Source organism: Lysinibacillus sp. JNUCC 51 (assembly GCF_015999525.1).
Lineage (GTDB): Bacteria > Bacillota > Bacilli > Bacillales_A > Planococcaceae > Lysinibacillus > Lysinibacillus xylanilyticus.
The window spans coordinates 1,723,715-1,954,400 of the sequence record NZ_CP065545.1 but is presented as its reverse complement, the minus strand read 5'-3'; the positions used below and the strand labels follow the sequence as shown (position 1 = coordinate 1,954,400).

The window sequence follows — 230,686 nt, the reverse complement described above, 5'->3', positions numbered from 1 at the left end:
CGTGAAAAAGAGGGATGTATCGTATATTCGATACATCTCTCTTTTTATGTGCGCCAAACATGTGTATGAACTTATAGATAAAAGGATAATAAAATCATTTCTTTAAGCGGGAATATCAATTGAACATCACTCAATCCAATCTCAAATGATACAAATTAACAGTTTATCAAAATATGTTCAAAAGTAAGCAAAGATTGATTTTCATCTTTCTCTGAAGGTTCATTGCTTAATGATAAAAGGGTGTCTTTTTTGTTTTTTGTAAATGGAGTAATACTAAGATGGTTGAAAAATGATCTTGGTGATCCGATTGCAAGTAATACAAAAGTGATACTACCACTAACAACTAACACTTTGGATATGTCATTACACAAGATCCAAATAGCGCCTCTATTAGTTTTCAACAATACTCGTGGATCATTGAAATCGAGTGCATTTCACTATTATCAAATTATTCTAGAAAGTTAACAAAAGTTGATTTTCATCCTTTTGTAAAATGTGATAGACTCGATAATTGTAAGAATGCAAAGTGAAAAAAGCCCTAAAACAGATGCGTTTATAGTCGTTTAGTTTGAGATGTAGATTAAGTGTAATAAGTTAATAATCTTGTATTTATTGATTATGGTAATAGTAGTAATGTCTTAGTTCTTTTATCAATATTTTATAGAACAATAAAATAAGAGGAGAATATAACAAAAATAGAAGTTCTTATTGTTGAAAAGTTTTTTACCTTAATTTGTAAATATATAACATTAATTGAAATATAGGGATATCAAATCTGGCAGTTGAAAGTAATACAGAAGTGACACAATCACTAACTACTAAGGATCATTCAAATCAAAAACTATCTAAAAATCGACTATTGTAAAATTATTCTAGTAAATTTGTTTTTTGGTGAAGATATTCATTTTAATTCAGACAGAGTCCAAAGTTTAAGGACAAAAAATTCGGTACATTAGAAATAAATCTTTATGTTAATTATTTACCGCGTAACAGCATTTTATCTGATACGCGTAAATATAAAAAATACAAATGAGAGGAGAGCTGACCTATAAATAACAAGACAATACAAGTTGCAGAAATCACAGCACTTATAAGTGAGTGACTTATCTTTATTTGCTTCAGCAGAAGGCAAAAAAGCTACTAAATGTAAAGTAGAATGATTGTTCAATTTTTAAGATGAGAGCTATTTATTTAAACAATATTTTTAGAGGAGTGTAAGCATGTCTTTACAAAAAAAAGTAATAAAAGGAACAAGTTTAGTATTAGCCGGTTTAATTGCTTCTAGCACTTTACCAACCACAACATATGCACAAGAGAAGATCAACACCGATAGAATAGAGCAAACAAATATAAAATCAAAAACTATGAATCCTTTTATGAGTATAGGAACAGGGTATGTAGATAAATTTAAAATGGTAATAAACTCAAATGGTGTACTAAATTTAAAAACTACATCTCGTTCAGCAGTTGCTTTGGGAATAGGAACTCAAACGAAAACTGTTATTTCTATAGATCCCGAAATCGCAACTGAATTCTTCTCTACTCCTGGTTACGAGAAATATATTGGTGGTAGTGTAGATCGGTTAAGTGAATTAGGCATTGGTAACGATACTATCAAAATGTCGAAGTTATGGAATAAACGTACAGGATTGCTAAATGGTGATGATACAGCTTTTTATGATAAAAAAACACATTCTATTGTTATTTATAGTCATCAGTCAATTTTGAGTACAACAAATTATCAAAATGTACATTTGACTCTAGATTTGGATAAGTGGAGCAAAGAAACTGGACGTTATGTAGAAAGAAAACCATTTTATGAATTTAAACTGCAATCTGTGAAGGGGGATTGTGGAATTAACTGGTCATGGGGAGCAGCAGAATCAATTCTAGACCACATGAACGGAGGAGATGTCGAAGATTCTTGGATTGAGAATAAAGTAGAGCCTACAACAATCAGTTCAGATGATGATAGAACATTTTATGGAAATGCAAAACAAGATAGATTTAATGAACATGAGACAGACTACACTGTAGAATTGTTGGTAAATGGAAATGTGGCCGCTAAAAATATACAGATGAATGAAAATGGAGATTGGAAGATGGATTTATCTTCTTATTTATTAAAAGATGGTACAGAAATAGCAGCTAGAGTGATAGGTATAGAGAAAGGTACAAATGACGGGAAAGTAGTTAAGAAACAATCTACTACATCTTTGTATATAGTCGGAAAGGATTCCGTTCCATGGAGTCAATGGAGTATTAAAACACCGAGTTTATCTGATGCTTATGATGGGGAAACATTGATTACTGGAATATTGTCAAAACAAAATCTGCAAAATGATCGAACATACACGTATGTTGTAGAAATTGATGGACAAGAAGTATTTAGTCAAAAGTATGGTGGGGATAACGCTCAATTGATGATACCACTCTTCGATAAGCAATTGCACAAAGGACAAAAAATTGCAACGTATGTGATTGGCCATGAACCAGGTCAGCCGGATAAGAAAAGTGATGTAGCAACGATGATTGTTAAAGAGAATCAAGAAGAAGAAAGCAAATGGAATAATTGGGTAGTAAAGAGCGCGACAATTGATAATGCAATGGAAAATAGTACTTTCATTAAAACTACTGTGCCAATACAAAATAAATTCAATGCTCGTAGTTATGAATTGCAAGTCTATGTAAACGATCAATTAATAGATACGAAAAAGAATATTAGTAATCTTGGAGGCGATTTTGTCTCTGCATTACCGTCAGGACAACAACTGAAGGCGGGAGATACAGTCAAGGCAATTGTGATTGGGCATGAACCTGATGAAAAAGATAAACAGAGTGAAAAGACAGTTATGACAGTGAAAGATGAGTCTAATTGGGGAGTTTGGGAACTTGCAGATCCAACATTGAATGAAGTAACAAGTCAAGATCGAAAAGTAACAGGACATGTACCTGCTCAGTCGGTAGATTTTAATCGTAATTATGAATTACAAGTAAGAGTAAATGGTGAAACCCTAAAAACTGAACCCGTAACAAGTGATACAGATTACGAAATTACTTTACCAGATAATGTGGAACTGAAGGAAAATGATGAAGTTTCAGTTCAACTTATTGGTCATCAAGAAGGAAAAGATGACAAAGAGAGTAATGTAGTGTCAACGATTGTTCAGAAAAAAGAGTTGCCAACAACAACTTCAAAATTTGAATTTGGTTACTGGAACGACGTAGGTCTAGTATATGAAGGTCAAATCTTCAACGAAGGCTGGGATATGAGCGATTTTTATCGTATCAATAAAGAGGTTCAGTTACTGAATGAAAGTGGAACAGTTGTAAAAAAAGTAAAAGCCGCTAACACTGACTGGTATGAAAAGGGTAACTATAATGGTTATCAATTTACTATTGATAAAGATACATTAGGAAGTTTACCAGAGGGAACCTATACTTTACGTATGCAAGTGGAGATTGATGGATCTGTAGTAGGAGAAACAGATTTAGAATTAACACGCCGACTATCAAGAGTGGGCCAACTGCATGATAATTATGCGGACCTTGAACAAGTAGAGATCCAAGGAAATGTTGTTACGCCAGTTGTAATCGATAACCATCCAGGAATTAATATTTCTAAGGTTAAAAAAGAGGATACAAACTGAACAGTAAAAGAAGCAACAATGAATGATTTATTTGAAAATGAACAAAAAGTGACTGGACATATGCCAGAGCAAAATATAGAACATGATCGTAGCTATCAATTAGTTGTTTCTGTAAATAGAATAGAGGTTGGTAGATTTGATGTCTCAGCGTACAAAGATTATGAAATTACGTTACTAGAGAATAGCAAATTGAAAGCAGAAGATACGGTGGAAGTAACAGTAATTGGTCATCAAGAAGGAAAAGATGACAAAGAAAGTAAAGTGGTGTAAACGATTGTTTAGAAAAAGGAGTTGGCAACTTCTTTAAACTAATTAGATAAACAAAAGGTGTTGCCTAGTAAGTTAATTTTCTTCGCTTATGGGGCAACCCTTTCTATTTCATATGTGTAATGTGACTTTAATAGAGCGTGGGAGGAGTGTCATTAATGGAGACTGAGAAAAAGATAGAATTAACGAATGAAGAAAATGATGTAAGTGAAATTGAGAAAAAAAGAATAAAAAATAATAGGATATTTTTATTAATAAATAGTTTAATATTATTACTTTTTTATATAACTATTTAATTAATAAGAAGATAATTTTAATTCTTATTGAAATGGATTAGTTTTTAATTTTGGCCTAAATAATTTTTAGGTCTCACGCTCCCTCAAAAAGAGTATTCAACAGTTTTGGTTATCTGGAAATAGTTTTAATGTCTTAGCCTGAATAAATAGATATTCAGACTTATGGGGATAGGGATCAAGTAAAATCTACAATTCTAACAAGTCTTAATGTTTAAGATATCAAAAAAGGTATTTCCTAGCTGGAGATGCACTTTTAATTTTGAAGGAGGATTTATGTTTCTTTTACCAGACTATTTTTATTATCCGTTAGTATGGTTAGTGTGTATATTAGTTGCACTAGCATTTGTATTTTTAATTTATTCTATATCATTATCAATTTTTGGATTAAAACGTCCGAAAAGGGATTATGAAATTGTTCCAGATCAGAAAAAGTTCTTGTTTTTAGTACCTGCTCATAATGAGGAAGCAGTTATCGGCCCAACAATCGAAAGTTTAATTAGTCAGAACTATAGTCCTGAGCTGTACGATATCGTGGTTATTGCAGATAATTGTACCGATAGAACAGTGGAGATTATTCAATCATACGAAAGAGCGCATGCATTTATTAATACATCTGCTCCGGATGAACCTAGGGGTAAACCTCATGCTATTGCTAAATATATTTCTACTAATAATTGGAGGGAATATGACTATATTGCATTTATAGATGCGGATAATATAGTAGATAAAAATTATTTAAGAGAGATGAACTCACAATTAGTGGCTCACCCTGAATTGACTGTAAGCCAAGGATATTTGGGAATAAAGAATGTAGCGACTTCTATTACTGCTTCTGGATATGCAGGTGCATATTTTGTTGCAAACCGTGCTACTCAATATGCCAACTATCGTTTGGGGTGGAACATAGCGATTGGTGGGACTGGATTTGTTTTGAATACGAATTACTTGGCGGAAAAAGGATGGAATCCTAGAAGCTACACTGAGGATTTCGAATTGCAAGTTGAATTATCAATGGAAGGTGAAAAGAGTGGTTGGAATCATTTTGCTATAGTTCATGACGAAAAACCAAATTCTTTTGTTGCTAGTCATCATCAAAGGACTCGATGGGCACAAGGACATTGGTTCGTTGCATTCTCTACTACTTGGAGACAAATAAAGTCTATATTTCATTCTAAAGGATTAATAGAAGTCTTAAATAAGTGTCAGACATTGACCTATTCATATTCTATGTCACGGCCAATTTTGTTTTTGTTTATTATCCTAGTAGGAGTTATTGATATTAGGCTTCTTCAATATTTACCGAAGTTCTTCTCTCTTATTTCTTTCTGGGTGGTTATTGAAATATTAAACTATTTTATATTGCCGACAGTATATTTTTTACAAGAAGGGAAAGAGTATTTTGATGATTATAAAGGTTTTTTCCGAAAATTACTCTTCTTTATCCGTTTAATTATCGCCTTTATTTGGAACTCACTTACATATATGTTAGCGCAAGTTGTAGGGTTTTTCACATGTTTTAAACCGCAAAATAACTGGAGGAAAACAGTGCATAATGCTACCTTTGATAGGGCGTAGGGGAAATTGATGAAATGATCTAAGCTTAAAAATAAAAAAGTGCTAGTAAAGTATAGAAGATGCACGTTTTTTTGATTGAATACAGGGCGTGAATTAATGACTCAGACAACGATTTTGTGCTGGGCTCATCAATAGTTCAAATTGTCTTTTGATAAAGCAAAGTATTTATACTTTCATAAGAAATGCTATTTCGATTGACTATGGAGGAATTTGGAAAAATAAACAAGAACAACAAAAGCAATCAACCTCATGGCGTCCTAAAGGTTTTATTCAATGGTTACTGACAATCCTTGCAGTAATTACATTTTCTTTTATTAGCATTCAGACATATTATATCTGGAAGCCAAGCGGCCTTAGTGGGAATGCCATTTTTTCCTTGTCATAAAAAAGAGTAGACAAAAATGCGTCTGCTCTTTTTTATTTTTGTTCGGGGGTCGACGATAGGGGATGGGTCATGAAAGTATCGATCCGTATTGAGGAAACTATTCTTTTTATCATAAATTTGTAACTATCTTCATATAGTATTAGTAAGCCTATGAAAGGAGTCGTTATCATGCGGATGCCTGCACTACCTAAAAAGAAGTCTCCTCCAAGGGAAGCACCAAGGTCATGGTGGAAAGTTGTTAAAGCGTACTTATCCAGAGGGAGGTTTTACCGTTTACCACCTCGGAATCGATAAATCAGATTTAAATGTTCGATGCAAAAAAGTCGCCTTAATAGCGACTTTTTTATCTTCTTTAAGCAGATGTTTTTGTAACGAAAGTGAAACGGCAGTTACAGATGTCTTTGTAACGAAAGTTACAGATATTTTTGTAGCGAAAGCGAAGTGGCAGCTACATTGTTTTCTGTACGGAAGTAGAAAATATTTCCTGTAGCGAAACGAAGCGACAGCTACAATAACACTAAGGCGAATTTAATTATTATATCTGTTCATTTTCTAATAGAAATGTATTCTTTGTTGGGCCAATTAAATAAAGCTCATGCATGGCTCGAGTGAGCGCCACATAAAGTAGCTTGCGATCAACCTTCGTGTCGTAGAAAGGTGTATCGAAGGCAGCTACGATAACAGCATCAAATTCAAGGCCCTTTGCTAAATGACTTGGAACAACGAGCAATAATTGCTGATTGATGGACTCATTTTCAGTTAGGAGCTGGGAATCAATTTTTTTGTCTTTTAATGCTTTTTGCATTGAAATTGCCTCTGCAGTTGTTTTACAAATTAAAGCAACGGAATGATGTCCATTAGCTCGAATGGCTTCAAAAATTTCTTTAATTTGCATGGCATCAAATGATTGAGCCTGTATATAAGTAGGTACATTGCCATGCCGGACTACTGGCTCTACTAATGGAAGCTGTTCATCCATTTGTGCTAAAACCTTGTTCGCAATCTCCATAATTTCAATTGTTGTTCGATAGCTTTTTTGCAGTGTTCTAAAGCTTGCTCGAGGAAATAGATTTTGGACAGGTTCCCAGGCAGTGAGAGAACGATAGCTATGAATCCCTTGTGCTAAATCACCGACCATCGTAAACATATCTGTCTCAAGCCCAGCTTTTAAAGCAGCAAGCTGAAATAAACTATAGTCTTGTACTTCATCGATGAAAACGACTCGCATTTTCCATTCATCTGAAATGCCCTTTATACGAGCTTGTAAATAATACAGTGCAGCTAAATCTTCAAGCACCCATTGTTCTTTAGCATGTGCCTGTAAAAATTGCTGTTGCTCAAGATAATGCCATTCCGGTGCAAGCTCTGCTAATAGCTCAGCGTTAGTTAGAAGGGAGCGATAGAGAGTCTTGATGTTATGTTTAGAGAAGCGTCGCATATAAACAGTGGCTGTTGACTTTGCCTCTTCTTCAATGGCAGGAATGCGTTCATCACGCTCATCAATAAACTTAGTAACAACACGACGACGTTTGTCATCATCACGAAATCCATCAAGTGCTCTACCGAGTGCTTCATCATATTTTTTATGAAGCGTATTTAAAATGGCCTGTTTCTTTTGACGAGCATGGCTTGCTAGCACTTTTTTAATATGTGCTAGTCGTTTTTCAATCGGCATATAAGAAAATTCATATAAAAATAACTTCTTTAAATGGGAAGCGCGCATAATGCAATATTTTTCAATGAACACATCCTCAAATTGATTGGCAATTTCCTGTTCGATCTTTTGAACGTATCGTTCTATTACATCCCGGTAATAAAGAGAGCCCTTCATTTCAGATATCCAAGAAGCTACCTGTTGGGGTTCTCCTGCAACAAGAGATTCTAATTGCTCATTTGGGTTTTGAAGTTTCAGTTTTAGCTTCGTCGCGGCTAAAACGTAATCGGTAAAGGTAGTTTGGCAAATTTTATCGACACCAAGCTCTGGTAAAACATCACCAATATAATCGATAAATAACTTATTTGGCGCTAAAATCATGAGCTGCTCAGGGTTAAAATGCTCGCCCATTGTGTAGAGGAAGTAAGATATTCGGTGTAGGGCAATGGTTGTTTTTCCACTACCAGCAGCACCCTGTACGATAATAGGCTGACGAAGATGTGCCCGTATAATTTCGTTTTGCTCCTTTTGAATAGTGGAGACGATTTCTGTTAAACGCACATCTGCTTTTCCTGCTAATGCTTCTTGCAGTAATTCATCGTTTGTTGTTAAATCAATATCCCGTAAATCAAGCAATTCACCATCATTAATTTTATATTGGCGTTTGGCGAATAGATGTCCCTTATGGATTTCTCCACGAACATCATATTCCATATCTCCAAGGCGACCGTCATAATAGACGTTTGCTACCGGTGAACGCCAATCGACTATTATTGGTTCATGAGTTTCTCGATGAAACAAAGATGTTTTTCCGATATAAAGAAATTCTTCAGGATCACCTGTCTTTTGAAAATGAATTCGGGCAAAGTATGGCTTTTTTTGAATAGCCTCTAAGCCTTCCTTTTGGTTCCGAGCCATTTCAAAAAAACGAGCATTTGCCAAAATATTATTGTAGCCCAAACTTGAATCTAAATAATCAAGATCCGCCATCGACTTACGAATATTCTCCTGAGCAGATTGCAAACCTCTTTGCGATTCATTTAAAATTTGCTGCATGTAATTTTTAGTGTAAGCAAGTCGCTCCACTTCAGCCTGAAAATCTGGATGTTGTGCAGTCATTTTTTAGCACCTCCTAAGTACTTACATTTTCAAGTAGATTCTCATACTACTATATATAATATTTACCATCAAGTGAAATTGTAATAGGCTTATTAAGGGAGAAGGAAAATCGATATTTTAATGGTCCGCCTGCTAATTAGTTGAGAGGTGGGAGAAATAGGAGGTTATCAGATTTGGATATTTTTGCCCATAGAGGCGTTTCAGCACATTACCCAGAAAACACTATGGCTGCTTTTGTGGCCGCATCAAAGCTTCCGATTACGGGGATTGAACTAGATATTCATTTAACAGCGGATAGAGAGTTAGTCGTTATTCATGATGAAACAATCGATCGCACATCTAACGGCTCTGGCTTCGTAAAAGATTATACGCTACAAGAGCTCCGTGCATTTGATTATGGTTCATGGTTTTCTTCTAATTTTGACGGGGAGAGTATCCCAACATTAGGAGACGTTTTAGAGCTATTTGCAGGCACAAATCATCGCATTAATATTGAGCTCAAAACCGATGTATTTCCGTATAACGGGATAGAAGCACTTGTTATTAAGGAGGTTGCTGCATATCAAATGACAGAGAGAGTAATTATTTCCTCCTTCAATCATGAATCTATTCAGATCGTCGCACAAAGAGCACCATATATTGAAAAAGCGGCGCTATTTGCGGAAATCTTAGTTGATTTTAACGGCTATGCAGCTCAAATCCCGGCAGATGCTATACATGTCAGCCTACCAACAGCATTTCGGAGATCCATTCAAGAGGCTCTTAATGAAGGAGCAATTGTCCGTGTGTATACAGTTAATGATGTCGAGCAAGCGAAACAATTACAGCAGCTCGGTGTACAGGCAATATTTACAGACGACCCGGAGAAGATAGTATCTGGATTGACTGATTAAATGGATAGAATGGCCGAGTGGGGATAGAAGCGGAAATAGAACGGTCAGAGCGACGGGAAGAAAGCTGAGTTCGACGGAAAGAAAGACCAGATCGACAGAAAGAGTGGCCAAGGCGACGGAAAGAAGAGCCGAAGTGACGGAAAGAAAGGTCAAGGTGACGGATAAAAGTCCGAGAGCGACGGAAAGAAGAGCCAAGGTGACGGATAAAAGTCAGAGTGACGGATAGAAGAGCTGAAGCGACGGAAAGAAAGGTCAAAGCGACGGAAAGAAAGCCGAGATCGACGGAAAGAGGAGGCAAGGTGACGGATAAAAGTCAGAGTGACGGAAAGAAGAGCTGAAGCGACGGAAAGAAAGGTCAAAGCGACGGAAAGAAAGCCGAGATCGACGGAAAGAGGAGGCAAGGTGACGGATAAAAGTCAGAGTGACGGATAGAAGAGCAGAAGCGACGGAAAGAAAGGCCAAGGTGACGGATAGAAGTCCGAGATCGACGGAAAGAAGAGGCAAGGTGATGGATAGAAGTCAGAGCGACGGATAGAAGAGCAGAAGCGACGGAAAGAAAGGCCAAGGTGACGGATAGAAGTCCGAGATCGACGGAAAGAGTGGCCAGAACGACGGATAGAATCGTCAAAGACGTGGATAGAGCAGCCAAAGGTGTGGATAGAATCTTCAAAGTCGTGGATAGAACAGTCAAAATCGTGGATAGCCCCGGCGAGCGATGAAAGAAAGGCCAAGGTGACGGATAGAACCGTCAAAGTCGTGGATAGAGAAGCCAAAATCGTGGATAGCCCACAAGTCGAGGGAAAGAAGAGCCAAGGTTATGGATAGAAATCAGAGCGACGGATAGAAGAGCCAAAGCGACGGATAGAAGAGCCAAAGCGACGGAAAGAAAGGTCAAAGCGACGGATAGAATGCCGAGAGCGACGGAAAGAAGAGGCAAGGTGACGGATAGAAGTCAGAACGACGGAAAGAAGAGCCGAAGCGACGGATAGAAAGCCGAGAGCGACGGAAAGAGTGGTCAGAACGACGGATAGAATCGTCAAAGCCGTGGATAGAGAAGCCAAAAACGTGGATAGAATCGACAAAGTCGTGGATAGAACAGCCAAAATCGTGGATAGCCCCGAGATCGGCGGATAGAACAGCTAAATCGCCGAATAGGCGTTATTCATAGGCTTTTTTAGATTTAACGCGCTGAGGATGTGTGAATGTCAGTGCGTTAAATCCTTGTATAAAAAGATAGCAATTAAATTTTTAAAATCTTACCATTTTACGCGATTTTCTTCGATACTGCCTAGCATTTGTTTGATTACAAGTGTTTCGCCATTGTCTAGTAATACAGAGCCGTCGTAGTAGCCAAACATTTGATGTACTTCAGATTTTATGAGACCAGCTTTTGTGACGGATACACGCTCGTAAAATGGGGAGAATGTTAATGAAACTTGGTTAGTGAATTTAGTTTTAATTTTCCATCGTTGCATTAAATCCTCTTGATTATAATTGAACAGTACATCCTCATGTATTTTTGTCATTTTTCCTTCAACGAAAACAGCATTTTCGGTCATTCCTGTTCCGTCTGTCCATTTACCACCTAAATTGAGTCCGATTCGTCTACCTCGAACTCGCTGTGACGCCATTCCCCAATTCCATGTAAATGTACGAGGCCAAACTCCACGACTAAATTCTAGTACAGAGAAGTTTTCCTCAGGGGAAAATGTGAAGCGGCGATTCCCGATTGTCACAAACCCAGAAGTAGGGAGCGTATGATGCTTACCTGTAAATTGGAATGTTTTACGGTTCCAAGGGATGACTACATTCAATGATTCATCTGTAGGAGGATGTTGAATGACAAGTTTTGCACGTAAAACATCTCCATCGAAGTCTGGGATCGAAACTGATAGATGTGTTTCATTTTGTACATATGTCATATCAATCATCATTTCACTATTTTTGAAGGATACTGAATCTAGCACTTGCGTAGGCATTTTTAACTTTCCACCCAATGGGATTGTAATTGTTTTTTCAAAGTAGCGCTGTGTTTCAAATTCAAGGAAATAGACGAAGCAGACCGCTGCGTAGTCTAGATGGCTAATAGTAGCTGAGAAGATGATCTCATCACCGTAGACACACCAATAATTCCATTTCTTTTTGCGCATGATATGGCCACTTAAATTGCTGTTTATGAGAGGTTTACGTGCAAATCCGATGGCAGCTGGATTTAAATTACCTTTTTTATCGCATAAAAGAGTAGGTTGTATAATTTCTTTCTCAGCATGCTGCTTCAATTTCAACATCCCTTCTGGTTCATAAAATAAAATCTATAATTCTGTACCCTTATTGTAGCAAAAACAATCTTAAAATTGGCAAAGTTAGTGCCAATTAAGACCACATTCGACATTTTTATGAATAAGGACCTAGCTAATAGAAACCACTCATTATACATATGTTGAATTTAAGGAGGGGAAGCGTGGCAAAAATGTATAACAGACAGGCCGCTGTGCAGTATGCGAACTTGTGGTGGAACAGGCGTAATCCAGCATTTCCGAATTTTACTGTTGATTGTACGAACTATATATCTCAATGTTTACTTGCTGGAGGAGCACCAATGCGTGGTGCTCCAAACAGAGGGAAAGGTTGGTGGGTTCAACATGGAAATTGGAGTTTTAGCTGGTCTGTTGCACATTCCCTTAGATGGTATTTGGAAGGCTCTACAACAGGATTGAGGGGTAGGCGTGTACAATCTGCCGAAGAATTAGAACTTGGAGATGTCATTTTTTATGATTTCCAAGGGGATGGAAGAGTTGACCATTCCGTAATTGTGACAAGTATCCAAAATGGTATTCCATATGTTAACGCACACACTTCAGATAGTATTAATCGACCATATTTTTATGAAGATTCAACGGCTTATACGCCAAGCATGACTTATCATTATATTCATATAGAAGATAGCTTTGCTTAAGTGATAGCAGTGTTAAAGCTCATCAATTTGTGATAATGTGAAAGATATAGAAGATAATCAATTTCGCCTTAGCGTAGAGTACGGATTTTGAATTATGCACGCACAATTCAAAATCCGTGACATTCGCCGGGGCTTTATCTTCATTACAGTAGGTGTTCGGACACCCCACCTTCAGAGAAGGCAGTCTTCTGTAACTGTCGCTTCACTTTTGTTACAAAAACATTTTGCTGAATGAAGATAAATCTTAATTATTGTAGTGTTATAGAAGGAGATTAGAGTAAATGAGCGAACAATTTTTATCTGTTAGGGATGCTATTATTGAGCGTCGTTCTATTAAAAAGTTTAATGGGCAGCCGGTGGATCGTGAAGATTTATTAGCTATTGTTGACGATGCAGTGTGGGCACCGAATCATGGAAATCGAGAGCCTTGGCGTATAGTCGTTGCATGTGGTAAGGAGTTAGATGCTCTTCATAATTTATTGCGTGATCTAACGATACCGAAATGGCAGGACCTTTCAAGTGAAGATTTAGCGAAGCAAATGACGAAATTTACATTACCGGGTGGCTATGCTTTTGTCATCGTTCCAGAGGATGCTCGACAAAAAGAGCGGTTAGAAGATTACGCAGCGGCAAGTATTTTTATTCAAAATATGCAATTGCTAGCTTGGGATAGAGGAATCGGCTCATGTTGGAAAACACCTGGGTTCCTAGATAACCCAAGATTCCGTGAAGCTCTAAAGGTTCAACCGGGTGAGCGTGTGATCGCGATGCTACAAGTTGGTTATTTTGATGAAGTACCAAAAGGGAAAGAACGAAAAAAATCAGCAGATATCGTTACGATTTTTGGAGAATAGCATAGTAAAATCCCCTCGTTATTTTTTAAAACGAGGGGATTTGTTTTTCTATTTTTCTAATTTAGCTACCTCGAATAGATAATCGCTTAAAACGCGTAAGCCTTTATCGAAGTTTTCTAAATGGAAGTGTTCATTTGGTGCATGGAAGTTTTCGCTTGATAAGCCGAAGCCCATTAGCACTACTGGCAATTCTAAAATTTCATCAAAGGCGGCTACGATAGGGATTGATCCGCCTCCACGTGTATAAGCAGTTGGCACATTATATACTTTTTCGTATGAGCGACCAGCAGCTTGGATAAATGGATGATCAAATGGTGTTAAGAATGGACGACCTTTATCGAATTCAGAGATAGTCACTTCAACGCCAGTTGGCTTATGTTTTTCAATATGTGCTTTTAAAAGTGCTACAATTTCATCAGGCTCTTGATTTGGCACAAGACGGCATGTGATTTTTGCGCCAGCCTCAGCAGGAAGCACTGTTTTAATGCCTTCACCAGAGAAGCCACCGAACACACCATTGACTTCTAATGTTGGGCGTGCCCAAGTGCGTTCTAGATAGGAATACCCAGCTTCACCGAATAATTCCTTCACGCCAACTTCTTCCTTCACGGATTCTTCATCAAAATCAAGAGCACGGTAAGCTTCGCGTTCCTCTTCAGATAATGGTAAAACTTTATCGTAGAAGCCCTCAACTTGAATTGTGCCATGCTCATCGCGGAAGGACGCTAAAATGTCAGCTAATGCATGAATAGCGTTTTGTACACCGCCACCGTAAAGACCAGAGTGAAGGTCACCTTTTGCACCACGAACATCAATTTGGACACCCGTTAAGCCACGTAATCCATAACATACAGCAGGCTTGCCAGGACCATATAAACCTGTATCAGAAATCAAAATTAAGTCAGCAGCTAGTTTGTCTTTATTCTCTTCAACATAGGAAGGAAGGTTAGGACTACCAATCTCTTCTTCACCTTCATAGATGAATTTCACGTTCACTGGTAAGGTGCCAGTTGTCGCAAATAATGCTTCAATCATTTTTAAGTGCATAAACACTTGCCCTTTATCGTCACTAGCACCACGAGCGAATAGTTTGTTATCTCGGATTGTAGGATTGAATGGCTCAGTTTCCCATAAATTTAATGGGTCAACCGGCTGTACATCATAATGACCGTAAAATAGAATAGTTGGTTTATCCTCTGCGTGTAACCAATCAGCATAAACAACAGGGTGACCTGCAGTTTGCGTAATAGAGACATTCTCAAGATTTAGCTTCTTAAAAGCGTTTGCTAGCCACTCGGCGGCATTTTGTATATCTCCTTTATGCTCTGATAAAGAACTTATACTTGGAATACGTAAAAATTCATTTAATTCATTTAAGTGTGCTTCGCGATGTTCTGTGAAATAAGCATCTAATTGCTGTAAATTTGTCATCTAGCATCCCTCTTTTCTAATATTTCGATAATAGAAATAGTATAGCATAATGTGGTTAGGGAATCTTGTTATAGCAATGGTTCCAGCCATATTTGTTAATGATTAGCCTCAATTTTAGCCCCACTAGCCTGTTAAGTATGACTAAATAACGAAACAGATTCAGCTTCCAAATTCCTTTAAAACATGACCGTATACATCCATAATCATTTTAGGGAGTCCAGTCCGATCTAAAATTTTATTGAAAGAATAGATAGGACTTGTTGGAGCAATCGTATCTGCAGCATGTTCAAATATAAATATAAACGTATCATCTTATGATAAATCGTCTTGTAGTTTCTAAACGTTTTTAAATAATACTTTTTTACACCTTTTTAAATATGTCTCTAGTTGCTCATCCACTAGAATGGTTCTATAGCTAATCATTGTTTTGGTGTGTGGATACCAATAACATCCCTGGTACGTTCAATTGTAATGGTGTTGTTTATCTAAATGAAGTAGGATACAAACTTTATACCTTATTGGACGGAAAATTAATTTATTCGGATTAGAACCTACAGTATATATCGATACGAAATTTAACTTTAAAACACTTACTTCGGTAGGTGTTTTTTACGTTGTCAGTTTTGTGTTGTTGGGATATGATTACCAATTCCGTTACAATTGGTGTGATTATTGAAAGGCAATTTTAAAAAATATTTAGAGTTTAATGAAGCAGCAGAAGAATTAGATTTATTAATAGAATCAGGTTATTACGGTGAACAAGCAAGAAAGTTAGTTGAAGATAGGGAAAAATACGATATAGATGATTATTTTATTAGAGTATTAACAGAATGGCATGAAGTATGAAATGTTAATCTATAAATGTCTCACAAGCTCATGTACTCAATTAATTTTGAGCCTGGGCTTTTTTAAAGTTATTTATAGTAAATTAATAAAAATATATTGTTTTACGATAAAAAAATATTGACTAAGGATGTTCCATCGATTATTCTAACATAAGAAAGTTGAGAAGGCGGTGAATTATGAAACATAAAGAATTAGCAAAGTGGTTAAAAATAATTATTCTTTTCTGCTGGGTATTTGGTTTATTGTTCTGTATCTATGTTGGACCAGAAACAGGGAAGCATATATTGTCAGATGCTCATTCCTTAAAAGAATTATATAAACCTTTTATTGCATTTATTTGGATAACTGGTATTCCTTACTTTTATGCTTTATGTATAGGCTGGAGTATCTGTTCAGACATTAATTTAGGCAACGATTTTACATTAAAAAATGCAAAAAGGTTAATGCGTATAAGTGTTTTAGCAATGATAGAGGGAGTTTTATATGTTATTGCACTACTTTATGTATTTATTAGTGGGAACTACAATACTAATCTTTTAATGATTCTTTTGCTAATACTATTTTTTGCAGTAGTTATTTCTGTATTTACTTCTTTACTTTCTTATTTAATGGGTAAAGCTAGTGAGATTAAAGAGGATAACGAATTAACGATTTGAGGTGTGACATGGGCATCATAGTTAATCTTGATGTAATGCTAGCTAAAAGGAAAATGAGTGTTACAGAACTATCAGAAAAACTTGGTATCACAATGGCAAACGTCTCAATTTTAAAAAATGGAAAAGCAAAAGCAATCAAGTTTTCAACATTAGAAAAAATATGTGAAGTATTAGACTGCCAACCAGGTGATATCTTGGAATATAAAAAATAAATAAACTAACTTTATGGAGGAAAATATTATGAAAATGAAATATGTAATCGCATCTACACCAATACTTTTAGGAGTAATCTGTTTAATCGCAAAAGCTATCATTGGAAGTAAAGTAGCTATAGATGGCACTTTAGAAGAACCTTTCTTCTTAATTCCAATTGGGTTTTTATTATTCTTCTTAGGTATTGTGTCATTAGCTGGTGTGGCTTTGATTTCAACGTTTAAGAAAACACAAGCTTCAAATTAAAGATTAAATTCTACCAACCATAATAAAAGAACCAGGCGCTCATTAAAAGGTGAGTACCTGGCTTTTTTTGTTTATTCATCATACGGTCTAAACTTTTTACGTAGTGCTTCAAGTTCATCTTTTTTCTCTATAAGCATGCTTTTTAAGAACATTTTAGGTTGCTCTTTAGCTGCTATTAACTTTCCGTCTTTTACTAATTTTCCTAACCTAACTTTCGATATTTCCAATACCTCAGCTGCTTCGGCTGCAGATAACAATTCTTCATTTAGAAATTCTAGAAGTTCTTCAGTTGATCCAAATGTGTATTCCATTTACCTCACCTCGCTTAAGCAAAAGACCAGGGTTCATTTTTTCATCACTGTTCTTTTCTATTTATAAAAAAGCAATGTCCTCTCAAGGGACATTGCCAAAATAGTTCGTACAACCGATATAGTTATTTATTGAAGCGTACAAGGCGCTCAATTGGAAGACGTGAAGAACCATAAGCTGGTCCAGCTGCTTCGCCAATCGCTAGTAATAAAATAGGCACTTCATTTGATGGTAATTCCATATATTCAGCGAATTTTGATTTGTCAAAGCCACCCATTGCGACTGTATCATAGCCCATTTCCTTCGCTAATAGCATAATTTGCATTGAAATAAAGCCTGCGTCAAAGTGAACGATATTTAGTAGCGCTTTTTTTGGAATCGCACCATACATTGCTAGAGAATCCTGGGCAAGCTTACTTGCAATTTCTTCTGGCATATAACCTAGCTCAACATTTTTTGCATAAATTTCCTCTGCATTTAGATACATTTCTGTATCTCCAATGACAGCGATAATGGCAGATGCTGTTTCGATTTGTTCTTGATTAAATGAAAAAATATTAATGTTCTTTTGGATTTCTTTATCATCGATTACGATAAAGCGCCATGGCTGCATATTACTTGAAGATGGGGATGAAGTTGCATCTTCTAACAGTTGCATAATCGTTTCACGAGAAATCGTTGTGTTAGGATTGTATTTACGAACCGATTTACGCTCGTGCATAATTTGTTTTACTGGTTTAGTTGTTGTCATGTTATTCCCCTCTTTTACTAAATATAAATTAAACAGCTTTAATTGTTACGTTGATATTGCCCATAGTCGCTTTTGAATATGGACAAACGGTATGTGTAATTTCTAATAATTGCTGTGCTTCTTCAATCGATAAGCCTTCAATATGTCCTTCAATGTCAACAGCAAGCACGTAGTCAAATGCAGCTTGCTCCATTAGTTTAACCGTTGCTTTAATTGTTGATGCCCCTTGAATTTTCTTTTGACGTTTAATTAAATCTAACGCGCTATTGAAACAAGCGCTATAACCTGCTGCAAATAGTTGTTCGGGGTTTGTAACATCCGCTAATTTCGATCCAGGTGGTGCAATATTTAATGATAACGATTGATCTTCTGCATACGATTTACCATTTCTGCCACCATTATTAATCATTGTTGTTGTATATAATTCTTTCATAAGATTAACCTCCTTTTATGTGGCACCGTTAAATTAGATTGTGTACAATTCAATTGTGTATAATAGATTGTATGCAATTTAATTGTGTTTGACAAGTAGAAATTTTATTTTTAATATTAGTATCAAAAGTACTTTAAGAGGGGATTCCTATGCCGAATCATTTAGATAATCAACTATGCTTTCTTTTGTATGCGACTTCAAAGGAAATCATTCGACAATATACGATGTTATTAAAGCCATACGATTTAACTTATACAGGGTATATTGCCATACTAGCCCTAGAGGAAGATGAGCAAATTACGGTGAAGGAATTGGGGAAACGTTTATTTTTAGACTCCGGTACATTAACACCAGTACTAAAAAAGTTAGAGGCAACAGGCTACGTCCTTCGTGAGCGTTCCAAGGAAGACGAGCGACAAATGCAAATCTATTTAACAAAAGCAGGAATTGAAGTACGCCAAAAGCTACCTGAAGTGTCACGTCAAGTAATGAAGCAATTGAATATTACAGAGCAGCAGTATATGCAGCTGAAAAACGTCCTTCAAGATGTTTTACAAAACGACGTCAATTAAGGATGAGAAGCTGAGGAAATAAAATGATTTATTAGTCTCTGCATGAACTATTGGATCAATCACTTAGGATTCAGCCACAAAATGTTAACGCCAGCTATCAAGTTGGCGTTTTTTATTTTGGCTATTTTCGAAAAGATTGTTGCTATTCAACTGACGTGGCAGTTTAGTAGAAGAGTGTTGTTTAACTTGTTGTTCAACAATCGGCCATATTATTGAATAACATTCTTTAATGAAAGGTTCCCAAAACGATGCTTTGGGGACTTTTTTTCTTCAACTAATCGAGGAGATCTTTAATAGGTTATTGATATATAGTTAAGTATCTAGGTAGCAGCAGTAAATGTTGCTACCTTTTTTATTCTTTGGAGATTCATAAATAATAATCCGTAAGGTAGCAAAAGAAGATTATTAAAATTGTTATATTTTTATTTGTATCTGATAACTTTCTAAATTAGCTATACGTCAATAGTTATAGAGTACGCTTACAATGTTTTTTTCTTAAGGAGAGATTGAAAAAAATGAATAAAACAGATTTAGGAACATACATCACAGATTTTGTGATGCAGAATCAAGAAAAATACTACAGAGTGGCTTACCAATATGTGCGAAATCGGGAAGATGCACTTGATGTGGTGCATGATGCCATTAAAAAAGCTTACTCTAATATGAATTCTTTGAAAAATCCTGAGTATATCAGAACATGGTTCTATCGAATTGTCGTAAATACGGCCCTTGATCTGCTTAGAAAGCAGAAAAAAAATATTGTTATAGATGACGAGATACTATCTAACTTAGATACAGGAATGATGGATAAATATGAAGATGTTGATTTAAATAATTCACTCAATGCACTACCCGAGCAGTACCGTAGCGTGATTATACTCCGATACTTCGAGGACTTCAAACTAGGTGAAATTGCTGAGATTTTGAACGAAAATCTCAGTACAGTTAAAAGAAGGTTGTACAAAGCGTTACAAATATTGCGCATCGATATGATTGAGGAGGATTATTAATAAATGGATGATAAATTAATAAAAATGAAAAAAGAAAATGACAATATTCCTATTCCAGAGGAATTAGATTTTGTTGTTAGGCATGCAATAAAAGAAGGAGTGAATCAGCAAATGAAGAACAAGAAATATCATAAAAAATTGTCTAAAAAACTTTCTGCAGGAGTAGCAGCAGCAGCACTATTTTTTGTAGTAGGTGTGAACACGAGTGAACATTTTGCTGCTTCGGTAAAAGACGTGCCTGTCATTGGCAGTCTAGCAGAAGTTGTTTCATTCCATGAATTTAAAGAAGATAAAGAAACATATAAAGCAGATATCAAAGTACCGGCTTTACAAGGATTGAAGAACACTGATTTTGAAGCAAACTTGAATAAAAAATATATGGTAGAAGCCCAAGCACAATATGAAGCCTTCAAGGAAGATATGAAATATGTTGAGAGCGTGGGCGGAGGGCATATTGGAGTCGAAGGAGGTTATGAAGTGAAAACCGACAACGGTCAAATCCTTGCTATAGAGCGTTATGAAGTCAGCACTTCAAATGGTTATTCCTCAAGACAATTCGATACGATAGATAAAAAGAATGAACTTTTAATTACATTACCAAGCCTTTTCAAAGATGATAACTACATTTATAACATCAGCAACAATATCACTGAGCAAATGATCGCAAATTATAAGAAAGATAGCAGTAATTACTACTCGGTAGCAGGGATTGTTGAAAAGCCTGAAGAGGTATCATTTGTAAAAATCGATAGAAATCAAAGTTTCTATATCAATAACGAGGGTAAGTTGGTCATTTGCTTTGACAAATACGAAGTAGCACCAGGAGCAATGGGCGCTTTGGAGTTCATAATTCCTACTGAGGTCATTAAAGATGATCTTGTAAACAATACGTATATCAAATAGCGGACTAAACAAGTGCTTTAGTGCAATAAGGATTTATATAGTATACAAAACAAACCCAATAAACGTTCCCAAATACAAGTTTTGGGACGAAATAAAACACTTAAAACGTTGTCATACCAATGTATTAAGTGTTTTTCTGTATTACATTCATATACACCTTTTTATGCACTATCGTTTGAACTTAGATACAACAAAGCTTTCAATGCTGTTCAAAAGAAATTGCACTGAATCATATTTTGAATAAAAACTTGCATATACAGCGGATTCATTAACGTTATAAATCAACCTTTTCTTTTAACATAGCATATTTCTTTATTCAACTCCCATGAAAGAACTTAATCCCATCTTTCATTTTCTGTGGTGAAGAGCTTATTTTCGCGCTTTATGGATGGCTAACGGGGTGCTTTACTTGAAGGACGTTGAGTTGCATAATGCAGCTCTTTTTTTCTTTATTGAACTAACGGTGCAGGATAGTTGAACAAGCAAAAGTAATAAATATTAATTCAGCGACTATTAGGAGGAGAATTATGCTAATAACTAAACAATGGAATCAAGAAGATAGTGAATATATTCGAAAAAAGTAATTGAACATAATCTTTCTAAGCTACCTGCTGATGTAAAACATCCAGTCAAAAATATTCCTTCTCATTATCCTACCTCCCTTTAATTTCATTAAATCTTAAGAAATCTCCTTAGTTTTTATTAATATATTTTTTTTATAATTAATAATATCTTGATGAAAGGAAGATAATATATAGAAAAAACATTACTAATAACACTCATTTTTTACAGATAATGGACTGGACCAAACAGGTAAAACATAAAAAGAGCGAGGGAGCCAAAAAGCGACTATCTCCTATAGGAAATACAACAGATCCCCCCAGTTATCTGGATCAACCGGAAATTCTATCGGAAAGAGCTCTTACTACTAATATAAGAAGAGGTATATAAATATGATAAAAAAAATAGTCATAATTGCACTACTCATGATGATTCTAATTGTTTCTGGCTGTTTCGGAAATAAACAAAACAAACAACAAATACAACAGGAATTCCTCACTGTCGCTGATCCTGAAAGTATCACCGTTCTTGTCAACAAAAAATATGCTTTTCCGGAAGGCTATGAACCGAAAGATCTCGTTTATCCAAATGTTCCATTTATATTTGATGAAAAAATAGAAAAAAGAATGATGAGAGAAGAAGCAGCGAAGTATCTCGAAAAAATGTTCAATGCAGCGAATCAGCAGAATATTCATCTAGCAGGTGTTTCAGCCTATCGTTCTTCTCAAACTCAAACAACCCTATTTAATAATTATGTTGAACGAGATGGAATCGAAAAAGCAAAAACATATAGTGCTGTTCCTGGAACAAGCGAACATCAATCAGGATTAGCAATTGACGTTAGTGGATCCGATGGATCTTGTGCAGCAGATGACTGTTTCGCAAATACAGAAGAGGCAGCATGGCTTGAAGATAACGCCCATAAATTTGGATATATCATTCGCTTTCCAAAAGACAAAGATAATATTACCGGTTATAAATATGAACCATGGCATATTCGTTATGTTGGGGTAAATTTAGCCACTGAGTTATATAATGAAGGGTTAACATTAGAAGAATATTATGAGTAGTATCTTTGAGCAGAGAGAGAAAATAACAATGAGTATCTTAAAAAGTAAAATTCCTCCAATGATATGTGTGGGATAAATTAATTTAGTGGGCTCCTATTGAAGAAAGGGGCCCTTTTTGTGTGCCGGGCATGTCCGTCAACTAGGTGATTAATCTTTTAAGTAAAGAAGAATAAGGGAGAAGTTAAGAATGAAAAAGTTGCGCTTTTTATTAATTTTTGCAATATGTTTGGGTGTAACAGCCTTTAAGATAGTACCGTTCTTTCAAGGTGAAAAAGGTGTAATGTTAAATACCTATAATGAGAATGGTATAGTGGAGGGTAAGTTGTCTTCGGGAAATATAAAAAAAGTAGATATTTCAGTAGATCAAATTTATCAAGGAAATTTACTTTTGGTCAACAGACAGCACCCAATTCACAATGAAAGTATAAAATCTGATGTCATCAATTTAAATGCTCGCAATGAATTGGTAAAAGGATACAGAATGTTTAATAGCGAAACATATTTATCAGAAGATATAGCAAGTAAATTTTCGAATATGGTTCTTGATGCCGAAGAAGATGGAGTTTCTAGTTTCTTAATTACTAGTGGTTATCGAGGATTTGATGAGCAAAATAAGCTTTATAAAGAAATGGGTTCCAATCGTGCCTTGCCAGCAGGTTACAGCGAACACAATTTAGGTTTATCGCTTGATGTGGGAAGTACCCAAGGGAAGATGGAGGTAGCACCAGAGGGAGAGTGGATTGCAGAAAACGCTTGGAAATACGGGTTTACTCTACGTTATCCAGAGGATAAAACGAACATAACGGGAATTATGAATGAACCATGGCATATCCGCTATGTTGGTTTACCACATAGTGCGATTATGAAAGAAATGAATTTTGTTCTAGAGGAATATTTAGACTATCTAAAAGAACAAAAACATATTTCTGCTACTGTAAATGGTCAAAAATATGAGGTCTTTTATTATCCTGTTACTGAGAATACTACTATTAATGTACCAGCCAATCTTCGTTATGAGGTATCGGGCAATAATACGGATGGTGTGATTGTGACAGTATTTCCTGATAACGTGTAGAAACTCAAGGAAGGTGGGGATGAGGAATGAACTGAACGAAATTGATGGACGGTACTAGGGTACAAGCACTATTTGCCTTGTATATGTGTATGCTTTATTCAAAATCATTCTTTTCAAGTTAAACTCGATTAATTTCGGAGGAACTGGGAAACCACGATTTTATCTCGAATCGGTTGTTAAAACTATATCTACCTATCATTTATTTGTTAAATTAAATAAAGGCATACTGCTTGTTGAATAGATTGTGAACAATTACGTTTAAACTACCGGGTGCTTACTTAAAAAATATTGAGCTGTTTAGACAGATCTTATTTTTTACTCAACTCCCATGAAAGAACTTAATCATCTTTCATTTTCTGTGGTGAAGTGCTGATTATTTCACTTCATGGATGGCTAGGTGTGCAGTTTAGTTGAACAAGGGGGTAAGTTGAATAGTTAATGCACATAAGCTTAATGATTCGCTTTCTCATTTTGATACTAATAATATTTATATTTTCTTAAGAGTTATAATAAGAGATTCTTAAGATTTATCTACTATACTTCAGTTATAGCAAGGAATTAAAACAAATTTAAAACTTGCGATTACAGGAGGAAAAATATTATGAAATCAACGAAAATATTGGGATTAGCGTTAGTTGGGATATTGAGTACTGGAGGTGTTACAGCTATTGCACATGCATCAAGTACTATAGTGCCAAAGAATACAGTAATGACTGAACAGTCTGTTGAACAAGAAAGTTACAAAGAAAATAAACTTAAAGAAGTAGCACTTAATGCTTTTCAAAAGAATTTTAATGAAACAATAGATACTAAAAACTTTTATGAAAGAAACAATGAGTTTTATGAGATAGACGGACACAAATTTTATATAACAGGATGGAGTAATAAAAATAGTAAATTTATAAACGGAAATACAGCCATTCAATATACTGCAGTATTAGACGCTGAAACTAATAAGATAGTAAGTCTACAGTATCATCCAGGAGAAGCTAAAAATCAAAATTATAAGAATTTTTCTTATGATGAAGCTAAAAATTTAGCAACTAACTTTGTTAAAGAGAATAACATATTAGATGGTAAAAGCTATGAATTTTCAGAAGCACAAAGTAAAGAAGTAAATACAGGTAAAGATGCAAAAGAGGATTGGTACTATCATTTTTATTTTAAATATGATGGAGGAAAAACATGTTTAGTTAATGTAAATAAAGACCTTAAGAAAGTAACTGAATTTATGTTAGATGAAGGTCAAGATCAGGGATAATGATGTACTACGTAAACCCTCGATATACATGATAAAATTCTTAAGTTGTGACGAGATATTCTTATAAGATACAAAAAGGACTTACTGTTAAAAGTAAGTCCTTTTTCATCTAACCTCTTATTGAACTAAACCAGCTAATAGTTTGTCAATAATTTTCTGTTAAAAGTTTAATAGGCACATGCTATACTAAAAAAGTGCATGACAAATAACCGTCCTAAAGTTTGTATTTAGAAGGTTTTGTTTGATTTAGTTGTACCTACTTATCAAGCTAAATCTTGGTACGTAGTTTTGTTTTTTAACAAGGCAAAAATCCAATGTAAGAGTTTATTAACACAAGCTATTATCGCTACTTTAAAAGGTTTTCCTTCTTCACGTTTTTTATCATAAAATTCACGTATTTTCTTGTTTCGAGGAATGATTGTATCGTCTGTTTTAGTTTTTCTGCAATCCCGTATTGCACAACGAACAGCCATAAACAATGCATGACGAAGTCTACTTGAACCTCGTTTTGTAATTCGATTCTTGGTCGCTGAAAATTTACCTGATTCGAAAACACTTGGGTCAACTCCAGCGAAAGCCACAAGCTTTTTAGGGTTATTAAATCGATCTATTTCACCAATCTCAGAAATAATCGTTGCAGCGATCTTTTCACCGATGCCTGGGATAGATTTGATAATACTATATTCTTCAATTTCTTTAGCGAGGGCATCTATTTCTGACTCTAACTTTGATAGATGCTCTTTGTATTGAAGAAGGATCTTTATATACATATCAAGACTTAAAATATGACTCTGGTAAACTGTTTTTTCAAAAGGATTACGAGCTGCAGCTGCTTTAAGTTGTAAAGCTTTTTCATTTGCCCATCTAATGGACCTACTCTTACATAATTCATATATTTTGTCTGTAATGGATTCTTCACTTGCTTTCAAAATATCTTCTGAAGAAGGGAACTCTGAAAGAGTTAATAGTGAAACATTAGAATATAAATCTCCGAAAACCCCTTTATATTCAGGAAATACCTGTTCAAGGACTGCCTGAAATTGCAACTTAGTTTGAATCATTACGCCAGTTATATTTTCATGTTGTCTTGTAAGGTTACGAAGATTTAATAACTGAACGCCACGCTTTTTATATGGCTCTAATTCCTCTTTATAGAACAATTCACAAAGAAGATAGGCATCAATGGCATCCGTTTTTACTTTTCTCAAACTCGATCCTCTTGCCTTATTATGAAATTAACGGATTAATAATAATCAATAAATATCCTCGTTCTTCTAAATGATGTATGACAGGAGCACCATAGTGTCCTGTGGCTTCTAAAATGATTGTAGGCTTCATACCAGCCTCGTTTTTTACATCCTCTAAAAATATAACAAGGTCATTCAGACCTTCTAAAGTATGAGTCACCTTAAAACTTTTACGATATGGTTTGCCTTTATCTAAGAATGCTTGAACCTGGCTTTCTCCTTTTGAAATATCCAGACCAACGACTGGATTCATTATTAATCTCCTCCTAGAATCATAGTTTGCCAGTTACCCCTAATCCTCCATGCAGTGTCATAGCTTCGCTTGTTATACGAGATCTAAGTCCCAACCAGCCTCAATCATGTTTCTGCAAGTAGGGGGCGAACGGTTTAGTTGACGGGGTCAAGCCCCACGAGCAGTTACGTTCTACCCTGGCTACTGCTATAATAAAACCAAATAAAAAATGATCAACCAGAAATATCTGGCTGACCTTATAATACGAACGGGGCAGTTTAGTTCAAGAGTGTTGTTTAATTTGTGTTCAATAATTGTGCCATTTTGTGGAATAACTCTATATAAACAAATAGGATAATTATGTTAAAGTTATTGAGAAGATGGTGACATTATTTTAGGGGGTAAAACTATGATTGGAATTTTAGCAGGAATGGGCCCAAAATCTACTGGGCCATTTGTAGATAAAGTTGTAAACCAGTGCCAAAAGATATATGGAGCAATAAATGACATTGATTTCCCTCACATGATGATTTATTCATGTCCAACGCCTTTCTACATTGATAAACCTCTCAACCATACGGATATGGAAATGGCAATTATTAAAGGGGCTCGCAGACTTGAAAAAACAGATGTTGATTTTATTGCCATCCCATGTAATACGGCACATATCTACTTTAACCAAATTAGAAACTCAGTTTCAGTTCCCGTATTAAACATGATTGATGAAACAATAAAGGAAATACCAAAAAACTCAAAAAAGGTAGCTCTTTTAGCCACCAATCCAACGGTTCAGTCTGGAATATTTCAAGATGCTTTAGTGAGAGAAGGTTATGATTTTTTACATCAAGATCGTTGGCAAACTTGCGTGAATCAAATAATAGTAAAGATTAAACAAGGTAAAATCGATGAGTCCCTTCAATTATGGGATGAATTCTATTCAGAATTAGCTGAAACGATTGATACCGCTATCATTGCATGTACAGATTTAAATGTTGTTACAGATAAAAAATTCAATGATTTTTCCATTGTTGATTCATCAACTTGTCTCGCTCAAGCCGTTGTACATAAATATTTATCATTAATGGACAGAGATTAGTCTTTCCTATTAGACGAAAGTTTGTTCATTACTTTTTCACTAACTTGCGCAAGAGTTTAAGATCAAGCTGCCGAAGTCAAAGGCAGCTTTTCTTATTGAGCTAACGGTGCAGGATTGTTGAAGAAAGAATTGAATGTTAATAATAGTGATTTATTGAAGAATGAGGAAGTGGGAATAACAATGAACTACATAATAAGATTAGCGAATGAAAACGACTTATCGGGTTTATGTGATATTAGAAATAATAAAGATTTATTCACGAATTATTTAAAGCAATTTGCAAAAAGGGAAGTATATTTGGCAATCGCTGAACAAGACTCACTTATATTGGGTTTTGGAGTTCTTAAATTAAAAGGCTCTTTGCTTCCTAAATTAAGTGACCTATATGTAAAAGAGGATTATCGGGGCAATGGTATAGGTTCAGATTTGATTCGGTATAGAGAAAATATTGCAAAGAGTTTAGGCCATTTTGAGATATTTGTGAGTGTTGACCCAATAGAAAATCCCAGAATGATAAAGTTAATTAGCAAACACGGTTACGAACCTATCTCCGACCCATATTTAAAAAAAGCTATATTTTATAATGATGATGGTACGACCTATAATAAAGCCTACACAAGAATTGATTTAAAGAAGTTGTTGAACTAACGGCGCAGGTTACTTAAAAGAAGGAAGAGTGCCCTCTTTTGTTGAAATAAAGGAGTAGGCAAGAAGGAATTATAAGAAGAGAGTGTTGTAAATGGGTTTTGAGGAGAAAATTGTCAAACTTCTGTGGAAAGAAGGCAGGTGTAGAGAAGAACTGCTGGAAATATACGAAGAAGCACCAGATGACGAGGATTTTGTATTGTTAAAGATGAAACTAACCGATGAGGTTATCAGTTTTAAAAGTGAAAACTGCTTTGAGGCTTAGTACAACTTCGACATTACCTTGAACAAAAGAACATCCAAATCCAGTGTAATGGTGTAGCATTGAATGTTTATCCGTCTCCAATGGCGCTTTCAATGGGAGTTGGAAGGTTAGCCTACAAGCTGCATTTGGGAAGGCAAGCCAAAATGGAGGATTTGGTTGATATATTTAATTGTGATGAAGATTTAAAGTTTGTCACTATCAATGAACAACTGAATCACTACGAAGATTGGTTAAAGAGTTTGTGAAAAACTGTACTTAAAGTAACGGGGTGCTTTATTGGAAGAAGGAGGACCTTTATAATCAAACTTTTTTATAAAAAACAGTTCTTGAAATTAAAATAAAGCCAATGTTTTGATCAAACTTTATTCAAAACATTGGCTTTTTATATACAGTGGGAGCTTTAAGGAGAAGAAGCAGTTTAGATTAAAAAATGATCTAGCCACTTCTTTTTATATGAATGATGTTGTTATTCATTGGAAAATGTGTAAAGTCATATTCAAATGTTAAAAGTGGTATTGCTCGTGATAATCATATTAAACTCTGAATTGAGCTGCTAAGTCTCTTAACTCTTCTGCCAAGTTTGCAAGTGCATAAGCAGATGATGAAATTTCTTCCATTGATGCCATTTGTTCTTCAGTCGTTGCAGAAATACTCTCTGTGCCGGCTGTAGTAGATTTAGTTATGGAGTGGATTGTATTCATACTACCAACAATTTCTTCAGTTCCTGCTGCCATTTGCTCTACCGCTGCAGATACTTCTTCTACCTGCATTGTAACACTTTGAATGGCACCTTGAATTGAAGCGAAAGTTGTACGTGTATTTTCTGTTGTTTTAATCCCTTCATTAACTCCCGCTGTTACTAACTTCATTGATTCAACAGCCTTTTGAGTATCTTTCTGTGTCTCTGAAATCAACACTTCAATTTGGTTTGAAGAAACAGCAGACTGTTCTGCTAATTTTCTAACCTCATCTGCAACAACGGCAAAGCCATTCCCATGCTCGCCAGCACGTGCGGCTTCAATTGCAGCGTTCAGGGCAAGGAGATTTGTTTGTTCAGCAATCGCTGTAATCGAATCAATAATTTGACCAATGTCATTTGAACGTTTTCCTAACAAGTCGACAACTTCGGATAAGCCATTTACTCTTTCTGTGATGTCCATCATTTGTTGATTCATTTGATTTGCGGCATTTATACCATTTATCACCATGGATAAAGAATCACCTGAAAGTTCGGTTACAGCTTGAGCATTCCCAGCTACTTGTTGTACACCTGTTGAAAGCTCATTAACGGTATTGACGGTGTTAGAGACATTGTTTAGTTGCTCTACTGATCCATGAGCGATAGTTTCCATCGTATTTGCAACCATCTCTGTTGCTTTCGTAGTTTCAGCTGCATTGGCATTTAATTCTTCAGATGCTGCGGCTACATGATTAGCAGTTTCAGTCACTTTAGTTACCGTATTACGAATATTATTAAGCATCGAATTAAATGATTGAGTTAATTGACCAATTTCATCTTTGGATGAATAGGTACCTTGCATAGTCAAATCTCCATCGCCCGCTTTTAACATATTAGCCTGCAACTCTTTAACCGGATTTACAATTAAACGTGCAATCCATGTTGCTAATGTAATAAAGAAAATAATGGCCAAAACAGAGAGAATGGTAGAAACAAGTATAGTAGTGGATAGACTTTGTTTATTTGCTTTATTCAACTGTTTAGCATCTTCAGAACATATAATCATAAGATCACGTGCATCATTTGCCACTTTCTCACGAAAATCCTGCATAGATGTAGTGTATAAAGAATAAGCTTCCTCGTTTCGGTTTTTACTAGCCAAATCAATGACCTCTGTCATAGTACTAAAATAACCGTCGAGATTGGATTGAATAGATTCTAACAGTTTTCGTTCATCTTCTTTTCCACTGTAAGAGTCTTTGAATTTTATAATTGATTCTTCAATATTTTGAGATCTTTCTGAGACGTTCGCTTGTAGCTCGGTATTACGTTTAGTATCCATAGTAATCATAAGCTCTAAAACGAAAGAATCCATCGCACGAATGTCAGTTCGAATTTGACCGATATATTGAATTGGCAAAAGTGACTTGTCGTACATTTCACTAGATTTTTTTGCCATATCTTCAATGTAATAAAAACCAACACCTGAAATAATTAGCAAAAATATAACAGCAGATGTAATAAGTGTTAGTATTTTCTTTTTGATTGATAAGTTTTTCAAAAATATTCCTCCATAGACTCAACTAAACAAAAGTTCTGAAATGATAGTGGTATATACTAATAACTTTGGATATATTGAGTAATTTATATTTTGTAATAATATATTACACTAAATTTATGAGAGAATTATGAAGTTTTTATTACAAAAATAAAGGGTTACAGCTGTTATATCCTCAATTTGGGATAAATCGTATTAATACAACTACAGCAAACGAGTGCTAATGGGGGCTTCGTAATATATAGTTCAGCCAGAACTTTCTGGTTGAACTTTTTTTATTTAGATTTAATCTATCAGTAGCCAGGGTAGAACGTACGGGGGCGTGGGACATTGATCCCGGCAAGTAAACTGTTCACCCCCTACTTGTAGAAATATGTTTGAGGCTGGTTGGGACTTGGATCTCGTATAACAAGCGAAGCTATAATACTACTTGGAGGTAATAGGGGCTACTGGTGAATACATTGTAGGAGGAGAAAGAATGAACCCAGTAGTGGGTATTGATGTAGCTAAAGATGAAAGTGAAGTACAAGCTTTTTTAGAAAAAGGAAAGCCATATGGGGAAAATTTTTCAATTAAGCATAATCGTGAAGAGTTAGACAAGTTTATAGGATTTTTAGGAGAGATTAGATCTTAACAGGGAGTAAGTCTGTTGTCATTTTGGAATCAACAGGTCATTATGATACACCGATTATTCAATGCTTAGAAGAAAATGAAATACTTTATATTTTGAATAAAGGAAAGTGCCATCTTACAAAAAGATATTGACAACCTATTAGCTGGTTTACTTAAAGATTATTGAATTGCATAAGCAGCTTTTTTTTTCTTATTGAGCTAACGGGGAGGGTTAGTTCAACAGTGATGTTTAACTTGTGTTCAACGATCGGGCCAAATTGTGGAATAACGCAGTTGATGGGCTATACTAAAAATCAGAAATAGATTGTTAAGAATTATACTTAAACTAACAAGACAGAATAATCTAATTCAAGGAAATAAGTTAAATTTAAATGATAAACTAAAGTTTACTTATTACTAAATTAAGAAAAATAAACTTATATGATAGATAATAAATTCTATATAGAGGTGGATTTATATGCCTAAAATTGACAATATACTAGCAATTCTATGGATGCTTAATTCAGGTGAAAAAATTACTGCAAAACAAATTTCTGAAAAGTTAGAGATGAATATAAGGACTGTGTATCGTTATATTGATACACTTTCAACAAGTGGCGTACCTATAATTTCAGAACCAGGACATAACGGTGGATACACTTTATTGAACAATTTTATTGAGGCTCCTCTTTTTTTTGATTTTGAGGAGCAAACTTCACTTTATCATGCTGCTGTTTTTGCAGAAGAAGCTGGATATTATGGTGGTGAAGCACTAAATAGGGCTATTTCAAAGCTTAGCAAATATTCAAATCAAGAGCAGGAGACAAAGATAAACCAACATTTGACCAGTCTTGAAGTAATAAGTCGATTAAGTTCCCTCTCTATGGAACCTTTCTTGAAGGAGTTGGAGCAGGCCGTAGCTGACGGATACTCTTTAAAAATTCTTTACCATAAAAGTGGCGAAGATCAATCAAAGTATAGATTGGTTGATCCGTACAGAATTATTTATTGGAATAATAAGTGGTATGTGATTGGATTTTGTCATCTTAGGAATGATATCCGTAGTTTTAGAGTAGATCGAATTGAAAGTCTAACTCTAACCGAAAATAAGTTTAACCGGCCAGAAAAATTTTCAGCACGTGACTTTTTTATGAAAAACCTCCTTCCAACTATAGAAGATAAGGAAGGGATTATTTCTTTAGTTATTAATGGAAATACAAGGACTTTGGATGATATTTGCCAACATTGGTTTTTGGGACATTATTTACAAGAACGGACTTCAAATCAAGCAGTTTTTCTTCTTGAAAAAGATTTGCTACATACATATGTACCTCATTTACTTTTACCCTACGGTAAATCTATTAAAGTTATTGAGCCAATAAGTCTTAAGAAAAGACTTATTGAAGTTCTGTCGGAATTAATAAAATTTCATCAAGTATGATAACTTCCCTGACGTTAACTGTCAGGGAAGTTATTTTATAATAGGCTTATCAATTGTGATTGGAGTGTTATTGGATGCAAACAGAAAAAGTTTATCTTTATGTTTTTAATACAATGTCAGACTGGGAATATGGATATTTAATTGCTGAGTTAAACTCAGGAAGATATTTCAAAAAAGATTTAGCACCTTTAAAAGTGGTTACAGTAGGAGCAAATAAAGAAATTATTACTACAATGGGAGGACTGAGCATAAAACCAGATATTTCCTCCGATGAATGTACACTTGAAAGTAAGGATCTTTTAATTTTACCTGGAGGGACTACTTGGAGAGAAGATATTCATCAACCTATCTTAAAAAAGATTGGCGAAGCCTTAAAGCTTGGTACTATTGTTGCTGCAATTTGTGGTGCAACTGAGGCCCTTGCCAATATGGGATACTTAGATTCTAGAAAACACACAAGCAATGACTTAGAGTATATTAAAATGGTCTGTCCTAATTATAAAGGAGAAAAATTTTATGAGATGAGACCTGCGGTATCTGGTGAGAATTTGATTACTGCATCAGGAGTAGCACCTCTAGAATTTACGATGGAAGTACTGAAAGAATTAGATGTATTTGCACCCGACACATTACATTCATGGTATAACCTAAATAAGACTCATAAACCTGAATACTTCTTCCAGTTAATGAATTCAATAAATAGCTGAGCTAAAAAATCAACTTAGCAGTTTTATATTAGTTCAAATAAAAATCATGCTTTAGACAATGTCAAAGTATGGTTTTTGTATATAACTTAAATATGTTTATGGAAGTAAAAAACTTACAAAGCACTCCTGAAGTTGTTATAAATAAAATTGGTAACTAAATCTCTTTTTAGTCTTATTGAACAACGGTGTGCTTTTTTCTTTGACAATAATGTTGGAACGATCTTCAACAATCGGGCGCTTTAGTTGAATAAGATAGACAATCCATTAGCAACAATCTTTGAGAAAACAACCTTTATTTTTATGACATATTCCTGTACACAAGTCACTTTGTTTTTAATTGCCCCAACCTAGCCAAATAACCCCAAAGATATGCTTTATTATGTTATATCCTGCAAATTAATGATAACTGTTCAAAAGAAATCGAAGTGTTGATATACAAGGTTTTATAGCTTGTTTTGTGCGCAACTTTGTTTCCTCACTAGCCTGTAAAGTTTGACTTGGAGTGGACACTGGGAGGCTCCTTGGGGACTAGCCGTCTCGGATGAACCCTGCAGCGAAGCGGCTCAACGAACGAGCTCGATCGGAACTGAAAATCAATTATTCATTATAATAGAAATGAGCAAAAGAGTAGTTCTTGAAACTTTTCATAATTAAACCTCGTAAATACATTTAAATGTTTTATTTATACATTAATGGGGGGCGTTGTTATGAAAAAGTTCAGTAGTCCAGAAGAAGTCATAGATACTTGGTTAAGAGAAGGTTACGAAAAAGTTTATGATGCTACATCAAATGATTTTCAGAATGTGGTCACTTTAGAACAATTCATCGAGCTAAGCACGTCAGTTAATAAGGGTGTTAAAAATTATCAATTAGAAACAAAGACGATATTACAAAATTTAACGCATTATGTATGGTCAGATGATAAACGGGAGAATTTAGTTGTAGCTTCCTTTGATGAACTCAATCAAATACAGCGTTTTTATATAAAGCCTTTTATTGCTTATCCAAAAACGGATCAACAATATACAAAAAATAAATACATAATGCCAATTAGCGATGAGTGGTTTGTTTTTTGGGGTGGTACGAATGAATTTGTAAATTATCATTATGTATATGAAAATCAGCGATATGCCTACGATTTAGTAAAAGTTCAAGATGGACAATCTTATCAAAATAGCTCAATTCGAAATGAAGATTTTTATGCTTTTGATGAGGATATTATAGCGCCAGCGGATGGTAAGGTCGTAAAGGTTGTAGATGGAATAAAAGACAATGTACCTGGTGAAATGGATGAACGTAATGCAGCAGGAAACTATGTTGTGATCGAGCATGCAAATAATGAATTTAGTATGATTGCACATTTTAAAAAGAACTCAATTTTAGTAAAATCAGGCGACACCGTAACAGAAGGGCAACTTATTGGGAAATGCGGAAATTCTGGTAATTCATCAGAAGCTCATATTCATTTTCAGGTAATGGATTCCCCGGATATTGTATATGGAAAGTCCATTCGTATTCTTTTTAAAGATGGTAATGAGCCAATACAAGGGGATACGATATTTTAAGCATATGCAAGTGAGGGCAATACGCCAGCTAAGGATGTTTTTTGTAACGTAAGTGAAACGCCAGTTACAAAAAAGTGTGCCACCTCTGAGATGAGTAAGGGTTTAAGTTACTCTTCAAAAAAATAATTCAAATCTTTAATTTTTATGTATTTGCGCAAGTATTCTAATCAAGAGGTGATAGTATAGTCTATATATTAGAATTACCACAGTGGATAGAGTATTTCCCTAATGGACTAGATTCCTTCAACAAGAAATTAGTAAAAATTTAATTTTAAGTCACATCCAATAGGGTGTGGCTTTTATTATGCACAAAAAGGCGATAGAAGGTAAAAAGTTTTGTGACAATTTAATAGGTAAAGTAAATACTGTTATCTTTGTAGTTTGTCTTTATTGACTCAGATCTAGAACCCAAATCAGATGTTATATTTTTACCAAGATGGGCATTTTACATAGGTTTATTATACAAGTACACATATAGATAACAAGACAATACTATTAGGAGGCTAAAAGAATGAATAAAGATCTTCTGCTTACGTTAATGAATAAAGTTGTAAGAGTGGATAGGGGAGGACCTGAATCACGTATTGGGAAGTTAATGGCTGCTGAAGACGATCATTTTGTATTATTAACAGAAAAAGATGGGATTGTTTATTACAAAACACAGCATATTAAAAGCATTACTCTAAATTCAAAAGATGGGATGGAATTTAGTGTTGAAGATCCTGCAACAGACTCGTACTTACTTGCACCTGATTTTAAAACAGTAGTAAGTAGTCTACGACATAATTGGGTTAAAGTGAATCGTGGTGGTCCAGAAATGTTAGAAGGAATAATGGATGAAGTTACGGACGATTATATTACTATCTTCTCTAAAGAAGAAATTATTCGTCTGGCAATGTATCATGTCCGTAATATTAGTTTAGGAACAACTAGTGAAAAAACTAATGACGGAAAGAAAAATCAAGAAAATACAAATGAAAATAAAAATGATAGTAATGAAAGTTCTAACAAGATGACAGAAAATAACAATAAATCAAAGAATGAAAAAATAGCGAATGATAGAGGAAGAAATACTAGAAATAGAAGAAGATGACGGTTTTGATTTATAAAACATAAGGCGGCCAATAGGAATGTTGGATAGTTCGATTACGAAATGATTCGATACATGCATTGTCATATGGACATTTTATTGGCTAAATGACGGAATCATTTCGTATTTCTGTAAGAGCTGGTCAAAACGATTCACTTGTATATTTCAGAACCTCAATCCGTGTGTACAATTAGTGTTGGTGCCGGCTTTACCTGTGCTTTTTTGACTTATTTCGGACACGTCCTCACTTATGATCAATTCTATAGATTTAACTGAGGTATGCCTATTCAACTATAATACATCCATAAAACAGAATGTCTTATATAATATGTGACATTTTAATAAAATGATTTGAAGCTGAACTAATATGAATAATTAGTTCAGTTTTTACTTATGACTGAAGATGAATCGAAATATTTAGATGTTTCAACTTTACATTGTGCTACTGACGCTACGCTTTCGTGCAAAGAATATCTGCAGACCTAAGCACAAAGCCGATTAGTGCAAAAACTTCAACAAATAGTTTCAATCTTTCCTAAGTCGACGCCCCCAGTTACTTCGATAAAAGGAACTAAAAACAATTTCTCTATTCATAATCAAGTCATCTTGGATATTACATTGCTGTAAAAAAATAATCAGAAAAGGAGACTTAGAAAAACCTCCTTTTCTGATTATATAGATCTTATACTTGATGAACAGTTTGAATATGTGAAAGGTTAAAATAAGTTGAATTCGATTTTCCATTTTGTATCTCAATAATTTGATCATTTACGTTTATTACTCTACCTATATAGGAAAAATCTTTTCCAAGATTTAATACAACAAGTTGATTTCTAAGTTGGTTAATTTGAGACTCAAATGTATTGTTTAGGGGCTGATTCTTAATAGCTGATAGACTTAAAAATTCATTTTCACTTAGTCCGTAAGGAAACTGATCCTTAGAATATGGTACGAGCCACTTTAAATGTTTTGTTAAAATGAACATTGTTTTGTAAATGGGAGACTCAAATACAAAATAATCATTCATAACAGACGTTATAACCCCATGTAGCGCTAAGTTTTTTGTTACAGAAATCTCCACATGTATTCCTTTTGCATGTGAAAGTATGTTTGTAAGAGTTAGGTCTTTATTAGACACTTGAGAATTAAATGTAGGTCTTTCTGAAGGTTGTTGAACATTATCTTCATTGTCATAATCTATTTCTAAAGTTTGAATATGGTCTATTGGTATATAGACAAACATATTTCCATTATATATCACCATAATGTCACTACTCGAATCAATCACTGAGCCTTTTAATATCTTTCGTCCTGAGAGTTCAATTACAACAATTTCTTTATTTAGATTTTGCAACATAATCAAATTTACCTCCCTTTCTTTTCAAGTACTAAAATATCCACAAATCCTAACTAATTAAATTAACCAATAAGCTAATTTAATTAATTTCTCGTGTTATTCAAAATGAACATCAACATTAGTGTCGCTAAGGAACAAACAGGTGTTGATAATGCACCTGGTATCTCCTCTAATTACATGTGCGAGACTTGTAATTTGTAAAAGTAACGGTTCTAATTCCAAAACCATAATCGTAACAAACCAATCATCACAACTTATTCATTTGAAATTGCTTTTATGTCCGAATTTTTAATGGCTATACGGTGCTAAAGCGCATCACAAAGTTAGCATAAATGCTTTTTCTATTTTCCGGCAAACTGATTTTTTAATCCTATAGATAAACTACTTTATAGTTTCTTTATCAATAAAAAAAGCGTTCATCCTATTCGGATAAACATCTCTGATCGTTTAAAAATGAACTATTTGCTCGGTTGAAATTAGGAATCTAACTACTATTGGAGAAATCTCTTTAACCAAAGTTTTTTTGGAAAATACGTGGCATTAGATCAGATCTTGCTTGAACTCATGATTTTTATATTCGCTTTCAACACCACAACAGTAAATCTTGTCTATTCTTTACAGAATACTATTTTAAAATTTGAGTAATTTAATATAAATATTAGAGAAAATAGGTGTAAAACTAAAGGAGTTTTAACTTTTTACATATTTATACTATAACAGCATCGCTAACCTAATGAATGAGAGGTAAGGGCCTATTATAACAAGTTATTTTCAGAATTAAATAATACTGCATGAAGGTGAAAATACTTTGCAAACATTCGAAATAATAACGATACTGACCTTTTTAATTACTCTTGGTTTCATTTTTTGGAGACCTAGAAATATGAATGAAGCTATTCCTGCATTGGTAGGTGCGATTATAGTAATACTTTGCGGTAGTGTGACCATGACAGATCTTTTCACGATTATACAAACTATCAGTGATGCTGCGATTACCATTATAGCTACAATTGTTATGGCGATTGTATTAGAAAGCTTTGGGTTCTTTAACTGGGTTGCAGAGCTGCTTGCTGAGAAAGCAAATGGATCTGGCATTCGATTATTCTGGTATGTCAATCTCTTATGCTTTCTCATGACACTCTTCGTGAATAATGACGGTAGTATTTTAATCGCAATACCAATTCTAATTATGTTATTAAACAATATGGGATTAGAAAATCATCAAAAGATTCCATATTTACTTTCTGGAGGTTTAATTGCAACAGCATCCAGTGCTCCAATCGGGGTAAGTAACATCGTAAATTTAATTGCACTAAAAATTGTCGATATGAGTTTGTATTCACATACAGCAATGATGTTTGTTCCTGCAACAATGGGTTTATTACTACTTGTTGGTTTACTGTTTTTATATTTCAAAAAAAACATACCTAAAACTGTTCCGACAAATGTAACAGGGATGTCACTGCCTTCTTATCATCCACTTAAACAAAATGCTCTAGAAGATTCGAAGAAAAAGCGTACTAGGTTTATGCTAAACGTACTTCTATTTGTATTTGGCGTTCGGATAAGTCTGTTCCTCGCCTCGTTTTTAGGAATTCCAGTTTCTGTTGTGGCGGTAATTGGATCTCTCGTTCTTTTAGGATGGAGATGGGCTTATTTAAAAATACCACCAGGTGATATGTTGAAAAAAACACCTTGGTATATTATCGTTTTTGCATTTGGTATGTACGTCATCATCTATGGTCTCAACAATATTGGCTTAACGGAATGGTTAATTCAATTTATGCATCCATTGGTTTCGGAAAACCTACTCAATACGAGCGTTTTAATGGGCGGATTACTTTCAGTGCTTTCCAATATCTTCAATAACCATCCGGCGCTTATGGTAGGAACTATTACGTTAACCAATATGGGGCTTGACCCTATTTCCTTGAAAGTCGCTTATTTAGCAAACATTATAGGAAGTGACATAGGTGCACTGCTACTTCCTATGGGTACCCTTGCAACACTAATGTGGATGCACATCGTAAGGAACGGTAAGGTAAAAATCACATGGTGGGAATACATTAAAGTTACTATCATCGTGATTCCTCCTACAGTCATCTTTACATTAGTCATTTTATACTATTGGGTAACATGGCTCTTTTATTAACATGGTGGAAAGGCAAACCTAGATTAAATATATGATTATCTAAAGAAAATTGTTATAACACGATTACAATATAACCAAATAGTTAGGGTAAATAACCATTTTAATTTGTAAACCAACGGTACTTTAGAATTGGTTTTTTAAGCTTTAACAATTGTGGTAAAAAGGTGACTTTAAATCATACATTAGGTGCTGAGTATTAAAAATGAGAGTCTACAATTTTAGTAGACTCTCTACACCTTTGTTAATTGTTTTAAACTGATTTTGAGTTTAACCTGTAACAGTAGTTGGGGGAGGCAATGTAAAGAGACAATATTTTATTCTAGTATTCAAGCCTATTCTTAGCAGGGGAAGGCTTTTTTTTTTTGGAAAAGAAATTGACGCCGAAATGTTGATTGGCTAACGAATTAAAGAAGATCATTCTACAACAAGGTGATTTTTTTACGCCATTTTCATAGTTTTAAATATAATGCTTCCTGTAAGGTGAGGGTCACTCATTGTAGCTAAATTTTTTATGGTATACGAGGTATTTGAAGAAATAGGGGTTACATAACTTGGGGGCTTGGGGCAATAGGGGTTTATGTTTGAAAGCGAAGCGAGCCAAAGCGTGTTGGTCACGAAGGAGTGGCCCAATCGTTTGAACTGAACCTCATTAAGTAAATAAATTCCAATGAAAAGCTGAATGATCAAAATCATTCAGCTTTTAGTATGTTTATTCTCGAATAACCAATAGTACGCCACTAAAGATTAATACAGTTCCAACCCAAAAGGATATGCCGATTTGTTCGCCTAGTAATAGCCATCCTAGGAAGGTGCCGACGATTGGTTGAAAGAAGAAAAATAAACCACCGCTTGCGGCATTGAGCATCTGTAATCCACGATTCCAAAGTAAGAAGCCACACGCTGTAGAGATAACGCCTAAGTATAGTAAGCCACCCCAGATTGATGGTTCTACCATTGCGTAGAAGTCTAAAATTTTTAATCGTGGGATAGCTAAGGGTGTTAAGACAATGATAGCGACAAGTGTTCCGTAGCTAGTGACAACGATTTGTGAATATTGCTCTGGTACCCGTTTAATAAGGACGGACATCAGTGACCAGGTTAGGGCAGCGATTAGTAGCGCAACTCCGCCTAATTGATGTGAGGAATCGATATGTGCACTACCGACGATCATATAGACTCCAAATGTCGCTAGAATAATAGAAACAGCTTTTTTTAAAGTGATTTTTTCTTTTAAAATGAACCTCGCAAAAACAACCATAAATGCCGGTGTTGTTGCAGTAATGATGGCTCCCATTTGAGCAGTAGACAGCATAGTACCTATCTCTTGGGCAACGATAGAAATCGTATTCCCAATTAGCCCAATCATAAAGATTAACAGCCAGTCCCGTTTATCAATTCGCCACGATTGTTTTGTAATAATGCCGATGATGAACAATGCAATAATTGCAATCATATAGCGTAGCCATACTAATTCTAAAGGTGGTACGATATCGACAACTACTTTAACTACTACATACATGCCGCCCCAAATGCTAGCAGCAAGTGATAAATATAAGGAACCTAATAAGGTTTTTTTCATTTTTTCCCCTCCGTTATCTCTAGACAATGCCTATCCTTAACGGAGAAATGATGATTCTCCGTTAAGGGAGAATAACTTCAGGTACATCATGTTCAAATAATGGTGAAAAGATCATAATATAGCCAGCTCCTTTTATAGTATTTCATTTATCATATAACATTTTTTGGATTTTGATTAGAAAAAAATGGTCTGAACTCGGTAAATTACCGAATACAGACCATGAAATAAATAGATTTCGCCTGGGCGTAATTTTTGTTGCTGTCGCTACGCTTTCGCACAGAAAACATTTGTTGCTGCCGCTACGCTTTCGCACAGAAGCAATTGCCAAATGGGGTAGATTATTGAGCTGTATAGCCGCCATCAACAAGAAGGGTAGTACCATTGACAAAGCTTGCATCATCGCTAGCTAAAAATAGCACTGCTTTTGCTATTTCCTCTGGTTTACCAAGTCTGCCCTGTGGATGAAGTGAAGCTAAATATTCTTTCTTTTGAGCATCTACTTCAGAGAGTAGGGGAGTGTCAATGTATCCCGGACATACGGCATTAACACGAATGCCTTCTTTTGCATAAGCAGTACATAAGTTTTGTGTTAACAGTTTTACGCCACCTTTTGCAGAGGAGTAGGCTGTTGGTGCCGGTAAGGAAACGAAACTATGAATGGAACCAGCGTTAACGATAACACCGCCTGTACCTTGTTTAAGAAACTGTTCAATGGCATATTTATCAGAAAGAAATACACCTGACAAATTAATATCAATTGTTCTTTTCCATTTTTCGTAGGATAGTTCATGTGCTGGAGCATCATCAGCTACACCAGCGTTTGCATACATAACATCTAGCTTACCGTATTTATTGACCGTTTCATTAATCATGTTTTGGATGTCTTCTTCTTTTGTTACATCTGTTTTGACGAAAAGAGTATCATATCCATTGCTATTTAATTCTTCTGAGATGCTTTGTCCACGATCTGAAAAATCTGCAATGACTACTTTTGCTCCTTCTTCAACAAATAGGCGAACAGTCGCTTCACCAATGCCACTTGCGCCACCTGTTACAATCGCTACTTTATCTTTTAGTTTCATATTTAATCCCGCCTTTTATTTTGCTGTTGCTCCACCATCAATGACGAATTCGGCACCTGTTGAGAAAGAAGATTCATCAGAGGCTAAAAACAATACCATCTTAGCCACTTCGTTGACTGAGCCTAAACGTCCTAATGGGAAGAGATTTTTACCTAATTGTTCTTTTGAGTTACCAGTTGTTTCTGATGCATAGTCTGCCATTCTAGTATCGATGTAGCCTGGATGAATAGAGTTTACTCTAACACCAGCAGAGGCATATTCCATTGCAGCATCCTTTGTCATAATACGAACTGCACCTTTACTAGCTCCATATAAAACATGTCCAGCAGCTCCAGTTAAACCTGCTATAGATGATGCATTAATGACAGAGCCTTTATTTTGTTTAGCCATTAGTGGCATAATATGTTTCATTCCAAGGAATACACCTGTCACATTAATGGACATTAAACGATTCCATTCGGCTAATTCAATTTCTGCTAGAGGTTTAATAATATAAATACCAGCATTGTTAAATAGAACATCAACTTTGCCAAAAGTATTGATTGTTTCATCAGCAACCTTTTTCCAATCATCTTCATTGCTGACGTCATGATGTACGAAAAGAGCTTCTCCACCAATTGCTTGGATATCCTTTACTGCCGCACTTCCTGATTGCTCGTTAATGTCCGTAATAACTACTTTTGCTCCTTCTTTAGCAAATAAAAGTGCAGTCTCTTTGCCGATTCCTGTACCTCCACCTGTGATAATGGCTACTTTGTTCTCTAATCTCATATCAACCACATGCCCTTCATTTTAGGATTCACAAGATTTAGTGATACTTCCATCATACCCGTTTCGTTCTGAAATACTATCCTATAAGATGCTGTATAATATTGAGTAAATATCGTCCATTTATAGGGTAATTGATTGTGAAGGAGCAGGATTTTTTATGACCCATTCATATGAAGAAGTTATATTCCAAGAATTCGCCTTGTTCATTAAAATCTATAGCAAACAGCTAGAAGAAAATATAAATATCTATCTTAATCTAGAGCCTTCTATTTCTGAGTCAGATCGAAAAAGGACTACGTTACTGTTGGATTCGTTTATTCTTCTGTTAACTAATATTGATATTGAAGATATAAATGAAGCAGATAGAGGTTATTTAGATACGTGGCTTCAATCACAATTATCTATTATAGATGTGAGAAGCTTTAACCTGTTTCAATTAATTTTTGAGAAGGCCTTGATTACCTTTATGATTCAACAGAAGCATAGCCGGATGAACGGCATATTAATGTATTTACTATCGATGTTTACTTATCTTGTTCAAAGTTATAACAAATATGAGGAAGATCATAAGACAAAGTTCAAATCACATGAAAGTTTGGAACTGAAAAATCTTCTATTGTTAGATCAACTTAATAAGCTACTGATTCGTTGCTCTGGATATCAAGATTTAGCCTATATATTAAAAAAATGTGAAGAGTATTTTCAATATAAAAGATGTGTCTTTTATGCATATGTCCCATGGTCAAATCAATTCTACGGGGTCATTGGGGCGGAGCTTTCAAAAGTACAGAGCATGAAGGGACAGATCACTGAACAACATTTAGTTTTTGGTTCAAAGAAACCAATTTATTTAAAAGACCCTAAAAATTATGTGAAAGAAGAGCATATAAAATTATTTAACTTGTCCTCTATTATCTTTATACCGATTATTCATGATGACCAATTGTTTGGGTGGCTGACATTTGATCAGCTAGGTGAAGAGTTTGATTGCACTAAAGATCAATTGCAGTTACTTGAACAAGTTGGGAAACGCTTGGGGTTATTTTTATCAAGAAAAGGTGAAAAAGTGGAGAACTCCTCTGAACTTCACTTAACGGAAAGGGAAGCTATGATTTTGGGCTTATTAGCAGAAGGGTATGACAATAAAAAAATAGGTAGCTTACTGTTTTTAAGTGAGCATACAGTAAGAGATTATGTCAGTAGTCTAATGACAAAGATAAAAGCCAAGAATCGTACACAGGTTGTCGCTTCTGCTTTTCGATTGGGGCTGTTGAAATGACTAACTCTGAATTGTTGTGGGGGATGGCGATACTATTTTTAGGTAATTAAAGGGAATACTATTGAAAACACAATAAAAAAGTAGTGCGAGAGGTGTGTTTTGAAGCTTTCATTCGAAAAATAAGTATAGTAATAAAACATTATTTACGAATATTACAAGTGAAAGCATTTAAGCTTACACGATTGTAATGTAATTGAAAGCCAATACGATAGAGTGTAATACATTATTTTGCGAGAATGTGTATAGAAGCAAGAACAAGAAGCGGAGGAATACACAATGAATGAAAAATTAGAAGGCGTATATGAGGAATTCAATCGTTACATATACCACTTATGTTTAAAACTTACTCGCAATAATGTAGAAGCTGAAGATTTAATGCAAGAAGTATGGGTAAAAGTTGTGCGCTATGAGGATAGCGTTGCCGAGGTGGAACATATTAAAGCTTGGCTTACAACAATTACAATGAATACATTTAGAGATCGCTATCGTAAAACAACACGACGCAGTAAATACATGATGAACCAACCTGAAACATTAGACGTACCGATATTAGATTTGGTTCCCAACAATGACATTTCAACAGAAGAAAAAATTGAAAAAGATATTGTTACTAAATTAGTACAGGATAAAATGGGTCAATTAGATACAATCTATAGTAAAACATTATGGTATTTCTACATAGACCAATTTTCACTTGCAGAAATCTCTTCAATTATGAAAGTGTCAATTGGTACTGTGAAATCTCGTTTATTCCGTGCAAAGGCTCGTTTAAAAGAAATGCTAATGGCCGATGCATCCATAGTAGAGTCTGTGCTGCCAGCATAATTAAATGCATTGGTCACACTAGCATAATTACTTAGACGGAAGTATTCGCTCGGCCAATCCAAGTAAAGATGCATTGCAAAAATTATTTTGCGATGCATCTTTTTTTTGTATGGATAATTTGTCGTCTGGAGAACAGAGGGTATCGCTGATAAAACCTTGAACATCGTTGGAAAAATCGATTTTAATTCTCATTCAGTTAAATGAAGGGCTAAATGAATTTCTAAATAATGTGCGGGATTGTGTAAATCTCGATCTAATAATTGCTCAATTTTTTCAAGTCGATGGTAGAGCGTATTTTGATGAATGTGTAAGGCGGAAGCTGTCTTCGAAATAGAACGATTTTGATGAATGTAACAACGAAGTGTTTCAAGTAAAGATTCATCCTTTTGTTTGTATAATGGAGCTAATATATCATGGACAAATTGTCCAAGCTCTTCCTCGCTTTGCTTGCTGAATAATCGATTAATACCTAACTCCTCATAGCAAAAAATTGTTACTTCATCTTCATTTTTTGTGTGGCGCAAAGCATGCCGGAGAGCTTGCTTACTTTCTTCTGCACTCTGAGCGACCTTTAGTAGGTGATCCTGTACAGCTCCTATGCCAATTGCAACCTGTTGATGATAAAACTGAACCCAACTAATGATTGCCTGTGTTAATTGTTGTTTTATTTTTTGACGAAACGCTATATCTCCTTGTAGTACCCAAACGACTGTTTCACGCTGTGTAAATATAAAATTCTGGCCTTTAAAATACTGCTGAACATGTTGAATAAATTGCATACTATTTTTATGAGAAAATTGTTTCAGCCTAAATTTTACGACGAATGTTGGCCTCTTAATATCAAGTCCTAATTCATCATAACGAGAATCAATGAGAGGGGCGCGTCCTGAGATAAGTTGTTGGAAAAGCTCGAAACGTTCTTTAAAATTTGTTTGTCCAGCAGCCTGTATTTGTAATGATTTTAACGTTAAACTCATCGACGCATTTTCAATAATCATACGTTGCTGACTCGTTAAATGCTCCAATTCCTGAATAATTAAATAACCAAAAGTTTCTTTTTCATTTCTAATTGGAAAAACATAACCTATATCAATTAATTGTTCTTTGTTAATTGTTGCAAGCTTGTCCATCTCTGCAAGCTGTAAAAATGTTTTACGATCTGCTAAATTTACATATTGAACGTCTAATTGTAATAATTCCTTGGTTGTTTGAATGATTTTTATTTCTTTGGCATTTTGTAAGGATAGTCTAATAAAGATTTGATGAATTTCATGTTGCTTTACAAAATAAGCATTTAACCGTTCTATTTCTTCATAGGCTTCAGCATTTCTTATAGCAACTGCCGCCTGCGATGCGAAGCTTTCGAGGAGTCTTAAATCACTTCGTTGAAAAGCGCGTTTATTTGTATATTGATGGACAATCATTATACCTAGTTTTCTTTCATTAAAAGTAATAGGAACAGCCATCGATGTATTATTCTCGATTTTTCCTATATGTACGGCTTCCATTAAAGCGTCTAGATTAAATTTTGAGACATTCCTCATGATCTCCATTGTTTCTCGATAATTGTAAATGCCTGGTACGCCTGTTTGGAATGTATAACCTGCCATTCCCTCACCTAATTGGGGAGCATAATCAAAAATACGCTCAGTCACACCCGCACTAGCTACTGTATATAAACGCTTCATTTCATGGTTGAATAACATTAAAAATCCACGATCAATTTCTGGAATAGCTAAAATGGCAAAATCCATGATAGTTTGCAAAAGTGTTTTTAATTTCAAAGTTGAATTCATCGCTCCCATGAGCTGTATAATTGCTAGTTTTTGCTCACGCTGACGTATAAGGATTTTCTGATAAAATGTCTTTTCTAGCTGCCAAACTAAAAATTGTTCATCATAGCATGTAAAATCTCCAAATATGATCCCTTGTACAATATACTCATTTGGCTCCAGTATGTATAACGTTGCACTGAAGCTTTGTTTATCCCAATGTATTCCTTTAAGATCGGGATTTATATCACAAGGCCGACCAGAAAATAAAGACCATTCCTTCGTTGCGCTATAAATATAAAAGCTACAATTGTCATCGTTCAATATAATTTCTTCATGTTCCCCTAGAGACATCGTTATTTCGACTCCATTCCCTAAATTTCAGAATATATTCTAATGAACTTTTATAAACATTGTAAGATATTCTAATGATTTCGTCCTTCGTTTTTCTTAATATTTAGATAATTTATCGAAAGGGGTGGATTTATGAATGTCGAACTGAAGAAACGCAGTAATTTAATTTTAGGTGTTTTATTCTTTGGATGGATGGTTTCTTACATTGACAGGACCGCTATTAGTCTAGCTTTAATTAGTATTGGCAAAGATTTGTCCTTTTCAGCAACTGAGCTGGGATTTGTGTTAAGTGCGTTCTTCTTTGGATATGCTGCGATGCAAATTCCTGGTGGATGGCTAACGGATAAGTACGGAACGATTAAATTATTAATTGGTGCAGTTATTTTTTGGTCAGTTTTCACTGCGTTCACAGGGCTAGCTTGGTCACTAACTTCATTGCTCTTAATTCGATTTTTATTTGGTATTGGGGAAGGTGGATATCCTGCCGCAAGTACGAAAGCAATCTCTATATATTTTCAGAAAGAACAACGTACAAAGGCTCAATCGACAATGATGTCATCCAATATGATAGGTGGTGCTATCGCTCCTATTATTTGTGCTCCTCTGTTATTGGTAATGGATTGGCGCAATGTATTTTTCTTAATTTCTGGTTTAGGAATTATTTTTGTGATCGCCCTTTTGTGGAGTACGAAAAATGCACAAACATTTATATCTGAGGAGCGAAAGGAAAACAAAGAGAAAGGCTCTTTTAGGAAAGTCTTAAAAAATACTTATTTAATGCGTGTACTTCTAGTTTTCTTTTTTATTAATATTGCAAACTGGGGATTAAACTCATGGATGCCAACATATTTAATGCAAGTGCATGGTTTAGATTTAAAAAATGTTGGATTCATTTCTGCTATACCAGCAATTTTCGCTACGATTGGAATGATTATTAGCGGGCGAATCATCACAAAGTTAGGGGGACGTTCAAAATATGGCGTAATTTTTGGAGCAGTTGTCCTAGCTGTCTGTTTATATCTCATGTCTACAGCCGCTTCTGCAGCACTAGCTATTACGTATCAATCAATTGCCTTTATATTTGTATCTTTTATGGCCTCGTTTATATTTACAACGCCACACCGTGTTGTCAATCAACAAAATGTTGGAACAGCTTTTGGCATCGTAAATTTTGGTGGTCAAGCAGCCGGGATAATTTCGCCAACAATTATGGGTTATTTAATTAATGTATCAGGTGGTTCTTTTAAAACATCATTTATATTTTTAGCCATTATGTGTGTAATCGCTGCTGTAATTGCTGTTACTTTACCGGTTAATCATCAGCAACAGACAAATATAAAATCTGTGGAGGGATACGAACTATGAAGAAGCAATTATTTGATTGGATGCAAAAAAATGAAGAAACATTTAGTCGTATGGCAAAACAAATTTGGGACAATCCACAGTTAGGTTATGAAGAAACATTTGCGTCTTCGCTGCAACAAGATTTTCTGAAAGAAAAAGGATTTGAAATTGTTACGCCGATTGGTGATGTACAAACTGCCTTTTATGCACAGTGGGGGTCGGGTAGTCCGATTATTGGGTTTTTAGGAGAGTTTGATGCGCTTCCGGGGTTATCGCAGCAAGTTAGTTCACTCTATTCGCCAGTAGAGGAGGGAGCACCTGGGCATGGCTGCGGCCACAATTTATTAGGAACGGCTGGAGTAGAAGCTGTAGTTGCCTTAAAAGAAGTGATGGAACTTAACAATTTACAAGGAACGATTCGCTATTATGGATGCCCAGCAGAGGAATTGTTGTCTGGAAAATCGTATATGGCACGTGCTGGTGTTTTTGATGATTTAGATGTTGTTTATACGTGGCATCCATGGACGTTTAACATGACAGCGAACTTCTCTATGCAAGCACTCACTGGCATTGAATTTTATTTCTCAGGTCGGACAGCACATGCTGCAAGTGCGCCACATTTAGGGAGAAGTGCGCTTGATGCTGTTGAATTGACGAATGTCGGAGCCAATTATTTACGGGAGCACGTGCCAGATGGTTCTCGTATTCATTATCAAATTACAAATGGTGGCTTAGCGCCGAATATTGTTCCTGATAAAGCAAGTGTCTATTATTATCTACGCGGTGCAAATCGTGATGCTGTCAAAGATTTAGAACGCAGACTGATTAAGGTTGCAAAAGGGGCTGCGATGATGACAGAAACTGAAGTACATTGGGAGCTGAAGGCAGGGTGTTACGATACATTACCGAATCTCACTTTGAATGAGCAAATGTTGGCGGCGTGGGACGATCTACCGCCACTATCCTTTACAGAGGACGAGCTTACTTTTGCAAAGTCGCTACAGGCCTCATTAGATTCTTCTGTTCTTGCAGGAACTGCCCAACAATCTTTTGTACCAAATGAAATAAGTAAAGAGGTATTGGTGGAACAGGTATTACATTTTCCACAAACTTTTCGCCAATCCATGCAAGGTTCTAGTGATTTAGGGGACGTTTCGTGGATTGCGCCACTTGGTCAGGTATTTACAACTTGTGCTCCATATGGGGTCCAAGTGCATACTTGGCAAGCAACTGCTGCTTTTGGATCTTCGCTTGGTATGAAGGGGATGCATTATGCGGCAAAAGCGATGGCAGGGGCTGCACTTAATTCCTTACTAGATCCAGAGGTTATTAAAAAAGCGAAGGAGGAATTTGTGAAATTAAGAGCTGGGAAACTTTATGAATGTGGTATTCCAGAAGAAGTGAAAGCGCCAAACATAGTTTTAGGGTGAGGCAGGGCAGTCTTTTAACACTCGCACAAAAAGAAAAACACCGTAAAAAGTTAGATGCATGTCTAACTTTTTACGGTGTGAAAATGAAGCGTTTACTCATATCGATTAGGTTCAGCATTGAGTAATTTTGCAAAAATATCACGTAATGTTTGTACTTCATCTGCTGATAGCATACCAAACATATTTTGTATAATTGCGCTAACTTGCTGACGAGATTCTTCTAAAATATCTTCGCCATCAGTTGTAATTTTCAATTGGGATGCTCGTCGATCTGTTGCATGCTGTGTTTTTTCAATAAAGCCAGCATTAATGAGCTTACTTGTTAAAACAGTGACACCACCTGTTGTCACTTTTAACCGTTCAGCAATAGCAGAAGGGCGTTTTGGTCCCTCCTGCGATAAGTAGTCTAAAATTAAAATATGGGATTTTGAAAAGCCGAGTACATTATGATTATTCCACTCGTTTGCCCACTTACGTTCAATGGAAGATACTACTTCAAACAATGAGGTAATGGCTATTTGTTTTTCTTGATCCATATAAGGTCAACTCCAAAACTGTTTTAACTTTCTTGTGCCAATCTTGTCATCGCGTTTAACTCATATGCACGTACTTTACGTGGAATAAAACGACGGATGTCCATCTCATTGTACCCAACTTGAATTCGTTTTTCATCAATTAAGATAGGGCTACGTAACATTCTTGGGTGAGCCTGGATGATTGCAAACAACTCTTGAATAGAGAGCTGATCGATATCTACATTTAAATTTTTAAAATCATTTGAGTTAGTTGCGATAATTTCGTCTGTTCCATCTTCCGTCATGCTTAAAATTTCTTTAAATTCAGCAAGTGTTAGTGGATGTGAAGTAATACGTTTTTCTTTATATTCGATTTTGTGATCTTTTAACCATTTTAATGCTTTTCTGGATGAAGAACAGCTCGCTTGTGAATAAATTGTAACTGTCATTCTTCATTCCCCGCTTTCTTTTTTAGGATTATATTTAATATATATCTTATTAGTAAGTTAATTAGGTTATACATATATCTTACTAGTAAGCTATATATAAATCAATAGTTATTTGAAAATTTTTAAACAGAAGTGAATTTTTTTCTACACTAAGATATACGCACAAAAGAGCGAAAAGTTTCGCAAATTCAGCTTACAATGATGTAAGTTTACTCAATATTAATAATAGAAGCTCAGAGCATAAAGAGAGCTGTTCTAATATAGAGAGAAATAGTCAGATTTAAAGAAGATAGATATATTGTTAATCCACTGATTATTAATATGATTTAATGCAGATTTTTATGCATAGATAAATAAATTTTTATTTGAGGTTGAGAAGAATATTGCTTTCAAAAGCTTGGCTAGGTAGGGGAAACTGCTCAGGTAGGCCAGAGAACTGATCGGGTAGGTTGGAGAACCAATCGGGCAAGTTGGAGATCCGATCGGGTAAGTAAAGGAACTGCTCAGGTAGGTCAGAGAACTGATCGGGTAAGTAAAGGAACTGCTCAGGTAGGTCAGAAAACTGATCGGGTAATCCAGGAAACTGCTCGGGTGGGTCAGAGAACTAATCGGGTAATCCAGGAAACTGCTCGGGTAGATCGAAAAACTGCTCAGGTAGGCCAAGTAACTGCCAGGTAGGCCATAGAACCGCCAAATTAATGCTACCCAATCTCTTTTTTTAAGCACAAAAAGAGGGCAGCCCCGAGTGATCCATCAATCACAACGGTAACTGCCCATATTGATATATATTTTTAACTTTGTTGTCCTGTAGTAAACCAGTCTTGGACATTCCAAACTTTTGTTGCTAAACCTTCATAGAAATCAGGTTCATGGCTTACTAGTACGATTGTGCCTTTAAATTCTTTCATGGCACGTTTTAGCTCATCCTTTGCATCGACATCCAAGTGGTTTGTCGGTTCGTCAAATACAAGCCAGTTTGCTTCATCCATCATGAGCTTACATAAACGAACCTTTGCTTGCTCACCACCAGATAAAGAATTAAGTGGGCGAGTAATATGCTCCGTTTTTAGACCTGCACGCGCTAATGCTGCACGTACTTGTGCTTGCTCCATAGAAGGGAAGGCATTCCATACATCGTCAATTGGCGTAATTTTTTCTGCTTTTACTTCTTGTTCGAAGTAAGATGGGTAAAGATAGTCACCACGAATTACTTTTCCATCTAGCGGATTTATTTTACCTAGCATCGTTTTTAACAATGTTGATTTACCGACACCGTTCATACCAACTAGAGCAATTTTTTCTCCACGTTCAATAGCAAATGTAAGAGGAGGAAGGAGTGGCTTCTCCTTGTCGTAACCAATGACTAAGTTTTCAGCTTCTACTACATAACGACTTGAAGAACGTGCCTCTTTAAAGCCAAATTCAGGCTTTACAGCTGTTTCAGGGCGATCGATACGCTCTAAGCGGTCAAGCTGCTTGGCGCGAGATTTTGCACGGCCAGTAGTTGAGTAGCGAGCTTTATTTTTCGCGATGAAATCTTCTTGTTTTTTAATGAATTCCTGTTGTTTTTCATAGGCATCGATATGCTGGCGCTTGTTGATTTCAGCAAGCTCTAAAAACTTTTCATATGTCGCTGTATAACGAGTTAATTTTGAGAATTCTAGTTGGAAGATAACATCCACTGTTTCATTCATAAACTCTGTATCATGCGAAATTAATAAGAAAGCATGTGGATAGTTCTTTAAATAGTTTTTCAACCATGTAATATGCTCTTCATCAAGATAGTTGGTCGGCTCATCTAGTAATAATACTTTTGGTTTTTCAAGTAATAGCTTAGCTAGTAAAACCTTTGTACGTTGACCACCGGAAAGAGCAGCAACATCACGTTCTAAGCCGATTGCATCAAGACCAAGACCGCGTGCAACCTCTTCAATTTTCATATCAAGAGAATAGAAATCTCCAGCATCCAAAGCATCTTGCGCCTCGGCCATTTGCTCTAGTAAAACTTCTAATTCTTCAGGTGTTGCTTCAGCCATTTTTCCTGTAATTTCATTAAGCTCTTCTTCTTTCTTGTATAAAGGAAGAAAGGCGTCACGTAATGCATCACGCATAGTTCGACCAGCTGTCAACACAGTGTGTTGATCTAAATAACCATAATGCGTTCCTGGAAGCCATTCAACCTTCCCAGTATCGTGGATTGCTTGACCCGTAATGATACCCATTAATGTTGACTTACCAACACCGTTTGCACCTACAAGACCAATATGATCACCTTCAACTAGACGAAAAGAGACGTCTTTAAAAAGCGTGCGGTCACCGAAAGAATGACCTAAATTTTCAACTGTTAATATTGCCATATATGTTCCTCCGAAATAGCGGCTAAACTTTTTTATGACCGCTTGATAATAGTATTAATCAATTGCCTCGGCATAACTTACGTTTGGAGGCATTAAAGTTATAGTTCTGCTAATTGTTTATTTAATTCCGCTAGCGTTGCTTCCATATTTGCAAGGCGTTGCTCTGCTTTTGCTACTTGATCATTATGACCTGTAGATTCAAGCTTCTCAATGTCGCCTTGTAAATTCATATAATCCATTTTTAGCTCTCTAATTTGATATTCAATATCACTTTTTGATGGCATGATAGTTGCTCCTTTATGTGTATATTTTTTATAACGAATGCGTGTAAAAGCGATGGAGGTTTTTTTATCCCCCACCGCTTATTAGTTAATATCAATCGGGTACTTATGTTGCTTGAATTCACTTCTTATAATGAAAGATAAGCGAAAGTGAAAAATTCTTCTATATTGTATCATATCCACCTTCAAAGAATCACTAAGTAGAAGCGATATTATGTCGATCGTGAGCGAAATCTAAAAGCAATGACTGTAGTGCTTCATTGTTACTTACTAGATTGAGCTGTCGCTGTTTTTTAACAGCTCGTTCGCTTCGGGCCTCATGTAATAAAAATTCCATGACAGCGTTTTGAATTTGTGATTGCTTCATTTTGCGACCTAGTCCAAGGTGAATAAAGCCGTTCTGTTCGCGAGGGAAGGCATGTAGTAGCTCAGCCTCAGTTTGTGCAAGAGTAATACAAGGTACACCATAAGAGGCGATTTTATAAGGTGTATAGTTAGCATTACAAATAATAACATCTGCTTTTGGTAATAGTTTTAGGAGTGCGTTTTTATCACGAAGAATGGCAGTGTTACGACGACTAAGCACCATCATTTGCAAATCATCTGTTGCGTGTCGATAGCTATCATCAATCATAACTGTAATTTGTAGTGGGATTTGTAGCTGCGTTAAGTGTCGAAGAGTACGGTAGGTTAAGTTATGCTCGTCCCCATCCTCAAAAGCAACAACGATATGAGGTGGGTTTTCAGGTATTTTACTGTCTGGTCTATCATCAAAATTTTGAAAAGCTTGTGGTAATGCGAAGTTGAAACTACCACCAATATAATGAGATGGTAAATAATCTTTAACTTCTTGATAGAGTGCTAGCAATACACAGTCACAGGCTTGGCCACCCTCACCCAAATCATCAAAATGAATAATTGTTTTGCAGAATGGTCGTAAATTTTGTACTTGCCAGCTTTCTGAGTTACGGCCATCTCTTACAATTAAATCAGGCTGAATACCTTTCATTTGCTTAGGTAGCTCATCGAAATGTTCAAATAAGATTGGCGAGAGGTTTTCATTCATTAAAATTTGAATCCCATCATTTGAAGGGGTTTTTACAAATATGAAAACTTGTTCATTTGTAAGTAGCTTTGCCAGCGTTGCAACCCGTTCAAAAGGATACAGCCCTTTATCAATACAGCTTTCAATAATGAAAACAATCGTCTTTTTTAGTTCCATTGCTTGAGTTTCGTTTTGCAAATGTATCCCATCCTTTCATCCGTCTATTTAAACTATGGTGAATGATGGGCAAGTATGTGTAAAAAATAGGATTATTAAATCAATTTAACCGTGGAATAATTGATAAAAACCTAAAATTAAATGAGTAAGAGCTCTTTCTTTGACCGATAAATAAAGTAGAGTTTGCAAGAAGATACATAGGGTTTTTGCAGTTTTTCAGCAAAACTTTTGTTCCGGCACTGTGACCTCTGGAGCAAATAAGCATAGAAGGGGGTACAACCAATGGGAATGCGCGCAGCGATTGTTGTAGGGGCTACTGGATTAACAGGTACCTCTCTTGTAGAACAATTATGTGAAAATGATGAATATGTTTCAGTTACGGTTATTGCACGAAGAGCACCGGCATATACACATCCAAAGCTAGAGGTGAAAATCCGTAATTTTGATACTTTAGAGGAAAAAGATATCGAATTTGCACATGAGCTTTATTGTTGTTTAGGAACAACGATTAAAAAGGCAGGATCTCGTGAGGAATTTGAGAAAGTTGATTTTGAATATCCGCTAACGATTGCCTCATTAGCTAAAAAACGAGGAATCGCACATATGCTGGTCATTACAGCAATGGGAGCAAATGAAAGTTCTCCATTTTACTATAATCGAGTGAAAGGAAAGCTTGAACATGACCTTATGGAGCTAGGCTTACAGAGACTTTCAATTATTCGCCCATCTTTACTTGTTGGGGAGAGAGAGGAATTTCGCCTAGGTGAAAAGGCGGGAGAGAAAGTTTTAAAGCTAGTAAAGCCGTTATTAGTTGGACCATTAAAGCGTTCAAGAGCTATAGAAGCTTCCCAGGTTGCGAAGGCGATGATAGTTATTGCGCTGGACGGCAATAAACAGCCAGTTACAATTTATCAATCTCAGGAATTGGCTAAGTTAGATTTCCCTGAAAAGCAGTATGGGAATGTTTCAAGGGAGCAATTATTTAATTGGGATAAGCGCAGGTTATCTGGTTTTGGCGATGAAGGCGATAAAGTAAATCGTGAAGTCGTGATTAATCGAGATAAATATAAAATAGAGGAAACCGTTGTTGATAAAGAAGTAAAATTCCAACGTCGTGAGGATAAATAAAGGTCCATCACTGAAATTAGGAATTATCTTTAATCAATTATGCCTTTGCATGATTCCATGACACCCACCAGAGACTTTAGGCCAACAGTTGTTTTTTGTACGATACTAGCATTCATCTCACCACCTATAAAGATGGGAGACTTCTGTACCTGTCGCTAGGCTTTCGGTACAATAGACATTTATAGCTGAAGGTTTGCTTTCGCTACAAAAAGTAATTGTAACTGCTTTTTCACTTAAGTTACATAAAACACTTTCTAAAAGAAGTTAAATGTATTTAATGCAGATAAGTTGATTGGAGTGGAGGCTGGGCGACTCCTTGGGGATCAGCGATAGAGGAACGAAGGCTAAAACCATCACATCCTGTGATAACGCCTTCGTGACCAACATCGTGTTGGCCCGAGACCCTGCAGCGAAGCGGATGTTTTCTGTGCGAAAGCGTAGTGCTAACGCAGCGGCATCAACAAAAGCGGCTCATCGGACGCCCCCAGGAAGCTCTGCTCTGCGCGAAAGCGAAGCGTCAGCGGCAAATGTTTTCTGTAGCGAAAGCAAAGCGACAGCTACAAATGTTTTATCTGTGCGAAAGCGAAGCGACAGCACAAAGCGCCCAGCCGGAACGGAAATCAACAACTCCACGTTATAAGTCGAATATTATTTTAATAACAAGTAATCCACATGCCAAAGTTTTTTCTAAAGCAAAATTTACTGTGTAGACTCCGTTCCGCCTAAAGACTGAATTTATAGTTTTAGCCACTACAATTCTTTCCGTGCCTCTTTTCATTTGTTACAATATTATTGTAGAAATGAATGTGGAGGCAAAGTGAAAATGAAAATTTTACTCGTTGATGGCACGATGTTTGGTCGTAAAACTGGTGCTATTTTAGAGCAAGTGGAGCAATATATTAAAGAATTAGATGCAAGTTTCGAGTTAGAAATTATGCATTTTAGTCAATATAAGCATCAAATTGTAGACGGTTCACCGTTAAATGATGACATGAAGGAAATGATTCAAAAGTTCGAGGAAGCGGATGCGTATATTATCGCTACACCGATCTTCCAAGCATCAATTCCAGGCGTTTTAAAAAATGCATTTGACTTCTTGCATCCGAAAACAATGCGTTATAAGCCAGTATCGATCGTGGCAAATGGTGGTACGTATCAGCACCATTTAGTAGTAGAAAATCAGTTGAAACCAATTTTAGACTACTTCCGTGCACTTGTAACTCCGAACTATGTATACACACACACATCTCACTTTGATGCAGATAATAATATTGTCGACGAAGATGTTCATAATCGTTTACGTGAATTGGCTCGTGTTTTTGTGCAGTATTGTGAAATGAGCAAAACATTGCCGAAAGAACCGATTGATCAACATTAAAATAAAATTCATCCCTTGTGCAGTGGAAGGAAATCACTGTGCAGGGGATTTTTCTTTTCAAGAATCCTTTTACGATGTGATAAAATAGAATTTTAGTGAAACGGAAGGGAGGGCTGCTCATGCAGGACATCGCTATACTAGAAAAACAACGCTGTAGTCTAATATTGACTAATAAGGCGAAGGAAGCGGTAGAGGAATGCTCAGCAAATGAGCATGCCTTTTTTGCCTTACAAAATACATTTACCGTCTATATCGAAAAGCGCAAAGCAAAAACAGTTGGTGAAACATTTTTATCGATTTATTTTAATGCGGAGCAAAATGAAAAGTTAACCGACGTCCTTGCTGAGAAAACAGCCATTATGGATTGTGTGCTAAAGGTTGAAGGATTGCTAGCTACAAATATTCGTTTTGTACATATGCGAGGTCCAATCAATACAAACCGACGCTTACCAGCAGCATTACACTTTGTTACAAGACCTAACAATGGAGCAGGGATTCCACTCGATCTTCATAAAAAAATAAGAGAGCTACCGATAGCTGAAGAGCGCACAGAATATGTGAAAAAGCGTATCTCGAGCTGGGAAGGCTATTTAAAAATTCAAGAACGCGATGCGACCGTAGATGATATTCATACAGAGTTTAAGCAAAGCTATTTTAATGAAGATTTTACTAGGCTGACAATTGTCTGCCCTTATATAAAATCGAAGGAATGGAAGAAGCTTGAAGGGTTAAGTGTGAACATTCAAGGGGTACGCGGTGAAATTGGACAAGTTTTAAAGGCTAATGCAGGAAAGCAGACAATAGAAATTGACTTAAAACCTTTTGTGCAGGATTTAGCACGTAAAGATCAACTTAACCTTCGCTCAAAGCAAGCGAGCTTTAGTAATTTTGCGACATTGAGTCAAATTAGACGTTTACGCAATGGTTTTACAAAGCTTGAAAAAGGCGAGGCAGTTAACCCTAATTTAGAGACAATATTATTTGAAAAACGTCCAACTGTCCGAACAGCAAAGCTTCGAGAGGATATTGTTTTTCACAATAATTTAAACGAATATCAAAGGCGGGCTGTTTTAGGAGCATTGTCTGTTGAAGACTTGTATGTAATTCAAGGACCTCCTGGCACAGGGAAGACAACCGTTATTTCTGAAATTTGTCAGCAAAATGTCAAGGCTGGCTTAAAAACACTCGTAGCTTCGCAATCAAATTTAGCCGTGGATAATGCTTTAGGACGACTTCTTTCCAATCAAGAAATTCGAATTTTACGCTACGGTAGAACAGAAAGCATTGAAGAAGAGGGTAAAAAGTTTATTGAGGAAAATGTTGCGCTTCACTGGCGTGAGCAAACTCTCGCAGCGATCGAAGAGGAAATTACAGCCTTTACAGAACGTGAACAAGAACTAAAATCAAGTATTAGCAAGGCTGAAGAAGAGCTAGAAAAGCTTGAGGCATGGCTTGAGGAGTTAACAAAGGAAATAGCTGCAAAAGAACAGGCAGCTATTGACGAGCCAATTTTACAGCAGGAAATACAAGCGTTAAAGAAAGAATTAAAGGCTGCAAAAGCTGAGCAGCAGGAGAGCGAAGCACATAAAGGGCATTACGAAAAACAGCTGGCGCAAATCGAGCCTGCTGTAAAGTCGCTTGAGCAAACACTTGCTGAAAGCCCATCTATCGAGCAGCTAAAGCTTACTATAGAAGAAACTACCCAAAAAATTGAGCAATTGGAAGCGGCTGCTCAATATAAAGAGCTACAAGAGCAAAAGCAGCATCTAGAAATGCAGTTCAAAGATATCCAATCGAAATATGAAGAGGAAAATAATCGTCTTCGATTAATGAAGGAAGCCGAACAATATGTCAGTAATTTAACGTCCTATGAGCGAATCCAACGATTTTTACAACATTATCAAATTCGCCCATCCTATGTGCTGTCACAGCAGATTAGTCGTTTGCAGCATTTAGAGGATGCCAAAGATTTAGAGGCATGGGCTACCATCAATTCACGTTTACAAAAAGCTATCGCAAAGCTTGAGTCGTTGGTATCTTATGAAGAAAAAGAACGTGCCCTTGCTAAAAGTAGAGTGCAGTCAGTTCAATCGTTTTCGTTGCAAAATCTAACAGGTGTTTTTGCCCAGCTCAATACAGCCTTTCAAGATGATCAAACGCCACCTACCGAGCAAATTGAGAGTTTCTTGCTCGGATTATATATGCGTCGTGATTTTGTCTGGCAAAAAGGTGTAGCTCTCAAACAACAACAAGATCATAAAGATCAAGAGTTTGAGTCCTTGCGTAAAGGTATTGGTGGTTTATTACATCAAGAGTGTGCGATTACAAGCTTCGACGTTCAAAGCTTACAGCGACAATTGCAGCCATTTTTACAGCATACAGAACGACTTCAGCAGCTAGCTGAGACATTCCAAATTGATGCTGAGCCAGAAGAGTCTGTAGAGCATTTAAAAATGCTTGTATCACAATCGAAATCTTCTCTTCAAACAGCACGTCAACAGCTTGAGGCAGTACAGCATGCAAATACACAACTCCTACCAAAGAGAGCAGCACTTCAAACAGCGCAGACTAGCTTACAAGAGATTGAACAACAGCTATCACAATTAGATGAAAATATTAAAGAAATTAATATAACTGGATTAAAGAAGGAGAAGCAGCTCACAGCTTGTACAAAGCTTCTTCAATCAACACCGGAGCGCACTTACGAGGAAGTAGAGGAAGCAATTGCATCCTCGAAGACAGCAATTTTGGAATTACAGCGTAAGGAACAGCAGCTACCTCTTCGAAAAAAATTACAAGAGCAATGGCGTGACAAGCTGCAAAATGCTACTGAATATGATTTAGATGAAATTCGTAAATTATATGTGCGTCATGCGAATGTTATCGGTACAACATGTGTCGCTTCAGCAAGTAAAGAATTTATGGAAAACTACCCGACGTTTGATGTTGTCATTATTGATGAAGTATCAAAGGCAACACCACCAGAGCTATTATTACCAATGCTTAAGGGTAAAAAAGTTATTTTAGTAGGCGATCATCATCAGCTACCTCCACTACTTGGAGACGATACGTTGGAGGAAACGTTAAAAGCAATGCTCGATGAAAATCCAAACTTTGACGGCGCGCAAGAATTAAAAAATTTACTGCGTGAATCTCTGTTTGAGCGTTTATTTAATAATTTGCCGCAAACACATAAGCAAATGCTTGCATTGCAATACCGAATGCATGAGAAAATTATGCACAGTATTACACCGTTTTACGCGAAAGAGGAAAATGGTCTGCAATGTGGTTTACCTGATTCAGATGCAGCACGAGACCATTGTCTAGAAGGACAATTTGTGAATCGTGATGATCATTTGCTATGGGTTGATATACCAACCGAAAAACCTTATTTAGAGGAGCAGGTAAAGGGCGGAACAAGTCGTTACAATGAGGGTGAATTACAAACAATTCGACGCATTTTAATAGATATGAATAAGGCTGTTATTGAAGCTAAAGCAGCGGGACGCATACCTCAGGATGCACAAAAAAGTGTTGGGGTTATAAGCTTCTACGGGGAGCAGGTAAAGAAAATTAATCGCCTTCTGCAACAGGAATTACAGCTACCACATCTTCAATTTAGAACCGGGACAGTCGATAAGTTCCAAGGTATGGAGATGGACGTCATATTAGTTAGTATGGTACGTAATACGCCTAAAGGGGGAGACGTTGGCTTTGCAAGAGATTATCGCCGCTTAAACGTTGCCTTATCTCGTGCACGAGAGCTATTACTACTTGTCGGAAGTGCTGAGATGTTTGCCAAACGGGCGAAGCATCCAGATACACGAGAGATGTACAGCAATCTGTTAGAGACAGTGAAATCCTATAACGGCTTGCGTAATCATGAAGGACAGGTGATGTAGATTGTCAAAATTACAGCAGCGCTTAATGCGAGAAATTCAGCAAAATCGGAATGTTAAAATCGTCAAAACCGATGAATGGAGCATCCCGATTCGAACGGTAGAAGTGACCTATGAGCCAGTTCGTCGTTCTACTATGGATGTCCTGATGACAATGCTGTTAATGAGTATACAGGAAGCGGATTTTGCAAACGCTCAGGAATTAAGTGAGTTATTGCTAGTCGACCCTTTATTTATTGAGGATCTAGTATCTTTAATGTCTCGAGTAAGTCTTATTGAGCAAACGGATGGCTTTTATAGACTAACATCTAAGGGACAGCAGCAACTGGAACGTGGCATCTTTGAAGAGGAGCTAGATGTAGAAATGTCCAACCTTTACTATAGTCCATGCCATCTTGCATTTCTTGCTGTTGACGAGGACAATATTGAAGAATACGACGATCTACCAGAGCTCTATCGCTATGTGGATGAAGAGGCGGAGAAGCAGGAGGATTTCGAAGAAGCACTGTTAATAGAAGCGTTACAGCAAGAGGATGAAGAAAAAGCTGGAGTTGGGGCATCTCAAAAATTAATTTCAAAAATTGTTCAAACAGACGCTAAACAAATTAATGATATCCCATGCTTTGAATTTGTCCTTCACGATAAAGAACAAGATATTTTGTTCGTTCGTATATGGAATGCGCTCTTAAATCAATGGGATTTGCACCTAGAACAACAGCTTACAGAAAAAGAACAACTACAATGGCGTGAACAATACTTATAAGAAAGAAACGAACGTGTGCAGCGTTCGTTTTTTTGTGCTTTTTGAGGTGTTTGTCGATAAAACACAAAAGTTGGGTGATAAATACAAAAAGTTAGGTGATAAATTATAAAAGTTGGGTGATAAATACAAAAAGTTAGGTGATAAATTATAAAAGTTGGGTGATAAATTCAAAAAGTTAGGTGATAAATTCAAAAAGTTGAGTGATAAATTCAAAAAGTTGAGTGATAAATTCAAAAAGTAAGGCAATAAAATGGTAAAAGACCTCGATAAATTTATAAGCTTGCATATATTATTACAAAAAAGGAGGGGACTGATGTTTACGATTAGTTTATGTATGATTGTCAAAAATGAAGAATGTATTATAGAAAGATGCCTAGACTCCGTTCAACATTTAGTGGATGAAATCAATATTATTGATACAGGCTCAACTGATCGTACAAAAGATATCGTCCGAAACTATACCTCTCGAATTTTCGACTTTACCTGGTGTGATGACTTTGCCAAAGCTCGTAACTTTTCCTTTCAGCAAGCAACGAAAGATTTTATTTTATGGCTCGATGCAGATGATGTGATCACAACAGAACATCAGCAAAAGTTCCTACAACTTAAACAATCGCTTTTTTATCCTAATGTCGATGCTGTTTCAATGGATTATTATTTAACGCTGGATGCTGATGGCTGTGTAGAATCAAGTGAAAAAAGATTTCGTCTCGTAAAACGTGAACGTAATTTTCAGTGGCGGGGTGCCGTCCATGAGTATTTAGATATAACAGGCCAGCTCTATCATAGCGATATAGCAGTTACACATTTGCCAAGAAAAAGTGATATTCATCGCAATATTAATATTTATGAGCGTTTGAAGAAAGAAGGGCACCCATTTTCAGCTAGAGAAACATTTCATTACGCAAATGAGCTAAAGATTCAACAGCGATTTTTAGAAGCAATCAATCAATATAATATTTTTCTAGATTCCACAAAAGGCACTGATGATGAGAATATTCAAGCTTGCTTAAATTTAGCGGATTGCTACCAACAGCTACACGATGCTAAACAAGCAACACAAGCTATTTTACAATCATTATTATATGATCGACCAAGACCAGAAACATGCTGTCGAATCGGTCATTTTTTTATGGAGCAAATGAAAAATAGAGAGGCTATATACTGGTATTCACAAGCATTACAGCAACCTATAGAGCAGACAATGGCTGTTCACAAGCATGCATACTCCACATGGCTTCCGCATTTACAGTTAAGTTTGCTATATAATCGCTTACGTCTCTATGAAAATGCATACCAGCATAATGAAGTAGCAAGAAAATTTAAGCCAAAAGATCAGCGCATACTAGATAACCGAAAACACTTGTTAAGTCAGTTAAAGAAGTAAGATTGTCATGGGAAGGGAACATCAATAAAATTTATATATATACCGTAACCAATTAACACCGATACAAAAACAATAATTGTCATACAAATCACATTCCGCGGTCTGAAAGTTCGAGCATCCATTAATTCATCCCCTTTCGAATTTGTGAACATTCTGTTAACTCAACATATGTTTTGAGAGTTTGAGTATGCAGTTCATCGTAAACATTTTTTGAAACATAGAAAAGAAGAGCAAATTCACGCTAATTGTGAATTTGCTCTTTACATTAGTTGTCTACCTGATCAGATTTCATCACTACCTAATCATTTCTCTGCCAATGACTATTATGAAGACTAAGTAGATGGCTCTAAATAATTTCTGCCCCGAACTTATGGTATATTAGACAGTACATAGTTAGTAAAGGAGTACGAAAATATATGGTTAAAAGTGTAGTTATTGCTGAAAAACCTTCAGTTGCACGTGATATAGCAAATGTTTTGAAATGTAATAAAAAAGGAAACGGATTTTTAGAAGGTGACAAATATATAGTTACTTGGGCATTAGGTCATTTAGTGACATTAGCTGATCCAGAAGCCTACGATAATAAATATAAAACATGGAATTTAGAAGACCTTCCAATGTTGCCAGAACGAATGAAGCTAGTCGTGATGAAGCAAACAGGTAAGCAATATAATGCAGTCAAATCACAGTTAACTCGTAATGATGTCAATGAAATCATTGTGGCTACTGATGCTGGGCGTGAAGGGGAATTAGTTGCTCGATGGATTATTGATAAAGCTAATGTGAAAAAGCCAATTAAACGTTTATGGATTTCATCTGTTACAGATAAAGCGATCAAAGAAGGGTTTGCTAATTTAAAACCGGGGAAAAACTACGATAATTTATATGCTGCTGCGGTTGCTCGTTCTGAAGCGGATTGGTATATCGGATTAAACGCGACACGAGCATTAACGACAAGATTTAATGCACAGCTGAACTGTGGCCGTGTTCAAACTCCAACTGTTGCGATTATTGCTGCACGCGAAGATGAAATTAAAAACTTCAAGCCACAAACGTATTACGGTATTGAAGCACAAACAGATTCATTAAAGCTTACATGGCAAGATGCAAATGGTAATTCACGTAGCTTCAATAAAGAAAAAATTGACGCTATTGTTAAAGCACTAGGCAATCAAGATGCAAAAATTGCTTCAGTTGATCGCAAGCCTAAAAAATCATTTGCCCCAGGTCTTTATGATCTAACGGAATTACAGCGAGATGCCAATAAATTATTTGGTTATTCTGCAAAAGAAACATTAAATATTATGCAAAAGCTATATGAATCTCATAAAGTGCTGACGTACCCTCGTACAGATTCTCGCTACTTATCATCTGATATTGTCGGCACATTACCTGAGCGTCTAAAAGCATGTGGTATCGGTGAATATCGTACATTCGCGAATAAAATTTTAACAAAGCCGATTAAAGCGAATAAATCCTTTGTAGATGACAGTAAAGTATCTGATCACCATGCCATTATTCCAACTGAGGGCTATGTGAACTTTTCTGCATTCAATGATAAAGAGCGTAAAATATATGATTTAGTAGTAAAACGATTTTTAGCTGTATTATTTCCAGCACAAGAATACGAGCAATTAACAGTACAAGCACAAATTGGTAATGAGAAATTTATTGCCAAAGGGAAAACAGTCACTATTGCTGGTTGGAAAGAAGTATATCAAAATCGTTTTGATGATGAAGAATCAACAGATGATGTCAAAGAGCAACTGCTTCCTCGTTTAGAACAAGGACAAGTGTTAAAAACAAAGCTAATTGCCCAAACATGTGGTCAAACAAAGCCACCAGCACGTTTTACAGAGGCAACATTACTATCAGCTATGGAAAATCCTACGAAGTATATGGAAACGAACGACAAGAAGCTTGTTGATACGTTGAAATCAACAGGCGGGTTAGGGACAGTTGCAACACGAGCAGATATTATTGAGAAGCTCTTTAATTCATTCTTAATCGAAAAACGTGGCGGCAAAGAAATTTACATTACATCTAAAGGTCGTCAATTACTTGACTTAGTGCCTGAAGAATTACGTTCTCCTGCAACAACAGCCGAGTGGGAGCAAAAGCTTGAGTTAATTTCAAAAGGTAAGTTGAAAAAAGACGTGTTCATCAATGAAATGAAACAGCACACGAAAGAAATAGTCGCTGAAATTAAAGCAAGTGATAAAAAATATAAGCATGACAATATCTCAACAAAATCATGTCCTGATTGCGGCAAGCCAATGCTTGAAGTCAACGGTAAAAAAGGTAAAATGCTTGTCTGCCAAGACCGTGATTGTGGACATCGTAAAAACGTATCACGCGTCACAAACGCACGTTGCCCACAATGTAAGAAAAAGCTAGAACTTCGTGGTGAAGGTGATGGCCAAATCTTCGTATGTAAATGTGGCTATCGTGAGAAGTTATCTGCATTTGAAGCCCGTCGTAAAAAAGAAGGCGGTGGCAAAGTAGATAAGCGTAGTGTACAAAAATACATGAAACAGCAAGAAAAAGAAGCAGAACCGCTTAATAATGCGTTTGCGGATCTACTAAAAGGATTTAATATAGATAAATAATTTTTTAAATGAGGCTGGGACATAACTAGCTTCATTAGTGAGAAATCCGAATTTGAGTTCATTCAAATTCGGATTTCTCTATTTTTTATGTTGTCTCCATATAGCTATTAGCTAATGGCTGTGAATTTTCTTAAATTCACGGCCATTAATGCGAGGCCCATCTCGTTTTCAACCTTCGATTTTCCTCTCACAGAAAATCGAGTGAAACGCAAATTAGCCTTCAAGAATCCAAAAACTGGTTCCACGTCAATTTTGCGTTGACGATAAATGGTACTCGTTTTTTCTTCTGAAAGCTTTACTCTTACATATTCTTTTTGTTGCTCCCACTTCTCATTCACGATTAACTTACGATTATTTCCCTCTTTTGCTTTCGTACATAACGAACGTAGGGGGCATCCGGAACAGTCCTCACATTCGTATATCTTAAATTCACGCGTGAAATCATACTTATCCGTTTTAGTGGAACGATATTTAAATACAAGCTGTTGTTGGTTTGGGCAAGTGTATCGACCATGTTCTTTATCATAATCCCAGTTCTCTGTATTGAATTCGTTTTGCTTATGCTTTTTCTTCTGTTCTTTTACATACATGTTATACGTGATTAAGGCTTCTCGCTTACGGTTCGAAAGGATATCATCATAATTTTGTTCACTGCCATATCCAGCATCTGCGACGATGTGTTTTGGTAACTTAAAATAATGTTGTTCGATTTCATCTAAAAATGGGATTAATGTACGTGTATCTGTTGGGTTCGGAAAAATGCTGTAGGCAAGCGCATACTGACCTTCTGTTGCCACTTGTATGTTATAACCTGCCTTCAATTGACCATTTTTCATATAGTCATCTTTCATACGCATAAATGTTGCATCCGGGTCTGTTTTCGAATAACTATTTCGTTCGTCAAAGATTTCGAAGTCTCTTTGATACTTTAGTTTGCGTTCAATATAGTCGATCAATTGTTTGCGAGCCTGCTTTGGGAATTTCCGTTCCGTTCTTAAAGCCTTTCGCTCTGCTACATCCGATGACTCTTCAATTTTTCGATCATATTCAGAAATCACTTCATCAACTTTTTCGACCATTTGAGCGAGGTCTTCCAATGCTAATTCCTTTTCATTTTCCCGTTCAATTTCTGGCATGATTTCTTTTTCAAGCAGCTCATCGTATAGCTGGTTTGACTTTTCAATTAGTCCGTTATGATATTTCTCAACCGACTTTTTCCACACGAATGTAAATTTGTTCGCATTTGCTTCAATCTTTGTTCCATCAATAAAAATAGCTTCCTGATCAATTAATTCTCCCTGTACCAGTTGGCAGCGGAATTGAACGAAGCATTGACGAATCAACTCTTTTACTTCTGGTTGGACACGGAATCGGTTGATTGTGCGGTAGGTTGGTTCATGCCCTTGAGCTAACCACATCATCCGAAGACTATCTTTTAAAAGCGCTTCAATTTTGCGCCCTGAGAAGACAGATTGCGTGTAGGCACATAAGATAATTTTAAGCATCATGCGTGGATGGTAGGCAGGACAGCCCTCATTTCGAAGGAATGGTTCAAACGCTTCGGGCGGGATACTTTCGACTAAATGGTGGACATGGAAGGCAATATCATTCTTTTGTAACTTCACTTCAAAATCTAAAGGCAAAACTAATTGATTCATGTTATAATCTTTAAACATAAGGATCCTTCTTTCTGTATAATTTTGTTATGGTGACTTAATTTTATCAGAAGTGGTCCTTATTTTTTATGAAAAAAATTTAAAGCCGGTGAAATTTTACTGATCGTAAAATTTCACCGGCTTTTTAGTTTAGAGATGGGTTTTGTCCCAGCCTCATTTTTGGGTTTACTAGATAAATGAGCACCATATTGTGGCATCGTGCGATTCGGATTATGAAATGAAGACATAGAATCTATAGTGGCAGTTGAGGATAACATTTTATTCATTCTTATGCTATTTGAATATGATTGGAATAGAGACTGAACGCCCCCAGGAAAACGCTCATCAAAACAGAAATCAACACCACTTCGCTAAACAATCTTTATTTTTTGGATATAAACAGAAATTTCAGAAAATATATTGAATTGCGAAAGTAATTATGCTACTGTATGTAACATGGAAATGAAGTTTAAGCTTCAAAAAAATAAAATAAGAAGGATGTACTTCTTTGATGGATAATCAAACAATTCAACAAGTCATTCAACATAACTATCAGGAGCTTTCAAAGAGTCAGCAAAAGGTAGCGATCTTCATTCTCAAAAATTTGCAGACTGTCGGCGTTCATTCAGCTGCATATGTGGGGGAGAAGGCAGGGGTAAGTGAAACGACCGTTATCCGCTTTTGCTACGCTATAGGATTATCAGGTTATGCTGAACTGCAGCGGGAAATTACGATGCAGCTATTCAATGAAGGTAATGCTAGTAGCTTGCACAATTATTTGCAATCAAAGCAGGTACTTTTCGAGACCCCACGTTTTTATGAAAAGACGATGGAAAAGGATGCATCGAGTATTTTAAACATTGCTAAGAACATTAACGAGGGAGATTTTAATCGTGCTTCACTACTTCTGCATACGAAGAAAAAAATCTATATTGTTGGAAATGGGTCTTCCCATTTAGCTGCGCAATGGTTGTATTTTACGTTAAATATGCTACGTCCTAACGTAGTGCTTTTAGATTTTGAAACTAGTGAAATCATTAGAGCTTTACAAGAAATTGATGAGGATAGTGTGGTCATTATTTTATCGTTCCATCGTTATTTTAAAGAACCGATACAATTTGCAGCAGAAATTCAAGAAAAAAATTGCGAGATTATTGGTATTACAGATTCTAAAATTGCACCTATCACGCAATATGCGACGATTACCTTTGTGAATGAACAACAGGAAATGTCTACGATTGATGCAATGCCAGCACTAATTTCATTTTTAAATACACTAATTGCAGGTATGACTGCACAAGATCACGACTATTATGAAAATCAACGCGTAAAATATGATGATTTCCAAAATAGCTTTTTAGCAAATCGATGGAGTTGAATACAATGAATCAAGTTTTACAAAACTTACAGCCTAGATTGGCTGATATTTTTACACATTTACATGAGCATCCGGAAATTAGCTGGCAGGAAAAGAAGACAACGCAATACATCGCCAATCTATTGAAGGAGGCACAAATGGAGCCTCAGTTGTTCGAGGATATGACGGGACTGTATGTAGATATTGGGGAAGGTATACCGAGAGTCGGATTTCGTACGGATATTGATGCACTATGGCAAGAAGTTGATGGTAAATTTCAAGCTAATCATTCTTGCGGTCATGATGGTCATATGACGATGGCTATTGGGACGGCACTAGTGTTAAAGGATATGGAGCATTTACTCCCCGGGGCAGTACGTATTCTTTTTCAGCCTGCTGAAGAAAAGGCACAGGGCGCTCGCGCATTCGTTGAGAAGGGGCTTATTGATAATCTAGAATACTTATTTGGTGTCCATGTTCGTCCGTTAAAAGAATTACAGGATGGAACGTATGCCCCAGCATTGTACCACGGTGCTGCAAAGCTTTTTACTGGGACAATTCTTGGGGAAGAAGCACATGGCGCACGACCTGAACTCGCCATTAATGCAATTGAGGTAGGGGCAGCAATTGTCGAAGGTTTACAAAAAATTTGGACAGATCCTAATGTATCTGCATCAATCAAAATGACGCAATTTAATGCAGGAGGAACCTCTACGAATATTATTCCGGGGAAAGCAACATTTAGTATTGATGCACGAGCTCAAACAAATGAAGTAATGCAAGCCATCACAGAAGGACTGGAACGTGTAAAGGTATCGGTAGAAGCGATGTACGGTGCGAAAATTTCATTGCAAGTTGATGCACATATTGTTGCAGCATTAGTGAATGATGAGGCATTACAACATATGAATTCAGCTATTGTTGATGTAGTAGGCGAAAAAGCATGCGCTTCACCAGTCGTCACTCCTGGAGGAGAAGATTTTCATTTTTATCCGTATGAGCGTCCGAACCTTAAAGCAACAATGCTTGGCTTAGGTTGCGGTGTAACGCCAGGATTACATCATCCGAAAATGACCTTTAATCGAGAGCGGCTTTTTACCGGTGTAAACATTATTACGAGAGCTATTTTAAGAGCTTTATAGACTCTAGTCGTTATTACGAGATAAAGAATAGAAAGAAGTGATAGCAATGATTGACATAAGGGAAATAAAGACAATCGAACAGTTAGAGCAAGTTCAACAATTGGAATATAACGTTTGGGGAATGCCTTCAATCCCCATTCATCAAACTTTAACTGCTGTAAAAAATGGCGGTATCGTTGTTGGTGCCTATGATGGTGATCAATTGGTTGGCTTTAGCTATGGCTTCTCAGGGTTTCGAGAGGGCAAAAGCTATTTATGTTCCCATATGTTAGGGATAGACGAAAATTACCGCTCCAGAGGAATAGGTGAACAATTAAAATATGCCCAGCAAGCAATTGCTATTGAGCGGGGCTACGATTTAATGGTGTGGACGTTTGATCCGCTGGAAACACGAAATGGTTTTCTCAATCTGTCCAAATTAAATGGTATTTGTAATAAGTATATAGAAAATTGCTATGGTGAAATGAAGGATGGCTTAAATAAGGGACTACCTTCAGATCGTTTTGAGGTGTGCTGGTATATAGCCTCTGATTACGTAAGTAAAAATGTTTCAATAGATGCGACGGATGCCATACCAGTGGCTAGCTGTATACTAAATGAGCAAGGATTTCCGCGTTTAAATATAACTGAAAATTTAAAATATAATGAAGACTTATATACAATTCCTGTACCAAAGGATTTTCAAGCATTGAAGGTGCAAGATCCAACATTAGCATTGGATTGGCGTTACAAAACGAGATATTTATTACAACGATTATTTGCGCAAGGTTATGCGGCAGTTCAATTGCAACAGCAAGAACATTACAACGAGTATGTTCTCGTTAAATTAGAAACTTTAAATCTGGAAGGGGCAAAACAATATGAAAATTACGGAAATTACCATTAGACATTTAAAAATGAAATTAAAAGAACCATTTACAACTAGCTTTGGCACATTTGAAGATAGAGATTTTTTAGTTTTAGAGGCTAAAGATGAAGCAGGAACAATCGGTTGGGGAGAATCTGTAGCGTTCCATTCACCTTGGTACAACGAGGAAACATTGCAAACGAACTGGCATATGCTAGAAGATTTTTTAATTCCTCTTATTTTAAATAAAGAGCTTCAGCATCCGGATGAAGTCAATGAGCTATTTAAACCAATTCGTAAAAATAATATGGCGAAATCAACGATAGAAGGTGCTATATGGGATATTTATGCCCAACAGACGAATCAATCCCTTGCAGCTGCACTCGGTGGCAAAAAGGACAATATTGAAGTAGGGATCAGTATCGGTATTCAAAAATCAATCGAGGATCTTGTGGCGTTAGTAGATGGCTTTGTTAAAGAAGGCTATAAACGAATGAAAATCAAAATTAGGCCAGGTTGGGACGTAGAAGTAATGCGTACATTACGTGAAGCATTCCCTGATGTGGCATTTATGGCGGATGCGAACTCAGCTTATAGACTGTCAGATGCTGAAACGCTCAAGCAACTAGATGCTTTTAATTTAACTATGATTGAGCAACCATTGGCGTCAGATGACATCATTGACCACGCAGCATTACAAAAATTAATCGATACGCCAATCTGCTTGGACGAAAGTATCCATTCATTAGAGGATGCACGGAAAGCTGTTGAGTTAGGCAGCACTAAAATTATTAATATAAAAATTGGACGCGTTGGTGGCTTAACAGAATCAAAGAAAATTCACGATTATTGTGAGGCAAATAACATTCCAGTCTGGTGTGGTGGCATGCTTGAGTCTGGTATTGGTCGTGCACATAATGTGGCATTAACAACATTATCGAATTTTATTTTACCTGGAGATACTGCAGGCTCAAGTCGTTATTGGGAAAAAGATATTATCGACCCAGAAGTTGTAGTGAAGGACGGTTATATTGAAGTTCCTCAAAAAGCGGGGATCGGCTATGAAGTGAATAGAGAGACAATCGATTTATTTACAGTAGAGCAGAAAACTTATGGATTGAGTTTGCTTAATTTCTTTCAGCGGTAGTCTCCCACCTCTATAGATGACGAGATGAACGCGGTTTTAAACCACTTATCAGCGGGTGTCCAAACATCCGCTGAAATAAAGGAACTCAGTCTAAGAACGCTACGTCCTGTGGCAATTTATCTGTGCGAAAGCGAAGCGACAGCAACACGGTTTTATCTGTGCGAAAGCGAAGCGACAGCAACACGGTTTTATCTGTGCGAAAGCGAAGCGACAGCAACACGGTTTTATCTGTGCGAAAGCGAAGCGACAGCAACAACAACAACACACGACTGAGTGACCAACATCATGCTGCTGACGCTACGTTAGCACTACGCTTTCGCGCAAAAAACATTTGTTGGCCCAAAGCCTCCGGCGGATGTCACGGAATCAGATAGGAGTTCTTTGTGCTAGCAAAAAGCCGATTCCGGACGCAATTATGCCGAGGCATAATTGATAAAATAGATAAGCAGGTGTTCTATGAAAAAAAGTTGGCAGATAGGTGGCGCATTTGTAGGATTAATCGTTGGTGCTGGCTTTGCATCAGGACAAGAAATTATGCAATATTTTACGAGCTTTGGACTTTACGGTATAGCAGGAGGAATTGTTGCAACAATCGCATTTGCCTTTTTAGGGATGAGTCTAGCGCAATTAGGAGCGGATTCACAAACGACATCTCATAAAGAGGTTATATATCAAATCGGTGGACGTTTTGTTGGGGTTATATTAGATATTGTCATTACATTCTTCTTATTTGGTGTGGCGGTTGTTATGTTTGCTGGATCGGGCTCAACATTCGAGCAAATGTTTAATATAAACCCGATGATTGGCAGTATTTTTATGGTAATCATTACGATTTTAACATTGCTATTAAATGTGAAAAATATTATTAATATAATAGCTTTAGTGACACCTTATTTAATGGGGATCGTTTTTATTATATTAATTTACTCCATTTTTACAATGGACTTAACAATTGCAGAACAGAATATGTTAGCGAAAGAGCAAACATCTGCGGCCTCAAATTGGGTAATGGGCGCACTTCTCTATGTATCTTATAACATAGCTGCTGGTACTGCGATGTTAATTGTTATGGGGGGAACAGTAAAAGAGCGCAAGATTGCTGGTTTAGGCGGTCTTCTTGGTGGTTTAATGCTCGGTGTTTTAATCATACTAATTAATATTGCTATGTTCGTTAAAATGGACGTAGTTGGCGGGGCAGCAATGCCAACATTAGAGCTAGCAAAACAAATTCATCCTGTAGTGGGTATCTTAATGTCCATTGCTTTATTAGGCATGATGTACAATACAGCTGTAGGAATGCTTTATGCATTTACAGTACGTTTTATAGCGCCTGATCATAAATATTTTAAAATAGGTATTGTGGTGATTGGTTTTATAGGCTTCGTTGCTAGTTTAGTAGGATTCACGACATTAGTTGGAAAGGTTTATTCAACAACGGGGTATTTAGGCTTTGCATTAATTATTGCGATCATATTCTCGTGGCTACGTAAAATACCAAAAGCTTCATAATCATGTTTTTGAGATTCTCTAGTGTTATTGTACTGCGCTAGGGAATTTTTTTGATTTTTTGTAATGAAAACAAGTTGGGAATCATATTAGTAAATGTATGTTTGTTTATCTTCATTCAGCAAATCTCTTTTGTACCGAAAGTAAAGCGACAGGTACAGAAGACTCCTCTGCAGGTGGTTAGATGAATGCGGATGTGGTTCCTTTTCAGTGGGGTAACTACTAAATGAAGATAAAGGCTCCGGACGCTAATTACACTAAGGCGAAAATTGATTTGCAGTGATTCATAGAATTCTACTTTGTGTAGTATAAATTCTCGTATTTTGAAATAAAATCTATTTATTCGCTAGACACTAATTTTTTCGAATGCTATATTAATGGTGTCATAGTTTTTTTGTAATTAGGAAAAAAAGGGATTTCGCCAATATAAAGAGAGATGGTATTTTGCTAAAACATTTGCCATATACGTAAGTTGATTGGAGTGAAGACTGGACGCCACCAAGAAGCTTTGCTCTGTGCGAAAGCGTAGTGCTAACGTAGCGGCAGCAACAAATGTTTTATCTGCGCGAAAGCGAAGCGACAGCAACAAAGCGCCCAGCCGGAACGGAAATCAACCACACATTATGGTGATGACCTGAAACTTTTCTAATTATAAAGAGTGATGGAGTAAAGAGTTATAAGAAGGATGATAGATGCCTATGGTAAAGAAAACGTTAAAACAACGCATTGTTGACGCTTCTGTAGTGCTATTTCAGGAAGATGGCTATCACAATGTCACTGTTGATCGCATTGTTGAATACATTGGTGCATCAAAGGGTGGATTTTATCATAATTTTAAATCGAAAGATGAACTGTTGTATGAAATTCACGATGTATTTATTTCATATGTTATTAAGCAGTCACAGGAGGCATATGACAAATACGATACACCGATTACACGTTTATGTGCAATGCTGCAAACACTGACCCAAGTATTTGATATGTACCAAGCACATATAACTGTTTTTTATGAGGAAAGCCGTTCACTGCCAGAGGAATATAGTGAAATTATTCATAAAAAACGAGATCAATATCGGGATATTTTACAAAAAGTCATAGAGGATGGTCAGCAAACAAAGGATTTTCGTACAGAACTACCTTGTACTATCGTAACGATGGCTATTGTTGGGATGATTAACTGGACATACAAATGGTTTAAGCAATCAGGTCCATTAACAATGGAGGAAATTACAGAAGTATTTACGGATATGGTATTGCGTGCGATTGTCACTGAACAAGCAATGGGAGAAGCAGTTCAATTTATGGTAAAGGGGTAGCCAGCAGTATGACTGGTTTTATTAATATTCAATACAAACCGACTAGTCGGTATTTATTGTAACTGTCATCTGAACGAAATCTGCTATGGCACATTAAACATTAGGGGGACTGGGGATGAACTTTGAACTAACGAAAGAGCAAGCAATGATTCGAGATATGGTACGTGATTTTGCTGAAAATGAAATTAAACCGTATGCTCGTGAAGTTGACGAGACATCGACGATGAGAATAGAGAGCTTTAAAAAGATGGCGGAGTTAGGCTTATTAGGTATTCCGTTTCCTGAAGAGTACGGCGGTTCAGGAGGAGATACTGTTTCCTACGCACTTGCTGTTGAAGAAATCGGTCGTGCGTGTGGTGGTACAGGATTAAGCTATGCGGCAGCAGTTAGCTTAGGTGCTTCGCCTATTTACAACTTCGGTACAGAGGAGCAAAAGCAGGAATGGCTTGTTCCGTTAGCGAAGGGAGAAACATTAGGTTCGTTTGGTTTAACAGAGCCCAATGCAGGTTCAGATGCTGGTGGGACTCGTACAACAGCTGTAATTGATGGTGATGATTACATCATTAATGGTGAGAAATGCTGGATCACAAATGCTGGCTATGCACGTCAAATTATTGTGACAGCTGTAACAGGTAAACGTGAAGATGGTAAAAAAATTATCTCATCTATCATTGTTCCAACTAATACTCCTGGCGTAACGATCAACTGCAATTACGACAAAATGGGCGTACGTGGCTCGAATACGTGTGAGATTATTTTACAAAATGTTCGTGTGCCAAGGGCTAATCTTTTAGGGGATGAAAAACGCGGATTTAGCCAATTCTTAAATACTTTAGACGGCGGGCGTATTTCTATAGCTGCACTATCTGTAGGGATTGCACAGGCAGCTTATGAAAAAGCATTAAAATTCGCAAAAGAACGTGAACAATTTGGTGCATCAATATCGAAACTACAGGCAATACAATTTAAATTAGCCGATATGGCAATGGAGATAGAGCTTGCACGTACGTTAGTACATAAGGCGGCATGGCTTAAAGATCAAAAGAAACCGTTCGGGAAGGAAGCGGCAATGGCAAAATTATTTGCTTCTGAAATGGGCTTCCGCACTTGTAATCAAGCAATTCAAATTCACGGCGGTTCAGGCTATATGAAAGAATACGACGTAGAGCGTCATCTGCGTGACATTAAGTTAATGGAAATCGGTGAGGGAACGTCTGAAATTCAACGTCTCGTTATTTCTCGTTTAATTGGCTGTTAATCGTCCATAAGCAATTATGCCTTGGCATAATTGCGTCCGGAATCGGCTTTGTGCTTAGGCCAGCAAATGTTTTTTGTGCGAAAGCGTAGCGGCAGCAACAGGATGCAGGTCAGTTAGCCGTTATCGCATGGATGCGATGATTTTAGGCTAACATCCTTTATTAACTCCTTTCTGATTCCGTGACATCCGCCGGAGGCTTTAACTTATTTCAGCGGATGTCTGAACACACGCTGAAAAGTGACTTAAAACCGCATTCATCTCACCACCTATAGAGGGTGGGAGATTTAAACTGAAAGAAGTTAAAAGCATAAATAAGGAGGATTTTCATGGCAGAACTTGTGTATCAAACTATTGGTCAATTGCTAGATGAACAATCTGAAAAGTATCCACAGCGTGAAGCATTAGTGTATGCAGATAGGGACTTACGAATGACCTACGAGGAGCTCAATCAGCAAAGTCGGTTAGTAGCTAGAGGGTTGATGGCTCTTGGAATAGAGAAGGGTGAGCATATTGCAGTATGGACGACAAATGTCCCAGAATGGGTGCAACTGCAATTTGGTACAGGTAAAATGGGAGCCCCAATCGTCACTGTAAACACTAATTATCGCTCAAGCGAATTGGAATATTTATTGAAGCAATCCGATGCAAAAACGATTATTTTAATTGAAAATTATCGAGACCATTCTTTTATGAATACACTGCAAGAGTTATGTCCAGAGCTTGAACATTGTGAACCGGGTAATTTGCAATCAAAGCGACTACCTTTATTGAAAAATGTTATTTTAATTGGCGAGACAAAATACCCAGGAGTGCTAAACTGGTCAGATGTGTTATCTGCTGCTGAGCAAATAACAGAGGAGCAATTAGATCAAAGACAGCAAGTACTTCATTATGATGATGTTATTAATATTCAATATACATCCGGAACAACAGGTTTTCCGAAAGGTGTCATGTTAACGCATTATAACTTAGTTAATAATGCGATTAATATTGCAGAATGTATGCGTTTAACTTCTGAAGATCGCTTGTGCATCCCTGTTCCTTTCTTCCATTGCTTTGGCTGTGTAATTGGAACATTAGCAATTACAACGAGTGGTGGGACGATGGTTCCAGTTCAGGAATTTTCACCTGCTGAGGTGCTACAAACGGTTGAAAAAGAGAAATGTACCGCGCTACATGGTGTACCAACGATGTTTATTAGCGAACTTAATTTACCGAATTTTTCGTCTTTTGATCTATCAACGTTGCGTACTGGAGTAATGGCAGGTTCTAATTGTCCTATTGAAGTGATGAAAGCCGTTATCGACAAAATTGGGATGACGGATGTTACTATCTGTTACGGACAAACAGAAGCCTCACCTGTTATCACACAAACGAGAGCAGATGACCCGCTATTGTTAAAGGTAGAAACCGTTGGCCGTGCATTGCCGAATCTAGAAGTTAAAATCGTCGTTCCTGGTACTGACGAAGAAGCTGCGCCGAATGAGCAAGGGGAGCTATGTACAAGAGGCTACCATGTCATGAAAGGTTACTATAAAAACCAAGAGGAAACGGTTCTTGCAATTGATGAGGCTGGTTGGCTGCATACCGGGGATTTGGCAACGATGGATGAGGAGGGCTATGTACGTGTAACAGGGCGTTTAAAGGATATGATTATTCGCGGCGGTGAAAATTTATCTCCACGAGAAATTGAAGAATTCCTTTACACACATCCAAAAATTGCAGATGTACAGGTTGCGGGCGTTCCTGATCCTGTTTATGGAGAGGAAGCGGCAGCTTGGATCATTTTGCGTGAAGGAGAACAGGCAACAGAAGAAGAGATTCGGGATTATTGTCGGGATAAAATCTCTAGACATAAAATACCACGACATATTTTCTTTATCGACGACTATCCGATGACTGCATCAGGAAAAGTTCAAAAGTATAGATTACGAGAGAGTTTTGTTCCAGCAGTGAAGTAAGAAGGGGGACGGTGTTATGTTCAAGAAGGTTTTAATTGCAAATCGTGGAGAGATCGCAAGGCGTGTTATAAGAACATGCAAACGACTAAACGTTCAAACAGTAGCGGTGTATTCCGAGGCAGACGCTGAAAGCTTACATGTTAAGGAAGCGGATGAGGCGTTCTGTATCGGAAAACCACCTGTTGCACAAAGCTATTTAAATATTGATCGTATTCTTGAAGTGGCGAAGGAAAGCGGTGCTGAAGCTGTTCATCCAGGCTATGGTTTATTATCAGAAAACGCTGAGTTTGCTAAACGTTGTACAGAGGCGGGCTTAGTTTTTATTGGGCCGAGCGCAGACGTTATTGCTTCGATGGGTAGTAAGTTAGAAGCCCGGAAAACAATGAAGGCAGCAGGTGTACCAATTGTTGAAGGCGTAGAGACACCAGTGAAAGACGTAACAGAAGCTATTGAAATTGCTTCTCGTCTAGGCTATCCGATAATGTTAAAAGCCTCTGCTGGCGGTGGGGGTATCGGAATGCAGCTCGTAGAAAATGCAGAGGAATTGGCAAAAGCCTTTGAGGGAAATCAAAAGCGTGCACAGTCATTCTTTGGTGATGGAACGATGTATATGGAACGATTTATTGCTAATCCTCATCACGTCGAGGTACAAATTATTGCAGATCATGATGGCAATGTCGTACCACTATTTGAACGTGAGTGCTCGATTCAACGTAGAAATCAAAAAGTGGTTGAGGAAGCACCATCTCCATTCATTTCTGAAGAAACAAGAAAAAGTATGTTAGATGCGTCAGTCAAGGCAGTTCAGCATATCGGCTATGTGAATGCTGGAACGATTGAGTATTTAGTAGATGCGGAGCAAAACTTTTATTTTTTAGAGATGAATACGCGCCTACAGGTTGAACATCCGGTGACTGAGGAAATTACAAAACTGGATCTTGTAGAGGAGCAATTAAAGATTGCGGCAAAACAACCATTAGCATTTACTCGCGATAGTATTCAAAGAAAAGGGCATGCAATTGAAGTACGCATTTACGCCGAAAATCCATCGACATTTTTCCCTTCTCCAGGAACAATTACGGCTTTTGATTTACCTACAGGTGAAGGTATTCGCCATGAATGTGGCGTAGAGGCTGGCACTACGGTAACACCTTTTTATGATCCAATGATTAGCAAATTAGTAGTGTGGGGAGAAACACGAGCAATTGCGTGTGAAAGACTCATTGAGGCACTTAAAGTGTATAAAGTAGAAGGAATTCAAACAAATATTCCGATGCTGTTGAAAACAGTCACACATGAACAATTTTTGAAGGGCTATACAACAACTAAATTTGTAGATGAATATTATCTACCTCAATTAGCAGAAACGAAATAAAGCCTCTGAACGTATTGTTTATCTGTGCGGAAGCGAAGCGACAGCAACAAATGTTTTCTGTGCGAAAGCGAAGCGACAGCAACAAATGTTTTCTGTGCGAGTAGCGAAGCGACAGCAACAAATGTTATCTGTGCGGAAGCGAAGCGACAGCAACAAATGTTATCTGTGCGAAAGCGAAGCGACAGCAACAACAACAATTACGCCAAGGCGAAAATGATAAAAAGCATTCGCACTTCACCATTAGTGCGAATGCGTTATATGAAAATCACATACGGTTATCCGTACATTCATACATTTGGAGGGATTTACAATGGCAACAGTTAAAGCGAGCATGGCAGGAACAGTATGGAAAATCGTTGTAGCAGAGGGCGAGAAAGTGACAGCAGGACAAGATGTGGCAATTTTAGAGTCGATGAAAATGGAGATTCCTATTGCTGCAGAAGAAGATGGCGTAGTCACAAAAATCATTGCGAACGAAGGGGATTTCATCAACGTTGATGATGATATTTTAGAAATTGAATAAGGAGGCTTCTTTATGCAGCTACCAAAGCATGTAACGTTAAAGGAAGTAGGTCCTCGTGACGGTTTGCAAAATGAGAAGACACATCTTGCGACTGCCGATAAAGTACAGCTAGTGAATTTACTTAGTCAAACTGGATTGAATTATATCGAAGTAACGTCTTTTGTGCATCCGAAGTGGATCCCACAGCTAGCAGATGCAGTGGAGGTGCTTCAAACCATTAAACGCCAAAAAGATATCACGTATGCTGCATTAGTACCGAACATGCGTGGCCTAGAACGTGCGTTGCAGGCTGAAGTAGATGAAGTGAGCGTGTTTATGTCGGCAAGCGAAAGCCATAATCAAAGTAATATTAATAAATCGATTAATGAAACATTTCCGATATTACAGGAAGTTGTGGTAGGGGCAAGGGCAGCGAATAAAAATGTACGAGGCTATATCTCAACGGTGATTGGGTGCCCGTATGAAGGCTACATACAACCAGAAAAGGTTTTACGAGTAACAGAAAAATTATTAGAAATGGGCGTCGATGAAATTTCACTTGGTGACACGATTGGTGTTGGTGTGCCGACACAGGTAGAAAATCTTTTAGAAGAATTGCTAAAAAGATACCCTGCGGAAAATTTTGCGATGCATTTCCATGATACACGTGGCACAGCACTAGCGAATATTGTTCAATCTTTAGAAATGGGAATTACAAAGTTTGATAGTGCGCTTGGTGGACTTGGGGGCTGTCCGTATGCCAAAGGAGCATCGGGTAATGTAGCCACGGAGGATCTACTTTATTTATTAGATGAAATGGGTATTAAAACGGGTGTAGAGCTGAGTAAAGTGCTAGAGGCTGCGCTATTTATTGAACAGAAACTAGGGAAGGCAGTTGCCTCTAAACAAATGGCGATTGCCCGTAATGAAAGGAGTGCGAGTCAATTATGACGCAGCTCGTTCGTTTTGAATTATTAGAGGGTTGCATTGGGCTTATTACACTTTCCAGACCTGAAGCTGCGAATGCAATGTCTGTACAACTACTCCAAGAACTTAGCACGACACTCGACAACATAAACGGTGATCCGGCAGTGCGAGTTGTCCTACTAACGGGGGCAGGGGAAAAAGCTTTTTGCGCAGGAGCAGATTTAAAGGAACGTAAAGGGATGCCAGACCGACAAGTAAAGCAGATTGTGCAATTAATCGGTGCAACAGTGGCAAAAGTAGAAGCGCTCGCTCAACCAGTTATCGCCGTACTAAATGGCGTTGCTTTTGGTGGAGGACTCGAACTAGCGTTAGCCTGTGATTTACGTCTGGCAGCTACACATGCAAAGTTAGGTCTTACGGAGACATCTCTCGGCATCATCCCAGGGGCAGGAGGCACGCAACGACTTCCACGATTAATTGGCATTGGAAAAGCGAAGGAATTAATTTATACTGCTCGTCGATTAAATGCGGAGGAAGCAAGAAGTTACGGTATTGTAGAGTACGTTCATGAAGGACATGAAGTACTTGAAAAGGCTCAGCAACTTGCGCTCGAAATGGCCAAAAATGCTCCACTTTCTTTAGTACAGGCGAAAATCGCCATGAATCAAGGGATTGAAGTAGATTTAGCTACAGGCTTAAAAATCGAATCACTTGCATATAATGCTCTGATTCCTACAGAAGATCGATTAGAGGGCTTACTTGCTTTCCAAGAAAAGCGAACACCGCAATACTTAGGGAAATAAAAGCTCTGTTGATAGATTTTGAATAGTTTTAAAGTAGGATTTTAAAAAATAGGCGTATCATCAAAAGTGGAGGCTAGTGACTTCTTGGGGTTAAAAGAAATCAAATCCACGATAGGGTGATGAGCCATACAAGTATTTTTAATAGATTTTGGTCCATCATCAGAAGTTTGAAACATATGCAATGCATATAAGTTGATTGGAGTGAAGGCTGGGCGACTCCTCGGGGATCATCGAATAGAGGAACGAAGGCTAAAACCATCACATCCTGTGATAACGCCTTCGTGACCAACATCGGTGCCGCTGCCGCTTCGCTTTCGCGCAATAAACATCTGTTGGCCCGAGACCCTGCAGCGAAGCGGATGTTTTCTGTGCGAAAGCGTAGTGCTAACGCAGCGGCAGCAAATGCTTTATCTGTGCGAAAGCGAAGCGGCAGCAACAACAAAAGCGGCTCATCGAACGCCGCCAGGAAGCTCTGCTCTGCGCGAAAGCGAAGCGTCAGCGGCAAATGTTTTATCTGTGCGAAAGCGAAGCGACAGCAACAAAGCGCCCAGCCGTAACGGAAATCAACCTCACGTTATGATAATGAACCGAGATCTAGGTATATTTATTAATTATCTGTGCTAAGGCGTAACCGAATGGGCAAAAGGAGGAATTAAATATGAGCAATGTACCGACAGAAAATACGACTAAAACAATGAAGGAACAAATTTTAGCAGGTGGTCTGCCAAAATATCACGATAAAAACGCACAGCAAGGAAAGCTGTTTGTACGTGAACGACTCGAATTATTATTAGATGATGGGCTGCAATCAGAAGATGGCTTGTACGCAAACTGCTTAGCTGGGGACTTACCGGCAGATGGAGTTGTAACAGGAATCGGTAAAATCCATGGCCGTACTGTTTGTGTATTAGCAAACGATTCGACGATTAAAGCTGGCTCTTGGGGTAAACGTACAGTAGAAAAAATGATTCGTATTCAAGAAACAGCTGAAAAGCTAAATTGCCCATTACTGTATCTAGTCGATTCGGCAGGTGCACGTATTACTGACCAATTAGAAATGTTTCCGGGTCGAAGAGGAGCTGGACGCATTTTCTATAATCAGGTAAAGCTTTCAGGTAAAGTCCCTCAAATATGCTTACTGTTTGGACCTTCAGCAGCAGGAGGTGCATATATCCCTGCATTTTGCGATATTGTAGTCATGGTAGAGGGCAATGCATCGATGTATTTAGGTTCCCCACGTATGGCGGAAATGGTTATTGGTGAGAAGGTAGATTTGGAAACGATGGGTGGAGCTAAAATGCACTGTTCTGTTTCTGGCTGCGGAGATGTGCTTGCTAAAACGGAGCAGGAAGCTATCGCCTATGCTCGTAAATATTTGAGCTACTTCCCGAACAACTATGCAGAGCGCGGTAAGGTTGAGGCTCCAAAGCCACCAGCTTCATTTGATAAATCGATTGATGAGCTAATTCCAAAAAATCAAAACGTTCCTTTTGATATGTATAAGCTAATTGAACGTATCATTGATGAAGATTCGTTTTGTGAAGTGAAAAAATTATTTGCTCCAGAACTAATTACGGGACTTGGACGCATTAATGGGCAATCCGTCGGAATAATCGCCAATCAACCACGTGTAAAAGGAGGCGTTTTGTTCCACGATTCAGCTGATAAAGCGGCAAAGTTCATATCACTTTGTGATGCGTTTAATATTCCGCTTCTTTTCCTTGCAGATGTACCAGGCTTTATGATTGGTACGCAGGTTGAAAAAGCTGGTATTATACGCCATGGTGCAAAAATGATTTTCGCAATGAGCGAGGCAACCGTTCCTAAATTAACGGTCATTGTTCGTAAGGCATATGGTGCAGGGCTGTATGCAATGGCAGGTCCTGCTTTTGAGCCAGACTGCTGTATTGCACTATCAAACGCACAAATCGCTGTAATGGGTCCAGAAGCTGCGGTCAACGCAGTATATGCAAATAAAATTGCTGAACTTCCAAAAGAGGAGCAGGCAAGCTTTATTGCCGAGAAACGCAAAGAATATCAAGAGGAAATCGATGTCTATCGTCTAGCCTCAGAACTTATCATTGATGATGTTATTGAGCCTAATGATTTAAGAAAAGTACTTGAATCACGTTTAGAGCTCTATATGTCAAAGTACTTATTATTCTCAGAGCGTAAACACGGAGTAAATCCAGTATAAAGTCTGAAATAAAGCTGTCTCAGTTAATTGAGGCGGCTTTTTTGTCCACCACTAAAAGCTAAGAATGGTATTTTGTTAGAATTTGTATAATCATTTTTTTTCTAATTGAACCTGGACAAACGTATAGTATAAGGGGGAGGAATTTAAGTACTCTGAGTATGTCCTAAAAAGCTTTACCCATCTTATTATTACCACTTGCTTGGGGAAGTTGAGCATATTAAAATGATGAGAGGATATAGGGAAGTAGGTAGTACAGGCATGAAAAAAAATAATATACATGGTAGTGCCAAGCTACCATTACCTTATCGTTCATTGATAGATACATATTATTTACCAATTAAGATAACAGGTTGGATATTTTTTAGTATTTATTCCGTTATAGCTTTTTATAAACTGGTCATTGACCGTCTAGTGAATGTAGTAATTATTTTATTTAATGGCGAATATTCTCTAGATGAATTAGGGCTGTTTGATTATAGTGACTGGCGTTTAACTACAAATTTTATTCCCTTTGATACAGTTCTTCGCTATATAAATTACTCTCAGTATTTTAATTTGGATATCATTATTATTAATTTACTAGGTAATTTATTAATATTTACCCCCATGGGCTTTTTACTTCCGTTATTATCAAAAAAGTTTCGTAAAGCTCGGACAGTTATTTTTGTAGGCTTCGTCTCTAGCTTAGCGGTAGAGACCATCCAGTTTATTTTTACGGTTGGGTCGGCAGATATTGATGATTTAATTTTAAATACACTTGGAGCATGGCTTGGTTATTTAGCCTATAAAAGTATACTTATTAAACCTAAAAAATAGATAGAAACAGTCCTTGCTAAAGGGCTGTTTTTTTTTTAGGGGTAAATTAACACTATTTTAAAAGTGATAACAGTAATATTTTTTATTGAAATTAAATATTGAAATAATAAATGAAAGGAATAATCGGTTTTGTTTAGGGTCTTTATACCTAATTAGTCGAAAATGGAATATTCCTTTAGGAGCTTAGTATTAATTTGCTCTTGAATTTGATAAAGAAAATTCCGATAATTAGTGTAAAGAAACTGTTCAGACGGAATAGTTATACTTAATAGAAGAAATTATCATATCTATTATTTATTTCGCATATTAAATTAGAAAGCCGAGGTGAATCATATGAAACTATCCAGTTTAATAGAACAAGAAAAAATTTCATCATACTATAATCGTAAAAAGATTTTACAGCGAAAACAAGCAGGGGATGCATATCGAAAAAACTCATTGTATTTTCAGCCAAAGAAAAATCCGCTATTGCTTGAGCTAGAAAATTTACTATTAGGGCATACAGATCAAGACCTCTACGAGCAACAAAAAGAGGAATCTAAAGAAGTCACGCCTCAACAGCAAGCAATCATTGAAGATTTGCAACAGACGAAAAAGAGTGTGCTCGCTCATGAGAAAACGCAAAAAGCTGAAGCTCTTGAATATTCACAGCTAGAGCATATAGATGGGGAAGCGTCTATAGTAGATGTGGAGACGTTACAAATTCTAGAACAGTTGAAAGATACAGCGCAGCCATCACCACAGGATTTACGTGTAGCGGCGAGTGCAAATGCTCAAATACAAAATGGTCAAGATCTAGATGAAAGTGAACTAGACGACAGTCAGCCTGCTTTTGTACGTGAAGTAATTGAAGTTAAAGTACCAGAACGTTTTTCGAAGGAATTGAAATTGGATCCATTTGCAGATACAATTTTCGGTAAGAATTATGCAGAGGCATATAAGGCGCGAACATTTAAATATGCTTCTGAAAAATATACCACTCATATTCAAATGGCGAAAGATGGCTATCTACCAGGAAATGACTCTATGTTCTCCATGATAGCCTAATGCTGCAGATGGGAGTTTTTTAATATGGCTAAGGCGAAGCATGCGAAAACGAATGCTATAAGATTATTGGAACAACAAAAAATTCAGTTCGAAGTAATTGAATATGAAACAGGTGACGGCCAAGTTGACGGAATTTCGGTTGCTGAAAAAATTGGTCACCCGGTTTCTCGTGTTTTCAAAACATTAGTAGCAAAGGCAAGTGCACAAAAGCTTTTTGTATTTGTTATTCCTGTAGCAGAAGAGCTTGATTTAAAAGCTGCTGCTAAGGTTATAGGAGAGAAGAAAATCGACATGCTTCCGGTTAAGGAGTTACTCAGCTATACAGGCTATGTACGGGGTGGATGCTCTCCAGTCGGCATGAAGAAGCTTTATCCTACTGTCATTGATACGTCAGCTCAAGAGCAAGGAAAGATTATTGTGAGTGCCGGAAAAATCGGCATGCAAGTCCACCTACAACTAGATGATTTAGTTGCTGCAACAAAGGCAAAGCTCGCACCAATTACTACTACCCAAGCATGATATGTTGGGTAGTTTTTTATTTAAGTTGCAGGAAGTAAGAGAAGAAAGCTCCGATAGGGTGAAGAACTGTAGGGAGTGTAAAAGTGATTGGGTAGGAAAAGAACTGCTCAGGTAGAGGAAAAGTTGCTCAGCTAAGCGGAAGAACTGAAAGTAGAATACTCAGGTGTTCAACTACATGAAAATTCCGCTTAGCAAAGTTGTTACTAGCTCTATTAGCGCTATATACACATTGCATAAGATGCTTTGCAGAACTTTTCTTCAACGGAGGTAGCCAAAACTCAAACATAAAATGGGGTACAGTTAGAACAATATTATACATAGAGAGAGAAGGATATGAAATGAGGAAAATTACGGGGTTGCGTTGGACGTTTTTTATTGGTGGCTTAATGGTGATGTCGCTAGGAATTACAATGTCCATTAAAGGGAAAATCGTAGGAACGAGCCCTTGGGATGTGTTACATGTGGGTTTATTTCAGAACTTTGGTTTATCAATTGGTACATGGTCTATATTAACAGGGCTTTTAATTGTTGTTTCAACTTCAATCGTTTTACGAGAATGGCCAAAAATCGGGACATGGCTCAATATGCTACTCATCGGGTCATTTATAGATGTTTTTAATTGGTTATTACCGTCAACAAATATTTATGGCTTACAGATAACTTATTTTGTGGTAGGTTTATTTGTTTTAAGCTTTGGTTGTGGCATGTATATTGCACCGAATATGGGAGCGGGGCCACGGGATACATTAATGATGATTCTTGTTGAAAAATTTGGCGGGACGATTAAAACAGCGCGAATGGGTATTGAAGTACTTGTAACAATTCTTGGCTGGTTACTCGGAGGTCCTGTTGGCGTTGGAACTGTGGTCATTGCTTTAACATCGGGCTATATTGTGCAATATTCGTTACCTTATTGTCGTAAGGTTTTAAAGAAGTGTATTGGGAATATAGAGGGCATGAAGCCATTCTATTAAATAGGAAGCTACTTTTATTTATAAAAAATAAAAGTAGCTCTTCATTTTTTAAAATGTTCCTTCATATAATGCAAGGCATAAGATAAAGGGGGAGCGTTATTGAACGGAAATGTGACCTATTATTATGGGCACGCACTGACTGGGCAAGGAATTAAACATTTATATAAAGAACTGATGGATGAGGCAGAATTAGTTTATATTTTGCAAGGTGCGCCTACGTTTAAAGGATCAGAGCTTATTAAAGAGCTAGGTTATTTTTATGTGAAGCAAGGCTTTGCGGTGGAGTGGTTTAAGCATGCTTTGTTGGAGGATATTGTTGAGGCAGTGTATGTTCAAGGATGTAATCGACTATTTGTATGGTCATCAGGGTGGGGGATTGAACCGATCTTCCTTGGAACAAAGCATCGGGTGATATCATTTTATGATTGTTTAGAAGAATTCCAACTTGAAAGGGTTGGCGAACAACTCGCTGATGCAGTGACGGAACGAGAGTCGTGGCGTGAGAAGTGTATTTCGAAGCTAAATAGTGCTATAAAGATCCATGATGATTGGGAAGTAGTCACACAAAGCTGTATGAACTGGCAGGCATTAAATGATCAGGTTGAAAATTTAAAGACAGATGTTTTCCAAACAATCGTCTTAAATAAAACAGGAATGCGAACACATCGCTTACTCGGAACATTAACACCGAGGGGGGCTGAAAATACAGTAGATAGCATAACAAAAAATATATCTCGAAGATTGATGATCAAAGGGAAGCCGGGTACAGGTAAATCTTCTTTAATGAAAGGTTTAGCAGACGAAGCAAATGCGAGAGGGCTCGATGCACAAGTTATTTGGTGTGGCTTGGATTCAAACTCTGTTGACATGGTTATTATCCCGGAGTTGAATTTCTGCATCTTTGATAGCACAGATCCACATGTCTTTGAACCTCAGGCAGGAAGACTTGGTGATGAAATTTTCGATATAGGGGAACATTGCGCAATTTCACAGGAAGCAGAAGCTAAAATTGAAGATATTCGGGCAAAGTATAAAGAAGCAATGCAGGATGCAATGGGTTATTCGAAGCGTTATGCGGAAGCAGAGTATACTGTCCGTCGATTAATAGATAATTGTATATCATCATCTCTTTGGCGAGAAAAAACTGCCCCACTATTCGAAAGATTAACAAAGTAATTTTTCTAATAGCGTGCTTGTGCTACACTAGGAACTAGAATAGTGTTCCTAGGAAAGGATGATACGCTTGTCAAAAGTATTGAATGCATTTTTAGATGAAAACCTACAAGCCTTACGCAATCAAGGCTTATACAACGAAATTGATCCAGTAGAGGGAGCAAACGGACCAGTTATTCAGGTACGTGGCAAAAATCTAATTAATCTATCCTCAAACAACTATCTTGGTTTAGCAACGAATGAAGATTTAAAGCGTATTGCCAAAGAAACAATTGAGACATACGGTGTGGGGGCTGGAGCAGTCCGTACGATTAACGGCACACTTGATTTACACGTAAAATTAGAGGAAAAGCTTGCTGAATTTAAAGGCACAGAAGCAGCGATCTCTTACCAATCAGGTTTTAACTGTAATATGGCAGCTATTTCAGCTGTTATGGATAAAAATGATGCAATACTTTCAGACCAATTAAACCATGCTTCGATTATTGATGGTTGTCGTTTATCACGTGCGAAAATCATTGCCTATAATCACTCTGACATGGATGATTTACGTGTGAAAGCAAAGGAAGCGAAAGAATCAGGCTTATATAATAAAGTCATGGTCATTACTGATGGCGTATTCTCAATGGATGGTGATATTGCAAAATTACCAGAAATCGTTGAGATTGCGAAAGAGTTTGATTTAATAACGTATGTTGATGATGCACACGGTTCAGGTGTAACAGGTAAAGGAAAGGGTACTGTGAAGCATTTCGGTTTAGAAAAAGAAATCGACTTCCAAATTGGTACACTTTCTAAAGCAATTGGTGTTGTTGGTGGATATGTAGCAGGTAAGAAAAATTTAATTGATTGGCTGAAAGTGCGTTCTCGTCCATTTTTATTCTCAACAGCATTACCACCAGGTGATGTTGCTGCGATTACAGCGGCAGTGCAAATGCTGATTGACTCAACGGAGCTTCACGATAAGCTTTGGGAAAATGGGGATTATTTAAAAGCGGGTCTTGCTAAGCTAGGCTTTAATATCGGTGAATCAGAAACGCCAATCACACCATGTATTATTGGTGATGAAAAGCTTACACAGGAATTTTCACGTCGTTTATTTGAAGAGGGCGTCTATGCTAAATCAATCGTTTTCCCAACGGTTCCAAAAGGTACAGGACGTGTTCGTAACATGCCTACAGCGGCACATACAAAAGAAATGCTGGACGACGCTCTAGCAATCTATGGAAAAGTCGGCCGTGAGCTAGGTGTAATTCAATAAAAAATTGAGGCTGGGACAAAACCCACCTCTTAACTAAAAAGCCGGTGAAATTTTACGATTAGTAAAATTTCACCGGCTTTAAATTTTTTTCATAAAAAATAAGGACCACTTCTGATAAAATTAAGTCACCATAACAAAATTATACAGAAAGAAGGATCCTTATGTTTAAAGATTATAACATGAATCAATTAGTTTTGCCTTTAGATTTTGAAGTGAAGTTACAAAAGAATGATATCGCCTTCCATGTCCACCATTTAGTCGAAAGTATCCCGCCCGAAGCGTTTGAACCATTCCTTCGAAATGAGGGCTGTCCTGCCTACCATCCACGCATGATGCTTAAAATTATCTTATGTGCCTACACGCAATCTGTCTTCTCAGGGCGCAAAATTGAAGCGCTTTTAAAAGATAGTCTTCGGATGATGTGGTTAGCTCAAGGGCATGAACCAACCTACCGCACAATCAACCGATTCCGTGTCCAACCAGAGGTAAAAGAGTTGATTCGTCAATGCTTCGTTCAATTCCGCTGCCAGCTGGTACAGGGAGAATTAATTGACCAGGAAGCTATTTTTATTGATGGAACAAAGATTGAAGCGAATGCGAACAAATTTACATTCGTGTGGAAAAAGTCGGTTGAGAAATTTCATAACGGACTAATTGAAAAGTCAAACCAGCTATACGATGAGCTGCTTGAAAAAGAAATCATGCCAGAAATTGAACGGGAAAGTGAAAAGGAATTAGCATTGGAAGACCTCGCTCAAATGGTCGAAAAAGTTGATGAAGTGATTTCTGAATATGATCGAAAAATTGAAGAGTCATCGGATGTAGCAGAGCGAAAGGCTTTAAGAACGGAACGGAAATTCCCAAAGCAGGCTCGCAAACAATTGATCGACTATATTGAACGCAAACTAAAATATCAAAGAGACTTCGAAATCTTTGACGAACGAAATAGTTATTCGAAAACAGACCCGGATGCAACATTTATGCGTATGAAAGATGACTATATGAAAAATGGTCAATTGAAGGCAGGTTATAACATACAAGTGGCAACAGAAGGTCAGTATGCGCTTGCCTACAGCATTTTTCCGAATCCAACGGATACACGTACATTAATCCCATTTTTAGATGAAATCGAACAACATTATTTTAAGTTACCAAAACACATCGTCGCAGATGCTGGATATGGCAGTGAACAAAATTATGATGATATCCTTTCGAACCGTAAGCGAGAAGCCTTAATCACGTATAACATGTATGTAAAAGAACAGAAGAAAAAGCATAAGCAAAACGAATTCAATACAGAGAACTGGGATTATGATAAAGAACATGATCGATACACTTGCCCAAACCAACAACAGCTTGTATTTAAATATCGTTCCACGAAAACGGATAAGTATGATTTCACGCGTGAATTTAAGATATACGAATGTGAGGACTGTTCCGGATGCCCCCTACGTTCGTTATGTACGAAAGCAAAAGGGGGAAATAATCGTAAGTTAATCGTGAATGAGAAGTGGGAGCAACAAAAAGAATATGTAAGAGTAAAGCTTTCAGAAGAAAAAACGAGTACCATTTATCGTCAACGCAAAATTGACGTGGAACCAGTTTTTGGATTCTTGAAGGCTAATTTGCGTTTCACTCGATTTTCTGTGAGAGGAAAATCGAAGGTTGAAAACGAGATGGGCCTCGCATTAATGGCCGTGAATTTAAGAAAATTCACAGCCATTAGCTAATAGCTATATGGAGACAACATAAAAAATAGAGAAATCCGAATTTGAATGAATTCAAATTCGGATTTCTCACTAATGAAGCTAGTTATGTCCCAGCCTCTTTTTTGAGGTTTAGACGGATTAAATGTTCGAAGCGACGGATGGAAGAGCCAAAGTGACGGAAAGAGAGGTCGAAGTGACGGATAGAAGATAGAGCGACGGAAAGAGAGGTCGAATCGACGGAAAGAAGAGCCGAAGCGACGGAAAGAAGAGACAGAGCGATGGATAGAAGGTCGAAGTGAAGGAAAGAAAGCAGAGCGACGGAAAGAAGAGACAGAGCGACGGATAGAAGGTCGAAGTGAAGGAAAGAAAGCAGAGCGACGGAAAGAAGAGCCGAATCGACGGATAAAAAGGTCGAAGTGACGGATAGAAGATAGAGCGACGGAAAGAGAGGTCGAATCGACGGATAGAAGAGCCAAAGCGACGGAAAGAAAGGTCAAAGCGACGGAAGGAAGAGTCTAAGTGACGGATAGAATAGTCAAAGTCGTGGATAGAACAGCCAAAATTGTGGATAGCCCCGCCAAAGCGACGGAAAGTCACCCCGAAATGCCGGGGTAGCTTTATTTCGAGTGAATGACTTTCGCTGCTTTTAGTTGTTCGATGTGTTCATCAGGTACATGCAATGATTTTAAAATATCTTCATTATGCTGCCCTAATGTAGGAGCGGCCTTCATTAGTTGCCCAGGCGTTTGCGAAAACTTCGCTGGGAAGCCGAGTGTGCGCATTGGGCCGGCGACTGGATGTTCATAGGAAAGCACCATGCCGCGTTCTAAAATATGGGGATCATTCAATGTCTGATCGTATGAATAGATGGGGCTAGCTGGAACACCATGTTCATTTAATCGCTGAAGCCAATGAGTTGCTGGATGTTTTATTAATTCGCTTTCGATTTCTGCTTCAAGTACTTTCACATTTTGAGCGCGGGAGTAGTTTGTCGCAAACAAAGGGTTGTCTAACCAATCGAGGCGATTCACGACTTTCGTGGCAAAAATCTCCCACAGCTTTTGATTGCCTGCTCCTATTAAAATATAGTCGTCTTTTGTTTTAAAGCCTTGATATGGAGCGGATACTCGGTGAGCAGTTCCTGTACGTTCAGGTAATTCGCTATTTCCGAAATATGCTGCAGCCTCCCAAACTGTCCATGCAAGCCCGGATTCAACTAGGGACACGTCGATGTATTGTCCTTCACCACTATGAAGTTTATAAATATATGCCATTAAAATAGACTGTAAAGCAGTTTGCGCAGCTGCAATATCGTTCACTGCAAAGCCAACTTTTACGGGTCTACCGCCAGCTTCACCAGTCATATGCATTAATCCGCTAAGCCCTTGTGCCATAATATCATAGCCGCCTTTTTGACTATATGGACCTGTTTGACCATAACCAGAAATGGAGCAATAAATAAGCCCGGGGTTAATTTCCTTTAATGTTTCATAATCAATACCAAGTTTTTTTGTGACGCCTGGTCGGTAATTTTCTACAAGAACATCTACAGATTGAATAAGTTCTTTGAATAATTCCAACCCTTCAGGCGTTTTTAAATTTATACAAACGCCTTTTTTATTACGATTGACCATCATATACATATGGCTTTCTTCATTAATGAATGGGCCCATCGCGCGTGTATCGTCTCCATTTGGATATTTTTCGATTTTTATAACCTCGGCACCCATATCCGCTAGCACCATAGTGCAATAAGGGCCGGCGAGCACTTGTGATAAATCAACTACTTTTAAACCTTCTAATGCTAATTTCATCTATGATCGACTCCATCTTTTTTCACCAATGTGATATCACGTAGTCCTTTTACAGATGTTGCCCCCGCTAATGCGATAGAAACTTTTAATTCATCATATAAATTCGTCATTACTTTTTCGACTCCTTGCTGTCCTTCTAAGGCAAGCCCATAGACGAAGGGACGTCCAATGGCAACAGCATCTGCTCCTAAAGCGAGTGCCTTAAGAGCATCCATACCACGATACACACCGCTATCTAAAATAACAGGAATTCGTCCCTTTACAGCTTTCACAATGTCAGGAAGTGCATCAAGTGAACCAATTACGCCATCCAATTGACGACCACCGTGGTTTGATACGATTATTCCATCAATGCCATTTTCTATAGCTAATTTTGCGTCTTTAGGATGTAAGATTCCCTTCAATAAAATAGGGAGATTAGAACGGCGCTTTAATTCACGTACATTGTCCCAATTTAATGTTGGATGGAAAACATTTTGTAAAACGCCTTGTACATATGACTCGAATGAATCGTCTGGTAAGGAAGCAGTAAAAACAGGGTCATTCATATAGTTTCCTCTCGCATACCCAAGCTTTAATGGTGAAAATTGATTGCGAACATCTTCTTCACGCCAGCCGAGCATGACTGTATCTACAGTTAAAACAATAGCCTCAAAACCAGCAGCCTCGGCTCGAGCGGCCATACTATATGCAATTTCTTCATTTGTTGACCAATATAATTGAAACCATTTAGTAGCAGCGGGAGCTGTTTGTGCTATATCCTCAAGTGCATAGCTTGAAACTGTACTTTGAATATAAGGAATTTTTAACTGATTAGCTGCACGAGCAACGGCAAGCTCTCCCTCGTCATGCGCCATTCTGTTCATGCCAACAGGAGCAAATAAGAACGGGGTTGGATGTACTTTTCCGAACAGTTCAATCGATGTATCAATACTCGAAACATCATGTAAAAAGCGTGGAATAATAGAGTATTTTTCAAAGGCAGCACGGTTATTTTTTAATGTTTGCTCACCTCCAGCACCTGAACGGATATAACCAAACGGACCAGCTTCTATTTTTTCTGCAACTGCCTTTTCTAAATCTGCAAAGCAAATAGGGAAGGGGGCTTGTGCGTTAATATTTTTTAACAGTAGATCTCCATCTGTTATCTTTGTCATCGTTATTACCTCCCTTATTTATTAAAAATGGGCTTTCTTTTATTTAAAAATGCTTGGATACCTTCGTTGTAATCATAAGAGCTAAATGAATCAAGAATCATTTGAGCTAACTCTTCACTTTCTTCATTTTCACCATCGACAATTGCTTGGATAATTTTTTTAATACCAGCATTTGCAACAGAGGATTTACTTAATAAATGATTAGCGAACTGAATTGTCGCGTCTTCAATATCCTCTGGTTCATGTAAGGCAGTAATTAAACCGATATTTTTACCTTCTTCAGCTGTGAATATATTCGCTGTATACAATATTTCCTTTGCCTTCGCAGCACCTACGATGTTCATTAGACGCTTTGTACTTTCAAGATTGTAGATGATACCGATGTTCGCAGCAGTGATGCCAAGCTTACTCTTAGGTGTTGCTAGTCGGAAATCACATGCGTTGGCTAGCTCTAAGCCACCACCAATAGCTAATCCTTGAATCATGGCTATTGTAGGGTGTGGAAATTTATAAAGAGCATCAATGGCTTTTAATGCTAAATCATTATAGGCTTTTGCGTGATTGGCTGCATAACGAACGTCTAAAAACTCGCTAATATCTGCACCTGAAGAAAAGGCAACTTCATTTACGCCACGAACAATTAAGATTTTGATAGAAGAGTCTGTACGTAAAGCTTCAAGATTATCTAAAATGGTTTGAAACATAGCTCTTGATAAAGAGTTGCGTTTTTCAGGTCGATTTAACACTAGGGTAGCGATATAGCCATTTTTCTCTACGTAAATTTCATTTGTCATCGTAATCCTCCTACTAATCTTTCTTTAGTTTCGCTGCAAAGCGATTACCTATTGATTGAATACTCTGAACAAGGATGATTAAGATAAACACAGTCGCATACATCACATCGACCTCATAGCGTAAATGACCGTAACGGTATGCAAGATCACCTAAACCACCAGCACCAACCATTCCTGCCATTGCTGTTGCTCCTATAAGACCGATTGTAGCAATCGTTAAACCTAAAATAATGGATGGACGAGCCTCACGTAGTAAGACATTCCAAATAATATGACGGCGTTTAATACCCATTGCTGTATAAGCTTCCACAACACCTGGATCAACTTCTAAAAGTGCGGTTTCCATAAGGCGCGCAATATAAGGCGCTGTATAAACAACAAGCGGTACAATAACACCTTTTACACCGATAGTTGTGCCAACGATTAGCTTCGTGAACGGTAAAATGAAAAATAGTAAAATAATGAACGGTACTGAGCGAATAATATTAATAAATAAATTGAAAAATTGATAGAGAAATTTATTTTCAAAGGATTGTCCCGGGCGAGTTAAAACGATTAAAAGCCCTAAAGGGATCCCAATTAAAATAGAAAAGAATAATGAAATCCCGACCATTTGGAAGGTTTCGATAATGGATTTCCCAATAACATCTGACCAATCTGCAAAGAAGCTTTGAATGCTATTCATTTAATTCGCCTCCTAATTCCTCGACACTTACTCCGTTTTCTTTAAAATACTTAAGTGCTTTTTCTACGATATGGGTTTTACCGTGTAGATGCACGACAATATTACCGACAATGCCGTTTTTTAATTCAATGATATTGGCTGTTAAAATATTTGGTTGTACATCATAAACTTTGCTCACTTCTGCAAGTAATGGTTTCCCTGTACTTTCACCAAGGAATGTTAAACGAATAACACTTCCCGAAACATTTAATTGCTCGATAAGGGAAGGAGATAAATTACGTTGAGAAATGGTATTTAAAAATTTTCGTGTCGTTGGATGCTGAGGCTTGGAAAATAGCTCAATCGCAGAGCCGTATTCCACAACTGCCCCAGATTCAAGAACGGAAACATCATCGCAAATTTTTTGAATAACATTCATTTCGTGTGTAATGAGTAAAATAGTGATGCCTAGCTCACGATTAATTTTCAAGAGAAGCTCAAGAATGGCGTCAGTTGTTTCAGGATCGAGTGCACTCGTTGCTTCATCACTGAGTAAAATCTCAGGCTCTTGGGCGAGGGCACGTGCAATAGCGACACGTTGCTTTTGACCACCCGAAAGCTGGCTAGGATAGCTATCTAATTTCTCTGTTAGGCCAACAATTTCTGCATATTTTGCAACACGTTCTTTTACTTCAGAGTCGTTATAACCTAGAAGCTTTAATGGTATCGAGATATTGCTGTAAACGGTCGCTGTTTTTAAAAGGTTAAAATGTTGGAAGATCATCCCGATTTTTTGACGTGTTTTGCGAAGGTCGTTTAGAGAAAGGGAAGTAATATCTACATTATCAATCAATACTTTTCCTGTAGTTGGACGCTCTAATAAATTGACACAGCGAATGAGGGTACTTTTTCCAGCACCACTGTAGCCAATAACCCCATGAATTTCACCTTTTTTGACATGCAAATTAATACCATCTACTGCTTTGACGATACCTTTTTTAGTTTTAAATTCTTTTGATATGTTTTCTAATTGAATCATACTGTGATATCTCCTTTCTAAGCCCATCTATAAAGCAAGAATCTGCTAGCCTTCCCATAGGAGTCTCGCAGATTCTTGATTTTATGAAAGGGTCTTACTCGTCACTTACCAGCTTGGAATTACAGAACCTTTGAATTCTTCTTCAATAAATTTGCGTACTTCATCAGATTGATAAGCTTCAACGAATTTCTTAATCGTTGGGTCGTCCTTGTTTTCAGCACGTACCACAATGTAATTTACATATGGAGAGTCAGTAGATTCTAAAAGAATGGAATCTTTTTTAGGATCAATACCAGCTTCAAGAGCGAAGTTAGTATTAATGGCTGCTACATCTACTTCACTTAGCTGCTTTGGAATTTGTGCAGCCTCTAATTCAATGAATTTTAAGTTCTTTTTATTTTCTTCCACATCACGAATAGAAGCAGTTAAGTCTGCACCATCTTTTAATTTTATATAGCCTGCATCTTGAAGGACAAATAGTGCACGAGCTCCGTTTGTTGGATCATTTGGTAATCCGAATGTTGCACCATCAGGAACGTCATCGAATGATTTATATTTTTCAGAGTATATACCCATAGGATTTAAAATTGTTTTTCCTACTGGCACTAAATCTGTATTGTGATCTTTGTTAAATGTATCGAGGAATGGCTTGTGTTGATAGCTATTTGCATCAAGATCACCCTCAGCTAATGATGTATTTGGTAAAACATAATCAGAGAAAGGTTTTAGTTCTACCTCTAAGCCTTTTTCTTTGGCAACCTTTGCAGCAACCTCTGCAATTTGTTCGTGTGGACCAGAAGTTACACCAACTACAATTTTATGTTCATTAATAGCCTTACTTTGACTTTCTTTACTATCTTCTTTAGTACCACAGCCTACTAATGCTGCTACTAATGTGAGACTCGCTAAACCTAGTAAAATTTTGTTTTTCTTTTTCATGAAACCTACCTCCAAAGTTGTTTTATCGGTTTTAAAATAAAAAAAACTCTCTTAAAAAATTAAGAGAGGCTCATGAAAAATTGTCCTCTCTTATCTTTCAAACGATTATCGTTTGCAGGATTTAGCACCTTCCTTAAAAAAAGGAGGTTGCCGAGCTTCATAGGGCCAGTCCCTCAGCTACTCTTGATAAGAGATTTATAATATTTTTTTGTAAATCCGATAGAACTAATATAAATTATAGGATATAGTAAGTCAATCGAATTTTTAAAATTTTTTATTTTATTATAATATTTTGTGTGAAAGAGGGATGGGAATGTCTGTTAGAGTGAATTATGGGATTGGCTCATTTGGAAAGGTAATTAGTGCACGTATTCTAATGGGAACAGATATCATTGAGGGGATCGAGGCTATCTGTGAAGAAAATGGTATAGAGTCAGCAACAATTGTTAGCTGTATCGGTAGCTTTCAAAAAAGTAGCTTTGTCTACTTAGTACCTGATGAATCCTCTAAAATTAAAGTGCGTTTTAGTGACGTAATTGAAAAAGATGGCCCACTTGAATTTATCCAAGGATCAGGTGTTGTTTGTATACGTGATGGAGGATATGAAACGCATCTTCATGGTTCTATGAGTGATCAGAGGGGTGGAGTGTCCGGCGGGCATTTGTTGAAAGGTGGAAATATTGTTATTACAGCTGATGTCGTTTTAGCAGAAATACAAGGGATTCAGCATATTCGTCAGTTTGATGAAGAAACAAGACATGTCCAATTTTATCCACTAGAAGAAGGGCTGAAGCAACCAAGGAAGATAGTAAAATGAAAAAACTGTCTCCAAAGCAAATATGCGCAAAGGGGACAGTTTTGATAGGGACTTACTTAGGTAGAGGGACTAAAATGCACATGAGCTAAATAAGTTTAACTTTTCGATTCTGCTGATTGCTTCACGTAAGCGGTCTTCGCTAACAAGTAAACCAACCCGCACATAGCCTTCACCATATTGGCCAAAGCCATTTCCTGCAGCTACTGCGATATCAGCTTTGTCTAGCAATAAATCGGCAAATTGTTCACTCGTAAAGCCTAATGGGACAGGTAACCATGCAAAGAAAGAGCCTCTCGGTGCTGTTACTTGCCAACCAATTCGATGAGCTTCTTCGATAAGGACGTTTCGTCGACTCTCATAAGTCGCTCTTAGCTTGTCAGCGCAATTTTGAGAAGCAGTAAGTGCAACTGCCGCAGCTTGTTGCACTGCAGGGAACTGACTACAAAATAGATGATCTTGAATAAGGTTAATGGCTGCAATAATATCAGGGTTACCAACTGCAAAACCAATGCGCCAGCCCGCCATATTATACGTTTTGGATAATGTATACATTTCAATACCGACATCTTTTGCACTGTCAGCTTGCAGGAAGCTAATAGGTTTATTGCCGTCAAAACCAATTGCCCCGTAGGCAAAATCGTGTGCTACGATAATGTTATGCTTTTTTGCAAAGCGTACTGTTTCCTCGAAAAATTCAAGTGTTGCAGTACCACCAGTTGGGTTATTCGGGTAATTCAAGTAAAGTAGCTTCGCCTTCTCTTTTACTTCATCGGATAAAGCATTATAATCAGGCAGGAAATTATTTTCTGCAAAAAGTGGCATGACTTCAAAATTAACATCGCCTAATACGACACCAGATAAGTAATCTGGATATCCAGGATCGGGTAAAAGCATTGTATCGCCAGGGTTTAAAACGGCTAAAGGTAACTCAACGAGACCGATTTTCGTACCACCGAGAATTGCTACTTCTGTTTCAGGATCAATGTCAACATTGTATTCACGTTTGTAGAAGTTTGCTGCTGCTTGGCGTAATTCTGCTATGCCACGAAATGGAGAGTATTTATGATTTTGAGGATCTTCTGCTGCCTCCTGTAATGCTTTAATAATGTGGGGAGGAGTGGGTTGGTCAGGATTACCTTGACCGAGATTAATAACATCACGCCCTTCAGCTAGAGCGGCGTTTACTTTTTGCACAAGTGCTGCAAAAAATTGAGTTGGGAGTTGCTGTAGTTTTTTTGAGAATTCCATGCATGTCCACCTTTTTCAGAATATAATAATTATTAAAGATATGATGCACATAATATTACTTTTTTTAGTAATTGTCTAGAGCATTTTCGAAAACTATAGGTAACTATAAGCGACCAAATACGTATATGGGGGTGGGAAAAATGAACAAAGTCTCATATTTTATCGTCAATGCTTTTACTACAGAGCTTTACAAGGGAAATCCCGCAGCAGTATGTTTACTTGATTCAGCAATACCTGAGTCGACGATGCAAAAAATTGCTCAGGAGATTCCCGTACCAACAACAGCTTTTGTCCAAAAGAAGGATAATGATTTTTTTCTTAGATGGTTTACGCCAGCAAAGGAAATACCAATTTGTGGACATGGAACAATCGCTAGCGCTTTTTTACTCTGGAAACAAGGGATTGTACCCGTCAACTCTTCAATTACATTCCAAACTTTAAGTGGTCCTTTGCAAGCAATTTGGTTGAATGAACTAGTTGAAATAACAATTCAAAAGTATCGATTAGAAGAGATTGAATGTCCTGTGGAGCTTGAAGAATGGCTTGGTTTGAAACCGACATATGTAGGAAAAACAGAATTGGATTATATCGTGGAGTTAAGTCACGAAGAGTATATTGCAAATTTCAAAGCAGATTTTCAAGCGATGAATCAGTTCCCTGTACGTGGTGTTTGTATTACAAGTCGTTCTAAGGACGAGGGAATTGATATTGTTTCAAGATTCTTTTCTCCAGCACAAGGTATTGATGAAGACCATGTAAATGGTTCCACTCATGGTGCGTTAGGACCTTACTGGTGTGAAAAGTTATCCAAAGAAAGCATCATTAGCAAACAGCTTTCAAGACGTGGTGGATTATTATACGTTACACCAAAAATAAAAGATGTAGCTATTGCAGGTTCTGCAGTTCGAGTATTAAGTGGAGAAATATTAATCTAAATATTGAGCTAAAACCGAGGAAGTAAGGTAGTTTTATTGTAGTATAAAAATATAGAAACGTACTGTCTAGAGGAGGAATAGCAATGAAAATTGGATGTATCCAACTAAATGTTGGCTTTGGCAAAGTAGAAGAAAATTTTGCTCGTGCTGAGGACAAGATTCGTGAAGCGGCAAAACAGGGTGCAGAAATTATTGTACTACCAGAGATGTGGAATACAGGCTATGCACTTGAAAAATTACCGGAGCTTGCAGATGTTGATGGAGAACGTTCGAAAGCATTTTTGTCAGATTTAGCGAAAGAGCTTGGCGTACATATTGTTGGTGGCTCTGTTTCAACGAAGAAGGGCGATAAATTTTACAACACGATGTATACGTTTGATAAGAATGGTGAGTTAGTAGGCGAGTATAGCAAGGCACATCTTTTCCGTTTGATGGACGAGCATTTATATTTAGAAGCTGGGGATGAAATGAATCGCTTTGCCCTAGGAGATATCGAGAGTGCAGGCGTGATTTGCTATGATATCCGCTTCCCGGAATGGCTACGTGCTCACGCCTTAGAGGGTGCAAAGGTATTGTTCGTACCTGCGCAATGGCCGACACCACGTATCGATCATTGGAAAACATTGCTACAAGCACGTGCCATTGAAAATCAATGCTTCGTCATCGCTGTTAATCGTATTTCTAGGAAGGTTGAAAACTTCAATGGTCAATCTATGATTATTCAACCGTGGGGTGAAGTGCTTTGGGTTGGTGCGGAAGATGAAGAAGTAGCTGTCATCGATGTGGACTTTTCGATTGTCGATGAAGTACGAGGTAGAATTCCTGTTTATGACGACCGCAGACCAGGATTATATAGCGGAGTAGTTACAGAAAATTAAAATCTAGTAGCACGCTCAAGAAGTAAAGCAGTATTGAGCGTGCTAATCAATCAACGTCGCTGATAAACTCCACAAAAACACTGTATTTTAGTTTTTCTCTTCAATCAATGAATTAGCAAGCAACATAAATTCAAGTGTAATTCGATTATGTCCCTTCATAAAATTTTCCCCTAATAGACTTTCAAGCTTTTTTAAACGATGGTAGAGCGTTTGTCGTACGATGAACAGTTGGTTGGCTGTTTGTTGTTTGGAGCCATTCGTTTGCAAGTATACCTGTAGAGTTTCTAATAGCTTACTGTTATATTTTTTGTCATATTCAATAACAGGCTGCAAATAATCTTGAATCACTTCCTGTAAATTTACTTGCATCTGTAATTTATAGATGAGGTGATGTAGATGTAAATCATCGTAAAAATAAGAAGTTGTTTGTACTTTACTGCAAATATACAATGTTTCGAGTGCGGTTTGATAGCTCTTTGGTATTTCTTCTACGTCTGCAACGACTTTGCCAATGGCTACTTGATAACCTTGAACCATTTGTTTTTTATATAAATCAGTTTTTTGAAGGGAAGAAACTAACGTATTTAATAATTCGCGGCTCGATTTGCTATCCTTTGTATGGAGTAAAATAAAAATGACATAGCTTTTTCTTTCAAATAAAAATGGTATAAATCCATTTTGTTCAAAAAGGTTTCGATAGTAGAGCTTACTATAGACAATATCTTCTTGTGCCCTAGAGGCTGCATTAGGAGTTGCTAAAATAAAAACAGCTCCGCTAGAAAGTTTATAATTAGAGTGATGGGTTACGATAAATTTATAAATTTCCTCTTTCGATAGTTTTTGATCTATCCAATCCGCTAAAATAGAGGCATCCTCAATGTCCTTTTTTTCTTCGATATAAAATTCTCTCATTAACAGCTGCGCTAGTGCAGTAGCCGTACGGTCTAAAATAAGTAATTCGAACTCTGAGAATAGACCATCCTCTCTATAGAGCGTTAAATCTGCATAATGCTGATCCAAAATAAAGATTGGTTCATTTTTAAAAACTGGTGCTGATTTTTTCATCGATAAAAGTAGTTGGCGCTTATGATGTGGCATGTTTGGAAAAAAGATAGGCTCTCGACCTTTAATAGAAAAGATAATTTGTGTCTTCAATTTATTATACATATTTTGTAAAACTTCTTCTGCGGTTTGCCCTAATAGAGCATTTTTATTTAATGTTTGAGAGTAGGATTCTAAAGTAGAAATCATTAAATATTGTTGATTCATAATTTGACTATGTAAATCCTGTGTAATACGGACAAAAGGAACAGTGTCATGAAAAACGATAATAGGGAAGCTGTGACGGTTAGCAAGAGCTACAATGACTTCCGGGATGGTTTGTATAGAAGTCCCATATTCAATGCACAATGCAGCACAATTTTTTTGGATTAAGGACTCTACAAAAAAGATAAAATCCTCTATGCTATGCTGAAGGCTTATCCCTGTTGTTAAAACCAATTCATCACCAGCTAGAAAATTATCTACTTGTATAATTTCAATGACATGAGCCCACTTTACTATTCGTAATAATCCATCCTCACCGGCTACGACCTCAGCACTTTGGAAGTATGTATTTTCTAATACATCCTTCACTTGAAGCTTAAATTGACTCATGTTTATCCTCCTCCCTTTCAACATAAATTGTTTTCCGGTCTTCTTATTGATGTATCGTTTCTGCTTAAATAAACGAAAATGTTATATTTTTAGAATCTTTAGTCTATTTTACAATATGTATAAAACAAAAGTATAGAATTTTACAGTTTGTCTATTACTTCGTTTCTATGTAACATGTAAAATTTTTGTAAGCGGTAATCCAATTTAACTTCTTTCAGCGAGTGTCAAACATCCGCTGAAATAGAGGAACTCAGTCTAAGAACGCCACGTCCTGTGGCAACGACTGAGTGACCAACTTCGTGTTGGCCTAAAGCCTCCGGCGGATGTCACGGAAATCGGAAAGGAGTGCTTTGTACATGTACAAAGCTGATTCCGGACACATTGTTTATCTGCGCGAAAGCGAAGCGTCAGCGGCAATTATGCCGAGGCATAATTGATTAAAAGAGGTGAACAGATATGGAGCAACAGACGCAATTACAGAGAGGGTTAAAGAAAAGGCATATGACGATGATCGCTATTGCAGGGGTTATCGGAGCCGGTCTATTTATGGGAAGTGGCTCGGTGATTAACTTAGCCGGCCCTGGAGCAATATTATCTTATATATTTGCAGGTATTATCGTTATTCTTGTCATGCGAATGCTTGGAGAAATGGCAGCCGTCAATCCAACAAGTGGATCTTTTGCGCATTATGCACATGAAGCAATTGGTCCTTGGGCTGGTTTTATGATTGGTTGGTTATATTGGTTTTTCTGGGTTGTTGCAATTGCTTTAGAGGCAACGGCAGCAGCTGCGATTATTCAATATTGGTATGATGGGATTCCTTTATGGCTACTAAGTCTTTTATTAACTGTAGCACTTACTTTAACAAATGTTCTTTCCGTAAAAGCTTTTGGTGAATTTGAATATTGGTTCTCTCTTATTAAGGTTGCAAGTATTGTAGTTTTCCTAGGACTTGGAGCATTTATTATTTTGGGTATCGCACCTAATTTTGATGCTGTAGGTACTACCAATTTAATAGGTGAGGGTGGCTTTTTACCGAATGGTTTTGGTGCTGTACTGATGGGAGTAGTCATTGTTATTTTCTCATTTATGGGTACAGAGATTGTTGCCATTGCAGCAGGAGAATCTGACGAACCGTTGGCAGCAGTGACAAAAGCTACAAATTCAATTACTTGGCGTATTTTGATTTTCTACGTTGGATCAATAGCGGTAGTTGTCACATTATTACCTTGGCATTCCTCAGATATTTTAACAAGTCCCTATGTAGCAGTATTGGATTACATTGGCATTCCCGCAGCTGCGCAAATCATGAATTTTGTAGTTTTAACAGCTGTTTTATCGTGCTTAAACTCCGCGCTTTACGCTACATCTCGAATGGTATTTTCTTTAGCGGAGAAGGGGGAGGCCCCAAAAGCATTTTTGAAATTAAATAAAAAGGGAGCACCTGTTAATGCCATATTAACAGCGACATTCTTCTCTTATATTGCCGTTATTATGAACTATGTTTCACCAGATAAAGTATTTATGTTTTTACTTAGTTCATGTAGTGCAATCACGTTGATTCTTTACTTAATCATTGCTTTTTCACAATTAAAAATGCGACGGAAAATTGAGAAGGAAAATCCCGAGCTATTAAAAGTGAAAATGTGGTTATTCCCATATTTAACGTATTTCACAATATTGGCTACAACATCATTACTGATCGCTATGTTCTTTATTGAATCGATGCGTTCACAAATTTTATTTACATGTATTGTAGTGGCGATCGTGATGATTTTCTATTTAGTTACACAGAGGAAAAAGTCGTTAAACTCAGTAGAGGATGCAAGTTCTATTTTCCAAAAGGAAGAATTAGACTTTGAACAACAATAGATGAGGAGTGGGGAAATTATGACAGTTCAGCAAAAAGTAAAAACGCTATCACATTTTATTAATGGTGTTGAAACAGCAGGTACTAGTGGCCGTTACTCGGAAGTTTATAATCCAACAACAGGAGATGTCATTGCGCAAGTTCCTTTAGCGACTAGAGATGAGGTGAAGCAGGCTATCCAGCAAGCGAAGGCAGCTTTCCCTGCATGGAAAAAGACATCGATTGGTAAACGGGTTGAAGTTTTGCACCGTTTCCGTCAGTTATTAGTTGCAAGACAAGATGAGCTCATCAAAATAATTTGTGAGGAAAGTGGGAAAACGAAGGAAGATGCTAAGGGCGAAATTGTTCGTGGCATTGAATCCGTAGATATGGCAATAAGTGCCCCGCAAATGCTGAAAGGGGAATACTCGGTTAATGTAGGCGGCGATATTAATGCTTTTTCTGCAAAAGCCCCGCTTGGAGTTGTTGCAACAATTGCTCCATTTAATTTCCCAGTTATGGTTCCATTGGCGATTACAAGTATGGCGGTTGCGGTTGGAAATGCCGTTATTTTAAAGCCGTCTGAGCGCGTACCAATCTCAGCCCTATATTTAAGTAACTTATGGAAAGAGGCAGGACTACCAGATGGGATTTGGACAGTTATCAATGGTGATAAAGAGGCAGTTAATGAACTGCTAGAAAATAAAGAGATACAAGCAATTTCATTTGTTGGATCAACGCCTGTTGCGGAGTATATTTACCAGACAGGGACGAAGCACAATAAGCGTGTTGCTGCATTCGGTGGTGGGAAGAATTTTATGATTGTCATGCCAGATGCAAACCTAGAGCAAACAGCTAATGCCTTTTTAGGTGCAGCCTATGGAGCAGCATCCCAGCGTTGTATGGCTATTTCAGGAGCGATTGTCGTTGGGAAAGATACTGAACAACGCTTTACAGAGGTATTGAAGGAGAAAATATTAAAATTAAAAGTTGGTCCATATACAGATGATGAGGTAGATTTTGGCCCAGTTATTACGCAACAATCAAAAGATACTATTCTTCGATATATCGAAGAGGCTATTGAGGAAGGGGCTAATCTTGTAGCAGATGGTCGAAATCCGAAAGTATGTGAAACATCGAAAGGCTTCTATCTTGGTCCGACTTTGTTAAATAATGTGACTCCAGAGATGACTATTTTTAAAGAGGAGGTTTTTGGTCCTGCTCGTATTGTTGTAGGCGTTGAAACCTTACAAGAAGCTATTGATCTGATTAATGATCACGAACTTGGGAATGGTGTCACAATGTTTACGGGTAGCGGTTCGGCGGCGCGTAAATTCCAAGAAGAAATTGAAGTAGGTATGGTAGGCGTTAATGTTCCTATTCCGATTCCAGTTGGCTATCACAATTTTGGCGGATGGAAGCGATCTAAGTTTGGTGAAGGGCATATGTTTGGACCAGACCAAGCGCGATTCTTTACGAAAGCGAAAACGATTTCTGAACGCTGGCCAGATGAAACAGAGGATACAACAAGTTCATTTGCGTTCCCAAGTAATAACGATGTGAATAAGTAAAAAAACATAAAGGGGTGTATAGATATGGTTCAAGTAAATCTTAAAAGTGATATTTTAAAGAAAGATGAACAATATGTATGGCATTCAATGAAACCCTACAATCCACAAGCGACATATGTAGTAGAAAAATCAAATGGTGCAAGGATTGTTGATACAGATGGAGTTGAATACATCGATGCAATGGCAGGATTGTGGTGTGTAAATGTAGGCTATGGTCGCAAAGAATTAGCAGATATTGCACATGAGCAGATGATGAAAAATGCATATGCTCCTTTATCGCAAGGACATTTACCAGCAGTTGAACTGGCTGAAAAGATTAATGAGATGCTTGGTGGAGATTATGTTATTTTCTTCTCTAATAGTGGGTCAGAGGCTAATGAAACTGCGTTTAAAATTGCACGTCAGTATCATCAACAAAAAGGGGAAAGCTCGCGCTATAAAATTATTTCTCGCTACCGTGCATATCATGGAAGTTCTTTTGGAGCATTGGCTGCGACAGGGCAAGCGGAACGAAAATATAAATATGAACCTCTATCTCCTGGCTTTATCCATGTAGCACCACCTGATCAATATCGAGAACATGAAAGTGATACACTTGCCCCAGCAGATTTAGCTAGCGTCAAGGCTGTAGATAAGACGATGACGTGGGAGCTAAGTGACACTATCGCCGCAATGATTTTAGAGCCAATTATTACAGGTGGGGGCGTCATCATGCCTCCGGAGAACTATTTAAGGGGCATTGATGAAGTGTGTAAAAAACATGGAGCTTTAATGATTGTAGACGAAGTAATTTGTGGCTTTGGTCGAACAGGTAAGCCATTTGGATTTATGAACTACGGTGTAAAACCAGATATTATTACAATGGCAAAAGGAATTACAAGTGCCTATTTACCATTATCAGCTACAGCGGTAAAACGGGAAATTTATGAGGCATTTACCGAGTCTGATGCATACGGTTATTTCCGTCATGTCAATACATTTGGTGGATCACCAGTCGCATGTGCGGTAGCATTGAAAAATATTGAGATTCTTCAGCGAGAAGCATTATTTGAAAGATCTAGTGAGGTTGGGGCGGCTACTCTGCAAGCGCTTCAACAAGCATTGAATAATCATCCGAACGTTGGGAATGTTCGAGGCAAAGGTTTATTAATTGGTATCGAATTAGTTTCAGATAAAACGACGAAGGAACCTTTACCAGTAGATAAAGTAAATGCTGTTATTGCTGCATGTAAGGAGCAGGGTGTTATTATAGGTAAAAATGGTGCAACTGTTGCAGGCTTTAATAACGTATTAACACTATCTCCACCACTTAATATTGTACAAGAGGATCTTGATACAATCGTAAAGGTTGTCATTGATAGTATTCATAAAGTGAAGCTTAATTAGTGAGGTCCTACTACTTGGGATAAAATCTAAAAGAAAAGCTGTCTCAAAAGTCTGTAGTAAAAACTTTTGAGACAGCTTTTTAAGTGTTTTACAGCATAAGAAAGGCGAGGCGAACTATGAGTATGAACAAAACTACTCCTGTCAGGAATAATAATAATAAAATTCTCTTTTTTAAAATATTGTTCATACGAGCCTTCACCTACTCTTTAGTTGTTTTAAACATGTAGCCACTATAAGAATTATAAATAATCATCACAATGCCCATTAACATGAAATTTGATATGAGTGAACTTCCACCATAGCTTAAAAATGGCAATGTCATACCTGTTACAGGTAAAAGCCCAATCGTCATACCGACATTTTGTGTAATTTGGAAGGCTAATAAACTAGAAATTCCTGCTCCCATCAGCGTCATAAATGGGTCCTTAGCTTCTACTGTAATGAGAACAATACGGTATATAACAAAAAATAAAAGAGTAATGACGAATGCCGCTCCAATGAACCCGAGCTCTTCAGCAATGTTGGCAAATATGAAATCTGTATGCTTTTCCACGACATAGACATCATTGTTCATGTAACCTTTTCCGGTAAACTGTCCTGAACCAATTGCTGAAAATCCCTGCCTTGTTTGAAAAGATGAGTCCGGATATTCATGAGGCTGTAACCAGCCATAAATTCGAGAAATTTGATGCCCTGATAATTTATTTAAAATTTGATCTGTGAAAAAATCATTAAACTTTACATAGAGAATAACCACAACGCTGAGAATTGATACTGGAACGGCTGTAAAGGCTATAAGTAATTTTCTTTGTATACCTGAAAAGAAAAGCATCGGTACAATCATCGACATATAAAGCATGACCATGCCTGTATCAGGTTGCTTATAAACAGCAAGCGTAGGTGGAAGAGTGATAACAGCAATGATTAAGAGGAGTCGCATATCTGTTAAGAAGGTTGGTTGCACATATTTCTCTCGATGTGCAACAATGACCTTACTGACAACGATTAAAAACGCGAACTTTAAAAACTCTGACGGCTGAATAGATCCTAACACTGGGATTTGGTACCAACGTTTTGCTTCATTAACAGTCCGAGCTATACTTTCGGGTGCAATAAATAAGCCAAATGTTAACAAGATCATTGCCCAATAAAATGGCCAGCCAATCTTTTTTAGCTGCTCAATATCAAGCGTTGCTACTCCATACATAATTAAAAATCCGATTAGGTAATAAAAAAACTGCTTTATAATGAACGAGCTTGTATACTGTTCAAACACCGTACTACTGGAATGGACAAAGAGACAACTAATAATACCGAGTAATGACAAACTAAGAACTAAACTTTTATCTAATTTATTAAACTGTAACATTCACACACCTCCCTCTTGAGCAATTTCGCCTTGGCGTAATTACCACTGTCGCTTCACTTTCGCTATTAAAAACACTTTGTTGGAAGATAAACCAAACTATTAATAGACAACGATAGTAAATACAGAAGGTTGCAAGTTAAATAATTATTATGATTATTAAAAATTATAACGGTAATGTGGAAGAACTGGTATGTTCCTGAAGGCATTTAGTGAGGACTAATATCACGTTACTCAGAGGAGGGTATGCGTCTATTATATTAGGAATAATGGGATTAATTTCATAATTATTCGTGCAATCTTTACAAAAACATAACACTAGCTTTATATCTTCATACTATCATTATTGGTAAGAGTTGGAGAAGGAGCCAAGAATAATGCATTTTTTTCGATACATAATGGTGAAGGACAAGTTACTTATACTGATGATTGTTTGTGTACTATCGAATGTATTGCTAGGTATTTTTAGTGTTGATTATTTACGGAAAATGTCATGGCATGCAAGTGAAAGTTATGCAGAAGGGCTTGTACCGATTGGATGGTTAAATGAACTAGAGGAATCACAAAGACAATTAGATTATTTAGTGGATTCAGCTGGAGATTATCAAGAAATGACGGTCATTTTAAAAAACGCTGAGCAGCCTTTAAATCATTTAGAAAGTCTAGAAATCGATAAAAAGACGAACCATCAGATGAAGAAATTTAAGACCATACTCGCACAGCAAGTAGAATTGATCGATAACTATAAGCAATTAAGCCAAAATGAACAACAACAATTTTATGCTCAGTCTTATTTACCTGTAAGCCAGCAAAGTCATTCATTATTAGAAGAAACTCAAAGCTATTTGGTTCAGAGGGCTAAGGAGCAGCAACAGGCATACCAGAAAGATGTGCAGTTTGGTTATTGGTTATTAGGAGGAGTATGTTTATTTGTTGTTTTGTTAGTAATCTGTATTGGATTTATAGCAACAAAAGCTGTGAATATACCGACACGTCAATTGAAATCATTATTAAAGCGTGCAGAGCAGGGTGATTTCACAGCGAATGCCAGTTATGTGGCACAGGATGAGCTTGGCGAGGTAGTATTGTCTTACAATCAAATGGTAAATGAGGTGAAAAGACTACTTCATACAGTATCAAATAGTGCACATGAGGTTGAAGAAATGACCGGAAAACTACAGGAATCCTCCGAGCAATCATCTAACACGACACGCAAAATTGCAAAGGATGTTCAGTCCATTTCACATTCAACTGCTGCTTCTACCCAAAAATTAGCTTCCAATACGGCATCTCTAGAGGAAGTACTAAATGGTGTGCAAGTAATTTTAGAAAAAGTACAGGTTGTTGAAAATTTTGCTTATAAAACTGCACGTGATGCAGAAAGTGGTACGGAAATAGTACAGGCAAATTTAACACAAATACAGGCTATTAAACATGCAGTTGAAAAATCGAATATAGCCATTTTTAATCTTGTAGAGAGAGCAGCTTCGATCGATCAAATGGTTGAAGTGATTGAAAAAATTACCGCGCAAACAAACCTCCTAGCCTTAAATGCATCTATTGAGGCTGCTAGAGCAGGGGAGCATGGCAAAGGATTTGCGGTTGTGGCTAATGAAGTTCGCAAGCTTGCGGAGCAAACGGTTCATTCAACGCAAACGATTACGTCTATTGTGCAAAATATTCATTTAGATTCTAGCTATGCTGTGCAAATGATGGAAGGTGTGTTAGTCGCAACTGAAAAGGGTGTGCAGGTTACAGGAGATACGGCAACAAGCTTCGATCAAATTTTAGAAAAAGTACATACAATTAAACCATATATAATGGAAGTATCTGCAACCATTCAAGAAATAGCTAACCATACGAAAAAGGTTAGTGAAGATGCGGTAATGTTAACATCATTTTCTGATACGAATGCGGCATCCACTAAACATGTTGCTACTTTAACAGCCGATCAATTAACCGCACAGCAGCAATTCCATGATTATATTAAAGAGCTACATAAGGTATCAAAAGTTTTACAGGTAGCCGTAAAGCGTTTCTCAATTTAATAGGAAATAACGGACCTACTTTGTATACAAAGTAGGTTCTTTTTTTGACTAGTGTCGAACAAAAATTAATAATGCTCATAATGTATTTTTGAGGCGTACATATGTATTTTATTTGTTTTGCTAGCACAATATTTTATAGGTCTCATATACTGATGATAAAGGATTTTAAGTGCTGTTTTTAAAAATTAAAAATATTATGGTTGTATTTTTAATGTGAGCAAATTATAATGAGATTCATCAGGAATGTTATTAAATCAATGTTTGTTTATATATTATTGTACTTTCCAGAAGTACAATTGTTCACAGGTGGAGGTTTGGAGAAATGGAAAAGATAATGGTTACAGGAGCATTAGGTCAAATAGGTTCTGAGCTTGTAGAAAAACTTCGTAGTATTTATGGAGAGGACAATGTATTAGCAACAGATATCAGGAAGCTTGAGCATTCTAAAGGTCCATTTGAAGTATTGGACGTGACGGATGGACAAAGAATGCATGATTTAGCGAAGGATTTTGGTGCAGATACAATGATGCATTTAGCGGCATTATTATCGGCAACAGCAGAAAAAAATCCTTTGCTAGCGTGGAATTTAAATATGGGTGGTTTAATGAATGCGTTAGAGGTTTCGCGTGAGTTAAACTTGCAATTTTTTACGCCAAGCTCAATAGGCGCATTCGGTCCATCGACACCGAAGGATAATACGCCACAGGATACATTACAGCGTCCAACAACAATGTATGGGGTAAATAAAGTTGCTGGTGAGCTGTTATGTGATTATTATTTCAATCGTTTCGGTGTAGATACTCGCGGTGTACGCTTCCCAGGGTTAATTTCATACGTAACTCCTCCAGGAGGTGGTACGACAGACTATGCAGTAGAGATCTTCTATGAGGCGATCAAGCAAGGGAAGTACACATCTTATATTCAAGAAGGTACGTACATGGACATGATGTACATGCCAGATGCATTGCAAGCTATTGTCGATTTAATGGAAGCAGATAGTAGCAAACTAATACATCGCAATGCCTTTAATATCACTGCAATGAGCTTCGAGCCATCTGAAATTGCTGAGGAAATTAAAAAGCATTTGCCACATTTCCGAATGGATTATAATGTAGATCCAGTACGTCAAGCGATAGCAGATAGCTGGCCAAATTCTATAAATATAGAAGCGGCACAAAAAGAATGGGGCTTTAAAGCACAGTATGATCTAGCAAAAATGACAGTTGATATGCTTGATAAATTAAAAATCAAACTACAGACAAAAGCCTGTTCATAAATGAAAATTTCCTAAAAGCGGACGAAGAATTTAGTTTTCTTCGTCCGCTTTTAGTGTTGGAAAACTAAATGGTTGGGAAATAATTGTAACAGCTATGCAACTCGAACTAGGGGAATAACAGTTTCAAATGAACGCTATACTACATCTTAAGCGAAAAGAATAGACATATAACAGTGAAACGATTGCGAATTTATTGTTGCTGTCGCTTCGCTTTCGCACAGATAAAACATTGTTGCTGTCGCTTCGCTTTCGCACAGATAAAACATTGTTGTTGAAATTCGTTTTTAAATTGGAGTAACAGATATAGAAGATACACGCTATGTGAAGTGGTTGATTGGAGTGGAGAATGGGCGACTCCTTGGGGATCAGCGATATAGAGGAACGAAGGCTAAAAGCATCACGTCCTGTGATAACACCTTCGTGACCAACATCCTGTTAGCCCGAGACCCTGGAGCGAGCAACGCGAGTGAAGCGGCTCATCGGACGCCCCCAGGAAGCTTTGCTCTGTGCGAAAGCGTAGTGCTAACGTAGCGGCAGCAACAAATGTTTTCATGTAGCGAAAGCAAAGCGACAGCTACAAAGCGCCCGGTCGGAACGGAAATCGACCCCTCATTTTGCCGAAGATCCTTACTTTATTCATTGACACAATAGTTTTTCAACAAAAGGGATGAAGAGAACAATTTAGTTTTCTGCATCTCTTTTTATTTGTTGTTTTAGAAAAAGTTAACAATAAAAAGAAAATTATTGGAATATATAGCTTAATTTATAGTTTTCAAATATAATCGTATTCAGAATATTAATAGTATTCAATTAAATATTCTATTAATATTTCACAAGGGGAAAGATAGGGAGTTCACAAGACGAAGGGATGGATGGTTTTTATGATGCAAACGCCGTTAGTATTAACAAGCTTCTTTAAACGAGCAGAAACTTATTTTGCTAGAAAGACTATTGTTTCGCGGACGAGCCCACAGAAAATTCACCGTTTAACATATGGGGAATGGGCGAAAAGAACACGTCGTCTAGCAGATGCGCTTACAAAGCTGGGGATGACAAGAGGAATGAAGATTGGCTCCTTTGCTTGGAATCAGCATCGCCATTTAGAGGCTTATTTTGCGGTACCGTGTTCTGGTGCTGTTTTACACATGGTGAATATTCGTTTATCAGAAGAACACTTAATTTATATTATTAATCATGCAGAAGATGAGATTTTAATGATTGATGTGGATTTGCTACCAATTATTGAAAACATTGCGCCTGAACTTAAGACAGTAAAACATTATATTATTATGACGGATGAGGATACTTTGCCAGAAACGACATTACCGAATGCATTATCATATGAGGATCTATTAGCAACAGCAGATGAAAACTTTGAGTTCCCAGAGGATATAGGGGAAGAAGAGCCTGCTGGAATGTGCTATACAAGCGCTACAACAGGAAATCCAAAAGGGGTTGTTTATTCACATCGAGGTCTAGTGCTACATAGTACGATGCTTAGTATGTCTGATTCAATGGGCATTTCCGAGCGTGATGTCGTGATGCCAATTGTACCGATGTTTCATGCAAATGCGTGGGGCTTACCGTTTGCAAGTGTCAATGTAGGTGCTACACAAGTATTGCCTGGTCCACAATTCACATCGGCAATCATTTTGGATTTAGTGGAGCAGGAGAAGGTTACATTAACAGCTGGAGTGCCGACAATTTGGATTGGTGCGTTGCAGGAACAGGAGAAGCGTGAGCGAGATATAAGTTCTCTACGTGCCATTTGTTGTGGCGGTTCTGCTTCACCTACTCGACTTATTCGTACATTTGAAGAGCAGTATGGCATTCCATATATAGTCGTGTATGGTATGACTGAAACAACGCCGATTGTAGCGTTATCAAATTATATGTCTTGGATGGATGATTGGCCAATTGAAAAGCGTATTGAATCGCGTGCGATGCAAGGAATGACGATGGCCGGTATTGAATCTAGTATTATTAATGATAATGGAGAAGTACCGTGGAATGGAGAGACAATGGGTGAGTTGCGCTTACGAGGTCCATGGATTTCACATGAATATTATCGTGATGAACGTACAAATGATGCGTATCGAGATGGTTGGTTGTATACGGGGGACATTGCGGTACGAACAGAGGATGGCTTTATTAAAATAACAGATCGTACAAAGGATTTAATTAAATCAGGTGGGGAGTGGATATCCTCAGTTGATTTAGAAAATACGTTAATGACACATGATGCTGTTTTAGAAGCAGCAGTTATTGCAATTCCACATGTCAAATGGCAAGAACGCCCGCTAGCTTGCGTTGTTTTGAAGGAAGGGATGTCAGCAAGTGAAGAGGAGCTTCTTGCATTTTTAGAAAGTCAATTTGCAAAATGGTGGGTACCAGATGATGTGGTATTTTTAGATGAAATTCCAAAAACATCAGTTGGAAAGTTCCTGAAGGCTAAGCTAAGAGATAATGTGGCAGAAATTTATCCTAAATTAGGTTCATTCGTATAGTTAAAAGAGCGATTTCTATAAAGGGAAATCGCTCTTTCATTTTATTTATTTAACATTTGAAATACTTGTTCTACGTCTTTGTCTCCACGGCCAGAGATATTGATAACAATGCTCTCTTCCGGAGATAATGTTGGCGCAAGCTTTAGTGCATGAGCAACTGCGTGGGAGCTCTCAAGTGCAGGGATAATTCCTTCAACCTTTGACAGCACTTGGAATGCTTCAAGCACCTCCTCATTCGTCACCGTTACGTATTCTCCACGACCAATTGTTTTTAAATAGCTATGCTCTGGACCAGCTCCAGGATAATCAAGCCCAGCGGCAATCGAATATGTTGGTAGTGGATTGCCATCTGAATCTTGCAGTACTAAACATTTGAAGCCGTGTAATTCACCGGGTGTTCCTTCAGTTAATGTTGCTGCCTTATCTGGTTCAATACCGATGAGGCGAACATCCTTATCTGCAATATACTCTGCGAATGCACCGATCGCATTACTGCCGCCACCGACACAAGCTAGTATTGCTGCTGGTAGCTTACCTTCTTTTTCTAGAATTTGTTCGCGACTTTCACGGCTAATGACTGATTGGAAATGCTTGACCATTGAAGGGAATGGATGAGGTCCAACAGCAGAACCTAGTAAATAGAAAGTCGTCTCATAGTTTTCAACTAAATCAGCAAATGCTTCATCCACTGCATCTTTTAGTCGCCCTTGACCTTTATCAACAGCTACTACCTTTGCACCAAGAAGTTCCATACGGAAGACGTTTAATGCTTGACGTTTCGTATCCTCTAAACCCATATATATTGTGCAATCTATCCCGAACATTGCACAAGCAGTTGCTGTTGCTACACCATGCTGACCTGCACCTGTTTCGGCGATCACACGATTAGCACCCATGCGCTTTGCCAATAAAATCTGTCCAAGAACGTTATTAATTTTATGTGAACCTGTATGGTTAAGATCTTCACGCTTTAAATAAACTTTTGCGCCACCTAATTGTTTTGTTAAATTTTCTGCAAAATAAAGTGGAGATTTGCGTCCAACATATTCATGGAAATAATAATCTAGCTCTTTATTAAAGTCTTCATCGTCTTTATATTTTTGGAAGTTTTCATCTAAAATATTTAATACATTTTGAAGCTCGTCAGGAACAAAGCTACCGCCAAATTCACCAAAATATCCTTTTTTCTCTACTACTATACTCATCTTCTCTCGACTCCTCTTATCTAATTTTTCCATAAAAAAAAGCCACTACAATCCTTCTGTAAAAAGGACGAGTAACCGTGGTGCCACCTTAATTCGCAAAAATTGCGCTCTTTCGTACTCCGGTAACGGGGAGTAAATTCGTCCTCACATTTGATGAGGCAGCTCCAAAGCCCATTCACAAGTATGTACTACTGATTTGCACCAACCATCAGCTCTCTTTAAGTACTATCGCTTGCTACTATTCTTTTTCCTAGCATTTATTGAAGAGAATTGTAAAGTATTTTCAGAATATTGTCAAGGTTATTGTGTCAGAATAAAAAAAGACGAATCTAATAAGATCCGTCTGGTAAATTAAATTAAATTTTTGAAGTTTAAGCGTTTATTCAATAAATACATAATCGGTGCACCGACTGCTAAGACAACAAATTCACCTGTAGCAACAGTCAACCATGTCCAGAAGAATGGTAATTCTAATGCTAAGTTCAATTCAAATGCAATGATAAACATAGTGCATGTAAATAAAAATGTATTGATGACTAAACGTGCCCAAATATTTTTAACAAATTTACAAATAAGAATGAGTAACCCAAGGGTAATCATCGAATGGCCTACACCGAAAACTAAATCGTAGATGCCGAGTGGTGAAAATAGATTAGAGATAAATACACCAATAATGATCCCTACGGCAAAGCGTGGATTAAAGGTAACTAGATGATTAAACATTTCCGATAGACGGAATTGCACCTCTGTAAAGCCGAATGGCGCGACTAACAATGTAACAGCAATGTAGAGCGCTGCAATAATGCCGCTCGTTGCTAAAAATTTTATTTTCATATTGTTTTTCTCCTTAGTTTTTTTACGTGGGAGGGTTACGAACCACGTGAAGCAAATGCAATCATATCAATGTTCATGCTTATTTGTAAATAGCGATGAGCAAAAAAAACACAGAAATACATAGTGCTAACGGTAATATTTAGTTTTTGTTCGTTGCTCATTTATTAGATATGTGTGTGTAACCAGGATTTAAATTTTGAAACTATAGGAAGGTGGCTTGTACATATGCTTCTTTGCAGGTGGAATGGATGAGAAGCAACAACTAAAGGGGAGTCCGGTCATATCAAAAAAGAACTGTTATAAGCAGTTCTTTTAAAGTGAACATTTCAATAGTTCTTTAATAGTCTAAAAGCTTGAGCAAATTTTTGCGCAAAAATTAATGGGGGCTCTATTGATTGAAAGTGAACGTATAAAATAGCGGGGTCCGAATATATCCAGTGATTATGAACAGCACTTATAATCAAATTATTTTCAGCAAGTACCTTAACAAATGGGGATAATTCCTCTTCTAGTACTACAACCTCACCTAAGTTAAGTGCATTTCCATATATATCGAGCGATTCGAATGTTATACCAGCATGAAGTGCACTACGACTTGGGCGACCTTGAATCATAACATTAAGATTTCTATTAAGTCTTACTGAGCATACGCCATGTTCCATAGAAGCTTTTCCGTTTGCAATCTGAGCAAATTTTGTACACATATCTTGAAAACTTTGCATTTAGACACCTCTATTATTAAACTTCTTTCAGCAATTATTTTCTGTAGCGAAAGCAAAGCGACAACTACAAACAAGCCGAGGCATAATTGATTATTTATAATGAGGATGCCTTAAGAGAAAGTAATAAGGTTTTTTTATTTGAAACTAATCCTCACATAACATTTTTAATTTCTTCTATTTCAACAATTAAATCGTCCAGTTGCTTTTTAAATTCATCCGTATATTCTAGTTCTTCATCTAAGTCTTTTGTATATTCTAAGGCATTTAAGGCAAAATCTAGAGCGAATTCGAATAGACTGTCACAAAGATTAGAAATGATTGTGTCAATATCTCCTGTTTTTGCATTTTGTTTCTCTTTTGAATAAGAAGGTTGATGATTTAAATTCCTTTCATCATTATTCATGGTATTCCTCCTTTTTGGGAACAGCACTGTCTCATTTGCATCATATGCATTAAATGCAAAAAAGGAGACTAAAAACATAAAGGGAATAATACGAGCTGATGATTCTAAAGTACTCGCAGGTTGTCTATATTTAGCCATTCAAGGTGTTGCTCAAACGCACGTATGCTTCCCGGATATCCTGTTACCTCAAAGTGGTTGGTTATTAGAGATCTTGAAGAAGTAAAAGCAAATACTGTTATAAAGGCCTGACATTTCTTATGGGGAATGTCAGGTTTTTGGATTTTTACATAAATTACAGAAAAAATTACATGACAGAAAAATAACTTCGTTAAATTGTCAAAAAAATTTTTGTTATGTTAAAAAAAGAAATCAATTTTAAAAACAGCGTAGTTTAGCGGTTTAAAGCGACAAATTGAGCGAAAAGATAAAATATTTCACTGAATATAAAAGTCAGAACATTCATAATGTTGTTGACGAACCTTGATAATAACGATAATATAGCGATACATTCACACTTTGTTTGGATAAAGTGCGATAAATATCAGAGATAATAGTCGGGGGGATTATTTGTGAAAAGCAATTTAAAAAAGCTTTCGTTCCTGTTATTTGGGTTAGTTTTAATGCTTGCTGCTTGTGGTAGCAGTGGCTCTAGTTCGTCAGATTCCAAAGGGAACGAAACGAATAATGCAAGTGAAGGCGGCAATGCAGATGACAAAACATATAAGATTGGGATTACTCAAATAGTTGAGCATCCATCTTTAAATGCTGCAACGGATGGCTTTAAAAAAGCAATTGAAGATTCAGGATTAAAAGTTGAGTACGATTCACAATTAGCACAAGGAGATAACAGCCTTAACACGACGATTGCAAACAATCTAGTAAGTGCCAACGTAGATTTAATCTTTGCTAACTCTACGCCATCTGCACAAGCAGCGGCGACAGCTACTAGTGATATTCCAATCGTCTTCACTTCTGTAACGGATGCTGTTGGCGCAGAGCTCATTGAATCTATGGAGAAGCCAGGGAAAAATGTAACAGGAACGATCGATTTACATCCTGATACTATTTCGAAAACAGTAGCATTCTTAAAGGAATTAGGTGCGAAAAAAGTAGGTATGGTTTACAACGCTGGCGAGCAAAACTCAGTAGCACAAATAAAAGAAGTGAAAAAAGTTATGGGTGAGCAAGGCCTAACAGTAGTTGAGGCATCTGCTGCAACTTCTGCGGAAGTAAAACAAGTTGCTGAATCATTAATCGGTAAAGCAGATGCATTCTATATCATTACTGATAATACAGTAGTTTCGGCTCTTGAGTCTGTAATTGATGTAGCAAATTCTAATAAATTACCATTAGTCGTAGGAGAGCTTGACTCTGTTGCGCGTGGTGGCTTAGCGGCATATGGTTTTGAATATTATGACATCGGTTATGAAGCGGGGCAAATGGCTGTGAAGATTCTAAAAGGTGAAGCAACACCTGCTGATATACCGGCCCAATACCCACAAAAGCTAAAACTATTAATTAATAAAAAAGTAGCGGATGATTTAGGAATCGAAATTAAAGATTCTTGGGGTGCAGAGCTGTTAGAAAAGTAATGACCTGACATGATCATCTTATGGAGCGAAGCGGGGGAGAACTAAAACTGCCCCCGCTTTATCTACTTTTAAGTGTTTTGTGTTGGTAGAGGATTTATGTGAATTCCTATTAAATCTTGCTCATTATCATAACGTAAGGGTTGATTTCCGTTCCGACTGGGCGCTTTGTAGCTGTGCTGATTCCCAAGGAGTCGCCCAGTCTCCACTCCAATCAACCTATCTACTTTTTAATAAATATCGTCTCCAACTTTTGGTGATGAGTCATTATAGCACTGAGTTTCATTTTGGCACACAGATGTTGGGCAAGAATTTATCATAGGCCGTCGCGCTAAAACCTTAAAATAATCAATTCTATTATGTACGAAGGACTTTATAAGTTTTAAGCTCCATTTAAAGGAATGGAGCTCAAGGAAAGAATTTTCAATAAAAAATTAGTAAAAGAAATTATTAGGAGATGATTCAACTATGTTTTTAGCAATATTTGGCGCGATGGAGCAAGGAATCATCTATGCAATTATGGCACTTGGTGTGTATTTAACATTCCGCGTGTTAGATTTTCCGGATTTAACGGTTGATGGAAGCTTTGTAACAGGGGCAGCTACAGCAGCGACGATGATTCTGCTTGGCTACCACCCAATCTTAGCGACTTTAGTGGCAATTGTTGCTGGATTTATTGCTGGATGTATGACAGGAATTCTTCACACAAAAGGGAAAATAAATCCTCTATTATCGGGGATTTTAATGATGATTGCTTTGTATTCTATTAACCTACGTATTATGGGATCAACTGCAGAAAATACGATAGGTCGACCGAATATTCCGCTATTAAATTCAGAGACTTTATTTTCAAAGTTTCAAGCGTTTTGGAGTGATTTAGGAATCGATGCTGCTTTAAATAACCTATTAAAAGGCTTCGGCGTTCAGCATCTACCTTCAACATGGAGTACGATAATCGTAGTATTGATCATCACGATTTTAATTAAGTTCATTGCAGACTGGTTCTTAAAAACAGAGGTTGGATTGGCTATTCGAGCAACTGGCGATAATAAACGCATGATTCGTAGCTTCTCGGCAAATACAGATACACTTATAATTCTAGGGCTAGGACTTTCTAATGCACTTGTTGCATTTTCTGGCGCTTTAATCGCACAATATTCGAAGTTCTCAGATGTCAGTATGGGAATTGGGATGATTGTGATCGGTCTTGCCTCTGTTATTATCGGCGAAGCAATTTTCGGTACAAAAACGATTATGCGCACTACTTTCGCTGTCATTGCGGGAGCGATCATTTACCGTATTATTTTAGCATTAGCATTACGAGTAGATTTCCTTGATTCAGGAGATATGAAATTAATAACGGCTATCATTGTTATTATAGCGTTGATTTTACCTCAATTTATTAATAAGAGTAAGGAACGCAAACGTAAGGTGAAGCGCGCGGCAGAGAGGACACGAGTAAAGACGGTTGAGCAGGGAGGGAAGGGCCTTGCTTAAATTAAACGGCATAAATAAGATTTTTAATGAAGGTACGCCTGATGAAAAAATTGCACTTGCAGAAATTAATTTGCACTTAAAGCCAGGGGATTTCGTTACAATTATCGGTAGTAATGGTGCTGGTAAATCGACTATGATGAATATGATTTCTGGTGCATTAACGCCAGACTTTGGCACAGTTTCAATTGATGGGAATGAGGTTACTGCTTTGCCAGAATATAAGCGTTCTCACTATATCGGTCGAGTATTCCAAGATCCGATGGCTGGCACAGCACCAACAATGACGATTGAAGAAAATTTAGCATTAGCTTACTCACGTAATAAAAGTAGAGGTATGCGCTTCGGTGTTGATAAAAAACGTCGAGAATTTTTCAAGGAATCGTTGGAGATGTTGGGCTTAAATCTGGAAAATCGCCTAACTGCAAAAGTTGGATTACTTTCGGGAGGGGAGCGTCAAGCTTTGTCTCTTTTAATGGCAACATTTACGAAGCCTTCGATTTTATTGCTAGACGAGCATACGGCGGCACTTGACCCATCTCGTGCAGAGTTAATCACTCGTATTACAAAATACTTAGTCGAGAAAGATAACTTAACGACATTGATGGTTACGCACAATATGCAACAAGCATTAGACTTAGGAAATCGACTGATTATGATGGATAAAGGTCAAATCATTTTAGAGGTTGGCGAGGATCGCAAGCATGAACTAACCATCCCAGATTTGATGGCAGAGTTCGAACGTATCCGCGGAGAGAAAATGAACTCAGACCGTGCGTTACTAGGATAATGATAACGAAGCGCTCATACATAGGTATGGGCGTTTTTCTGCTAGATGTCGATATTTTTTAGAAGTTGGGTGATAAATTAAAAAAGTTGGTAGATAAATCGAAAAAGTTGGTCGATAAACAATCAAAAGTTCTCGATAAACAAGCAAACTCTTACGATAAAGTGCATTATAATCTAGCTAAAGGAGGTGAAAATATGCTGCTGAAAAAACGGGAAGTCTCATCGAAGCAAATCACATTAGAAATGATTGAAAGGAGGTTGCCGAAATCTCACCCAAAGTCTACTTACTTTCAAGAAATGCTAAATAGAACAAGAGCAGGGTATGCAGGTGAGCAAAGAGTAGATCAGGAATGGCAGGAAATCTATTTGGAGCAAAGGCATTATTTATTGCATGATGTACAGCTTAAAGCTGAAGGTGGAGCAATACATCAAATGGATACATTATATATGTCGAGAAATTTTGTTTTAATAGTGGAAATTAAAAATATCGTGGGCAGTGTCGAATATATGGAAGATAATCATCAATTTGTTCGAATTACTTCTGATGGCAAAGTAGATGGCTTTAGAAATCCCTTTGATCAAGTGAAGCGGCATGCCAGATTTATGCGTCAGATTTTTCAAAAAGCGGGCTACCATATACCGATTGTATATATGATTGTCTCTGCAAATCCGAAAATGATTATGACGCCAAGTTTGTCAGCGCAACCGATTATTCATGTGAGTGGTCTGGCAGAAAAGGTAGAACAGCTGTTTTTACGACATTCAGAAATCTGTATAAGTGAAAAAGATTTGAAGCATATCGCTGAACACATCTTAAAGAAGCATGAACCAACGCAATGGCTACCAGATATTGACTGGGGTGAACTAAGAAAAGGGGCACTATGCTGGCAGTGTGAGTATCAGTATGCTTTACAGTATTCCTTTGGGAAATGGCGTTGTAGCAATTGTCAACGGACAGATAATAAATCGATGCTAGTAGCATTACAAGATTATCAGTTAATGATGGGAAACAATATTTCCAATGCTCAATTTCGTAATTTTTTTGATATAGACTCAGAGAGGGTAGCTTATTATTTATTGAAAAAGTTAAAGCTTAAAGTGAGTGGTGGAAAAAAGAATAGAAATTATGTAATTCCTGCTAAACTATTAGATTAAATATAAGCGACGAAACTATCAGTGCGGTCAGATAGTGTCGCATGTCGATATTTTTTGAAAGTTAGGTGATAAATTTAAAAAGTTAGTCGATAAATCGAAAAAGTTGGTAGATAAACTAAAAAAGTTGGTCGATAAACATAAAAAGTTGGTAGATAAGCAATCAAAAGTACCCCGATAAACCTAAAAAAGCCACACTTACATAGCAAGTGTGACCCTTTATATTAGACTAGTAAGCCAAATAGTTGAATGTCGTTGTTTACTTCTTTGTATTTGAAGCCGAATTCACTCATACGTGCTAGTAATCCTTCGTAATCTTCGCGATTGCCAAGCTCGATACCGACTAAGGCAGGACCACTTTCTTTGTTGTTTTTCTTTGTGTATTCGAAGGTTGTAATGTCATCATTTGGTCCTAGAACGCTTGTTAGGAATTGGCGAAGCGCGCCTGCACGCTGTGGGAAGTTAACGATGAAGTAGTATAGTAATCCTTCGTGAATTAAAGATTTCTCTTTAATCTCCTGCATACGGCCGATGTCATTATTACCACCACTAATGATGATAACGACTGATTTACCTTTAATCTCCTCTTTATAAGAGTCGAGTGCTGCTACTGATAATGCTCCTGCAGGCTCTGCGATAATGGCGTGTTTATTGTAAAGATCTAAAATTGTTGTACATACTTTTCCTTCTGGTACTAGTACGATGTCATCTAAGTAGCGACGACAAACATCATATGTGTGATTACCGACGCACTTTACGGCAGCACCATCTACGAATTTGTCGATCCAATCAAGTGCCACTGCACCGCCTTCTGCAAATGCAGCCTTCATACTGCCCGCCCCAGCAGGCTCTACACCGATAATTTTACTATTAGGGGAGAGGTTTTTCACATAGGCAGAAACACCTGACATTAAGCCACCGCCACCAATACTACCAAACACGTAATCAATCGGTTCCTCCATGTCATTCATAATTTCAACTGCGACCGTTCCTTGTCCAGCAATGACATCAAAATCATCAAATGGGTGAATAAAGATTTTCTCGTGTTCATCACAGTAAGCAAATGCACTTTCTGCAGCATCATCAAAGGTATCACCTGCTAAAATAATTTCTACATAATCACGACCAAACATACGCACTTGGTCAATTTTTTGCTTAGGTGTTGTTTGAGGCATAAAAATACTTGCTTGAATTTTCAATTGTGCACAGGCATAGGCAACACCTTGGGCATGATTGCCTGCGCTTGCGCAAACAACGCCAGATTTACGAGCCTCTTCTTCAATTTTTTTAATCTTATAATAGGCACCACGAAGTTTAAATGAGCGTACGTGCTGTAAATCTTCGCGTTTAAAATAAATATTAGCTCCGTATTTCTCGGATAAATAGTCATTTTTTTGTAGCGGCGTGTGCACCACTACGTCTTTTAAGAAATGATGTGCAATCAAGATATTTTCTACTTGCACAGTTCTAGTGTCAGCAGCTTCCATAATATTCATCCTCCGTTATCCGTATAAAACATTTATCTATGATAGCACATATTATAAGCATTTTGTTATTAATTTTTAGTAAATTCTAAATTTTCGGTGTCTATTTTATATATGTACCTACAAAAAGGAGAATAATTAAATTTCTTCGAGAATTTTTTGTAGAAATAAAGGATGCACACATTTCCTCATAACGAAAATGGTCAAGCATATACTAGAATACCTTAGGACAAGTAGGAGGGTATGTAATTGGAAATCATTCAAGGAATTCTATCTACATACATGCAATTTTTTAATTGGGAAATGTGGAAAGAGATCTTATCTGACCCTGTATCTTGGGGGTTAATATCAACACTAATTATAATAGAAGGTTTACTTTCGGCAGACAACGCACTTGTATTGGCGGTACTAGTGAAGCATTTGCCAAACAAGCAACGCAAACGAGCATTAATGTACGGTATGTTGGGGGCCTATTTTTTCCGATTTTTATTTATTGGGATAGGTGTTTATTTGGTAGAATTTTGGTTTATTAAATTACTAGGAGCCTTGTATTTAGGTTGGCTATGTGTCGCTCATTTCTTACAGATTGGGGAAGCAGATAGTGCCAAGGAGATGAAAAAAACAGGGTTGTTGGTTCGTCTTTTTGGAACATTTTGGGCTACGGTAATTTCTGTTGAACTGATGGATATTGCCTTTTCGATTGACGCAATTTTTGCCGCTTTTGCGATATCCAATCAAATTTGGATATTACTAATCGGGGGAATGTTAGGTATTTTAATGATGAGAACTATTGCAGGTTTATTTTTAATCATTATTGAAAAAATACCTGAATTAGAGGCGACAGCATTTATTATTATTGGAATTATTGCACTGAAAATGTTAGCGAGCGTAATCGGTATTCACGTTCCACATTATATGTTTTTTGTTGTGTTAATTATTATTTTCTCTATAACTTTCATTATTCATTTTTTAAAAAAGATGAGGGTCGCATAATATAAAACGGTTCTGTTCTCAATGAAGAAAGAGGACAGAACCGTTTTGTTGTTGTAAAAGCATTTATTGTTATTTTACATATTGATCAGGATTGATAATATAGAATTTTTCAATATTAAGCCAGCTTTCACTCATTGGCTCACCGTTATCGACACGTTTTTCTGTTTCTTGCATCATCCAAGCAGTTTGGGATGCATGTGCTTTTAATGCTTCAATTTTATCCATCTTCATTTCACGGATATCGTTGACGACATGTGGCTCACCATTTTTTTCAATTGTATCATTTGCGAAGGCACAACCTAATACTTGTGGACGTGCAGCTTTTGGCATACGACGAACAGCTTCTACTACGGCACGAGCTGTTGCCTCATGGTCAGGATGCACTGCGAAACCAGGTAAGAATGTAAAAATAAGAGAAGGCATTAATTCTTCTATTAAACCTTCAACAAGCTTTACCATTTTTTCATCATCTTCAAATTCAATTGTTTTATCACGGAAACCAAGCATACGTAAATCTTGTATTCCCATAGCCTCTGCTGCCGCAACAAGCTCCTTACGTCGAATTTCTGGCAAAGATTCACGTGTTGCAAAAGGTGGATTTCCTAAATTACGACCCATTTCACCTAAAGTTAAACAGGCATATGTAACAGGTGTATTCATCTTCTTTGTATAATAGGCAATTGTTCCGGCAACTGAAAAAGCCTCATCATCTGGGTGAGGGTAAACAATTAAAATATGACGTTGTGGTTGTAAATTCAAAAAGTCGTCCCCCTTAATAAGAAAATGGCGTTTCGCTAATTTCGAGTGCAATCGCCAATTTACCTGAGTAGTCTAGTCCAGCCATTAATAAACGGCCTAAATCATCTAATTCAAAATGTGTGATGCCTTGAGCATAAACCCAGCCATGTGCCATTTTTAATCCAACACGATGGGGTGAATCATCAACCACTTTAGCAAGCTCATAGTTGATTTTAGCATTGCGAATAAAAGCACCTGCATTGAAAAATTTCTCATCATAGTGTGCTGCATAAGAACCGTTCGTCGTCTCAAGATGAATATAAACGTCTTTGTTGGCGAAAGAATTCAATAATTCCTGCAACGTCTTTACTTCTACTTCTTGCATCTTAACACTCCTCTCGATTATTTCTCCTTTAAGTATAGTAAAAATAATTCACAAAGGGAAATTGAATGCCTATGTAGCACAACATCATCAATAAACTTCCCCTTAAAGGAGTCTCTAGGGCTTGTTCAACTTTTTTCAGCGGGCCTCAAACATCCACTAAAACTCAGGCTAAGAACTTCTTATCCTGTGAAACGCCTAGATGAAACTATGTTGTGGCTGCGCTCCGCTTTCGCAAAAAAATCCGCTGATCTAAAGTCTCCGAACGCATTCTTGATTGCATTTATTAATCTATGAAGATTTTTAAGCAATATTCTTGAAAAAAATATAGAAATATATCAATATAATGAGTGTGAAAGCAATTTTGTACAAAATGTGTCGTTTTGTTTTGTATACGGTTTCACAAATGAAAAGATACTGAACATGATTTCTTCCTTAACTGACGGAAAGGCAGCGCATAATGTTGAAGGGAATTTTAAACTAGGTAATACGAATTCTATCTTGGTACAATAGATGACGTTCCTTCAACATTGATATGTATAGCTGTAATTAGGGAAGAAGACTGAAAGCTCATTATCATAGTATGGTAAAAAGCCGCGATTCTCTTTTATGACGGAGAATCGCGGCTTTTTATAATTAGCGGTATTTTTGGGTATGTATTTATTAATATCGGTTCATTTTTCGTTCAATGGAATCTAGACGATTGTTGAGATGTGATAGATGCCTATGCATTTGTCTAAAAAGTACATTTTGATTTTGCGCGTCTGATGATCTTGATTGTTCCATTGCCTCTTCTTCCTGCAATGCTAAAATGTTGGAGAGGGTTGCTAATGAATACCCTATTGTCAAAACCATTGAAGATATTATTTCTACTTTCGTAGAGGTTATATTTCCACCTTGGACACCTGTGTCTTCACCTAGGAGACTTGCTTCTTGACCACCTAGGAAACTTGCTTGTGTATTTGGAGCTGCTGGATCTTGTTGTTGTCTACGTCTTGCCATTTTTCTCCCTCCCATATAAAGCTAATATATGACATATGAAGTAGTAGTGTATCTTGTCCTGAGCATTTGAAGAAATAAACCTTAAACCTCTGCCGAAAAAATATTCATAACTTTCTGGTATTTAAATTGATTTTCATGGAAAAATAAATCAATATGTAGAAATAAACAGTTGTTTTAGGGGGAATGGATGTGAACAAAGACTTTAAATATTGTAAAGAATCTAGAGTTATGCGTACAAGTCGAGTTTTTCCGAATGATATTAATAATCATAATACACTGTTTGGCGGTCGGTTAATGAGTGACATCGATCTAGTAGCTTCAATTTCCGCTGCTAAACATAGTCGTAGAGATTGTGTGACGGCCTCAACGGATTCTGTAGACTTCCTGCATCCAATACGCCCGACCGATTCTGTCTATTTCGAATCTTATGTAACGTGGACAGGGACATCTTCAATGGAAGTTTTCGTAAAGGTCATTTCAGAGAATTTGAAAACGGGAGAACGTAAGGTAGCGGCAACAGCGTTATTAACTTTTGTTGCATTAGATGAAAATAATAAACCAACCCCAGTTCCATTTGTCATTCCAGAAACAGTAGAGGAGACAAAGCTACATGAAACTGCATCTGAACGAGCAAAGGTGCGTGCAGAGCGTAAAAAGGAAAGTAAGGCATTGGCTCAATTCATTTCGATGAACGATCCATGGGATTGCTCGAAATGATTGAGAACTACTATATGTAAATGAGGCATCTGAAACTAATCAGATGCCTCTTCATATTTAAATTTCTGTTACTGTTACTTGTGGTGCGCCAAAACGAGATTTTGCACCGTGCATAACTGGTCCTACATAGTCATTCAATGCCCAACCGTGAGCGATTGCTGCTGAAACAAATTCTTTTGCTTCAATTACAGCCTCTTGTACTGAAAGACCGTTTGCAAGGTTTGCTGTTACTGAAGCAGCAAATGTACAGCCAGCCCCATGATTATAAGTAGAAGCGACTTTTTCAGATTCTAATAAGTAGAATTTTACACCGTCGAAGAATAAGTCAGTTGCTTTTTCAGTAGCTAACGCTTTTCCACCTTTAATCACAACAGCTTTAGCACCAAGGTCGTGAATTTTACGAGCTGCTATTTTCATTTCCTCGATAGTTTTTGGTGTTCCAGTTCCAGCTAATTGCCCAGCCTCAAACAAGTTAGGTGTTGTAACTGCAGCTAATGGTAAAAGATGTTGAATCATTGCATCCGTATTGCCAGGGTTCAATACTTCATCTTCTCCCTTACATACCATTACAGGATCAATGACAACATTTGTCGTACCAGATTTTGCGATAGCATCACCTGCGATACGAATAATTTCTTCCGTTGATAGCATACCAGTCTTTACGGCGTCAATGCCTGTTGAAAGAGCAGTATCAATTTGTTTTTGCAAAAGCTCTGTAGGTAATGGCGTTACGTTATGAGTCCAACCGTTTGGATCCATTGTTACGACAACTGTTAATGCTACCATGCCATATGTGCCGTGTTCCTGAAATGTTTTAAGATCAGCTTGCATACCTGCGCCACCTGATGTATCTGAACCAGCGATCGTTAAGGTTTTCTTAAGAGCCATGTGGAATATCTCCTTTATAGATAAAAGTTTTAAAATTACCATCTAGTATAGTCCTATTCTGATGCTATAAAAATAGTCAGAATTAGATATTTTTAGAGGGCCAGTTTAACTTCTTGATTCTGTGACATCCGCCGGAGGCTTTGGGCCAACAGATGTTTTTTGTGCGAAAGCGCAGTGCAACTTAGCGTCAGTAACATGATGTTGGTCACTCAGTCGTGTGTTGTTGTTGCTGTCGCTTCGCTTTCGCACAGATAAATTGTCACGGGACGCTGCGTTCTTAGACTGAGTTCCTCTATTTCAGAGGGTGTTCTGCCGCTGCCGCTACGCTTTCGCGCAAAAAACACTTTCAGGCCAAAGTACAAAGCCGATTCTAGACGCAATTATGCCAAGACATAGTTGGACTGGATACTTGAATTCAACATTATTTTTTTGTACCGTTGTAAGAAGAGAAAGGGGCTTATATTACGATGAAAGAAGATTTCCCGAATGATTGGCGAGCAATACTTACAGAAGAAATAGAAAAGACATATTACACAAAGCTGCGTCAATTTGTAGCGGATGAATATTCAACAGAAACAATTTATCCTCCGATAAATGACATAATGAATGCATTTTATACGACGGCTTATCATGATGTAAAGGTCGTAATTTTAGGTCAAGATCCGTATCATGGACCAAACCAAGCACATGGATTAAGCTTTTCGGTCATGCCGGGAATCCCACATCCACCAAGCCTCCGAAATATGCTAAAGGAATTACAGGATGATCTTGGCTGTCCAATCCCTCAAAACGGAACATTAACAAAATGGGCACAGCAGGGAGTAATGTTATTAAACACTGTATTAACTGTTCGAGCAGGTCAGGCGAATTCTCATAAAGAACAAGGATGGGAGCAATTTACGGATGCTGTCATCGATAAATTAGCATCTAGAGATAAACCTATTATTTTTGTACTTTGGGGTAAACCAGCGCAACGAAAAAAGCTATTAATTCGCAAATACTCAACACCGCATTTAATTTTAGAAGCGCCACATCCAAGTCCGCTTAGTGCTTATAGAGGTTTTTTCGGCAGTAAACCATATTCGAAGATCAATACACAGTTAGTGGAATGGGGAGAGCAACCAATTGATTGGAGTCTAACATAGGTTGGCACAAATCGTTTATATTCATTCAGAAATGTTTTTGTAGCAAAAACAAAGCGACAGCAACATTGTTTTTCTGTAGCGAAAGTGAAGCGACAGCTACAATTACACCAAGGCGAAATTGATGCACATGCATTCATCGTTTCATGTTACAGTTAATAATAGAAGAAAGTGAGGGACAACGATGAATGTAAATTGTTTCAAGTGTCAATATTTTAAAGTAACGTGGGACCCGCAAACTCCACGGGCCTGTGTAGCATATGGCTTTAAAACGAAGCAAATACCATCTGTTGTTGTTAAACAATCCTCTGGCACAGACTGTCTAAAATTTGTGCCAAAAACAGAAAGTGGGAGAATGCAATGATTCCTTATCAAGCCGTTATTCAACAACTTGAAAAACAATTATCTGGTGTCAAAAATACTGGCGACGAACAACAAATTCGTGAAGCCTTAACAGCAATCCGTGCATTATGTGATGTGGTATTAGACTCATCTGACGGCATCTCTAAAGCCCAGTCAAAACATGTGCCACAAATGCTAGTGTCAGAGCCAAAGCAAGCAAGCTTATATACAGCAAAAATTGAAGAAGAAGACGGAGCAAATGGTGATTCAATTTTTGACTTTTAATTATCTTCATTTAGCGAAGACTCCCACCTCTGAAGGTGGCAAGATGAATGCGGATGTGGTTCAATTTCAGTAGGTGTCTCAACACCTACTGAAATTGAAGAACCCAGTCTAAGAACGCCACGTCCTGTGGCAATGACTGAGTGACCACAAAAAACATTTGTTGGCCCAAAGCCTCCGGCGGATGTCACTGATTTTGACATGAATAAATACAAGGATGTTAGCCTAAATCTTCGCATCCTGCGAAAACGGCTAACTGACCTGCATCGGTGCTGCTGCCGCTACGCTTTCGCGCAAAAGACATCTGCAGGCCTAAGCACAATTCAAAATACGGACCATTGCTGCTCGAAAGTGTAGCGCAGGTGGAAAAATTTCTTGTAGGTGAAAGCAAAGCGACAGCTACAATACGCCAAGGCGAAATTGATAAAAGGTAGGGAAAATGATATGAAAAAATTTATCGTAACAGGTGCACTCCACGGCTTTTTAGCAGTGGCATTGGGTGCATTCGGTGCACATGCTTTAAAAGAGGTTCTAGACGATTATAGTCGCGGAATTTGGGAAACAGCTGTTCAGTACCAAATGTTTCATGCCACTGCTTTACTTGTGATTGGCATATTGATGAGCTCAAGACTACTAGGTGAAGTAAAGCAATTAAATTTAGCTGGAATCTTTTTCAACTTAGGTATCGTCTTCTTTTCTGGAAGCTTATATGTACTGGCAATCAGCGGCGTGAAAGTTCTAGGTGCCATCACACCAATTGGTGGTGTTCTATTTTTAGCTGGCTGGGTTCTAATTATAGTTTCTGCCCTTAAACATGCTCGATAAAAGTTGAATATACAAAGTTACTCCTTTGCACTATGTGTGAGGGAGTTTTTATTTTTTAGAAACTACTAGTAACGGATCAAGAGAATTTTTCTTCGTAATGAACAATATAATTTCTATAGAATGGATAGTTTTAATTCCTATTGTTTTTGTAAGGATTTATAGTAAACTATTATTATCAAATAAGTTCGACAAATCGGAAGTGAGGTTTTGTGATATGGAGAAGCTTTTTACTTTGCTAGATAATAATTATGATGAAATGGTAGCGATTCGTCGTCATCTACATGAATATCCGGAAGTATCCTTTGAGGAAGTTGAAACTCCAGCATATGTAGCTGCTTTTCATCGTGCGCTCGGACATGAGGTTCGTGAGCATGTAGGTGAACGTGGTGTTGTTGCTACTCTACGGGGAGGGAAGCCAGGTAAAACAGTGGCGTTGCGCGCTGATTTTGATGCACTGGCAATTCAGGAGGAAAATGAAGTCCCTTATAAGTCAAAAGTAGATGGTAAAATGCATGCATGTGGACATGATGGTCATACTGCAACATTACTAGGGCTTGCTAAAGCACTTAATGCAATAAAGGATGACATTGCAGGCAATGTAGTATTTATCCATCAGCATGCAGAAGAAATGGCACCAGGTGGGGCAAAGCCTATGATTGAAGATGGCTGTCTAGATGGGGTAGATGTTATTTTCGGTACACATTTATGGGCACCAACACCGTTAGGGGATATATTGGTGAGAGATGGAGCAATTATGGCTGCTGCGGATAAAGTGGAAATTACGATTCATGGCAAAGGTGGTCACGGTGCGGAGCCTCATCATTCTATTGATGCAGTTACTCTTGCTTCACAGTTTGTAGTCAATGCACAGCAGATTGTATCTCGACGTATTGATCCATTAAAATCAGCCGTCTTAACAATTGGTCATTTGGAGGCGATTAATCCTTTCAATGTTATTGCCGAACGGGTAGTATTAGCTGGAACAGTCCGTACTTTTGAAGAGCAGGTACGTAAACAATTGGAGCAAGAACTTGAGGCCGTTTTGAATGCCACTTGTTTGGCTTTTGGTGCAAGCTATGATTATCGTTATACAAGAGGCTACCCACCTGTTTACAACCATGTGAAAGAAACGGAATTTATTGCACAACTTGCAGCAGATGTACCAGGAGTAGAAAATATTATAACGTGCCCACCATTTATGATTGGAGAGGACTTTGCGTATTATTTAGAGAATGTACCAGGTACATTTTTCTTCACAGGTGCTAAAAAGCCAGAGTGGGAAGTGGCATATCCTCACCATCATGCACGCTTTGACTTTGATGAACGTGCAATGTTGATTGCTGCCAAAACATTAGGAAAAGCAACATTGCAGTTTTTACAAGAAAATTAATAACAAGCTCTCCCAAAGGCTTGAGCTTTACATAAAAATTGGCATGCTAGGAGGTATCCTAACATGCCAATTCTTTTGATTTAATGGCAAATATCCAAGTAGATTCCTCTTTTTCATTCGAAAAACATTTATGACGCAAACAAGGATACGAAACCCAATTTGGAGTCTAGCGAAACTTGCAATGCAACGCTACTCATTGATTTTGCTCTTTTCTTACTCTCGCATTTAGAGGAGTGGAATTTTACCATATAAGAAAATATGAATTAGAAGACTTTTGAAAAGTCACTTCAATTATGGATTTTGGTTAAAATAAGCCATTTCTTCATCATATTCAGCAAAATCAAAGTAAATCATTGGGAATAGGAAACGATGATTCGATTTGAGTTCCCGTAAAATAACATGGTCTCGACCAGCAGCTTCTACAACGCCTCGCACTATTTTCGTGTTTTTTCCTGGCTCAACTGCATGCTCGAAGGAAAAATGGAAAGTACCAGGCTTTCCGCGATTCAAACGAAAAATATTTTCAATATACGATTGCTCCCGTCCAGGTGGTCGTGCTCCAGTCGTCTGTGGAGGCATTACCTGTGGAGGCATTTGTTGTTGCGTTGTCGGTGTCCAATAATAAGGCATCATAAGTTATCAACCTTCTTTCTTTTAGATTTGAGGACAATCTTCTTCGGTTGGCGAGAAGAAGCAATGTGCTTTGAATCTTCCCGTGTTCCACTGACTATACCATTGTGCTGGACAATCTCCCTCAGGTCTGAAAAACCATAGCGAACAAGTCGCCGAATGGAATCTTTCGCCTTGAATAGCTCTCTTCTCTAATCGAAGGCTTTGGTCACGTGCTCGTTGATAAAAATAGCTTTTTTGTGTCGCTTCAAAGGCCCCAGAACGCTGAAAAAGCATTTGTTCAATTGTACGAACATCCGTAAAATCTAAACAATCGGCTCGTACACGATTGACGCCAACATTGCTGACCATTAGCAACCTAAAATTCCTTCACCTTCTGCCTCAGAGCGCATAAGCCTTGCAAGCATGGCTGTTTGTGCATCATTTGTCTTTATAACGGCGATTTTCACTCCTCCTCGCAGACAGTATATGCATGATGGTATTGTAGACATGTTCAATTTTAATGAAAGAAATTCACAATTAAAAAATGCTAAGCATATATTAGTAATAACGAGTAGTCTGTAAAAGAGGAACGGCTTTTAAAAAATTTTTTCAACACCAAACATATGCCATGTAAATCGAGTGGGGTTGGGTGACTCCTTGTGAATCAGCAATAGAGGAACGAGGGCTAAAACCATCACGTCCTGTGATAAAGCCTTCGTGACCAACTTCGGTGCCGCTGACGCTTCGCTTTCGCGCAAAAGACATCTGTTGGCCCGAGATCCTAGAGCGCAGCTGCTGCTACGCTCTCAGAGAAAACATTTTTTACCCTTACGCTCCGAGGAAACCTCCTGGCCAGAACGGAAATCAACCCCACGTTATGGTGATCAGCCTAAATTTTATAAAGATGGATAAAGAGAGAATAGAAAATATAATGGGGAACATGAGAAAGAAATTGCATGTGTAGTGAATACATGTGAGGTGAAAAGGTATGGAGATTGGTGTTTGGGTAGGTATTTTGTTAAGTGCGGTGCTGGCATTTTTAGTAGGGAGTGTTTACGGACAGCCACTCCATTGGTACCTATTTATATTAATAATCGTAATAGGATTTTTCATTAATACGATAATATTAATTTTGAAGGTTAAGGATGAAAGGTCTTAAGGTATGAAAAAATAAGAAAGTGTCATCGCAGTGGATGACACTTTCTTATTTTTTTGTTAAATTTTTTTGAATAAGAAGATAAAATCTAATGTTTTGCAAGTATATTAAAAATAAACTGTGACATACTAAAGTGGAAAATTATTTTTTGCTTTCATGAAGGAGTGTTACAATGCAGACTTTTGGTACATTTGTAGCAATTATCATAAGTGCATTCATGGCAATTGGTATAGCAGAATACTATCATCAACCATATAATTGGTATTTAGTTTTCCTTATGATTCTAGCTGGTTTTTTTATTCATACAATTATTTTAATATTGGAATCAGAGAACAGCGAAGAAAATGAATATTAAAAAATGCGAGTCCGCTACAATGGACTCGCATTTTTATCTTCATTATTCAGCAGAAGACTTTCACCTCATGAAGTCAGTGGGATGAAAGCCGATGTGGTTCCTTTTCCAAGCATCTACTGAAATAGAGGAACTCAGGCTAAAAACTTCACATCCTGTAAAACCCCTGAGGACCAACCTCGTGCCGCTGACGCTTCGCTTTCGCGCAAAAAACATCTGCCGCTGACGCTACGTTAGCACTACGCTTTCGCGCAAAAAACATTTGTTGGCCCAAAGCCTCCGGACGCAATTACGCCGAGGCGAAATTGATATTTAAAAGCGTTTTAGACAGTTAAGAATTTCACTAGTTTTTCGTTATCAAGAAGGTTACCAACGAAGAATGCACCGAACTCACCGTAGCGAGCTGAAACTTCATCAAAACGCATTTCATATACTAATTTTTTGAATTGTAATACGTCATCTGCGAATAGTGTTACGCCCCATTCGTGATCGTCGAAGCCAACAGAACCAGTAATGATTTGTTTAACTTTACCAGCATAGCCGCGACCAATCATACCGTGAGAACGCATTAGAGATTTGCGTTCATCCATTGAAAGCATATACCAGTTGTCATTGCCTTGACGACGCTTATCCATTGGATAGAAGCATACATGCTTAGCACGTGGAAGTTCAGGATATAGACGAGCTCGCACGTGTGGGTTTTGGTAAGGATCTTCGTCTGAATCACCTGCTAAATAGTTAGAAAGCTCAACAACAGATACATATGAATATGTAGGAATTGTAAAATCAGCAATCGCCAATTTATTGAATTCAGCTTCAAGCTCTTGTAGCTCTTCCATTGTTTCGCGTAATGTCATAATCATAAAGTCAGCTTTTTGACCAACAATTGCGTAGAATGCATGGGCACCTGTTTTAGCTATATCAGCCTCGTTTAATTTTTCTAAATACGCAATGAATTCTTCTACTGCTGCTTGGCGTTCCTCAGCGGAAACTAGTTTCCATGAAGCCCAGTCGATTGAGCGGAAATCATGTAAAGCGTACCAACCATCTAAAGTAATTGCTGCTTCATTCATTATTAAAAACACTCCTTTATAAGTGAATACCATTCAATTTTCAGTTTATCATAGTTTGTACAAAATCCCTAAGTTCATGATTGTATTTCACGAATTTGACACCTTCCATAGATAATGTATTCTAAAGAGAATAGATGTAAATAGAGGAGCTCCAATCATGAAAAGTATTTTACAACAGCCGATTTGGCGTTTTTACGATCAATCCATTAGCGCGAAGCAAAGATCGCCACTTGAATCCTTCGCGACCGACGATACTTTATGTCAGTTAGTTGGGCAATTAGCCTCTCCACCAACTATTCGTACATGGGTACATGATGCATCTGTTGTGCTTGGTATTCAGGATCACCGTTTACCATATGTGCAGCAAGGCATGGACTTACTCAAAGAACGTGGCTATCATCCTATTGTACGAAATTCAGGCGGATTAGCAGTTGTGCTTGATGAAGGTGTTTTAAATATTTCAATTGTTTTATCTGAGCAAACAGAAGCGCTAAGCATTAATGATGGCTATGATGTAATGGTAGCCCTAGTAAAAGGATTGTTCCCGGAAGTAGCGGATAAAATTGAAGCCTATGAAATTGTAGGATCCTATTGCCCAGGTTCCTATGATTTAAGTATTGAAGGAAAGAAATTTGCTGGGATTTCTCAGAGACGTTTACGTCAAGGGGTAGCAGTGCAAATATATTTATGTATAGAAGGAAGCGGTTCAGATCGAGCTGCACTCATTCGTGACTTTTATAATGAAAGTCTAAGAGGAGAGGAAACAAAATTTACGTATCCTAACATTGTCCCTGATGTGATGGCCTCATTATCCGAACTAATTGATGCATCATTAACAGTGGAAGCCGTTGGGATCCGTTTACAGCAGCTTCTTCACAATATGGCTGAAGAAATTCGAGTTGAATCTTTTCATGATGAAGAATTAACACTATATGCGTTTTATTTACAACGTGTTTTAGAACGTAATAAGAAAATGCTTGAACAAAAGTGAAGTTAAACTTTAATCAGTGAGGATACTACGCGAGATAGATTGTTTCAAAGAAAAAAGCGATGCTGCTAATTAAGCGCATCGCCATTTTCTTGTGTATAAGGGCTACTTGCAACAAGATTTCCGTTTTTCTCCATTTTGAAAACAGGTGCAATTCGTTCTTCCTCTTCATCTAGTGTTACTAGTCGTCTAGCACGGTTCATAATTTGAACAAATTGCTCGTAATCTTTTCGAATAGCTCTATTTTCCTCTTCTAGTTGTGTAATTGTTTTCTCTAGTTTTTTATTTTTCTCAGATGTTACGTGTACTAGTTGTCTCCATTTTGAAGACTCATTACCTATTTCACCAGAGTGTTGTAAACGTAGTAAATAGGCTATAACAATATCAAGATTTAATGCAGATAAAGGAATTGATTTGCCCTCTGCGGCACTACTATTGACTGTAAACATACTAGTAGCACGGCGTCTTGCAGGAGCTCCTAATACTCGCATTCTTTCTTTTCGTTCTTTTTTCGCTTCTGATAATTGTTCCTCGTATTCTTTACGAACAACAGCATTCCAACGAAAACCACATGCAGCAGCAGTACGATTTAAAGCATCACCTGCTTCTTCAAAGGCATTTAATTGTGTACTACCTTCCGTCACATGGCGAATTACCGCCTCTGCTAATAATTGATCGTTTTCTTCTAACCAAGCATCTTGTCTTATTTTACTCATATTTAAATCCTCCCACCTTTATTTGGAACTTTTATTTACAACTAGCATGACCAATCTTTTAACCTTTTATTCATCTATGTGAAAGGAATTATGCTTGAATACAAGGGGAAAAGTGCGATACAATACCCGATGTAGGTTTGTACGTATGCTACATACTTAAATATGTGAAAGTCATACGTTCCATAGAAACGACTTTTTGAATCAATTTTGCCTCGGCATAATTGCGTCCGGAATCGGCATTGTGCTTAGGCCTGCGGGATGCAGGTCAGTTAGCTGTTATCGCATGGATGCGATGATTTTAGGCTAACATCCTTTATTAACTCCATTCTGATTCCGTGACATCCGCCGGAGGCTTTAACTTCTTTCAGTGGATGATTGGATACCCGCTCTGAAAAGAGATTTAAAAACGCATTCATTTCAACACCCATAGAGGTGGGAGACTTTCAGCTAAAAGAAGTTACAAAAATACTATATAGAAAGGGTTGTTGACAAAATGGCAAACGAATTCAAAGTTTGCGATGAATGTCAGGCCGTTAACTTAAAAACGTTAATTCCAAAATTAAAGGAAATCGATCCTGATGCAACCATCGAAATTGGCTGTCATTCCTATTGTGGCCCAGGACGTAAAAAAACATTTACCTTTGTAAATAGCCGTCCTGTTGCTGCATTAACGGAAGAAGAACTAATGGAAAAGGTTTTAGCAAAGTTAAAAAAATAAGTAAAACAAAACGCTATCTTCACTAGTCTAGTTGGAGATAGTTTTTGTTTTTTTTTGCGTTATTAATATTTACTCATAGAAGAATTAGAGTGAAGGATAGAATGGTTGAAGCGATGGATAGAAGAGTCAGAGCGACGGATAGAATCATCGAGGTGACGGAAAGAAGAATCAAAGCGACGGATAGAATCATTGGAGTGACGGAAAGAAGAGTCAGAGCGACGGATAGAATCATCGAGGTGACGGAAAGAAGAGTCGAAGCGATGGATAGAATCATCGGAGTGACGGAAAGAAGAGTCGAAGCGACGGATAGAATCATCGGAGTGACGGAAAGAAGAGTCAGAGTGACGGAAAGAAGAGTCAGAGCGACGGATAGAACCATCGGAGTGACGGAAAGAAGAGTCGAAGCGACGGATAGAATCATCGGAGTGACGGAAAGAAGAGCCAGAGCGACGGAAAGCCATCGAGGTGACGGAAAGAAGAGTCAAAGCAACGGATAGAACCATCTAGGTGACGGAAAAAAGAGTCAGAGCGACGGATAGAACCTGCGGAGTGACGGAAAGAAGAGTCGAAGCGACGGATAGAATCATCAAAGTGACGGAAAAAAGAGCCAGAGCGACGGATATAATCATCAAAGTGACGGAAAGAAGAGTCAGAGGACGGATAGAACCATCGGAGTGACGGAAAGAAGAGTCAGAGCGACGGAAAGCCATCGAGGTGACGGAAAGAAGAGTCAGAGCGACGGATAGAATCATCGGAGTGACGGAAAGAAGAGCCAGAGCGACGGAAAGCCATCGAGGTGACGGAAAGAAGAGTCAAAGCGACGGATATAATCATTGGAGTGACGGAAAGAAGAGTCGAAGCGACGGATAGAATCATCGGAGTGACGGAAAGAAGAGTCGAAGCGACGGATAGAATCATCCGAGTGATGGAAAGAAGAGCCAGAGCGACGGAAAGCCATCGAGGTGACGGAAAGAAGAGTCGAAGCGACGGATAGAATCATCGGAGTGACGGAAAGAAGAGTCGAAGCGACGGATAAAATCATCGAAGTGACAGAAAGCTATCCGTCGCATGGGAATTAGGTCAATAGAATCCTAAATTAAGACGAGAATACAGCGAGTTAGGTTGATAGTCTCTATAATTAAAAGGAAATATGTATGCTAGTCCTATATTTATCGCATATAATAGAACAAATAAGAAACGGGGGTGCTGTACAATTGACACATTATGCAAAAGCTAAATTACAAGAGGAAAAAGTATTCAAGGATCCAGTGCATCGCTATGTGCATGTACGGGATCAAGTGATTTGGGATCTAGTTGGCACGAAAGAGTTTCAGCGATTACGTCGAATTCGCCAGCTCGGTACAACGTTTTTAGTATTCCATGGAGCGGAGCATAGCCGCTTTAGTCACTCGCTCGGCGTTTACGAAATTGTACGCCGCATAGTAGATGACATATTTGCAGGTCGTCCTGAATGGGATGAGGATGAACGACTGCTTGTGCTTTGTGCAGCCCTATTACACGATTTAGGGCATGGGCCATTTTCACACGCTTTTGAAAATGTCTTTGAGCTTGATCATGAATTTTATACAAGACAAATTTTGCTCGGCGATACAGAAGTGAATGCAGTATTAAGAAAAGTATCGCCTGATTTTCCAGAGAAAGTATCACAGGTAATTGAAAAAACATATCCGAATAAGCAAGTCGTCAGTTTAATATCGAGTCAAATAGACGCTGATCGTATGGATTACTTACAGCGTGATGCTTATTTCACTGGCGTAAGCTATGGTCATTTTGATATGGAACGTATTTTAAGAGTGATGCGTCCACGAAAAAATCAGGTTGTTATTAAGACGACGGGCATGCATGCGGTAGAGGATTATATAATGAGCCGCTATCAAATGTACTTACAAATTTATTTCCACCCAGTATCTCGCAGCGCAGAAGTTGTTTTAAATAATATTTTAAAACGCGCTAAACAATTAAGCTTGGCAGGTTACAAATTTAAGCACGAGCCTACACACTTTTTAGCATTTTTCCGCAACTCAATTACGCTTGAGGATTATCTTGCATTAGATGAAAGTATTCTTTTTACCTATTTTCAGCTTTGGATGCAAGAAGAAGATGCTATATTAAGTGACTTAAGCCGCCGTTTTGTTAATCGTAAGCTATTTCAATACATCGATTTAGACCCAGGTGTAGAGCTAGATAAATACCAAAAACTCCAAGAACTCTTCAGGCAAGCTGATTTAAATCCAGAATATTACCTTGTCCATGATACGACGGCAGATTTACCGTATGACTTTTATCGACCTGGAGAGGAAGAAGTGCGTGTTCCTATTTTCTTAGAAATGAAAAATGGAGAACTACGAGAGCTATCGCGTGAATCTATTATTGTTGATTCTATTTCTGGCCGCATGAAGCGTGATCATAAAGTCTATTTCCCACTAGATTTCTTAGAAGACAACAGTACCCATCCCGTTATTAAGAAGCAAATATTAACCTTGCTTCAAGGACAGGGGAAAAATTAAAAAAATTTTTTTTTATGTATAAAAGAGTGTATAAAAAACAAATAAATTAAATAGTATTCTAATATACAATGACAAAAAACAGTGAAAGTACTCTAATTGAGTTATTTTCGCTGTTTTTTGTCGTTGTATAAAGATGAAAAAAGTGGAAAACATATAAAAAGTTTCAGAAACTTATGAATAGAAAGTCCGTGATTGTTTAGGAAATGTTTAGTATTATCTCTTGTGATGAGTCGAAAAACCTACTATGGGTGAGACCTATTATTAAAGGTGTAATAAAAGAACTATGGATATATTCGAATTGTACATAGCACACATATAAGTCCTTATGAATACCTATTCGTGATTACTTATTTGAATATATTCATTTAGACGACAAATGAATAGAAGGAAAGAGGGACCAACTTGTGTTTGTGGCATACCTATACAAAAAGGGTGCAAAGTCGTCAGCAAACATCAACAGGTGTCTCCCTGAACTTAGAAAAGGAGAGAAATATGAAAAAATTAAAAAGATTAAACATAGCAATAATCCTAATGCTACTCGTATTCCAAACAGTACTATCACCGATTTCAGTGTTTGCAGTAGAGCAAGAACAACCTGTAGCACCTGCAGTTGAATCTGGAGAAGATGATGGTATTAGTACCACAGGTGAAGTCGAACAGCCTGAAACACCAAAAGAGCTTGGAAATGGTGAAGGGACTAGTATTGGCTCCACGGGTGAAGTCGAACAACCTGAAACACCAAAAGAACCTGGAAATGGTGAAGGGACTAGTACTGGTTCCACAGGTGTAGGAGAACAGCCTGAAACACCAAAAGAACCTGGAAATGATGATGTTAATGGTGAAGGAAAAAATCCAAATGGAGATATGGATAAAGAAACTACACCACCATCGTATAATCCAACTATGCCTGTTGATGTAATTAAAAATGTTGAGTTTACTGTGAATGAAACAAAGGTGAGTTCAAATGAAAGTATTAACGTTACTAATGGACAATCTGCAGAGTTTAAATTTCATTTAGAACTAGCAGCGGGACATAACTATGGTCCGGGCACAACATTAACGTACACTTTACCAGCTATTTTTGAAGATATCACTTTCCCGAATGGAACAGCTTATGGTGAGGTGGGTACTATTTCAAAAAGTGGAAATGACATTGTAATAACATTCAACGAAACTTTACGAGATGATGTAGGAACGGGTGTAGCCCTTGAGCAAGGTGCGTACTTTGAGGTACAAGCAAACTTTGCAAGCGGTAATACGGAGTGGGAAGAAACAATTAGTTTACCTGGCACTGAAAACATCAAGTTGAATTTCCAACCTAAAACGAATAGCGGTAAACCTGTTACTAAAGCAGGTGTAGCAGATAATAATGGGAAAAACAGTAAGTATATTGATTGGACAGTTGAAGTTAATACAGATTTAGGCGTTAATAAAGAGTCTGGTACTACAAATTTTGTTGATACACTAGAAGAAGCACATACATTTAAACAAGATTCTGTAAAAATTACAAAGTTAAATGTATCACCTAGTGGCACAATAACAGTCTCTAATGACCCTGTCGCTGTGACTCCAATCTTTGATGAAAACAGTATGACAATTGCATTACCAAATGAAAAGTATACAGCTTACCGTATTGAGTACCAAACAGAAGTTGGTGACCCAGGTAACGTTAAAAGTGCTTATTTTGAAAATAAGGCTACTTATAATGGGGAATCCGCTCCTGCAACAGTAAAAGTAGACTTTGGTGATCCATTAGCAAAAACGCATACAGGTCCTACTGCTAATGATTTAGCAACATACTGGACAATTAATTACAACTTCAATAATCGCAATATTTCACAGGATAAAGCAGTACTAACGGACATCTGGACTAATACTCAAGAATTAGTTGGAGAGGTAGCAGTATTTGAGGCAGATGGGACTCCTGCCACTATTTCTTACGAAGTTAAGAAGGAAGATGAACATAGCTTTAAATTAATATTTAATGCTCCTGTAACGAAACCATATGTTATCAAATATGCAACAAAGCCAAAAGATAAAGTGTATCCAACAGATAGTTTTGCGGTGAAAAATGAAGTATCACGCCCAGATATGTCAAAACCGGTAGAAGATACTTCTTATTATTTTAAAGAATATTTATTACTATACAAATCTGCAAATGGTATTGACTATCAAAACAAAACGATGTCATGGAAGATTGTGGCGAACCAAGCAGGCTATGATTTAGCCGCTGGTACGAAGTTTGTTGATACTTTTACAGATAAAAATCTATCTTTAATAGAAAATACTTTAGAAGTAAAAGTAGGTAAAACTAAATTAAAAGATGAAGATTACGAGTTAAGTAATAACAATAAAACTGGATTTACAATTACTTTAAACAAACCAATAAATGAACCTATCGAAATTACGTATGATACAGAATACGATATTCGACATGTTGGAACAAATACAATTGAATATCATAATACAGTAACAATGACAAATGATAACTTATCAAATTCGTCATCTGCTTCAGCTTCAGCTGAACAAGAGGTTCGAACTGAACAAAAAGCAAATGGTAAAAAAGAAGGTTATTATAATTACGAAACAAAAACTTTCTACTGGGATGTTGAATTTAACTTTAACTACAATTCTTTAAAAAATGCAGTGTTTGAGGATAAATTACCGGATACACAAGAAATTAAAAATATTGTAGTGCAAAAAGGTGAACTAGATGCAAATGGTGTTTTTAAAGGAACTGAAACAATAACTATTCCAAACACTTCAGGGAAAGCGAATGAAATTAAGCTTGTATTAGGGAATATTGATAGTCCTTATAAAGTGACATATGAATCAGAAAATACTGATGGCATTTTCCCACATGGTAAACCAGTAAGTATTACAAATACAGCTAAATTAACAAGCGATGATGGTGATAATGCATCGTTGTCAAAAACAGTTAATGTAAGCCATACAGACAAAATTTTAAACAAAAACGGTATTCAAGCAGAAAAAGGTTCTGCAGTAGCTAACTGGAATTTTAAATTTAACTACGCACAATCCAAATTAGACAATGTAGTCATTACTGATACAGTTGGTAAAGATACTGATGGTAACCCAGAACAAATGATTTTAGAAGATACATTTAAAGTATATAAGGTTGCATTGTCTGGAAAAACTCCAATTAATCCAACTGAAAATAAGACACTTTTAGATCCAAGTTCGTATACATTGAATGTAGATATGAAAAATGGTACGTTCACTCTTAATTTAGGTAATGTAACTGAAGCATACTATGTAGAATACGATACAGTATTTACAGGCGAATCAGGCTCAAATGCTGAAAATGAAGTAGAAGTAAGCTATCAAGGCAGCAGTCAAACAAGTGGGAAAGATAGTTGGTCAATTGCTGATTTTAAATATGGTAACCAAGCATCAACAGTTAAAGTACCATTTGTTATTGTAAAAACGAATGCTGCAACAGGCGAAGTAATGAAAGATGTTGAATTTACTTTATACAGCCAATACACAGGTGATAAACCATTAGTTAGTGCTAAAACAAAGGATAACGGTGTATTAGACTTCGGATTAAAATTAGCTGAGGGTGAATATACATTAAAAGAAACAAAAGTGGCTGGTTTTGAAAATCCGGATGTAAACTTTACATTAGATCGAGATGAAAAAGCAACGTCAGGTCCATTTGCTGGTAAACAAATTGTTGAAATCGCCAACAAACCAGAAAGTCCGTTGAAATGTTCGCTGTTTGAATTAACAATATACGATATTGACGGTGAATTAGTGAATGGAACAGTAACATTAGTAAGTAAAGTGACGGGTTTATCAGAAAATCATACTGTTGAAAATGGTAAAGTTACTTTTACTCCAGACCAAGTTAAAGCAGGTCAGTACGATGTTATTTATAATGGTGAGACGTTAAAAACGATTACTGTAGAGTACAGTGAAAACTGTAAGGAGAATATTCAACCAGCACCTAAGTGCGAAAACTTCACAATCGTGGTTGAAGATACAGAAGGAAATATCCGTACAAATATTAAAGAGTTAACGTTAAAATCAGGTACTACAGAAGTAGTAAAGGCATCAACTGATGCATCAGGTAAGTTTATTTTTGAATCAAACAAAATTAATCCTAATAATGGCGTGAAGCCAGGTGAATATACTGTATACGAAGGTAACCAATTCTTGGGGACAGTAACTTTAACGTATACAGAAGACTGCGGGCATGAATTTATTGTTAAACAGGCACCAAAATGCGAAGAATTTAAATTAACTGTAAAAGACGTTGATGGTAATAATATTACTGATGGTACTTCAACAATCGTTGTTAAAGATGCTAACGGTAAAGAAATTATTAACACAACAACTACGACAGGCGTTATTAAATTAACTGATTTAGAACCAAATACTTACACAGTTGAAGTAAATGGTGAAAAAATTGGTACCTTCCAAACCAATATCGAATGTGAAAAAACTGTTCAACCAGCACCAAAATGTGAACTATTCACACTAACAGTGAAGGATGAAAATGGCAATCCACGCCCTAATGTTAGCAATATCATAATCAAAGATATGGCAGGAGCAATTATTGCTACAAACAAAACGACAAATGAATTAGGTCATATTACTATAGACCCTAAAGAAATCCCTTCAGGTGACTATAGTGTGTATCAAGGTGATCTATTCATTGGTAAAATAACTGTTAAATATTCAGAACGTTGTAATGCAGAAGTATCAGCAGCACCTGCTTGTCCTTCATTTACATTAACAGTTCTAACTCAGTTTGGAACTCCTAATGCGAATGCAAAGATAACAATAAAAGATGCTAAAGGTAATAGCGTTAAAGGTGCAGACGATAATGAAGTTCTCGCAACTAGTATTGCAGGAACGGTTGTATTACCAAATGGAGCTATTAAACAAGGTACGTACAATGTATATGAGGGAAGTAGTTTAATTGGCTCATTTACTGTAAAAGATACATGCTCTGCAACCGTGCAACCTTCAACAGGTGGCGGTGGCGGGACACCTGACCCAGAAAAGCCAAAACCAGAACCGGAAAAACCGGTTGATCCAGAAAAGCCAAAACCAGAACCGGAAAAACCGGTTAATCCAGAAAAGCCAAAACCAGAACCGGAAAAACCGGTTGATCCAGAAAAGCCAAAGCCAGAACCGGAAAAACCTGTTGATCCGAACAAACCAAAACCAGAGCCGGAAAAACCGGTTAAGCCGAAGCCAGAGAAGCCGGTTGATCCAAACAAACCAAATCCAGATCCAGAAAAACCGGTTAATCCAAATAAACCAAACCCAGGTAACCCAACAACAGATTCGAAAAATCCAACAAACCCTGGAAAACCTGAAACAAATAAACCATCTGTAGAAGAAGTCATTGATCAAGGAAAAGAATTAAAGCCATACAATCCTTCTACAGCAGATAAAGACACATTAGATGCACATAAGGATCTCCTCGATAAATATAACAAGTTATCTAAAGAGGAACAGGCAGAAGTAGACAAATATCTTGATATTGACAAAATCAAAGCAGATGCTAAAGAAATGGAAGCGCAGTTAAACGCGCAAGGCAAACTGCCACAAACAAATGGAGCAAACCAAACAGCTCTTACACTAATTGGTGTAGCTCTTGTTCTAAGTGCATTATACTTATTGCGTCGTCGCAATACAGAAGTGAAATAATTTTCAATAAGAAAGCCCCAAGATCACAAAAATCTTGGGGCTTTTCTTATGCTAAAAAGTTTCTGATAGTTTTGCGGGTGCTTGATCGAATGGATATTGCTCAACAAATTCTGCTTGAACGGCAAGTCGTTTCGTACCCTCCTCAGCGCATGTCACGAGGGTTAAAACAGTTTTATCAGGGATGTCATCAATAACGTAAACATCCGTTGCAGCGATGATTTCCTTGGTCGTTATTTTGTACTCATAAATCTTCGTTAAATCCGTTAAATATATCGTATCTCCAATGCTCGCCTTGTATAAGGGGCCAAATAAAATATCTTTTTCCTCAAAGTAATGGCCAGCTAATGCGTAGTTTCCTTGTCCAAGTCTTTGATTAGGCTTCATTGTGCCTGCTCCAACTGCAAGAGAGGCATTACCGACTCCTTTGACGATAGGAAGTTTCATACCAACACTAGGGACTGCAATACTACCAATGACAGGCATTTTATTTGCGGTTGTTTGAGCTTTTAAAACTTCCGCAATGGATAGTGATTGCACTGCTTCAAATTCAAAATCAGCATCCGCATTATTGTTTTTTTCAATATCTTCTGCACTGTATTCAGTGGTATTTAATTGTTTACTCAAATGAGCGATGACTACATTTTGAATGGGATTAATAAAAATAAGTATGAGGCCGACGATGAGTATACAAATGAGTAGTGATAGTTTAAATTTATTCATTTCATAGATCACATCCTAGTATTGAAATTACGAGTTGCTGGAAGAAGGCCATGTTTCTCCGCTAGACGAGGAAATTGCCGGTAGAAGGCTATATTCAGCCGCTAAAACTGAAAAAGCTGATAACAAGGCAATTACAGCATTCTAAACGTTGCAAAGCATTAGTAAGGCCACCATACGTTAAAAATGGGTAGAGCTTTATATGCTCTACCCGTTCTAATCTTATTTATCGCTGAAGCGCACGCCTGCAACACCGTAATGGTTTTTAGACATTTCTTCGATGAAGACTGTTACATTTTCGGGTGGCGCATTAACTGTACGAGAAACGGCTTCTGTTACTTCTTTTACTAGTGCACGTTTTTGTTCTTCTGTACGACCTTCAAGCATTTTCACTGTTACGTATGGCATAATATTGCCTCCTTTATTGAATAATGTTGTATAGTTAGTTTAAGAAAGTATATACTTCTTTTTGCGCAATGCCAGTGTCGTGTTCATTGCGGCGCTAATGCGCTTAACTATGCTTTACTTTTATAATAGCAGAACGGAGGTAGTTAAAGTATGGCAAATGAAGAAAAAGCAAAACAAAAAATGGGCTTTACTATTATTAAAAATGACCCAACAGATGGACATAAGGGATTTGGTATCGGTTCGCTTTCACTTGAAAACGTATCGCCAGTCATTATCGATATAGAAGAGGGAACGGCATCAGTTGAAATTGGTGCTATGCATGCTCGCAGTGATGTGGAACGAGGTATTAAATTTACGACAGATCGTGCTGATTCAGAAGGTGGAAAACCGTATTGGTTGGTATGGGTGACAATAGACCATAAAGCGGATGGACCTTACTATGCAGGTGTAACTGCGTGTGAAATGGTAGTCAATCGAGAAAAACGCCGTGGTTATAAAATTTTAGCTGATCATGTGAATAAAATGGATAAATCTATGAAGCGTCACATTATTGTAGAGCATATGGATGCACCATCTAAAAAGGTGTTAGCTTCTTTCTTAGAAGAGCTTAATCCGGACTTGTGGGCACGTAGTGAGGAACAGTTGCGTCAAGATTTATTTGTTTAATAGACCTACAATGATTGAACAATCTGTGACATTTTGCAATCGCTTCCGATATTAGGTTGAAAGTAGGTTTGAAACAAAGTAAACTTGATGCAGAGCTTACATTTTAGTAAGCTAGGACGCTTGGTTCTGCGAATGTGATGAGCGCTATGCGGCATTTGAACAACCCAAACCCAAGCCAAATGCCCCATGATGCTCATCTACTTCGCGAACCATAAATAAGAAAAGCTTTCTGTTCCCACGGACACAGCTCCGGGGAAGAGAAAGCTTTTCTTTATATATATATGTCTGTTACTTTGTCGAGAGCCTTCGTAAGTTAAAACGTTTATAGCTGATAAAGGTTCCGCATGCGTTTAGTTAATTTTTAAAAATGGAGAACGGAAGCATGTTCCAGAAATTTCCCCACGTATCGGTATCGAGAATATCGAAGTTTGAGCATTTTTCAGTTGGTACATCTTTCTCATCCATATAGACAAGACGTTGTTTAGGGCAGGCATCTGTTGCTAATTTACCTGATTCAATATCGATGACCACACCTTTAACGTCTTTAGGTTTTGTAAAGTCTTCGTTCTTTGTACCTTTATTGACAGCCTCCATAAAGTCGATCCAAATCTGCTTTGTAGATGCAGTATCTTCTCTTTCCGTTAGATTTTTCCCTTGGTCATAGCCGTTCCACACGCCAGCAGTTAAGCTAGGTGTAAATCCAATTAGCCACTGATCGCTATTTGTAGAGCCGGATTTGGCTGCGTACGTATGCGTCATGCGAGAGCGAATGCCAATCCCTGTAGCTGGAGAATAATCACTAAAGACTGGATCGAAAATACCCGTCATCATTTCTGTTAAAATATACGTATTTTCCTTTGAGAGAACTGACTCAACTTCTTTATCAACTTCTTTATTTTCGTAGATGGTATCGCCATTAGCATTTTTAATAGAAACAATAGTAGTAGGCGTAGTTTTTTGACCTTGCGATGCTAAAATATTATAAGCATTCGTCATTTCATATAACGTTGTTTCAGTCGTGCCAAGCGCGATGGATAAATTGTCCTTCGTACCGATATTCACGTTGAAGCGATCAGCCATTTCATGAAATGCTTTAAATCCAATCTCCTCTAAAGTTTTAACTGCGTAAATATTATCAGAAATAGCAATAGCTTGTGCCATTGACATATCATGATTTGCGAATTTACCGTTAACATTTTTTGGTGAATATGTGGCACGTCCTTTATCATAAGTGAAAGTTGTCTCACCTACATTTAAATACGTTAAAGGTGTATAACCATTCTCTAAAGCTGCTGCATATAAAATAGGTTTAATGGTTGAGCCTGGCTGACGTTTTGCCTGTGTAACACGGTTAAATGAACTTGTAGCATAGTCACGACCACCAACTAATGCTGTAACGGCGCCTGTTTTGGATTTCATACTAACAAAAGCAGTTTGAAGATCATCATTAGGCATATGTTTGGCTACAGCTTCTTCTGCTGCTTTTTGGTGTTCTAGATTAAGAGTTGTTTGGATAGTCCAGCCACCTTCACTAATGTCGAGATTTTTCGATTTCAAAATTTCACTAGCCTCTTGCCATGCTACGTCAAGGAAAAATGGTGCTACAGATTTTGTTGCTACCCAGCTATCACTCTTTAAGACAAGCTGTTCACTTTCTGCACGTGTTTTTTCATCTTGCGTAATAGCACCTTGATCGGCCATCAGTTTTAAAATAACGTGTTGGCGATTAGTTGCCTTCTCTAAATTGACAATAGGGGAGTAAATACTTGGCCCTTTTGGAACCCCAGTTAACATTGCTGCTTCTGCAAGTGTTAAATCTTTTGCAGATTTTCCGAAATAAAAACGACTTGCAGCTTCTACGCCGTACATACCATGGCCGTAGTAAACAGTATTCAAGTAACCTTCCAGTATTTCATCCTTATCATAAAAAACTTCTAATCTATAAGCATACAGTGCTTCATTTAATTTTCGTGTCCACGATTTCTCGTGTGAAAGATATAGATTTCGAGCATATTGTTGTGTAATTGTACTTGCTCCTTGAACCTTACCTCCAGCCTTAATATCCACTAATAATGCACCAGCGATACGAGAAAAATCCAAACCGCCATGCTTATAAAAATCTTTATCCTCAACAGCTACTACTGCTTGCTTTAAATAGGGGGACATCTCATCAAGACTAACCCAATAACGTCGTTCATTCGTAAAGTGATCCCCAATATGGTTCTCATTTTCATCTAAGAAAATAGAGGCTTTAGGTACGGTTAAAGGCGGGGCACCAGCCACTTGAACATAGACGCGTAAAGCTATAAATGCTACTACAATTGCGGATGTAAAGGCGACAAAAAGGGTAAGTGCTTTACGTGTACGCTTTGAACGTTTTTGCTTACGTTGATAGCTTTTTCTCTTCATCCGACTTCACCTCGTTTTCTCACACTTGCGTATAGTATGTGTTTGAACATTCGTATTTAATCGAAATTATTGGTAAAAACTATTGCACTTTATTCAAAAACATCTATACTTTTTTTGTACTGTTTGAAATGCTAGCGTTCGACAAAAGAATACCACCTTGTAGATTTTAATCGAATTTTGCTAGACGTTCCAATAATGTATACGAGGATAGAAGGATAGAGGTTTCATTACATTCCTGTAAGTCCTTAATAGAGTAATGATAAAAAGGTTCATCACGGAGATTTTTGGATAATACTTTGCTATATGGATAAGTAGTGATGAAATAAATTTAATAGGATTTTTTAATAAAAGTGGAGGTTGAGTAATGAGATTTGATGAGGCTTATTCAGGAAATGTTTTTATAAAAAGTCATCCTACATATGAGGATGCTCAGGCGGTTATTTATGGTATGCCAATGGACTGGACAGTTAGTTATCGTCCGGGCTCACGCTTTGGTCCGCAGCGTATTCGTGAAGTATCTATTGGACTAGAGGAATATAGCCCATATTTGGAACGTGAGCTAGAAGAAGTGAAATACTTTGATGCGGGTGATATACCGTTACCATTCGGCAATGCACAGCGCTCATTAGATGAAATTGAAAAGTATATCGAGAAGCTTTTAGCAGATGGCAAGATTCCTGTAGGTATGGGTGGCGAACATTTAGTATCTTGGCCTGTTATGAAAGCTGTATCTGCAAAATATGATGACCTAGCAATTATCCACTTCGATGCACATACAGACTTACGTGTAGAATATGAAGGGGAGCCACTTTCTCACTCAACTCCTATTCGTAAAATTGCTGAACATATCGGACCGAAAAATGTCTATTCATTTGGTATTCGTTCAGGTATGAAGGAAGAATTCGAATGGGCAAAGGAAAATGGCATGCACATTTCAAAATTTGAAGTGCTAGAACCATTAAAAGAAGTATTACCGTCTTTAGCAGGACGTAATGTTTACGTTACGATTGATATAGATGTACTTGACCCAGCACATGCACCGGGTACAGGGACAGTAGATTGCGGAGGTATTACATCAAAAGAATTACTAGCGTCAATCCATGCGATTGCAGCAAGTAACGTCAATGTAGTGGGCTTTGACCTAGTTGAAGTAGCACCAATCTACGACTCATCCGAAATGACAGCAAATACAGCGAGTAAATTGCTAAGAGAAATGATTTTGGGCTGGGTAAAATAAAGCAAGAAGCACTAAATAATGCATTCTGCGACGAAAGTGTAACGTCAGTCGCAAATACAGCGAGTAAATTGCTGAGAGAAATGATTTTGGCTGGGTAAAATAATTAGGTTTTTTAATGTTTATATGAAGCGGTTAAAGTGGGGTTAGCAATGAGCTAGCCTCACTTTCTTTTTAACTCTGACTAAATACAGATACCGTTTGCGCCTTCATCTCTTTTAGAATGTGGCCATAAACTGTATGGATCATCTCAGGAGTATTTCCTAATCGTTCGGCAATCGCCTTGACAGGAATGCTGTTATTCATAAGTATGGTGGCATGTGTGTGCCTTAAACCATGTATCGTTGTCTCTGGCAGTCCGACAGCTTCTACAAAGCGATTAAATATTGCGTTTAACCCTGTGGAAACAAAAGGCTCTGCTGTGTGTGGCGATAAAAAGATAAATGAATCATCTTTTGCAATATCACTATGCAGCTTGAGACCATGTGAAAGTAACAATGCTTTAACAGCTGTCCGATAGCTCTGAAGCTGTTGTAACACCATATCATCTACTTTTATGGTACGCTTACTGTTTTTTGTTTTAGTGGGGCCTACAACGTTATTCCCTCTAGTTCGCTCAATAGTTATCGTTTGGTTGGCAAAGTCGATATTTCCCATTGAAGCTCTAAAGCCTCACCTTTACGCATACCTTTATAAGCAATCGTTAAAAATAAGCTTTAGTAGGCAATATCCTCATGCTGCTTAACATAACCCAGCAATATACTAAGTTGACCAGGTGTGAGATATTTCTTTTCCGTTTCCTTATCTCTTAAGAGGGGAGGGCGGCTCCGTGTAGCTTATTGCGTATTATGATTTCTTCCGCAACAGCTGCATTCATCGCAATCCTAAAAATCGAAAGCAAGGCACGAATATTAGAGGGCTTTAGCTTGTCCTCTTACACATTGATAAACGACATTTGATAAATAACCTTATCAAGCTTCTGTAACTTGTTAAGGGCGTTTTTTTGAGTAACTAAAGCCTAATTTCTCACTTACACTACTGAGAAATTAGGCTTTTTTATATTTGGCTTTCCTTAGCGTTGTAAATCCGCATTTACCTGATGTTACCCTTTTAGGTCTACTTATAAAAAAAGATTTCTTTCTCCTCCAATCCAAAAACAAACTTTTTAGGGGACCTTATACGTCTCACTTTTGTAGAGTCAAAAATGAATAAATGGAGGTTTAGAAAATGAAGAAGCAACACGTAAAGAAAATTTCTTATTTAGCATTGGCAGGTTTAATTTGTGCAGTTGGAATCGGGGCGCCACAAGTTTCGTTGGCAAAACAGGCAGCTTCAGAACCAAAAGTGGTGGCTCAGCAATCCGAAAAAACGTTGCCAAAAGTAGAAATTGGTCAAAAATTTAGAGTACCCGAACTTAAACTTAAGGAAAATACGTATGTACTCGACTACAAGGTGTCCGATATTGACGGTAATTCAGTTAAAGACAATGTAATATTGGTGGGTACAAAAGAAAAGATTGATGGCAAACTGGATGAGTATGCGAATGATTTATCCATCATCGTGCAGGAGGGAAAAACTAAAAGATATATAAAATATGATTGGATGTTCAAAGGGACGGATGGAAAATCGTATGGGGAATCCGCTCGAGAACCAAAATTGATTATTAGAAACGATATTATCGTAACGGCCCCTCAAGGAGGAAATGGTGGATACGTGGATCATCTGATCTTAACTTGGAAAGGAAATAAACTCAAAAATGTTTTGGCGGATAACCAAGAACTATACACGAATTCTCAGGCAAACTTTATTTTTAAATTGCCTGTTTCATGGAACGGACATTACAAAACAAGCCAATATTCAGGCAAAAATGCAAATCAAATCATGCCATCGGCTAAGCATGTAGTGCAGTTCGATTATACTGCAAAAAATGGAAAAGATACTGAGATGCTGCTGATGATCTCCGTATTTTCCAAAAATGATTGGAGTCGCCTCTCCAGCGAAGAAGGCCCGCCTGTAGGGAGCGTCATTACGAAAGCCAACGGCATGGTGTATGTGTATACGGTACCACAGTCCAATCCGTTTGATCCCCAGTCGAAAGACGGCAAGCTGTTTGATCAACTGTATGGTGATTTGAATATTAATAAATCTTTCAAACTGCTAAATTAAGTCTTTGTAGATTTAAGATTCCGATAGAATTCCTGTGAAACGAAAAATTTGGTCTATGAAAAAAAAACAAGCGCCTTGGTACGATAGGGTTGTATACAAGGTCGATGGCTCAAAAGCCAATCATCCAGGAGGACGCTCTACGATGAAGTTTAAATCGTAGGACAAGAAAATCACCTCATTGAAAACATTTCCTCGATGCATCTAGTTGTCGGTGGAGGCTCATGGACGATATTGTTGAATAAGACTTAGATTTTAAAACGACTTTATTATTATATTATTTAGTGGAGTGGAGTATCTTACATCAAACAAGCATAACCCCGTTCTAAATCTAGGACGGGGTTATGCTTGTTTGAGCTTTTAAAATTAAATAACTTTATTGTCACTTTACAGTACAGCTAACTATCTGAGCATTTGAGGATAATTAGCAATTCTACAGATTTAATTTGGATATATTCTAATTTTAAGCAAGAGATTTTTCGGTTTTACCACATATGTTCAATTGATTCTTTCAATTGAACATTATAAAAAGACTTGTGATAAATAATTTTTTTATAAGATCAACCTTTCGTTAATAATGTGCCATGAACCTTAGTTGGAAAGTATCCACGCGATGAAGTATTTGAGTGGATAAAAAATATTTCAATTTAACTTGATAAACCATGTTTCACCAATTTAAAAGTTTTGAAATCGTTAGTGAGATACTAGTGGATCTCCTATATCAAGGCGGGCGATTGAAATGCAGCTTCTATTGAGCATACAAGACGAATGGTCACCATAAACACAAAAAGCATCCGCTCCAGTCAGAGTAGATGCTTTTTGTGTTGCTATTAGATTTTGTCACCATTTTTTAAGAAGAAAAAGCCTTCAAATTCAACCGCTAACACGTTAGCAATTTTGCGTAAGTCTTGTTCGCTGAAATTATCTTTCTTCAATTTCGTATTAATATTTTGTCTTGATTGCCCTAGTAGTTCGGCTAAATCTTGAACAGACATATCTTTCTGATTCAAAAGAACTTTAATTTTTTCTCCCATCGTTAAAGACATTCTAACACCTACTGTAATGTAATTGTAAAAGAAGGAGGAAACGATATGTATTCTGTAACTGATCATCCACGTTTCAATGAATTGTGGGATACGAAAGCAGCAGCTTAAAACGCTATAACCGAAGTATTAGTTACTAATGGGTTAGAAGAGGAAATTAGCAAAGTGATAGCATACCGAGAAGCACACAATGCACTTATAGAAGTTTATGAAAAAATTGCCTATGATAATGGCGCGTCGGATACCAACAATGACATTAAAGGATTTTATTAGAAAAGAGAAAGACAACACTCGAAAAAGGGGAGCATGTGTAATGTACGAATTCAAATTAGAAATATCGAATGACAATAATTATTTAGGGCTATTAGAAGGCGACAAGGTGCTAGTTTCAACAGTTGAACAGCCTCGAAGCAACGGAAAGGATTTAGCAGTATTTGAAGCGGCTGGGGTGCGTTTTGTTAGTACCTTTATCCGCTTTGGGAATCAAATTATGAAGCGTTTGCAGACGCTACAGCCTAGATTGATTCATGCCCTTTGAAGTGCAGAAACAGTTTATCATACAGGCATTTAAAGGAGCCTTACACCTCAACGTAAGGCTTTTTCTTTTGCTTTGAAAACTGCATCAAACAGCCAAAGTGGGGTTTAGCAATGAGTTAGCCCGACTTTCTTTTTAACTCTGACTATATACAGATACCGTTTGCGCCTTCATTCTCTTGATTGTATATTTCAGGACTCCAAACTTTTTGGGATTAAAGAAACTTGGCGACTAGAGCAAAGCTGTCACCAACTCTAAATATTAGGTTAGTTGATAAGGGGCAATTTGGGACTCAGCAAAATTGCAGACTAAATTATGGCGACATTGAGCGACTAGGGCGGTTCTATAAGGAGACAAGAAAGGGGTTAATCCCTCAATCATTGTTTAATGATTTTTGGAATAACCCCGAAATATATTTTAATGCTTTGAAGTATAAACTTTACCGTTTATCGTTACTTTAGAAGCTGAGATTAGAATTTCTTTATTTGCTTCAAGATATGGATTTAGAATTTTGTCGATAGCATCCCATTTTTCCTTAGATTTTTCATAGTCACCTTTTTTATCAAGAGCTGTTGCTTCTTCATAAAGCTTTTTTAATTGTTTTTGATCATTTGACTTGATTTCGAAATCAAAGTCAGACAAGTAATCTTCAAAGCTAAGTGGCTTAAAATAAGGATTAATCATTTCATCGAATTCACCCCATAGCTTTTCAGATAATTGATCATTTTTATCTTTATCAGCTTTTTTAGCATCATTGTATAAAGTCTTTAGTTTTGGCATGGCTTCAGCCGGAATATCTAATTCCAAATCTGAGATGTATTCTTCAAATGTTAACGGTGGATTTAGAACTTCTAAGTAAGGTTGAAGAACCTTCTGGAATTCATCAAATTTTTCTTGTGCGTTTTCTTCTTTACCAGATTTCTCTAGTTTTATCCATTGTTGATAAATATCTTTCAATTGTTTTTTATCTTCTTCTTTAATAACTATATTTTTTTCACTAAAACCATACTCTTCAATAAACTCTTCAAAGGATACAGGTACCCAGCTAGCTAAAATATATGGCTTTGTGATTTTATCCATTTCAAGATTAATTTTTTCCAATTCATCATATTTCTCTTCTTTTTCTAACTTCTTCGTTTGATTAAACAACTTTTCTAATTTTGCTAGGTCTTTTTTTGTTATTTCTTTAGGTAAGCTTTTTTTATATACGTCAAACGTATAGAAGTCTGAATAATCTTGTACTAAGCTACCTTCTACGGAAATTTCCTGACCTTCTACTAAGTTCATTTTTTCTAATTGCTCATCTGAAAAGTTCTGAATTCCGATATAATAGTTTTTGCCGTCTTTCCCTTTAATTGTGATGCTATCTCCGTATACGCTTTTAATAATTCCTTTAATTTGTTGCTCAGCTTTAACTGTTATTTCGTTAGTTGTTTTTGCTGTTGTTGCCTCAGCTTGATGTGGTGTGAAGACAGCCATTCCTATTGTTAGTGCTGATACAATCATCCAAGATTTTTTAATTGTTTTTTTCATAATTATTTCTCCTTTTATTTAAATGGTTGAATTACTAATTATTAGACGTCTTACCAAATATAAAAAGTTAGTTAAATTTGAAAAAAATTTTAAAAATAGTTGGAAGGTATAGATCAATACTTAAACTTTTCCCTTTTGACTACCCGAACATTTAGAGGATGGCTGTTAAATCGAAGGCGAAAAAGTAGGGAGGGTTAGCTTTAATTCCTTTAAGCTCTAACTTCAGATACTGTTTGCTCACCCAACTCCTAGAGAAAGGGGTCATAAACTGTACGGATCTCATTGTTAAAAAAAACAAGGCGCCATCCAAAATACATCGGATAGCGCCTTGCTTTTTCAAATAGTTCTTTTAAGGGTTCGTTGACCAAAGTCCAGCATGTTTTAATACAACACGTGGATGAAGTTTTAGTTGTGCAACCATTAAATCTGCTAAATCTTCTGCTTGCATCACTTTTTCTGGATTGCCGTCTGTTAAGTTAAGCTCAACTGCCATATCTGTAGCAACTGTACTTGGCGTTAATGTCGTAACACGAATATTTTTCTTACGCACTTCAAGCATTAATGATTCACTTAGTCCGATAACTGCAGCTTTTGAAGCTGAGTATGCACTTGTAATCGGTGCGCCTTTTTGACCAGCTGTTGATGAGATATTAATGATGTCGCCTGTGTTGCGCTCTAACATTTCCGGTAATACAGCGCGTGTTGTATAGTACACACCTTTTACGTTAACATCGATAATATTTGTCCATTCCTCAGGTGTTAAGTCCATGAAGCTACCGAATTTTGAGATGCCGGCATTGTTTACTAAAATGTCGATGGCGCCAAGCTCTCCACGAATAGATTCAACGGCTGTGGTAATAGAGTCTAAATCCGCTACATTTGCCACGGCGATTGCTACCTTCACATCATACTGTTTAAGTTCCTCTGCTACTTGTTGTAAATTTTCAAGAGTACGTCCAACAAGACCTACGTGAATACCTTCTTGTGCAAAAGCTACTGCTGTTGCGCGTCCTATTCCACGCCCTGCCCCTGTAATTAACGCCACTTTTCCTGCGATTGTTTGCATGTTTTTCGCTCCTTTAGTTGAGATAATTTTATTTAGAAGAAAAAATATATTAAGATTTGTCTTTAAGACTATCCTCATTTTACTACCGTTTTATACATTGTGAAGAGTGCACTTTTTGGTGCGGAGGTTACTAAAAGTTACTTATAAGAAATAAAAGGGAGTTAGCTCTATGTCAGATAAATTAAGAGAAGAGATAAAAGAGAGAATATTAAATAACGATTATCATTGCGAAAAGGAACTTACCTTATCAATTATTAGTGGGAAATGGAAAGTTGTTATTTTGTGGCATTTAGGTGTTGAAGGGCCACATCGCTTCAGTGAGCTTCAAAGACTTTTTCCGAAAATATCTCATAAGATATTAACAAACCAATTACGTGAACTGATGGAAGATGGTATTGTTCATCGAGAAGTGTTTCCAGAAGTTCCTCCGAAAGTCGAATATTCCATGACAGAACTAGGGATGACGTTATTACCAATCGTTGAAATGATGTATGATTGGGGAAAACAGAGAATTAATCAAATTAAACAGGAAAGTAATAACGAGGTCATCGGCTGAACTTACTGTAATCTTTAACGTCTTTTTTGTAAAAGGGGTGAGCTAATGGGGGTTTGGTATATCTTAATCTTGTTTGTAGGGTTGTTTTTGATATTTAAAGGACTATTTATGAAAAAGCAGTCTTTGTTAATTATGAAAATCGGTATCGTGTTTGTAGGTTTATTTTGTATTTCATTCTCAATATTTATGTTTTCACCAGGAAGTGCAGAAATAATTTCTGATTTGCTAAATTGGGAATAAAGGATTCCTTACGCAAATATGCCGAGGCATACTAAAAGTGGGGAAGTGTAGTGAACTCACTTTTAGCCCCACTTACTTTTTTATTCCAGGTTTCATTAGTTATTAAGAGTTCGCGGACTTTCTTGGGAAAACAAGGCTCATTTACAAAGTGAGCTTTTTTTATTTCTTTGGAATTTTTTTGAATACCTTATTGACATTGGGAAGAAATTACTGTTACATTATAGGTAACAAGTGTTACCTATTAAAAGGAGGTAATTTTTTTGGCACCAACAGAGCGATTTACAGAGGAAATTTTAATGGATTGTGCTTTTGAAATGGTTAGGAAGAGTGGGATTGATAGTGTTAATGCAAGAGATTTAGCAAAAGAGTTAGGTTGTTCGACAAAGCCTATATTTCGATTATTCTCGAGTATGGACGATTTGAAGTATGCATTATATGAAAGGGCTGGCAATCTATACAACGAAAGAATGTTTCAAGGCTTACAAGAAAGTTCTTTTTTAGGAATGGGGTTAGCTTATATTAACTTTGCTCGCGAAGAAAAAAAGTTATTTGAGCTTTTATTCCTATCTAATAAATATAAAATCTCCAGCTTTTCGGATTTATTAAATGACGTAGAAAACCAAGGGATTATAGCAATAATTTCAAAATTAACAGGATTAACTCAAACCTCCGCTAGATCCCTATTTATCGATATATGGTTAACTGCACATGGTATTGCGACAATGTGTGCGACGAATACTTGCGATTTAGATAGCTCGGAAATTGAAGATATTTTAAAAAACGTATTTGAGGGCGTTAAACAAAAATTATTGAATGGAGAAGATAAATGAAGATGAAAAATTCACCTATTCTTTTATCAATATTATTTACTTTGCTTGCAATTGTTTTTCCTACCATAGCTGGTGTAATTATAGCTGTCAAAAATATAAGTAGTTTAAGCTCTATAACTTTGATTCAATTTATTGCCTTTGCAGTTGGTGTACTAGTTACTCTTTGGATCATGAAAAAAAGTAAATTCTCTTTCCAAGATTTCGGATTTAGAAAGTTTAAAGCAGAGGCATGGATGGCTGTTATCGTTATTTCTGAGTTGACTGCATTCTTTAGTGGTATTACAGAGCGAGATGGTTTTTCTGCGCAATATGTACTTATTTTGTTTCTATTTGTTATTGCCGTTGGTCTTTTTGAAGAGTTTATTTTCCGTGGCCTAATTCTCAAATATTTATCAGTGAAAGGGCTTAAAGCGGCTATTATCGGCTCCTCAATTTTGTTTGGTATCGGACATCTTGCAAATATACTTTCCGGTGCTGATTTATTTATGACATTACTACAAATAACTTTTGCATTCCTCTTTGGGCTAGTTTGTGCAGAGATTGTTGCAAAGACAAAAAGTATTATTTTCCCGATTGTCTGGCATGCTATGCACGATTTTATAGCTTTCTTGACTGACAGTGAGCCAAATGTACTTGCCGTTTCTATTTATGTTTTTCATTGTATAGTGTTAATTGGTCTAGCGATTTATTTCTGGAGAGCTTTATTTCCTAAAAAGGCTGTTATGAATTTAAAAAATCCTGAGAGTTACGTATAAACACGAAAAGCATCTACTCATTAAATTTGAGTGGATGCTTTTTTATGTCAAGGCTTATAATCCAACATTGCCTCCTGTAATAAGGAAGCACACTTTTTCATTTTTACGAATAGGTAAAGTTCCTTGCAGGGCAGCGCCAATGCCGATAGAAGAGGAGGGTTCTGCGACAATTTTACCCTCTGAAAGTAAGGTTTTCATCCCATGTTGAATAAGTACTTCATCTACACTAACAACCTCATCGACAAGCTGTTGAACAATTGGAAAGTTCCGTTCTCCAGGCTGTAAAGTTAGCAAGGCATCAGCCAAAGACTTTTGTTCCTCTAAAAGCAATCTTGCGCCAACTTCTAAGCTTTTGCTATAACGCGAAACAACAGCAGGCTCCACACCAATTATTTTGATATGAGGGGCCATAGATTTTATAGCAGTTGCAACGCCACTAATTAATCCACCACCCCCAATAGGAACAACAATAGTATCGACATCAGGAAGCTGTGCTAGTATTTCCAAACCTGCTGTTCCTTGTCCTGCCATAATATCGTAATCATCGTAAGGATGTATGTTGCAAAAGCTATTATCACGACTGAGTTTTTCTGTTAGAACATGTCTTTCTGTCAGCTTACACTGTATAACCTCTGCACCTAAGGCACGTATTCCATCAACCTTAACGGTAGGAGCTGAATCTGGTAGAACAATTGTCGCCTTACTATTTAGAAGCTTGGCAGCATAGGCAACACCTTTGCCATGATTACCAGAGGATGCGGCGACTACGCCTTTTTGTAATTGTTCTAACGGGATGGAAAGCATTTTATTGAGAGCCCCTCGAAGCTTAAAGGAGTTTGTTTTTTGCATATTCTCGGCTTTTATGTAGACGTGACATCCTAAAAGTTGATCGAGCCCATTTAATCGAATAATAGGCGTTTCATATATATGAGATGAAATTCTTCGTTTAGCAGCGTGAATTTGTTCAAGTGTTAACATAAAGCAACCCTCATTTCTTTGAAATAATTGAATATTCCAATTTCTTAATATAACTGTAGATTTACAGGCAATTTGTGTCAATCATTAAATAATAAACAAATTACTGCCACATCGGATAGAATACATACTTCTACCTTGAAAAAATATAAGGATTCATCCTATAATAAGAAGGTTATAGTAAAATCATTTAAAAGGGAGCGTCCATAATGGCGAACGAAGCGAGATCGCAGGTGAACATTAAGCTCATTTCTAAGATTCGCCCGATTGATGGGGAGTCTGAAGGTTATGAAATGTTGCTGACAGGGCAGCTACTCGAAAAAGCAGGAAGCATATATTTGAAATATGAAGAAGTGCAGGAGGATAAAACCATCCGCACAACTATGAAGCTAGGCAGTGAGCAGGCATTAATTATGCGTAATGGAGCAGTGAAAATGCGACTACCACTTAACATAATTGAACAACAAATGGGTCATTATGAAAGTGAATTCGGTTCAATGCCACTCGTCATAGACACGAAAGAAATGATGTTTACAAAGCAGGCAGTAAGCGGAGATTTCCATGTACAGTACGATTTACTAATGGGTGGGCAATCCGTTGGCAATTATACATTAGACATTACATTTACGGAGGTACAATGATGAACGCAGTAGAACAAGTACAACAAGCCATTAAAGCAGCGATTGCGCAGGCTGTTGAAAAAGCTGGCTTAGTCGATGCTGGCACAGAGTTAAATATTCACCTTGAAACACCGAAGGATAAAGCAAACGGAGACTATGCAACAAATATTGCTATGCAATTAACGAAATTAGCAAAAAAACCACCTCGTGCGATTGCAGAAGCTATTTTAGAAAATCTTGACACAGCAGGTACAGATATTGAGAAAATCGATATTGCTGGCCCTGGCTTCATGAATATTACTGTGCGTAAAGATTTCTTAACAGATGTAGTAAAAGCAGTGCTTGAGCAAGGTGCTGATTATGGTCGTTCTAATGCTGGCGCAGGAGAAAAAGTTCAAGTTGAATTCGTATCTGCGAACCCAACAGGTGATCTTCATTTAGGCCATGCGCGTGGAGCTTCTGTAGGGGATTCATTATGTAATGTGCTAGATATGGCAGGTTACGAAGTATCTCGTGAGTACTACATTAACGACGCAGGTAACCAAATTAATAATTTAGCTTATTCACTTGAAGCGCGTTATAAGCAAGCTTTAGGAATGGATGCTGAGATGCCAGAAGATGGCTACCACGGTCCAGATATTATTGAAATCGCTGGTAAACTAGCAGGAGAACATGGCGATGCAATTTTAGCAAAATCTGATGAAGAACGTTTTGCATTCTTCCGTCAACATGGTTTAGCGTTAGAATTAGACAAGTTAAAAACAGACCTTGCAAACTTCCGTGTAAACTTCAATGTGTGGTATTCAGAAACTTCACTATATGAAAACGGCAAAATCGAAGTAGCGTTAGATAAACTGAAAGCCAATGGTCATGTATTTGAAGAAGACGGTGCTACTTGGTTCCGTTCAACAACATTTGGCGACGATAAAGACCGTGTGTTAATTAAAAATGATGGCTCTTTCACATACCTGACTCCAGATATCGCATATCATGAGGACAAAATTGTACGTGGCTTTGATAAATTAATTAATATTTGGGGAGCTGACCACCACGGCTATATCCCACGTATGAAGGCTGCTATTCAGGCACTTGGCTACGACCGTGATACGCTTGAAGTTGAAATCATCCAAATGGTTCAGCTTTATAAAAACGGTGAGAAGTTCAAAATGTCTAAACGTACAGGGAACGCTGTTACAATGCGTGAGCTTGTAGAAGAGGTTGGCCTAGATGCAGTGCGTTATTTCTTCGTGAAAACTGCAGGTGATTCTCACATGGACTTTGACCTTGATCTTGCCGTATCTCAATCAAATGAAAACCCAGTGTATTATGCACAATATGCACATGCACGTATTTCTTCAATTTTACGCTCAGCTAATGAGCAAGGCTTTGCTGCAACAACAGATCATTTAACTCTGTTAACTGCAGAAAAAGAAATCGATTTACTGAAAAAAGTGGGTGACTTCCCGAAAATGGTAGCAGATGCTGCGAAGCACCGTACACCACACCGAATCGCCAACTATATTCAAGAAACAGCAGCTGCATTCCACAGCTTCTATAACGCTGAAAAAGTATTAGATGCTTCAAATAAAGAGCTAACAGAAGCTCGTTTAGCCCTTATCACTGCTGTGCGTACAACAATTGCCAACGCATTACGCTTAATCGGCGTTTCTGCACCGGAAAAAATGTAATAATAGAATTTTTAGCCCCCGGCACGACAATGTGCCGGGGGTTTTTTGTGTGGATATGGATTTGATAGCAAGAGCAGAGTTGTTGACGTGACGGGAAGAGCCACGGGGCGAGGGAAGGATCGCTGGAGGGACGGAATGAAATGCTGAAGAGACAGAAAGAATCGTTGGAGCGACGGAAAGAATCCGAAGTGAGGGAAAGAATCGTTGGAGCGACGGAAGGAACCGCCAGAGCGAAGGAAAGAATCCGAAGTGACGGAAAGAATCGCCAGAGAGACGGAAAGATTAGCCAGAGCGACGGAAAGAATCGTTGGAGCGACGGAAGGAATTCGAAGTGACAGAAAGAATCGCCAGAGCGACGGAGAGCTCCGAAGCGAAGGAAAGAATCGTCGAAGTGACGGAAGAATCGTTGGAGCGACGGAAGGAACCACCAGAGCGAAGGAAAGAATCCGAAGTGACGGAAAGAATCGCCAGAGCGACGGAAAGAATCGCCAGAGCGACGGAAAGAATCGTCGAAGCGACGGAAAAATCCGAAGCGAAGGAAAGAATCGTCGAAGCGACGGAAAAATCCGAAGCGAAGGAAAGAATCGTCGAAGCGACGGAAAGAATCAGAAGTGACGGAAAGAATCGTCGAAGCGACGGAAAGAATCAGAAGTGACGGAAAGAATCGTTGGAGCGATGGAAAGAATCCGAAGTGACGGAAGGAATCGTTGGAGCGACGGAAAGGATCGTTTGAGCGACGGAAGGAACCGCCAGAGTGACGGAAAGAATCGTCGAAGCGAAGGAAAGAATCGCCAGAGCGACGGAAAGCCCCACCGAGGCGACGGAAAGAGTCATCGAAGCGACGGAAGGAATCATTAGAGCGACGGATAGAAGCAGAAGTGTCAGAAAGCCCCGCCGAAGTGACGGATAGAAAAGGTAAATTGGATAGAATCAGCAAAGTCGTGGATAGAACCAGTAAAATCGTGGATAGAACCGGCAAAATGACGGAAAGCCTCGCCAAACTGACGGCTAGGATCTCCAAAGCAATGGAAAACCCACCCTAACTGAAGAACGGCACCATTGAAATATCTTGATTCATCTCCTTAAATCAATAATTTTCTTTAAAATTCAGATATCTTGTTGAAGTTTACGTTAGCGTCAATGGTATACTGAATGAAAATTGGAAGGGGGGATGATATTGAGGACGATTCAGGAAGTGGCTAAGGAGTTTAATGTTTCAACACGGACAATTCGTTATTATGAGGAGCTGGGGCTGCTTAATCCTAATCGATCGTCTACTAATCAGCGAACCTTTTCAAAAAAAGAATTAGCGAAGCTTAAGCTTATTTTCCGGGGGAAGCGTTACGGTTTTTCACTTGAGGAGATCAAGGAGATGGTATTGCTGTTTGATTATGATCGTACGGGCATTCAGCAGTTGGAGCGTACGGTCGAATATGGGGAGCAAAAAATTCAAGAGATTGATTGCAAAATTGCAGAGCTTGTACAGATTAAAAAGGAGATACAGCAATTACAAGGCATTTTTACAGAAAAATTAGCGACTTTAAAGGGAGAGATGGACGATGAATAGTTCGAATTTGTTAGCACGCAATGCGCGAAAGTACCCTATGAGTGAAGCTGTTGTTTGTCAGGGCAGACGGGTGACTTATCGTGATTTAGATGAGCAAGTGACACGTCTTAGTCATGCTTTGTTAGAGCAGGGGGTCCGGCAAGGCGATAAAGTAATCATTTTTATGCCTAATGTTGTAGAGTTTGTTGTTAGCTATTTTGCTATTCAGCGCATTGGGGCTATTGTCGTTCCAGTAAATGCGAAATTTACGCTGCAAGAGGTTGAGTATGTAGCGCAGCATGCTGATGCTAAAGCTATTCTAGTACATGAGGCAATTTTTGCAGCAGTCGAAAATATCGCGGTAATTCCTTTAAAAATCAAAACAGGTCAAGAGCAGGCTGGCTGGCTAAACTATGAAACTCTTATTCAACATGCAAGCATTCAAACAATTGATTGTCAGTTGAATGAAGATGATGTTTCAACGATTTTATATACTTCGGGTACAACGGGAAAACCAAAGGGTGTCTTGTTTAGCTATCGCAATATTTTAACTGTAGCGCAAATGATTGCAGTGGAAATGGAAGTAAAGCCAGAAAGTCGGATCCTTCTTATGATGCCGTTGACACATTCAGCCCCATTACATTTATTTTTAATGGCAGGAGTATTTGTAGGCTCGACCAATGTGCTAACGCCAACATTTACACCTGATTTATTTATTGATTCAATTGAGCAGGAAAGAACGACACATTTCTTTGGCGCACCTGTTGCTTATTTGTTAACTGCCCAACTGCCAAGATTGCAAACAACTGATTTGTCATCGATGAAATGGTGGGCTTATGGTGGAGCGCCGTTATCACAAAACGAAGTTCGCCATTTACAAAAAGCTTTCAGAACAGAAAATTTAACGTGTGTTTATGGCTTAACTGAGGCTGGTCCAAACGGTTCAATATTATTTGGTGAAGAGCATGCAACGAAGGCGGGGAGCGTTGGTCGGCGTGCACCACTGGGAGCAGAGCTTCGTATTATTAACGACAATGGAGAAGATGTCGGTGTTGGTGACGTAGGAGAAATTGTGATATTTGGTGAGGGCAATATGCTGGGCTATTACAAGGATGATACTGCAACGAAGGCTGCATTTATAGATGGCTGGCTGAAAACAGGTGACTTAGCTCGCCTAGATGAGGACGGCTATATTTGGATTGTTGATCGTAAAAAGGATGTCATTTTTTCAGGCGGTGTGAATGTTTATCCGAAAGAAATTGAAGATAGTATGTTGAGCTATGAGGGGATATTTGAAGTGGCTGTAATCGGTGTGCCACATCCTGAGTGGGGAGAAACGGTGAAGGCTGTTTATGCCGCTAAAACGGAAATTGACGAGGACAAACTTAAAACTTATTTGGAGGAGCATTTTGCTAAATATAAAGTTCCACGCATATTTGAACGTGTAGAAGCGCTACCACGAAATGCATCGGGCAAAATACTAAAACAATCCTTGAAGGGGCAAGAGGTGAGATAGCATGAAAGTTTTACAGCAGGAAGAAATGAAAACAAAAAACTTTTTTAAAGATAATGATACGCTTCATAAAGTTTTAGAAATGATGCTTGATAAAGAGTTTATGGAATATGCAACACGTGAGCTAACAGATTTCGGTGAGCTTTGTGCTGGAGATATTGATGTGAGAGCCAAACATACGGATAGAGAGGGGGAACCTCGATTACAAAGGTATAATGCCTATGGTGAAGAAGTGTCAGAGATTTGGGTCAACGATGGTTATAAAAAAACGATTGAAGAGACGTACAATACCGGCATTGTTGGTTATGTGCATAAGGATATTCCGCAATTAGGTAGAAAGGGCAATTATGTGTATAGCTTTGCTCAAGGCTATATACTTTCACATGCTGAGCCAGGTTTTTACTGTCCTGTTACTTTAACAATGGCAACTGCTTATTTACTTGATCATTATGCAAGTGATGAGGTGAAGGAGCGCTTTTTACCACATGTATGTGCAACAGGAGACACAGAGCTATATGAGGGAGCAACATTTTTAACGGAGCGACAAGGTGGCTCTGATGTTGGGGCGAATGTTGTAGAGGCAAGAAAGGACGGCAATCAGTATCGTTTATATGGGGAGAAATATTTTGCATCTAACGCAGGAATGTGTGGAGTAACCATGGTATTGGCACGAATGGAAGGAGCTCAGTCAGGTTCAAAGGGCTTAACATTGTTTGCAGTTCCATGGCGAAATGACGATGGCACTGTTAATAACCTGCGCATTCGTCGTTTAAAGGATAAACTTGGCGTTAGAGCAGTACCTTCTGGTGAGGTGGAATTTGATGGTGCGCTAGCATATGTTGTAGGTGACCCGAATAAAGGAATTTACTATATGTTAGAGGCGCTTAATTTATCAAGAATTTGCAATGCGGTTGCTTCTATTGGCATCATTCGCCGCGGCTATTTAGAGGCGAAGCATTATGTGACAAATCGACATGCCTTTGGTAAGCCTTTAACGCAATATCCTATGATTCAGGACACACTAGGGAAGTTCGCTGCAAAGCTTCATGTAGAAGTTGCCACGGTTTTTGATCTTATTCAGCTGTACGATAAAGTAACTAGTGGACAGGGGAATAAAGAAGACATCATTTTGAATCGCTTGTATATTGCTATCATGAAAAAAGAAACGGCAGAGCAAGCTGTACATTATGCTAGTGAAGCCATTGAATTACATGGCGGAAACGGCTATATTGAAGATTTTGTTACACCTCGATTATTACGAGATGCACAGGTACTTACTGTGTGGGAGGGAACTGCGAATATTTTAGCTTTAGAGCTTATTCGTTTAGTTGAAAAGTTCCATGTGCACGAAATGTTTGTTCGTGTCATGGGAGAACGTCTAGAAAAACTAGCTGACGATCCATTAGTTGAAATTGTAGTGGAGCAATTAGCAAAACTAGATTCAACTTTGCAAACATTTAGCCGTTTAAATGATGCAACGAAAACGTTTGAGGCAAAAAAAGTCGCAGAGAAAATGGCGCATTTATATGAAAGTGTGGTAGCAGTCGAATGGGCACAAAGATTCGGCGGCAAATATGAGAAACTAGCAGATATTTATTTAGAGGACACATGGGCATTGCGTGAAATGGGTGCACCAATGAAAACGGTGCAATATTTTTCAGATATAGTTTAACTTCTTTAAGTATGCCGGGCATAATTGATTGATTAGAAGTCGTCTCGAATGGAGGCGACTTCTTTAATTTTCATGTATAATACAATCAACTGAATATTATAAAGGTTCTTTACTTAAGTAAAGTGAAAAGGGAAATCGGTGTAATTCCGATGCGGTCCCGCCACTGTATGTGTGAGTTTTTTCAATCTGCGCCACTGAAAATTTCGGGAAGGCTTGAAAAAGCGTATGAAGCACAAGCCAGGAGACCTGCCTTTATAGAAAACACGTTATAGCCTACGAGGATAGGATGGTGGATTTTGTATATGTATTTTTGTGCAAATTTGACCCCCTCATTGTTTTATGATGAGGGGTATTTGTTTTGGAAGATGAATGTCGATAAATTTAAAAAAGTGGGCGATAAACTCACAATGTTAGTTGATAAACCCACGATATTAGAAGATAAAAATTAAAATGTATCGGTAAATCAGAAAAACAAGTCGTTAAAATCTATATGCACAAATAGACTAAGGAGGATTCACATGAAGAAAATTTGGAAAATAGGATTATCAGCATTTTTAGCTCTTGGCTTGCTGGCTGCATGTAATACTAAAGAGGCAACAAATGAAAAGCCGTCATCTTCTGAGCAACAAGAGACAACAAAAGTAGATCAAGCAACATTTCCAGTGACGATAACGGATGCTACTGGCAAGGATATTACGCTAGAGGCGCCTCCTGAAAAGATTGTCTCTCTCATTCCGAGTAATACAGAAATTTTATTTGGACTTGGCTTAAATAATGAAATAGTTGGTGTGACAGACAATGACGATTATCCAGCAGAGGCCACTAAAAAAAATAAGGTTGGCGGTATGGATTACAATGTTGAAAAAATTATTGCGTTATCGCCAGATATCGTTTTTGCACATGCATCGGGTATGGGGAATTCAAAAGGAGCAATTGAACAACTTGAGGCTGCAGGTGTAAAAGTATTTGTTGTAGCGGATGCAAAAAACTTTAATGAAACTTACACAACGATTGAACAGCTTGGTCAAGCAACAGGGAAACTAGAAGAAGCTAAAAAAATTGTTGCAAATATGAAGGCGAAAGTTAAAGAGATTGAAACGAAACTTGATGGTGTTGAGCCAAAGAAAGTCTTTGTAGAATCTTCTGATGAGCCACAAATTTATACAACTGGTAAAGGTACATTTATGAATGAAATGCTAGAAATGATTCATGCCGAAAATGTGGCAGCAGATGTTAATGACTGGTATCAAATTGATGCTGAACAAATTATCGCGAAAAATCCAGATGTCATTGTTGTGGCATATAATTATGTACCAGATATTTTAAAGAAAATTCCACAACGTGCAGGCTTTGAGACAATTACGGCAGTAAAAAATAAAGCCATAGTACAAGTAGATGAAAATATAACAAGTCGTCAAGGTCCTCGTTTAGCAGATGGTCTTGAGGAATTAGCGAAAGCCGTCTACCCTGAGGAGTTTAAATGAGTAAAACAATTGTAGCCTATGTAACAGCAATTACGCTTCTAATCATTAGCATCTGGTGTGGTGTAGCGATAGGCTCAGTTCATATTCCGCTAGAAGTATTGTGGAATAAGGCGGCTGATGAAACAGCTGCCAATATTTTATGGAAAATTCGATTACCCCGAGTCCTGCTAGCAGGGCTTGTAGGGGCGTCACTTGCAATTGCAGGGGCAGCTTTTCAAGGCTTATTAAAAAACCCTTTGGCTGATCCTTATACGTTAGGTGTTTCCTCTGGTGCATCAGTTGGCGCAGTCTTGACGATTTTTTTTAGTATATCTCTACCTGTAGTAGGCCATTTTACATTGCCGACCTTTAGTATGATAGGTGCCATATTAACGATGGTTGCTGTCATGGGCTTTGCTAGAATAGTAGACCGCTCGCTAAAAATGGAAACTCTTATTTTAACAGGGGTTATATTTAGTTCATTTTTAGGTTCCTTGATTTCATTAATGATTGCATTATCTGGTGAGGAGTTACGCCAAGTAATCGGATGGCTGCTAGGCTCAGTATCGATGCGTGGTTGGCCATACGTTCAGATGATTATCCCGTTTGTAATAATTGGCTCAATCATGCTTTGGACACAAAGACGCGAGTTAAATGTTCTGTTATATGGTGAAGAGCGCGCGAAGCATTTAGGTGTCAATGTTAAGCGCAGTAAATATATTATTTTAGTGGGTGGATCAATGTTGACAGGAGCAGCGGTAGCTGTTTCTGGAACGATTGGCTTTGTTGGTTTAGTTGTGCCGCATATGACGAGAATGGTTTGGGGTTCCGATCACCGTCATTTATTGCCATTATCGTTTTTAAATGGGGCAACTTTGCTGATTATTTGTGATTTAATAGCACGAACTATTATTGTGCCAAGAGAGCTACCGATTGGTGTTATTACTGCATTTATTGGGGCGCCCGTTTTTTCTTATATTTTTTATAAGCAACGTAGAAGCAAGGGGGTACGGGCATGATTGTTGTTGAACATCTTTCCGGCGGCTATGAAGACGTACCTATCGTCCAGGATATAAGTTTTTCCGTTGAAAAAGGCAAAATACTAGGGATCTTAGGGCCAAATGGTAGCGGAAAATCCACTCTGTTAAAAGTAATGAGTGGCATATTACCAGCAACTGCAGGCACTATATTAGTAGATGGTAAAAATATTAGCTCTTACAATGCTCGTGCATTAGCAAAAAAAATGGCGGTGCTACCACAATTACATGCTAATGCTTTTTCAAACAGTGTTCGGGAGGCAGTATCACTTGGACGTTATCCACATCAAACAGGCTTCTTTTCAAGCTGGACTGATCGTGATGAACAGGCAGTCCAACATGCTATGATGCAAACTGGTGTGAAACGCTATGAACACACACCGATGGAATTTTTGTCGGGCGGTGAACAGCAAAGAGTTTTTGTAGCCCAAGCTCTTGCACAAACAGCGGAAATATTACTGCTAGACGAACCGACGAACCATCTAGATATTGCCCATCAACGTCAGATTTTAGATATGGTGCGAAAGGAAGCAATTGAAAGTGGTTTGACCGTTATTATGGTACTACATGATATGAATTTAGCTTCCCTCTATTGTGATGAATTATTATTAATGGAGGAAGGGAGGATGCGGGCATTTGGGGCGCCGCATGAAGTATTAATCGCTTCGCAAATCGAAGACGTTTACCATGCCCGAGTTGCAACTTATGCACATCCAGAAATTCCAAAGCCTCAAATTACAATGATGCCAGCCTCAGTTGAACATCAGCAGCGTGCTGTCATTACAAAAGAAAATTTCACTGTTACAGATCGTTACATTAAGCTTCAATCAGAATTTCCTTTAAAAGCTGTGTCCTCAGCTGTCCATAATCCGGGTATCGGTTGGTATGATTGTCTGATAAATCGCTCTGTACCAATTGATTATGTTATTAGTGATGTAAAGAAAGAGGTCGCTGGATTTTTACTAAAAGAGCGTTTTTCATCTACAAGTACCGTGGTCATGTTAACAGCTGTCCCAACAAATCTTGTAGCTATTAATGAATTTAAAGCTTCATTTGGCAGCGTCCTTGTTGCTGTTACGGCCGGAGTTGGCAACGCCGTTGATGTGTCTCGTACACATGAAAGACAAGATGAACCACATATTGGTACTATAAATACGTGGGTTATTGTAAATGGTTGTTTATCAGAAGAAGCGTTTTTCCAAGCAATGATGACGGCTACTGAGGCGAAAACAAAGGCATTGCAATCGGAAAATATTCGTGATGAACTTAGTGGTACTATTGCGACAAGTACAGCTACAGATAGTTTATTAATTGCAGCGACACAAAAAGGGGAAGAAATGCTGTACGGAGGTCCCATTACAGATGTAGGTAAGATTATCGGTAAAGGTGTTTTTGAAACAACTGTACAGGCAATAAAAAATTATCTTCATTCAGCAGATAAACCTACTGTATGAAGGTAATGCCTCCGGCGGATGTCAGCCTCAAACCTTCGTATCCTGCGAAAAACTAACTGACCTTCATCGGTAAGAACGCCACATCCTGTGGCTTTACCGAAATCGTGTCGGTCCTCGTGCAGGACTGGACATAATTCAAAATCCGGACGCATTGTTTATCTGTAGCGAAAGCTGTGCCAAGGTGAAATTATTAAAATAATTTTAGGAGATGAGAGAAATGAAGCTTTACACAAAAACAGGCGATACGGGGAAAACAAGTCTTATCGGTGGACGCGTTGATAAAGATAGCTTACGCGTTGAAACATATGGGGCCATCGATGAATTAAATTCTTTTATTGGTAAGGCTGTCAGTGAACTAGATCGTGAGCTATTCAAGGATATTCTAATTGATTTAGAAACGATTCAGCATGAGCTTTTTGATGCGGGTGGAGACCTTGCTAACGTCATGAAGGAACGTCATTATAAGCTGGCAGAGCAGCCGATAGAAGTGTTGGAATCGCGTATTGATGCATTGTCAGATGAAGCACCACCGTTACAGCGTTTTATTTTACCAGGTGGTGCGCCGGCAGCTGCAACTTTACACATTGCTCGCACAGTAGCACGTCGAGCAGAGCGTCAAATGGTAACACTTATGAAGGAAATCGAAGACGTACCGAAAATTGTACAAAAGTATTTAAACCGTCTATCTGATTATTTATTTGCAGCAGCACGGGTTGTAAATCATCGATTGAATGTCGCGGATATCGAATATATTCGAAGCGGCAATGTTTTTAAAAAATAATTTGATCACCAAAAGTTGTGGATGACATTGAGCTGCGTGAGTGAAGCGGCTCATCGGATGCCCCGGGAAAGCGCTCAGCCGGAACGGAAATCAACTTCACGTTATTGTGGTGAATTAATTTTTTTGTAAATACTTTTAAGATTTATCGGAACAAAATCTTATTTTATCGGAACAATTTTAGCTTTTATCGGAATGTTTTCTCGTTTTATCGGAACAATTTTAGTTTTTATCGGAACAATTTCAGTTTTTATCAACTAAGAGCGACTTGGAGATCAGCGAATAGATGAACGAAGGCTAAAACCATCACGTCCAGTGATAACGCCTTCGTGACCAACATCGGTGCTGTTGTCGCTGCCGCTTCGCTTTCGCGCAGATAAACCCCTTTTGCTGTCGCTTTGTTGCACTACGCTTTCGCGCAGATAAACCCCTTTTGCTGTCGCTTCGTTGCACTACGCTTTCGCGCAGAATGAACCCCTATTGCTGACGCTTCGTTAGCACTACGCTTTCGCGCAAAAAACATCTGTTGGCCCGAGACCCTGTAGCGGAGCGGAATTCAACCACACGTTATGGTGAGAATTAGTATTATAAAGAAAGTAAAAAAGTAGTCACTTTGAAAAATTCAGGGTGGCTTTTTTTCTTGTAAAATGTAAGAATATAAAATTATCAGAAATATTTCCGTTTTATGTTGACTGAATGCTCACTCATTTATTAGAATAGGAATATAATGATAGAATGAAGTACATTTACGTATGAGCTAGAAAATTTATCACAAAGAGAGAAAATTACGACGAACTAAAGGGGGGACCAACCATGAGTCCATTAGTAATTGCAAACATTGTTCTAACAGTCGTGGTTGTGCTTTATGCAGTAGGATTGTTCTTCTATCTGTTAAAAACACGCTATAAGTTTGTGCAATTGGGGAAAAAGGTTGAGTTTGATGAAAGTCTTAAAGAACGAGTTGGTTATCTTATGGTCAATGTACTTGGCCAAAACAAGCTATTAAAGGATCCAAAGAGTGGTTTAATTCACGTCATGTTCTTCTATGGATTTTTGATGGTGCAGCTAGGTGCTATTGATTTAATTTGGAAGGGGTTAGTACCTGGATCTCATTTACCACTTGGCGTTTTCTACAGTGTGTTTACATTCTTCCAAGAGCTCGTAGTATTGATGATTTTAGTGGCTGTTGTGTGGGCGTTTTACCGACGCTATGTTGAAAAGCTAGTACGTCTAAAACGAGGCTGGAAAAATGGTCTTGTCTTAATTTTCATTGGCGGGTTAATGGTATCTACATTACTTGCAAATGGTATGGGAATAATTTGGCATGGGGAAGGACTAACTTATACAGAGCCAGTTGCTTCTGGCATTGCTGCTATTTTTAGCTTCTTACCAGCATCAGCAGCTGCTGTTGTTTTCTATGTAATGTGGTGGGCGCACTTATTAATTCTTTTGACATTCTTAGTGTATGTACCACAATCGAAGCACTTCCACTTGATTGTAAGCCCGATTAATGTGTACATGAACCGTTTAGATCGTACAGGTACATTAACTCCAATCGACTTTGAAGCATTAGAAAATGCTGAAGATGAAGAGGATATTCCGGCAATTGGTGTTGGACGTATTCAAGATTTTACACAAAAACAAATGTTAGATTTATATTCCTGTGTAGAGTGCGGACGCTGTACAAATATGTGTCCAGCATCAGGAACAGGGAAAATGCTATCACCAATGGATTTAATCGTGAAGCTTCGTGATCATTTAACATTTACAGGTGCTGTTGTAACAAAGCAAAAGCCTTGGGTTCCTTATCAATTCTTCGCTAATACAAAGGGGAATCAGTTAGCGATGGCAGCTGGCGCAGAGGGGGCAGTCATTGAAGATATCTACAACCCTTCTTTAATTGGCGATGTTATTACAGAATCAGAGATTTGGGCATGTACAACTTGTCGTAACTGTGAGGATCAATGTCCTGTTATGAATGAGCATGTCGATAAAATTATTGATTTACGTCGTTACTTAACGATGACTGAAGGAAAAGTAAATCCTGATGCACAACGCGCGATGACGAATATTGAGCGTCAAGGTAATCCTTGGGGCTTAAACCGTAAAGAAAAAGAAAATTGGCGTGACCTAGATCCAACAATTCATATTCCAACAGTGAAAGAGCTGAAAAAATCAGGCGAGGAAATGGAATATTTATTCTGGGTAGGTTCAATGGGTGCGTTTGATAACCGTTCGCAAAAAATTGCATTAGCTTTCTGTCGTTTATTAAACGAAGCAGGCGTGAAGTTTGCGATTTTAGGAAATAAAGAGAAAAACTCAGGGGACACTCCTCGTCGTTTAGGAAATGAGTTCTTATTCCAAGAGCTGGCAACAGCAAATATCGATGAATTTGAGAAAAACGACGTGAAGAAAATCGTTACGATTGACCCGCACGCATACAATATCTTTAAAAATGAATACCAAGATTTTGGCTGGAAGGGCGAGGTCTATCACCATACTGAACTATTGAATCAATTGATTGATGAAAATCGTCTAGCGTTAAATTACGAAGTTCATGAAACGATTGTTTTCCACGATTCTTGTTATTTAGGTCGTTATAACGATGTTTATGATGCACCACGCGAGATATTACGTGGCATCCCTGGTGTTAAGCTTGTGGAAATGGAGCGTAATCGTGAAACGGCAATGTGCTGTGGTGCAGGTGGCGGTTTAATGTGGATGGAAGAGCATGTCGGCAACCGTATTAACGTAGCACGAACAGAACAAGCCTTAGCGACTGATGCATCCGTTATCTCTTCTGGATGTCCTTACTGCTTAACAATGCTTGAGGATGGTACAAAGGCAAAAGAGGTTGAGGATTCAATCGGTACATTCGATGTTGCAGAACTATTAGAGCGTTCTGTATTTGGTGAAAAAGTGAAAGCTGTCGAGGAATCTGTTGAAGAAGCAGCAGATGTAATGGTTGAAGAAGTAGTTGCTTCTGTGGACAGTGTCGAACAAAACGAGAATGCAGAAACTAACGCAGAAAAATGATGTTTATTGCAGAAATATTTTAGTTATCTGAAAAATATAAATTGCACAATAAATAATTGTTTTGTAGAATAAGATTAAATGGAGATGGGAGTTGATCAAACTTCTTTCAGCGGGTATCCAAACACCCGCTGAAAGAAGTTAAAGCCTCCGGCGGATGTCATGGAATCGACTTTGTGCTTGCACAAAGTCGATTCCAGAAGCAATTATGCCGAGGCATAATTGATACTAACTCCCATTTTTCATCGCAAGAGGTCGAGCGAGCGTTCAGTCAACGCAGATGCTCTAATACTTCTTCTAGAACGTAAAACAAAAGGGGTGTTTTACTTGAATAGAGCTGTAATTTTAGCAGGAGCAAGAACTGCATTTGGTAAGTTTGGTGGTTCATTATCAGCATTAAGCGCAAGTGATTTAGGTGCAATCGCCATAAAAGGGGCACTTGAGAAAGCGAATATTTCGCCTGATGAAGTGAACGAAGTAATTTTAGGCTCCGTTTTACAAGGAGGACAGGGCCAAATTCCTTCAAGGCAGGCTGCGATCAAAGCAAATTTACCAATAGCAGTGAAAACAGAAACGATTAACAAGGTTTGTGCGTCAGGGATGCGTGCTGTAACACTAGCAGATCAACTAATTCGATTAGGGGACGAAGAAGTAATTATCGCTGGTGGTATGGAGTCCATGTCAAATGCACCGTATTATTTACAAAATGGTCGAACAGGGTTACGCATGGGCGACTCAACAATGGTGGATGGCATGCTATATGATGGCTTAACATGTGCTTTTAATAAGGCAAGGCCGCATATGGGAAGCTACGGTAATGTAACGGCTAAAGAATATTCGTTAAGCCGTGAGGAGCAGGATGCTTGGTCTGTTCGCAGTCATGAACGTGCACTTGCAGCAATTGAAAAAGGTTACTTTGCTGATGAAATCGTGCCTGTGGAAATTCCACAACGTAAGGGAGAACCGCTTCAAGTCAATACAGACGAGGCACCAAGAGCTGGTACATCAATGGAGGTACTTGCAAAACTCAAACCAGCCTTTGACAAGGATGGAACAATTACAGCAGGTAATGCACCTGGCGTTAATGATGGTGCATGTGCCCTAGTAGTAATGAGTGAGGAACGTGCAACTCGTGAAGGCAGAGAGCCACTTGCGGTTATTATCGGTCACGAAGAGATTGCTATTGAGCCAGAGAACTTCCCGCAAACACCAGGGCTTGTCATTAACAAATTACTGAAAAAGACGGGGAAATCATTAGCTGACATTGAATTAATTGAAATCAATGAAGCTTTTGCGGCAGTAGCTCTTGTCAGCAAGCAATTGGCGGATTTAGATGCTGAAAAGATCAATGTTAATGGTGGTGCAGTTGCGCTAGGTCATCCAATCGGAGCATCTGGAGCACGTATTATTTTAACGCTTGCTCATGAATTAAAGCGCCGAGGCGGTGGTATCGGAATTGCTGCTATCTGCTCAGGTGGAGGGCAAGGTGATGCAATTATGATTGAAGTACCGAAAACAGGGGGACACGAATGATGGGAATTCAAAAAGTAATGGTTATTGGCGCTGGGCAAATGGGCTCCGGCATTGCACAAGTTTGTGCACAAGCTGGTTTTGATGTCAAACTGAACGACATGAAGCAAGAATTTTTCGAACGCGGTTTAGGAGTAATTACGAAAAACCTGACACGTGATGTCGAAAAGGGTCGTAAAACTGAGGATGAGAAGGCGGCTATTCTAGGTCGTATTAGTATGTCACTAGATTTACAGGATGCTAGTGACGTAGATATTATCATCGAGGCAGCAGTGGAAAATATGGAAGTAAAGCAATCCATCTTTAAGCAAATTGATCAGATTGCACCGGCACATGCCATTTTAGCTACGAATACATCATCTTTACCAATTACGGAAATTGCAGCTGTAACAAATCGTCCAGAGCAAGTGATTGGTATGCACTTTATGAATCCGGTACCTGTTATGAAGCTAGTAGAAATTATTAGAGGGTTAGCAACAAGTGATGAAGTCTACAAAGCGGTTGAAGACATGACAGTAAAATTAGCGAAAACTCCAGTGGAAGTAAATGACTTCCCAGGCTTTATTTCGAATCGTATTTTATTACCGATGATTAATGAAGCGATCTACGCATTATATGAGGGTGTAGCATCGAAAGAAGCTATTGATGATGTGATGAAACTCGGAATGAATCATCCGATGGGGCCATTAACATTAGCAGATTTCATTGGTCTGGATACATGTCTATCCATCATGGAGATTTTACATGAGGGCTTAGGTGATAGTAAATATAGACCTTGTCCATTGCTTCGTAAATATGTGGCAGCTGGATGGCTAGGTAAAAAGTCTGGAAGAGGCTTTTACGTTTATGAATAATCCTATGGGGATGGGACGATTCAAACGAGGTGTAATGCAACGGGACAACATACAGGGGTGACATTATAGATGCATTTACAATTTACAGATGAACAAATAATGATGCGTGATATGGTTCGTAATTTCGCTCAGGATAAAATTGAACCATGGGTAGAACGTATGGAGGCAGGCGAGTTCCCTCGTGAGCTCCTTGCACAAATGGGAGAATTAGGTTTAATGGGGATTACGACGCCTGAGGAATTAGGCGGCTCAGCGATGGATTTTACATCGTACATAATTGCTATCAATGAACTATCGAAGGTTAGTGCAGTAATGGGGGTTATTTTATCTGTGCATACTTCGGTTGGAACAAATCCTATTATTTATTTCGGCAACGATGAACAGAAGAAACGTTATGTTCCAAAGCTTGCTGCAGGTGAATATTTAGGGGCATTTTGTTTAACAGAGCCTAGCGCGGGTTCTGATGCCGGCTCTTTACAATCCAAAGCTGTGCGAGATGGAGATGACTATATCATCAACGGCTCCAAGGTGTTTATTACAAACGGTGGAGAAGCAGATGTTTATATTGTCTTTGCTTCAACGAATCCTACTGATAAAACACGTGGTATTTCAGCATTTATTGTTGAAAAAGGAACGCCGGGCTTAATCATAGGTAAAGATGAACATAAAATGGGCTTACACGGCTCACGTACAGTTCAACTAACATTCGACAACTGTCGCATTCCGGCCACGAACCTTCTTGGGGAGGAAGGGGAAGGCTTTAAAATTGCAATGGCCAACTTAGATGTTGGACGTATTGGAATTGCAGCACAAGCTCTAGGTATTGCAGAAGCGGCACTAGAGGCAGCTACTGCATATGCAAAAGAACGTGTTCAATTTGGAAAGCCTATTGCAATGCAACAAGGTGTTGGCTTCAAACTTGCTGATATGGCGACTGCTGTAGAAGCAGCAAAATTATTAGTCTATCGGGCAGCGGATTTACGCACAAAAGGGTTACCGTGTGGAGCCGAGGCCTCGATGGCGAAACTTTTTGCCTCTCGAACGGCAGTGCAAACAGCGATAGACGCTATACAAATTTTTGGTGGCTATGGCTATACAAAAGACTATCCAGTAGAGCGTTATTTCCGAGATGCAAAAGTGACCGAAATATACGAAGGTACGAGTGAAATTCAAAAGCTAGTCATTAGTAAACATTTACTTAAATAAGGTCTGATGTTATGTTGCAATGTTGATTCTTCAAGGAAAAGCTTGGGTACTGATCAGTTTCCCGAAGCAATAACCCTGAAACATTTTCAAAAATTGAAATCAACAATCAAAGCACTAACAAAGTCTAACGAAAAAGGGGAAATGGACAATGAACTTTCAATTATCAGAAGAGCATGAACAATTACGCGAAATGATTCGTGATTTTGCTATTAATGAAGTAGCACCAACAGCAGCTGAACGTGACGAGAACGAAGAGTTTGACCGTGCAATTTTCGATAAAATGGCGGAGCTAGGCTTAACAGGTATTCCATGGCCAGAAGAATACGGCGGTGCAGGCTTTGATTATCTTGCATATGTCATTGCTGTAGAGGAATTATCACGTGTATGTGCATCAACAGGGGTTACTTTATCAGCACATACTTCACTTGCTGGTTGGCCGATTTATAAATTCGGTACGGAAGAACAAAAACAAAAATATCTTCGTCCAATGGCGGAAGGTAAACATATCGGTGCATATGGCTTAACAGAGCCAGGATCAGGCTCTGATGCTGGTGGCATGAAAACATATGCAAAACGTGATGGCGATGATTTTATTTTAAACGGCTCGAAGATTTTCATTACCAATGGTGGAGTAGCAGATACATATGTTGTATTTGCAGTCACAGATCCAGAAGCTAAACATGGCACAACTGCTTTTATCGTTGAAGCTGGCTTTGAAGGTTTCTCAGTAGGGAAGAAGGAGAAAAAACTAGGAATTCGTTCATCTCCAACAACTGAAATTATTTTTGATAACTGTCGCGTTCCGAAAGAAAACATGCTTGGAGCTGAGGGAGAAGGCTTCAAAATTGCGATGACAACACTTGATGGAGGACGTAATGGTATTGCCGCACAAGCTGTAGGGATTGCACAAGGGGCTTTGGATGCAGCAGTTGAATACGGTAAAGAGCGTGTACAGTTTGGTAAACCGATTACTGCCAACCAAGGTGTATCCTTTAAACTAGCGGATATGGCAACTCAAATTGAAGCATCTCGACTGCTTACATACCAAGCGGCTTGGTTGGAATCGAATGGTCTACCTTATGGTAAGGCATCTGCAATGGCAAAATTAATGGCTGGCGATACTGCGATGAATGTAACGACTGAGGCGGTTCAAGTCTTTGGTGGATATGGTTATACGAAGGATTATCCAGTTGAGCGCTTCATGCGTGATGCGAAAATTACACAAATCTACGAAGGTACACAAGAGATTCAACGACTTGTTATCTCTCGTATGTTGACAAAGTAACTTATGACAGAAAGAGATAAAAGACCCCAAGTACAGTCAACGGTAAAAGATGAAAATCTCATCGCCATTCGTCGAGAACAAATGATAGAGGGAGCCATTAAATTATTTAAAGAAAAAGGTTTTCATCGTGCTACCACGAGAGAAATCGCAAAAGCTGCAGGCTTTAGTATCGGAACATTATATGAATATATTCGTACTAAGGAAGACGTCCTTTACCTAGTATGTGATAGCATTTATCACCATGCGATGGAACGACTTTCAAGTTATGAGATTAAGGCAGGAACTATAGAAGAGTTAAAGGAAATGATTCGAGAGTATTTCTTGCAAATTGATAGTATGGTTGATGAGCTGACAATCATGTATCAGGAAACTAAATCATTATCCAAAGAAGCACAGCGTTATGTATTTAGTAAAGAGTTTGAAATGGTTGGTACTTTTGAGCGATTACTACAACGCTGTGTGCAATCGGGTGAAATAACGATGACGGATAAACAAATTCACTTGGCAGCAAATAACTTAGTCGTTTCTGGACAAAGCTGGGCATTCCGTAAATGGGCGCTCCATCGTCAGCACTCTATTGACGAATTTATTGAAATGCAAATAACATTGTTTATTTCAGGCATAAAGGGGTTCTAATAAGTTCCGTAAAGGGGTTGTCGGTAATTGCATAGAGCGACATTGCAATTATCGACTTTTTTTATGAATAATGGAGCTACTTCATTTAACTTCTTTCAGCAAGTATTTTATGTAGCGAAAGCGAGGCGGCAGCTACAGAAGTCTACCACCTCTATAAGTGGTGAGATGAATGCAGGTTTAAGTTACTTTTCAGAGGATGTACAAATATCCGCTGAAATAAGTTAAAAGCCTCCGGCGGATGTCACGGAATTCGGAAAGGAGTTCTTTGTGCAAGCACAAAGCCGATTCCGGACGCAATTATGCCGAGGCATAATTGATCACAAAGGTGTAATTGATTAAGGGGAGAAAGTGGGGATTTCATATGACAAAGGTAGAAGTATATCGTCCAAAAAATCACGTACGTTTTGTAACAGCATCGAGTCTTTTTGATGGACATGATGCTTCGGTTAACATTATGCGACGTATTTTACAATCAAGCGGTGTAGAGGTAATCCATTTAGGACATAACCGCTCCGTGGAAGAAGTCGTAAATGCTGCGATTCAAGAGGATGCTCAAGGCATTGCGGTATCTTCTTATCAAGGCGGGCATATGGAATACTTTAAATATATGTATGATTTGCTGCGTGAAAAAGGGGCACCACATATTAAAATTTATGGTGGTGGTGGCGGTGTTATTTTACCACGTGAAATTAAAGAGCTACATGCTTACGGAATTGCAGGGATTTTCTCGCCAGAGGATGGTCGTGTCTTAGGATTACAAGGGATGATTAATGAGAAAATTAAAGGGACTGATTTCCCAACAGCTACAGGTAACTATCAAGAAAAGCTTGATGCTCTAACGACAGAAACACCAGAAATATTAGCAAATTTAATAACTGCTGCTGAGTCGAATGATGATGAAGAAACGAAAAAGATGCTAGAAGAAGCCCGCAAACGCTCAAAAGTGACACCTGTATTAGGTATTACAGGAACGGGTGGTGCAGGTAAATCTTCCTTAACAGATGAATTAATTCGTCGTTTCTTAAAGGAGTTTCCGGATAAACGCGTAGCTATTCTTTCTGTCGATCCGACAAAGCAAAAAACAGGTGGCGCTTTACTTGGTGACCGTATTCGTATGAATGCGATTTTCAATAATCGAGTATATATGCGTAGTTTAGCAACACGTGGATCTCGTACAGAGCTTACTGCTTCAATTGGGGACGTGCTAGATGTAGTGCGTGTAGCGGGCTATGATTTAATCATTGTGGAAACAAGTGGTATTGGTCAAGGTGATGCGGAAATTACAAAATACACTGATTTATCCATGTACGTGATGACAAGTGAGTTTGGTGCTCCAACTCAACTTGAAAAAATTGATATGATTGATTTTGCGGATGTTATTGCTATTAATAAATTTGAACGAAAAGGCTCTGAAGATGCTCTACGTCAAGTACAAAAGCAATATCAACGTTCACGAGAACTTTGGGATGAATCACTTGATAATATGCCTGTGTACGGTACGATTGCCAGTCAGTTTAATGATAAAGGAACGAATGCTTTATTTGCTGCATTAGTAAATATCATTAATACGAAGACGGGAAGTACTTGGGAAACAGGCTATGAGCAATTTGCGAAAACTCAAAAACAAGATGTTATCATACCAAACGATCGCCGTTATTATTTACGAGAGCTAACAGATACTGTTCGTGGCTATCATAAAAAATCAGAGCAGCAGGTGGAATTTGCTCGACGTCTATTCCAATTAGAAGGAGCTATTGAAGCAGTTAAAGAAAAAGCTCCGAATGATGCACTTATCACATCTCTTACTTCTTTAGCGGAAGGTGTTAGAGATGAATTAACGGCTGAGTCTAAACGTATTTTAGATAATTGGCATGCTTTAAAAGAAGCGTATGCTGGAGATGAATTTGTCACGAAAGTTCGTGATAAGGAAATTCGAACAATTTTAAAGACAACAAGTCTTTCTGGTACCAAAATTCCTAAAGTTGCCTTGCCGAAATTCGTAGATTATGGTGAAATTTTACGCTGGGTTTATAAAGAAAATGTACCTGGTGAATTCCCGTATACAGCGGGAGTATTCCAATTTAAACGTGAAGGTGAAGATCCGAAGCGACAATTTGCTGGCGAGGGAACGCCTGAGCGTACGAATAAACGATTCCATTATTTATCGAAGGATGATGATGCAAAACGTTTATCAACAGCATTTGACTCTGTAACGTTATACGGTGAGGATCCAGATTACCGACCAGATATTTATGGGAAGGTTGGAGAATCGGGCGTATCTATTTGTACGCTAGAGGATATGAAAAAGCTTTATGCAGGCTTTGATTTATGTGCACCATCAACATCAGTATCGATGACAATTAACGGCCCAGCACCGGTTATTTTGGCGATGTTCATGAATACGGCTATTGATCAGCAAGTGAAACTACGTGAGGAAGAACTTGGCCGACCTTTGACAGTTGAAGAATTTACAGAGACACGAGAGAAAACATTACAGGTTGTACGTGGAACTGTGCAAGCAGATATTTTAAAAGAAGATCAAGGGCAAAATACATGTATCTTCTCAACAGAGTTTGCGTTACGAATGATGGGAGATATTCAGCAATACTTTATTGATCATAAAGTTCGTAATTATTACTCCGTATCTATTTCTGGTTACCATATTGCCGAAGCTGGTGCGAACCCAATATCTCAGTTGGCCTTTACATTAGCAAATGGCTTCACATATGTGGAATATTATTTAAGCCGTGGAATGAATATTGACGACTTTGCACCAAATCTATCATTCTTCTTCTCTAACGGACTAGATCCAGAGTACACAGTTATTGGACGTGTAGCCCGTCGTATTTGGGCAGTTGTAATGCGTGATAAGTACGGTGCCAATGAACGAGCACAAAAATTAAAATATCATATCCAAACATCTGGACGCAGTTTGCATGCACAGGAGATTGATTTTAATGATATCCGCACAACGTTACAGGCATTAATGGCATTACAGGATAACTGTAATTCATTGCATACAAATGCATATGACGAGGCAATTACAACGCCTACGGAAGAATCTGTACGTCGTGCAATGGCTATTCAAATGATTATTACGAAGGAACATGGCTTAGCGAAAAACGAAAATCCATTACAAGGGGCGTTTATCGTAGAAGAGTTAACTGACCTTGTAGAGGAAGCGGTACTAGAAGAGTTTGATCGTATCAATGATCGTGGTGGCGTGCTAGGTGCAATGGAAACACAATATCAACGTGGTAAGATTCAAGAGGAATCCATGTACTACGAGATGCTAAAGCATTCAGGTGAGCTACCAATCATTGGTGTGAACACATACTTAAATCCGAATCCACCTTCAGAAGATGAAATTGACAATATGGAGATTGCACGTGCATCAACGGAAGAAAAAGAGACGCAAATTCATAACTTACATGCCTTTTGGAAACAACATGAAGGGGAGAACGAAGCTGCCCTTGCTCGTTTACAACAAGTAGCTGTAAACAACGGTAATATTTTTGCGGAGCTTATGGAAACCGTAAAAGTCGCTAGCTTAGGGCAGATCACAAATGCTTTATATGAGGTTGGCGGACAATATCGTCGTAATATGTAACTTGTAAACATGTAAATTTGCTTGTTGTATAACATTTATTCTATTTTGTGCAAAATGTTTGTGAAGTTTTAAGTGTCTAGTCTTAGGATTAGGCACTTCTTTTTATTTCCGTTATAATAGAAATGTAAAAAAAGGGGAGGCGCAGTAGAATGATGAAATCGGCTATTAACTACATCATTGTTTTGGCTTTGGTGGTAGGAGTTATTTTCCTGTATGATAAGCAAATTGGCGCTGTCCCTTTACTATTATTATCTGTCTATTTGTTTTACTTAGGGATAAAAAAAATGCGTGATATAAAAAACAGTAATTGAAGCTAGCAAAGAGGATAAAACTTTGTATATAATGGGTATTATGCTTATGATATGGAAAGTTACTTTTGTGCGGCCTTTTTTTGCTGCGCTCCGAAAATAAAGCTATATATTTTAAAACGTCCATTGGATGAGGGAAAGGAAGTGCACGAATGAATTTTCGTGAAATGACAAAAGAACAATTAACGGAAGAGTCGTTAATTAACTTAGCTTATGCAATTTTAAATGAAAAACGTGCCTCAGTGTCTTTTAATGACTTATTAACAATTATTCAAGAGCTTGTAGGCTATAGTGATGAAGAAATGAAAGCTCGCCTACTACAATTTTACACAGATATAAATGTAGATGGCCGCTTCTTATTTAATCAGGAAACAGGCTGGGGCTTACGTGAATGGTATAAAGTTGAACAGATTGAGGAAGAAACAGCACCTTCTGTTAAAACTCATAAGAAAAAATCTAAAGCTGCCCTTGAGGATGAAGATGATTTAGATGAAGATTTAGAAGAAGAAGATATTGACTTCGATGAAGATTATGAAGAATTCGTTGAAGACGAAGATGATATAGATGAAGAAGATGAAGATAAAGAAGACATCGATTTTGATGAAGAAGATATCGAGGACATCGATGAAGAAATCGACGAGGACTTTATTGATGAGGATGAAGATGAATTTGAAGAAGAGGACGAAGTCTAACTTATTCCGGACGCAATTATGCCGAGGCATAGATGATAGTTACTCTTTGAAATTTTCTTACTTTTATCCTTGTAGTAAAAAATCTTGACTTCTATCACGGTTACGTTTAATCTTTTACTTGGGCTCCTTAATTAAAGGAGAAAGACCGTGTATGTAATACGCTCCCCCTGCAAACCTATGCAGGAGGAGCGTTTTTTTATTTTTTTTAACTATATTCAGTCAAGTTCTCCCATGTTTATAGCTACGGAATGAATATAAATGCTCTAAATTATTCATGATGTATAATAATCGGTGACTGAGTATATGTTAGGATGGATTTTTTAGGAAAGTAGAAAGTAGAAAGTAGAAAAGAGATAGAAACGATTACAGCTTCGAATCGACTACAATTTTGTAGGCATTCTCGGCTTTTCTTATTTTTAGGATAAGAAATATCAATTTTCATAGGCCGTAGAGACATTTGCACCAATGCTCAAGATTACTTAGCTTAGGACGTGAATGCACTTTTCTTACTAGTAATTTCTAGAACAATATAAGGAGGAATTTTTTCATGACGAAGTATATTTTTGTAACAGGTGGGGTTGTTTCATCACTTGGAAAAGGGATTGTAGCAGCATCTCTAGGTCGTTTATTAAAAAATCGTGGGTTAGAAGTAACGATTCAAAAATTTGACCCATATATCAATATTGACCCAGGTACAATGAGTCCTTATCAACATGGTGAGGTTTTCGTAACAGATGATGGCGCAGAAGCTGACTTAGACTTAGGTCACTACGAACGTTTCATTGATATTAACCTAGGAAAACATTCTACAGTAACATCAGGGCGTGTTTATCAGTCTGTATTACAAAAAGAACGCCGCGGTGATTATAACGGTGGAACAGTACAAGTAATTCCTCACATTACAAATGAAATCAAAGATCGTATTCAACGTGCTGGTCGCGAAACAAATGCTGACGTAGTAATTACAGAAGTAGGCGGAACAGTTGGGGATATTGAGTCATTGCCATTCCTTGAAGCAATTCGCCAAATGAAAACGAATTTAGGTCATAACAATGTGATGTATGTTCACTGTACGCTTATTCCTTATATTAAAGCTGCGGGTGAGCTGAAAACAAAACCAACTCAACATTCTGTAAAAGAATTACGTTCTTTAGGTATTCAACCAAATATTATCGTTGTACGTACAGAGCAAGAAGTGCCTCAGGATATGAAAGAGAAATTAGCTTTATTCTGTGATGTTCAGCCACACGAAATTATTGAATCTCGCGATGCAGAACATTTATATGAAGTACCTCTAAACCTTCATGCACAAGATATTGATGATATCGTACTTGACCATTTTGGCATTGAAGCACCAGAGGCAGATATGGAAGAATGGCGCGAGCTTGTAGCAAAAGTGAAGAGCCTATCAAATAAACGAAAAGTAGCATTAGTAGGTAAATATGTAGAACTACAAGATGCTTACATTTCTGTTGTAGAGGCATTAAAGCACGCAGGCTATGCATTTAATTCTGATATTGAGATTGACTGGATCAATGCAGAACATGTGGATGCTGATAATGTTGTTTCATTATTAAAAGGTGCTGACGCAATTTTAGTTCCAGGTGGCTTCGGTGATCGTGGAGTTGAAGGTAAAATTTTAGCGACGCAATACGCTCGTGAAAATAATGTACCATTCTTAGGTATTTGCCTAGGTATGCAACTTGCAACAGTGGAGTTTGCTCGTAACGTACTTGGTTTAAAAGGCGCGCATTCTACAGAACTTGATCCAAAAACGGAATACCCTATTATTGATTTCCTACCAGATCAAAACGACAGTGTAGACATCGGTGGTACATTACGTTTAGGTCTATATCCATGTAAGTTAAAAGAAGGCTCAAAAGCAAGCCAAGCCTATGGTAAAGAGCTTGTTTATGAGCGCCACCGCCATCGTTATGAATTTAACAATGAATATCGTGAAGCGATGGAAGCTGAAGGTCTTGTCTTCTCAGGTACAAGCCCTGACGGTAAATTAGTGGAAATTATCGAGTTACCAGAAAATAATTTCTTTGTAGCATGTCAATTCCACCCTGAATTAGTATCACGTCCAAACCGTCCACAGCCATTGTTCCGTGATTTCATCGGAGCAACATTCAAATAATGCAAAAAGAGTTGTCTCAAGTGTGAGACAACTCTTTTTTATCTTCATTCAGCAAATGTAATGACTATTGAATGGAGACAGCGGTTTTTTTCTTCTGCGCGACAGCTACAATGACACCGATGTGGAGTTGATAGAATCTACAACTCTTCGTCATCAAGGCCAAGCATTTCATCATACGCAATTTTTACTGCTTCATAGACAAAAAGGGCAGCAATAGCATGTGGCACGACTATGCGCTCGCCTAAATCGTTCGGTAATAAACCACCTCGTATGCGTGTTGAAATATACGTATACGCTAAATCTGCTAGTGGGTTTTCGGAATTAGCAACTTCGCTAGCAACTGCTGCAAATGGAATAAACTGATTATTTAATTGCTGTGCTAAGGCTAATGCATCCTCATCGTGTGCACTACGTGTGAAAATGCATACACGATCAGCTTCTGTGATAACTGTATCTTTTGTCCAAGGGACTACCTTAGTAAAACGTTCCGCAGCTTGACATGCATTTAATTCGACAACTTGCATTTCACCAAAGCATGCTAAATAGACATTGCCTTCACCAATACCCGCTTGTGCAAGTAATCGTGCTGTTTCTTCAATAGCTTCCTCTTCATTTTGTGTTATTCTTTGTAATAATCCACTCAATTGTGTTGTAAGTATTTTTGACATGATCCCACCTCAATCAATATTATAGGTTTGTAAAGAGCATAAAGCAAAAGCAGATAATTTATAATACTAGAAGGTATTAAAGGGTTAAAGGAGAATAATACATAATATAGGAAGTTTTATGCAAGAATAAAAACTCAGAAAGGGCGGAATGAGATGTGAAACGATTACTAATTGTCGATGATCAACCAGGAATTCGTTTACTTTTAAATGAAGTGCTGAAAAAGGAAGGGTATGTTACATATTTAGCAGCAAATGGTATGGAAGCGTTGAAATATGCTGAAGAGGAAATGGATTGTGTCTTATTAGACATGAAAATTCCAGGGATGGATGGCATAGAAATTTTAAGGCGCTTAAAAGAGAAGTGGCCACAACTCCCAGTATTCATGATGACTGCATATGGTGAATTGGAAGTTGTACAAGAGGCATTAGATTTAGGAGCAATTCGATACTTTACTAAGCCTTTCGATATTTTTGAAGTGCGTGATGAAGTTAATAAAGCATTAAATGGTTAGATGAACAGGCAGTGGTCAACACCGCCTGTTTTTCATGGTTGATATAAGATTTGTAGTATTTTTCTACCGTTTCATATTCACATACCGCCAAAATACATGGCTCATCATCATGACGTGAAGTTGATTTCCGTTCCGACTGGGTGCGTCCGATGAGCTGGTGAATACTACACTACGGCACTGCCACTCAGTTACACTCCGCTTTCGTGCAGAAAAGAATACACTGTCGCTGCGTTACACTCCGCTTTCGCGTAGAAAACAAGACGCTGTCGCTGCGTTGCACTCCGCTTTCGCGTAGAAAACAAGACGCTGTCGCTGCGTTGCACTCCGCTTTCGCGTAGAAAACAAGACGCTGTCGCTGCGTTGCACTCTGCTTTCGCGTAGAAAACAAGACGCTGTCGCTGCGTTGCACTTCGCTTTCGCGTAGAAAATAAAAGCCCCTGCTTTTCAGGGGCTGAACCTTCGTTCCGTTACACTGCACTGCGGTTGAGCACTGCCGCTGCGTTACACTCCGCTTTCGCGTAACCTTCGTTCCGTTACACTGCACTGCGGTTGGACGCTGTCGCTCCGTGCACTTCGCTTTCGCGTAGAAAATAACAGCCCCCGCTTTTCAGGGGCTGAACCTTCGTTTCGTTTCACTACACTGCGGTTGAGCACTGCCGCTTCGTTACACTCCGCTTTCGTGCAGAAAACGAGACGCTGTCGCTGCGTTGCACTTCGCTTTCGCGTAGAAAATAACAGCCCCTGCTTTTCAGGGGCTTTTATTTTTGCTATGATTAAATAGCATATCTATGTAGAAAGAATAGTCCTAAGAGGAGGATTTTTAGTATGGCATTAGTATCTATGAAAGAGATGTTAATTAAAGCAAAAGCAGAAGGTTATGCGGTTGGTCAGTTCAACATCAACAACCTTGAGTGGACTCAAGCAATTTTACAAGCGGCAGAAGAAGAAAAATCTCCAGTTATTCTAGGCGTATCTGAAGGCGCAGGTAAATATATGGGCGGATTCATCTCCGTTGTACACATGGTAAAAGGTTTGATGGAATCTTATGGCACTACAGTACCTGTGGCTATTCATCTTGACCATGGTTCAAGCTTTGAAAAATGTAAAGAAGCAATTGATGCAGGATTTACTTCCGTTATGATTGATGCATCTCATCATCCATTCGAGGAAAATGTTGCGACTACTTCAAAAGTAGTTGAGTACGCTCATTCGAAAGGTGTTTCTGTTGAAGCTGAGCTTGGTACAGTAGGTGGTGACGAGGATGGCGTAATTGGTGGTATTATGTACGCTGATCCAGAGGAATGCCGTAAAATGGTTGAACTAACAGATATCGATTGCTTAGCACCAGCACTTGGCTCTGTACATGGTCCTTATAAAGGAGAACCAAATTTAGGTTTTAAAGAAATGGAAGAAATCTCTAAATTAGCAGATCTACCATTAGTATTACATGGTGGTACAGGGATTCCAACAAAAGATATCCAACGCTCAATTTCATTAGGTACAGCAAAAATTAACGTTAATACTGAAAATCAAATTGCTGCTACAAAAGTAATCCGTGAAGTTCTTGATAATGATAAAGTTGTTTATGACCCTCGTAAATTCCTTGCTCCAGCACGTGAAGCGATTAAAACAACAGTTATCGGGAAAATCCGTGAATTTGGTAGTGCGCAAAAAGCATAATATTTGTATCTAAAAGCTACAAAAACACAGATGAATACACATAATAAGAGAAGTGTTGATGCTTTTATCGACCTTCTCTTGTTTTTGAAATAAAAAATTTTTGGCAAAAATTCAAATATAAGGCTTATCACCAAAAGTTGGGGATGGCATTTGCGTTAAAACGTATGTAATGTATAATAGTTGATTTCCACTTCGACTGACCGACCCTAGGAAGGCGCCCATTCGGAATGGAAATTAAACCAACGTTATGGTAATGAGCCAAAACAGTGATCAGGAGGGAATATTATGAAATTTTTCATTGATACAGCAAACTTTGAAGAGATTAAAGAAGCACACGCATGGGGTATTTTATCAGGTGTTACTACAAACCCATCGTTAGTTGCTAAAGAAGAGAACGTTTCTTTCCATGATCGACTTCGTGAAATTACAGAGCTTGTAGATGGCTCAGTGAGTGGGGAAGTAATCGCTCTAGATGCAGAAGGTATGATTAAAGAAGGCTTAGAACTAGCTGCAATTGCTCCGAATATTACAGTTAAATTGCCAATGACTCCAGCTGGCTTAGAGGCATGTCGCTTCTTTGCAGACAAAGGTATTAAAACGAACGTAACATTAATCTTCAGTGCAAACCAAGCATTGATGGCTGCTCGTGCGGGTGCTACATATGTATCACCATTTATCGGTCGTCTAGATGATATGGGTCAAAACGGTGTAGAACTAATTGAAACGATTGCAGATATTTTCACAATTCATAATATCGATACGCAAATTATTGCTGCATCTATTCGTCATCCACAGCATGTAACAGCAGCGGCACTTGCTGGTGCACATATTGCAACTACTCCTTTTAAAGTATTAAAGCAACTTTTCCATCACCCATTAACGGAAAAAGGAATTGAAGGATTTTTAACGGATTGGAATAAGAGAAAAGGCAAATAATAAGATTATATAGTGAGCCAATTGCAGAAAAAATTACTTTCCAATCATGAGGGAGAACGCGAAATGGATGTTTACAAAATTACAGGCGAAAATCGTCTAAAGGGTACAATAAAAGTTAGTGGTGCAAAAAACAGTGCAGTCGCCTTAATTCCAGCATCAATTTTGGCGAACTCTCCAGTGACAATTGGAGGGATACCAGAAATTTCTGATGCATGGACGTTAAAGGCATTATTAGAGGAAATCGGTGGAGAAGTTTCATTTGAGGATGGCATAATGACCATTAATCCGACAGAAATGATTGCTTTGCCATTACCAAACGGCAACGTGAAAAAGCTTCGTGCTTCCTATTACTTAATGGGAGCGATGCTTGGTCGCTTTAAAAAAGCTGTTATTGGTTTACCAGGAGGCTGTTTCTTAGGGCCGCGTCCTATTGACCAACATATAAAAGGCTTTGAGGCATTAGGTGCGAAAATTACTAATGAGCATGGAGCAATTTATTTACGTGCTGATGAATTAATTGGTGCAAAAATATACTTAGACGTTGCTAGTGTTGGCGCAACAATTAATATTATGTTAGCCGCTGTCCTTGCAAAGGGACGTACGGTTATTGAAAATGCAGCAAAAGAACCGGAAATTATTGATGTAGCAACTCTTCTCACTAACATGGGAGCTAATATTAAAGGTGCAGGTACAAGTGTTATCCGTATTGAAGGTGTAGAGGAACTTCATGGTACGGAGCATACGATTATTCCAGATCGTATCGAAGCTGCTACATTTATGATTATGGCTGCCGCTTTAGGTGAAGGCATCACAATTGATAATGTTATTCCATTGCATTTAGAGGCGATTATTGCAAAGCTTCGTGAAATGGGTGTCAAAATTGAAATCGGTGAAGAAAGTATTTTTGTGCCAAAAACGGATCTCTCCACATTGCAAGCTGTTGATGTGAAAACATTAGTGTATCCTGGATTCCCAACTGATATTCAGCAACCACTTTCTGTTTTAATGTCTCAAGCATTTGGTTCCTCAAAGATAACAGATACAATCTATACGGCTCGATTTAAGCATATTGATGAACTTCGTCGTATGAATGCCAATGCACGCGTTGAAGGAAATACAGCAATTATTGCAGGTCCTAGTAAATTACATGGATCAACTGTAACAGCTACAGATCTTCGTGCTGGTGCCGCATTAGTATTAGCAGGCCTTTTAGCTGAAGGTGAAACGGAAATTCATGATATCTATCATATTGAGCGTGGTTATAGCTCACTTATTGAGAAATTACGTGATTTAGGCGCTGATATTCGACGTGAAACAATAATGGCTCGCGTAGCAGAGGCAAAGGAATAATGAGAGCTAAAAGTTTTGAACTAACTATGTTACAATAGAGGTAATTTGAATGTTTCGGCGAAGAAATATGCCGATAACGGGAGGCAAATAAAACAATGGAACGTAGTTTATCGATGGAAGTAGTACGAGTAACAGAGGCAGCAGCAATCGCATCCGGGAAATGGATGGGTCGCGGTTTGAAAATTGAGGCAGATGATGCAGCGACGACAGCGATGCGCGTAATGTTCGATACAATTCCAATGCATGCTACAGTAGTGATTGGTGAAGGCGAAATGGATGAAGCACCAATGCTTTATATTGGTGAAGAGCTTGGCCTACGTAATGGAGGTCCTCAAGTAGATATCGCAGTTGACCCATTAGAAGGTACAAATATTGTAGCAAAGGGTACAAATGGTGCAATGACAGTTCTTGCTATTGCAGATAAAGGTAATCTGTTAAACGCACCTGATATGTACATGGAGAAAATTGCAGTAGGACCAGAAGCAGCAGGTAAGGTAGATATTAACGCTTCTGTTACTTATAATTTATTACAGGTAGCGAAAGCTAAAAATAAAGATATTTCAGACGTAGTAGCTACACTTTTAGATCGACCACGTCACCAAGCAATTGTTGATGAAATCCGAGAAGCTGGAGCACGTATTAAATTTATTCAAGACGGCGACGTTGGAGCAGCTATCAATACTGCTTTTGATGAAACTGGCATTGATATTATGTTTGGTACAGGTGGTGCACCAGAGGGTGTAATTTCAGCTGTTGCATTAAAATGTCTAGGTGGAGACTTCCAAGCGAAGCTAGTGCCGGAAGATGAGGAACAGTTAGAACGTTGCAAAAAAATGGGTGTAGACGTAGATAAAGTTCTTTATTTAGATGACCTAGTTAAAGGTGACGATGCTATTTTTGCAGCGACTGCTGTAACAGATTGTGAGCTTTTAAAAGGCGTTCAGTATAAAGGAGCTTATGCATTAACACATTCGGTTGTTATGCGAGCTAAATCTGGAACTGTGCGTTTTGTAGAAGGTCGTCACGCTCTTGATAAAAAACCTAGCTATTAATAAAAATTTCTTCTAAAATATACCTAGTGCATCTTTTTGCGCTAGGTACCTTCTTCTAAATTTTCAACCATCCCATAGTTTTATAAGGCTATGCTATGCTTCAATGTTCGCATAGCTAATTCAAGTACCTATCGCTTTGATTCATACTGCTTCATTTCTGACCTACGCATGAAAACGCTGGCAGGTACGAAAAGATTACAGAGCCTATCGTAAAAAACTTCTTTAATACCCCCAAAAACAGCAATTATATTTTGAAAAAGACTGGAGTTGTGCATATGTCTACATTGACAATCGCTCAATTAGAAAACATGACGTTAAAAGAGCTTTACGCCCTTGCACGCCAATACAAAATTTCATATTATAGCAAGTTAACGAAAAAAGAATTAATATTTGCTATTTTGAAAACACGTTCGGAGCAAGAGGGTTATTTCTTTATGGAAGGTGTACTAGAAATTGTTTCGCAAGAGGGCTTTGGCTTCCTTCGACCAATTAACTATTCTCCAAGCAAAGAAGATATTTATATTTCTGCTTCTCAGATTCGTCGATTTGACCTAAGAAATGGGGACAAGGTATCTGGTAAAGTACGTCCACCTAAAGAAAACGAACGCTATTATGGACTACTACAGGTGGATGCTGTTAACGGTGAAGACCCAGAAGTAGCGAAGGAACGTGTGCATTTTCCTGCATTAACGCCTTTATATCCTGACCGACAAATTAAGCTTGAAACAACTCAACGTAATTTATCGACTCGTATTATGGATTTAGTGGCACCTGTAGGCTTTGGGCAACGTGGATTAATCGTTGCACCACCAAAGGCAGGGAAAACTTCTTTATTAAAAGAAATCGCGAATGCTATTACAACAAATTATCCTGACGCAGAGTTAATTGTCTTACTTATTGACGAACGCCCTGAGGAAGTAACTGATATTGAACGTTCTGTGAATGCAGATGTAGTGAGCTCGACTTTCGACGAGGTTCCAGAAAATCATGTGAAAGTTGCAGAAATTGTGTTAGAACGTGCACGCCGCTTAGTTGAGCATAAGCGTGATGTTATTATTTTAATGGACTCAATTACACGTTTAGCACGAGCTTACAACTTAGTTATTCCTCCGAGCGGTCGTACGCTTTCAGGTGGTATTGATCCTGCTGCATTCCATAGACCAAAACGATTCTTTGGATCTGCACGTAATATTGAAGAAGGCGGTAGCTTAACAATTTTAGCGACAGCTTTAGTGGATACAGGATCTCGTATGGATGAGGTCATTTATGAAGAATTTAAAGGAACAGGTAATTTAGAGCTTCATCTTGATCGCCAATTAGCAGAGCGTCGTATTTTCCCTGCGCTTGATATCCGCCGTTCAGGTACACGTAAGGAAGAGCTACTGCTTGAACCTGAGCAACTTGAAAAGCTATGGGCAATTCGTAAAACATTCTCGGACGCACCTGATTTTGCGGAGCGCTTCATGAAAAAATTACGTACGACAAAATCAAATGAAGAATTTTTTGAAAAGTTAAATGAAGATATGAAAAAAGCTACTAAAGGTAAGGGCTTACTATAAATATGAATCACCGTCGACTATAACAAGTTGATGGTGATTTTTAAATACTGGTATAACATCACCAAAAGTTACTTATATGAGTTGATAGGGGTGGAGGCTGACCGACTCCTCGTGCGCCATCAGGAAAGCACCGGGTTTGAACGGATATCAACCCCACGTTATATTGATATGTCTTAAAATTAAATGAAAAATACTAATCGAACATTAAAAACTATTGTCAAATGTATATTATATATGGTATTATTGCAAAGTATGCAACGTGTACATATGTAGCCGACATATTCGGGCTATGTAAGGTACAGTTCGATAATACTCTGTTCCAGATGGTTCAGGGCGAGAGGAGAAAACGAATATGAAACAAGGAATTCATCCAGATTACAAAGAAGCAACAGTAACTTGCTCTTGCGGTAATTCTTTCAAAACTGGTTCAGTAAAAGAAAACATCGTTGTCGAGTTCTGCAACGAATGTCACCCATTCTATACTGGCCGTCAAAAATTCGCGTCTACTGATGGTCGCGTGGATCGTTTCAACAAAAAATACGGTCTTAAAAACTAATGTTAGTTTAATACCTGCCAAGCATGTGCTTGGCAGGTATTTTTTTCAGTAAAATCAATTGTGTAACGGCATAATTGCGTCACCATCTATAAAGGTGAGAGACTTCTGTAGCTGAAAGAAGTTAAATACGTTGATGCGAGTCTTTTCAGTATCCAGATCGACATGAAGAAAGGGAGAAGACAAAATGGCACAGCTATATTTTAAACACGGTGCAATGAATAGTGGTAAATCCATAGAAATTCTAAAAGTTGCACATAACTATGAAGAACAACAAAAACCTGTAATGATGTTTACACCAGGCATAGATACGCGAGATGAAGTAGGCTTTATCTCAAGTCGAGTAGGCTTACGTCAACAAGCCATTCCTGTTAATGACGATACAAATATTTTTGAGCTAGTAAAAAACAATGCTGTAAAACCATATTGTGTACTTGTTGATGAAGTACAATTTCTAAAAAAAGAGCATGTTTTGCAGTTAGCATATATCGTAGATGAGTTAGATATTCCGGTCATGGGCTTCGGTCTAAAAAACGATTTCCAAAATGAGTTATTTGAAGGCAGTCAGTACATGCTTACATATGCAGATAAAATTGAGGAAATGAAAACGATTTGCTGGTTCTGTCATAAAAAAGCGACTATGAATTTACGTGTTGATGAAAGTAGAAAGCCTGTTTATACAGGTGATCAAATTCAAATTGGCGGAAATGATTCATACTATCCTGTTTGTCGAAAATGTCACGCGCATCCGCCGCTATAATGCACAGAGCTTCAGTTGATAGAACTAAGAAAAAGTAGCATACATGCGGAAATTTCCTTATACTAAGTAGTGGAAATATAGAAAGTTCATAAATAATCCTTACGCGCTTTAGCGTAATTCTGATGAACGTTTCTCTTTTCAGTAATGATTGTTAAAAAGAGCAAACGTCATAAAAAACTAAATAGAGGTGAAATCCAATGTTCGATCGATTACAAGCAGTGGAGGATCGTTACGAAAGGTTAACAGAACTTTTAAGTGATCCCGATATTGTGAATGATAGTAAAAAATTACGTGAATATTCCAAGGAACAATCAGATATCCAGGAAACTGTAGATGCTTATCGTGAATATAAAAGTGTAAAAGAGCAATTAGCTGATACACGTGAAATGTTAGATAGTGAAAAAGATCCTGATATGCATGAGATGGTGAAAGAAGAATTCAACCTACTAAAAGAACAGCAAGAAGAGTTAGAAGAACGTTTACGTATTCTATTAATTCCAAAAGATCCTAATGATAATAAAAACGTTATTATGGAGATTCGTGGTGCAGCGGGTGGAGACGAGGCGAATATTTTTGCGGGAGATTTATTCCGTATGTACTCTCGTTATGCTGAGACACAAGGCTGGAAAATTGACGTAATGGAAGCTACTCCAAATGCAATGGGTGGCTATAAAGAAGTTATCTTTATGATTAACGGTCAAGGTGCATATTCAAAATTCAAATTTGAAAATGGTGCACACCGAGTACAACGTGTACCTGCAACAGAATCTCAAGGGCGAATTCATACATCAACAGCGACAGTAGCTTGCTTACCTGAAGTTGAAGAGGTAGATGTTGAAATCCATGAAAAAGATATCCGAGTAGATACATTTGCATCTTCTGGTGCAGGTGGTCAATCGGTAAATACAACGATGTCAGCTGTGCGTATGACTCACTTACCGACAGGTGTTGTTGTATCGATGCAGGATGAACGATCACAAATTAAAAACCGTGAAAAAGCAATGAAAATTCTACGTGCTCGTGTTGCTGATATGTATCTGCAAGAAGCGCAAAAGGAAATCGATGCTACACGTAAATCAGCTGTAGGTTCGGGCGATCGCTCTGAGCGTATTCGCACATACAATTATCCACAAAACCGTGTGACAGACCACCGTATTGGTTTAACGATTCAAAAACTAGATCAAATCGTCGAAGGTAGACTAGACGAAATCATTGATGCGCTTATTTTAGAGGAACAAGCATCAAAGTTAGAGCGATTAAATGATGACCTATAATAATGTAATGGAGGCCCTTCAATGGGCTTCTTCTTTTTTAGTGGATAATGGTCGTGAGGAAACGGCAGCACGTATTGTCATGCAGCATATACTTGGCACTAGCTATTCAGAAGTCATGTTACGCCTTCAAGACGTATTAACAGCTGAACAAAAAGAAAAATTTCAAGAACTCATCGAAGAGCATGCGAGTGGACGACCTGTACAGTATTGCCTCGGTAGTGAAGAATTTTATGGCCGTTCATTTATTGTCGATGAGTCAGTACTTATTCCTAGACCTGAGACCGAGGAATTAGTGCTTGGAACAATTAATCGTATGAACAAAATATTTAATGATCAAACAGTGAAGCTTGCAGATATCGGAACTGGTAGTGGTGCAATTGCTATTTCTATGAAGCTAGAATGTCCAGAGCTAATGGTCGTAGCCACTGATTTATCCGAAGCTGCTTTAACTACAGCACAAAGAAATGCTCAAAGATTAGCGGCGGATATTGATTTTCGACTAGGGGATTTAACGAAGCCTCTGGCAGGCGAGAAATTTGATATCGTGTTATCGAATCCACCGTATATTGCTTTTGAAGAGGCGAAAGAGATGTCAAGTACCGTGCTAGAGCATGAACCGCATAGTGCGCTTTTTGCAGAAGAAGACGGACTTATTTTATATAGAAAGTTGGCTGAGCAGCTTCCGCCCCTTATGAATAAACCAGCGCTCATTGGTCTTGAGATCGGTTATACACAAGGGGAGCAGGTGGCTCAATTCTTTAAAAATAGTTTTCCACAGGCTACAATTTCGATAGAAAAAGATATAAATGGTAAGCCTCGAATGATTTTTTGTGAAATTCATGTATAAAGTATCTACTTCTTGCCAACAATGTTGAGCAAGGAGGGATTTTTATGTTAAACGAATACAAGATTATTAGATTACCTAAACGAAATATTTTTCTAGCTTTTGCGAGATTAGTATTTATTGCGATTGCTTTACAATTATGTATTTTATATATTCCATCATTAGTAGGTTTTGCGAAAGAGTCTATCAATCAGGAACAAGAAAATGATTTTCGTATACGCGTTATTGCTAATAGCAATACGACTCAGGATCAGCATGAAAAAGAGGAGCTTGTCAAAAATTTAAAGCCCTATTTTAATCGATTAGTAGCTAGTGCTGGACCGAAAACTGTGGATAACGAGCAAATACTTTCATTAAAACAAGAAATTGAAACAGAAATAAAAGAAAATTATCCACAGCTGCATACACAAGTTGTAATTGGGGATAACTTATTTCCGCCAAAGCGAAAGGACGCTGTACTTTATCCACAAAATTTATATCAATCGATTGTCGTGAAAATCGGTGATGCACGTGGTGATAACTGGTGGTGTAGCGTATTCCCATCAATTTGTGAGCCTACTAAAGCAGAAGCGAAAGAAGAAGTAAAAGAAGAAGTAAAAGAAGAGAAGGAACAAGTTACATTTTTTATATGGGAATGGATTAAAGGTCTTTTTGAATGAATTGTTCACGAATTCAGATAACTTATGCACAATTTTTAATAAGTTATAAACATTATGTGGATAATTCAGTAAAAACGAATAATTGAAGGAAGGTTTTAATTATGGAAACCGTTTGCAAGATTGTGGACAGTAATGTGAATAGTCAGACAAATTATACACAAGCTGTGGATATCTTAAATGCGGGTGAGGTCGTGGCATTTCCGACAGAAACGGTTTATGGCCTAGGGGCTGTTGCAACGAATGACACTGCAGTCAAAAAGATATTCGAAGCAAAAGGTCGTCCTTCTGACAATCCGCTAATTGTCCACATTGGCACGAAAGAGGAAGTTGAACTTTATATAGAGCATATTTCTGAAGTAGCCAAAAAATGCATGGATTTATTTTGGCCGGGTCCACTGACACTTGTAATGCCTGCAAAGCCAAATGTGCTGGCAGAAAGTGTGACAGCTGGTTTATCGACTGTCGGCATTCGTATGCCAGATCATCCAGTTGCGCTCGACTTACTTCAACAATTAAAAAAGCCACTTGCTGCGCCGAGTGCTAATCGTAGTGGAAAGCCAAGTCCTACAGAAGCAATACATGTTCAGGATGATTTGGGAGGGTACATACCTTATATTTTAGATGGAGGCTCTACTGGGATTGGACTCGAATCTACAGTGTTAGATGTTACACACGAACCTCCAGTAATTTTGCGTCCAGGCGGAATTACGAAGGAAATGTTAGAGGCTAAGATTGGTCAAGTACTTCAACCTTCAAAAATAGAGCAGAAATTAGAAGCTACTCCAAAAGCCCCTGGTATGAAATATACACACTATGCTCCTAACGCCCCTGTACTATTAATTGAATGTAATTTGGAGAAAGTACATGAGGCTGTACATCAATTACAAAAACAAGGGCATAAAGTAGCGTTACTTGCACCAGCTAGCTTTGTTGACAGCGAGGCTGATTTTTATTTCTCGGTAGGAGAGGCCGGTAGTAAAGAAGAAATGGGTGCGACATTGTATCATGCTCTAAGAGCTTGCGATAAAACAACAGCTACAATTATCCTGGCGACTACTACATCGACTGAAGGTGTAGGGGCTGCAATTATGAATCGTCTTGAGAAAGCAGCTGGAGGAAAATGGTATACTCCGTAAATAAAATAGCATGCTAGAAGCTACTTCTGGCATGCTATTTTTGTATTGGAGATAAAGTGAAGCTTTAATGATTGTTTTATATAACGAAAGTATAGCATCAGCTACAAGTGTTTGGCACAGATCTAATACTGCCATTAATGCGGGATAAAATCTGCTTAGACTTTTTTACCTGAGTAATAGCTGTAGCGAGCCTAGAAAGTTTTTACTATAAATGATGGTGATTGTTCATTTTTGGAGTGACTTTTAACACCTACTTGTAAGTAAAATGTAATATGATAATACTGTATTTTCGAGCATAAAATGATAAAATATTAGAGAGCGAAGGAGTGCTTTCTTGCAGGGGATTCTTGCAGGTATATTAACGTCTGTAGATGTGATTGGTTTATATGTATTAATACCAAATGTTAGATATCGATTTTTTTTATCAGTTTGGACAGCTGCTTTGCATATGCTGTTCCCGTTGTTAGGCTTCGAATTAGGAAACTATTTAGTACGTTTCCTTTTAGAATGGGGACAATGGATTTCGAGTATATTATTATTTTGCATGGGCTTACATTTATTGTTATTTTCGCGAAGAAATGAAAGGGTGACAATTTCACCAATACTTTTAGCTGTGACTGCAAGCCTAGATGCCTTTTCAGTAAGTGTTTCTTTTGGTATGCTAAACTTAGAGAAAACAGTATTTATGTTAAGCGCAGGTGTAAGTGCACTTATTTGCTCTTATGGGTCATTAGTCATTGCACATAGAAGTCAGGTTTTACTCGGCAATAAATTTCAAATCATTACAGGGGTTTTTTTTATCATTATGGGTTTCCTAGCTATCCGACAATAGAGAAAAACGTGGAGGGTGATAAGTATGAAAATACTATTTGTTTGCACTGGGAATACTTGTCGCAGTCCAATGGCAGAGGTTATTTTAAAACATAAACAAATGGCTGATGTTGAGGTCCGTTCAGCTGGTATTTATGCCATGCCAAATGCGGAAATGTCTGCACATGCACAACAAGTATTATATGAAGCAAATATGACGCATCAGCATTTAGCAACACAATTATCAATAGCTGAAATGGAGTGGGCTGATTTAATTTTAACAATGACTACAGCTCACAGGGATACAATAATCGCTAATTATCCAAATGCAGAAAGAAAAGTCTTTACTTTAAAAGAGTATACAAGTGAAGGTAGCGGAGGAAATGTTGTAGATCCTTATGGTGGTAGTAAAGAAATATATATAGAAACATTTGCAGAATTAACAGAATTGGTAGAACGATTGGTAAAAAAAATAGAAGAGAATTGAGGGTCGCTATGAATAAAAAGTTTGGCTTACGACTTAAACTAGTATTATTTGTTAGTATTCTTGCACTAATCACCTACAGTATTAGTTTTATATTTATCGAATATTTACAACCTACCTTTTTCCCAGATATCGATCGTAAACTATTTGAAATTTTTACTTACGTATCAGGGATAGTATGGTCAGGCATTTTGGCTGCAGTTTTCAGTGTAATTTTAATTAAACCTTTACAGCAGCTCGAAAACTCAGCTTCACGAGTAGCAGAAGGGAAAATTGGACAGGATGTAGAAATGCCTAAAACAAATGATGAAATTCGTTCTGTTGCAGAGGCATTCCAACAAATGGTGTTAAACTTAAGAGGAATGGTGGAAAGCATAGATAGTAACTTCCAACAAACCAATCAATCAATTATCCAACTATCTGATGAAGCAGCCGTTGCAACAAAAAAAGCAGAGAATATTGCTTATACAGTAAAGCATATTTCTTCTGGTGCCGAGACATCTGCAACGGCAGTTCAAGATACAGCTGAAGCAATTGAAGATGTACGAGCTCTCGCGACAGAAGTCAATAGTAGAGCAGAGGCATCAGCAACGCAATCTAAAGAGATTTTACATAATTTGACGACAACAACAACAGCGATTGAAACGTTAGTGAACAGTATTCAGCAAATCGCGGCTGGCAATACTGAGGCATTAGAAAGTATCCGTCTATTAGAAGAAAATGCTGGACAGGTAGAACGCATCATTAGCTTAGTTGGCGATATCGCAGCACAAACAAATTTACTAGCTTTAAATGCTTCGATTGAAGCAGCTCGTGCTGGCGAACATGGCAAAGGCTTTGCTGTTGTAGCTGAAGAAGTTCGTAGTTTAGCTGATGAAAGTGCGAAAGCAGTACAGGGCATTACTTCCCTTATTCAATCCATGCAACAAAACGTTGAAATTGTTGTAAAACAAATGAATCAACAGGTGGCATTTGCGACAAAAGAAGCTGCGCGAGTATCAGAAACTACGACTGCAGTAGAGGGAATGTCTTCAAGTGTTCATGAAATGGCGACATCGATTGTAGAAATCTCTACACTAATTGAACAGCAAATGCATAATATTGAAACAACTGCTCGTCAATCACAAGAAGTTGCAGCAATTGCTCAGGAAACGTCAGCAGGTGCACAAGAAGTTCGTAGTGCGGCAGAAGAACAAGCATTCGCAATTGAGCAAGTAGAAAAATTAGCAGAAGGCTTAAAGCAACAATCAGAAGAACTGCATAAGATGATTCAACAATTTGATAGACAAGCATAAATATGAAGATTTTAGACTGTAGATAAACTCGGATGAGGTCCGAGTTTGCTACAGTTTTTTATATTTTATATGAAGGTTTGTACATAGTGCCTGTAGAGATGATCGTGGCGGATTGAAGATGAGCGGAAGTGATGGATAACGCACCGAATGACGGAAAGAATAGGCAAAGCGATGGAAGGAAGAGCAGTAACGGCGGAAAGTCTACCAAGCGACGGAAAGGAAAGCGGCAACGACGGAAAGAACAGCTGAAGCGACGGATGGAGAGTGGAAACCGACGGAAGGAAGAGCTGCAACGAAGGAAGAGTTGCAACGACGGAAAGTCCACCAAGCGACGGAAAGGAAAGCGGCAACGACGGAAAGAACAGCCGAAGCGACGGATGGAGAGAGGAAACAGACGGAAGGAAGAGCTGCAACGAAGGAAAGCCCGCGAAGCGACGGAAAGAAAAGCAGCAACGACGGAAAGAACAGCCGAAGCGACGGATGGAGAATGGAAACCGACGGAAGGAAGAGCTGCAACGAAGGAAAGCCCGCGAAGCGACGGAAAGAAAAGTGGCAACGACGGAAAGAAAAGCGGCAACGACGGAAAGAACAGCCGAAGCGACGGATGGAGAGAGGAAACCGACGGATGGAGAATGGGAACCGACGGAAGGAAGAGCTGCAACGAAGGAAAGCCCGCGAAGCGACGGAAAGAAAAGCGGCAACGACGGAAAGAAGAGCCGAAGCGACGGATAGAGAGAGGAAACAGACGGAAGGAAGAGCTGCAACGAAGGAAAGCCCGCGAAGCGACGGAAAGAAAAGCAGCAACGACGGAAAGAAGAGCCGAAGCGACGGATGGAGAATGAGAACCGACGGAAGGAAGAACAGTAACGAAGGAAAGTCCACCAAGCGACGGAAAGAAAAGCAGCAACGAAGGAAAGCCCGCGAAGCGACGGAAAGAAAAGCGGCAAAGACGGAAAGAAGAGCCGAAGCGACGGATGGAGAATGGGAACCGACGGAAGGAAGAGCTGCAACGAAGGAAAACCCACCAAGCGACGGAAAGGAAAGCGGCAACGACGGAAAGAACAGCCGAAGCGACGGATGGAGAGAGGAAACCGACGGAAGGAAGAGCAGCAACGAAGGAAAGCCCGCGAAGCGACGGAAAGAAAAGCAGCAACGACGGAAAGAATAGCCGAAGCGACGGATTGAGAATGAGAACCGACGGAAGGAAGAACAGTAACGAAGGAAAGTCCACCAAGCGAAGGAAAGAAAAGCAGCAACGACGGAAAGAACAGCCGAACCGACGGATAGTACATCAAACTAAGAAAGCCTCACATCTTTACGCCACACTCGCATTTTGCATAAAACCTCTCTGTAATACTAACTATTGGTAATACATAGAAAAAATATTGATATAGCATGTCCACTGCAATTGCAAAGCTAAAAAAACTTCAGAAGATAGAATATTACAACAAAAGACTATTATCCGAATTTATCAACATGATATTCACAATATCCTCAGGAAAATGAGTTTAAAGGTGAATAATTTTGTGCGTGCTTACAATAAATGTTCGTCTTTTAGGAGAAATCAGCATAAAAATGCAAGAAAAATCATGTTAATATTGAGATAGAAGTGGTACACTAGTGTTGACTATAATTTCGAAATGAGGGAACCCAGTGAGAATAGCAATTTCTTCTGATCACGGAGGCAATAATTTACGTCGTGAGATTATGCAGCTGTTAGATGAGCTAAATATTAGCTACGAAGATTTTGGTCCACAATCTGCGGATTCAGTAGACTATCCTGATTATGCAAAACCAGTTACTGAAGGTGTTGCTAGCGGGGAATTTGATAAAGGTATTTTAATTTGTGGTACAGGCATTGGTATGTCTATTGCTGCAAATAAAATTAAGGGGATTCGTTGTGCTTTAGTACATGATTTATTTAGTGCAAAAGCAACGCGTTGCCACAACGATTCAAATGTTTTAGCAATGGGTGAGCGTGTTATTGGGCCAGGCCTTGCACGTGAAATCGCTAAAGTATGGCTTGAAACAGATTTTGAAGGTGGTCGTCATACGCGACGCATTGAAAAAATCTCAGAGCTTGAGCAATAAGAAAAGCAATTAAGTTTGTTAACATATGTCCTAAGCTAGAAAGTTTCGTCAAAGAGTGCTTTTTAGCTGTTGGACATAAATATTAGAATAAAAAGGGGCTGAGCATAGTGGTTGTACAACAAATACGAACACATTTGACTCAGTTACTCAGTGAATTTGAAGAGCAGGTAACCCTACGACCAAATACTATTTTTGTTGTAGGCTGCTCGACATCTGAAGTGATTGGTCAGAAAATTGGCACAGCAGGCGCGCTTGAAATTGGAGAGGCGATTTTTGAGCCGTTGCAGGTATTTGCAAAGAAACATCAACTACATCTAGCGTTCCAAGGATGTGAGCACATTAATCGTGCTATTACAATGGAAGCAACAACTGCAGACCAATTTGGTTATGAGCCAGTAACCGTTGTACCAGTTCGTACAGCAGGTGGCTCGATGTCTGCTTATGCGTTTACGCAATTTACAAATCCAGTTGTTGTGGAATCTGTGCAAGCAAATGCAGGTATTGACATTGGTCAAACACTTATAGGTATGCATTTAAAAGCAGTAGCTGTTCCAGTTCGTACTTCTGTGCGGATGGTAGGAGAAGCAGTTGTTACCATTGCAACAACACGTCCAAAGCTGATTGGCGGAGAGCGTGCAGTATATAAATAAAATTACCTCTGAAATCAGTGGTATACAAATAACGATTATACTTAGGAGGCTTTTTCAAACATGGCATACGAAAAATTAGCAGTACAAGACAAAGCAGTATTAGACGGAATTCTTGCGGAAAAAAAACGTCAACAAGCAAATATTGAGTTAATCGCATCAGAAAACTTTGTATCTGAAGCAGTAATGGAAGCACAAGGTTCTGTTCTAACAAATAAATATGCTGAAGGTTATCCAGGTAAACGCTACTATGGTGGCTGTGAACACGTAGATGTTGTGGAAGATATCGCACGTGATCGTGTGAAAGAAATCTTTGGAGCAGAGTATGCAAACGTACAACCACACTCTGGTGCACAAGCAAACATGGCTGTATACCACACAATTTTAGAACCAGGTGATACTGTACTTGGGATGAATTTATCTCATGGCGGTCACTTAACACATGGATCTCCTGTAAACTTCTCAGGGATTCTATATAACTTCGTTGAATATGGCGTAACAAAAGATACTCAAGTAATCGATTATGAAGATGTACGCCAAAAAGCGTTAGAGCATAAGCCAAAACTAATTGTTGCGGGTGCATCTGCATATCCACGAGAAATCGATTTCGCTAAATTCCGTGAAATCGCTGATGAAGTAGGAGCATATTTCATGGTGGATATGGCACATATCGCTGGTCTAGTAGCTGCTGGTGAGCACCAATCACCAGTGCCATACGCTGATTTTGTAACATCTACAACACATAAAACATTACGTGGCCCACGTGGTGGTCTAATCCTTGCTTCGAAAGAATGGGAGCAAAAGCTTAACAAATCTGTATTCCCAGGTATCCAAGGTGGACCATTAATGCACGTAATCGCTGCAAAAGCTGTAGCATTCGGTGAAGCATTACAGCCAGAATTCAAAGAGTATGCAAAACAAATTAAAGCTAATGCTAAAGCTTTAGCAGAAGTATTAATTGCAGAAGGTGTTGAAATTGTTTCTGGTGGTACGGATAACCACTTGTTACTTCTTAATGTGAAATCTCTTGGCTTAACAGGAAAAGTAGCAGAGCATGCACTTGATGAAGTAGGCATTACAACAAATAAAAACACAATCCCTTACGATACAGAATCTCCATTCGTAACTTCTGGTATCCGTATTGGTACACCGGCAGTAACATCTCGTGGCTTCAATGAAGAGGACATGAAAGAAGTTGGAGCAATTATTGCTACGGTTCTTAAAAATCCAGAAGATGAAGCAGTCAAGGCTGAAGCGAAAGCTCGCGTAACAGCATTAACTGACAAACATCCATTATACGTATAATTTAATAGATAAGGCTGTGGTTAAAGTGATAGATTGCACTTTAATCACAGCTTTTTTATTAGTTAAAAGCAATTACAATGAAAGCATCACCGATGAGACCCCAGCAGCGAAGTGGCTTATCGGACGCCCTTAGGAAAGCGTCCGGTCGGAACTGAAATCAACAATACATTTTTAAAACGGGCCTATTTTTTATTAAAATGGAAATAAAATACTCCTATTTTTGAATTTATTTACATAAACTTAGTATAAAAGGGTATGAATAAATTGAAGCAAGACATATAATGTCCTTTTGTAGAAGGAATTTTTATAAAAGTGACAACTTATTGAATTTTTTATGTACAATGTAAGAGGGATCTAAAGTGATTTAGGGAGGAGGGGTTGGATGGTTACTAAAGCAATAATCAGAGAACATGAAATGCTATTAAATACAATTCGTAGGTTAGGTAATAATTCTAAAGAGAGTTACGTTATTTTTGATGCAACAAAGAATCATTGCGTAGTAGAATGTAATGATTTTTTTTGTACGCTTACAAATACTACACGTTCGCAAATAATAAATAGCGATTATTTTTCACTGATGTCAAACGAAGAAAAGACAACGATTGAAATGATTAAAGATAAAATACATAGCGGAGTCATGGTACAAGCGAAATTGCATCATAGTTGCTTCGATAAACCTCCTTTTTGGGCAGAGATACAAGCACTCCCATTTCAAAATAATAATAATGAAACATTATTTGTACTAGTAGTTGTGAAGGATGTTACTTACTATCATATCGAAGAATTTTTAATACACCTTGAGAAAGCTATGTACGAAGCGATTGAAAAGGATTATACCTTTGATAAAAAGATGAGCGTTATTTGCAGTAGTCTAGATGAATTCTTTATGCCGAAAATATCAAGTATGGTACTTGTCAAAGCGGAGGCAGATCAATTACAAGTTTTTAAAGGGAATGACAAAATAAAAAATTTGCCGGAGCGCTGTGAAAACAAAGATTTTTTTAAGAGAGTTATGCAAGGAGAGACATCTATTCTAGTTAAGAGTTTGGATGAAATAGATATTCCAATAGATCATAAAATGTTTGCCATTTCATCTGAAATGTCATTTGGATGGTTTATGCCAATATACAATCAGCAACACCAAGCAATTGGATTGTTTGCGATATTTTTAAAGCATCATTCCAGCAACCAAAAGTTTTATGAAAATATGTTCCAAAAAATCGGTGCTCTTGTTGCATTGGCATACTCGTACGAAAAAATACAAAAAAAGATATGGGATTTAGCCTATATCGATATTACAACGGGGCTGCCTAATCGACATGGTTTTTTAAACAAGGTAGAAAAAGAATACGGTCAAAATGGCAATATCAAAATCTTAAAGCCGAGCGAATTCCATCAAATTGTCGAGTTATATGGTCGTGAAGCGGGAGATGAGCTTTTGAGACAAATCGCTAAACGTCTAAATGAAGAGAAGAATGATGATAACGAATATATTGCTAGATTTACAAGCTCTAGTTTGATCATTGTAAATGCCACATCCGATGAAGATTTCTTCTATTATAAGAGGCGTATAAAAGAGATTATTCGTCAGCCTTTTATTGTGGGTGGGAAGCAAATTTATATTACACTGAAAACGGGAATTGCTTTTTATAATAATGAGATAAAAATTGCTGATGCGATTCGCTTTGCAGATAATGCTGTATCGTTTGCAGCCAATAAACCAGGTACTCATATGGAAATATTTACACTAGAAAGAAATGATGTGCTTGAGCAGCAAATGACAGTGTTAAACCATTTGGCACAAGCAATAAAAAATAAAGAAATCTCGGTGAATTTACAGCCAAAGGTTGATTTACGGACAGGTGAAATTCAAAGTATTGAAGCGCTTGCCCGCTGGATTTCCCCAAAACTCGGTTTCGTGTCACCGGCAATCTTTATCCCAGTGGCAGAAAGTGCAGGAAAGGTACGCGAAATCGATAATCAAATATTAGAGATTGTTCTTTCGTGGCTAGCAGAGCGCAAAAGATTAGGGAAAAATTTAGTGAATGTAGCAGTAAATATTTCGCCTGATCATTTTTACTACCCTGATTTTGTACAGGATACACTGGAGCTCGTTCAGAAATACGATATTGATCCGAGATATATCATTTTAGAAGTAACAGAAAATATAGGCCTAGTTGATTTTCAGACTGCTTTTTCTATTATCAAGGAATTAAAGGAGTACGGCTTTAAAACTTCGGTTGACGATTTTGGAACAGGTTTTTCATCACTAAGTTATTTACAAAGACTACCGTTTACTGAATTGAAAATAGATCGAAGCTTTATTAATGATATTAATGATGCAGCGACACTTGCTATTGTCCGATCCATTATTCAATTAGCATTAAACTTAGGAATGACATCGGTCGCTGAGGGTATTGAAAATAAAGAACAGGTTGAAATTTTACGAGCACTTGGCTGTAAAGTAGGACAAGGTTATTTCTATTATAAACCGATGACAATAGAACAGTTAGATGCAATACTCGATAAATAATTGCTATTATATGTAGCAAACATTCTTGAAAAGGAGTTGTCCCAAATTTATTTTTGAGACGACTCCTTTTTTCTGTTATACTAGGTGAGATATAAAATGAAATCCGAACGGTTAGGAGAGAATCCCTTTGAGCAAAGTATACGTATTTGATCATCCACTAATCCAACACAAGTTAACTTATATTCGTGATAAGAATACAGGAACAAAAGAATTTCGTGAGCTAGTTGACGAAGTAGCAACATTAATGGCATTTGAAATTACACGTGATATGCCAGTAGAGGAAATTGAAATTGAAACACCTGTTACAGTTGCTAAAACAAAAGTACTTTCTGGTAAGAAAATTGCGATTGTACCGATTTTACGTGCAGGTATCGGCATGGTAGATGGCGTATTAAATCTAATCCCAGCTGCTAAAGTTGGTCATATCGGTCTTTATCGTGATCCTGAAACTTTAAAACCTGTAGAATACTATGCAAAACTTCCTGCAGATGTAGAAGAACGTGATTTCATCATTGTAGACCCAATGCTTGCAACTGGTGGATCTGCAGTGGAAGCGATCAATTCACTGAAAAAACGTGGTGCGAAAAGCATTAAATTTATGTGCTTAATCGCTGCTCCAGAGGGTGTTAAAGAAATTCAAGAACATCATCCAGATGTAGATATTTATATTGCTGCACTTGATGAAAAACTTAATGACCATGGCTATATTGTCCCTGGTTTAGGTGATGCAGGCGACCGCCTATTCGGTACGAAATAATACTGAATAGTTTTCAACGGTAATAAAAAGGATCACCACCTGAAAGTTTAGTAAGTAATTTTTGGGAAACTTAAAACTTTTGAGAGCGTCCTTCAATATTGAAGGACGTTTCATAGTATGTTAGGCGAACTACTTCTCTTGAAGTCCGAATCTTGCTTCATATGATGCCGATCAATGGGAGTAAGCACTTTTCATACAAATAAAAAAAAGGACGGTGCAAATCGTTTTGACAAAAAAATGGAAAGTAATGACGATTTTCGGTACGAGACCGGAAGCTATTAAAATGGCTCCACTTGTATTGGAATTACAAAAGTATCCTGAGCAAATAGAATCGATTGTGACGGTAACAGCACAACATCGCCAAATGCTCGATCAAGTTTTAGAAACATTTAAAATTACACCAGACTACGATCTAAATATTATGAAGGATCGTCAAACATTAATTGACGTGACGACTAATGCATTACAAGGCTTAGACAAAGTTATGAAAGAAGCAAAACCGGATATTGTTTTAGTACATGGCGATACAGCAACAACTTTCATTGCAAGTCTAGCTGCATTTTATAACCAAATTGCTATCGGACATGTGGAAGCAGGTCTTCGAACTTGGAATAAGTATTCACCATACCCAGAGGAAATGAACCGCCAGTTAACAGGTGTTATGGCTGACCTTCATTTCGCACCAACGGAAGTCTCAAAGAAAAATCTTTTAGATGAAAATAAAAATCCAGATACAATTATTGTTACTGGTAACACAGCTATCGACGCATTAGCTACAACAGTAAGTGAACATTACACACATCCTGTTTTAGAAAAAATAGGTTCAGATCGTATGATTCTATTAACAGCACATCGTCGTGAAAATCTTGGTGAGCCTATGCGTCATATGTTTAAAGCAATTACTAGAATTTTAGCTGAGCATGAGGATGTACAAGTTGTTTACCCAGTCCATATGAATCCGGCTGTACGAGAAATAGCTAATGAAATTTTAGGAGATCATAAGCGTGTACATTTAATTGAGCCTCTTGAAGTCTTCGATTTCCATAACTTTGCGGCTAATTCTTATATGATTTTAACTGATTCTGGTGGCGTTCAAGAAGAAGCCCCTTCATTAGGTAAACCAGTTTTAGTACTTAGAGATACAACAGAGCGCCCAGAAGGTATTGCGGCAGGGACTCTAAAGCTAGCAGGAACGGAAGAAGAAACAATCTACTCTCTAGCTAAGCAATTAATAGAAGATAAAAATGCCTATGAATCAATGGCAAAAGCATCAAATCCTTATGGTGATGGACATGCTTCAGAACGTATTGTGAAGGCTCTTTTAGCGTTTTTACAAAAAAGCAAGTAATAGCCCTTTTTTGAATCAAAAAATGAGTCTAATGTACTAATCGTGAACGGCAAGCTAATTTACGAGCATATATGCGTCGTAAATTAGCTTTTTTTTGCACGAACGTGAACTTTGATTTTAAAACTATGAATTTTCATACACAAATTTGTCAACAATTTGACAAGAGTATAGTGTCTGTGAAGTTTTTCTCCTTTACTAATTGACTTCAAATATCTCCTATTGTATGCTTACAAAGGGTAATAATGATAAGGGTTTCTAATCGTAAATAGAGGTTGAAACACTTGTTATATCAAGTTTCTACTAAATTGACAGTTCAAACCAATGGCTGTCGATTTGCAACGTTTTGTGCGTTTCGGGGTGTAAGATATTTTTGGGGATTTACACCTGTAATTTCAAAATGACTCTCTCCCGTTACTATTCCGCTGTGAGTAGTGTTTTTCACTGCTCTTTTCTGATTTCACGTAGTGGTCAGCAAACGTTTCTTTACTCGAAAAAATGATTCAGGAGATTATAAACCAATGCTAGATTTGCATCACATTATTGCTGTGCAGAAGAGAGCGTTATTTTTTTTGCTCGCACTCTGTGCATTAGGCTGGGGATTTACACCCTATCAGACGGTTTTTGCGGGCATCGCAATCGGTGCATTCTTTGGTACCTATAATTTTTGGATTCTAGTTCGCCGTATGGAGAAGTTTGATCGAGCCATTAGTGAAGGGAAGAAAGTAGGCTCACTTGGTACAGCGCTTCGCTTTGCATCAGGTGTAGCGGCAGTCGCTTTAGCCATTTCGTTGCCAAACTATTTTCACTTGATTAGCACGGTCATAGGGCTAATGATTCCGTACGTTTTTCTCTTTGTCGAGAGAATTGTGTCACATGTAAGGAACCGCTAATGTGCTTTAAATTAGAAAGAGAGGTGAAAAATAACAATGAATCATGAAGCTCCATTAAGAGTAGTTGACTTTGGTTTGTTCACGCTAACGTTCAACCTTTCAACTGTTATGATGTTACTAGTTGCAGCTGTAATCGTTTTCTTAATCGCATTTATCTCAACTAGAAGCCTAAAGTTAAAACCTACAGGTATGCAAAACTTTATGGAATGGATTATGGATTTCGTAAAGAACATCATCAAAAGCAACATGGACTGGAAAACTGGCGGTCGATTCCACATTTTAGGTATCACGTTAATTATGTTTATCGCTGTATCTAACTTATTAGGTCTTCCGTTCTCTATCATCTATGACGGCGAACTTTGGTGGAAATCTCCTACAGCTGACCCAACTGTTACAATGACGCTTGCAGCAATGATTTTAGCCTTAACACATTTCTATGGTATTAAAATGAAGGGGACAGGCCATTATGTTGGTACATTCTTCAAGCCAATGTCATTCATGTTCCCGCTAAAAATCGTTGAAGAATTTGCGAACACTTTAACATTAGGTCTTCGTCTTTACGGTAACATTTATGCTGGTGAGATTCTACTTGGCTTAATCGCAGGTTTAGCATCATCAGGTGCTGTTGGATTCATCGGAGCAATTGTTCCAATGATGGCATGGCAAGGTTTCTCTATTTTCATCGGCTTTATCCAAGCCTTTATCTTCACAATGTTAACAATGGTATACATGGCTCATAAAGTGAGCGATGACCATTAATATAAAGCATATATCTTATGCTTGAACCAAAAAAAAAACAAACAATTCCAAGGAGGAAATTTTCAAATGGGTTTATTAGCAGCAGCAATCGCAATCGGTTTAGGTGCACTTGGTGCAGGTATCGGTAACGGTCTTATCGTTTCAAAAACAGTAGAAGGTATCGCTCGCCAACCAGAAGCTCGTGGCGTTCTTCAAACTACAATGTTCATCGGGGTAGCATTAGTTGAAGCCCTACCAATCATCGCAGTAGTAATCGCATTCATCGTAATGAACAAATAATTCAGTTGTACACTGAATTCTAGTAGTGGCGAAGCAGGAATCTCCAGATGAAACTTCGCCCTTCATTTTGGAACTGATAAAAGCTATGTGTAAATATAGCTTTTTAAAATAGGTAGTTTTTAAGTAATTAAATTATTATGTTGAAGTTAAAGCTCTTGAAGGGAGTGAAACAATCGTGTTTTTAGATAATCTTGTACTAGGCAGCGCTGGTGCTGGTTTCAATGGTGGTGATATCGCCGCAACATTAGTTATCTTCTTAGTGCTAATGCTATTACTTAAAAAGTTCGCTTGGGGTCCACTTATGGGCATCATGCAACAACGTGAAGAATTAGTAGCTAGTGAAATCGAAGCAGCTGAAAAGGCGCGCAAAGATTCGCACCAATATTTAGAAGAACAAAAGAGCCTTCTTAAAGAAGCTCGTACGGAAGCACAATCGATTGTTGAGGGCGCTAAGAAGCAAGGCGAAATGCAAAAAGAAGAAATTCTTACTGCAGCTCGCAATGAAGCAAACCGCTTAAAAGAATCGGCTTTACGTGAAATTGAGTCTGAAAAAGAAAAAGCTATTGCAGCTGTACGTGATGAAGTCGTTTCATTATCTGTACTTGCAGCATCTAAAGTCCTTAGCAAAGAGATTTCTGAGGCAGACAACCGTGCTCTAATTGAAGAGACGATTGCGAAGGCAGGGGAAGCTCGATGAGTAATTCAACTGTAGCAAAACGTTACGCTCAAGCGCTTTTTGAATTAGCGCAACAAAAAAACATTCTTGCAGAAGTTGGAGCAGACTTAAACGAACTAACAAAGGTTGTCAAAGAATCTCCTGATTTTTTAACACTTTTAAATGCTCCTAAGTTCTCTATCGAACGCAAGAAACAAATGGTAGCTGAAATCTTTGCTGGTGCAACTTCAGAGGTTTTACACACAGTTCAACTACTTGTTGAGAAAAAACGTATAAACGAAGTGAAGCTAATCGCAACAGCATATGCTGAACTTGCTGCACAAGCACAAGGTATTGCAGATGCTACAGTATTCTCAACTCGTGCACTTTCTGCTGAAGAGAACGCTAATATTTCGGCAGCGTTTGCGAAACTTGTTGGGAAACAATCATTAAACATAACAAACGAAATCGATCCATCTTTACTTGGTGGGATTCGTGTTCAAATCGGTAACCATATTTATGATAGCTCAGTAGCGAACAAGCTTGAGCGTCTAAAACGTGAATTAATCGGTTAATAATTTAGAAATGTGAGAGGTGACATACATGGGCATCAAGGCTGAAGAAATCAGCAGTCTGATTAAACAACAGATTGAGAATTATGAATCTGAACTTAAAGTAAGCGAAGTTGGTACAGTTATCCGTATTGGTGACGGTATCGCACTTGCTCATGGCCTCGACAACGTCATGGCTGGAGAGCTTTTAGAGTTCTCTAACGGTGTTATGGGTATGGCACAAAACCTAGAAGAAGGTAGCGTTGGTATCGTAATCTTAGGTCCATACACAGACATCAAAGAAGGCGATGAAGTTCGTCGTACAGGTCGTATCATGGAAGTACCAGTTGGTGAAGAACTAATTGGTCGTGTTGTAAACCCACTTGGTCAACCAGTGGATGGACAAGGTCCTATCAACACAACAAAATCTCGTCCAATCGAAAGTCCAGCTTTCGGTGTAATGGCTCGTAAATCAGTACACGAACCACTACAAACTGGTATCAAAGCGATTGACGCTCTAGTACCAATCGGTCGTGGTCAACGTGAGTTAATCATCGGTGACCGTCAAACTGGTAAAACATCAGTAGCGATCGATGCAATTCTTAACCAAAATGACCAAAACATGATCTGTATCTATGTTGCAATCGGTCAAAAAGAATCTACTGTACGTGGTGTAGTAGAAACTCTTCGTAAAAATGGTGCTTTAGATTACACAATCGTTGTGACAGCTTCTGCTTCTCAACCAGCTCCATTATTATTCTTAGCACCACTTGCTGGTGTTTCTATGGCAGAAGAATTCATGTTACAAGGTAAGCACGTATTAATCGTGTATGATGATCTTTCTAAACAAGCATCAGCTTACCGTGAACTTTCACTTCTTCTACGCCGTCCTCCAGGTCGTGAAGCTTACCCTGGTGACGTTTTCTACTTACACAGCCGCTTACTTGAACGTGCTGCGAAGTTAAATGAAACATACCAAAATGGTTCTATTACAGCTCTTCCATTCGTTGAGACACAAGCTGGGGATATCTCTGCATACATCCCAACTAACGTAATCTCAATCACTGATGGACAAATTTTCTTACAATCTGACTTATTCAACTCAGGTGTACGTCCAGCGATTAACGCCGGTCTTTCTGTATCACGTGTAGGTGGATCTGCTCAAATTAAAGCGATGAAAAAAGTTGCGGGTACACTACGTCTTGACTTAGCTGCATTCCGTGAACTTGAATCATTTGCTCAATTCGGTTCTGATTTAGATAAAATCACACTGGCTAAACTTGAACGTGGTAAACGTACGGTTGAAGTTCTTAAACAAGACCTTAACAAACCTCTTAAAGTTGAAAAACAAGTTGCAATCCTTTATGCATTAACTAAAGGTCACTTAGATGATATTCCAGTACAAGATATCGTTCGCTTCGAACGTGAATTCTTAAGCTGGTTAGATACAAACCACACAAACGTTTTAGATCATGTTCGTACTACAAAAGAACTTGCTCCTGATGCGGATTACGTAGCAGCTTTAACTGAGTTCAAAAAAACTTTCGCTAAATCAGAATAAGTTCGAGCTAGTCACTTGATTAAAAAACATAAGGTGGTGAAATACCAGTGGTAAACTTACGCGAAATAAAAGGTCGTATTACTTCTACAAAGAGTACGAAACAAATTACGAAAGCGATGCAGATGGTTTCTTCTTCAAAGTTACGTCGTGCAGAGCAAAACGCTAAAGCGTACGTTCCTTACATGGAAAAAATCCAGGACGTAGTAGGCGCGATCGCTTCAGGAACAAAAGACAGTGGACATCCAATGTTAACTGCTCGTCCTGTTAAGAAAACAGCTTACTTAGTCATTGGTTCTGACCGTGGTCTTGCAGGTGCTTACAACTCAAGTATCTTACGTCAAGTACAACGTACAATTGACGAGCGTCATAGATCAAAAGACGAATACGTTATTTTAGCGGTAGGTCGTGTTGTTCGTGATTACTTTGTGAAACGTGATCATAATGTCATCAGCGATGTTGTCGGTCTTCCGGACCAACCATCATTTGCTGATATTAAAGAAATCGCTCGTAAAGCTGTTGGTATGTTCACTGATGGTACTTATGATGAACTTTATATGTACTACAATCACTTTGTCAGCGCAATTGCTAGCGAAGTGACAGAGAAAAAACTTCTTCCATTAACGGATCTTGCACCTGCTAGCAGTAATACTTCTTACGAATTTGAGCCATCTGGTGAAGCAATTCTTGAAGTATTACTTCCACAATACGCGGAAAGCTTAGTTTACGGCGCATTATTAGATGGAAAAGCAAGTGAACATGCTTCTCGTATGACGGCTATGAAAAATGCAACTGATAACGCTTCTGATCTTATTTCAGACCTTTCATTGCAATATAACCGTGCGCGTCAAGCGGCGATTACACAAGAAATTACAGAAATCGTTGGTGGAGCTGCAGCCTTAGAATAGGCCAGCTTCCCAATGTCGTATAAGAATACGATAGGAGGGTACACAGTAATGAATAAAGGACATGTTATTCAAGTAATGGGTCCAGTTGTTGACGTAAAATTTGACAATGGCCAATTACCAGCAATCTATAACTCATTAACAGTTAAGATTGAACGTCCTAATGAAGAACCAACAATTCTTGCATTAGAAGTTGCTCTTCATTTAGGTGATGATTCTGTTCGTACAATTGCAATGTCATCTACTGATGGCTTACAACGTGGAGCAGAAGTTACAGACTCAGGAAAAGCTATCTCAGTACCAGTTGGTGAAGTTACTCTAGGTCGTGTATTCAACGTACTTGGAGAAGTAATCGACTTAGGTGAAGAGATTCCAGCTGACGTTCGTCGTGATTCAATTCACCGCGAAGCACCAGCTTTCGCTGAACTTTCAACTTCAGTTGAAATTCTTGAAACAGGTATCAAAGTAGTAGACTTACTTGCACCATACATTAAAGGTGGTAAAATCGGTCTATTCGGTGGTGCCGGTGTAGGTAAAACTGTATTAATCCAAGAATTAATCAATAACATCGCACAAGAGCACTCAGGTATCTCTGTATTCGCTGGTGTAGGTGAGCGTACTCGTGAAGGGAACGACTTATTCTTCGAGATGAGCGATTCAGGCGTTATCAAGCAAACAGCGATGGTATTCGGTCAAATGAACGAACCACCAGGTGCACGTATGCGTGTAGCTTTAACTGGTCTTACAATGGCAGAATACTTCCGTGATGAGCAAGGTGCTGACGTACTTTTATTCATCGACAATATCTTCCGTTTCACACAAGCAGGTTCTGAGGTTTCTGCCCTATTAGGTCGTATGCCTTCTGCGGTAGGTTACCAACCAACACTTGCAACTGAAATGGGTAAATTACAAGAACGTATCACATCTACTAACAAAGGTTCTGTAACTTCTATTCAAGCGATCTATGTACCAGCCGATGACTATACTGACCCGGCTCCAGCTACAACTTTCGCCCACTTAGATGCAACTACTAACCTTGAGCGTAAATTATCAGAAATGGGTATCTACCCTGCGGTTGACCCATTAGCTTCGACTTCTCGTGCTTTATCACCAGAAATCGTAGGCGCTGAGCACTACGCAATTGCTACTGGTGTACAACGTACAATCCAACGTTACCGTGAATTACAAGATATCATTGCTATCTTAGGTATGGATGAATTATCTGATGAAGATAAACAAACAGTAGAACGTGCTCGTCGTATTCAATTCTTCTTATCTCAAAACTTCCACGTTGCGGAACAATTTACTGGTCAAAAAGGTTCTTATGTACCTGTTAAAGAAACTGTTCGCTCATTCAAGGAAATCCTTGATGGCAAATGGGATCACCTACCAGAAGATGCTTTCCGTCTAGTTGGATCTATTGATGAAGTAGTTGAAAAAGCGAAAAGCATGGGCGTAGAGGTTTAATACTAGGGACGAGGAGGAAAAAATATGAAGACAGTTCTAGTCAATATTGTCACTCCCGACGGCCCAGTATACGATTCTGAAGTATCAATGGTAATCGCTAAAACTACTTCAGGTGAAATCGGTGTTCTTGCAGGCCATATTCCTATGGTTGCTCCACTTGCAATTGGTGCAGTGAAGCTTAAAAAAGAAAACGGTTCAACTGAACTTGTTGCTTTAAGCGGTGGTTTCATTGAAGTTCGCCCTGAAAAAATCTCAATTTTAGCTCCGTCTGCTGAAATTGCTGAAAGCATCGATGTTAAACGAGCTAAAGAAGCCGTTAAACGTGCTGAAGGTCGTCTTCAAGGTAAACAAGATAACATTGATTTCAAACGTGCTGACCTAGCATTAAAACGTGCGTTGAATCGTATCAACGTTCATGAGGGTAATATCTAATTCAAATTTTAACGGGCAGATTCAACATCTGTCCGTTTTTTAACATTATGCTACCTTTTGAGAGTATCGCTTAGGAATTAATATGGAGGAACCAACATGGAAATTTATGAGGCATTAGGGCAGGAAGCTTTTATAGGGATTTTATCGCATTTATTTTTTATCGCTATTACTTTTTATGCGCTACAAGCGTTTATGTTAGAAAAGATTTTTAAGAAGAATAAAGTTTTTCAAATCCAATTAATTTATATTTTATTGAGTATAGCGATAGGATCAGCCGTCTCTAATTTCTTTCTGCAAATTTCAAACTGGTCAGGGAAGCTTCCGTATTTATTTTAATAGCCCCATATTACTATTTTTATGTTAGTAATTGAATCTACATGTTTCACAGGACTTTATAACATAATTTATGTGGTCCTTTGAAATATGTAAAAATACTTTCAACAAATGTTTACGTAGCGAAAGTGAAACGTCAGCTACAGATGTTTTGGTAGCGAAAGTGAAACGTCAGCTACAGATGTTTTTGTAGTGAAAGTAAAACGTCAGCTACAGATGTTTTCGTAGTGAAAGTGAAACGTCAGCTACAGATGTTTTAGTAGCGAAAGTGAAACGTCAGCTACAGATGTTTTGGTAGCGAAAGTGAAACGTCAGCTACAGATGTTTTAGTAGCGAAAGTGAAACGTCAGCTACAGATTTTTAGGTAGCGAATGCAAAGCGTCAGCTATAAATGATTTCATAGAGAAAGTAAAGCTTCAGCTACAAGTGTTTTTGTACCGAAAGCGTAGCGACAGGTACAGTATCTCTCATCTCATAAGGATGATGGGATGAATGAAGCCTCAGCATAATTGATATATATCCATTAGATTTGGTTTTTGTTCACAAATTCTTGGGTATATACTAGAAATTAATGCTTTTCTTCCATGTTATTGGTCATTCACAAAAAAATAAATCATGCGTACAATAAATAAATAGCAAAATATTAATAAATGACGTAAAATAGTGATTTGGATGCTTGAACGAGCGTCAGAAAAGTTGTACTATAGAGTTGTTTGTTTACTGATTATGACATTATACTTCTTTTTAAAATAAAATTTTGATAGGTTAATAGATTGAATTCGGAGGGACATAGGGTGGAAAAAATAATAGTGACTGGCGGCCAAAAGCTACAGGGGAAAGTGCGCGTAGAGGGCGCAAAAAATGCGGTGTTACCAATCCTAGCAGCGGCTTTACTTGCTTCTAAAGGAGAAAATGTAATTAAAGAAGTCCCTAATTTAGCAGATGTCTTTACTATAAATGAAGTACTTAAAAGTCTAAATGCGGCAGTTACATATATACCTGAGGATAATACAGTATATATAGACACAACAAAAGATCTTTCAAGTGAAGCTCAATTTGAATTTGTCAGTAAAATGCGTGCATCGATTTTAGTGATGGGTTCCTTACTTGCTCGAAATGGCTATGCTCGTGTTGCTTTACCAGGGGGCTGTGCTATCGGTTCCCGTCCAATTGAGTTACATTTAAAGGGCTTTGAAGCTATGGGAGCAAAAATTTCTTTTGGTCATGGATATGTAGAGGCGAAGGCAGAGGGACGTTTAAAAGGCGCAAATGTGTATTTGGACTTCCCTAGTGTTGGGGCAACTGAAAATATTATGACAGCTGCTGCCTTAGCGGAAGGAACAACTGTAATTGAAAATGCTGCAAAAGAACCTGAAATTGTAGATCTTGCAAACTTCATTAATAATATGGGTGGTCGTGTCATCGGTGCAGGTACGAATACGATTCGTATCGAAGGAGTCGATACATTATATGGAACAGAACATCATATTATTCCTGACCGTATTGAAGCTGGCACATTTATGGTTGCAGCAGCAATTACAAAAGGTGACGTAACGATTGAAAATGCTGTTCCTGAGCATATGACAGCATTAATTGCAAAAATGCGTGAAATGGGTGTAGAAGTAACTGAGCTAGATGAAGGAATCCGTGTACGTGCTCCTAAAACATTAAAAGCTGTTGATATTAAAACTATGCCACATCCAGGATTCCCGACTGATATGCAATCTCAAATGATGGCATTAATGTTAACTGCTGAAGGTACGAGTATTATTACGGAAACGGTTTTTGAAAATCGTTTTATGCATGTTGAGGAGTTCCGTCGCATGAATGCCGGTGCTAAAATAGAAGGACGTTCTGTGTTTATCGAAGGGCCTGTAGATCTTCAGGGTGCTGAAGTAATGGCGACTGATTTACGAGCTGCGGCTGCACTAATTTTAGCAGGTCTTGTATCTGAAGGTGTGACTAGAGTGACAAAACTTCATCATTTAGATCGTGGTTATGTCAATTTCCATGGTAAGCTGGCTGCACTTGGCGCACAAATTGAACGTGTACCAGTTGAGGAAGTTATCATTAAAGAGAAAACAACTGTTGAATTACCAACAAACTAAATAGATTTATAAACCCTTTGCTTATGAGCAGAGGGTTTTTTCTTTGTTAATTTGTTCGATGTCGGATGTATATGAGCGCTTTGGGACATTTGTTCTGTTTTATCGGAATGATTTCGAGATTTATCGGAAAGATTTTATATTTTATCGGAATGATTTTTGTTTTTATCGGAACAATTTCTTGCTGTCGCTACACTTCGCACAAAAACTTTATATCGAGGCTTACTTCGCCAACTGCAACATATTTTGAAGATTTCTAGCATATTATTCCTTATGAAAAAATGGATAATGAGTATAGGCATAATTTGTTTGATTGGAGCATTATATATGCTTCCTGTGGCATTCGGTGAGAGACTTACGGTTAAAGAGGATTCGCCTGCAACAACAGAGCAAGCTTGTGAAATATTCATAGAAGTGGAGGGACAACAGGAGAAAATCCCTTTAGAAACGTATGTAACTGGTGTAGTAGCTGCAGAAATGCCTGTGTCATTTAAAAAAGAAGCTTTAAAGGCGCAAGCTATTGCAGCAAGGACATACGCGTTGCAATCGACAAATTACGGTAAAATAGCTATTGCTCCTACTGTTGCTAGACAAGTTTTTTATAATAAGGAGCAAAGAAAAGAGAATTGGACTAGCAATTTCCCGGGGAATGAAAAGAAAATTGTCGAAGCTATTAATGAAACGAAAGGACAAGTTCTTCTATATAATAATGAATTAATTACGGCAATGTTTCATTCTACGAGCAACGGGAAAACAGAAAGTGCCTACGATTTTAGTGGCAATGATGTACCTTATTTACAAAGTGTTGCGAGTAAGTCGGATCTATCATCACCAAAGTTTTCAGCGATGAAAGAATGGACATTAGCTGAATGGAATTCATTGTGGCCTGTTAAATGGCAAGTAAGTGACTTCAATCGTGTACAGTTTTTTTTAAATGATTCAGGACGTGTTGAGCGCATGCAGTTAGGTAAAAATGTATGGTCAGGGCGAGAAGTCCGAACACTTTTAGAAATACCATCAACGGATTTTAAAATTGCATATAATTCTACCGCTGGGAAAGTGCAAGTGAGTACGAAAGGATACGGGCATGGTGTAGGAATGAGTCAATATGGAGCAGAGGCTATGGCAAGTGATGGGAAAACTGCTGACGAAATTTTACACTATTATTATCAAGATATTGAAATAAAAAAGATAGATGCATGTTTAAAATAACTTCTAGTTGTTCACACTGCAACTAGAGGTGATGAAAATGAGAGAGGATAAAAATAGTAAAACTTCTCAAAATCAACAAGATGAAAAAGTTCAATTACAGAAGAAACCGTGGTTTTGGCCAGTTGTTTATGCTGGTGGGGCTCTAATGCTAGCAGGTATACTGCTTGGTTACAATAGTCTCGTATCAAAAGTAGAAGAGGCTCCTTCCACAAATGTAGCAGAAGTAGATTCAGGTCCTGTAGTTGAAACAAATGCAAAAACAGAAACAATGAAGTACCCATTCAAGGAAGAGAATCTTAGTAAAATTCAAATTTCACAAGAGTTTTATGAAGTAGAGGCTAATGCAGAGTCGCGTGAAAAAGCACTAATGGTATTTAATCAAACATTTACGACATCTTCCGGTATTACTCTTTCTATGAATGGTGAAGAATTTGAAGTACTTGCTGCGCTAAGTGGTAAAGTAAAACAAGTAAAACTTGATGCATTTACAGGCAATAAAATTGTTATTGAGCATGCAGATGGTAAGGTAACACAATATAGCTCTGTAAAAGACATTGCTGTCAAGGAAGGCGATGAGGTAACACAAGGTCAAGTACTTGGAAAAGCGACTGACAATGAGTGGAACCAATCAGCTGGCGTTAACTTGCATTTTGAAGTACTAGAAAACGGGAAATATATTAATCCGAAAAAATTACTAGCCTTTTAATTTATTTCAGTAGAAGTCTCTCACCTCTATAGGTGGGAGACTTCTACTGGTTTAAGTCACTTTTCAGAGGGTATCCAAGCTGTGACATAATTGATGATAGGAAAATTCGTAGATTTTAAATATAGTAAACGATAGTTTTACATTGGAAGATACGAATACTAAAAAATGCATAAAAACACGGTATTTTATCGTGAAAATGTAAAACGTGTTCTGAATAGCTTTGTCCTCACATAAGGTGAAGAAATGCGCAGACGTGCATCTGATGCCATTTGTGAAATTGTGTGGAAAGGACGAAGAACGTGCACGAGCACATTCGGAAGCGCTGCATACGCCTCGGTGAATTATTGATTGAGACGCGTGAAACTGTGCGTGTCCTCGCGAAAATGACAGGTTATTCAAAAAGTACGGTGCACAAAGATTTAACAGAGCGACTGCCAACAATTCATGAAGGATTAGCTGAGCAAGTAAAGGAAATACTCGCCTACCATAAGGCCGTACGTCATATTCGTGGAGGAGAGGCAACGAAAAACAAGTGGAAGGAAAGAACGAGTCAAGAATGATTCGTTCTTTTTTTGATTCAAAGGACAAGCTAGATACTTATTTTAATTCCCTGACATAATTGAGAAATAGCTAATTCTCCTCACCATAACATAGGGTTGATTTACGTTTCGATTGAGCGCTTTCATGGAGGCGAAGGCGTTATCACAGGACATGATGGTTTTAGCCTTCGTTCCAATATTGCTGATTCCCAAGGAGTCGCTACTTATTCACATAAATAAGTTTAAATATGTTATCCCAAGCCATCGATAATGAAACCATACAAAAAATTGTTTAAACAATTTCTTCTTTTCAATAAGTGTTCATATAATTGAGAGAATACAGTTCCATTAACTAAAATTAGGTGTAATTACCAATGGTATATGATAAAATATTCTAGATAAACAGATAAAAATGAACGTTATGTAGTTGGAAATGGCGGGAAGGAGAAATTATAAAATGTTTTCGAAAGATATTGGCATTGACTTAGGAACTGCGAACGTATTAATACACGTTAAAGGTAAAGGAATCGTCTTAAATGAACCATCAGTTGTGGCGATTGATAAAAAAACAAATAAAGTATTAGCGGTGGGAGAAGAGGCTCGTCAAATGGTAGGGCGTACACCGGGTAATATTACTGCAATTCGTCCACTACGAGATGGTGTCATTGCAGATTTTGACGTTACGGAAGCGATGCTAAAACATTTCATCAACAAGTTAAACGTCAAAGGATTTTTAGCTAAGCCACGTATTTTAATTTGCTGTCCAACAAACATTACTAGTGTTGAGCAAAAAGCTATTCGTGAAGCTGCAGAAAAATCAGGTGGAAAAAAAGTATACTTAGAAGAAGAACCAAAAGTTGCAGCTATTGGAGCGGGCATGGATATATTCCAACCTAGCGGCAATATGGTAGTCGATATTGGCGGCGGAACAACAGATATTGCAGTCCTATCAATGGGTGATATTGTAACGAGTGAGTCCATCAAAGTAGCAGGAGACATTTTTGATAATGATATTTTACAATATATTAAAAAAGAATATAAATTGCTAATTGGTGAACGTACTGCAGAAGCCATAAAAATTACAATCGGAACAGTCTTTAAAGGTAGCCGAAATGATTCAATGGACATCCGTGGTCGAGACATGGTAACAGGTTTACCACGTACAATAACGATTCACTCGGAGGAGATTGAACGTGCATTACATGAATCAGTTGCTATGATTGTTCAATCTGCAAAAAATGTTTTAGAAAAAACACCACCAGAGCTTTCGGCTGATATAATTGATCGTGGGGTTATTATTACTGGCGGTGGTGCTTTACTACACGGTATGGACCAGCTATTAATCGAAGAGTTAAAGGTACCTGTGTTCATTGCAGAGCAACCTATGGATTGTGTAGCAATTGGTACAGGCATTATGCTTGAAAATATTGATCGAGTTCCAGCGTCCTTATAAAAATATAATGAGGTGATTCCTTTGTTCAAAGGGTTTTATACAGTTGCAACTGGTATGATTGCACAGCAAAGAAGAACAGAATTACTAACCAATAATTTATCAAATGCAAATACACCAGGATTTAAAGCAGACCAATCAACAATTCGTTCATTTCCCGACATGCTTATGTCAAGTGTAGGAAAAACGAATGCACCTGCTAATCAACAAGCTGGCTCTCAATATATGAGTCAAGTTGGTGCTTTAAATACTGGGATTTATATGCAAGAAACATTACCAAATTACATACAAGGTCAAATCTATAGCACAGACTTCACGACAGACATGGCTTTGATTGATGGAAACTTACCGCAAAATGAAGACGGCACTGCTGGATCAATTTTCTTCCGGTTAGCACATCCAGATGGTGGCGAAGCATATACACGTAACGGGAATTTTACATTAGATGGTAAAGGCTATTTAGTAAATCCACAGGGACTGTATGTGCTATCAGACAGAGGTCAACGCATCCAGCTACCGAATGATGATTTCCGCTTAGATGAAAATGGAGCAATTTATGTTAATAATCAGCAAGTAGCTCGTGTTGGAGTATCATATGCAGCGGATCCGAACATGCTAAGTAAGCAGGATAATGGTTTAGTTCGAACTGAAAACGGTGAGAACTTACCGACAGCATATGGTGCCAATGGCGTAGCCTTTACACTACGTCAAAATTATCTAGAGGGCTCAAACGTAGACTCTAGTCGTACAATGACTGATTTAATGACAGCATATCGCGCTTTCGAAGCAAACCAAAAAGTGTTACAGGCTTATGATCGCAGCATGGAGAAGGCTGCCAACGAAATCGGGAAAGTATAATAGGCGAACTGGAGGCATTTGAATATGCTACGTACAATGATTACAGCAACAAACACAATGGGGCAATTACAAAATAAACTAGATACAATTAGTAATAACATTGCCAATAGCAGCACACTCGGCTATAAATCACAAGAAGCTACATTTAATGAATTGCTTTATCAGCAATTTAATAATGACAAGCTAGACCGAGCTGACCGACAATCACCTGTTGGCATCCGTTATGGTTCAGGTGCAACGCTTGGACAAATTCAATCAAATCAAAAGCAAGGCTCTCTACAAACAACAAATCGTGACCTTGATTTTGCTTTTACAAAACCAAAGCAATATTTCAATATTTTAATGCCAGATGGTGAAAATGGTACAAAAACAGTGTATACTCGTCAAGGTGACTTTTATTTATCACCATTAAATAATGGAACAGTAATGGTTGTAACTGCAGATGGATATCCATTGGCAAACTCAACAGGACAAGCTATTACATTACCGGACAATGTAAAAAGTTTCGCGATCCGTGATGGAGGCGTATTAGAGGCATCATATCCAAATGGAGATGTTATTCGTACTGATGTAGCAGTGACAGAGTTCCAAAAGCCACAGCTTATGGAGAAACTTTCAGGCTCCTACGTTGGATTGCCAGATAACCTAGCTCAGCTTGGATATACACAAGCTGAAGTTGTCACTGAATTACGAGGAGCAAATCGTCAGCAAATTGGCATGCAGAGCGGTTCGCTAGAAATGTCGAATGTAAATCTTTCTAAGGAAATGACGGATTTAATTCAGACACAGCGTTCTTATCAATTCAATGCAAGAGCTGTAACTTTAGCAGACCAAATGCTTGGGCTCATTAACGGTATTCGATAGTAAATCCATTATTACTGTTTAGTAAGTAATGAAGAGGAGTACAATCTATGACAAACGATTCAAGTCGAGGTTCTATGCAAACAAAAGAAACCGATACGCCACCAGAAGAGAAGGAACACGGCTCAAATGGAGAGCAACGAGAGGTTCGATGGGTGCAAATACGGCTGATTCCGATTTGGCTACGCGTTGTACTTATTATCATCTTAGTTGTTGTTGCCGCAGTTTTAGGTGCAATGTTTGGCTATAGTGTAATTGGACAAGGTAGAGCCATGGACGTTTTCAAACCAGAAACATGGCAGCATATATTTGATATTATGAATGGTAAAGAATAATTTTATTCTTTACCTTACTTTGTGTTTACATATAATATCTACATTCAGTAGGTGTTGGATATTGAATGAAGATATAGCCTCCAGCGGATGTCACCGATTTTGAATTGTGCGTGTACATTTCAAAATCCGGACGCAATAACGCCGAGGCAAAATTGATATAAGGGGGAAAAGAAAATGTTAACAGCAGAACAAATTCAAGCAATTTTACCGCATCGTTATCCTTTTTTATTCGTTGACCGTATCGTTGAATTAGAAGAAGGCAAGCGTGCAGTAGGTTTAAAAAATGTCTCTATGAACGAGGACTTTTTTAATGGGCATTTCCCTGGCTATCCAGTAATGCCTGGGGTTTTAATTGTAGAGGCGCTAGCACAAGTCGGTGGTGTAGCATTATTAAACGCAGATGAATTCAAAGGTCGTCTAGCTTTCTTGACGGGTATTGATAATTGTCGTTTTAAGCGCCAAGTAGTACCGGGAGATCAACTTCGATTAGAGGTAGAGTTCGTGAAACTACGTGGAGCAATGGGCAAAGGTCACGGTGTGGCGACAGTCGATGGAGAACTAGTATGTGAAGCGGATATTCTATTTGCCATTGGACCTGCACAGCCAAAACAGGTGTAATTTGCAATTATAGGCTAAAAGATTTAAAATAA

At 37.9% G+C, this 230,686-nt stretch carries 207 protein-coding genes, 4 pseudogenes, 3 riboswitches and 1 other annotated feature; of the genes and pseudogenes, 152 read left to right on the top strand and 59 right to left on the bottom strand.

From position 1 onward, the window contains the following. Positions 1-1,220 precede the first annotated feature (1,220 nt). From JNUCC51_RS09515 to JNUCC51_RS09500, 4 genes are all read left to right on the top strand, one after another. A complete protein-coding gene (locus JNUCC51_RS09515) occupies positions 1,221-3,650 on the top strand; it encodes a hypothetical protein (protein ID WP_337991787.1) in 2,430 nt (809 codons plus the stop codon). Positions 3,651-3,668: 18 nt separating this feature from the next. Then, entirely contained in the window at positions 3,669-3,920 is a 252-nt protein-coding gene (locus tag JNUCC51_RS09510) for a hypothetical protein (protein ID WP_337991786.1), read from the top strand. Between the two features lie 155 nt (positions 3,921-4,075). Further along, positions 4,076-4,213, top strand: a complete 138-nt coding sequence (locus JNUCC51_RS09505) for a hypothetical protein (protein WP_337991785.1) — start codon at positions 4,076-4,078, stop codon at positions 4,211-4,213. A gap of 273 nt (positions 4,214-4,486) precedes the next feature. Beyond that, positions 4,487-5,788, top strand: coding sequence for a glycosyltransferase family 2 protein (locus JNUCC51_RS09500; protein WP_337991784.1), 1,302 nt, complete (start codon positions 4,487-4,489; stop codon positions 5,786-5,788). A gap of 920 nt (positions 5,789-6,708) precedes the next feature. Here the strand turns inward: JNUCC51_RS09500 and helD are convergent. After that, positions 6,709-8,946, bottom strand: a complete 2,238-nt coding sequence (gene helD / locus JNUCC51_RS09495; protein ID WP_337991783.1) for an RNA polymerase recycling motor HelD — start codon at positions 8,944-8,946, stop codon at positions 6,709-6,711. 173 nt (positions 8,947-9,119) lie between these two features. On the opposite strand from helD, the gene JNUCC51_RS09490 reads away from it, so the two are divergent. Continuing rightward, on the top strand, positions 9,120-9,839 hold the full coding sequence (locus tag JNUCC51_RS09490) for a glycerophosphodiester phosphodiesterase (RefSeq protein WP_337991782.1): 720 nt from the start codon (positions 9,120-9,122) through the stop codon (positions 9,837-9,839). Here the strand turns inward: JNUCC51_RS09490 and JNUCC51_RS09485 are convergent. From JNUCC51_RS09485 to JNUCC51_RS09470, 4 genes are all read right to left on the bottom strand, one after another. Continuing rightward, entirely contained in the window at positions 9,796-10,137 is a 342-nt protein-coding gene (locus JNUCC51_RS09485; protein WP_337991781.1) for a hypothetical protein, read from the bottom strand. The two genes, JNUCC51_RS09490 and JNUCC51_RS09485, sit on opposite strands and share 44 nt — an antisense overlap. A gap of 57 nt (positions 10,138-10,194) precedes the next feature. Further along, a complete protein-coding gene (locus tag JNUCC51_RS09480; protein WP_337991780.1) occupies positions 10,195-10,530 on the bottom strand; it encodes a hypothetical protein in 336 nt (111 codons plus the stop codon). A gap of 124 nt (positions 10,531-10,654) precedes the next feature. Next, the gene (locus JNUCC51_RS09475; protein ID WP_337991779.1) at positions 10,655-10,942 is read right to left on the bottom strand and encodes a hypothetical protein; all 288 of its coding nucleotides are present in this window, start codon (positions 10,940-10,942) and stop codon (positions 10,655-10,657) included. A 153-nt stretch (positions 10,943-11,095) separates the two neighbouring features. Continuing rightward, entirely contained in the window at positions 11,096-12,118 is a 1,023-nt protein-coding gene (locus JNUCC51_RS09470; protein ID WP_337991778.1) for a DUF2804 domain-containing protein, read from the bottom strand. A 182-nt stretch (positions 12,119-12,300) separates the two neighbouring features. Between JNUCC51_RS09470 and JNUCC51_RS09465 the strand changes: the two genes are divergently transcribed. Continuing rightward, positions 12,301-12,795, top strand: coding sequence for an amidase domain-containing protein (locus JNUCC51_RS09465; RefSeq protein WP_337991777.1), 495 nt, complete (start codon positions 12,301-12,303; stop codon positions 12,793-12,795). Between the two features lie 281 nt (positions 12,796-13,076). Then, on the top strand, positions 13,077-13,649 hold the full coding sequence (locus JNUCC51_RS09460; RefSeq protein WP_337991776.1) for a nitroreductase family protein: 573 nt from the start codon (positions 13,077-13,079) through the stop codon (positions 13,647-13,649). A gap of 48 nt (positions 13,650-13,697) precedes the next feature. Here the strand turns inward: JNUCC51_RS09460 and JNUCC51_RS09455 are convergent, their stop codons facing one another. After that, the gene (locus JNUCC51_RS09455; protein WP_337991775.1) at positions 13,698-15,080 is read right to left on the bottom strand and encodes a dipeptidase; all 1,383 of its coding nucleotides are present in this window, start codon (positions 15,078-15,080) and stop codon (positions 13,698-13,700) included. A 672-nt stretch (positions 15,081-15,752) separates the two neighbouring features. Here JNUCC51_RS09455 and JNUCC51_RS09450 point away from each other — a divergent pair. The 4 genes from JNUCC51_RS09450 (at position 15,753) to JNUCC51_RS09435 (ending at position 17,041) form a co-directional block, all read left to right on the top strand. After that, positions 15,753-15,926 (top strand): hypothetical protein, encoded by a 174-nt coding sequence (locus JNUCC51_RS09450; protein ID WP_337991774.1) that lies wholly within the window; start codon positions 15,753-15,755, stop codon positions 15,924-15,926. Between the two features lie 176 nt (positions 15,927-16,102). Next, entirely contained in the window at positions 16,103-16,582 is a 480-nt protein-coding gene (locus tag JNUCC51_RS09445) for a DUF2975 domain-containing protein (RefSeq protein ID WP_337991773.1), read from the top strand. A gap of 8 nt (positions 16,583-16,590) precedes the next feature. Continuing rightward, entirely contained in the window at positions 16,591-16,794 is a 204-nt protein-coding gene (locus JNUCC51_RS09440) for a helix-turn-helix domain-containing protein (RefSeq protein ID WP_049667274.1), read from the top strand. Between the two features lie 28 nt (positions 16,795-16,822). Then, the gene (locus JNUCC51_RS09435; RefSeq protein WP_337991772.1) at positions 16,823-17,041 is read left to right on the top strand and encodes a DUF3955 domain-containing protein; all 219 of its coding nucleotides are present in this window, start codon (positions 16,823-16,825) and stop codon (positions 17,039-17,041) included. A 71-nt stretch (positions 17,042-17,112) separates the two neighbouring features. Here JNUCC51_RS09435 and JNUCC51_RS09430 read toward each other — a convergent pair whose 3' ends face one another. The 3 genes from JNUCC51_RS09430 to JNUCC51_RS09420 form a co-directional block, all read right to left on the bottom strand. Continuing rightward, a complete protein-coding gene (locus JNUCC51_RS09430; RefSeq protein ID WP_337991771.1) occupies positions 17,113-17,352 on the bottom strand; it encodes a DNA-binding protein in 240 nt (79 codons plus the stop codon). A gap of 122 nt (positions 17,353-17,474) precedes the next feature. Next, the gene (locus JNUCC51_RS09425; protein ID WP_337991770.1) at positions 17,475-18,101 is read right to left on the bottom strand and encodes a nitroreductase family protein; all 627 of its coding nucleotides are present in this window, start codon (positions 18,099-18,101) and stop codon (positions 17,475-17,477) included. Between the two features lie 28 nt (positions 18,102-18,129). Further along, a complete protein-coding gene (locus tag JNUCC51_RS09420; RefSeq protein ID WP_049667871.1) occupies positions 18,130-18,534 on the bottom strand; it encodes an Ohr family peroxiredoxin in 405 nt (134 codons plus the stop codon). A 149-nt stretch (positions 18,535-18,683) separates the two neighbouring features. Between JNUCC51_RS09420 and JNUCC51_RS09415 the strand changes: the two genes are divergently transcribed. From JNUCC51_RS09415 to JNUCC51_RS09390, 6 genes are all read left to right on the top strand, one after another. Next, entirely contained in the window at positions 18,684-19,106 is a 423-nt protein-coding gene (locus JNUCC51_RS09415; RefSeq protein ID WP_337991769.1) for a MarR family winged helix-turn-helix transcriptional regulator, read from the top strand. A 515-nt stretch (positions 19,107-19,621) separates the two neighbouring features. Beyond that, entirely contained in the window at positions 19,622-20,116 is a 495-nt protein-coding gene (sigV, locus tag JNUCC51_RS09410; protein WP_337991768.1) for an RNA polymerase sigma factor SigV, read from the top strand. 3 nt (positions 20,117-20,119) lie between these two features. Then, positions 20,120-21,019: an anti-sigma-V factor RsiV gene (gene rsiV, locus JNUCC51_RS09405; RefSeq protein ID WP_337991767.1), complete on the top strand. Its 900-nt coding sequence runs from the start codon at positions 20,120-20,122 to the stop codon at positions 21,017-21,019. A 953-nt stretch (positions 21,020-21,972) separates the two neighbouring features. Then, positions 21,973-22,650, top strand: a complete 678-nt coding sequence (locus JNUCC51_RS09400; RefSeq protein WP_337991766.1) for a M15 family metallopeptidase — start codon at positions 21,973-21,975, stop codon at positions 22,648-22,650. Between the two features lie 187 nt (positions 22,651-22,837). Then, on the top strand, positions 22,838-23,725 hold the full coding sequence (gene vanY, locus JNUCC51_RS09395) for a VanY-A/VanY-F/VanY-M family D-Ala-D-Ala carboxypeptidase (protein WP_337991765.1): 888 nt from the start codon (positions 22,838-22,840) through the stop codon (positions 23,723-23,725). A 601-nt stretch (positions 23,726-24,326) separates the two neighbouring features. Further along, entirely contained in the window at positions 24,327-24,986 is a 660-nt protein-coding gene (locus tag JNUCC51_RS09390) for a hypothetical protein (RefSeq protein WP_337991764.1), read from the top strand. Between the two features lie 263 nt (positions 24,987-25,249). On the opposite strand, the pseudogene JNUCC51_RS09385 reads toward JNUCC51_RS09390, so the two are convergent. Further along, a pseudogene (locus tag JNUCC51_RS09385) lies at positions 25,250-26,486 on the bottom strand (IS110 family RNA-guided transposase). Between the two features lie 388 nt (positions 26,487-26,874). Between JNUCC51_RS09385 and JNUCC51_RS09380 the strand changes: the two are divergent. The 3 genes from JNUCC51_RS09380 (at position 26,875) to JNUCC51_RS09370 (ending at position 28,471) form a co-directional block, all read left to right on the top strand. Then, positions 26,875-27,561 (top strand): aspartate/glutamate racemase family protein, encoded by a 687-nt coding sequence (locus JNUCC51_RS09380; protein ID WP_337991763.1) that lies wholly within the window; start codon positions 26,875-26,877, stop codon positions 27,559-27,561. Between the two features lie 117 nt (positions 27,562-27,678). Next, positions 27,679-28,209, top strand: a complete 531-nt coding sequence (locus JNUCC51_RS09375; protein ID WP_337991762.1) for a GNAT family N-acetyltransferase — start codon at positions 27,679-27,681, stop codon at positions 28,207-28,209. Between the two features lie 91 nt (positions 28,210-28,300). Further along, entirely contained in the window at positions 28,301-28,471 is a 171-nt protein-coding gene (locus JNUCC51_RS09370; RefSeq protein WP_337991761.1) for a hypothetical protein, read from the top strand. A gap of 533 nt (positions 28,472-29,004) precedes the next feature. On the opposite strand, the gene JNUCC51_RS09365 is transcribed toward JNUCC51_RS09370, so the two are convergent. Beyond that, positions 29,005-30,711 (bottom strand): methyl-accepting chemotaxis protein, encoded by a 1,707-nt coding sequence (locus JNUCC51_RS09365; protein ID WP_337991760.1) that lies wholly within the window; start codon positions 30,709-30,711, stop codon positions 29,005-29,007. 475 nt (positions 30,712-31,186) lie between these two features. Between JNUCC51_RS09365 and JNUCC51_RS09360 the strand changes: the two genes are divergently transcribed. The 5 genes from JNUCC51_RS09360 (at position 31,187) to JNUCC51_RS09340 (ending at position 36,126) form a co-directional block, all read left to right on the top strand. Next, positions 31,187-31,342 (top strand): hypothetical protein, encoded by a 156-nt coding sequence (locus JNUCC51_RS09360; RefSeq protein WP_337991759.1) that lies wholly within the window; start codon positions 31,187-31,189, stop codon positions 31,340-31,342. 456 nt (positions 31,343-31,798) lie between these two features. Continuing rightward, a complete protein-coding gene (locus JNUCC51_RS09355; protein ID WP_337991758.1) occupies positions 31,799-32,761 on the top strand; it encodes a helix-turn-helix transcriptional regulator in 963 nt (320 codons plus the stop codon). A gap of 74 nt (positions 32,762-32,835) precedes the next feature. Then, the gene (locus tag JNUCC51_RS09350; protein ID WP_337991757.1) at positions 32,836-33,468 is read left to right on the top strand and encodes a type 1 glutamine amidotransferase family protein; all 633 of its coding nucleotides are present in this window, start codon (positions 32,836-32,838) and stop codon (positions 33,466-33,468) included. Positions 33,469-34,175: 707 nt separating this feature from the next. After that, positions 34,176-35,033, top strand: coding sequence for a M23 family metallopeptidase (locus JNUCC51_RS09345; RefSeq protein WP_337991756.1), 858 nt, complete (start codon positions 34,176-34,178; stop codon positions 35,031-35,033). A 511-nt stretch (positions 35,034-35,544) separates the two neighbouring features. Next, positions 35,545-36,126 (top strand): hypothetical protein, encoded by a 582-nt coding sequence (locus JNUCC51_RS09340; RefSeq protein WP_337991755.1) that lies wholly within the window; start codon positions 35,545-35,547, stop codon positions 36,124-36,126. Between the two features lie 679 nt (positions 36,127-36,805). Here the strand turns inward: JNUCC51_RS09340 and JNUCC51_RS09335 are convergent. Further along, the gene (locus JNUCC51_RS09335; RefSeq protein ID WP_337991754.1) at positions 36,806-37,480 is read right to left on the bottom strand and encodes a DUF2642 domain-containing protein; all 675 of its coding nucleotides are present in this window, start codon (positions 37,478-37,480) and stop codon (positions 36,806-36,808) included. Positions 37,481-38,363: 883 nt separating this feature from the next. Between JNUCC51_RS09335 and JNUCC51_RS09330 the strand changes: the two genes are divergently transcribed. Then, positions 38,364-39,632, top strand: a complete 1,269-nt coding sequence (locus JNUCC51_RS09330) for an arsenic transporter (protein ID WP_337991753.1) — start codon at positions 38,364-38,366, stop codon at positions 39,630-39,632. Positions 39,633-40,341: 709 nt separating this feature from the next. On the opposite strand, the gene JNUCC51_RS09325 is transcribed toward JNUCC51_RS09330, so the two are convergent. The 3 genes from JNUCC51_RS09325 to JNUCC51_RS09315 form a co-directional block, all read right to left on the bottom strand. Then, positions 40,342-41,211 carry a DMT family transporter gene (locus JNUCC51_RS09325; protein WP_337991752.1) on the bottom strand — a complete coding sequence of 290 codons (870 nt, stop codon included), beginning with the start codon at positions 41,209-41,211 and terminating at the stop codon, positions 40,342-40,344. 338 nt (positions 41,212-41,549) lie between these two features. Further along, complete coding sequence (locus JNUCC51_RS09320) at positions 41,550-42,293, bottom strand: SDR family NAD(P)-dependent oxidoreductase (protein ID WP_268635977.1); 744 nt, start codon at positions 42,291-42,293, stop codon at positions 41,550-41,552. A 15-nt stretch (positions 42,294-42,308) separates the two neighbouring features. Further along, entirely contained in the window at positions 42,309-43,064 is a 756-nt protein-coding gene (locus JNUCC51_RS09315) for an SDR family NAD(P)-dependent oxidoreductase (protein ID WP_337991751.1), read from the bottom strand. A 157-nt stretch (positions 43,065-43,221) separates the two neighbouring features. Between JNUCC51_RS09315 and JNUCC51_RS09310 the strand changes: the two genes are divergently transcribed. Further along, on the top strand, positions 43,222-44,343 hold the full coding sequence (locus JNUCC51_RS09310) for a LuxR C-terminal-related transcriptional regulator (protein ID WP_337991750.1): 1,122 nt from the start codon (positions 43,222-43,224) through the stop codon (positions 44,341-44,343). 276 nt (positions 44,344-44,619) lie between these two features. Next, positions 44,620-45,168 carry an RNA polymerase sigma factor gene (locus tag JNUCC51_RS09305; protein ID WP_337991749.1) on the top strand — a complete coding sequence of 183 codons (549 nt, stop codon included), beginning with the start codon at positions 44,620-44,622 and terminating at the stop codon, positions 45,166-45,168. Between the two features lie 188 nt (positions 45,169-45,356). Here the strand turns inward: JNUCC51_RS09305 and JNUCC51_RS09300 are convergent, their stop codons facing one another. Further along, a complete protein-coding gene (locus JNUCC51_RS09300) occupies positions 45,357-47,294 on the bottom strand; it encodes a helix-turn-helix domain-containing protein (RefSeq protein ID WP_337991748.1) in 1,938 nt (645 codons plus the stop codon). Positions 47,295-47,426: 132 nt separating this feature from the next. On the opposite strand from JNUCC51_RS09300, the gene JNUCC51_RS09295 reads away from it, so the two are divergent. Together JNUCC51_RS09295 and JNUCC51_RS09290 are read left to right on the top strand one after the other, a co-directional pair. Beyond that, positions 47,427-48,659 carry an MFS transporter gene (locus JNUCC51_RS09295; protein ID WP_337991747.1) on the top strand — a complete coding sequence of 411 codons (1,233 nt, stop codon included), beginning with the start codon at positions 47,427-47,429 and terminating at the stop codon, positions 48,657-48,659. After that, on the top strand, positions 48,656-50,068 hold the full coding sequence (locus tag JNUCC51_RS09290) for an amidohydrolase (protein WP_337991746.1): 1,413 nt from the start codon (positions 48,656-48,658) through the stop codon (positions 50,066-50,068). The genes JNUCC51_RS09295 and JNUCC51_RS09290 overlap by 4 nt, the downstream gene beginning before the upstream one ends. Before the next feature lie 92 nt (positions 50,069-50,160). Here the strand turns inward: JNUCC51_RS09290 and JNUCC51_RS09285 are convergent, their stop codons facing one another. From JNUCC51_RS09285 to JNUCC51_RS09265, 5 genes are all read right to left on the bottom strand, one after another. After that, positions 50,161-50,604 carry a MarR family winged helix-turn-helix transcriptional regulator gene (locus tag JNUCC51_RS09285; protein ID WP_049667886.1) on the bottom strand — a complete coding sequence of 148 codons (444 nt, stop codon included), beginning with the start codon at positions 50,602-50,604 and terminating at the stop codon, positions 50,161-50,163. 23 nt (positions 50,605-50,627) lie between these two features. Then, entirely contained in the window at positions 50,628-51,032 is a 405-nt protein-coding gene (gene spx, locus JNUCC51_RS09280) for a transcriptional regulator Spx (protein ID WP_049667887.1), read from the bottom strand. Positions 51,033-51,823: 791 nt separating this feature from the next. Then, entirely contained in the window at positions 51,824-53,389 is a 1,566-nt protein-coding gene (locus JNUCC51_RS09275) for an ABC-F family ATP-binding cassette domain-containing protein (RefSeq protein WP_337991745.1), read from the bottom strand. A gap of 98 nt (positions 53,390-53,487) precedes the next feature. Next, entirely contained in the window at positions 53,488-53,673 is a 186-nt protein-coding gene (locus tag JNUCC51_RS09270) for an SE1832 family protein (RefSeq protein WP_049667890.1), read from the bottom strand. Between the two features lie 193 nt (positions 53,674-53,866). After that, the gene (locus JNUCC51_RS09265) at positions 53,867-54,913 is read right to left on the bottom strand and encodes a PseG/SpsG family protein (RefSeq protein ID WP_337991744.1); all 1,047 of its coding nucleotides are present in this window, start codon (positions 54,911-54,913) and stop codon (positions 53,867-53,869) included. A gap of 261 nt (positions 54,914-55,174) precedes the next feature. On the opposite strand from JNUCC51_RS09265, the gene JNUCC51_RS09260 reads away from it, so the two are divergent. The 6 genes from JNUCC51_RS09260 to JNUCC51_RS09235 all read left to right on the top strand — a co-directional run bounded on the left by JNUCC51_RS09260 (position 55,175) and on the right by JNUCC51_RS09235 (position 66,056). Further along, the gene (locus JNUCC51_RS09260) at positions 55,175-56,020 is read left to right on the top strand and encodes an NAD(P)H-binding protein (protein WP_337991743.1); all 846 of its coding nucleotides are present in this window, start codon (positions 55,175-55,177) and stop codon (positions 56,018-56,020) included. Positions 56,021-56,843: 823 nt separating this feature from the next. Further along, a complete protein-coding gene (locus tag JNUCC51_RS09255; RefSeq protein ID WP_049667893.1) occupies positions 56,844-57,398 on the top strand; it encodes an NADPH-dependent FMN reductase in 555 nt (184 codons plus the stop codon). 119 nt (positions 57,399-57,517) lie between these two features. Further along, a complete protein-coding gene (locus JNUCC51_RS09250; RefSeq protein WP_337991742.1) occupies positions 57,518-61,300 on the top strand; it encodes a DEAD/DEAH box helicase in 3,783 nt (1,260 codons plus the stop codon). Between the two features lies 1 nt (position 61,301). After that, positions 61,302-62,060 (top strand): hypothetical protein, encoded by a 759-nt coding sequence (locus tag JNUCC51_RS09245; RefSeq protein ID WP_337991741.1) that lies wholly within the window; start codon positions 61,302-61,304, stop codon positions 62,058-62,060. A gap of 313 nt (positions 62,061-62,373) precedes the next feature. Continuing rightward, complete coding sequence (locus JNUCC51_RS09240; RefSeq protein ID WP_337991740.1) at positions 62,374-63,447, top strand: glycosyltransferase family 2 protein; 1,074 nt, start codon at positions 62,374-62,376, stop codon at positions 63,445-63,447. Positions 63,448-63,863: 416 nt separating this feature from the next. Beyond that, entirely contained in the window at positions 63,864-66,056 is a 2,193-nt protein-coding gene (locus tag JNUCC51_RS09235) for a DNA topoisomerase III (RefSeq protein WP_337991739.1), read from the top strand. 116 nt (positions 66,057-66,172) lie between these two features. On the opposite strand, the pseudogene JNUCC51_RS09230 reads toward JNUCC51_RS09235, so the two are convergent. After that, a pseudogene (locus JNUCC51_RS09230) lies at positions 66,173-67,732 on the bottom strand (IS1182 family transposase); the annotation flags it as partial. 490 nt (positions 67,733-68,222) lie between these two features. Here JNUCC51_RS09230 and JNUCC51_RS09225 point away from each other — a divergent pair. From JNUCC51_RS09225 to JNUCC51_RS09165, 13 genes are all read left to right on the top strand, one after another. Next, on the top strand, positions 68,223-69,089 hold the full coding sequence (locus JNUCC51_RS09225) for a MurR/RpiR family transcriptional regulator (RefSeq protein ID WP_337992209.1): 867 nt from the start codon (positions 68,223-68,225) through the stop codon (positions 69,087-69,089). 5 nt (positions 69,090-69,094) lie between these two features. After that, positions 69,095-70,210 carry a M20 peptidase aminoacylase family protein gene (locus JNUCC51_RS09220; protein ID WP_337991737.1) on the top strand — a complete coding sequence of 372 codons (1,116 nt, stop codon included), beginning with the start codon at positions 69,095-69,097 and terminating at the stop codon, positions 70,208-70,210. 46 nt (positions 70,211-70,256) lie between these two features. Continuing rightward, entirely contained in the window at positions 70,257-71,096 is an 840-nt protein-coding gene (locus tag JNUCC51_RS09215) for a GNAT family N-acetyltransferase (protein ID WP_337991736.1), read from the top strand. Beyond that, the gene (gene menC, locus JNUCC51_RS09210) at positions 71,071-72,204 is read left to right on the top strand and encodes an o-succinylbenzoate synthase (protein WP_337991735.1); all 1,134 of its coding nucleotides are present in this window, start codon (positions 71,071-71,073) and stop codon (positions 72,202-72,204) included. Before JNUCC51_RS09215 ends, menC begins: the two co-directional genes overlap by 26 nt. Positions 72,205-72,660: 456 nt before the next feature. Continuing rightward, entirely contained in the window at positions 72,661-73,713 is a 1,053-nt protein-coding gene (locus JNUCC51_RS09205) for a YkvI family membrane protein (RefSeq protein WP_337991734.1), read from the top strand. 695 nt (positions 73,714-74,408) lie between these two features. After that, entirely contained in the window at positions 74,409-75,026 is a 618-nt protein-coding gene (locus JNUCC51_RS09200) for a TetR/AcrR family transcriptional regulator (RefSeq protein WP_337992208.1), read from the top strand. Between the two features lie 115 nt (positions 75,027-75,141). Then, a complete protein-coding gene (locus tag JNUCC51_RS09195) occupies positions 75,142-76,284 on the top strand; it encodes an acyl-CoA dehydrogenase family protein (protein ID WP_337991733.1) in 1,143 nt (380 codons plus the stop codon). 326 nt (positions 76,285-76,610) lie between these two features. Beyond that, the gene (locus JNUCC51_RS09190) at positions 76,611-78,245 is read left to right on the top strand and encodes an AMP-binding protein (RefSeq protein WP_337991732.1); all 1,635 of its coding nucleotides are present in this window, start codon (positions 76,611-76,613) and stop codon (positions 78,243-78,245) included. Between the two features lie 16 nt (positions 78,246-78,261). Next, the gene (locus tag JNUCC51_RS09185; protein ID WP_337991731.1) at positions 78,262-79,620 is read left to right on the top strand and encodes an acetyl-CoA carboxylase biotin carboxylase subunit; all 1,359 of its coding nucleotides are present in this window, start codon (positions 78,262-78,264) and stop codon (positions 79,618-79,620) included. 24 nt (positions 79,621-79,644) lie between these two features. Continuing rightward, positions 79,645-79,944, top strand: a complete 300-nt coding sequence (locus tag JNUCC51_RS09180) for a hypothetical protein (protein WP_337991730.1) — start codon at positions 79,645-79,647, stop codon at positions 79,942-79,944. Continuing rightward, positions 79,931-80,143, top strand: coding sequence for an acetyl-CoA carboxylase biotin carboxyl carrier protein subunit (locus tag JNUCC51_RS09175; RefSeq protein ID WP_031418413.1), 213 nt, complete (start codon positions 79,931-79,933; stop codon positions 80,141-80,143). Before JNUCC51_RS09180 ends, JNUCC51_RS09175 begins: the two co-directional genes overlap by 14 nt. Before the next feature lie 12 nt (positions 80,144-80,155). Further along, positions 80,156-81,073, top strand: coding sequence for a hydroxymethylglutaryl-CoA lyase (locus JNUCC51_RS09170; protein WP_337991729.1), 918 nt, complete (start codon positions 80,156-80,158; stop codon positions 81,071-81,073). Beyond that, a complete protein-coding gene (locus tag JNUCC51_RS09165; protein ID WP_337991728.1) occupies positions 81,070-81,852 on the top strand; it encodes an enoyl-CoA hydratase in 783 nt (260 codons plus the stop codon). Before JNUCC51_RS09170 ends, JNUCC51_RS09165 begins: the two co-directional genes overlap by 4 nt. A 100-nt stretch (positions 81,853-81,952) precedes the next feature. Here JNUCC51_RS09165 and JNUCC51_RS09160 read toward each other — a convergent pair whose 3' ends face one another. Next, the gene (locus JNUCC51_RS09160; RefSeq protein ID WP_337991727.1) at positions 81,953-82,357 is read right to left on the bottom strand and encodes a hypothetical protein; all 405 of its coding nucleotides are present in this window, start codon (positions 82,355-82,357) and stop codon (positions 81,953-81,955) included. 153 nt (positions 82,358-82,510) lie between these two features. Here JNUCC51_RS09160 and JNUCC51_RS09155 point away from each other — a divergent pair, with 153 nt between their 5' ends. The 8 genes and pseudogenes from JNUCC51_RS09155 to JNUCC51_RS09120 all read left to right on the top strand — a co-directional run. Continuing rightward, positions 82,511-84,049: an acyl-CoA carboxylase subunit beta gene (locus JNUCC51_RS09155; protein WP_134020295.1), complete on the top strand. Its 1,539-nt coding sequence runs from the start codon at positions 82,511-82,513 to the stop codon at positions 84,047-84,049. A gap of 222 nt (positions 84,050-84,271) precedes the next feature. After that, positions 84,272-84,865 carry a VanZ family protein gene (locus JNUCC51_RS09150; protein WP_337991726.1) on the top strand — a complete coding sequence of 198 codons (594 nt, stop codon included), beginning with the start codon at positions 84,272-84,274 and terminating at the stop codon, positions 84,863-84,865. Positions 84,866-85,198: 333 nt separating this feature from the next. Next, complete coding sequence (locus tag JNUCC51_RS09145) at positions 85,199-85,912, top strand: hypothetical protein (protein WP_337991725.1); 714 nt, start codon at positions 85,199-85,201, stop codon at positions 85,910-85,912. A 24-nt stretch (positions 85,913-85,936) separates the two neighbouring features. Continuing rightward, a complete protein-coding gene (ybaK, locus tag JNUCC51_RS09140; protein ID WP_337991724.1) occupies positions 85,937-86,431 on the top strand; it encodes a Cys-tRNA(Pro) deacylase in 495 nt (164 codons plus the stop codon). Positions 86,432-86,769: 338 nt separating this feature from the next. After that, on the top strand, positions 86,770-87,405 hold the full coding sequence (locus JNUCC51_RS09135) for a YczE/YyaS/YitT family protein (protein WP_337991723.1): 636 nt from the start codon (positions 86,770-86,772) through the stop codon (positions 87,403-87,405). Between the two features lie 99 nt (positions 87,406-87,504). Next, positions 87,505-88,581 (top strand): nucleotide kinase, encoded by a 1,077-nt coding sequence (locus tag JNUCC51_RS09130; protein ID WP_337991722.1) that lies wholly within the window; start codon positions 87,505-87,507, stop codon positions 88,579-88,581. A gap of 58 nt (positions 88,582-88,639) precedes the next feature. Then, entirely contained in the window at positions 88,640-89,839 is a 1,200-nt protein-coding gene (locus JNUCC51_RS09125; RefSeq protein WP_337991721.1) for a glycine C-acetyltransferase, read from the top strand. Between the two features lie 161 nt (positions 89,840-90,000). Next, positions 90,001-91,560: pseudogene (locus JNUCC51_RS09120) on the top strand (IS1182 family transposase); the annotation flags it as partial. Positions 91,561-91,565: 5 nt separating this feature from the next. Here JNUCC51_RS09120 and JNUCC51_RS09115 read toward each other — a convergent pair. The 7 genes from JNUCC51_RS09115 to JNUCC51_RS09085 form a co-directional block, all read right to left on the bottom strand. Next, a complete protein-coding gene (locus JNUCC51_RS09115; RefSeq protein WP_337991720.1) occupies positions 91,566-92,045 on the bottom strand; it encodes a hypothetical protein in 480 nt (159 codons plus the stop codon). 120 nt (positions 92,046-92,165) lie between these two features. Next, positions 92,166-93,362, bottom strand: a complete 1,197-nt coding sequence (locus JNUCC51_RS09110; protein ID WP_337991719.1) for a CaiB/BaiF CoA transferase family protein — start codon at positions 93,360-93,362, stop codon at positions 92,166-92,168. Then, positions 93,359-94,519: an alpha-hydroxy acid oxidase gene (locus JNUCC51_RS09105; RefSeq protein WP_337991718.1), complete on the bottom strand. Its 1,161-nt coding sequence runs from the start codon at positions 94,517-94,519 to the stop codon at positions 93,359-93,361. Before JNUCC51_RS09105 ends, JNUCC51_RS09110 begins: the two co-directional genes overlap by 4 nt. 14 nt (positions 94,520-94,533) lie before the next feature. Further along, positions 94,534-95,313 (bottom strand): enoyl-CoA hydratase/isomerase family protein, encoded by a 780-nt coding sequence (locus JNUCC51_RS09100; protein WP_337991717.1) that lies wholly within the window; start codon positions 95,311-95,313, stop codon positions 94,534-94,536. A gap of 13 nt (positions 95,314-95,326) precedes the next feature. Then, positions 95,327-95,998 carry a methionine ABC transporter permease gene (locus JNUCC51_RS09095; RefSeq protein ID WP_049667921.1) on the bottom strand — a complete coding sequence of 224 codons (672 nt, stop codon included), beginning with the start codon at positions 95,996-95,998 and terminating at the stop codon, positions 95,327-95,329. Beyond that, positions 95,991-97,016 (bottom strand): methionine ABC transporter ATP-binding protein, encoded by a 1,026-nt coding sequence (locus JNUCC51_RS09090; protein ID WP_337991716.1) that lies wholly within the window; start codon positions 97,014-97,016, stop codon positions 95,991-95,993. Before JNUCC51_RS09090 ends, JNUCC51_RS09095 begins: the two co-directional genes overlap by 8 nt. A 105-nt stretch (positions 97,017-97,121) precedes the next feature. Next, positions 97,122-97,955 (bottom strand): MetQ/NlpA family ABC transporter substrate-binding protein, encoded by an 834-nt coding sequence (locus JNUCC51_RS09085; RefSeq protein ID WP_337991715.1) that lies wholly within the window; start codon positions 97,953-97,955, stop codon positions 97,122-97,124. A gap of 87 nt (positions 97,956-98,042) precedes the next feature. Beyond that, positions 98,043-98,148, bottom strand: a riboswitch (SAM riboswitch). Positions 98,149-98,268: 120 nt separating this feature from the next. Between JNUCC51_RS09085 and JNUCC51_RS09080 the strand changes: the two genes are divergently transcribed. Further along, positions 98,269-98,772: a PPC domain-containing DNA-binding protein gene (locus tag JNUCC51_RS09080; RefSeq protein ID WP_337991714.1), complete on the top strand. Its 504-nt coding sequence runs from the start codon at positions 98,269-98,271 to the stop codon at positions 98,770-98,772. Between the two features lie 69 nt (positions 98,773-98,841). Here the strand turns inward: JNUCC51_RS09080 and JNUCC51_RS09075 are convergent, their stop codons facing one another. After that, positions 98,842-100,020: a pyridoxal phosphate-dependent aminotransferase gene (locus JNUCC51_RS09075; protein WP_337991713.1), complete on the bottom strand. Its 1,179-nt coding sequence runs from the start codon at positions 100,018-100,020 to the stop codon at positions 98,842-98,844. A gap of 140 nt (positions 100,021-100,160) precedes the next feature. Between JNUCC51_RS09075 and JNUCC51_RS09070 the strand changes: the two genes are divergently transcribed. Continuing rightward, positions 100,161-100,955, top strand: a complete 795-nt coding sequence (locus JNUCC51_RS09070) for a PhzF family phenazine biosynthesis protein (protein ID WP_337991712.1) — start codon at positions 100,161-100,163, stop codon at positions 100,953-100,955. An 83-nt stretch (positions 100,956-101,038) separates the two neighbouring features. Continuing rightward, positions 101,039-101,833, top strand: a complete 795-nt coding sequence (locus JNUCC51_RS09065) for a carbon-nitrogen family hydrolase (RefSeq protein ID WP_337991711.1) — start codon at positions 101,039-101,041, stop codon at positions 101,831-101,833. 87 nt (positions 101,834-101,920) lie between these two features. Here JNUCC51_RS09065 and JNUCC51_RS09060 read toward each other — a convergent pair whose 3' ends face one another. Then, positions 101,921-103,489: a PucR family transcriptional regulator gene (locus tag JNUCC51_RS09060; protein ID WP_337991710.1), complete on the bottom strand. Its 1,569-nt coding sequence runs from the start codon at positions 103,487-103,489 to the stop codon at positions 101,921-101,923. A gap of 456 nt (positions 103,490-103,945) precedes the next feature. Between JNUCC51_RS09060 and JNUCC51_RS09055 the strand changes: the two genes are divergently transcribed. The 3 genes from JNUCC51_RS09055 to JNUCC51_RS09045 are packed head-to-tail and all read left to right on the top strand — an operon-like array spanning position 103,946 to position 108,295. Then, positions 103,946-105,361, top strand: coding sequence for an amino acid permease (locus tag JNUCC51_RS09055; RefSeq protein ID WP_337991709.1), 1,416 nt, complete (start codon positions 103,946-103,948; stop codon positions 105,359-105,361). 18 nt (positions 105,362-105,379) lie between these two features. Further along, on the top strand, positions 105,380-106,909 hold the full coding sequence (locus tag JNUCC51_RS09050) for a CoA-acylating methylmalonate-semialdehyde dehydrogenase (protein WP_337991708.1): 1,530 nt from the start codon (positions 105,380-105,382) through the stop codon (positions 106,907-106,909). 24 nt (positions 106,910-106,933) lie between these two features. Further along, positions 106,934-108,295, top strand: a complete 1,362-nt coding sequence (locus tag JNUCC51_RS09045) for an aspartate aminotransferase family protein (protein ID WP_337991707.1) — start codon at positions 106,934-106,936, stop codon at positions 108,293-108,295. Between the two features lie 199 nt (positions 108,296-108,494). Here JNUCC51_RS09045 and JNUCC51_RS09040 read toward each other — a convergent pair whose 3' ends face one another. Then, positions 108,495-109,664, bottom strand: a complete 1,170-nt coding sequence (locus JNUCC51_RS09040; RefSeq protein ID WP_337991706.1) for an FtsW/RodA/SpoVE family cell cycle protein — start codon at positions 109,662-109,664, stop codon at positions 108,495-108,497. A gap of 374 nt (positions 109,665-110,038) precedes the next feature. On the opposite strand from JNUCC51_RS09040, the gene JNUCC51_RS09035 reads away from it, so the two are divergent. From JNUCC51_RS09035 to JNUCC51_RS09025, 3 genes are all read left to right on the top strand, one after another. Next, a complete protein-coding gene (locus JNUCC51_RS09035) occupies positions 110,039-111,709 on the top strand; it encodes a methyl-accepting chemotaxis protein (protein WP_337991705.1) in 1,671 nt (556 codons plus the stop codon). A gap of 322 nt (positions 111,710-112,031) precedes the next feature. Beyond that, positions 112,032-112,985 carry an L-threonine 3-dehydrogenase gene (locus JNUCC51_RS09030; protein WP_268636020.1) on the top strand — a complete coding sequence of 318 codons (954 nt, stop codon included), beginning with the start codon at positions 112,032-112,034 and terminating at the stop codon, positions 112,983-112,985. A gap of 881 nt (positions 112,986-113,866) precedes the next feature. Beyond that, the gene (locus tag JNUCC51_RS09025) at positions 113,867-115,492 is read left to right on the top strand and encodes a long-chain fatty acid--CoA ligase (protein WP_337991704.1); all 1,626 of its coding nucleotides are present in this window, start codon (positions 113,867-113,869) and stop codon (positions 115,490-115,492) included. A gap of 41 nt (positions 115,493-115,533) precedes the next feature. Here the strand turns inward: JNUCC51_RS09025 and trpB are convergent, their stop codons facing one another. From trpB to JNUCC51_RS09005, 4 genes are all read right to left on the bottom strand, one after another. After that, entirely contained in the window at positions 115,534-116,697 is a 1,164-nt protein-coding gene (gene trpB, locus JNUCC51_RS09020) for a tryptophan synthase subunit beta (protein WP_337991703.1), read from the bottom strand. 60 nt (positions 116,698-116,757) lie between these two features. Continuing rightward, positions 116,758-116,958 (bottom strand) — a binding site (T-box leader). Positions 116,959-117,048: 90 nt separating this feature from the next. Next, positions 117,049-117,531 (bottom strand): QueT transporter family protein, encoded by a 483-nt coding sequence (locus tag JNUCC51_RS09015; protein WP_337991702.1) that lies wholly within the window; start codon positions 117,529-117,531, stop codon positions 117,049-117,051. Positions 117,532-117,538: 7 nt separating this feature from the next. After that, positions 117,539-117,583, bottom strand: a riboswitch (PreQ1 riboswitch). Between the two features lie 274 nt (positions 117,584-117,857). Continuing rightward, positions 117,858-118,253 carry a DUF1259 domain-containing protein gene (locus JNUCC51_RS09010; RefSeq protein WP_049667937.1) on the bottom strand — a complete coding sequence of 132 codons (396 nt, stop codon included), beginning with the start codon at positions 118,251-118,253 and terminating at the stop codon, positions 117,858-117,860. Positions 118,254-118,404: 151 nt separating this feature from the next. Then, complete coding sequence (locus tag JNUCC51_RS09005) at positions 118,405-118,656, bottom strand: hypothetical protein (protein WP_337991701.1); 252 nt, start codon at positions 118,654-118,656, stop codon at positions 118,405-118,407. 569 nt (positions 118,657-119,225) lie between these two features. Here JNUCC51_RS09005 and JNUCC51_RS09000 point away from each other — a divergent pair. From JNUCC51_RS09000 to JNUCC51_RS08985, 4 genes are all read left to right on the top strand, one after another. Continuing rightward, positions 119,226-120,248, top strand: coding sequence for an ABC transporter substrate-binding protein (locus JNUCC51_RS09000; RefSeq protein WP_337991700.1), 1,023 nt, complete (start codon positions 119,226-119,228; stop codon positions 120,246-120,248). Between the two features lie 465 nt (positions 120,249-120,713). Next, positions 120,714-121,742 carry an ABC transporter permease gene (locus JNUCC51_RS08995; protein ID WP_337991699.1) on the top strand — a complete coding sequence of 343 codons (1,029 nt, stop codon included), beginning with the start codon at positions 120,714-120,716 and terminating at the stop codon, positions 121,740-121,742. Next, the gene (locus JNUCC51_RS08990; RefSeq protein WP_337991698.1) at positions 121,735-122,529 is read left to right on the top strand and encodes an ABC transporter ATP-binding protein; all 795 of its coding nucleotides are present in this window, start codon (positions 121,735-121,737) and stop codon (positions 122,527-122,529) included. The genes JNUCC51_RS08995 and JNUCC51_RS08990 overlap by 8 nt, the downstream gene beginning before the upstream one ends. Positions 122,530-122,723: 194 nt before the next feature. Beyond that, positions 122,724-123,683, top strand: coding sequence for a nuclease-related domain-containing protein (locus JNUCC51_RS08985; protein ID WP_337991697.1), 960 nt, complete (start codon positions 122,724-122,726; stop codon positions 123,681-123,683). A 221-nt stretch (positions 123,684-123,904) separates the two neighbouring features. On the opposite strand, the gene ilvA is transcribed toward JNUCC51_RS08985, so the two are convergent. Next, positions 123,905-125,167, bottom strand: a complete 1,263-nt coding sequence (gene ilvA, locus JNUCC51_RS08980) for a threonine ammonia-lyase IlvA (RefSeq protein WP_337991696.1) — start codon at positions 125,165-125,167, stop codon at positions 123,905-123,907. Positions 125,168-125,413: 246 nt separating this feature from the next. On the opposite strand from ilvA, the gene JNUCC51_RS08975 reads away from it, so the two are divergent. Continuing rightward, positions 125,414-126,157, top strand: coding sequence for a TerC family protein (locus JNUCC51_RS08975; protein ID WP_337991695.1), 744 nt, complete (start codon positions 125,414-125,416; stop codon positions 126,155-126,157). A 69-nt stretch (positions 126,158-126,226) separates the two neighbouring features. Here JNUCC51_RS08975 and bshB2 read toward each other — a convergent pair whose 3' ends face one another. The 3 genes from bshB2 to JNUCC51_RS08960 all read right to left on the bottom strand — a co-directional run bounded on the left by bshB2 (position 126,227) and on the right by JNUCC51_RS08960 (position 128,279). Continuing rightward, entirely contained in the window at positions 126,227-126,916 is a 690-nt protein-coding gene (gene bshB2 / locus JNUCC51_RS08970; RefSeq protein WP_337991694.1) for a bacillithiol biosynthesis deacetylase BshB2, read from the bottom strand. A 13-nt stretch (positions 126,917-126,929) separates the two neighbouring features. After that, positions 126,930-127,280, bottom strand: coding sequence for a YojF family protein (locus JNUCC51_RS08965; RefSeq protein WP_337991693.1), 351 nt, complete (start codon positions 127,278-127,280; stop codon positions 126,930-126,932). Between the two features lie 660 nt (positions 127,281-127,940). After that, positions 127,941-128,279: a hypothetical protein gene (locus JNUCC51_RS08960; protein WP_337991692.1), complete on the bottom strand. Its 339-nt coding sequence runs from the start codon at positions 128,277-128,279 to the stop codon at positions 127,941-127,943. Positions 128,280-128,507: 228 nt separating this feature from the next. On the opposite strand from JNUCC51_RS08960, the gene JNUCC51_RS08955 reads away from it, so the two are divergent. Continuing rightward, complete coding sequence (locus JNUCC51_RS08955) at positions 128,508-128,996, top strand: acyl-CoA thioesterase (protein ID WP_402770972.1); 489 nt, start codon at positions 128,508-128,510, stop codon at positions 128,994-128,996. 57 nt (positions 128,997-129,053) lie between these two features. On the opposite strand, the gene thiD is transcribed toward JNUCC51_RS08955, so the two are convergent. Next, positions 129,054-129,884, bottom strand: a complete 831-nt coding sequence (gene thiD, locus JNUCC51_RS08950) for a bifunctional hydroxymethylpyrimidine kinase/phosphomethylpyrimidine kinase (RefSeq protein WP_337991690.1) — start codon at positions 129,882-129,884, stop codon at positions 129,054-129,056. 467 nt (positions 129,885-130,351) lie between these two features. Here thiD and JNUCC51_RS08945 point away from each other — a divergent pair, with 467 nt between their 5' ends. The 5 genes from JNUCC51_RS08945 (at position 130,352) to JNUCC51_RS08925 (ending at position 133,865) form a co-directional block, all read left to right on the top strand. Then, positions 130,352-131,029 carry a uracil-DNA glycosylase gene (locus JNUCC51_RS08945; RefSeq protein ID WP_337991689.1) on the top strand — a complete coding sequence of 226 codons (678 nt, stop codon included), beginning with the start codon at positions 130,352-130,354 and terminating at the stop codon, positions 131,027-131,029. Positions 131,030-131,210: 181 nt separating this feature from the next. After that, on the top strand, positions 131,211-131,390 hold the full coding sequence (locus JNUCC51_RS08940; RefSeq protein WP_337991688.1) for a uracil-DNA glycosylase: 180 nt from the start codon (positions 131,211-131,213) through the stop codon (positions 131,388-131,390). Next, positions 131,387-131,653 (top strand): YwdI family protein, encoded by a 267-nt coding sequence (locus JNUCC51_RS08935; RefSeq protein WP_337991687.1) that lies wholly within the window; start codon positions 131,387-131,389, stop codon positions 131,651-131,653. Before JNUCC51_RS08940 ends, JNUCC51_RS08935 begins: the two co-directional genes overlap by 4 nt. 441 nt (positions 131,654-132,094) lie before the next feature. Beyond that, positions 132,095-132,475 carry a DUF423 domain-containing protein gene (locus tag JNUCC51_RS08930; protein WP_337991686.1) on the top strand — a complete coding sequence of 127 codons (381 nt, stop codon included), beginning with the start codon at positions 132,095-132,097 and terminating at the stop codon, positions 132,473-132,475. A 214-nt stretch (positions 132,476-132,689) separates the two neighbouring features. Continuing rightward, entirely contained in the window at positions 132,690-133,865 is a 1,176-nt protein-coding gene (locus JNUCC51_RS08925) for a M20 family metallopeptidase (RefSeq protein ID WP_337991685.1), read from the top strand. Between the two features lie 291 nt (positions 133,866-134,156). On the opposite strand, the gene gerQ is transcribed toward JNUCC51_RS08925, so the two are convergent. Both gerQ and JNUCC51_RS08915 read right to left on the bottom strand, forming a co-directional pair. Beyond that, positions 134,157-134,498 carry a spore coat protein GerQ gene (gene gerQ, locus JNUCC51_RS08920; protein WP_082172840.1) on the bottom strand — a complete coding sequence of 114 codons (342 nt, stop codon included), beginning with the start codon at positions 134,496-134,498 and terminating at the stop codon, positions 134,157-134,159. Between the two features lie 21 nt (positions 134,499-134,519). After that, positions 134,520-134,902, bottom strand: a pseudogene (locus JNUCC51_RS08915) (cell wall hydrolase). 903 nt (positions 134,903-135,805) lie between these two features. On the opposite strand from JNUCC51_RS08915, the gene JNUCC51_RS08910 reads away from it, so the two are divergent. Beyond that, positions 135,806-135,988 (top strand): hypothetical protein, encoded by a 183-nt coding sequence (locus tag JNUCC51_RS08910; RefSeq protein ID WP_337991684.1) that lies wholly within the window; start codon positions 135,806-135,808, stop codon positions 135,986-135,988. Between the two features lie 320 nt (positions 135,989-136,308). On the opposite strand, the gene hemQ is transcribed toward JNUCC51_RS08910, so the two are convergent. Then, a complete protein-coding gene (gene hemQ / locus JNUCC51_RS08905) occupies positions 136,309-137,058 on the bottom strand; it encodes a hydrogen peroxide-dependent heme synthase (protein WP_049667959.1) in 750 nt (249 codons plus the stop codon). A gap of 157 nt (positions 137,059-137,215) precedes the next feature. Between hemQ and lipL the strand changes: the two genes are divergently transcribed. Continuing rightward, positions 137,216-138,049: an octanoyl-[GcvH]:protein N-octanoyltransferase gene (gene lipL, locus JNUCC51_RS08900; protein WP_134020390.1), complete on the top strand. Its 834-nt coding sequence runs from the start codon at positions 137,216-137,218 to the stop codon at positions 138,047-138,049. Positions 138,050-138,114: 65 nt separating this feature from the next. Here the strand turns inward: lipL and JNUCC51_RS08895 are convergent, their stop codons facing one another. After that, positions 138,115-138,762: an RsfA family transcriptional regulator gene (locus tag JNUCC51_RS08895; RefSeq protein WP_337991683.1), complete on the bottom strand. Its 648-nt coding sequence runs from the start codon at positions 138,760-138,762 to the stop codon at positions 138,115-138,117. Positions 138,763-139,255: 493 nt separating this feature from the next. Here JNUCC51_RS08895 and JNUCC51_RS08890 point away from each other — a divergent pair, with 493 nt between their 5' ends. After that, a complete protein-coding gene (locus JNUCC51_RS08890) occupies positions 139,256-139,480 on the top strand; it encodes a YuzB family protein (protein WP_049667962.1) in 225 nt (74 codons plus the stop codon). Positions 139,481-139,542: 62 nt separating this feature from the next. Here the strand turns inward: JNUCC51_RS08890 and JNUCC51_RS08885 are convergent, their stop codons facing one another. From JNUCC51_RS08885 to JNUCC51_RS08875, 3 genes are read right to left on the bottom strand one after another with little or no spacing between them, the layout of a single operon-like run. Beyond that, on the bottom strand, positions 139,543-139,965 hold the full coding sequence (locus JNUCC51_RS08885) for a hypothetical protein (protein WP_337991682.1): 423 nt from the start codon (positions 139,963-139,965) through the stop codon (positions 139,543-139,545). Positions 139,966-139,983: 18 nt separating this feature from the next. After that, positions 139,984-140,232 (bottom strand): hypothetical protein, encoded by a 249-nt coding sequence (locus JNUCC51_RS08880; protein WP_337991681.1) that lies wholly within the window; start codon positions 140,230-140,232, stop codon positions 139,984-139,986. Further along, on the bottom strand, positions 140,229-140,522 hold the full coding sequence (locus JNUCC51_RS08875) for a hypothetical protein (RefSeq protein WP_337991680.1): 294 nt from the start codon (positions 140,520-140,522) through the stop codon (positions 140,229-140,231). Before JNUCC51_RS08875 ends, JNUCC51_RS08880 begins: the two co-directional genes overlap by 4 nt. A gap of 112 nt (positions 140,523-140,634) precedes the next feature. Between JNUCC51_RS08875 and JNUCC51_RS08870 the strand changes: the two genes are divergently transcribed. After that, complete coding sequence (locus tag JNUCC51_RS08870; RefSeq protein WP_443136981.1) at positions 140,635-142,008, top strand: HD domain-containing protein; 1,374 nt, start codon at positions 140,635-140,637, stop codon at positions 142,006-142,008. A 492-nt stretch (positions 142,009-142,500) separates the two neighbouring features. After that, a complete protein-coding gene (locus JNUCC51_RS08865; protein WP_337991678.1) occupies positions 142,501-147,693 on the top strand; it encodes an LPXTG cell wall anchor domain-containing protein in 5,193 nt (1,730 codons plus the stop codon). Positions 147,694-147,744: 51 nt separating this feature from the next. Here the strand turns inward: JNUCC51_RS08865 and JNUCC51_RS08860 are convergent, their stop codons facing one another. Then, the gene (locus JNUCC51_RS08860; RefSeq protein ID WP_337991677.1) at positions 147,745-148,413 is read right to left on the bottom strand and encodes a class A sortase; all 669 of its coding nucleotides are present in this window, start codon (positions 148,411-148,413) and stop codon (positions 147,745-147,747) included. Positions 148,414-148,632: 219 nt separating this feature from the next. Then, a complete protein-coding gene (thmT, locus tag JNUCC51_RS08855; protein WP_053484500.1) occupies positions 148,633-148,818 on the bottom strand; it encodes a 2-hydroxymuconate tautomerase in 186 nt (61 codons plus the stop codon). A gap of 150 nt (positions 148,819-148,968) precedes the next feature. Between thmT and JNUCC51_RS08850 the strand changes: the two genes are divergently transcribed. After that, the gene (locus JNUCC51_RS08850) at positions 148,969-149,484 is read left to right on the top strand and encodes a YwhD family protein (protein ID WP_337991676.1); all 516 of its coding nucleotides are present in this window, start codon (positions 148,969-148,971) and stop codon (positions 149,482-149,484) included. 354 nt (positions 149,485-149,838) lie between these two features. Here the strand turns inward: JNUCC51_RS08850 and JNUCC51_RS08845 are convergent, their stop codons facing one another. Beyond that, on the bottom strand, positions 149,839-151,893 hold the full coding sequence (locus JNUCC51_RS08845; protein ID WP_337991675.1) for a transglycosylase domain-containing protein: 2,055 nt from the start codon (positions 151,891-151,893) through the stop codon (positions 149,839-149,841). Positions 151,894-152,257: 364 nt separating this feature from the next. Here JNUCC51_RS08845 and speB point away from each other — a divergent pair, with 364 nt between their 5' ends. Then, positions 152,258-153,130, top strand: coding sequence for an agmatinase (speB, locus tag JNUCC51_RS08840; RefSeq protein WP_337991674.1), 873 nt, complete (start codon positions 152,258-152,260; stop codon positions 153,128-153,130). 171 nt (positions 153,131-153,301) lie between these two features. On the opposite strand, the gene JNUCC51_RS08835 is transcribed toward speB, so the two are convergent. Continuing rightward, the gene (locus JNUCC51_RS08835) at positions 153,302-153,784 is read right to left on the bottom strand and encodes a site-specific integrase (RefSeq protein ID WP_337991673.1); all 483 of its coding nucleotides are present in this window, start codon (positions 153,782-153,784) and stop codon (positions 153,302-153,304) included. Positions 153,785-154,354: 570 nt separating this feature from the next. Between JNUCC51_RS08835 and JNUCC51_RS08830 the strand changes: the two genes are divergently transcribed. Further along, positions 154,355-155,293 (top strand): hypothetical protein, encoded by a 939-nt coding sequence (locus JNUCC51_RS08830; protein WP_337991672.1) that lies wholly within the window; start codon positions 154,355-154,357, stop codon positions 155,291-155,293. An 827-nt stretch (positions 155,294-156,120) separates the two neighbouring features. On the opposite strand, the gene JNUCC51_RS08825 is transcribed toward JNUCC51_RS08830, so the two are convergent. Further along, on the bottom strand, positions 156,121-156,336 hold the full coding sequence (locus JNUCC51_RS08825; RefSeq protein ID WP_337991671.1) for a helix-turn-helix transcriptional regulator: 216 nt from the start codon (positions 156,334-156,336) through the stop codon (positions 156,121-156,123). Positions 156,337-156,646: 310 nt separating this feature from the next. Between JNUCC51_RS08825 and JNUCC51_RS08820 the strand changes: the two genes are divergently transcribed. Continuing rightward, positions 156,647-156,871: a hypothetical protein gene (locus JNUCC51_RS08820; RefSeq protein ID WP_337991670.1), complete on the top strand. Its 225-nt coding sequence runs from the start codon at positions 156,647-156,649 to the stop codon at positions 156,869-156,871. 414 nt (positions 156,872-157,285) lie between these two features. On the opposite strand, the gene JNUCC51_RS08815 is transcribed toward JNUCC51_RS08820, so the two are convergent. After that, positions 157,286-158,401 (bottom strand): hypothetical protein, encoded by a 1,116-nt coding sequence (locus tag JNUCC51_RS08815; protein ID WP_337991669.1) that lies wholly within the window; start codon positions 158,399-158,401, stop codon positions 157,286-157,288. Between the two features lie 349 nt (positions 158,402-158,750). Beyond that, the gene (locus JNUCC51_RS08810) at positions 158,751-159,467 is read right to left on the bottom strand and encodes a 3-ketoacyl-ACP reductase (protein ID WP_100544178.1); all 717 of its coding nucleotides are present in this window, start codon (positions 159,465-159,467) and stop codon (positions 158,751-158,753) included. A 169-nt stretch (positions 159,468-159,636) separates the two neighbouring features. On the opposite strand from JNUCC51_RS08810, the gene JNUCC51_RS08805 reads away from it, so the two are divergent. The 4 genes from JNUCC51_RS08805 to JNUCC51_RS08790 all read left to right on the top strand — a co-directional run bounded on the left by JNUCC51_RS08805 (position 159,637) and on the right by JNUCC51_RS08790 (position 161,848). Then, positions 159,637-160,023 carry a winged helix-turn-helix transcriptional regulator gene (locus JNUCC51_RS08805; RefSeq protein ID WP_337991668.1) on the top strand — a complete coding sequence of 129 codons (387 nt, stop codon included), beginning with the start codon at positions 159,637-159,639 and terminating at the stop codon, positions 160,021-160,023. A 45-nt stretch (positions 160,024-160,068) separates the two neighbouring features. Continuing rightward, positions 160,069-160,263, top strand: a complete 195-nt coding sequence (locus tag JNUCC51_RS08800; RefSeq protein ID WP_337991667.1) for a hypothetical protein — start codon at positions 160,069-160,071, stop codon at positions 160,261-160,263. A gap of 260 nt (positions 160,264-160,523) precedes the next feature. Continuing rightward, entirely contained in the window at positions 160,524-161,093 is a 570-nt protein-coding gene (locus tag JNUCC51_RS08795; protein ID WP_337991666.1) for a TetR/AcrR family transcriptional regulator, read from the top strand. After that, on the top strand, positions 161,090-161,848 hold the full coding sequence (locus JNUCC51_RS08790) for a CPBP family intramembrane glutamic endopeptidase (protein WP_337991665.1): 759 nt from the start codon (positions 161,090-161,092) through the stop codon (positions 161,846-161,848). The genes JNUCC51_RS08795 and JNUCC51_RS08790 overlap by 4 nt, the downstream gene beginning before the upstream one ends. A gap of 54 nt (positions 161,849-161,902) precedes the next feature. Here JNUCC51_RS08790 and JNUCC51_RS08785 read toward each other — a convergent pair whose 3' ends face one another. Beyond that, the gene (locus tag JNUCC51_RS08785; protein ID WP_337991664.1) at positions 161,903-162,826 is read right to left on the bottom strand and encodes a threonine ammonia-lyase; all 924 of its coding nucleotides are present in this window, start codon (positions 162,824-162,826) and stop codon (positions 161,903-161,905) included. Positions 162,827-163,032: 206 nt separating this feature from the next. On the opposite strand from JNUCC51_RS08785, the gene JNUCC51_RS08780 reads away from it, so the two are divergent. After that, complete coding sequence (locus tag JNUCC51_RS08780) at positions 163,033-163,464, top strand: YwiB family protein (protein ID WP_328007791.1); 432 nt, start codon at positions 163,033-163,035, stop codon at positions 163,462-163,464. After that, positions 163,464-165,131: an arginine--tRNA ligase gene (gene argS / locus JNUCC51_RS08775; protein ID WP_337991663.1), complete on the top strand. Its 1,668-nt coding sequence runs from the start codon at positions 163,464-163,466 to the stop codon at positions 165,129-165,131. Before JNUCC51_RS08780 ends, argS begins: the two co-directional genes overlap by 1 nt. Here argS and JNUCC51_RS08770 read toward each other — a convergent pair. Continuing rightward, complete coding sequence (locus JNUCC51_RS08770; protein WP_337991662.1) at positions 165,061-166,152, bottom strand: hypothetical protein; 1,092 nt, start codon at positions 166,150-166,152, stop codon at positions 165,061-165,063. The two genes, argS and JNUCC51_RS08770, sit on opposite strands and share 71 nt — an antisense overlap. 156 nt (positions 166,153-166,308) lie before the next feature. On the opposite strand from JNUCC51_RS08770, the gene JNUCC51_RS08765 reads away from it, so the two are divergent. The 18 genes from JNUCC51_RS08765 (at position 166,309) to pyrG (ending at position 189,888) form a co-directional block, all read left to right on the top strand. Then, positions 166,309-166,698, top strand: coding sequence for a MerR family transcriptional regulator (locus JNUCC51_RS08765; RefSeq protein ID WP_337991661.1), 390 nt, complete (start codon positions 166,309-166,311; stop codon positions 166,696-166,698). Further along, complete coding sequence (locus JNUCC51_RS08760) at positions 166,691-168,193, top strand: class I adenylate-forming enzyme family protein (RefSeq protein ID WP_337991660.1); 1,503 nt, start codon at positions 166,691-166,693, stop codon at positions 168,191-168,193. Before JNUCC51_RS08765 ends, JNUCC51_RS08760 begins: the two co-directional genes overlap by 8 nt. A 1-nt stretch (position 168,194) precedes the next feature. Then, positions 168,195-169,862 (top strand): acyl-CoA dehydrogenase family protein, encoded by a 1,668-nt coding sequence (locus JNUCC51_RS08755; protein ID WP_337991659.1) that lies wholly within the window; start codon positions 168,195-168,197, stop codon positions 169,860-169,862. 85 nt (positions 169,863-169,947) lie between these two features. Next, a riboswitch (cobalamin riboswitch) is annotated at positions 169,948-170,130 on the top strand. A 250-nt stretch (positions 170,131-170,380) separates the two neighbouring features. After that, on the top strand, positions 170,381-171,346 hold the full coding sequence (locus JNUCC51_RS08750; RefSeq protein WP_337991658.1) for an ABC transporter substrate-binding protein: 966 nt from the start codon (positions 170,381-170,383) through the stop codon (positions 171,344-171,346). Further along, on the top strand, positions 171,343-172,344 hold the full coding sequence (locus tag JNUCC51_RS08745) for a FecCD family ABC transporter permease (protein WP_100544192.1): 1,002 nt from the start codon (positions 171,343-171,345) through the stop codon (positions 172,342-172,344). Before JNUCC51_RS08750 ends, JNUCC51_RS08745 begins: the two co-directional genes overlap by 4 nt. After that, positions 172,341-173,816, top strand: a complete 1,476-nt coding sequence (locus JNUCC51_RS08740; RefSeq protein WP_337991657.1) for an adenosylcobinamide amidohydrolase — start codon at positions 172,341-172,343, stop codon at positions 173,814-173,816. Before JNUCC51_RS08745 ends, JNUCC51_RS08740 begins: the two co-directional genes overlap by 4 nt. Before the next feature lie 217 nt (positions 173,817-174,033). Further along, positions 174,034-174,597 carry a cob(I)yrinic acid a,c-diamide adenosyltransferase gene (locus tag JNUCC51_RS08735; RefSeq protein WP_337991656.1) on the top strand — a complete coding sequence of 188 codons (564 nt, stop codon included), beginning with the start codon at positions 174,034-174,036 and terminating at the stop codon, positions 174,595-174,597. An 810-nt stretch (positions 174,598-175,407) separates the two neighbouring features. Beyond that, positions 175,408-177,630 carry a heterodisulfide reductase-related iron-sulfur binding cluster gene (locus JNUCC51_RS08730; protein WP_337991655.1) on the top strand — a complete coding sequence of 741 codons (2,223 nt, stop codon included), beginning with the start codon at positions 175,408-175,410 and terminating at the stop codon, positions 177,628-177,630. Between the two features lie 324 nt (positions 177,631-177,954). Beyond that, positions 177,955-179,160, top strand: a complete 1,206-nt coding sequence (locus JNUCC51_RS08725; RefSeq protein WP_337991654.1) for an acetyl-CoA C-acetyltransferase — start codon at positions 177,955-177,957, stop codon at positions 179,158-179,160. Then, positions 179,160-180,011, top strand: a complete 852-nt coding sequence (locus JNUCC51_RS08720; protein ID WP_337992207.1) for a 3-hydroxybutyryl-CoA dehydrogenase — start codon at positions 179,160-179,162, stop codon at positions 180,009-180,011. Before JNUCC51_RS08725 ends, JNUCC51_RS08720 begins: the two co-directional genes overlap by 1 nt. Before the next feature lie 69 nt (positions 180,012-180,080). Further along, entirely contained in the window at positions 180,081-181,217 is a 1,137-nt protein-coding gene (locus JNUCC51_RS08715; RefSeq protein ID WP_337991653.1) for an acyl-CoA dehydrogenase, read from the top strand. Positions 181,218-181,365: 148 nt separating this feature from the next. Continuing rightward, the gene (locus tag JNUCC51_RS08710; protein ID WP_100546237.1) at positions 181,366-182,502 is read left to right on the top strand and encodes an acyl-CoA dehydrogenase; all 1,137 of its coding nucleotides are present in this window, start codon (positions 181,366-181,368) and stop codon (positions 182,500-182,502) included. Positions 182,503-182,505: 3 nt separating this feature from the next. Then, entirely contained in the window at positions 182,506-183,138 is a 633-nt protein-coding gene (locus tag JNUCC51_RS08705) for a TetR/AcrR family transcriptional regulator (RefSeq protein ID WP_337991652.1), read from the top strand. 27 nt (positions 183,139-183,165) lie between these two features. Then, positions 183,166-183,363: a hypothetical protein gene (locus tag JNUCC51_RS08700; protein ID WP_337991651.1), complete on the top strand. Its 198-nt coding sequence runs from the start codon at positions 183,166-183,168 to the stop codon at positions 183,361-183,363. Between the two features lie 136 nt (positions 183,364-183,499). Beyond that, complete coding sequence (gene icmF, locus JNUCC51_RS08695; RefSeq protein ID WP_337991650.1) at positions 183,500-186,748, top strand: fused isobutyryl-CoA mutase/GTPase IcmF; 3,249 nt, start codon at positions 183,500-183,502, stop codon at positions 186,746-186,748. A 149-nt stretch (positions 186,749-186,897) separates the two neighbouring features. Continuing rightward, the gene (locus tag JNUCC51_RS08690; RefSeq protein WP_337991649.1) at positions 186,898-187,059 is read left to right on the top strand and encodes a hypothetical protein; all 162 of its coding nucleotides are present in this window, start codon (positions 186,898-186,900) and stop codon (positions 187,057-187,059) included. A 149-nt stretch (positions 187,060-187,208) separates the two neighbouring features. After that, positions 187,209-187,748: a DNA-directed RNA polymerase subunit delta gene (gene rpoE, locus JNUCC51_RS08685; protein WP_337991648.1), complete on the top strand. Its 540-nt coding sequence runs from the start codon at positions 187,209-187,211 to the stop codon at positions 187,746-187,748. Positions 187,749-188,295: 547 nt separating this feature from the next. Next, positions 188,296-189,888: a CTP synthase gene (gene pyrG / locus JNUCC51_RS08680; RefSeq protein WP_337991647.1), complete on the top strand. Its 1,593-nt coding sequence runs from the start codon at positions 188,296-188,298 to the stop codon at positions 189,886-189,888. 137 nt (positions 189,889-190,025) lie between these two features. Here pyrG and JNUCC51_RS08675 read toward each other — a convergent pair whose 3' ends face one another. After that, positions 190,026-190,556 carry a DUF2529 family protein gene (locus JNUCC51_RS08675; RefSeq protein WP_337991646.1) on the bottom strand — a complete coding sequence of 177 codons (531 nt, stop codon included), beginning with the start codon at positions 190,554-190,556 and terminating at the stop codon, positions 190,026-190,028. Between the two features lie 155 nt (positions 190,557-190,711). On the opposite strand from JNUCC51_RS08675, the gene JNUCC51_RS08670 reads away from it, so the two are divergent. From JNUCC51_RS08670 to fabZ, 42 genes are all read left to right on the top strand, one after another. Then, complete coding sequence (locus tag JNUCC51_RS08670; protein ID WP_337991645.1) at positions 190,712-191,068, top strand: response regulator; 357 nt, start codon at positions 190,712-190,714, stop codon at positions 191,066-191,068. A gap of 825 nt (positions 191,069-191,893) precedes the next feature. Then, positions 191,894-192,748, top strand: coding sequence for a class II fructose-bisphosphate aldolase (locus JNUCC51_RS08665; RefSeq protein ID WP_053484464.1), 855 nt, complete (start codon positions 191,894-191,896; stop codon positions 192,746-192,748). 285 nt (positions 192,749-193,033) lie between these two features. Then, positions 193,034-193,684 (top strand): fructose-6-phosphate aldolase, encoded by a 651-nt coding sequence (gene fsa / locus JNUCC51_RS08660; protein ID WP_049668001.1) that lies wholly within the window; start codon positions 193,034-193,036, stop codon positions 193,682-193,684. Positions 193,685-193,747: 63 nt separating this feature from the next. Beyond that, positions 193,748-195,034, top strand: coding sequence for a UDP-N-acetylglucosamine 1-carboxyvinyltransferase (gene murA / locus JNUCC51_RS08655; protein WP_337991644.1), 1,287 nt, complete (start codon positions 193,748-193,750; stop codon positions 195,032-195,034). 95 nt (positions 195,035-195,129) lie between these two features. Next, complete coding sequence (glpX, locus tag JNUCC51_RS08650) at positions 195,130-196,086, top strand: class II fructose-bisphosphatase (protein ID WP_100546229.1); 957 nt, start codon at positions 195,130-195,132, stop codon at positions 196,084-196,086. Between the two features lie 275 nt (positions 196,087-196,361). Continuing rightward, positions 196,362-197,645 (top strand): transcription termination factor Rho, encoded by a 1,284-nt coding sequence (rho, locus tag JNUCC51_RS08645; protein WP_337991643.1) that lies wholly within the window; start codon positions 196,362-196,364, stop codon positions 197,643-197,645. A gap of 352 nt (positions 197,646-197,997) precedes the next feature. Beyond that, positions 197,998-198,201, top strand: a complete 204-nt coding sequence (gene rpmE, locus JNUCC51_RS08640) for a 50S ribosomal protein L31 (protein WP_053484459.1) — start codon at positions 197,998-198,000, stop codon at positions 198,199-198,201. A 184-nt stretch (positions 198,202-198,385) separates the two neighbouring features. Next, positions 198,386-198,958 (top strand): thymidine kinase, encoded by a 573-nt coding sequence (locus JNUCC51_RS08635; protein WP_197139666.1) that lies wholly within the window; start codon positions 198,386-198,388, stop codon positions 198,956-198,958. Between the two features lie 197 nt (positions 198,959-199,155). Beyond that, positions 199,156-200,232 (top strand): peptide chain release factor 1, encoded by a 1,077-nt coding sequence (gene prfA / locus JNUCC51_RS08630; RefSeq protein ID WP_337991642.1) that lies wholly within the window; start codon positions 199,156-199,158, stop codon positions 200,230-200,232. Beyond that, positions 200,219-201,079, top strand: a complete 861-nt coding sequence (gene prmC, locus JNUCC51_RS08625) for a peptide chain release factor N(5)-glutamine methyltransferase (RefSeq protein WP_337991641.1) — start codon at positions 200,219-200,221, stop codon at positions 201,077-201,079. The genes prfA and prmC overlap by 14 nt, the downstream gene beginning before the upstream one ends. A 44-nt stretch (positions 201,080-201,123) precedes the next feature. Further along, positions 201,124-201,735, top strand: a complete 612-nt coding sequence (locus tag JNUCC51_RS08620) for a stage II sporulation protein R (protein ID WP_337991640.1) — start codon at positions 201,124-201,126, stop codon at positions 201,733-201,735. Between the two features lie 101 nt (positions 201,736-201,836). Then, positions 201,837-202,871, top strand: a complete 1,035-nt coding sequence (locus tag JNUCC51_RS08615) for an L-threonylcarbamoyladenylate synthase (RefSeq protein ID WP_337991639.1) — start codon at positions 201,837-201,839, stop codon at positions 202,869-202,871. 334 nt (positions 202,872-203,205) lie between these two features. Beyond that, positions 203,206-203,703, top strand: coding sequence for a manganese efflux pump MntP (locus JNUCC51_RS08610; protein WP_337991638.1), 498 nt, complete (start codon positions 203,206-203,208; stop codon positions 203,701-203,703). A 24-nt stretch (positions 203,704-203,727) separates the two neighbouring features. Next, the gene (locus tag JNUCC51_RS08605) at positions 203,728-204,168 is read left to right on the top strand and encodes a low molecular weight protein arginine phosphatase (RefSeq protein ID WP_337991637.1); all 441 of its coding nucleotides are present in this window, start codon (positions 203,728-203,730) and stop codon (positions 204,166-204,168) included. A gap of 8 nt (positions 204,169-204,176) precedes the next feature. Beyond that, positions 204,177-205,460 (top strand): methyl-accepting chemotaxis protein, encoded by a 1,284-nt coding sequence (locus tag JNUCC51_RS08600; RefSeq protein WP_337991636.1) that lies wholly within the window; start codon positions 204,177-204,179, stop codon positions 205,458-205,460. Between the two features lie 131 nt (positions 205,461-205,591). Then, complete coding sequence (locus JNUCC51_RS08595) at positions 205,592-206,302, top strand: hypothetical protein (RefSeq protein ID WP_337991635.1); 711 nt, start codon at positions 205,592-205,594, stop codon at positions 206,300-206,302. Continuing rightward, positions 206,299-206,628 (top strand): hypothetical protein, encoded by a 330-nt coding sequence (locus JNUCC51_RS08590; protein ID WP_337991634.1) that lies wholly within the window; start codon positions 206,299-206,301, stop codon positions 206,626-206,628. Before JNUCC51_RS08595 ends, JNUCC51_RS08590 begins: the two co-directional genes overlap by 4 nt. A gap of 485 nt (positions 206,629-207,113) precedes the next feature. Further along, the gene (gene rpiB / locus JNUCC51_RS08585; RefSeq protein ID WP_049668015.1) at positions 207,114-207,551 is read left to right on the top strand and encodes a ribose 5-phosphate isomerase B; all 438 of its coding nucleotides are present in this window, start codon (positions 207,114-207,116) and stop codon (positions 207,549-207,551) included. 107 nt (positions 207,552-207,658) lie between these two features. Continuing rightward, positions 207,659-208,201 (top strand): TIGR01440 family protein, encoded by a 543-nt coding sequence (locus tag JNUCC51_RS08580; RefSeq protein ID WP_337991633.1) that lies wholly within the window; start codon positions 207,659-207,661, stop codon positions 208,199-208,201. Between the two features lie 60 nt (positions 208,202-208,261). Then, complete coding sequence (gene glyA / locus JNUCC51_RS08575; RefSeq protein WP_337991632.1) at positions 208,262-209,503, top strand: serine hydroxymethyltransferase; 1,242 nt, start codon at positions 208,262-208,264, stop codon at positions 209,501-209,503. Between the two features lie 382 nt (positions 209,504-209,885). Next, positions 209,886-212,036 (top strand): EAL domain-containing protein, encoded by a 2,151-nt coding sequence (locus tag JNUCC51_RS08570; protein ID WP_337991631.1) that lies wholly within the window; start codon positions 209,886-209,888, stop codon positions 212,034-212,036. 127 nt (positions 212,037-212,163) lie between these two features. Next, positions 212,164-212,793, top strand: coding sequence for a uracil phosphoribosyltransferase (gene upp / locus JNUCC51_RS08565; RefSeq protein WP_132360354.1), 630 nt, complete (start codon positions 212,164-212,166; stop codon positions 212,791-212,793). 226 nt (positions 212,794-213,019) lie between these two features. Continuing rightward, positions 213,020-214,141: a non-hydrolyzing UDP-N-acetylglucosamine 2-epimerase gene (gene wecB, locus JNUCC51_RS08560; RefSeq protein ID WP_337991630.1), complete on the top strand. Its 1,122-nt coding sequence runs from the start codon at positions 213,020-213,022 to the stop codon at positions 214,139-214,141. A 518-nt stretch (positions 214,142-214,659) separates the two neighbouring features. Further along, a complete protein-coding gene (locus tag JNUCC51_RS08555) occupies positions 214,660-215,031 on the top strand; it encodes an ATP synthase subunit I (protein ID WP_337991629.1) in 372 nt (123 codons plus the stop codon). Positions 215,032-215,067: 36 nt separating this feature from the next. Next, positions 215,068-215,790: a F0F1 ATP synthase subunit A gene (gene atpB, locus JNUCC51_RS08550; RefSeq protein ID WP_100545248.1), complete on the top strand. Its 723-nt coding sequence runs from the start codon at positions 215,068-215,070 to the stop codon at positions 215,788-215,790. Positions 215,791-215,856: 66 nt separating this feature from the next. Next, positions 215,857-216,069, top strand: a complete 213-nt coding sequence (atpE, locus tag JNUCC51_RS08545; protein WP_049668022.1) for a F0F1 ATP synthase subunit C — start codon at positions 215,857-215,859, stop codon at positions 216,067-216,069. A 175-nt stretch (positions 216,070-216,244) separates the two neighbouring features. Next, positions 216,245-216,766 (top strand): F0F1 ATP synthase subunit B, encoded by a 522-nt coding sequence (atpF, locus tag JNUCC51_RS08540; RefSeq protein ID WP_337991628.1) that lies wholly within the window; start codon positions 216,245-216,247, stop codon positions 216,764-216,766. Further along, on the top strand, positions 216,763-217,299 hold the full coding sequence (locus JNUCC51_RS08535) for a F0F1 ATP synthase subunit delta (protein WP_337991627.1): 537 nt from the start codon (positions 216,763-216,765) through the stop codon (positions 217,297-217,299). The genes atpF and JNUCC51_RS08535 overlap by 4 nt, the downstream gene beginning before the upstream one ends. Positions 217,300-217,327: 28 nt before the next feature. Next, positions 217,328-218,836: a F0F1 ATP synthase subunit alpha gene (atpA, locus tag JNUCC51_RS08530; protein ID WP_100545246.1), complete on the top strand. Its 1,509-nt coding sequence runs from the start codon at positions 217,328-217,330 to the stop codon at positions 218,834-218,836. 47 nt (positions 218,837-218,883) lie between these two features. After that, positions 218,884-219,741, top strand: coding sequence for an ATP synthase F1 subunit gamma (gene atpG / locus JNUCC51_RS08525; RefSeq protein WP_337991626.1), 858 nt, complete (start codon positions 218,884-218,886; stop codon positions 219,739-219,741). A gap of 48 nt (positions 219,742-219,789) precedes the next feature. Continuing rightward, positions 219,790-221,205 carry a F0F1 ATP synthase subunit beta gene (gene atpD / locus JNUCC51_RS08520; RefSeq protein ID WP_337991625.1) on the top strand — a complete coding sequence of 472 codons (1,416 nt, stop codon included), beginning with the start codon at positions 219,790-219,792 and terminating at the stop codon, positions 221,203-221,205. A 24-nt stretch (positions 221,206-221,229) separates the two neighbouring features. Next, a complete protein-coding gene (locus JNUCC51_RS08515) occupies positions 221,230-221,637 on the top strand; it encodes a F0F1 ATP synthase subunit epsilon (RefSeq protein WP_268636088.1) in 408 nt (135 codons plus the stop codon). Positions 221,638-221,733: 96 nt separating this feature from the next. Continuing rightward, positions 221,734-221,973, top strand: coding sequence for a DUF1146 family protein (locus tag JNUCC51_RS08510; protein WP_337991624.1), 240 nt, complete (start codon positions 221,734-221,736; stop codon positions 221,971-221,973). 791 nt (positions 221,974-222,764) lie between these two features. Continuing rightward, a complete protein-coding gene (gene murA / locus JNUCC51_RS08505; RefSeq protein ID WP_337991623.1) occupies positions 222,765-224,078 on the top strand; it encodes a UDP-N-acetylglucosamine 1-carboxyvinyltransferase in 1,314 nt (437 codons plus the stop codon). 324 nt (positions 224,079-224,402) lie between these two features. Continuing rightward, entirely contained in the window at positions 224,403-225,287 is an 885-nt protein-coding gene (spoIID, locus tag JNUCC51_RS08500; RefSeq protein WP_337991622.1) for a stage II sporulation protein D, read from the top strand. Positions 225,288-225,324: 37 nt separating this feature from the next. Continuing rightward, the gene (locus JNUCC51_RS08495; protein WP_337991621.1) at positions 225,325-225,993 is read left to right on the top strand and encodes a M23 family metallopeptidase; all 669 of its coding nucleotides are present in this window, start codon (positions 225,325-225,327) and stop codon (positions 225,991-225,993) included. Between the two features lie 299 nt (positions 225,994-226,292). Beyond that, complete coding sequence (locus tag JNUCC51_RS08490) at positions 226,293-226,553, top strand: sporulation transcriptional regulator SpoIIID (protein ID WP_100545238.1); 261 nt, start codon at positions 226,293-226,295, stop codon at positions 226,551-226,553. 436 nt (positions 226,554-226,989) lie between these two features. Continuing rightward, positions 226,990-227,985: a rod shape-determining protein gene (locus JNUCC51_RS08485; protein ID WP_053484433.1), complete on the top strand. Its 996-nt coding sequence runs from the start codon at positions 226,990-226,992 to the stop codon at positions 227,983-227,985. Positions 227,986-228,006: 21 nt separating this feature from the next. Beyond that, positions 228,007-228,840 (top strand): flagellar hook-basal body protein, encoded by an 834-nt coding sequence (locus JNUCC51_RS08480; protein WP_337991620.1) that lies wholly within the window; start codon positions 228,007-228,009, stop codon positions 228,838-228,840. 24 nt (positions 228,841-228,864) lie between these two features. Continuing rightward, on the top strand, positions 228,865-229,704 hold the full coding sequence (locus tag JNUCC51_RS08475; RefSeq protein ID WP_337991619.1) for a flagellar hook-basal body protein: 840 nt from the start codon (positions 228,865-228,867) through the stop codon (positions 229,702-229,704). Positions 229,705-229,751: 47 nt separating this feature from the next. Then, complete coding sequence (locus JNUCC51_RS08470; RefSeq protein WP_049668038.1) at positions 229,752-230,036, top strand: DNA-directed RNA polymerase subunit beta; 285 nt, start codon at positions 229,752-229,754, stop codon at positions 230,034-230,036. A 174-nt stretch (positions 230,037-230,210) separates the two neighbouring features. Further along, a complete protein-coding gene (gene fabZ / locus JNUCC51_RS08465) occupies positions 230,211-230,654 on the top strand; it encodes a 3-hydroxyacyl-ACP dehydratase FabZ (protein WP_134020546.1) in 444 nt (147 codons plus the stop codon). Positions 230,655-230,686: the final 32 nt, after the last annotated feature.

Excerpts from the sequence above, each read along its gene's own strand:
- fsa (WP_049668001.1), top strand. The coding sequence starts at position 193,034 with ATGAAATTTTTCATTGATACAGCAAACTTTGAAGAGATTAAAGAAGCA.
- JNUCC51_RS08605 (WP_337991637.1), top strand. The coding sequence starts at position 203,728 with ATGAAAATACTATTTGTTTGCACTGGGAATACTTGTCGCAGTCCAATG.
- JNUCC51_RS08570 (WP_337991631.1), top strand. The coding sequence starts at position 209,886 with ATGGTTACTAAAGCAATAATCAGAGAACATGAAATGCTATTAAATACA.
- JNUCC51_RS09045 (WP_337991707.1), top strand. The coding sequence starts at position 106,934 with ATGGTTCAAGTAAATCTTAAAAGTGATATTTTAAAGAAAGATGAACAA.
- trpB (WP_337991703.1), bottom strand. The coding sequence starts at position 116,697 with ATGAGTATAGTAGTAGAGAAAAAAGGATATTTTGGTGAATTTGGCGGT.
- JNUCC51_RS08875 (WP_337991680.1), bottom strand. The coding sequence starts at position 140,522 with ATGATTTTATCCGTCGCTTCGACTCTTCTTTCCGTCACTCCGATGATT.
- JNUCC51_RS09195 (WP_337991733.1), top strand. The coding sequence starts at position 75,142 with ATGAACTTTGAACTAACGAAAGAGCAAGCAATGATTCGAGATATGGTA.
- pyrG (WP_337991647.1), top strand. The coding sequence starts at position 188,296 with ATGACGAAGTATATTTTTGTAACAGGTGGGGTTGTTTCATCACTTGGA.
- JNUCC51_RS09150 (WP_337991726.1), top strand. The coding sequence starts at position 84,272 with ATGATGAGAGGATATAGGGAAGTAGGTAGTACAGGCATGAAAAAAAAT.
- JNUCC51_RS08485 (WP_053484433.1), top strand. The coding sequence starts at position 226,990 with ATGTTTTCGAAAGATATTGGCATTGACTTAGGAACTGCGAACGTATTA.
- JNUCC51_RS09085 (WP_337991715.1), bottom strand. The coding sequence starts at position 97,955 with ATGAAAAAGAAAAACAAAATTTTACTAGGTTTAGCGAGTCTCACATTA.
- JNUCC51_RS08805 (WP_337991668.1), top strand. The coding sequence starts at position 159,637 with ATGTCAGATAAATTAAGAGAAGAGATAAAAGAGAGAATATTAAATAAC.
- JNUCC51_RS08895 (WP_337991683.1), bottom strand. The coding sequence starts at position 138,762 with ATGAGTAAAATAAGACAAGATGCTTGGTTAGAAGAAAACGATCAATTA.
- JNUCC51_RS09095 (WP_049667921.1), bottom strand. The coding sequence starts at position 95,998 with ATGAATAGCATTCAAAGCTTCTTTGCAGATTGGTCAGATGTTATTGGG.
- glyA (WP_337991632.1), top strand. The coding sequence starts at position 208,262 with ATGGCATACGAAAAATTAGCAGTACAAGACAAAGCAGTATTAGACGGA.
- JNUCC51_RS08715 (WP_337991653.1), top strand. The coding sequence starts at position 180,081 with ATGCATTTACAATTTACAGATGAACAAATAATGATGCGTGATATGGTT.
- JNUCC51_RS09030 (WP_268636020.1), top strand. The coding sequence starts at position 112,032 with ATGGAAAAGATAATGGTTACAGGAGCATTAGGTCAAATAGGTTCTGAG.
- spx (WP_049667887.1), bottom strand. The coding sequence starts at position 51,032 with ATGACAGTTACAATTTATTCACAAGCGAGCTGTTCTTCATCCAGAAAA.
- JNUCC51_RS08810 (WP_100544178.1), bottom strand. The coding sequence starts at position 159,467 with ATGCAAACAATCGCAGGAAAAGTGGCGTTAATTACAGGGGCAGGGCGT.
- JNUCC51_RS08880 (WP_337991681.1), bottom strand. The coding sequence starts at position 140,232 with ATGATTCTATCCGTCGCTCTGACTCTTCTTTCCGTCACCTCGATGGCT.
- JNUCC51_RS09165 (WP_337991728.1), top strand. The coding sequence starts at position 81,070 with ATGACGCAGCTCGTTCGTTTTGAATTATTAGAGGGTTGCATTGGGCTT.
- atpB (WP_100545248.1), top strand. The coding sequence starts at position 215,068 with ATGAATCATGAAGCTCCATTAAGAGTAGTTGACTTTGGTTTGTTCACG.
- JNUCC51_RS08620 (WP_337991640.1), top strand. The coding sequence starts at position 201,124 with ATGTTAAACGAATACAAGATTATTAGATTACCTAAACGAAATATTTTT.
- JNUCC51_RS08750 (WP_337991658.1), top strand. The coding sequence starts at position 170,381 with ATGAAGAAAATTTGGAAAATAGGATTATCAGCATTTTTAGCTCTTGGC.
- ybaK (WP_337991724.1), top strand. The coding sequence starts at position 85,937 with ATGGCTAAGGCGAAGCATGCGAAAACGAATGCTATAAGATTATTGGAA.
- thmT (WP_053484500.1), bottom strand. The coding sequence starts at position 148,818 with ATGCCATACGTAACAGTGAAAATGCTTGAAGGTCGTACAGAAGAACAA.
- JNUCC51_RS08815 (WP_337991669.1), bottom strand. The coding sequence starts at position 158,401 with ATGAAAAAAACAATTAAAAAATCTTGGATGATTGTATCAGCACTAACA.
- JNUCC51_RS09500 (WP_337991784.1), top strand. The coding sequence starts at position 4,487 with ATGTTTCTTTTACCAGACTATTTTTATTATCCGTTAGTATGGTTAGTG.
- JNUCC51_RS08705 (WP_337991652.1), top strand. The coding sequence starts at position 182,506 with ATGACAGAAAGAGATAAAAGACCCCAAGTACAGTCAACGGTAAAAGAT.
- JNUCC51_RS08870 (WP_443136981.1), top strand. The coding sequence starts at position 140,635 with ATGCTAGTCCTATATTTATCGCATATAATAGAACAAATAAGAAACGGG.
- JNUCC51_RS09460 (WP_337991776.1), top strand. The coding sequence starts at position 13,077 with ATGAGCGAACAATTTTTATCTGTTAGGGATGCTATTATTGAGCGTCGT.
- rho (WP_337991643.1), top strand. The coding sequence starts at position 196,362 with ATGTCTACATTGACAATCGCTCAATTAGAAAACATGACGTTAAAAGAG.
- vanY (WP_337991765.1), top strand. The coding sequence starts at position 22,838 with ATGAAAAAGTTGCGCTTTTTATTAATTTTTGCAATATGTTTGGGTGTA.
- JNUCC51_RS09025 (WP_337991704.1), top strand. The coding sequence starts at position 113,867 with ATGATGCAAACGCCGTTAGTATTAACAAGCTTCTTTAAACGAGCAGAA.
- JNUCC51_RS09145 (WP_337991725.1), top strand. The coding sequence starts at position 85,199 with ATGAAACTATCCAGTTTAATAGAACAAGAAAAAATTTCATCATACTAT.
- rpmE (WP_053484459.1), top strand. The coding sequence starts at position 197,998 with ATGAAACAAGGAATTCATCCAGATTACAAAGAAGCAACAGTAACTTGC.
- JNUCC51_RS09515 (WP_337991787.1), top strand. The coding sequence starts at position 1,221 with ATGTCTTTACAAAAAAAAGTAATAAAAGGAACAAGTTTAGTATTAGCC.
- JNUCC51_RS09270 (WP_049667890.1), bottom strand. The coding sequence starts at position 53,673 with ATGCCATCAAAAAGTGATATTGAATATCAAATTAGAGAGCTAAAAATG.
- JNUCC51_RS08470 (WP_049668038.1), top strand. The coding sequence starts at position 229,752 with ATGACAAACGATTCAAGTCGAGGTTCTATGCAAACAAAAGAAACCGAT.
- JNUCC51_RS09125 (WP_337991721.1), top strand. The coding sequence starts at position 88,640 with ATGATACGCTTGTCAAAAGTATTGAATGCATTTTTAGATGAAAACCTA.
- JNUCC51_RS08760 (WP_337991660.1), top strand. The coding sequence starts at position 166,691 with ATGAATAGTTCGAATTTGTTAGCACGCAATGCGCGAAAGTACCCTATG.
- JNUCC51_RS09185 (WP_337991731.1), top strand. The coding sequence starts at position 78,262 with ATGTTCAAGAAGGTTTTAATTGCAAATCGTGGAGAGATCGCAAGGCGT.
- JNUCC51_RS08835 (WP_337991673.1), bottom strand. The coding sequence starts at position 153,784 with ATGGGAAATATCGACTTTGCCAACCAAACGATAACTATTGAGCGAACT.
- JNUCC51_RS09315 (WP_337991751.1), bottom strand. The coding sequence starts at position 43,064 with ATGAGATTAGAGAACAAAGTAGCCATTATCACAGGTGGAGGTACAGGA.
- JNUCC51_RS09505 (WP_337991785.1), top strand. The coding sequence starts at position 4,076 with ATGGAGACTGAGAAAAAGATAGAATTAACGAATGAAGAAAATGATGTA.
- JNUCC51_RS09260 (WP_337991743.1), top strand. The coding sequence starts at position 55,175 with ATGGGAATGCGCGCAGCGATTGTTGTAGGGGCTACTGGATTAACAGGT.
- prmC (WP_337991641.1), top strand. The coding sequence starts at position 200,219 with ATGATGACCTATAATAATGTAATGGAGGCCCTTCAATGGGCTTCTTCT.
- JNUCC51_RS09065 (WP_337991711.1), top strand. The coding sequence starts at position 101,039 with ATGAAAATTGGATGTATCCAACTAAATGTTGGCTTTGGCAAAGTAGAA.
- JNUCC51_RS09010 (WP_049667937.1), bottom strand. The coding sequence starts at position 118,253 with ATGCAAAGTTTTCAAGATATGTGTACAAAATTTGCTCAGATTGCAAAC.
- JNUCC51_RS09240 (WP_337991740.1), top strand. The coding sequence starts at position 62,374 with ATGTTTACGATTAGTTTATGTATGATTGTCAAAAATGAAGAATGTATT.
- JNUCC51_RS08960 (WP_337991692.1), bottom strand. The coding sequence starts at position 128,279 with ATGGCAAGACGTAGACAACAACAAGATCCAGCAGCTCCAAATACACAA.
- JNUCC51_RS09105 (WP_337991718.1), bottom strand. The coding sequence starts at position 94,519 with ATGACAAAGATAACAGATGGAGATCTACTGTTAAAAAATATTAACGCA.
- lipL (WP_134020390.1), top strand. The coding sequence starts at position 137,216 with ATGAAAAGTATTTTACAACAGCCGATTTGGCGTTTTTACGATCAATCC.
- helD (WP_337991783.1), bottom strand. The coding sequence starts at position 8,946 with ATGACTGCACAACATCCAGATTTTCAGGCTGAAGTGGAGCGACTTGCT.
- fabZ (WP_134020546.1), top strand. The coding sequence starts at position 230,211 with ATGTTAACAGCAGAACAAATTCAAGCAATTTTACCGCATCGTTATCCT.
- JNUCC51_RS09190 (WP_337991732.1), top strand. The coding sequence starts at position 76,611 with ATGGCAGAACTTGTGTATCAAACTATTGGTCAATTGCTAGATGAACAA.
- JNUCC51_RS09325 (WP_337991752.1), bottom strand. The coding sequence starts at position 41,211 with ATGAAAAAAACCTTATTAGGTTCCTTATATTTATCACTTGCTGCTAGC.
- JNUCC51_RS09295 (WP_337991747.1), top strand. The coding sequence starts at position 47,427 with ATGAATGTCGAACTGAAGAAACGCAGTAATTTAATTTTAGGTGTTTTA.
- rpoE (WP_337991648.1), top strand. The coding sequence starts at position 187,209 with ATGAATTTTCGTGAAATGACAAAAGAACAATTAACGGAAGAGTCGTTA.
- JNUCC51_RS08865 (WP_337991678.1), top strand. The coding sequence starts at position 142,501 with ATGAAAAAATTAAAAAGATTAAACATAGCAATAATCCTAATGCTACTC.
- JNUCC51_RS09135 (WP_337991723.1), top strand. The coding sequence starts at position 86,770 with ATGAGGAAAATTACGGGGTTGCGTTGGACGTTTTTTATTGGTGGCTTA.
- JNUCC51_RS08890 (WP_049667962.1), top strand. The coding sequence starts at position 139,256 with ATGGCAAACGAATTCAAAGTTTGCGATGAATGTCAGGCCGTTAACTTA.
- spoIID (WP_337991622.1), top strand. The coding sequence starts at position 224,403 with ATGCTTCCTGTGGCATTCGGTGAGAGACTTACGGTTAAAGAGGATTCG.
- JNUCC51_RS09335 (WP_337991754.1), bottom strand. The coding sequence starts at position 37,480 with ATGTTGCAAAATCTAAATAAAGAAATTGTTGTAATTGAACTCTCAGGA.
- JNUCC51_RS08995 (WP_337991699.1), top strand. The coding sequence starts at position 120,714 with ATGTTTTTAGCAATATTTGGCGCGATGGAGCAAGGAATCATCTATGCA.
- JNUCC51_RS09455 (WP_337991775.1), bottom strand. The coding sequence starts at position 15,080 with ATGACAAATTTACAGCAATTAGATGCTTATTTCACAGAACATCGCGAA.
- prfA (WP_337991642.1), top strand. The coding sequence starts at position 199,156 with ATGTTCGATCGATTACAAGCAGTGGAGGATCGTTACGAAAGGTTAACA.
- JNUCC51_RS09175 (WP_031418413.1), top strand. The coding sequence starts at position 79,931 with ATGGCAACAGTTAAAGCGAGCATGGCAGGAACAGTATGGAAAATCGTT.
- JNUCC51_RS08615 (WP_337991639.1), top strand. The coding sequence starts at position 201,837 with ATGGAAACCGTTTGCAAGATTGTGGACAGTAATGTGAATAGTCAGACA.
- JNUCC51_RS09445 (WP_337991773.1), top strand. The coding sequence starts at position 16,103 with ATGAAACATAAAGAATTAGCAAAGTGGTTAAAAATAATTATTCTTTTC.
- JNUCC51_RS08860 (WP_337991677.1), bottom strand. The coding sequence starts at position 148,413 with ATGAATAAATTTAAACTATCACTACTCATTTGTATACTCATCGTCGGC.
- JNUCC51_RS09100 (WP_337991717.1), bottom strand. The coding sequence starts at position 95,313 with ATGACAAATGAAATTTACGTAGAGAAAAATGGCTATATCGCTACCCTA.
- JNUCC51_RS09060 (WP_337991710.1), bottom strand. The coding sequence starts at position 103,489 with ATGAGTCAATTTAAGCTTCAAGTGAAGGATGTATTAGAAAATACATAC.
- icmF (WP_337991650.1), top strand. The coding sequence starts at position 183,500 with ATGACAAAGGTAGAAGTATATCGTCCAAAAAATCACGTACGTTTTGTA.
- hemQ (WP_049667959.1), bottom strand. The coding sequence starts at position 137,058 with ATGAATGAAGCAGCAATTACTTTAGATGGTTGGTACGCTTTACATGAT.
- JNUCC51_RS08555 (WP_337991629.1), top strand. The coding sequence starts at position 214,660 with ATGCTAGATTTGCATCACATTATTGCTGTGCAGAAGAGAGCGTTATTT.
- JNUCC51_RS09070 (WP_337991712.1), top strand. The coding sequence starts at position 100,161 with ATGAACAAAGTCTCATATTTTATCGTCAATGCTTTTACTACAGAGCTT.
- argS (WP_337991663.1), top strand. The coding sequence starts at position 163,464 with ATGAACGCAGTAGAACAAGTACAACAAGCCATTAAAGCAGCGATTGCG.
- JNUCC51_RS08535 (WP_337991627.1), top strand. The coding sequence starts at position 216,763 with ATGAGTAATTCAACTGTAGCAAAACGTTACGCTCAAGCGCTTTTTGAA.
- JNUCC51_RS08825 (WP_337991671.1), bottom strand. The coding sequence starts at position 156,336 with ATGTCTTTAACGATGGGAGAAAAAATTAAAGTTCTTTTGAATCAGAAA.
- JNUCC51_RS08930 (WP_337991686.1), top strand. The coding sequence starts at position 132,095 with ATGAAAAAATTTATCGTAACAGGTGCACTCCACGGCTTTTTAGCAGTG.
- JNUCC51_RS08745 (WP_100544192.1), top strand. The coding sequence starts at position 171,343 with ATGAGTAAAACAATTGTAGCCTATGTAACAGCAATTACGCTTCTAATC.
- JNUCC51_RS09170 (WP_337991729.1), top strand. The coding sequence starts at position 80,156 with ATGCAGCTACCAAAGCATGTAACGTTAAAGGAAGTAGGTCCTCGTGAC.
- JNUCC51_RS08495 (WP_337991621.1), top strand. The coding sequence starts at position 225,325 with ATGAGAGAGGATAAAAATAGTAAAACTTCTCAAAATCAACAAGATGAA.
- JNUCC51_RS09205 (WP_337991734.1), top strand. The coding sequence starts at position 72,661 with ATGAAAAAAAGTTGGCAGATAGGTGGCGCATTTGTAGGATTAATCGTT.
- JNUCC51_RS08830 (WP_337991672.1), top strand. The coding sequence starts at position 154,355 with ATGAAGAAGCAACACGTAAAGAAAATTTCTTATTTAGCATTGGCAGGT.
- JNUCC51_RS09200 (WP_337992208.1), top strand. The coding sequence starts at position 74,409 with ATGGTAAAGAAAACGTTAAAACAACGCATTGTTGACGCTTCTGTAGTG.
- JNUCC51_RS09310 (WP_337991750.1), top strand. The coding sequence starts at position 43,222 with ATGACCCATTCATATGAAGAAGTTATATTCCAAGAATTCGCCTTGTTC.
- JNUCC51_RS09235 (WP_337991739.1), top strand. The coding sequence starts at position 63,864 with ATGGTTAAAAGTGTAGTTATTGCTGAAAAACCTTCAGTTGCACGTGAT.
- JNUCC51_RS08820 (WP_337991670.1), top strand. The coding sequence starts at position 156,647 with ATGTACGAATTCAAATTAGAAATATCGAATGACAATAATTATTTAGGG.
- JNUCC51_RS08925 (WP_337991685.1), top strand. The coding sequence starts at position 132,690 with ATGGAGAAGCTTTTTACTTTGCTAGATAATAATTATGATGAAATGGTA.
- JNUCC51_RS09360 (WP_337991759.1), top strand. The coding sequence starts at position 31,187 with ATGAACCCAGTAGTGGGTATTGATGTAGCTAAAGATGAAAGTGAAGTA.
- JNUCC51_RS08910 (WP_337991684.1), top strand. The coding sequence starts at position 135,806 with ATGCAGACTTTTGGTACATTTGTAGCAATTATCATAAGTGCATTCATG.
- JNUCC51_RS08740 (WP_337991657.1), top strand. The coding sequence starts at position 172,341 with ATGATTGTTGTTGAACATCTTTCCGGCGGCTATGAAGACGTACCTATC.
- JNUCC51_RS08785 (WP_337991664.1), bottom strand. The coding sequence starts at position 162,826 with ATGTTAACACTTGAACAAATTCACGCTGCTAAACGAAGAATTTCATCT.
- JNUCC51_RS09040 (WP_337991706.1), bottom strand. The coding sequence starts at position 109,664 with ATGTTACAGTTTAATAAATTAGATAAAAGTTTAGTTCTTAGTTTGTCA.
- JNUCC51_RS09435 (WP_337991772.1), top strand. The coding sequence starts at position 16,823 with ATGAAAATGAAATATGTAATCGCATCTACACCAATACTTTTAGGAGTA.
- JNUCC51_RS09075 (WP_337991713.1), bottom strand. The coding sequence starts at position 100,020 with ATGGAATTCTCAAAAAAACTACAGCAACTCCCAACTCAATTTTTTGCA.
- JNUCC51_RS08755 (WP_337991659.1), top strand. The coding sequence starts at position 168,195 with ATGAAAGTTTTACAGCAGGAAGAAATGAAAACAAAAAACTTTTTTAAA.
- JNUCC51_RS09055 (WP_337991709.1), top strand. The coding sequence starts at position 103,946 with ATGGAGCAACAGACGCAATTACAGAGAGGGTTAAAGAAAAGGCATATG.
- JNUCC51_RS09415 (WP_337991769.1), top strand. The coding sequence starts at position 18,684 with ATGCCGAATCATTTAGATAATCAACTATGCTTTCTTTTGTATGCGACT.
- JNUCC51_RS08730 (WP_337991655.1), top strand. The coding sequence starts at position 175,408 with ATGAGTCCATTAGTAATTGCAAACATTGTTCTAACAGTCGTGGTTGTG.
- JNUCC51_RS08710 (WP_100546237.1), top strand. The coding sequence starts at position 181,366 with ATGAACTTTCAATTATCAGAAGAGCATGAACAATTACGCGAAATGATT.
- JNUCC51_RS09430 (WP_337991771.1), bottom strand. The coding sequence starts at position 17,352 with ATGGAATACACATTTGGATCAACTGAAGAACTTCTAGAATTTCTAAAT.
- JNUCC51_RS09425 (WP_337991770.1), bottom strand. The coding sequence starts at position 18,101 with ATGACAACAACTAAACCAGTAAAACAAATTATGCACGAGCGTAAATCG.
- rsiV (WP_337991767.1), top strand. The coding sequence starts at position 20,120 with ATGGATGATAAATTAATAAAAATGAAAAAAGAAAATGACAATATTCCT.
- JNUCC51_RS08985 (WP_337991697.1), top strand. The coding sequence starts at position 122,724 with ATGCTGCTGAAAAAACGGGAAGTCTCATCGAAGCAAATCACATTAGAA.
- JNUCC51_RS08800 (WP_337991667.1), top strand. The coding sequence starts at position 160,069 with ATGGGGGTTTGGTATATCTTAATCTTGTTTGTAGGGTTGTTTTTGATA.
- JNUCC51_RS09050 (WP_337991708.1), top strand. The coding sequence starts at position 105,380 with ATGACAGTTCAGCAAAAAGTAAAAACGCTATCACATTTTATTAATGGT.
- JNUCC51_RS09340 (WP_337991755.1), top strand. The coding sequence starts at position 35,545 with ATGAATAAAGATCTTCTGCTTACGTTAATGAATAAAGTTGTAAGAGTG.
- JNUCC51_RS09250 (WP_337991742.1), top strand. The coding sequence starts at position 57,518 with ATGCAGGACATCGCTATACTAGAAAAACAACGCTGTAGTCTAATATTG.
- JNUCC51_RS09330 (WP_337991753.1), top strand. The coding sequence starts at position 38,364 with ATGAATGAAGCTATTCCTGCATTGGTAGGTGCGATTATAGTAATACTT.
- JNUCC51_RS09285 (WP_049667886.1), bottom strand. The coding sequence starts at position 50,604 with ATGGATCAAGAAAAACAAATAGCCATTACCTCATTGTTTGAAGTAGTA.
- JNUCC51_RS09350 (WP_337991757.1), top strand. The coding sequence starts at position 32,836 with ATGCAAACAGAAAAAGTTTATCTTTATGTTTTTAATACAATGTCAGAC.
- JNUCC51_RS09225 (WP_337992209.1), top strand. The coding sequence starts at position 68,223 with ATGGATAATCAAACAATTCAACAAGTCATTCAACATAACTATCAGGAG.
- JNUCC51_RS09300 (WP_337991748.1), bottom strand. The coding sequence starts at position 47,294 with ATGTCTCTAGGGGAACATGAAGAAATTATATTGAACGATGACAATTGT.
- JNUCC51_RS09370 (WP_337991761.1), top strand. The coding sequence starts at position 28,301 with ATGGGTTTTGAGGAGAAAATTGTCAAACTTCTGTGGAAAGAAGGCAGG.
- glpX (WP_100546229.1), top strand. The coding sequence starts at position 195,130 with ATGGAACGTAGTTTATCGATGGAAGTAGTACGAGTAACAGAGGCAGCA.
- atpE (WP_049668022.1), top strand. The coding sequence starts at position 215,857 with ATGGGTTTATTAGCAGCAGCAATCGCAATCGGTTTAGGTGCACTTGGT.
- JNUCC51_RS08635 (WP_197139666.1), top strand. The coding sequence starts at position 198,386 with ATGGCACAGCTATATTTTAAACACGGTGCAATGAATAGTGGTAAATCC.
- JNUCC51_RS09005 (WP_337991701.1), bottom strand. The coding sequence starts at position 118,656 with ATGAATAATGATGAAAGGAATTTAAATCATCAACCTTCTTATTCAAAA.
- JNUCC51_RS09355 (WP_337991758.1), top strand. The coding sequence starts at position 31,799 with ATGCCTAAAATTGACAATATACTAGCAATTCTATGGATGCTTAATTCA.
- JNUCC51_RS08845 (WP_337991675.1), bottom strand. The coding sequence starts at position 151,893 with ATGAAGAGAAAAAGCTATCAACGTAAGCAAAAACGTTCAAAGCGTACA.
- JNUCC51_RS08935 (WP_337991687.1), top strand. The coding sequence starts at position 131,387 with ATGATTCCTTATCAAGCCGTTATTCAACAACTTGAAAAACAATTATCT.
- JNUCC51_RS09390 (WP_337991764.1), top strand. The coding sequence starts at position 24,327 with ATGAAATCAACGAAAATATTGGGATTAGCGTTAGTTGGGATATTGAGT.
- JNUCC51_RS08735 (WP_337991656.1), top strand. The coding sequence starts at position 174,034 with ATGAAGCTTTACACAAAAACAGGCGATACGGGGAAAACAAGTCTTATC.
- JNUCC51_RS08940 (WP_337991688.1), top strand. The coding sequence starts at position 131,211 with ATGAATGTAAATTGTTTCAAGTGTCAATATTTTAAAGTAACGTGGGAC.
- murA (WP_337991644.1), top strand. The coding sequence starts at position 193,748 with ATGGATGTTTACAAAATTACAGGCGAAAATCGTCTAAAGGGTACAATA.
- JNUCC51_RS09400 (WP_337991766.1), top strand. The coding sequence starts at position 21,973 with ATGATAAAAAAAATAGTCATAATTGCACTACTCATGATGATTCTAATT.
- JNUCC51_RS09440 (WP_049667274.1), top strand. The coding sequence starts at position 16,591 with ATGGGCATCATAGTTAATCTTGATGTAATGCTAGCTAAAAGGAAAATG.
- ilvA (WP_337991696.1), bottom strand. The coding sequence starts at position 125,167 with ATGGAAGCTGCTGACACTAGAACTGTGCAAGTAGAAAATATCTTGATT.
- JNUCC51_RS08675 (WP_337991646.1), bottom strand. The coding sequence starts at position 190,556 with ATGTCAAAAATACTTACAACACAATTGAGTGGATTATTACAAAGAATA.
- gerQ (WP_082172840.1), bottom strand. The coding sequence starts at position 134,498 with ATGATGCCTTATTATTGGACACCGACAACGCAACAACAAATGCCTCCA.
- JNUCC51_RS09275 (WP_337991745.1), bottom strand. The coding sequence starts at position 53,389 with ATGGCAATATTAACAGTTGAAAATTTAGGTCATTCTTTCGGTGACCGC.
- JNUCC51_RS08515 (WP_268636088.1), top strand. The coding sequence starts at position 221,230 with ATGAAGACAGTTCTAGTCAATATTGTCACTCCCGACGGCCCAGTATAC.
- speB (WP_337991674.1), top strand. The coding sequence starts at position 152,258 with ATGAGATTTGATGAGGCTTATTCAGGAAATGTTTTTATAAAAAGTCAT.
- JNUCC51_RS08790 (WP_337991665.1), top strand. The coding sequence starts at position 161,090 with ATGAAGATGAAAAATTCACCTATTCTTTTATCAATATTATTTACTTTG.
- atpD (WP_337991625.1), top strand. The coding sequence starts at position 219,790 with ATGAATAAAGGACATGTTATTCAAGTAATGGGTCCAGTTGTTGACGTA.
- JNUCC51_RS08850 (WP_337991676.1), top strand. The coding sequence starts at position 148,969 with ATGGCAAATGAAGAAAAAGCAAAACAAAAAATGGGCTTTACTATTATT.
- JNUCC51_RS08720 (WP_337992207.1), top strand. The coding sequence starts at position 179,160 with ATGGGAATTCAAAAAGTAATGGTTATTGGCGCTGGGCAAATGGGCTCC.
- JNUCC51_RS08780 (WP_328007791.1), top strand. The coding sequence starts at position 163,033 with ATGGCGAACGAAGCGAGATCGCAGGTGAACATTAAGCTCATTTCTAAG.
- JNUCC51_RS09215 (WP_337991736.1), top strand. The coding sequence starts at position 70,257 with ATGATTGACATAAGGGAAATAAAGACAATCGAACAGTTAGAGCAAGTT.
- JNUCC51_RS08510 (WP_337991624.1), top strand. The coding sequence starts at position 221,734 with ATGGAAATTTATGAGGCATTAGGGCAGGAAGCTTTTATAGGGATTTTA.
- thiD (WP_337991690.1), bottom strand. The coding sequence starts at position 129,884 with ATGGCTCTTAAGAAAACCTTAACGATCGCTGGTTCAGATACATCAGGT.
- JNUCC51_RS08965 (WP_337991693.1), bottom strand. The coding sequence starts at position 127,280 with ATGCAAGAAGTAGAAGTAAAGACGTTGCAGGAATTATTGAATTCTTTC.
- JNUCC51_RS09090 (WP_337991716.1), bottom strand. The coding sequence starts at position 97,016 with ATGATTCAATTAGAAAACATATCAAAAGAATTTAAAACTAAAAAAGGT.
- JNUCC51_RS09510 (WP_337991786.1), top strand. The coding sequence starts at position 3,669 with ATGAATGATTTATTTGAAAATGAACAAAAAGTGACTGGACATATGCCA.
- JNUCC51_RS09015 (WP_337991702.1), bottom strand. The coding sequence starts at position 117,531 with ATGAAAATAAAATTTTTAGCAACGAGCGGCATTATTGCAGCGCTCTAC.
- JNUCC51_RS09380 (WP_337991763.1), top strand. The coding sequence starts at position 26,875 with ATGATTGGAATTTTAGCAGGAATGGGCCCAAAATCTACTGGGCCATTT.
- JNUCC51_RS09220 (WP_337991737.1), top strand. The coding sequence starts at position 69,095 with ATGAATCAAGTTTTACAAAACTTACAGCCTAGATTGGCTGATATTTTT.
- JNUCC51_RS09305 (WP_337991749.1), top strand. The coding sequence starts at position 44,620 with ATGAATGAAAAATTAGAAGGCGTATATGAGGAATTCAATCGTTACATA.
- JNUCC51_RS09155 (WP_134020295.1), top strand. The coding sequence starts at position 82,511 with ATGAGCAATGTACCGACAGAAAATACGACTAAAACAATGAAGGAACAA.
- JNUCC51_RS09345 (WP_337991756.1), top strand. The coding sequence starts at position 34,176 with ATGAAAAAGTTCAGTAGTCCAGAAGAAGTCATAGATACTTGGTTAAGA.
- menC (WP_337991735.1), top strand. The coding sequence starts at position 71,071 with ATGAAAATTACGGAAATTACCATTAGACATTTAAAAATGAAATTAAAA.
- JNUCC51_RS08475 (WP_337991619.1), top strand. The coding sequence starts at position 228,865 with ATGCTACGTACAATGATTACAGCAACAAACACAATGGGGCAATTACAA.
- JNUCC51_RS08595 (WP_337991635.1), top strand. The coding sequence starts at position 205,592 with ATGGATAACGCACCGAATGACGGAAAGAATAGGCAAAGCGATGGAAGG.
- JNUCC51_RS09110 (WP_337991719.1), bottom strand. The coding sequence starts at position 93,362 with ATGAAATTAGCATTAGAAGGTTTAAAAGTAGTTGATTTATCACAAGTG.
- JNUCC51_RS08665 (WP_053484464.1), top strand. The coding sequence starts at position 191,894 with ATGGCATTAGTATCTATGAAAGAGATGTTAATTAAAGCAAAAGCAGAA.
- JNUCC51_RS08590 (WP_337991634.1), top strand. The coding sequence starts at position 206,299 with ATGAGAACCGACGGAAGGAAGAACAGTAACGAAGGAAAGTCCACCAAG.
- atpA (WP_100545246.1), top strand. The coding sequence starts at position 217,328 with ATGGGCATCAAGGCTGAAGAAATCAGCAGTCTGATTAAACAACAGATT.
- JNUCC51_RS09035 (WP_337991705.1), top strand. The coding sequence starts at position 110,039 with ATGCATTTTTTTCGATACATAATGGTGAAGGACAAGTTACTTATACTG.
- JNUCC51_RS09255 (WP_049667893.1), top strand. The coding sequence starts at position 56,844 with ATGAAAATTTTACTCGTTGATGGCACGATGTTTGGTCGTAAAACTGGT.
- JNUCC51_RS08945 (WP_337991689.1), top strand. The coding sequence starts at position 130,352 with ATGAAAGAAGATTTCCCGAATGATTGGCGAGCAATACTTACAGAAGAA.
- JNUCC51_RS09420 (WP_049667871.1), bottom strand. The coding sequence starts at position 18,534 with ATGAAAGAATTATATACAACAACAATGATTAATAATGGTGGCAGAAAT.
- sigV (WP_337991768.1), top strand. The coding sequence starts at position 19,622 with ATGAATAAAACAGATTTAGGAACATACATCACAGATTTTGTGATGCAG.
- JNUCC51_RS09290 (WP_337991746.1), top strand. The coding sequence starts at position 48,656 with ATGAAGAAGCAATTATTTGATTGGATGCAAAAAAATGAAGAAACATTT.
- JNUCC51_RS08600 (WP_337991636.1), top strand. The coding sequence starts at position 204,177 with ATGAATAAAAAGTTTGGCTTACGACTTAAACTAGTATTATTTGTTAGT.
- JNUCC51_RS08690 (WP_337991649.1), top strand. The coding sequence starts at position 186,898 with ATGATGAAATCGGCTATTAACTACATCATTGTTTTGGCTTTGGTGGTA.
- JNUCC51_RS08955 (WP_402770972.1), top strand. The coding sequence starts at position 128,508 with ATGCGTACAAGTCGAGTTTTTCCGAATGATATTAATAATCATAATACA.
- JNUCC51_RS09320 (WP_268635977.1), bottom strand. The coding sequence starts at position 42,293 with ATGAAACTAAAAGATAAAGTAGCGATTGTAACAGGTGGCGCAAGTGGC.
- JNUCC51_RS09080 (WP_337991714.1), top strand. The coding sequence starts at position 98,269 with ATGTCTGTTAGAGTGAATTATGGGATTGGCTCATTTGGAAAGGTAATT.